General features: G+C 64.6%; 217 protein-coding genes, 4 tRNA genes, 9 pseudogenes and 1 riboswitch (2 of these 231 cut by a window edge). Of the genes and pseudogenes, 124 read left to right on the top strand and 106 right to left on the bottom strand.

Annotation, left to right across the window (positions count from 1 at the left end; translation table 11 throughout):
• The 6 genes from ACPFMJ_RS03555 to ACPFMJ_RS03530 form a co-directional block, all read left to right on the top strand.
• Positions 1–325 carry the 3' portion of a malonic semialdehyde reductase gene (locus ACPFMJ_RS03555; protein WP_424363784.1) on the top strand. It extends 239 nt beyond the left edge of the window, so 325 of the gene's 564 nt are visible here — the last part of the coding sequence; its start codon lies beyond the left edge, outside the window; its stop codon occupies positions 323–325.
• Between the two features lie 7 nt (positions 326–332).
• A complete protein-coding gene (locus ACPFMJ_RS03550; RefSeq protein WP_424362489.1) occupies positions 333–722 on the top strand; it encodes a DoxX family protein in 390 nt (129 codons plus the stop codon).
• A gap of 106 nt (positions 723–828) precedes the next feature.
• A complete protein-coding gene (pgsA, locus tag ACPFMJ_RS03545) occupies positions 829–1,440 on the top strand; it encodes a CDP-diacylglycerol--glycerol-3-phosphate 3-phosphatidyltransferase (protein WP_424362488.1) in 612 nt (203 codons plus the stop codon).
• Positions 1,437–1,688 carry a molybdopterin converting factor subunit 1 gene (gene moaD / locus ACPFMJ_RS03540; protein WP_424362487.1) on the top strand — a complete coding sequence of 84 codons (252 nt, stop codon included), beginning with the start codon at positions 1,437–1,439 and terminating at the stop codon, positions 1,686–1,688. The genes pgsA and moaD overlap by 4 nt, the downstream gene beginning before the upstream one ends.
• Positions 1,688–2,161 (top strand): molybdenum cofactor biosynthesis protein MoaE, encoded by a 474-nt coding sequence (locus ACPFMJ_RS03535; RefSeq protein WP_424362486.1) that lies wholly within the window; start codon positions 1,688–1,690, stop codon positions 2,159–2,161. The genes moaD and ACPFMJ_RS03535 overlap by 1 nt, the downstream gene beginning before the upstream one ends.
• Before the next feature lie 162 nt (positions 2,162–2,323).
• Positions 2,324–4,294, top strand: a complete 1,971-nt coding sequence (locus ACPFMJ_RS03530) for an ATP-binding protein (protein ID WP_424362485.1) — start codon at positions 2,324–2,326, stop codon at positions 4,292–4,294.
• Here ACPFMJ_RS03530 and ACPFMJ_RS03525 read toward each other — a convergent pair.
• The gene (locus ACPFMJ_RS03525) at positions 4,291–4,857 is read right to left on the bottom strand and encodes a Yip1 family protein (protein WP_424362484.1); all 567 of its coding nucleotides are present in this window, start codon (positions 4,855–4,857) and stop codon (positions 4,291–4,293) included. The two genes, ACPFMJ_RS03530 and ACPFMJ_RS03525, sit on opposite strands and share 4 nt — an antisense overlap.
• Before the next feature lie 183 nt (positions 4,858–5,040).
• Between ACPFMJ_RS03525 and ACPFMJ_RS03520 the strand changes: the two genes are divergently transcribed.
• Positions 5,041–6,243, top strand: coding sequence for a PepSY-associated TM helix domain-containing protein (locus tag ACPFMJ_RS03520; protein ID WP_424362483.1), 1,203 nt, complete (start codon positions 5,041–5,043; stop codon positions 6,241–6,243).
• A 19-nt stretch (positions 6,244–6,262) separates the two neighbouring features.
• Here ACPFMJ_RS03520 and ACPFMJ_RS03515 read toward each other — a convergent pair whose 3' ends face one another.
• Both ACPFMJ_RS03515 and ACPFMJ_RS03510 read right to left on the bottom strand, forming a co-directional pair.
• Positions 6,263–6,832, bottom strand: coding sequence for a hypothetical protein (locus ACPFMJ_RS03515; protein WP_424362482.1), 570 nt, complete (start codon positions 6,830–6,832; stop codon positions 6,263–6,265).
• Between the two features lie 42 nt (positions 6,833–6,874).
• The gene (locus tag ACPFMJ_RS03510) at positions 6,875–7,240 is read right to left on the bottom strand and encodes a copper resistance CopC family protein (protein ID WP_424362481.1); all 366 of its coding nucleotides are present in this window, start codon (positions 7,238–7,240) and stop codon (positions 6,875–6,877) included.
• Positions 7,241–7,515: 275 nt separating this feature from the next.
• Here ACPFMJ_RS03510 and ACPFMJ_RS03505 point away from each other — a divergent pair, with 275 nt between their 5' ends.
• Both ACPFMJ_RS03505 and ACPFMJ_RS03500 read left to right on the top strand, forming a co-directional pair.
• The gene (locus ACPFMJ_RS03505; RefSeq protein ID WP_424362480.1) at positions 7,516–8,646 is read left to right on the top strand and encodes a HupE/UreJ family protein; all 1,131 of its coding nucleotides are present in this window, start codon (positions 7,516–7,518) and stop codon (positions 8,644–8,646) included.
• A gap of 218 nt (positions 8,647–8,864) precedes the next feature.
• Positions 8,865–9,863, top strand: a complete 999-nt coding sequence (locus ACPFMJ_RS03500) for a lysylphosphatidylglycerol synthase domain-containing protein (protein WP_424362479.1) — start codon at positions 8,865–8,867, stop codon at positions 9,861–9,863.
• Between the two features lie 142 nt (positions 9,864–10,005).
• On the opposite strand, the gene ACPFMJ_RS03495 is transcribed toward ACPFMJ_RS03500, so the two are convergent.
• The 3 genes from ACPFMJ_RS03495 to ACPFMJ_RS03485 form a co-directional block, all read right to left on the bottom strand.
• A complete protein-coding gene (locus ACPFMJ_RS03495) occupies positions 10,006–10,281 on the bottom strand; it encodes a DUF1153 domain-containing protein (protein ID WP_036281596.1) in 276 nt (91 codons plus the stop codon).
• A gap of 252 nt (positions 10,282–10,533) precedes the next feature.
• Complete coding sequence (locus tag ACPFMJ_RS03490; RefSeq protein WP_424362478.1) at positions 10,534–11,259, bottom strand: cytochrome c biogenesis CcdA family protein; 726 nt, start codon at positions 11,257–11,259, stop codon at positions 10,534–10,536.
• Between the two features lies 1 nt (position 11,260).
• Complete coding sequence (locus ACPFMJ_RS03485; RefSeq protein WP_424362477.1) at positions 11,261–11,644, bottom strand: thioredoxin family protein; 384 nt, start codon at positions 11,642–11,644, stop codon at positions 11,261–11,263.
• 78 nt (positions 11,645–11,722) lie between these two features.
• Between ACPFMJ_RS03485 and mobA the strand changes: the two genes are divergently transcribed.
• On the top strand, positions 11,723–12,343 hold the full coding sequence (gene mobA / locus ACPFMJ_RS03480) for a molybdenum cofactor guanylyltransferase MobA (RefSeq protein ID WP_424362476.1): 621 nt from the start codon (positions 11,723–11,725) through the stop codon (positions 12,341–12,343).
• A gap of 181 nt (positions 12,344–12,524) precedes the next feature.
• Positions 12,525–13,013, top strand: coding sequence for a hypothetical protein (locus tag ACPFMJ_RS03475; protein ID WP_424362475.1), 489 nt, complete (start codon positions 12,525–12,527; stop codon positions 13,011–13,013).
• Positions 13,014–13,024: 11 nt separating this feature from the next.
• Here the strand turns inward: ACPFMJ_RS03475 and ACPFMJ_RS03470 are convergent, their stop codons facing one another.
• The 4 genes from ACPFMJ_RS03470 to ACPFMJ_RS03455 all read right to left on the bottom strand — a co-directional run bounded on the left by ACPFMJ_RS03470 (position 13,025) and on the right by ACPFMJ_RS03455 (position 16,728).
• Positions 13,025–13,498, bottom strand: coding sequence for a hypothetical protein (locus ACPFMJ_RS03470; protein WP_424362474.1), 474 nt, complete (start codon positions 13,496–13,498; stop codon positions 13,025–13,027).
• Positions 13,499–13,533: 35 nt separating this feature from the next.
• The gene (locus ACPFMJ_RS03465) at positions 13,534–14,565 is read right to left on the bottom strand and encodes a cysteine synthase A (protein ID WP_424362473.1); all 1,032 of its coding nucleotides are present in this window, start codon (positions 14,563–14,565) and stop codon (positions 13,534–13,536) included.
• A 167-nt stretch (positions 14,566–14,732) separates the two neighbouring features.
• Positions 14,733–15,782 carry a linear amide C-N hydrolase gene (locus ACPFMJ_RS03460; RefSeq protein ID WP_424362472.1) on the bottom strand — a complete coding sequence of 350 codons (1,050 nt, stop codon included), beginning with the start codon at positions 15,780–15,782 and terminating at the stop codon, positions 14,733–14,735.
• 70 nt (positions 15,783–15,852) lie between these two features.
• Entirely contained in the window at positions 15,853–16,728 is an 876-nt protein-coding gene (locus tag ACPFMJ_RS03455; RefSeq protein WP_424362471.1) for an aldose 1-epimerase family protein, read from the bottom strand.
• Positions 16,729–16,856: 128 nt separating this feature from the next.
• On the opposite strand from ACPFMJ_RS03455, the gene ACPFMJ_RS03450 reads away from it, so the two are divergent.
• The 8 genes from ACPFMJ_RS03450 to ACPFMJ_RS03415 all read left to right on the top strand — a co-directional run bounded on the left by ACPFMJ_RS03450 (position 16,857) and on the right by ACPFMJ_RS03415 (position 24,951).
• Positions 16,857–17,534: a MarC family protein gene (locus ACPFMJ_RS03450; RefSeq protein ID WP_424362470.1), complete on the top strand. Its 678-nt coding sequence runs from the start codon at positions 16,857–16,859 to the stop codon at positions 17,532–17,534.
• Between the two features lie 26 nt (positions 17,535–17,560).
• The gene (recJ, locus tag ACPFMJ_RS03445) at positions 17,561–19,363 is read left to right on the top strand and encodes a single-stranded-DNA-specific exonuclease RecJ (RefSeq protein ID WP_424362469.1); all 1,803 of its coding nucleotides are present in this window, start codon (positions 17,561–17,563) and stop codon (positions 19,361–19,363) included.
• A 286-nt stretch (positions 19,364–19,649) separates the two neighbouring features.
• Positions 19,650–20,708 (top strand): septal ring lytic transglycosylase RlpA family protein, encoded by a 1,059-nt coding sequence (locus ACPFMJ_RS03440; protein WP_424362468.1) that lies wholly within the window; start codon positions 19,650–19,652, stop codon positions 20,706–20,708.
• 100 nt (positions 20,709–20,808) lie between these two features.
• Positions 20,809–21,996 (top strand): D-alanyl-D-alanine carboxypeptidase family protein, encoded by a 1,188-nt coding sequence (locus ACPFMJ_RS03435; RefSeq protein ID WP_424362467.1) that lies wholly within the window; start codon positions 20,809–20,811, stop codon positions 21,994–21,996.
• Positions 21,993–22,670 carry a dTMP kinase gene (gene tmk, locus ACPFMJ_RS03430; RefSeq protein WP_424362466.1) on the top strand — a complete coding sequence of 226 codons (678 nt, stop codon included), beginning with the start codon at positions 21,993–21,995 and terminating at the stop codon, positions 22,668–22,670. Before ACPFMJ_RS03435 ends, tmk begins: the two co-directional genes overlap by 4 nt.
• Positions 22,667–23,743, top strand: a complete 1,077-nt coding sequence (locus ACPFMJ_RS03425) for a DNA polymerase III subunit delta' (protein ID WP_424362465.1) — start codon at positions 22,667–22,669, stop codon at positions 23,741–23,743. Before tmk ends, ACPFMJ_RS03425 begins: the two co-directional genes overlap by 4 nt.
• A 300-nt stretch (positions 23,744–24,043) precedes the next feature.
• On the top strand, positions 24,044–24,379 hold the full coding sequence (locus ACPFMJ_RS03420; RefSeq protein WP_424362464.1) for a hypothetical protein: 336 nt from the start codon (positions 24,044–24,046) through the stop codon (positions 24,377–24,379).
• Positions 24,380–24,423: 44 nt separating this feature from the next.
• Positions 24,424–24,951: a hypothetical protein gene (locus ACPFMJ_RS03415; RefSeq protein ID WP_424362463.1), complete on the top strand. Its 528-nt coding sequence runs from the start codon at positions 24,424–24,426 to the stop codon at positions 24,949–24,951.
• Positions 24,952–25,024: 73 nt separating this feature from the next.
• On the opposite strand, the gene ACPFMJ_RS03410 is transcribed toward ACPFMJ_RS03415, so the two are convergent.
• The 4 genes from ACPFMJ_RS03410 to ACPFMJ_RS03395 form a co-directional block, all read right to left on the bottom strand.
• Complete coding sequence (locus ACPFMJ_RS03410; protein WP_424362462.1) at positions 25,025–26,260, bottom strand: CCA tRNA nucleotidyltransferase; 1,236 nt, start codon at positions 26,258–26,260, stop codon at positions 25,025–25,027.
• Positions 26,257–26,514: a DUF6111 family protein gene (locus tag ACPFMJ_RS03405; RefSeq protein ID WP_424362461.1), complete on the bottom strand. Its 258-nt coding sequence runs from the start codon at positions 26,512–26,514 to the stop codon at positions 26,257–26,259. Before ACPFMJ_RS03405 ends, ACPFMJ_RS03410 begins: the two co-directional genes overlap by 4 nt.
• A gap of 595 nt (positions 26,515–27,109) precedes the next feature.
• On the bottom strand, positions 27,110–27,280 hold the full coding sequence (locus ACPFMJ_RS03400; protein ID WP_424362460.1) for a hypothetical protein: 171 nt from the start codon (positions 27,278–27,280) through the stop codon (positions 27,110–27,112).
• 2 nt (positions 27,281–27,282) lie between these two features.
• Entirely contained in the window at positions 27,283–27,627 is a 345-nt protein-coding gene (locus ACPFMJ_RS03395; protein WP_424362459.1) for an HU family DNA-binding protein, read from the bottom strand.
• A gap of 589 nt (positions 27,628–28,216) precedes the next feature.
• On the opposite strand from ACPFMJ_RS03395, the pseudogene ACPFMJ_RS03390 reads away from it, so the two are divergent.
• The 5 genes and pseudogenes from ACPFMJ_RS03390 to ACPFMJ_RS03370 form a co-directional block, all read left to right on the top strand.
• Positions 28,217–28,936: pseudogene (locus ACPFMJ_RS03390) on the top strand (outer membrane protein); the annotation flags it as partial.
• A gap of 289 nt (positions 28,937–29,225) precedes the next feature.
• Positions 29,226–30,072, top strand: a pseudogene (locus ACPFMJ_RS03385) (AAA family ATPase); the annotation flags it as partial.
• A gap of 92 nt (positions 30,073–30,164) precedes the next feature.
• Positions 30,165–31,085, top strand: coding sequence for a DUF58 domain-containing protein (locus ACPFMJ_RS03380; protein WP_424362458.1), 921 nt, complete (start codon positions 30,165–30,167; stop codon positions 31,083–31,085).
• Between the two features lies 1 nt (position 31,086).
• Positions 31,087–33,880 (top strand): annotated as a pseudogene (locus tag ACPFMJ_RS03375) (DUF4159 domain-containing protein).
• Positions 33,881–34,010: 130 nt separating this feature from the next.
• Complete coding sequence (locus ACPFMJ_RS03370; protein ID WP_424362457.1) at positions 34,011–36,092, top strand: hypothetical protein; 2,082 nt, start codon at positions 34,011–34,013, stop codon at positions 36,090–36,092.
• 102 nt (positions 36,093–36,194) lie between these two features.
• Here the strand turns inward: ACPFMJ_RS03370 and ACPFMJ_RS03365 are convergent, their stop codons facing one another.
• Positions 36,195–37,373 carry a class I SAM-dependent methyltransferase gene (locus ACPFMJ_RS03365; RefSeq protein WP_424362456.1) on the bottom strand — a complete coding sequence of 393 codons (1,179 nt, stop codon included), beginning with the start codon at positions 37,371–37,373 and terminating at the stop codon, positions 36,195–36,197.
• A 315-nt stretch (positions 37,374–37,688) separates the two neighbouring features.
• Here ACPFMJ_RS03365 and ACPFMJ_RS03360 point away from each other — a divergent pair, with 315 nt between their 5' ends.
• The 3 genes from ACPFMJ_RS03360 to ACPFMJ_RS03350 all read left to right on the top strand — a co-directional run bounded on the left by ACPFMJ_RS03360 (position 37,689) and on the right by ACPFMJ_RS03350 (position 39,876).
• Positions 37,689–38,774 carry an anhydro-N-acetylmuramic acid kinase gene (locus ACPFMJ_RS03360; RefSeq protein WP_424363783.1) on the top strand — a complete coding sequence of 362 codons (1,086 nt, stop codon included), beginning with the start codon at positions 37,689–37,691 and terminating at the stop codon, positions 38,772–38,774.
• Positions 38,775–38,906: 132 nt separating this feature from the next.
• Positions 38,907–39,437: a transposase gene (locus ACPFMJ_RS03355; RefSeq protein ID WP_424362455.1), complete on the top strand. Its 531-nt coding sequence runs from the start codon at positions 38,907–38,909 to the stop codon at positions 39,435–39,437.
• Complete coding sequence (locus tag ACPFMJ_RS03350) at positions 39,379–39,876, top strand: transposase (protein WP_424362454.1); 498 nt, start codon at positions 39,379–39,381, stop codon at positions 39,874–39,876. The genes ACPFMJ_RS03355 and ACPFMJ_RS03350 overlap by 59 nt, the downstream gene beginning before the upstream one ends.
• Positions 39,877–40,129: 253 nt before the next feature.
• Here the strand turns inward: ACPFMJ_RS03350 and ACPFMJ_RS03345 are convergent, their stop codons facing one another.
• The gene (locus ACPFMJ_RS03345) at positions 40,130–42,460 is read right to left on the bottom strand and encodes a putative bifunctional diguanylate cyclase/phosphodiesterase (protein ID WP_424362453.1); all 2,331 of its coding nucleotides are present in this window, start codon (positions 42,458–42,460) and stop codon (positions 40,130–40,132) included.
• A gap of 286 nt (positions 42,461–42,746) precedes the next feature.
• On the opposite strand from ACPFMJ_RS03345, the gene ACPFMJ_RS03340 reads away from it, so the two are divergent.
• Positions 42,747–43,349, top strand: a complete 603-nt coding sequence (locus ACPFMJ_RS03340) for a redoxin family protein (protein ID WP_424362452.1) — start codon at positions 42,747–42,749, stop codon at positions 43,347–43,349.
• 166 nt (positions 43,350–43,515) lie between these two features.
• On the opposite strand, the gene ACPFMJ_RS03335 is transcribed toward ACPFMJ_RS03340, so the two are convergent.
• Positions 43,516–44,190, bottom strand: a complete 675-nt coding sequence (locus tag ACPFMJ_RS03335) for an alpha/beta hydrolase (protein ID WP_424362451.1) — start codon at positions 44,188–44,190, stop codon at positions 43,516–43,518.
• Positions 44,191–44,377: 187 nt separating this feature from the next.
• Between ACPFMJ_RS03335 and ACPFMJ_RS03330 the strand changes: the two genes are divergently transcribed.
• From ACPFMJ_RS03330 to ACPFMJ_RS03280, 11 genes and pseudogenes are all read left to right on the top strand, one after another.
• Positions 44,378–45,460 (top strand): hypothetical protein, encoded by a 1,083-nt coding sequence (locus ACPFMJ_RS03330; RefSeq protein ID WP_424362450.1) that lies wholly within the window; start codon positions 44,378–44,380, stop codon positions 45,458–45,460.
• 31 nt (positions 45,461–45,491) lie between these two features.
• Positions 45,492–46,031: an RNA polymerase sigma factor gene (locus tag ACPFMJ_RS03325; RefSeq protein ID WP_424362449.1), complete on the top strand. Its 540-nt coding sequence runs from the start codon at positions 45,492–45,494 to the stop codon at positions 46,029–46,031.
• Positions 46,031–48,193, top strand: a complete 2,163-nt coding sequence (locus tag ACPFMJ_RS03320) for a vWA domain-containing protein (RefSeq protein ID WP_424362448.1) — start codon at positions 46,031–46,033, stop codon at positions 48,191–48,193. Before ACPFMJ_RS03325 ends, ACPFMJ_RS03320 begins: the two co-directional genes overlap by 1 nt.
• Before the next feature lie 278 nt (positions 48,194–48,471).
• Positions 48,472–49,164 carry a cysteine desulfurase family protein gene (locus tag ACPFMJ_RS03315; RefSeq protein WP_424362447.1) on the top strand — a complete coding sequence of 231 codons (693 nt, stop codon included), beginning with the start codon at positions 48,472–48,474 and terminating at the stop codon, positions 49,162–49,164.
• Positions 49,152–50,617, top strand: a pseudogene (gene sufB, locus ACPFMJ_RS03310) (Fe-S cluster assembly protein SufB). Before ACPFMJ_RS03315 ends, sufB begins: the two are co-directional and overlap by 13 nt.
• A gap of 39 nt (positions 50,618–50,656) precedes the next feature.
• On the top strand, positions 50,657–51,406 hold the full coding sequence (gene sufC, locus ACPFMJ_RS03305; RefSeq protein WP_424362446.1) for a Fe-S cluster assembly ATPase SufC: 750 nt from the start codon (positions 50,657–50,659) through the stop codon (positions 51,404–51,406).
• A 2-nt stretch (positions 51,407–51,408) separates the two neighbouring features.
• Positions 51,409–52,638 carry a Fe-S cluster assembly protein SufD gene (gene sufD, locus ACPFMJ_RS03300; protein ID WP_085770676.1) on the top strand — a complete coding sequence of 410 codons (1,230 nt, stop codon included), beginning with the start codon at positions 51,409–51,411 and terminating at the stop codon, positions 52,636–52,638.
• A complete protein-coding gene (locus tag ACPFMJ_RS03295; protein WP_424362445.1) occupies positions 52,635–53,888 on the top strand; it encodes a cysteine desulfurase in 1,254 nt (417 codons plus the stop codon). The genes sufD and ACPFMJ_RS03295 overlap by 4 nt, the downstream gene beginning before the upstream one ends.
• Positions 53,889–53,904: 16 nt before the next feature.
• Positions 53,905–54,282 carry an SUF system Fe-S cluster assembly protein gene (locus tag ACPFMJ_RS03290; RefSeq protein WP_424362444.1) on the top strand — a complete coding sequence of 126 codons (378 nt, stop codon included), beginning with the start codon at positions 53,905–53,907 and terminating at the stop codon, positions 54,280–54,282.
• Between the two features lie 33 nt (positions 54,283–54,315).
• Positions 54,316–54,738, top strand: coding sequence for a VOC family protein (locus tag ACPFMJ_RS03285; RefSeq protein ID WP_424362443.1), 423 nt, complete (start codon positions 54,316–54,318; stop codon positions 54,736–54,738).
• A gap of 12 nt (positions 54,739–54,750) precedes the next feature.
• Positions 54,751–55,122, top strand: coding sequence for a HesB/IscA family protein (locus ACPFMJ_RS03280; protein ID WP_424362442.1), 372 nt, complete (start codon positions 54,751–54,753; stop codon positions 55,120–55,122).
• 161 nt (positions 55,123–55,283) lie between these two features.
• On the opposite strand, the gene ACPFMJ_RS03275 is transcribed toward ACPFMJ_RS03280, so the two are convergent.
• Complete coding sequence (locus tag ACPFMJ_RS03275; protein ID WP_424362441.1) at positions 55,284–55,985, bottom strand: YiiX/YebB-like N1pC/P60 family cysteine hydrolase; 702 nt, start codon at positions 55,983–55,985, stop codon at positions 55,284–55,286.
• Between the two features lie 461 nt (positions 55,986–56,446).
• On the opposite strand from ACPFMJ_RS03275, the gene ACPFMJ_RS03270 reads away from it, so the two are divergent.
• The 6 genes and pseudogenes from ACPFMJ_RS03270 (at position 56,447) to ACPFMJ_RS03245 (ending at position 63,843) form a co-directional block, all read left to right on the top strand.
• The gene (locus ACPFMJ_RS03270) at positions 56,447–59,104 is read left to right on the top strand and encodes a DUF2167 domain-containing protein (RefSeq protein WP_424362440.1); all 2,658 of its coding nucleotides are present in this window, start codon (positions 56,447–56,449) and stop codon (positions 59,102–59,104) included.
• Positions 59,101–59,742 (top strand): annotated as a pseudogene (locus ACPFMJ_RS03265) (DNA gyrase subunit A); the annotation flags it as partial. The gene ACPFMJ_RS03270 and the pseudogene ACPFMJ_RS03265, both read left to right, overlap by 4 nt.
• A gap of 7 nt (positions 59,743–59,749) precedes the next feature.
• On the top strand, positions 59,750–60,997 hold the full coding sequence (locus ACPFMJ_RS03260) for a DNA gyrase subunit A (RefSeq protein ID WP_424362439.1): 1,248 nt from the start codon (positions 59,750–59,752) through the stop codon (positions 60,995–60,997).
• Entirely contained in the window at positions 60,994–61,821 is an 828-nt protein-coding gene (locus ACPFMJ_RS03255; RefSeq protein WP_424362438.1) for a DNA gyrase C-terminal beta-propeller domain-containing protein, read from the top strand. The genes ACPFMJ_RS03260 and ACPFMJ_RS03255 overlap by 4 nt, the downstream gene beginning before the upstream one ends.
• A 186-nt stretch (positions 61,822–62,007) precedes the next feature.
• Positions 62,008–63,198: an elongation factor Tu gene (gene tuf / locus ACPFMJ_RS03250; RefSeq protein WP_424362437.1), complete on the top strand. Its 1,191-nt coding sequence runs from the start codon at positions 62,008–62,010 to the stop codon at positions 63,196–63,198.
• A 72-nt stretch (positions 63,199–63,270) separates the two neighbouring features.
• On the top strand, positions 63,271–63,843 hold the full coding sequence (locus ACPFMJ_RS03245; protein WP_424362436.1) for an NUDIX domain-containing protein: 573 nt from the start codon (positions 63,271–63,273) through the stop codon (positions 63,841–63,843).
• Between the two features lie 235 nt (positions 63,844–64,078).
• Here the strand turns inward: ACPFMJ_RS03245 and ACPFMJ_RS03240 are convergent, their stop codons facing one another.
• From ACPFMJ_RS03240 to ACPFMJ_RS03230, 3 genes are all read right to left on the bottom strand, one after another.
• The gene (locus ACPFMJ_RS03240; RefSeq protein WP_424362435.1) at positions 64,079–65,044 is read right to left on the bottom strand and encodes an IS5 family transposase; all 966 of its coding nucleotides are present in this window, start codon (positions 65,042–65,044) and stop codon (positions 64,079–64,081) included.
• A 178-nt stretch (positions 65,045–65,222) separates the two neighbouring features.
• A complete protein-coding gene (locus ACPFMJ_RS03235; protein WP_424362434.1) occupies positions 65,223–66,128 on the bottom strand; it encodes a metallophosphoesterase in 906 nt (301 codons plus the stop codon).
• 50 nt (positions 66,129–66,178) lie between these two features.
• Positions 66,179–66,373, bottom strand: coding sequence for a hypothetical protein (locus ACPFMJ_RS03230; protein WP_424362433.1), 195 nt, complete (start codon positions 66,371–66,373; stop codon positions 66,179–66,181).
• A 207-nt stretch (positions 66,374–66,580) separates the two neighbouring features.
• On the opposite strand from ACPFMJ_RS03230, the gene ACPFMJ_RS03225 reads away from it, so the two are divergent.
• The 6 genes from ACPFMJ_RS03225 to ACPFMJ_RS03200 all read left to right on the top strand — a co-directional run bounded on the left by ACPFMJ_RS03225 (position 66,581) and on the right by ACPFMJ_RS03200 (position 72,448).
• Complete coding sequence (locus ACPFMJ_RS03225) at positions 66,581–67,357, top strand: DUF1499 domain-containing protein (protein ID WP_424362432.1); 777 nt, start codon at positions 66,581–66,583, stop codon at positions 67,355–67,357.
• Positions 67,358–67,495: 138 nt separating this feature from the next.
• The gene (pdhA, locus tag ACPFMJ_RS03220; RefSeq protein ID WP_424362431.1) at positions 67,496–68,497 is read left to right on the top strand and encodes a pyruvate dehydrogenase (acetyl-transferring) E1 component subunit alpha; all 1,002 of its coding nucleotides are present in this window, start codon (positions 67,496–67,498) and stop codon (positions 68,495–68,497) included.
• A gap of 154 nt (positions 68,498–68,651) precedes the next feature.
• The gene (locus ACPFMJ_RS03215; protein WP_424362430.1) at positions 68,652–70,076 is read left to right on the top strand and encodes a pyruvate dehydrogenase complex E1 component subunit beta; all 1,425 of its coding nucleotides are present in this window, start codon (positions 68,652–68,654) and stop codon (positions 70,074–70,076) included.
• 3 nt (positions 70,077–70,079) lie between these two features.
• The gene (locus ACPFMJ_RS03210; RefSeq protein ID WP_424362429.1) at positions 70,080–71,033 is read left to right on the top strand and encodes a 2-oxo acid dehydrogenase subunit E2; all 954 of its coding nucleotides are present in this window, start codon (positions 70,080–70,082) and stop codon (positions 71,031–71,033) included.
• Positions 71,034–71,086: 53 nt separating this feature from the next.
• Positions 71,087–71,233 carry a GDCCVxC domain-containing (seleno)protein gene (locus tag ACPFMJ_RS03205; protein WP_424363782.1) on the top strand — a complete coding sequence of 49 codons (147 nt, stop codon included), beginning with the start codon at positions 71,087–71,089 and terminating at the stop codon, positions 71,231–71,233.
• Between the two features lie 84 nt (positions 71,234–71,317).
• The gene (locus tag ACPFMJ_RS03200; protein WP_424362428.1) at positions 71,318–72,448 is read left to right on the top strand and encodes a P-loop NTPase; all 1,131 of its coding nucleotides are present in this window, start codon (positions 71,318–71,320) and stop codon (positions 72,446–72,448) included.
• A 283-nt stretch (positions 72,449–72,731) separates the two neighbouring features.
• On the opposite strand, the gene ACPFMJ_RS03195 is transcribed toward ACPFMJ_RS03200, so the two are convergent.
• The 4 genes from ACPFMJ_RS03195 to ACPFMJ_RS03180 form a co-directional block, all read right to left on the bottom strand.
• The gene (locus tag ACPFMJ_RS03195; protein WP_424362427.1) at positions 72,732–74,072 is read right to left on the bottom strand and encodes an OmpP1/FadL family transporter; all 1,341 of its coding nucleotides are present in this window, start codon (positions 74,070–74,072) and stop codon (positions 72,732–72,734) included.
• Between the two features lie 183 nt (positions 74,073–74,255).
• Positions 74,256–74,483, bottom strand: coding sequence for a sulfurtransferase TusA family protein (locus ACPFMJ_RS03190; RefSeq protein ID WP_424362426.1), 228 nt, complete (start codon positions 74,481–74,483; stop codon positions 74,256–74,258).
• Between the two features lie 8 nt (positions 74,484–74,491).
• Positions 74,492–74,992, bottom strand: a complete 501-nt coding sequence (gene dsrE2 / locus ACPFMJ_RS03185) for a sulfur carrier protein DsrE2 (RefSeq protein WP_424362425.1) — start codon at positions 74,990–74,992, stop codon at positions 74,492–74,494.
• A 115-nt stretch (positions 74,993–75,107) separates the two neighbouring features.
• Positions 75,108–78,086, bottom strand: coding sequence for a cation-translocating P-type ATPase (locus tag ACPFMJ_RS03180; protein ID WP_424362424.1), 2,979 nt, complete (start codon positions 78,084–78,086; stop codon positions 75,108–75,110).
• Positions 78,047–78,140: riboswitch (TPP riboswitch) on the top strand. It overlaps the preceding gene by 40 nt.
• A gap of 85 nt (positions 78,141–78,225) precedes the next feature.
• On the opposite strand from ACPFMJ_RS03180, the gene ACPFMJ_RS03175 reads away from it, so the two are divergent.
• The 6 genes and pseudogenes from ACPFMJ_RS03175 to ACPFMJ_RS03150 all read left to right on the top strand — a co-directional run bounded on the left by ACPFMJ_RS03175 (position 78,226) and on the right by ACPFMJ_RS03150 (position 81,867).
• Positions 78,226–78,840 carry a phosphomethylpyrimidine synthase ThiC gene (locus tag ACPFMJ_RS03175; protein ID WP_424362423.1) on the top strand — a complete coding sequence of 205 codons (615 nt, stop codon included), beginning with the start codon at positions 78,226–78,228 and terminating at the stop codon, positions 78,838–78,840.
• Between the two features lie 55 nt (positions 78,841–78,895).
• The gene (locus tag ACPFMJ_RS03170; protein WP_424362422.1) at positions 78,896–79,090 is read left to right on the top strand and encodes a phosphomethylpyrimidine synthase ThiC; all 195 of its coding nucleotides are present in this window, start codon (positions 78,896–78,898) and stop codon (positions 79,088–79,090) included.
• Positions 79,030–79,497: pseudogene (locus ACPFMJ_RS03165) on the top strand (phosphomethylpyrimidine synthase ThiC); the annotation flags it as partial. The gene ACPFMJ_RS03170 and the pseudogene ACPFMJ_RS03165, both read left to right, overlap by 61 nt.
• Positions 79,498–79,612: 115 nt before the next feature.
• A complete protein-coding gene (locus ACPFMJ_RS03160) occupies positions 79,613–80,764 on the top strand; it encodes a phosphomethylpyrimidine synthase ThiC (protein WP_424362421.1) in 1,152 nt (383 codons plus the stop codon).
• A gap of 240 nt (positions 80,765–81,004) precedes the next feature.
• Positions 81,005–81,217: a hypothetical protein gene (locus ACPFMJ_RS03155; RefSeq protein WP_424362420.1), complete on the top strand. Its 213-nt coding sequence runs from the start codon at positions 81,005–81,007 to the stop codon at positions 81,215–81,217.
• Positions 81,218–81,366: 149 nt separating this feature from the next.
• Positions 81,367–81,867: a hypothetical protein gene (locus ACPFMJ_RS03150; RefSeq protein WP_424362419.1), complete on the top strand. Its 501-nt coding sequence runs from the start codon at positions 81,367–81,369 to the stop codon at positions 81,865–81,867.
• Here ACPFMJ_RS03150 and ACPFMJ_RS03145 read toward each other — a convergent pair.
• Positions 81,802–82,287 carry a septal ring lytic transglycosylase RlpA family protein gene (locus tag ACPFMJ_RS03145; RefSeq protein WP_424362418.1) on the bottom strand — a complete coding sequence of 162 codons (486 nt, stop codon included), beginning with the start codon at positions 82,285–82,287 and terminating at the stop codon, positions 81,802–81,804. The two genes, ACPFMJ_RS03150 and ACPFMJ_RS03145, sit on opposite strands and share 66 nt — an antisense overlap.
• A 346-nt stretch (positions 82,288–82,633) precedes the next feature.
• Here ACPFMJ_RS03145 and mog point away from each other — a divergent pair, with 346 nt between their 5' ends.
• The 4 genes and pseudogenes from mog (at position 82,634) to ACPFMJ_RS03125 (ending at position 85,469) form a co-directional block, all read left to right on the top strand.
• Positions 82,634–83,176: a molybdopterin adenylyltransferase gene (gene mog, locus ACPFMJ_RS03140; RefSeq protein WP_424362417.1), complete on the top strand. Its 543-nt coding sequence runs from the start codon at positions 82,634–82,636 to the stop codon at positions 83,174–83,176.
• 146 nt (positions 83,177–83,322) lie between these two features.
• Positions 83,323–84,142, top strand: a pseudogene (gene dapB / locus ACPFMJ_RS03135) (4-hydroxy-tetrahydrodipicolinate reductase).
• 22 nt (positions 84,143–84,164) lie between these two features.
• Positions 84,165–84,785 carry a 2,3-bisphosphoglycerate-dependent phosphoglycerate mutase gene (locus ACPFMJ_RS03130; RefSeq protein WP_424362416.1) on the top strand — a complete coding sequence of 207 codons (621 nt, stop codon included), beginning with the start codon at positions 84,165–84,167 and terminating at the stop codon, positions 84,783–84,785.
• A 60-nt stretch (positions 84,786–84,845) separates the two neighbouring features.
• Positions 84,846–85,469 (top strand): alpha-ketoglutarate-dependent dioxygenase AlkB family protein, encoded by a 624-nt coding sequence (locus ACPFMJ_RS03125; protein WP_424362415.1) that lies wholly within the window; start codon positions 84,846–84,848, stop codon positions 85,467–85,469.
• A gap of 44 nt (positions 85,470–85,513) precedes the next feature.
• On the opposite strand, the gene ACPFMJ_RS03120 is transcribed toward ACPFMJ_RS03125, so the two are convergent.
• On the bottom strand, positions 85,514–87,070 hold the full coding sequence (locus ACPFMJ_RS03120) for a SulP family inorganic anion transporter (protein ID WP_424362414.1): 1,557 nt from the start codon (positions 87,068–87,070) through the stop codon (positions 85,514–85,516).
• Positions 87,071–87,446: 376 nt separating this feature from the next.
• On the opposite strand from ACPFMJ_RS03120, the gene ACPFMJ_RS03115 reads away from it, so the two are divergent.
• The 5 genes from ACPFMJ_RS03115 to ACPFMJ_RS03095 all read left to right on the top strand — a co-directional run bounded on the left by ACPFMJ_RS03115 (position 87,447) and on the right by ACPFMJ_RS03095 (position 95,367).
• Positions 87,447–87,845 (top strand): cytochrome c-554, encoded by a 399-nt coding sequence (locus tag ACPFMJ_RS03115; protein WP_424362413.1) that lies wholly within the window; start codon positions 87,447–87,449, stop codon positions 87,843–87,845.
• Between the two features lie 278 nt (positions 87,846–88,123).
• On the top strand, positions 88,124–90,562 hold the full coding sequence (locus ACPFMJ_RS03110) for a TonB-dependent receptor (RefSeq protein WP_424362412.1): 2,439 nt from the start codon (positions 88,124–88,126) through the stop codon (positions 90,560–90,562).
• Positions 90,563–90,737: 175 nt separating this feature from the next.
• Positions 90,738–91,700 carry a hypothetical protein gene (locus ACPFMJ_RS03105; protein ID WP_424362411.1) on the top strand — a complete coding sequence of 321 codons (963 nt, stop codon included), beginning with the start codon at positions 90,738–90,740 and terminating at the stop codon, positions 91,698–91,700.
• 669 nt (positions 91,701–92,369) lie between these two features.
• Positions 92,370–93,779, top strand: a complete 1,410-nt coding sequence (cysG, locus tag ACPFMJ_RS03100) for a siroheme synthase CysG (RefSeq protein ID WP_424362410.1) — start codon at positions 92,370–92,372, stop codon at positions 93,777–93,779.
• Positions 93,780–93,822: 43 nt separating this feature from the next.
• Entirely contained in the window at positions 93,823–95,367 is a 1,545-nt protein-coding gene (locus tag ACPFMJ_RS03095; RefSeq protein WP_424362409.1) for a serine hydrolase, read from the top strand.
• A gap of 218 nt (positions 95,368–95,585) precedes the next feature.
• Here the strand turns inward: ACPFMJ_RS03095 and ACPFMJ_RS03090 are convergent, their stop codons facing one another.
• The 3 genes from ACPFMJ_RS03090 to hemC form a co-directional block, all read right to left on the bottom strand.
• Positions 95,586–96,707 (bottom strand): helix-turn-helix transcriptional regulator, encoded by a 1,122-nt coding sequence (locus ACPFMJ_RS03090; protein ID WP_424362408.1) that lies wholly within the window; start codon positions 96,705–96,707, stop codon positions 95,586–95,588.
• Between the two features lie 69 nt (positions 96,708–96,776).
• Positions 96,777–97,418, bottom strand: a complete 642-nt coding sequence (locus ACPFMJ_RS03085) for a uroporphyrinogen-III synthase (RefSeq protein WP_424362407.1) — start codon at positions 97,416–97,418, stop codon at positions 96,777–96,779.
• A gap of 62 nt (positions 97,419–97,480) precedes the next feature.
• Entirely contained in the window at positions 97,481–98,407 is a 927-nt protein-coding gene (gene hemC, locus ACPFMJ_RS03080) for a hydroxymethylbilane synthase (protein ID WP_424362406.1), read from the bottom strand.
• Positions 98,408–98,544: 137 nt separating this feature from the next.
• Here hemC and ACPFMJ_RS03075 point away from each other — a divergent pair, with 137 nt between their 5' ends.
• Together ACPFMJ_RS03075 and ACPFMJ_RS03070 are read left to right on the top strand one after the other, a co-directional pair.
• Complete coding sequence (locus ACPFMJ_RS03075; RefSeq protein WP_424362405.1) at positions 98,545–99,744, top strand: MFS transporter; 1,200 nt, start codon at positions 98,545–98,547, stop codon at positions 99,742–99,744.
• A gap of 30 nt (positions 99,745–99,774) precedes the next feature.
• Positions 99,775–100,542: an acetoacetate decarboxylase family protein gene (locus tag ACPFMJ_RS03070; protein ID WP_424362404.1), complete on the top strand. Its 768-nt coding sequence runs from the start codon at positions 99,775–99,777 to the stop codon at positions 100,540–100,542.
• 3 nt (positions 100,543–100,545) lie between these two features.
• Here ACPFMJ_RS03070 and ACPFMJ_RS03065 read toward each other — a convergent pair whose 3' ends face one another.
• The gene (locus ACPFMJ_RS03065) at positions 100,546–100,785 is read right to left on the bottom strand and encodes a hypothetical protein (protein ID WP_424362403.1); all 240 of its coding nucleotides are present in this window, start codon (positions 100,783–100,785) and stop codon (positions 100,546–100,548) included.
• Between the two features lie 242 nt (positions 100,786–101,027).
• On the opposite strand from ACPFMJ_RS03065, the gene metG reads away from it, so the two are divergent.
• Positions 101,028–102,611, top strand: a complete 1,584-nt coding sequence (gene metG, locus ACPFMJ_RS03060) for a methionine--tRNA ligase (protein ID WP_424363781.1) — start codon at positions 101,028–101,030, stop codon at positions 102,609–102,611.
• A gap of 182 nt (positions 102,612–102,793) precedes the next feature.
• Here the strand turns inward: metG and ACPFMJ_RS03055 are convergent, their stop codons facing one another.
• The gene (locus ACPFMJ_RS03055) at positions 102,794–103,165 is read right to left on the bottom strand and encodes a VOC family protein (protein ID WP_424362402.1); all 372 of its coding nucleotides are present in this window, start codon (positions 103,163–103,165) and stop codon (positions 102,794–102,796) included.
• A gap of 120 nt (positions 103,166–103,285) precedes the next feature.
• On the opposite strand from ACPFMJ_RS03055, the gene ACPFMJ_RS03050 reads away from it, so the two are divergent.
• The 8 genes from ACPFMJ_RS03050 (at position 103,286) to ACPFMJ_RS03015 (ending at position 109,143) form a co-directional block, all read left to right on the top strand.
• Complete coding sequence (locus ACPFMJ_RS03050; RefSeq protein WP_424362401.1) at positions 103,286–104,098, top strand: class I SAM-dependent methyltransferase; 813 nt, start codon at positions 103,286–103,288, stop codon at positions 104,096–104,098.
• Positions 104,099–104,278: 180 nt separating this feature from the next.
• Positions 104,279–104,596 (top strand): hypothetical protein, encoded by a 318-nt coding sequence (locus ACPFMJ_RS03045; protein ID WP_424362400.1) that lies wholly within the window; start codon positions 104,279–104,281, stop codon positions 104,594–104,596.
• A gap of 8 nt (positions 104,597–104,604) precedes the next feature.
• Positions 104,605–105,396, top strand: coding sequence for a TatD family hydrolase (locus ACPFMJ_RS03040; RefSeq protein WP_424363780.1), 792 nt, complete (start codon positions 104,605–104,607; stop codon positions 105,394–105,396).
• Positions 105,393–106,190, top strand: a complete 798-nt coding sequence (locus ACPFMJ_RS03035) for an MBL fold metallo-hydrolase (RefSeq protein WP_424362399.1) — start codon at positions 105,393–105,395, stop codon at positions 106,188–106,190. The genes ACPFMJ_RS03040 and ACPFMJ_RS03035 overlap by 4 nt, the downstream gene beginning before the upstream one ends.
• A gap of 180 nt (positions 106,191–106,370) precedes the next feature.
• The gene (locus tag ACPFMJ_RS03030; protein ID WP_424362398.1) at positions 106,371–106,955 is read left to right on the top strand and encodes a hypothetical protein; all 585 of its coding nucleotides are present in this window, start codon (positions 106,371–106,373) and stop codon (positions 106,953–106,955) included.
• Positions 106,952–107,620, top strand: coding sequence for a cold-shock protein (locus ACPFMJ_RS03025; RefSeq protein WP_424362397.1), 669 nt, complete (start codon positions 106,952–106,954; stop codon positions 107,618–107,620). The genes ACPFMJ_RS03030 and ACPFMJ_RS03025 overlap by 4 nt, the downstream gene beginning before the upstream one ends.
• A 78-nt stretch (positions 107,621–107,698) precedes the next feature.
• Positions 107,699–108,508 carry a nucleoside triphosphate pyrophosphohydrolase gene (gene mazG, locus ACPFMJ_RS03020; protein ID WP_424362396.1) on the top strand — a complete coding sequence of 270 codons (810 nt, stop codon included), beginning with the start codon at positions 107,699–107,701 and terminating at the stop codon, positions 108,506–108,508.
• Positions 108,509–108,582: 74 nt separating this feature from the next.
• A complete protein-coding gene (locus ACPFMJ_RS03015; protein ID WP_424362395.1) occupies positions 108,583–109,143 on the top strand; it encodes a cytochrome b in 561 nt (186 codons plus the stop codon).
• Here ACPFMJ_RS03015 and ACPFMJ_RS03010 read toward each other — a convergent pair.
• The 8 genes and pseudogenes from ACPFMJ_RS03010 to dusB all read right to left on the bottom strand — a co-directional run bounded on the left by ACPFMJ_RS03010 (position 109,140) and on the right by dusB (position 119,177).
• On the bottom strand, positions 109,140–109,463 hold the full coding sequence (locus tag ACPFMJ_RS03010) for a DMT family transporter (protein ID WP_424362394.1): 324 nt from the start codon (positions 109,461–109,463) through the stop codon (positions 109,140–109,142). The genes ACPFMJ_RS03015 and ACPFMJ_RS03010 overlap by 4 nt on opposite strands.
• Positions 109,464–109,465: 2 nt before the next feature.
• Positions 109,466–110,821, bottom strand: coding sequence for a GTPase HflX (gene hflX, locus ACPFMJ_RS03005; RefSeq protein WP_424362393.1), 1,356 nt, complete (start codon positions 110,819–110,821; stop codon positions 109,466–109,468).
• 5 nt (positions 110,822–110,826) lie between these two features.
• Positions 110,827–111,087, bottom strand: a complete 261-nt coding sequence (hfq, locus tag ACPFMJ_RS03000; RefSeq protein WP_424362392.1) for an RNA chaperone Hfq — start codon at positions 111,085–111,087, stop codon at positions 110,827–110,829.
• 672 nt (positions 111,088–111,759) lie between these two features.
• Positions 111,760–113,124 carry a sigma-54-dependent transcriptional regulator gene (locus ACPFMJ_RS02995; RefSeq protein WP_424362391.1) on the bottom strand — a complete coding sequence of 455 codons (1,365 nt, stop codon included), beginning with the start codon at positions 113,122–113,124 and terminating at the stop codon, positions 111,760–111,762.
• A complete protein-coding gene (locus ACPFMJ_RS02990) occupies positions 113,124–115,376 on the bottom strand; it encodes an ATP-binding protein (protein WP_424362390.1) in 2,253 nt (750 codons plus the stop codon). The genes ACPFMJ_RS02995 and ACPFMJ_RS02990 overlap by 1 nt, the downstream gene beginning before the upstream one ends.
• Before the next feature lie 163 nt (positions 115,377–115,539).
• Positions 115,540–117,014: pseudogene (ntrC, locus tag ACPFMJ_RS02985) on the bottom strand (nitrogen regulation protein NR(I)).
• A gap of 28 nt (positions 117,015–117,042) precedes the next feature.
• Entirely contained in the window at positions 117,043–118,230 is a 1,188-nt protein-coding gene (locus ACPFMJ_RS02980) for a two-component system sensor histidine kinase NtrB (RefSeq protein ID WP_424362389.1), read from the bottom strand.
• Positions 118,227–119,177, bottom strand: a complete 951-nt coding sequence (gene dusB, locus ACPFMJ_RS02975) for a tRNA dihydrouridine synthase DusB (RefSeq protein ID WP_424363779.1) — start codon at positions 119,175–119,177, stop codon at positions 118,227–118,229. Before dusB ends, ACPFMJ_RS02980 begins: the two co-directional genes overlap by 4 nt.
• Before the next feature lie 192 nt (positions 119,178–119,369).
• Here dusB and ACPFMJ_RS02970 point away from each other — a divergent pair, with 192 nt between their 5' ends.
• From ACPFMJ_RS02970 to ACPFMJ_RS02950, 5 genes are all read left to right on the top strand, one after another.
• A complete protein-coding gene (locus ACPFMJ_RS02970; RefSeq protein WP_424362388.1) occupies positions 119,370–120,584 on the top strand; it encodes a bifunctional 2-C-methyl-D-erythritol 4-phosphate cytidylyltransferase/2-C-methyl-D-erythritol 2,4-cyclodiphosphate synthase in 1,215 nt (404 codons plus the stop codon).
• A gap of 153 nt (positions 120,585–120,737) precedes the next feature.
• Positions 120,738–123,113, top strand: a complete 2,376-nt coding sequence (locus ACPFMJ_RS02965; RefSeq protein WP_424362387.1) for an EAL domain-containing protein — start codon at positions 120,738–120,740, stop codon at positions 123,111–123,113.
• A gap of 145 nt (positions 123,114–123,258) precedes the next feature.
• Positions 123,259–124,380: an acyltransferase family protein gene (locus tag ACPFMJ_RS02960; protein WP_424362386.1), complete on the top strand. Its 1,122-nt coding sequence runs from the start codon at positions 123,259–123,261 to the stop codon at positions 124,378–124,380.
• 78 nt (positions 124,381–124,458) lie between these two features.
• Positions 124,459–124,881 (top strand): alternative ribosome rescue aminoacyl-tRNA hydrolase ArfB, encoded by a 423-nt coding sequence (arfB, locus tag ACPFMJ_RS02955; protein WP_424362385.1) that lies wholly within the window; start codon positions 124,459–124,461, stop codon positions 124,879–124,881.
• A 6-nt stretch (positions 124,882–124,887) separates the two neighbouring features.
• Positions 124,888–125,406, top strand: a complete 519-nt coding sequence (locus tag ACPFMJ_RS02950; RefSeq protein ID WP_424362384.1) for a CinA family protein — start codon at positions 124,888–124,890, stop codon at positions 125,404–125,406.
• Here ACPFMJ_RS02950 and ACPFMJ_RS02945 read toward each other — a convergent pair.
• A complete protein-coding gene (locus ACPFMJ_RS02945) occupies positions 125,391–125,861 on the bottom strand; it encodes a type II toxin-antitoxin system RatA family toxin (protein ID WP_424362383.1) in 471 nt (156 codons plus the stop codon). The two genes, ACPFMJ_RS02950 and ACPFMJ_RS02945, sit on opposite strands and share 16 nt — an antisense overlap.
• Before the next feature lie 123 nt (positions 125,862–125,984).
• Here ACPFMJ_RS02945 and ACPFMJ_RS02940 point away from each other — a divergent pair, with 123 nt between their 5' ends.
• Positions 125,985–126,479, top strand: coding sequence for a hypothetical protein (locus ACPFMJ_RS02940; RefSeq protein WP_424362382.1), 495 nt, complete (start codon positions 125,985–125,987; stop codon positions 126,477–126,479).
• A 72-nt stretch (positions 126,480–126,551) separates the two neighbouring features.
• Here the strand turns inward: ACPFMJ_RS02940 and ACPFMJ_RS02935 are convergent, their stop codons facing one another.
• The 7 genes from ACPFMJ_RS02935 to ACPFMJ_RS02905 all read right to left on the bottom strand — a co-directional run bounded on the left by ACPFMJ_RS02935 (position 126,552) and on the right by ACPFMJ_RS02905 (position 134,441).
• Positions 126,552–126,716 carry a Flp family type IVb pilin gene (locus tag ACPFMJ_RS02935; protein WP_424362381.1) on the bottom strand — a complete coding sequence of 55 codons (165 nt, stop codon included), beginning with the start codon at positions 126,714–126,716 and terminating at the stop codon, positions 126,552–126,554.
• Between the two features lie 247 nt (positions 126,717–126,963).
• Positions 126,964–127,128, bottom strand: coding sequence for a Flp family type IVb pilin (locus ACPFMJ_RS02930; protein ID WP_424362380.1), 165 nt, complete (start codon positions 127,126–127,128; stop codon positions 126,964–126,966).
• Positions 127,129–127,337: 209 nt separating this feature from the next.
• The gene (gene lipA / locus ACPFMJ_RS02925; RefSeq protein ID WP_424362379.1) at positions 127,338–128,291 is read right to left on the bottom strand and encodes a lipoyl synthase; all 954 of its coding nucleotides are present in this window, start codon (positions 128,289–128,291) and stop codon (positions 127,338–127,340) included.
• Positions 128,292–128,501: 210 nt separating this feature from the next.
• Positions 128,502–128,726, bottom strand: coding sequence for a GCG_CRPN prefix-to-repeats domain-containing protein (locus ACPFMJ_RS02920; protein WP_424362378.1), 225 nt, complete (start codon positions 128,724–128,726; stop codon positions 128,502–128,504).
• 317 nt (positions 128,727–129,043) lie between these two features.
• Entirely contained in the window at positions 129,044–132,505 is a 3,462-nt protein-coding gene (gene dnaE, locus ACPFMJ_RS02915) for a DNA polymerase III subunit alpha (RefSeq protein WP_424362377.1), read from the bottom strand.
• Positions 132,506–132,657: 152 nt separating this feature from the next.
• On the bottom strand, positions 132,658–133,956 hold the full coding sequence (locus ACPFMJ_RS02910; protein ID WP_424362376.1) for a cation:proton antiporter: 1,299 nt from the start codon (positions 133,954–133,956) through the stop codon (positions 132,658–132,660).
• 146 nt (positions 133,957–134,102) lie between these two features.
• Positions 134,103–134,441, bottom strand: coding sequence for a phasin family protein (locus ACPFMJ_RS02905; RefSeq protein ID WP_424362375.1), 339 nt, complete (start codon positions 134,439–134,441; stop codon positions 134,103–134,105).
• A gap of 270 nt (positions 134,442–134,711) precedes the next feature.
• On the opposite strand from ACPFMJ_RS02905, the gene ACPFMJ_RS02900 reads away from it, so the two are divergent.
• A complete protein-coding gene (locus ACPFMJ_RS02900) occupies positions 134,712–136,544 on the top strand; it encodes a serine hydrolase (RefSeq protein ID WP_424362374.1) in 1,833 nt (610 codons plus the stop codon).
• Between the two features lie 54 nt (positions 136,545–136,598).
• Here ACPFMJ_RS02900 and ACPFMJ_RS02895 read toward each other — a convergent pair whose 3' ends face one another.
• Positions 136,599–137,300 (bottom strand): DnaJ domain-containing protein, encoded by a 702-nt coding sequence (locus tag ACPFMJ_RS02895; RefSeq protein ID WP_424362373.1) that lies wholly within the window; start codon positions 137,298–137,300, stop codon positions 136,599–136,601.
• 3 nt (positions 137,301–137,303) lie between these two features.
• Positions 137,304–138,017 carry a VWA domain-containing protein gene (locus tag ACPFMJ_RS02890; protein ID WP_424363778.1) on the bottom strand — a complete coding sequence of 238 codons (714 nt, stop codon included), beginning with the start codon at positions 138,015–138,017 and terminating at the stop codon, positions 137,304–137,306.
• 123 nt (positions 138,018–138,140) lie between these two features.
• On the opposite strand from ACPFMJ_RS02890, the gene ACPFMJ_RS02885 reads away from it, so the two are divergent.
• Positions 138,141–138,677, top strand: a complete 537-nt coding sequence (locus tag ACPFMJ_RS02885) for a DUF2478 domain-containing protein (RefSeq protein ID WP_424362372.1) — start codon at positions 138,141–138,143, stop codon at positions 138,675–138,677.
• 250 nt (positions 138,678–138,927) lie between these two features.
• On the opposite strand, the gene ACPFMJ_RS02880 is transcribed toward ACPFMJ_RS02885, so the two are convergent.
• Together ACPFMJ_RS02880 and ACPFMJ_RS02875 are read right to left on the bottom strand one after the other, a co-directional pair.
• On the bottom strand, positions 138,928–139,890 hold the full coding sequence (locus ACPFMJ_RS02880; protein ID WP_424362371.1) for a DUF817 domain-containing protein: 963 nt from the start codon (positions 139,888–139,890) through the stop codon (positions 138,928–138,930).
• Positions 139,871–140,911, bottom strand: a complete 1,041-nt coding sequence (locus ACPFMJ_RS02875) for an amino acid ABC transporter substrate-binding protein (protein WP_424362370.1) — start codon at positions 140,909–140,911, stop codon at positions 139,871–139,873. The genes ACPFMJ_RS02880 and ACPFMJ_RS02875 overlap by 20 nt, the downstream gene beginning before the upstream one ends.
• A gap of 84 nt (positions 140,912–140,995) precedes the next feature.
• On the opposite strand from ACPFMJ_RS02875, the gene metC reads away from it, so the two are divergent.
• Positions 140,996–142,180, top strand: coding sequence for a cystathionine beta-lyase (gene metC, locus ACPFMJ_RS02870; RefSeq protein ID WP_424362369.1), 1,185 nt, complete (start codon positions 140,996–140,998; stop codon positions 142,178–142,180).
• Positions 142,181–142,186: 6 nt separating this feature from the next.
• On the opposite strand, the gene ACPFMJ_RS02865 is transcribed toward metC, so the two are convergent.
• The 12 genes from ACPFMJ_RS02865 to ACPFMJ_RS02810 form a co-directional block, all read right to left on the bottom strand.
• Entirely contained in the window at positions 142,187–142,654 is a 468-nt protein-coding gene (locus tag ACPFMJ_RS02865; protein WP_424362368.1) for an NUDIX hydrolase, read from the bottom strand.
• Complete coding sequence (locus tag ACPFMJ_RS02860; protein ID WP_424362367.1) at positions 142,651–143,649, bottom strand: anion permease; 999 nt, start codon at positions 143,647–143,649, stop codon at positions 142,651–142,653. The genes ACPFMJ_RS02865 and ACPFMJ_RS02860 overlap by 4 nt, the downstream gene beginning before the upstream one ends.
• A 9-nt stretch (positions 143,650–143,658) precedes the next feature.
• Positions 143,659–144,303, bottom strand: a complete 645-nt coding sequence (locus ACPFMJ_RS02855; RefSeq protein ID WP_424362366.1) for a DUF47 domain-containing protein — start codon at positions 144,301–144,303, stop codon at positions 143,659–143,661.
• A gap of 118 nt (positions 144,304–144,421) precedes the next feature.
• On the bottom strand, positions 144,422–145,207 hold the full coding sequence (locus tag ACPFMJ_RS02850; protein WP_424362365.1) for a DUF2865 domain-containing protein: 786 nt from the start codon (positions 145,205–145,207) through the stop codon (positions 144,422–144,424).
• A gap of 182 nt (positions 145,208–145,389) precedes the next feature.
• Positions 145,390–145,466: transfer RNA gene (locus ACPFMJ_RS02845), tRNA-Arg, on the bottom strand.
• A 12-nt stretch (positions 145,467–145,478) separates the two neighbouring features.
• Positions 145,479–145,790, bottom strand: coding sequence for an ETC complex I subunit (locus ACPFMJ_RS02840; RefSeq protein ID WP_424362364.1), 312 nt, complete (start codon positions 145,788–145,790; stop codon positions 145,479–145,481).
• A 78-nt stretch (positions 145,791–145,868) separates the two neighbouring features.
• Entirely contained in the window at positions 145,869–146,090 is a 222-nt protein-coding gene (locus ACPFMJ_RS02835) for a hypothetical protein (RefSeq protein ID WP_424362363.1), read from the bottom strand.
• 44 nt (positions 146,091–146,134) lie between these two features.
• Positions 146,135–146,211, bottom strand: a tRNA-Pro gene (locus ACPFMJ_RS02830).
• A gap of 178 nt (positions 146,212–146,389) precedes the next feature.
• Positions 146,390–146,653: a hypothetical protein gene (locus ACPFMJ_RS02825; RefSeq protein ID WP_424362362.1), complete on the bottom strand. Its 264-nt coding sequence runs from the start codon at positions 146,651–146,653 to the stop codon at positions 146,390–146,392.
• Between the two features lie 98 nt (positions 146,654–146,751).
• Complete coding sequence (locus ACPFMJ_RS02820) at positions 146,752–146,937, bottom strand: hypothetical protein (RefSeq protein ID WP_424362361.1); 186 nt, start codon at positions 146,935–146,937, stop codon at positions 146,752–146,754.
• Between the two features lie 246 nt (positions 146,938–147,183).
• On the bottom strand, positions 147,184–147,666 hold the full coding sequence (locus tag ACPFMJ_RS02815) for a DUF192 domain-containing protein (protein ID WP_424362360.1): 483 nt from the start codon (positions 147,664–147,666) through the stop codon (positions 147,184–147,186).
• Between the two features lie 83 nt (positions 147,667–147,749).
• A complete protein-coding gene (locus ACPFMJ_RS02810) occupies positions 147,750–148,328 on the bottom strand; it encodes a cold-shock protein (RefSeq protein WP_424362359.1) in 579 nt (192 codons plus the stop codon).
• 455 nt (positions 148,329–148,783) lie between these two features.
• Between ACPFMJ_RS02810 and ACPFMJ_RS02805 the strand changes: the two genes are divergently transcribed.
• Positions 148,784–150,235 carry an aspartate aminotransferase family protein gene (locus ACPFMJ_RS02805; protein WP_424362358.1) on the top strand — a complete coding sequence of 484 codons (1,452 nt, stop codon included), beginning with the start codon at positions 148,784–148,786 and terminating at the stop codon, positions 150,233–150,235.
• An 80-nt stretch (positions 150,236–150,315) separates the two neighbouring features.
• On the opposite strand, the gene ACPFMJ_RS02800 is transcribed toward ACPFMJ_RS02805, so the two are convergent.
• Positions 150,316–150,660, bottom strand: coding sequence for a hypothetical protein (locus tag ACPFMJ_RS02800; RefSeq protein ID WP_424362357.1), 345 nt, complete (start codon positions 150,658–150,660; stop codon positions 150,316–150,318).
• Positions 150,661–150,916: 256 nt separating this feature from the next.
• Here ACPFMJ_RS02800 and ACPFMJ_RS02795 point away from each other — a divergent pair, with 256 nt between their 5' ends.
• Both ACPFMJ_RS02795 and ACPFMJ_RS02790 read left to right on the top strand, forming a co-directional pair.
• Positions 150,917–151,504 carry a hypothetical protein gene (locus ACPFMJ_RS02795; protein ID WP_424362356.1) on the top strand — a complete coding sequence of 196 codons (588 nt, stop codon included), beginning with the start codon at positions 150,917–150,919 and terminating at the stop codon, positions 151,502–151,504.
• Positions 151,505–151,549: 45 nt separating this feature from the next.
• Positions 151,550–152,011, top strand: a complete 462-nt coding sequence (locus ACPFMJ_RS02790) for a hypothetical protein (protein ID WP_424362355.1) — start codon at positions 151,550–151,552, stop codon at positions 152,009–152,011.
• Positions 152,012–152,070: 59 nt separating this feature from the next.
• Here the strand turns inward: ACPFMJ_RS02790 and ACPFMJ_RS02785 are convergent, their stop codons facing one another.
• Positions 152,071–152,943: a branched-chain amino acid aminotransferase gene (locus tag ACPFMJ_RS02785; RefSeq protein ID WP_424362354.1), complete on the bottom strand. Its 873-nt coding sequence runs from the start codon at positions 152,941–152,943 to the stop codon at positions 152,071–152,073.
• A 186-nt stretch (positions 152,944–153,129) separates the two neighbouring features.
• Here ACPFMJ_RS02785 and ACPFMJ_RS02780 point away from each other — a divergent pair, with 186 nt between their 5' ends.
• From ACPFMJ_RS02780 to ACPFMJ_RS02770, 3 genes are read left to right on the top strand one after another with little or no spacing between them, the layout of a single operon-like run.
• Positions 153,130–153,645, top strand: a complete 516-nt coding sequence (locus ACPFMJ_RS02780) for a MarR family winged helix-turn-helix transcriptional regulator (RefSeq protein WP_424363777.1) — start codon at positions 153,130–153,132, stop codon at positions 153,643–153,645.
• Positions 153,642–154,415, top strand: coding sequence for a response regulator (locus ACPFMJ_RS02775; RefSeq protein ID WP_424362353.1), 774 nt, complete (start codon positions 153,642–153,644; stop codon positions 154,413–154,415). The genes ACPFMJ_RS02780 and ACPFMJ_RS02775 overlap by 4 nt, the downstream gene beginning before the upstream one ends.
• An 8-nt stretch (positions 154,416–154,423) precedes the next feature.
• Positions 154,424–155,794, top strand: coding sequence for an ATP-binding protein (locus ACPFMJ_RS02770; RefSeq protein WP_424362352.1), 1,371 nt, complete (start codon positions 154,424–154,426; stop codon positions 155,792–155,794).
• 121 nt (positions 155,795–155,915) lie between these two features.
• On the opposite strand, the gene ACPFMJ_RS02765 is transcribed toward ACPFMJ_RS02770, so the two are convergent.
• The 4 genes from ACPFMJ_RS02765 to ACPFMJ_RS02750 all read right to left on the bottom strand — a co-directional run bounded on the left by ACPFMJ_RS02765 (position 155,916) and on the right by ACPFMJ_RS02750 (position 158,891).
• Positions 155,916–156,578 carry a TetR/AcrR family transcriptional regulator gene (locus ACPFMJ_RS02765; RefSeq protein WP_424362351.1) on the bottom strand — a complete coding sequence of 221 codons (663 nt, stop codon included), beginning with the start codon at positions 156,576–156,578 and terminating at the stop codon, positions 155,916–155,918.
• 75 nt (positions 156,579–156,653) lie between these two features.
• Positions 156,654–157,466 (bottom strand): pyrroline-5-carboxylate reductase, encoded by an 813-nt coding sequence (gene proC, locus ACPFMJ_RS02760; RefSeq protein WP_424363776.1) that lies wholly within the window; start codon positions 157,464–157,466, stop codon positions 156,654–156,656.
• 11 nt (positions 157,467–157,477) lie between these two features.
• Positions 157,478–157,981: a YbjN domain-containing protein gene (locus tag ACPFMJ_RS02755; protein ID WP_424362350.1), complete on the bottom strand. Its 504-nt coding sequence runs from the start codon at positions 157,979–157,981 to the stop codon at positions 157,478–157,480.
• 379 nt (positions 157,982–158,360) lie between these two features.
• A complete protein-coding gene (locus ACPFMJ_RS02750) occupies positions 158,361–158,891 on the bottom strand; it encodes a L,D-transpeptidase (RefSeq protein WP_424362349.1) in 531 nt (176 codons plus the stop codon).
• 248 nt (positions 158,892–159,139) lie between these two features.
• Here ACPFMJ_RS02750 and ACPFMJ_RS02745 point away from each other — a divergent pair, with 248 nt between their 5' ends.
• Together ACPFMJ_RS02745 and ACPFMJ_RS02740 are read left to right on the top strand one after the other, a co-directional pair.
• Entirely contained in the window at positions 159,140–160,012 is an 873-nt protein-coding gene (locus tag ACPFMJ_RS02745) for a methyltransferase domain-containing protein (protein ID WP_424362348.1), read from the top strand.
• A 113-nt stretch (positions 160,013–160,125) separates the two neighbouring features.
• Entirely contained in the window at positions 160,126–161,808 is a 1,683-nt protein-coding gene (locus ACPFMJ_RS02740) for a hypothetical protein (RefSeq protein ID WP_424362347.1), read from the top strand.
• A gap of 12 nt (positions 161,809–161,820) precedes the next feature.
• Here ACPFMJ_RS02740 and ACPFMJ_RS02735 read toward each other — a convergent pair whose 3' ends face one another.
• The 4 genes from ACPFMJ_RS02735 to ACPFMJ_RS02720 all read right to left on the bottom strand — a co-directional run bounded on the left by ACPFMJ_RS02735 (position 161,821) and on the right by ACPFMJ_RS02720 (position 164,762).
• Positions 161,821–162,297 carry a hypothetical protein gene (locus tag ACPFMJ_RS02735; RefSeq protein WP_424362346.1) on the bottom strand — a complete coding sequence of 159 codons (477 nt, stop codon included), beginning with the start codon at positions 162,295–162,297 and terminating at the stop codon, positions 161,821–161,823.
• Positions 162,298–162,355: 58 nt separating this feature from the next.
• The gene (locus ACPFMJ_RS02730) at positions 162,356–162,712 is read right to left on the bottom strand and encodes a protease inhibitor I42 family protein (RefSeq protein WP_424362345.1); all 357 of its coding nucleotides are present in this window, start codon (positions 162,710–162,712) and stop codon (positions 162,356–162,358) included.
• A complete protein-coding gene (locus tag ACPFMJ_RS02725; RefSeq protein WP_424362344.1) occupies positions 162,697–164,028 on the bottom strand; it encodes a glycosyltransferase in 1,332 nt (443 codons plus the stop codon). Before ACPFMJ_RS02725 ends, ACPFMJ_RS02730 begins: the two co-directional genes overlap by 16 nt.
• Positions 164,029–164,102: 74 nt before the next feature.
• Positions 164,103–164,762 carry a methyltransferase family protein gene (locus ACPFMJ_RS02720; RefSeq protein ID WP_424362343.1) on the bottom strand — a complete coding sequence of 220 codons (660 nt, stop codon included), beginning with the start codon at positions 164,760–164,762 and terminating at the stop codon, positions 164,103–164,105.
• A 65-nt stretch (positions 164,763–164,827) separates the two neighbouring features.
• On the opposite strand from ACPFMJ_RS02720, the gene rlmN reads away from it, so the two are divergent.
• The 3 genes from rlmN to ACPFMJ_RS02705 all read left to right on the top strand — a co-directional run bounded on the left by rlmN (position 164,828) and on the right by ACPFMJ_RS02705 (position 168,808).
• Positions 164,828–166,024, top strand: coding sequence for a 23S rRNA (adenine(2503)-C(2))-methyltransferase RlmN (rlmN, locus tag ACPFMJ_RS02715; protein ID WP_424362342.1), 1,197 nt, complete (start codon positions 164,828–164,830; stop codon positions 166,022–166,024).
• 302 nt (positions 166,025–166,326) lie between these two features.
• Positions 166,327–168,093, top strand: coding sequence for a pilus assembly protein TadG-related protein (locus ACPFMJ_RS02710; RefSeq protein ID WP_424362341.1), 1,767 nt, complete (start codon positions 166,327–166,329; stop codon positions 168,091–168,093).
• A gap of 82 nt (positions 168,094–168,175) precedes the next feature.
• The gene (locus ACPFMJ_RS02705; protein WP_424362340.1) at positions 168,176–168,808 is read left to right on the top strand and encodes an SGNH/GDSL hydrolase family protein; all 633 of its coding nucleotides are present in this window, start codon (positions 168,176–168,178) and stop codon (positions 168,806–168,808) included.
• On the opposite strand, the gene ACPFMJ_RS02700 is transcribed toward ACPFMJ_RS02705, so the two are convergent.
• Both ACPFMJ_RS02700 and ACPFMJ_RS02695 read right to left on the bottom strand, forming a co-directional pair.
• A complete protein-coding gene (locus tag ACPFMJ_RS02700; RefSeq protein WP_424362339.1) occupies positions 168,798–169,286 on the bottom strand; it encodes a disulfide bond formation protein B in 489 nt (162 codons plus the stop codon). The two genes, ACPFMJ_RS02705 and ACPFMJ_RS02700, sit on opposite strands and share 11 nt — an antisense overlap.
• Positions 169,287–169,302: 16 nt before the next feature.
• Positions 169,303–169,881: a YqaA family protein gene (locus tag ACPFMJ_RS02695; protein ID WP_424362338.1), complete on the bottom strand. Its 579-nt coding sequence runs from the start codon at positions 169,879–169,881 to the stop codon at positions 169,303–169,305.
• A gap of 168 nt (positions 169,882–170,049) precedes the next feature.
• On the opposite strand from ACPFMJ_RS02695, the gene ACPFMJ_RS02690 reads away from it, so the two are divergent.
• The 3 genes from ACPFMJ_RS02690 to ACPFMJ_RS02680 all read left to right on the top strand — a co-directional run bounded on the left by ACPFMJ_RS02690 (position 170,050) and on the right by ACPFMJ_RS02680 (position 172,059).
• Positions 170,050–170,134, top strand: a tRNA-Leu gene (locus ACPFMJ_RS02690).
• A 141-nt stretch (positions 170,135–170,275) separates the two neighbouring features.
• Complete coding sequence (locus ACPFMJ_RS02685) at positions 170,276–171,160, top strand: NosD domain-containing protein (RefSeq protein ID WP_424362337.1); 885 nt, start codon at positions 170,276–170,278, stop codon at positions 171,158–171,160.
• 68 nt (positions 171,161–171,228) lie between these two features.
• Entirely contained in the window at positions 171,229–172,059 is an 831-nt protein-coding gene (locus ACPFMJ_RS02680; RefSeq protein ID WP_424362336.1) for a hypothetical protein, read from the top strand.
• 60 nt (positions 172,060–172,119) lie between these two features.
• On the opposite strand, the gene ACPFMJ_RS02675 is transcribed toward ACPFMJ_RS02680, so the two are convergent.
• From ACPFMJ_RS02675 to ACPFMJ_RS02650, 6 genes are all read right to left on the bottom strand, one after another.
• A complete protein-coding gene (locus tag ACPFMJ_RS02675) occupies positions 172,120–173,034 on the bottom strand; it encodes a pentapeptide repeat-containing protein (RefSeq protein ID WP_424362335.1) in 915 nt (304 codons plus the stop codon).
• 301 nt (positions 173,035–173,335) lie between these two features.
• Positions 173,336–173,719, bottom strand: coding sequence for a hypothetical protein (locus ACPFMJ_RS02670; protein ID WP_424362334.1), 384 nt, complete (start codon positions 173,717–173,719; stop codon positions 173,336–173,338).
• 82 nt (positions 173,720–173,801) lie between these two features.
• A complete protein-coding gene (locus tag ACPFMJ_RS02665; RefSeq protein ID WP_424362333.1) occupies positions 173,802–174,701 on the bottom strand; it encodes a patatin-like phospholipase family protein in 900 nt (299 codons plus the stop codon).
• Positions 174,702–174,741: 40 nt separating this feature from the next.
• Positions 174,742–175,233, bottom strand: coding sequence for a DUF2165 family protein (locus tag ACPFMJ_RS02660; RefSeq protein ID WP_424362332.1), 492 nt, complete (start codon positions 175,231–175,233; stop codon positions 174,742–174,744).
• Positions 175,230–176,354, bottom strand: a complete 1,125-nt coding sequence (locus ACPFMJ_RS02655) for a GNAT family N-acetyltransferase (protein WP_424362331.1) — start codon at positions 176,352–176,354, stop codon at positions 175,230–175,232. Before ACPFMJ_RS02655 ends, ACPFMJ_RS02660 begins: the two co-directional genes overlap by 4 nt.
• Positions 176,351–177,298 carry a hypothetical protein gene (locus ACPFMJ_RS02650; RefSeq protein WP_424362330.1) on the bottom strand — a complete coding sequence of 316 codons (948 nt, stop codon included), beginning with the start codon at positions 177,296–177,298 and terminating at the stop codon, positions 176,351–176,353. The genes ACPFMJ_RS02655 and ACPFMJ_RS02650 overlap by 4 nt, the downstream gene beginning before the upstream one ends.
• Before the next feature lie 88 nt (positions 177,299–177,386).
• Between ACPFMJ_RS02650 and ACPFMJ_RS02645 the strand changes: the two genes are divergently transcribed.
• The 5 genes from ACPFMJ_RS02645 (at position 177,387) to ACPFMJ_RS02625 (ending at position 181,804) form a co-directional block, all read left to right on the top strand.
• A complete protein-coding gene (locus ACPFMJ_RS02645; RefSeq protein ID WP_424362329.1) occupies positions 177,387–178,091 on the top strand; it encodes a glutathione S-transferase N-terminal domain-containing protein in 705 nt (234 codons plus the stop codon).
• 231 nt (positions 178,092–178,322) lie between these two features.
• Complete coding sequence (locus ACPFMJ_RS02640) at positions 178,323–179,006, top strand: orotate phosphoribosyltransferase (RefSeq protein ID WP_424362328.1); 684 nt, start codon at positions 178,323–178,325, stop codon at positions 179,004–179,006.
• Between the two features lie 108 nt (positions 179,007–179,114).
• The gene (locus ACPFMJ_RS02635) at positions 179,115–179,570 is read left to right on the top strand and encodes a nucleoside deaminase (RefSeq protein ID WP_424362327.1); all 456 of its coding nucleotides are present in this window, start codon (positions 179,115–179,117) and stop codon (positions 179,568–179,570) included.
• A gap of 51 nt (positions 179,571–179,621) precedes the next feature.
• Positions 179,622–180,896, top strand: coding sequence for a hypothetical protein (locus ACPFMJ_RS02630; RefSeq protein ID WP_424362326.1), 1,275 nt, complete (start codon positions 179,622–179,624; stop codon positions 180,894–180,896).
• 146 nt (positions 180,897–181,042) lie between these two features.
• Positions 181,043–181,804 (top strand): hypothetical protein, encoded by a 762-nt coding sequence (locus ACPFMJ_RS02625; RefSeq protein ID WP_424362325.1) that lies wholly within the window; start codon positions 181,043–181,045, stop codon positions 181,802–181,804.
• Positions 181,805–182,280: 476 nt separating this feature from the next.
• Here the strand turns inward: ACPFMJ_RS02625 and ACPFMJ_RS02620 are convergent, their stop codons facing one another.
• Positions 182,281–182,574 carry a peptide-binding protein gene (locus tag ACPFMJ_RS02620; protein WP_424362324.1) on the bottom strand — a complete coding sequence of 98 codons (294 nt, stop codon included), beginning with the start codon at positions 182,572–182,574 and terminating at the stop codon, positions 182,281–182,283.
• Positions 182,575–182,654: 80 nt separating this feature from the next.
• On the opposite strand from ACPFMJ_RS02620, the gene ACPFMJ_RS02615 reads away from it, so the two are divergent.
• Both ACPFMJ_RS02615 and ACPFMJ_RS02610 read left to right on the top strand, forming a co-directional pair.
• Positions 182,655–183,296 (top strand): M15 family metallopeptidase, encoded by a 642-nt coding sequence (locus ACPFMJ_RS02615; protein ID WP_424362323.1) that lies wholly within the window; start codon positions 182,655–182,657, stop codon positions 183,294–183,296.
• Positions 183,296–183,685 carry a lysozyme inhibitor LprI family protein gene (locus ACPFMJ_RS02610; RefSeq protein ID WP_424362322.1) on the top strand — a complete coding sequence of 130 codons (390 nt, stop codon included), beginning with the start codon at positions 183,296–183,298 and terminating at the stop codon, positions 183,683–183,685. The genes ACPFMJ_RS02615 and ACPFMJ_RS02610 overlap by 1 nt, the downstream gene beginning before the upstream one ends.
• A gap of 3 nt (positions 183,686–183,688) precedes the next feature.
• On the opposite strand, the gene ACPFMJ_RS02605 is transcribed toward ACPFMJ_RS02610, so the two are convergent.
• Together ACPFMJ_RS02605 and ACPFMJ_RS02600 are read right to left on the bottom strand one after the other, a co-directional pair.
• The gene (locus ACPFMJ_RS02605) at positions 183,689–184,087 is read right to left on the bottom strand and encodes a type II toxin-antitoxin system death-on-curing family toxin (protein ID WP_424362321.1); all 399 of its coding nucleotides are present in this window, start codon (positions 184,085–184,087) and stop codon (positions 183,689–183,691) included.
• Entirely contained in the window at positions 184,084–184,335 is a 252-nt protein-coding gene (locus ACPFMJ_RS02600) for an AbrB/MazE/SpoVT family DNA-binding domain-containing protein (protein WP_424362320.1), read from the bottom strand. The genes ACPFMJ_RS02605 and ACPFMJ_RS02600 overlap by 4 nt, the downstream gene beginning before the upstream one ends.
• Before the next feature lie 126 nt (positions 184,336–184,461).
• Between ACPFMJ_RS02600 and recG the strand changes: the two genes are divergently transcribed.
• On the top strand, positions 184,462–186,564 hold the full coding sequence (gene recG / locus ACPFMJ_RS02595; RefSeq protein ID WP_424362319.1) for an ATP-dependent DNA helicase RecG: 2,103 nt from the start codon (positions 184,462–184,464) through the stop codon (positions 186,562–186,564).
• Here recG and ACPFMJ_RS02590 read toward each other — a convergent pair whose 3' ends face one another.
• The 11 genes from ACPFMJ_RS02590 to ACPFMJ_RS02540 form a co-directional block, all read right to left on the bottom strand.
• Entirely contained in the window at positions 186,565–187,074 is a 510-nt protein-coding gene (locus ACPFMJ_RS02590) for a hypothetical protein (protein ID WP_424362318.1), read from the bottom strand.
• A gap of 157 nt (positions 187,075–187,231) precedes the next feature.
• A complete protein-coding gene (locus ACPFMJ_RS02585) occupies positions 187,232–188,443 on the bottom strand; it encodes a DNA methyltransferase (RefSeq protein WP_424362317.1) in 1,212 nt (403 codons plus the stop codon).
• Entirely contained in the window at positions 188,424–188,705 is a 282-nt protein-coding gene (locus tag ACPFMJ_RS02580; RefSeq protein ID WP_424362316.1) for a HigA family addiction module antitoxin, read from the bottom strand. The genes ACPFMJ_RS02585 and ACPFMJ_RS02580 overlap by 20 nt, the downstream gene beginning before the upstream one ends.
• A 311-nt stretch (positions 188,706–189,016) precedes the next feature.
• A complete protein-coding gene (gene tgt, locus ACPFMJ_RS02575; RefSeq protein WP_424362315.1) occupies positions 189,017–190,153 on the bottom strand; it encodes a tRNA guanosine(34) transglycosylase Tgt in 1,137 nt (378 codons plus the stop codon).
• Positions 190,150–190,422 carry a hypothetical protein gene (locus ACPFMJ_RS02570; protein WP_424362314.1) on the bottom strand — a complete coding sequence of 91 codons (273 nt, stop codon included), beginning with the start codon at positions 190,420–190,422 and terminating at the stop codon, positions 190,150–190,152. Before ACPFMJ_RS02570 ends, tgt begins: the two co-directional genes overlap by 4 nt.
• A gap of 59 nt (positions 190,423–190,481) precedes the next feature.
• The gene (queA, locus tag ACPFMJ_RS02565) at positions 190,482–191,561 is read right to left on the bottom strand and encodes a tRNA preQ1(34) S-adenosylmethionine ribosyltransferase-isomerase QueA (protein ID WP_424362313.1); all 1,080 of its coding nucleotides are present in this window, start codon (positions 191,559–191,561) and stop codon (positions 190,482–190,484) included.
• Between the two features lie 135 nt (positions 191,562–191,696).
• Positions 191,697–192,155 (bottom strand): peptidylprolyl isomerase, encoded by a 459-nt coding sequence (locus ACPFMJ_RS02560; protein WP_424362312.1) that lies wholly within the window; start codon positions 192,153–192,155, stop codon positions 191,697–191,699.
• Between the two features lie 162 nt (positions 192,156–192,317).
• Positions 192,318–192,872 carry a peptidylprolyl isomerase gene (locus ACPFMJ_RS02555; RefSeq protein ID WP_424362311.1) on the bottom strand — a complete coding sequence of 185 codons (555 nt, stop codon included), beginning with the start codon at positions 192,870–192,872 and terminating at the stop codon, positions 192,318–192,320.
• A gap of 22 nt (positions 192,873–192,894) precedes the next feature.
• Entirely contained in the window at positions 192,895–193,395 is a 501-nt protein-coding gene (coaD, locus tag ACPFMJ_RS02550) for a pantetheine-phosphate adenylyltransferase (protein WP_424362310.1), read from the bottom strand.
• Entirely contained in the window at positions 193,392–194,690 is a 1,299-nt protein-coding gene (gene pyrC / locus ACPFMJ_RS02545; RefSeq protein ID WP_424362309.1) for a dihydroorotase, read from the bottom strand. The genes coaD and pyrC overlap by 4 nt, the downstream gene beginning before the upstream one ends.
• A gap of 68 nt (positions 194,691–194,758) precedes the next feature.
• Positions 194,759–195,913, bottom strand: coding sequence for a hypothetical protein (locus ACPFMJ_RS02540; RefSeq protein WP_424362308.1), 1,155 nt, complete (start codon positions 195,911–195,913; stop codon positions 194,759–194,761).
• A gap of 263 nt (positions 195,914–196,176) precedes the next feature.
• Here ACPFMJ_RS02540 and ACPFMJ_RS02535 point away from each other — a divergent pair, with 263 nt between their 5' ends.
• A complete protein-coding gene (locus ACPFMJ_RS02535) occupies positions 196,177–196,782 on the top strand; it encodes a type II CAAX prenyl endopeptidase Rce1 family protein (protein WP_424362307.1) in 606 nt (201 codons plus the stop codon).
• On the opposite strand, the gene ACPFMJ_RS02530 is transcribed toward ACPFMJ_RS02535, so the two are convergent.
• The gene (locus ACPFMJ_RS02530; protein ID WP_424362306.1) at positions 196,783–197,421 is read right to left on the bottom strand and encodes a ceramidase domain-containing protein; all 639 of its coding nucleotides are present in this window, start codon (positions 197,419–197,421) and stop codon (positions 196,783–196,785) included.
• 78 nt (positions 197,422–197,499) lie between these two features.
• Positions 197,500–198,132 (bottom strand): hypothetical protein, encoded by a 633-nt coding sequence (locus ACPFMJ_RS02525; RefSeq protein ID WP_424362305.1) that lies wholly within the window; start codon positions 198,130–198,132, stop codon positions 197,500–197,502.
• A gap of 160 nt (positions 198,133–198,292) precedes the next feature.
• On the opposite strand from ACPFMJ_RS02525, the gene ftsE reads away from it, so the two are divergent.
• The 4 genes from ftsE to ACPFMJ_RS02505 all read left to right on the top strand — a co-directional run bounded on the left by ftsE (position 198,293) and on the right by ACPFMJ_RS02505 (position 201,625).
• A complete protein-coding gene (gene ftsE / locus ACPFMJ_RS02520; RefSeq protein ID WP_424362304.1) occupies positions 198,293–198,955 on the top strand; it encodes a cell division ATP-binding protein FtsE in 663 nt (220 codons plus the stop codon).
• Positions 198,956–198,957: 2 nt separating this feature from the next.
• The gene (locus ACPFMJ_RS02515; protein ID WP_424362303.1) at positions 198,958–199,944 is read left to right on the top strand and encodes a cell division protein FtsX; all 987 of its coding nucleotides are present in this window, start codon (positions 198,958–198,960) and stop codon (positions 199,942–199,944) included.
• Between the two features lie 25 nt (positions 199,945–199,969).
• Positions 199,970–200,713: a YdcF family protein gene (locus ACPFMJ_RS02510; protein ID WP_424362302.1), complete on the top strand. Its 744-nt coding sequence runs from the start codon at positions 199,970–199,972 to the stop codon at positions 200,711–200,713.
• Between the two features lie 96 nt (positions 200,714–200,809).
• A complete protein-coding gene (locus tag ACPFMJ_RS02505; protein ID WP_424362301.1) occupies positions 200,810–201,625 on the top strand; it encodes a lysophospholipid acyltransferase family protein in 816 nt (271 codons plus the stop codon).
• A gap of 32 nt (positions 201,626–201,657) precedes the next feature.
• On the opposite strand, the gene thpR is transcribed toward ACPFMJ_RS02505, so the two are convergent.
• Both thpR and ACPFMJ_RS02495 read right to left on the bottom strand, forming a co-directional pair.
• Positions 201,658–202,227, bottom strand: a complete 570-nt coding sequence (thpR, locus tag ACPFMJ_RS02500) for an RNA 2',3'-cyclic phosphodiesterase (protein ID WP_424362300.1) — start codon at positions 202,225–202,227, stop codon at positions 201,658–201,660.
• 33 nt (positions 202,228–202,260) lie between these two features.
• A complete protein-coding gene (locus ACPFMJ_RS02495; protein WP_424362299.1) occupies positions 202,261–202,875 on the bottom strand; it encodes an arylesterase in 615 nt (204 codons plus the stop codon).
• Between the two features lie 97 nt (positions 202,876–202,972).
• Between ACPFMJ_RS02495 and ACPFMJ_RS02490 the strand changes: the two genes are divergently transcribed.
• Together ACPFMJ_RS02490 and ACPFMJ_RS02485 are read left to right on the top strand one after the other, a co-directional pair.
• Positions 202,973–203,650 carry an ABC transporter ATP-binding protein gene (locus ACPFMJ_RS02490; protein WP_424362298.1) on the top strand — a complete coding sequence of 226 codons (678 nt, stop codon included), beginning with the start codon at positions 202,973–202,975 and terminating at the stop codon, positions 203,648–203,650.
• Positions 203,650–206,211, top strand: coding sequence for an ABC transporter permease (locus ACPFMJ_RS02485; RefSeq protein ID WP_424362297.1), 2,562 nt, complete (start codon positions 203,650–203,652; stop codon positions 206,209–206,211). Before ACPFMJ_RS02490 ends, ACPFMJ_RS02485 begins: the two co-directional genes overlap by 1 nt.
• Before the next feature lie 12 nt (positions 206,212–206,223).
• Here the strand turns inward: ACPFMJ_RS02485 and ACPFMJ_RS02480 are convergent, their stop codons facing one another.
• Positions 206,224–206,634 carry a copper resistance CopC family protein gene (locus ACPFMJ_RS02480; protein ID WP_424362296.1) on the bottom strand — a complete coding sequence of 137 codons (411 nt, stop codon included), beginning with the start codon at positions 206,632–206,634 and terminating at the stop codon, positions 206,224–206,226.
• Positions 206,635–206,879: 245 nt separating this feature from the next.
• Between ACPFMJ_RS02480 and ACPFMJ_RS02475 the strand changes: the two genes are divergently transcribed.
• The 4 genes and pseudogenes from ACPFMJ_RS02475 (at position 206,880) to ACPFMJ_RS02460 (ending at position 211,002) form a co-directional block, all read left to right on the top strand.
• A complete protein-coding gene (locus ACPFMJ_RS02475; RefSeq protein WP_424362295.1) occupies positions 206,880–207,866 on the top strand; it encodes a DUF2232 domain-containing protein in 987 nt (328 codons plus the stop codon).
• 74 nt (positions 207,867–207,940) lie between these two features.
• Positions 207,941–208,507, top strand: a complete 567-nt coding sequence (rplI, locus tag ACPFMJ_RS02470; protein WP_424362294.1) for a 50S ribosomal protein L9 — start codon at positions 207,941–207,943, stop codon at positions 208,505–208,507.
• 292 nt (positions 208,508–208,799) lie between these two features.
• Positions 208,800–210,304 (top strand): annotated as a pseudogene (locus ACPFMJ_RS02465) (replicative DNA helicase).
• Positions 210,305–210,444: 140 nt separating this feature from the next.
• Entirely contained in the window at positions 210,445–211,002 is a 558-nt protein-coding gene (locus ACPFMJ_RS02460; protein WP_424362293.1) for a hypothetical protein, read from the top strand.
• Positions 211,003–211,070: 68 nt separating this feature from the next.
• Here the strand turns inward: ACPFMJ_RS02460 and ACPFMJ_RS02455 are convergent, their stop codons facing one another.
• The 4 genes from ACPFMJ_RS02455 to ACPFMJ_RS02440 all read right to left on the bottom strand — a co-directional run bounded on the left by ACPFMJ_RS02455 (position 211,071) and on the right by ACPFMJ_RS02440 (position 213,748).
• Positions 211,071–211,586, bottom strand: coding sequence for a PRC-barrel domain-containing protein (locus tag ACPFMJ_RS02455; RefSeq protein ID WP_424362292.1), 516 nt, complete (start codon positions 211,584–211,586; stop codon positions 211,071–211,073).
• 493 nt (positions 211,587–212,079) lie between these two features.
• Entirely contained in the window at positions 212,080–213,138 is a 1,059-nt protein-coding gene (locus tag ACPFMJ_RS02450) for a MaoC family dehydratase (protein WP_424362291.1), read from the bottom strand.
• A 6-nt stretch (positions 213,139–213,144) separates the two neighbouring features.
• The gene (locus tag ACPFMJ_RS02445) at positions 213,145–213,468 is read right to left on the bottom strand and encodes a DUF167 family protein (protein WP_424362290.1); all 324 of its coding nucleotides are present in this window, start codon (positions 213,466–213,468) and stop codon (positions 213,145–213,147) included.
• Positions 213,461–213,748 carry a YggT family protein gene (locus tag ACPFMJ_RS02440; RefSeq protein WP_424362289.1) on the bottom strand — a complete coding sequence of 96 codons (288 nt, stop codon included), beginning with the start codon at positions 213,746–213,748 and terminating at the stop codon, positions 213,461–213,463. Before ACPFMJ_RS02440 ends, ACPFMJ_RS02445 begins: the two co-directional genes overlap by 8 nt.
• Before the next feature lie 159 nt (positions 213,749–213,907).
• Here ACPFMJ_RS02440 and ACPFMJ_RS02435 point away from each other — a divergent pair.
• Positions 213,908–213,983 (top strand) — tRNA-Ala (locus tag ACPFMJ_RS02435).
• Positions 213,984–214,938: 955 nt separating this feature from the next.
• Here the strand turns inward: ACPFMJ_RS02435 and ACPFMJ_RS02430 are convergent.
• A complete protein-coding gene (locus ACPFMJ_RS02430; RefSeq protein WP_424362288.1) occupies positions 214,939–215,208 on the bottom strand; it encodes an EF-hand domain-containing protein in 270 nt (89 codons plus the stop codon).
• Positions 215,209–215,320: 112 nt separating this feature from the next.
• Here ACPFMJ_RS02430 and ACPFMJ_RS02425 point away from each other — a divergent pair, with 112 nt between their 5' ends.
• The 4 genes from ACPFMJ_RS02425 to ACPFMJ_RS02410 form a co-directional block, all read left to right on the top strand.
• The gene (locus tag ACPFMJ_RS02425; RefSeq protein WP_424362287.1) at positions 215,321–215,746 is read left to right on the top strand and encodes a DUF1622 domain-containing protein; all 426 of its coding nucleotides are present in this window, start codon (positions 215,321–215,323) and stop codon (positions 215,744–215,746) included.
• Between the two features lie 177 nt (positions 215,747–215,923).
• Positions 215,924–216,445 (top strand): hypothetical protein, encoded by a 522-nt coding sequence (locus tag ACPFMJ_RS02420; RefSeq protein ID WP_424362286.1) that lies wholly within the window; start codon positions 215,924–215,926, stop codon positions 216,443–216,445.
• A 316-nt stretch (positions 216,446–216,761) separates the two neighbouring features.
• Positions 216,762–220,130, top strand: coding sequence for an error-prone DNA polymerase (locus ACPFMJ_RS02415; protein ID WP_424362285.1), 3,369 nt, complete (start codon positions 216,762–216,764; stop codon positions 220,128–220,130).
• Positions 220,131–220,226: 96 nt separating this feature from the next.
• On the top strand, positions 220,227–220,418 hold the start of the coding sequence (locus ACPFMJ_RS02410; RefSeq protein WP_424362284.1) for an SH3 domain-containing protein. It continues 294 nt past the right edge of the window; the window shows 192 of its 486 coding nt (coding positions 1–192); its start codon is at positions 220,227–220,229; its stop codon lies off the right edge, out of view.

The raw sequence follows: 220,418 nt of genomic DNA, 5'->3' as shown, positions 1-220,418 counted from the left end.
CGATCTCGACTTCTACGAGCATCTGCCGATGCTTTATCCGGCCGCCGACGCGCGGTCCTGGTTCGCGGGCAATGACGCGCTGATCGAGGAGACGGCCTTTCGCAACGGGACGCTGCAAGCCGGGTATTTCATCCTCGCGCTGCGCGCCGTGGGCCTCGACGCCGGGCCGATGAGCGGCTTCGACAAGGCGAAGGTCGACGCCGAGTTTTTCGCGGGCACGAAAGTGAAGTCCAATTTCCTGATCAATATCGGCTATGGCGACCCGACGAAGCTCTACCCACGCGGGCCGCGCTTCGCCTTCGAGGACATCGCCAAGATCATTTGAGGTACAGATGACGCTTCGAATCATCCCCGAGCGCTACCTGTCGCATGTGCAGGGGCTGCTGCGCATCGCGACGACGCTGCTTTTTTTGCAGCACGGAACGGCGAAACTCTTCGGCTATCCGCATGTCGCCATGTTCGACCAGATGAAGCTGTTCTCGCTGCTGGGCGCCGGCGGGATTCTGGAACTCGTGGGCGGGGCGCTGCTTCTCGTCGGGCTCTTCACGCGGCCAGTCGCCTTCATCCTCTCCGGCGAGATGGCCGTGGCTTATTTCGGTTTCCACGCTCTCGAGGCCTTCTGGCCGATTCTCAACAAGGGCGAACTCGCGGCGCTCTATTGTTTCGTCTTCCTGTTCTTCTCGGTCGCGGGGCCGGGGAAGTTCGCGCTGGACAGGGAGTAGGGCCCTTTTTGCATTGCACGCGAAAGCCTGGCGCGGCGTTGTGCGCAAACGCAACCGTGGCCAAATCTATTGACAAGAGGGACGGGCGACCTATTCCCTTGCGGACATGACCGAGACGGCCGTCACGACCAAGCGCCGATCACACATGTGGGCGCTACCCAATCTCCTCACCTATGGCCGCTGCGTCGCAGTGCCGGTGGTGGCGGGGCTGCTGCTCGCGCCGAACAATGAAGACTGGACGCGCTGGACGGCGCTCGGCGTCTATACGGCTGCGGCCGTGACCGACTTTTTGGACGGTTATCTGGCGCGCGTCTGGCAGCAGCAATCGCCTATCGGCCGCATGCTCGACCCGATCGCGGACAAGCTGCTCGTCGCCGCGACGCTGTTGGTTGTCGTCGCCAACCAGACCCTCGTCGGCTGGACGATCTGGGCCGCCATCATCATCCTGTGTCGCGAGATCCTTGTCTCCGGCCTGCGCGAATATCTCGCGGAACTGAAAGTGCGCCTGCCAGTCTCCGCCATTGCGAAATGGAAGACCGCGTTCCAGCTCGTCGCTCTCGGCTTTTTCATCGTCGGGCCGGCGGGCGAGGCGGTGCTGCCGGGGTCGATCAAGATCGGCTCCGCCATGCTCTGGGTCGCCGCGGTTCTCACCCTCTATACGGGCTTCGACTACATGCAGGCGGCGGTCACGCATTTCGCGGAAGACGAGCGGTCATGAAAGCGGTCTATTTCGCCTGGGTCCGCGAGCGGATCGGGCTGTCCGAAGAAGAGATCGCGCCGCCTCGCGAGGTCGAGACCGTGCGACAGCTCGTCGAGTGGCTCGCCGCGCGCGGAGACGGCTATGCGGCGGCCTTCGCGAACCCGAAGACGATCCGCGCCGCGATCGACAAGGCCCATGTGGCGCCGGACGCGTCCATCGCCAGCGCCCGCGAAATCGCTTTCTTCCCGCCCATGACCGGCGGCTGATGTCGTCCATCGCCCCGACGGTCCGCGTTCAGGCGGAGGATTTCGACCCGGGTCGGGAAGAGGCCCTGCTGACCGCCGGGCGGCGCGACGTCGGCGCGGTCGTCGCCTTCACGGGACTCTGCCGCGACGAGGATGGAGCGCTCGCCGCGCTGGAGCTCGAGCATTATCCCGACATGGCCGAGGAGGAGATGGTCCGCGTTGCAAACGAGGCGCTGGCGCGCTGGCCGCTCCTTGGCCTCACAGTGATCCACCGTTACGGCCTCATCCGCCCCGGCGAGCGCATCGTGCTCGTGGTCGCCGCTGCGCGCCATCGCGGCGAGGCCTTCGGCGCCGCCGAATTTCTCATGGACTATCTCAAGACACGCGCGCCTTTCTGGAAGAAGGAGCACCGCGCCGACGGCGTGGACGGGGGTTGGGTCGAAGCCAAAGACGCCGATGACGCGGCGGCGGCGCGTTGGGCGGCGAAGTCCTGAAGCCGTGTTTCTCTATGGCTTAGCTTGCTACAAGGCCTGATCCGTATCAATTTCCGATTGTCCGAAAAACGGCAGGCTCCTATGCGCGAGGACGTGAAGGTTGCTCGTGAAGAGAACTTTGCTCGTCATCCTCACGACGCCGTAGGCGGCGGGAACTGGGGGATGTGGAAGAATTTTCTCCGCGCCCAGGAGCTCGGTCAAATCGGTTGGTGGCGGCTCGACACGCGCAACAACATCCTCACCTGGTCCGACGAGAATTATCGCATTTTCGGCAAGCCGCCCGGAGAGCCGCAAAATTATCAGACATTTCTCGACGTCGTTCACCCCGACGACCGCGAATATGTCCATCAAAGCTGGATCGCGGCGCTGCACGGCGCTTCCTACGATATCGAACACCGGCTGGTCGTCGGCGGGCGCGAAAAGTGGGTCCACGAAAAGGCGTCTCTCGAATTCGACTCCTCCGGCGATCTGCTCGGGGCCTTCGGCGTCACGCAGGACATCACCGATCGCAAGACGGTCGAGAAGGCGCTCGAGTGGAGCGTGCGTCGTAACGAATTGCTGTCGAAGACGGGCGCGAGGCTCCTGCAATCGGGGGACGTTCAGCACGTCGTGGAGGATCTTTGCGCCGAAGTGATGCAGTTCCTCGATTGCCAGGCGTTCTTCAACTTCCTGCTCGACGAGGAGACGGGCCGCCTCCGCCTCAACGCCTGCGCCGGCATTCCCGCAGCGGCGGCGCGCGAGATCGAATGGCTCGACTTCGGAGTAGCCATGTGCGGCTGCGTGGCGCGCGACCGCCGCCGCGCCATCGTAGAGCGGATTTCGACAACCGACGACATACGGACCGAACTTGTCGCTTCCTTCGGCATTGAAGCCTATTGCTGCCACCCGCTGATGTCGCAGGGGAGATTGCTCGGCACGCTCTCTTTCGGAACCAAGACGCGCGCGACCTTCAACGACGACGAGGTCGAGGTGATGCATGCGGTTTCGCAGCTGGTGTCGATGGCGATGCAACGGCTGGAGATGGAGTCGGCGCTGCGCGAAGCCGATCGGCGCAAGGACGAGTTTCTCGCCACCCTCGCACATGAGTTGCGAAATCCCCTGGCTCCGATCCGCACCGGGCTGATGGTGATGAGGCGCAACCCCGAAAATGCGCATCGCGTTCAGGAGATGATGGAGCGACAAGTCGACCATATCGTGCGGCTCGTCGACGATCTGCTGGAGGTTTCGCGCATCCGCAGCGGCAAGATCGAGCTGAAGGTCAAGCGGGTCGACCTTACGGACGTTCTCCGTCAGGCGGTCGAGACGAGCCAGCAATTTTTTGACGCGAGCCGCGTCGCCCTGGCCGTCACGGCCCCGGACGCGCCGCTCATCGTCCAGGGCGATCCGGTGCGCCTTACGCAGATCGTCGCCAACCTCCTCAACAACGCCGCCAAATACACCCCAGCCGGCGGCCGAGCGGAAATCGAAGCCCATCGCATCGGCGACGAAGCCGTGCTGACCGTCTCCGACAATGGCCTTGGCATCCCGATCGACATGCAGCCTCACGTCTTCGACCTTTTCGCCCAGGTCGATCAGACGCTCGGCCGCGCGCAGGGTGGGCTGGGCATCGGTCTCTCGCTGGTGCGAAATCTCGTCGAGCTCCATGGCGGCGCCGTCGAGGTCGAGAGCGAAGGGCCGGGGGAGGGTAGCCGCTTCACGCTGCGTCTGCCGCTGGCCGCAGAGGTTCCGGCCGCCTTCGACGCGGAAGCGCGGCCGGCGGCGGCGCGCCTGGCGAACCGCGTGCTGATCGTCGACGACAATAAGGACGCCGCCGAAAGCCTCGCCCTTCTTCTAAGGGCGCAAGGCGCCCAGACGCGCGTCGCCTATAGCGGCGACGCCGGGATCGAGGTCGCCCGAGATTTCATGCCGGAGCTGGTCTTCCTCGATCTCGGCATGAGGGAGATCAACGGCTACGAAACGGCGCGCCGCATCCGCGCCATGCCGGGTTGCCGTGAGACAACGCTCGTCGCGCTGACCGGGTGGGGCGGATGGCAGACGCGGGAGCGTGCGAAGGCGGCCGGTTTCGACCTCCACATGGTCAAGCCCGCCTCGGTCGAGGACATCGAGCGGGCGCTGGCGTTTCGCGTCGCCTAGACCATGTGCGCCGGGGCGATCAGCGAGACGAGCCAGGCATGGGCCGCACCCATGGCGACGGTCACAAAGAGCGCCACAAGCGTAAAGATGTCGAGATTGTCCTTGGGAACCCGCATCATCCGCGTTAGGCCCAGCGAGAACACATAAATCCCGTAGAAACCCAGCACGTCGAGAAAGCGCAGGCCGGGAATGAGCCCGAAAATCGCGGCCAGCCAGGCGGGGGTGTAGGAATAGGCGGCGAGCAGCAAAGCGCGGCGATCGTCGCTCCGGCCGTCGAAATGCGGCGCCGCCATCGAGATGACGAAGGCGATGGCGAAGAGGGCGGGCAGGCTCAAAGCATATTGCACGACCGCGCGGAACAGGCCGGCCGCGAATGTGGGGTGCAGCCCATGCGCGCCGAAAAGCCACGCGCCGAGAAAGCTCGCAAAGGGCGGGATGGCCGCGAGAACGACGATGTAGCTGCGATAGAGATCCACAACGGAAGTGTCTTCCGTTTCGATCCTATCCCATTCCTTCCGCGGCGTCAGGATCAGGCCTTTAACCCTCGAAAACAGATCGTTCATGGCGTTGTTCCCTACGGACCGGCCTCTGGCGTCGGCTTGGGGGCGTTCGCCTGGCGCGTGCTCTTTTGCAAACCCATAATTGGTCTCGCCAGGTTTTCCGAGTCACGCTTGCCGGTCGCTCGCGAGAGATGTGGCTGGTATGAGCATGTCTGCTATTATGCATACTGGAATGGGGCGGTTTCAATGGAATCTCCGCAGGTGATCGACTACGACGAAAAGCTGACGGCGCGCACCGCGCCGCCGCAGGGCGCCGCACGAAAGGTTCTCCTGAGAGTTCATCAGATCATTGGTCTGGTGGCAGGCGCAATTTTCGTTCTTGTCGGATTGAGCGGCGGCCTTTTGGCTTTCCGCGAAGACATCGACGAGCTGTTGAATGCGCCCCTCATGCGCGTCGAGACGCCTGCGCATCCTGCCTATCGGTCGCCAGAGGAGCTTCTCGCGGCGGCGGTCGCTGTTATCCCGCCCGACGCTAAACTGGAAAAGCTGACGATGCCGCGTCATCCCGGCGCGGCGGCGGCGGTCAGCTTTTTGGCGGAAACTGACGATCTCGACAGCTCTTTCTATGAAATTTTCATCGATCCCTATACCGCGAAAGTAAGAGGCCAGCGGCTGACTCTCCATGGCGACGACACATTTTCTCAGCCGCTGATCCGCATTCTGATGGCGTTCCACTGGACGTTGCTGCTTGGCGTCAACAATGCCTACATCGTCGGCGGCCTCGGCATTCTCATTCTCGTTTCCGTTTTTGTCGGGGCTTATCTCTGGTGGACGCGCGGCGGCGACCGGCGGCTCGGCCTAAAGGTCAAATGGGGGGCTAGTCGAGAGCGGGTCGTCTACGACCTGCACAGAAGCATCGGCGCGTATATGGCGGCCATTCTGGTGGTCATGCTCGCGACTGGGGCCGCCATGATCTTCAAGCCGGCGACGCGCGCCGCCGTCAGTCTGTTTTCAACCATTCGCGCCGAGCCGGATTATGGGAAATCGACGCCGACGCCCGGCAACTCGCCGATCGGCGTTGGGGAGGCCATCGCCGCCGCGGACAAAATCTTCCCCGATGGCAGGCTTCTCTGGGTTTCGCTGCCGAGCGCGCCAAGCGGCGTCTATGTCGTCGGCAAGCAGTCGGCGGACGAGCCCAGCCGATCGAGAACCTTCCGAAATGTCGGCGTCGACCAATATAGCGGCCGCGTGCTCGGCGTGCAGGATCGCAAGACTTTTACGGCGGGCGAGAGATTTCTGGAGTGGCTCTACCCGTTGCACAGCGGCGAGGCCTTCGGAGAATTTGGCCGGCCTTTCACTCTGCTGGTTGGACTGGTCCCACTGATGCTCTACGTCACGGGCTTCATGCGATGGCGCGACAAGCGCCGTGCGCGACGCCGCCTATCCTGAGGGAAGAAGCCGGACGCCTTTATTGTCCGGCGGCGATCGGCATTTCGATGATGTCTTCCTTGTTTTTCGCCTCGCCGAAAGCGAGTCTGAGGAGATATTTTCCCTTGTGCGCCACCGTTGAATCCAGCGTCAGCATGCCGCTGCCATGGGGTTTGGGCGGCAGGGAGGCAAGTTCCTTGAGCGTTCCGTCAGGCTGATACGCATGAAAGGACAGCGCGACGGCTTCGTTTCTCGCCTCCTTCTCCATCAGGGTAACGGCGAAAATGACCTTTCCAGTTCCCGGAACCCGGTCGCAATATTCGTCATATTTGCTCATGTCGTTGGTTTCGCCGCCCCAGCTTTCGTCGGAATCGCCAAGGAAATATGTCGTGACATGCGCCGAGTAGAAGTCGCTGACGCCGAGACATTCGGAGATCGTGCGGTCGCCGGCCTTGACCGCGGGCTTTAGCACATTCGCTTTCCAAAAATCGTCCATGGATTGCTTGAGTCCCGGTCCCCACAATCCGTAGGTGAACAACGCGCCGTTGACGCCGACGAGCGCAACGATGCCGAGGAACAGCATCAGATTCAGACGACGTGCCGGGTCCATTTCGCGCTTCTCTTCCCTTGGCAGGAGCGATTTGCCGCTCTCTTACTTGACTTCGAATTCCCAGGCGCCGCTGACGATATGCCCGTCTGCAGACAGCGCGCGGTAGCGGACTGTGTATTTGCCGGGCGTCAGAGCGTTCACGCCCACTGTGACATGCGCGGGATCGGAAGCGTCGATGGCTGCGTCGCGTTTGTCGATGCGCTCGCCCGTCGCACTGACGACGGCAAGCGCGACGAAGGCGTCGCGAATGCCGGCGTCGTACCATACTTCGACTTTCCCGATGTCGGCAGGGCCGACGCCGCTTTGAGGCGGTGACGTCCGGACGATGATCGCATGCGCAAAGGCGGGGCCGGAGACGGCGCCGGCGATCAGCAAGACGCCGACTCGGCGCATGATCCGACGGGCCATGCGCGCGATCGTGTCGATTGATCCAGGATGCGCGCTTCGGCGTGGGCCCTTCAATGCGGTCCGCGTCATTGCGTTGGGGTCTCCTCCTGTTGCGCGATCGCCGGATTATACGCAGTCGGGAGCGGGCAAAGCACTATTGGATATTCTGATCCGGGAGAGCCATCCCGGCCCCTGAAGACGCGACGTGACCCGACCTTGTCTCGCCGTTCCTCGTATGCATTATGAGTTAATTATGCATACGCCGCGTCGTCGCGCTGCGTCAAGGAGTCGGCGCAATGGCGCGTTTGAAGCTTTTCGCATTCGTTCTGGCGCTCGTGGTTTTCGGCGCCGAGACCGCTGCGCGCGCGCATACAGCCGATATTTCGAGCAGTCGGATCGTCCCCGAAGGCAATGGCCGCTATCGCGTGGAGGTCGGGTTTCTCGGAAGCGACGTCGAACGCATCTTCGCCGAGAACAAGGCGAGCCTCGGCGATGTCGATCTCACCGAGCCCGGGGTGATCGAGGGCATGATCGGCAAATTCATTCAGCAGCGCGTCGATCTGCAAAACGAAGAAGGGCAGACATGCCCCAGCACGGTCGGATCAGTTGGCGAAGACCCGACCAATCCCTACGACCAGAAAGCCGTGCTGCATATGGATTGCAGCGGCGTTGCAGGGCAGATCTACTACAATCCCTTCCGATTGCTGAACGCGCAAGGCGCTCGCGCGAAGCATCTCGTCAGCATTGGCGAGAAGGGCGACGAGTCGCAATTAACCGAGGCGCAGAAGGCGGGCCGGGAGCCCGCGCCGGGCCAGGTCATGATCTTCCCGGGCGATGCGCCGATCGATCTCTCGAAGCCCCTTTTGACGCCCTGGCAGCTTGCGCCCAAATTCTTCGCCGCCGGCATTGAACACATCGTCACCGGCTACGACCACATCTGCTTTCTGATCGCGGTCGTATTGTGGGCGTCTCGCGCCTGGCCGGTGGTCAAGATCGTCACGGCGTTCACGGTCTCGCATTCGATCACTTTATCGCTGGCGGCGCTTCAAATCGTCGACCTTCCGAGCCGATGGACCGAAATCGCCATCGCGCTGTCGATCGTCTATGTCGCCCTGGAGAATTTCTTCACGCGCAAAGTGGACGGTCGCTGGCGGGACACTTTCTTTTTCGGCTTCGTGCATGGTTTTGGCTTCGCGAGCGGCCTGATTGAGATGGGCGTGCCGCAACGCGCCATCGTGCCGGCGTTGGCGAGTTTCAATGTCGGAGTCGAAGTCGGCCAAATCGGCGTCGTGCTGATTGTGGTTCCGCTGCTCGTGCTGATCGACAAGCAGTTCTTCAAGGGCGAGCGCAACCCGCGCCTCGTTTATATCTGCTCGGGCGCCGTCGCCTGCGCGGGCGTCTATTGGCTCTTCTTTCCCATGGCGTGACGGGGCGGGCGGGCTCTGCCTACGCTCTGGCGGCGCGCCTGCGGCCGAGTTGGAACGGCGTAGCCAGCGCTCGTCGCCTTGGGGGCCGGGCGGCAATAACGCGCTTGCGACCTGACACTTGGCCCTTGCCCGCGGCCTCCTTACATGCGAGGGAGTTCGCAGGCCAGTAGCGGCCCTGCTGTCGAAGCCCCCCGCTTACGTCTAACGCGATAGGCTGCATGAGAAAACTGGCAGAATTTTTCTGGCCCGTCGTCGGGCTCGCCGCCGTAATCGGCTCCTTTTACCTGCTCTATCACGAGTTCCAGGGCGAGTCGGTTGGCACCGAAGTCTGGGCCGCTCTGAAGGCCATTCCCGCGAGCGACTATTTCTTCGCGGCGCTCTCCACGCTGCTCGCCTACGCGGCGCTCGCCTGGTACGACCAGATCGCGCTGCTCCATCTCGGCGTACGGCACATATCGTGGATTTTCATCTCGATGTGCTCGTTCACGACCTATGCGCTCTCCCACAATATCGGCGCGAGCGTCTTTTCCGGCGCCATGGTCCGCTACCGGGCCTATTCGTCGAAGGGATTGACGGCCACGCAGGTCGCCGCGCTGGTTGTCCTCTGCTCCTACACTTTCGCTTTCGGCAATGTGCTGCTCGGCGGGCTTCTGCTGACCTACGATCCGACCATGATGCAGCGCCTCTCCGGCTTCCTCCCGGACGTGCTGACTCATCCGCACACGGCGCGCACCGTTGGTCTCCTGTGCCTCGGCTTCGTCGCGGTCTATATGGCCGGCTCCCTGATGCACATGAAGCCGTTCAAATTCGGCAAGTTCGAGATCCTCTATCCGCGCCCCGAGATCATGGTGCGGCAACTCTTCGCGGCGCCGGCGGAGCTGATCGGCGCGGCGGGCATCATTTATTTCGCGCTGCCGGAGCAGGGAAACCCGGGCTACATCGTCGTGCTCGGCGCCTTCCTTTTGTCCTTCTCGGCGGCGCTCGTCTCGCATGCGCCGGGCGGCCTCGGCGTGTTCGAGCTGCTCTTCATCAATCTGATGCCGGATGTGCCGCGGCTTCAGGTGCTGGCGGCGTTGCTGGTGTGGCGCCTTTTCTACCTCATCATCCCGCTGCTGGCGGCTCTCGTCGTCGTCGCTCTGTTCGAGCGCAGGAAGCTCGTGGAGAAATTGCGGGCAGGAGCGGCGGGGGGCGCGACCGAAGGGCCGCCCCCGGGCTGAGCGCCGGGTTTTCTCCGTCATCGCGAGCGGAGCGGCGCAATCAGACCAACTCTCCCCAATGACGGGGCGGGTCTTGCACAAAAGAAAAAGCCGGTCCCAAAATGGGACCGGCTTTTTCTTTTTAGGGGTCGTAGCTCGCGGATTACATCCGATATTGCTGAAGGCGCGTGGTGCGCAGTCCGGCGAGGCCGTGCTGGTCGATCGACATCTGCCAGCTTAGAAACTCGTCGACCGTCAGCGTGTAACGGCTGCAGGCTTCGTCGAGGGAGAGGAGACCGCCGCGGACGGCGGCGACGACTTCCGCCTTTCGGCGAATGACCCAGCGCTTCGTGCTCGGCGGCGGGAGATCCGCTATGGTGAGCGGGCTGCCGTCAGGGCCGATGACATATTTGACACGCGGACGATGCGTCTCGGTCATATCATTACTCGCATACTCTACGACCACACAGTAGCGACGTTATAGCGCGAGCGGTTTTAAGATTTGCCTAAACGCGCTTGGCCTTTGCGCAATCGAATTTAAACCGAATTTTATGAAATAACCGCCGCCGTCCAGCTCTTGCCTGATTTCCGCTGGATTGCGGACGATCCAGCAGACCTTGGCGTTTTCTTGCGAGATTGCGTAGGACAAAAGTATCGTTAACAGTTCGCAAAAGTGGAGATTGAGATTTACTTAAAATCGCGTTGTCAGCGATGTGAGCCATTCCGGCGAGGCGGCGACGAGCGCCGCTTCCAGCGATTTGTCGGCGCCGCTGACGATCGTCAGGCCGAGCGCGACGAAGAGCAGGCCCAGCCCCTGTTTCAGCCGCTTGCCGGCGGCGAGCAGCGTTCCGCGCCAGCGCGCGAAAGCCTGCCGGGAGAGGAAACCCAGAACGAGAAGCGGCGCGGCTGCGCCGAGGCCGAAGACGCCCATGGTCGCCGCGACGGCCGGCAGGTCTTCGCCCCGCGCCGCGAGCACGGAGGCGGCGCCGAGCGTCGGCCCGACGCAGGGGCTCCAGACGGCGCCGAGCAGCAGCCCAACCCCGAACTGCCCGAACAGGCCGCCGGAGGCGGCGGAGCCGCCAAAGGCCGCGTTCAAACGGTCGCTGAGCGGCCCGCCCGCCGCCGCGACGCCGGTCTGGAGGGCGGGAACGAGCAGCACGAGACCCAGCGCGATCATCAGCGTCGCCGCAACGGCCCGGAACGCGTCGCCGTCGAGCCCGATGGCGAAGCCGATGGTCGAGACGAACAATCCGATGATCACGAAGGAGAGGGCGACGCCGAGCGCGAGCAAAGCGGGCGCCCATTTATGCTCCGCCGCCGCCGCGCCGAGGACGAGCGGCAGAAGCGGCAGGACGCAGGGCGAGAGCGCCGAGAGCAACCCGGCGAGGAAAGCGAGCCCGAGCGTCCCGGCGCCCATGTCAGAGCGCCTTGTCGAGCAGGGCGGAAATCGCCTTCTCGTCCGTCTCGCCGACGGAACGGCCGACTTCCTTCGCGCCCTTGAAGACGATGATCGTGCTCTGATTGCGGGCCTTGAGCGCCTTCACGGCGTCCTTCTGCCCGTCGAAATCGACGCGGAAGGTCTCGGCGCCGGCGAATTTCGGGTCGGCTTCTAGCTTTTGAAGGATCGGCTCCTGCGCCCGGCAGGTCGGGCACCAGGGCGCGTAGACATGGACGATGATGGGCTTTCCGGAGCCCTGCGCGGCGGCGAAGGCGGCCTCGGAGAAGGGCTTCTCGGCGGCGAAAGCGGTGGAGGTCGCGGCGAGGAAAATGGCGGCGGCGAGAAGGCCACGGCGTGACAGCATGAAAGGCTCCTTTTTGCAAAGCGCTGTATACGCTAGATCGAATGCGAAGGCGGTTTCCGCAAGGTCGGCGAAAAGCTCATGCAACAATGTGTCGGAATTCTCCTCGCCGGCGGCCTCGCACGGCGGATGGGCGGCGGCGACAAGCCGCTCCTCGAGATCGGCGGGCGTCCGATCATCGCGCACGCCATCGAGCGTCTGGGGCCGCAATGCGCGGGCCTCGTCATCAACGCCAATGGCGACCCGGCGCGCTTTTCCGCCTTCGGCCTCCCGGTCGTCGCCGACAGCGTAGAGGGCTTCGCGGGTCCTCTCGCCGGGGTTCTGGCGGGGATGGATCACGTTTACGCGCAGCGTCCGGAGGTGACGGATATCGTCACAGCCCCCGCCGACACGCCTTTCCTGCCTACGGACCTCGTCAAACGGCTTTACGAGGCGCGGAATAGCGCCAGAGCGCGCATCGCCGTCGCGGAATCGGGAGACCGCGTGCATCACGCGGTCGCTCTCTGGCCGGTCTCAATTCGGGAAGAGTTGCGCCGGGCGCTCGTGGAAGAGGACATGCGCAAGGTCTCGGCCTTCATCGCGCGCTATCCCAATGTGAATGTGGCGTGGCCGGTCGCGCCCTATGATCCATTCTTTAATGTGAACCAGCCGGACGATGTGGCGGCCGCGAGCGCGCTGATCGGAAAAGGTCGGCCTTCCTGAAGCCGCTGTGTCCTGTGCGCGTGCGCACCGATCCTGGGCTTCTCTCCCTCTAGAAATGATCGGGCAGAGGATAGGAGACGGAGGGATGGCCATGAAACGGATGTCATCGATAGCGGCTTCGGTCGCTTTTTTGGCTATGGCTGGGCTCGCCGGTCCGGCGGACGCCAAAATCGAAACGAGCTTGAATCATTGCAAGGGCGAGAACGGCGTGATGCAGTTGTGCCCGGTCCATCGCCCGTCCTTCGCGCCGCCCAAGGGCTGGTCGACCGATAAGGAAAGCGCCGCCGCTCAGGGCGTCAGCATCTTTGTGCCGCCGGGCAAGACGTTCCGCAACGCGCCTGCTCTGATTTACGGCGAAGCGCGGCCCAATCCAGAGAAAATTCCGCTCGCCCAGTGGATCGCAAACAGCGACGGGCGGTGGCTGCAAAGCCTCAAGGGTTCGAAAATCGAGGAACTGCCGGCGGGGGACCTCGGCGCGGGGAAGCGCGAGGTGATCGTCCATCGCTACGTCAATCCGAGCAAGAACCAGCCGGTCGAAATCATCGGTTATTTCGCGGAGAACGACGCGGATGGGAACGCCTATGTCGTGCGGTTGACCCTGAGCGGTCTCAGCGCCAAGGCCGTCGAGGCGGCTCGCCCGCTGTTCGATGAGACGCTCAAAGCCTACTAGCCGGGCGACCCTCAGTTGCCTGCGCGCTTCAGCGTGTAAATCTGGTTATCGAGCGCGAAGACGAGCCTGTCCGGCGCGATGGCGTGGAACGCGATCTCCGTGCATCCGACCTCCAGCGTCGCCACGGTCGGCGTCGTCATGCCGATCTCACGCGCCAGCGCGGCCGCATTGCGCGGCTTACCGGCCTTGTCCGGTTCGGCCAGCATTCCTTCGAACAGCATGTCGGGACCATCCGATTCGCGAACGCCGTAATGCGGGCCCTTGCAGCCGATGGGCTGCGGGCCCGCGATCGACTTTGGCCCGAAAGACACTGTCTTGCCGACAAGCGCCTTTGCTTCCTTGGGATCGATATCCCCGGGCCCGGCCCACGGCGCGGGGGCCGCGCTGTCGATGCGCCAGCTTCCCGCGAAGCGCGCGTCCATCGCGGCGGCAGCTGTCGCGACGCCGAGGAAAAGAAGAGTCGCGCAAAAGCTTCGCAAGAACACGCGCTCACCTCCTTGAAGAGCTTGTCTGGCGCAGCCTAGACCAGCCCCGGGTCGATCCCAACCTGCTTTTCGAGCCATTTCGGCGTCGGCAGATTGAGCCCGCGCAGGAACTCGACATTGAAAAGCTTCGAGGCATAGCGCGCGCCGCCGTCGCACAGGATCGTCACGATGGTGTGGCCCGGTCCCAGCTCACGCGCCATGCGGATCGCACCCGCGACATTGATGCCCGAAGAACCGCCGAGCAGCAGCCCCTCGTTTTCGGCAAGGTCGAAGACGATATCGAGCGCCTCGCTGTCCGGGATCTGATACGCGACGTCCACAGGCGCGCCTTCGAGATTGGCGGTGATGCGGCCCTGGCCGATGCCTTCCGTAATCGAGGAGCCCTCGGCCTTCAGCACGCCGCTCGTATAATAAGAGTAGAGCGCGGCGCCGAAGGGGTCGGCGAGGCCGATCTTGATCCCCGGGTTCTTCGCCTTCAGCGCCATGCCGACGCCGGCCAGCGTGCCGCCCGTGCCGCAGGCGCAGATGAAGCCGTCGACCTTGCCGCCGAGCGCCTCGTAAATCTCCGGCCCCGTCGTGGCGATATGAGCCTCGCGATTGGCGACATTGTCGAACTGATTGGCCCAGACGGCGCCGGCGGGATCTTCCTTGGCGAGGCGCTCGGCGAGCCGGCCCGAAACCTTTACGTAGTTGTTCGGATTGGCGTAGGGGACCGCCGGCACCTCGACGAGCTGCGCGCCCTGCAGGCGCAGCATGTCCTTCTTTTCCTGGCTCTGCGTCTCCGGGATCACGATGACCGTGCGGAAGCCCATCGCGTTGGCGACGAGCGCGAGGCCGATGCCGGTATTGCCCGCCGTGCCCTCGACGATCACGCCGCCGGGCTTGAGCGTCCCCTTGGCGATGGCGTCCTGCACAATGAAGAGGGCGGCGCGGTCCTTCACCGAGCCGCCGGGATTCATGAACTCCGCCTTGCCGAGGATGCGGCACCCTGTGGCCTTCGAGGCGGCGCGCAATTCGATGAGCGGCGTGCGGCCGATGGCCTCGATGACGCTGGCGGCGATGGTCATGAAATCTGATTCCTGTGGCCGGGAGGCCTTTTCCTAACCGGAAGAGCTGTCCCGCTCAAACGCAAAACTGGCGCCGTGGGTCACGTTCCTTGAATCGGGGGGGCCAAGGCGCCAGCAAACATCACGCGATCACATTGTTGGCGTGTTGCAAGAACAGAGCGGGCGTATCAGTGTTCGTTCTTCCCGAACACGAATGGCTTCGCCTTTTCGAGTCGCCTGGTGACGTCGCCGTTTAGTGAGAAAATCTTCTTCTCGACCTGCAACTCCCGCTCCGGCTTCCCCTTGCTGAAATCGAGCTTGCCGTAGTCGATCCAGACGACGTTGGGGGCGTAAGTGCTCTCGAAATAGTAGCGGCCCCCGGTGAGGTCGATCACGCTTCGGAAGATCGTGCTGGAGACATTTGGTTTTTCGGGGTCGGCCTTGCCAAAGGGGACCGACACGTTTCGGATGACGCTGAAAATGAACGCCGCCCCTTCGTCGGCATTGGCGGGCTTGGGGAGATTATTGGCGTAATAGGCCGCGCGCACGAACCTGTCCGTCGGGGTGCGCTCGCCGGGCAGGGGCTTGTCTCCGCCGAAGCTGCGGTATTGCTTGAGGTTCTCGATCTGCTTGTCGTAGGTCGGCTCGTTGGTCATCACGGTAAATCGCTTGTCGTGATAAACGATCCGCTTGCCGCCGATATATTCGATCACCGCGGAGTCGCCGGATTTGTCAGAAAGCGACAGATGCACCAATGTCGGGAAGCCATTCGGCAGGATGAGTGAATCGATCTGGAACGCGAATGACTTCTGCGCCTCGACGGCTTCCGCCACTGTCGCGTAGTTGTCGAGGAAGTATTGGACCCACTGCGTGACGCCGATGCCTTCCAGCCTGGGATCGCGTTTGCCGTAGTCCGACTCGCCGGCCAGATAGAGGATTTGCGCGCTCAGGCCCTTCTCGTTAACGCCCTCATGGGTGGCCAGGTCGTAGCCGGTGATGACGAGGCTGCCATATTTAGAGGTCCATTTGTGCGGGTTCTCGGCCACCGCCCCGGTTCGCGCGATCCCGCGCGGATAGACCCGGAACGCGGAGTTGGCCTTTTCCGTCCAGTCCTGGGTCCGCCCCACGAATACCTGCCCATCGCCGGGAGCCCAGAGCACGCGCGAACATGGCAGGGCGGTCGAGGCTGAAAACAGCATGACGGCGAAGGCGGCCAACGTTCCGACGGCGTATCGCATGAGAACTCCAAGGGCGGGTCAGTGATCGTTCTATGGTTTTCCGGGTCGTTTACAAACCAGAGTTGCTTCCCTAGGCGCCGCTCCGCTCCAATGCGAAACTCGCCCCATGGCGCGCGCTTTCTCCCGGCTGGAGGATGCGCATGGACGGCTTTTCATAGAGATCGCCGTGGAAATCCACCGGGTCGCCGTACCCGCTCCAGGGCTCGATGCAGAGGTAAGGCGTCGGCGGCAGCGTCCAGAAGCCGATATGCGGGAAGTTTTCGAGCGTCACCCGAAGCCGCGCGCCCGCGCCATTGTTGAAGGCGATGCTCCGGCTCTTCATGTTTAGGAAGCAGAGCGCGTCATGGGCGAACATGGCTGGTTCGAGCGGCATCCTCGCGCCGGCGAGCGAAGTGCGCTTCGTCTCCTTCATGAAGAGACCGCCGGGACCGATGATCGGGACATCCGGGTTTTCATCCAGCTCGAAGACGATGGCGTGCTCGGCCGTCGAGCCCGCGAGCGGCCATCGGAAGGCTGGATGCAGGCCGCAGGCATAGGGCAGGGGCCGCGCGTCGGTGTTGGTGACGATCAGATTATTGTCGAGCGCCCCCTTGGTGAGCTTGAACTCCACCTCGAAGCGGAAGGCGAAGGGGTAGAGGGCGTGGGTCTCGGCGTCGTCGAACAGCACGAGGCGTAAATAATCCGCCCGCCGCTCGGCGATCTCGAAACATTTCTTCCAGGCGAAGCCGTGGAGGGCCAGCGGAAAGGTCTTGCCGTCGACCCGGACCTGCCCGTCGCGGGTCCAACCCACGATGGGGAAAAGGATCGGCGCGGTCTGGTCCCAGATTTTGGGGTCCTTGGCCCAGATCATGTCCACGCCGTCCGCCCGCCAGGCAGAAAGCTCGGCGCCGAAGGGGAGGATTTCGGCCGTATCGCCGTCAGCTTCGAGGAGAATCGCGTCGCTCATGGGGATGACCTTTGCACAGTTTTGCTGGTAGCGGCGCCTCTGCCGGGCTTGAGGCGCGACGGACGGGGCAATACACTCCCAACCCTCAGGGTATGCATCGGTTTCATTTATCGAGGAGGGGTTGCGGCGTGGCATCCGGTCTCGGCTCCATCGAGCTCAACCCCATCCTGCCGCTGTTCCTCAGCACCTTTACGACGATGCTCGCGGTCATCAATCCGCTCGAGGCGCTGCCAGTCTTCCTGTCCATCACTCACGACAAGGACGAGGCCGCGCGCAAGCGGATCGCGTTTCAGGCGTCGCTCTACTCCCTCCTGCTCATTCTGTTTTTCCTGTTTTTCGGCGCCTTCGTGCTGAAATTGTTCGGCGTCTCGCTGCAAATGGTGCGGATCGCCGGCGGCATTGTCCTGACGCGGATTGGCTTCGAACTCTTCGCGCCCGCGGGTCCGGGCCAAAGCTCCTTCCTCAGCGCCGGGCCAAACGACAATATCGCCTTCATGCCCCTCGCCATTCCGCTGATGGTAGGGCCGGGCGTGATCGCCACCGTGCTCGGGATGATGGCCACGATCGAGCGGGCGCCGAGCGAGATGGCGGCCTATGCGGCGATCTTGGCGGCGGCCGGCCTCGCCATCCTCGTCACCTATATTTGCCTCGCTTACGCCGGTCGGCTGATCGACCGCATCGGCCGCATGGGCATCGACGCCATCACCCGGATTGTCGGTTTCTTCGTCTCGGCCATGGGCGTGTCGCTCGTCTTCGACGGCGTTCTCGGCGCGCTCGCGACGCAGGGCGTCAAAGTCGTGCTTTAACCTCTTTCTTGACATCAAGTGCCGCAATGAACGCGATGACAGGCGGAGCGCGCCCCTTTCTGGGGGTCGAGCGCTCCATTCTCGGCCGGCCCTGGCGGGCGCGGCTCGACGCCGCCGGCGAAGCGACGGCCCTCGCCCTGACCCAGGCCCATGGGATCGACGACCTCCTGGCCCGCATCCTCGCGGGGCGGGGCGTCGGCGTGGCGGAGGCGACCCGCTACCTAGATCCGACGCTGCGCGACCTGATGCCCGACCCCTCGACCCTGACAGAGATGGATGCGGCGGTGGAGCGACTGGGGCGCGCCATCGAGACCGGCGAGCAGATCGCGATCTTCGGCGACTATGACGTCGACGGGGCCTGTTCCTCGGCTCTGCTCATCGACTATTGGCGCGCCGCCGGGGCGCCGGAGCCCTTCCTCCATATTCCCGACCGCATCTTCGAGGGCTACGGGCCGAACAGCGACGCCATCCGCGCGCTGGCCGGGCGGGGGGCGACGCTGCTCGTCACCGTGGACTGCGGCACGGTCAGCCACGAGCCCTTCAAAGTCGCCCGCGAGCTTGGCCTGGACGTCATCGTTCTGGATCACCATCAGGCCCCCGAAGACCTGCCGCCCGCCATAATCGTGAACCCCAACCGGCAGGACGATCTCTCCGGGCAGGGCGCGCTCTGCGCCGCCGGGGTCGTCTTTCTGGCGCTGGCCGGCCTCACCCGCCGCCTGCGGGCGCGCGGCTGGTTCGGGGACGCCCGCCCGGCGCCGGATCTTCTCGCGGCGCTCGACCTCGTCGCTTTGGCGACCGTGGCGGACGTCGCGCCGCTCACCGGGCTGAACCGGGCCTTCGTCGTGAAGGGCCTTCAGGTCATGCGCAACCGCGCGCGGACTGGTCTCGCAGCGTTGATGGACGCCGCCCGAATGGATGGGGTGCCGCGCGTCTATCATCTTGGCTTCGCCCTGGGCCCACGCATCAACGCCGGCGGCCGCATCGGCGACGCGGGGCTCGGCGCACGCCTTCTGACCCTCTCGGACTCCATCGAGGCGAACAGCATCGCCCGTGAACTGGACCGTCTCAACGCCGAGCGGCAGGGGATCGAGAAGGTCGCTCTGGAGGAAGCCATTGCTCAGGCCGAGACGCAGTTTCTTAAGTCGAACCGGCTAAGCTGTCTCGTGGTGGAGGGGCCGGATTGGCATCCGGGCGTTGTCGGCCTGATCGCCGCACGGCTCAAAGAGCGGTTTAGCCTCCCATCATTCGCCTTTGCTTTTAATAGAGAAACTGGATCAGGTTCAGGTAGAAGTTTAAGTGGCGTCGATATCGGCAAGGTCGTGCGCCGCGCCGTCGATCTTGGCCTGGCGATCAAGGGCGGCGGCCACGCAATGGCGGCCGGCGTCACCCTGGAGCGCGGCAGGGTCGAGGAGTTCCGCGCCTTCCTGAACGACGCGCTCGCCGAAGCGGTCGAGGCCGCCAGGGACGCCGACGCGCTCGTTATCGACGCTGCGCTGGCCGGAAGAGGCGTCCATCTCGACGTGCTACGGCGGGTGGAGAAGGCAGGTCCGTACGGGCAGGGAAATCCCGAGCCGCTTTTCGCCCTTCCGGAGCAACGTGTGGCCGACGCGATGGTCGTTGGCGAGAACCATGTCCGCGCGCGGCTGCGTTCCGGCGACGGCGCCTCGGTCGAGGCCATCGCCTTCCGGGTCGTCGGCTCGCCGGTTGGGGACGCGCTGCTGAAGGGGCGCGGAGAGCTTTTCCACGTCGCCGCCCGACTCTCGGCCAACCAGTTCCGGGGCGTCGAGAAGGTGGAGACGCGGATCGTGGATCTCGCGCGCGTCCAATAAAGGAAGGCCCGGGATGTGTGGCCGCTCGGCCACAGCCTGTCCCAAAACAGACAGGCGGGGGCCTGGCGGCCCGGATTGCCCCATTTCCGCCCAGTTTCAGCCCGCATCTGGCCTTGGCCTGACCGTGTCGTTAACGACAAGTTCAGAAATCGGGGAGAAACTCCCGGCCATCGCAACGCGCGCCGAATCAAGGATGTGCGTGAATCCAGAGCGCCATGAGGGCGTGATGGAGGCGAGCGGACCGGGAGCGGCGGTTCAACCGCCAGCGTCGACAAGGACCGTTCACATGCGATCTGCCGTGTCCCGGGAGCCCAAGCGCTTGCTGATGAAATTCGATCCGACTGCCGCCACGCTCCGCCGATCGGTCCTTCTTCTTTCTCTCGCTTCCCTCGCAGGCTGTTCCTCGACCGCCCATTCTCCCCGCTATTCGAGCCTCGGCTATTCCAGCTACGGTTCTGTGGTCGACCCCAAATATGGCGTCCGCGCCAGCCCCCGCGTCATCGCCGACGGCGAGGAAGTTCCGAAGGGCGGCGGCAATTATATGGTCGGCAAGCCCTACAAGATCGCCGGGCAGACCTATTACCCCAGTGAGAAGCCCTTCGCCGCGACCGGCACCGCTTCCTGGTATGGCTCGGATTTTCACGGCCGCCGCACCGCCAATGGCGAGATCTTCGACCGCGAGTCGATCTCTGCCGCCCATCCGACGATGCCGCTTCCAAGCTATGCGCGCGTCACCAACCTCAAGAATCTGCGCTCCATCGTCGTGCGCGTGAACGACCGCGGCCCCTATCACGGCGGCCGCGTGATGGACGTTTCCCAACGAGTCGCTGAGGCGCTCGATTTCCGCTCGGCCGGAACCGCCAAGGTGAAGGTCGAGTGGATCGGCAAGGCCGATATGGCCGGCGACGACGATGCGAAGCTGCTCGCGACGCTGCGCGACGACGGCCAACCCGCGACGATCGAGGGCGCCGCGCCGGTCATGGTCGCCTCCCGTCAGGAGCCGGTTCGTACGGCGGCGCTCGTCGAGCGCGCGCCCGAGCCTGCCGCCCGTCCCGTCGTCAACGACGCCCCGGCAGTTCGTCCGACCGTCGGCGAAACGGCCGAAATGTTGGCCTATGCGCCCGACGCCCGCCCCGAGCCGCTGCCGGAAACAACTTCCGTTTCGCGCGAGGAGGCCGCCGTCGATTCGGATCTCCCGACGCATGGCGTCCGCTCGGCCGCTCCGGCGGAAGACAAGGTGAAATCATTCCAGGCGGCTCCCTTGCCGCCGGTTCGTCCGGCGTCGCTCGGCGGACAGGACGAGGCGTCGGTCCCGACCCCGCCCATGCGGCACGCGCTCAACTGACGCCCAAGCTCGCGCCGTTACGTTGATTTTTAGCTTTGTGGGGGCCATTCTCCGCTCGGCGTCGCTCTTGTCGCGCGACGCATTCTCGCGGAGTATTGTCTTGCGCATACGCCACGTTCGCGCGGCCATCGCCGCCTTTCTAATTGCTCTTGCAGCGTTTTTCCCGTGCCGCGTGTGGGCGCAGCCTTTCCAGACCAGCGTGCCGCAAGCCATTCTGATCGACGCGGGCACCAATACCGTGCTGTTCGAAAAAGGGGCGGACGACTTCGTCGTGCCGGCGTCGACCGTCAAAGTCCTGACCGCCGAGATTATTTTTCGCGAGCTGGCAGAGGGCCGGCTCAAGCTCAGCGACGAAATGCCCGTCTCGGAATACGCCTGGCGCAATGGCGGCGCTCCCGCCGGCGGATCCGCCATGTTCCTCAAGGTCAACAGCCGCGCCAGCGTCGAGAACCTACTGCGCGGCCTCATCATCGATTCCGGCAACGACGCCGCGCTCGTGCTCGCGGAGGGCGTCGCGGGCAATGAGGAAGCTTTCGTCATGCGCATGAACAAGCGCGCGGCGGAACTCGGCCTCGTAAAGTCGCGTTTCGGCAACCCCTGGGGCAAGCCGAGCGACGACCAGAAAGTGACCGCCCGCGAAATGGCGAAGCTCGCGCTGCACGTCATCCGCACCTACCCGGATTACTACAAATATTTCGGGGAGAAGGAGTTCACCTGGAACAACATCCGCCAGCAGAACCGCAACCCGCTGCTGACCATGAGCATCGGCGCGGATGGCCTCAAGACAGGCAATATCGAGAAGGGCGATTTCGGTCTCGTGGGATCGGCGATCGAAGAGGGGCGCCGCTTGGTCGTGGCGGTCTATGGCGCCAAGACCGCGAAGGAGCGCGCGGAGGAGGCCCGCAAGCTCCTGCAATGGGGCTTCCGCAATTTCGAGGAGAAGGAGCTCTTCAAGGCCGGCGAGCCAGTCGGCCCTGCGCAGGTCTATGGCGGGACCAAGGGCTCGGTCGAGCTCGTGTCGAAGACCGACGTGAAAGTGCTCCTTCCACGCGGCGGCAATGAAAAGCTCACCGGCAAGATCGTCTATGAAGGCCCGGTGATGGCGCCGGTCGAAGGCGCGCAGAAGGTCGGAAAGCTTGAAATCAAGCGCGGTTCGACCGTGGTTCTGGAGCAGCCGCTCGAGGCGGCCGAGCCTGTCGAGGAAGGTTCTCTTTCGCGCCGCGCATTCGACGCGGTTTACGAGTATGCTGCGGCCAAGATCCACGAGAAGCTGTCGGCCAGGAAATGACGGGCGCCGAAAGAGGCCGTTTCATCACTTTTGAAGGCGGGGAGGGCGTCGGCAAGTCGACCCAGCTCAAACGCCTCGCCACGCATTTGCGCGCCTGCGGCGTCGAGGCGATCACGACGCGCGAGCCCGGCGGCACGCCCAAGGCTGAGACGCTGCGGGAAGTTTTGCTTTCGGGTAGGATCGCGCCGCTGGGGCCGTTGGCAGAGGCCGCCGTCTTCGCCGCGGCGCGGATCGACCATGTCGAGCAACTCATCGCGCCGGCTCTGGCGCGCGGGGCCTGGGTTCTGTGCGACCGCTTCGTTGATTCCACCCGCGCCTATCAGGGCGCGCGGGGCGGCGTGGGCGCGCAGGCGCTCGCTTTGCTGGAGAAGGCCGCGGTTGGCGACCTCAAGCCCGACCTCACCATCGTCATCGACCTGCCGCCGGAGGAGGGCCTCTCCCGCGCCGCCATGCGCCGCGAGGCGGCCGGCCAGCGCGCGGATCGTTTCGAGGCCGAGGATGACGGCTTTCACGAGGGCCTGCGCCGCGCCTTTCTCGACATCGCCGAGCAGGAGCCCGAGCGCTGCTGCGTCGTGAACGGGGCGCTGCCGCCCGACGAAGTCGCGCGCGCCATCCGCCAGCTCGTCGACGCGCGTTTCCTCGATCCGCAATCCGTCGCCGACGCCGCCCAATGAGCAAGGAGGCCGGCGGCCCGCCAGAGAGCGATCGTTTCGACGACGCGCCGCATCCGCGCGAGACGCTGGCTCTGTTCGGCCATGCCAGCGCCGAGCACGAGCTGCTCGACGCCTATCAGCGCAACCGGCTCGCGCAGGCCTGGATCATCGGCGGGCCGGAAGGCGTCGGCAAGGCGACGCTCGCCTGGCGCTTCGCGCGCTTTCTGCTCGCGCATCCGGACCCGACCACGCCGGACGTTCAGGGCGCGCAGACACTGGCCGTGCCGCCCGATCACATCGCCGCGCGGCGCGTCGCGAGCATGGCGCTTGCCGACATCTTCCTGTTGCGCCGCGAGTGGAACGAAAAGACCAAGAAGCACTTTACTGAAATCCGCGTCGACGATGTCCGCGAGATCACCCGGGCGTTCCATCAGGCCTCCGGCATGGGCGGCTGGCGCGTCGCCATCGTCGACTGCGCCGACGATCTCAACCGCAGCGCCGCGAACGCTCTGCTGAAGCTCATCGAGGAGCCGCCGGAGCGCTCGCTCTTTCTGTTCGTCGCGCATCAACCGGGCCGGGTTCTGCCGACGATACGCTCACGCTGCCGCAAGCTCATGCTCTCGTCGCTGACGGACGATGAGACCGTCGCGGCCGTCGGCGCCGTGGGTGAGCCATGGAGCGACCATCCGCCAGAGGAGATCGCGGCGGCGGCGGCGCGCGCGGAAGGATCGGTGCGCGAGACGCTGCGTCTTCTCGGGGGCGACGCCATGGCTTTCGACACGAGCGTCGCGCGGCTGCTGCAAAGCCTGCCGCGCGTCGATTGGGTCGGCGTGCATTTTCTGGCCGACAAGCTGACGGGCCGCGACAATGAGGCGGCTTATGAGACCTTCATGCGCGCGCTGGAGCGCCATCTCGACGCCCGCGTGCGCACGCTCTCACGAGGCGGCGCGGCGCCGTCGCGGCTGATCGGCTACGCGCGCGCATGGGACGAGATCCGCGATCTCGCGCGCGAGACCGAGGTCTTCAATTTCGACAAGCGCGCCATGGTGCTGGGCGTCTTCGAGCGGCTGGCGAAGGCGGAAGGCGCGGCCTGAGTGGAGCGCGAGCGCGACAAGATCGAGAAGGCGATGAGCCTCGTCCGCGTCAGGGACGTTGCGGGCGCGGAGCGGCTTTTCAAGAGAGTCATCGCAGAGCCCGGCGCATTTTCGGCGTCTGACATCCGATCTGGTTGTGGCCTCCAGAGCTGAGGGTTCCCCCAGTATTACTGAGACCCGTATTGCAGCTGAGAATATAAGAGCGCGAAACTGTGGCGATTGCATTCGCAGCGCGCGCCGCCGCACAGCCCCCGAGCCCGTCGCGATTTACAACGCTCAATCTGAACAGGGAGACGGTCGATGGCATTCAACGGCGCGCGTTTCACGCAGAGCGTAATTCTGGCTGGTTTCATCGTCGCCGCGCAGGCTGCGTCGGCGACCGAGTTCTGCGACGTCAAGCGCACGGCGGACGGCTTCGTCGCGCTGCGCGCGGCGCCCGATCCGCAGGCCAGGCTGGTCGGACGCATGACCCATGGCGACGAGGTGATGGGCGATCCTACGGTCGAGAGCCGGAACGGATGGATCTTCGTGACATGGTGGAAGGGCGGCCGCTTCCGCGCCGGCGGCTACGACTTCGACAAGCCCACGGGAAAAGGCTGGGTGAACCGCCGCCTCATCGAGGAGGAGTGCGGCTGATCTCGACCACCTGTCTTGTGGATTTTTGAGAAGGACATCTTCAAATGCGCAAATTGATCGTCACGCTCGTCCCCTTGCTCCTCTCCTGCGCGGGCGCGCAGGCGAAGGACGAATTCGCAAAACTGCGGTGCGACGCGGATATTCCCAAGGCGCTGATCGGGCAGCGGGAGGCGAATGATCCCGTCGTCAAGACCGAGGCGAAATACAAATCTCTCGGGCTGAAGCATCTCGGCGCGGACATCGTCGCCGACGACATGAATACGATTTCCTGGCGCATCTGCGGCAAGGAATTCATGGTCCTCGACAAGCGCTCGACCATCGCCGACGTCGTCGAGTTCCCCCCGCATTCCCGGACCTCGCCGCCCTTTTCCGGCGCCTGCCGGATCAAGGGAAGCGAAACGAGGGATATCATCGTCGCGGTGCTCGACGACGCGTCGGGAAAGGGCGACTTGCTTCCTGCGAAGGCCGCGTGGCGGATCGACCAGAAAGCCGGGAAGCTCGTGAAGATGGAGACGAGCGACCTGCTTTGCCCGCGCAGCGGCGTCTATTACCCGACGGACGAGGGGAAATAGCCGTGGCCTATTTGCACCTGGCAGTCGCTTTCAGCCGGCAAGGCGCCCGCGCAAGCGAATGCAGGCCACTTGCTCATTCCTGCCCCCTGATCGCGTCCTCCACCAGTTGCTGGACAATGGACGGATCGCGCGGAAAGCCCGCCCGTATCCACTTCGCCTGCAGCGACTTCAGCGTCGCGCCCAAGGCGCGGCCGGGCGCGACGCCCCGGGCGATAAGGTCGGCGCCCTTGATCGGGAAGGCCGGGGCGGGGGTCTCGTCGAGATAGGTCGCGGCCTCCAGCCATTGCGGGTCGTCGGCCGCGGCGCGGCTCTCGGCGAAAGCGAGCGCGAGCGCGTCGCAGGCGGCGCGCGATCCGCACAGGAACAGCATCTCGCGCAGATGCGAAACCGGCGGCGGGCGCTCGATCCCGTGCAGCGCGGCGAGGGTTTTCGCCGCGGCGACGAGGCGGGCGTGTTCTTCATTCGAGAGGCGGAGGCGCTCGCGGAGGCGATCGGCGTCCTCGGTCGTCAGCACGGAGAATGCGGCCAGCCGCAGCACGGCGTCCCCCTTCTTGCCGCGCGCCGCCTCGAAAGCGGCGAGCCGCTCCAGCCGCGCCGGATAGCCCATGCCGAGCAGCACCTCGATGATCCCCGCGTGAGACATGGCGCCCATGATCTCGGGTGCGCGCCGGGCCGGCAGGAGCTTGATGATTTCCGCTCGGATGCGTTCGCGCGAGAGCCGCGAGAGGTTTTCCCGCGCGAGGATGGACTCGTGCAGCCCCTCGCGGTCGAAATCGCCTTCGCCGTGAGAGGCGTTGAAGCGGAAGAAGCGCAGGACGCGCAGATAGTCCTCGCGGATGCGCGTCGCCGCGTCGCCAATGAAGCGGATTCGCTTCGCGGCGATGTCCTTCAAGCCCCCGGTATAATCGTGGAGCTTGCCGTCCGGCGTCAGCGAAAGCGCGTTGACGGTGAAGTCGCGGCGCGTCGCGTCCTGCTCGAAATCGCCGCCGAAGCGCACGACGGCGTAACGGCCATCCGTCTCGACGTCCTCGCGCAGCGTCGTCACCTCGAAAGGCGTGCCCGCGACGACGATCGTGACCGTGCCATGCTCGATGCCGGTCGGGACGCCCTTGAGCCCGGCCGCACGCGCCGCCGCCAGAACGGCGTCGGGCAGGGCGGTGGTGGCGAGATCGATCTCATGCGGCGGCAGGCCGAACAGCGCGTCGCGCACGGCGCCGCCCACGACGCGCGTCTCTGCGCCGGTCTTTGCGAGCGCGGCGAAGAGCGTCGCAAGGCGCGGATCGTCGAGCAAATGCTGGGCGGCGTTCATTGGAAGCGGCCGGGAACGAGTCTGCCGTTCTCGACATGGGCGGGAACGTAAGCTCCCTGCTGCCGCTCCGTGAGGCCGAGCGCCAGCATCCCGCCGATGGCGGTGAGGAGCCCCGCGATGGTTAGCGCGACGACGATGCGCTTGTGCCAAAGCTCCGCGACGAAGGGCCAGCGCCGCTGGGCGGCGTGGAACAGCGTATAGGCCAGAAAAGGCGTCAGAAAGAGAAGGGCGGTTTCGACAATTGCGCGCCACATGGGCGGGGAGCCTTTCGACGGCGGCGATGAGAATAGGGAGGTATGACAGCCTCTCGGGAAACACAAGCGGAAGAAGCCGCGCGCCTAGAATAGTTTCGTATATCGGCACTGCAAGTAGATAAAATGGATGGCGGCATGAGCGCCTGTTAGTATTTGCCTAGAAAAACAGCCAAGGCCGTTGGCGGCGAAGGCATGAATTGCCGTTCGGGCGCGGCAGCGCTCACGTTTCTTGAATTTTTCATTTATTGGATGGGCGCTCTTTCGCGCGCGATCAATGAGGGGGCGCACGACAACGTCGTCGTGGCCGGGGGATCGAACGCCGGGGATTCATCTCGGTGCAGGCGGCCCCCATGGACGCGGTGATCATCAGGGGACCGGTGCTCGCGGAGCGAACAGCGCGGCCAACGGGATCAATGTGTGATTGGCCCCGGAACAATGCGACCGGCCTTTACTTGCAGGGGCAATATCAGGGCGTTGATTAAGGTCGGGTTTGGGGGACGATTTCCCGTGCAGAGATCAGCGGCGACGGGGTCGGCATATCAGCGAAGACCCTTATCAACGGCGTTGGCTTCAGCCAGATCAATATCGACGCCGATCAGGTGAACATCAGCGCCAACGTGAAGGGCGTATCGCTTTCGAGCGCCGATTTGTTTCTGTCCCGTTCGACGATGGCGGCCAACATATAGGCATCGATAGCGCGTTCTTTACCTTTGGCGATAATGTCATCAGAGACGCCGCTTTCGGTAATTTCACCAGCAGCACGCACAATTAGTGCCTCGCGACCGTCTTGCCCGGCTCGAGGGTTTGATCCGTTCCATTGGGGAGACCGTCATTGAGGGCCGCTAGAAGCGCAGGCGCAGGGTAAAAGTGCAGGGTGCGGCTCGACGTCACAAGATCGGGATCTTTCTTCTTTGGGGTCTCGCCTCTCTGCGCCCGCCTTTTCAGCAATTTGAACGTCCCTAAATCGGGGAGTTCGAGCGAGCCGTCTTCATTGATCCCTTCAATCATTTCCTCAATGACATCGGAAATCAATTGCATCGACTCCGCGCGGCTTAGGCAGTCCATCCGTTGCCAAATCGCGTTGGCGAGGTCTTTGCGGGTTATGGCGGCCATGTGCGACGCTCCGATCTATCCGGATTGAAAATTGTCGTTGCAAGGCTTGCGCGAGATTAAGGGGCGCCCAAAGCCGGCGTCGTCTGACAGGTGAGCTTCAAGGAGCCGCAGCGCCGCCTCGACGCGGGTGGCGAGCGCGTGTGCGGATATTTCCCGAAGACATTGGAGATCCCGGACAATGCGATCGCGAGCGGCTGCCTTATCCCCTATGATCGAGAGGTAACCGCGAAGCACGCGTTGGGCCTTGGCCCTTTGTCTTATCCGAAAAATCCAACACGATCATTCTCGTTAAACCACTGAAATACCTTATTGATTTTATACTCGACTCCTTCTTTTTCCGTTGCAAGCTGGTACTTGTACGTATCATTCGGCGCGCATTTCGGCCGAGACCGTCGCGTCCCGACGACGAAAAGCGAGCGTCAATTCTACTGCGACGCGGGGGCGCCCGCTGAGGTCCACGACAATTGCTCAATTAATCGATGATTCACGCATTCCTCAGCTATCCGTCGGATTTGATTCAAATTAACGCGTTGGTGATTTGCCCCGCGCGATGATCGGCGTCGTGAATGCGTAACTGTGTGAGCGCGTTATGAAGAAGTATCTGCTTGGCGCCGTGTCGTCGCTGGCGCTGATGGGCGTCCCGGCGCTCGCAGCCGATATGCCTTATTACAGCGCGCCGCCCATCCGTTACGTCGCGCCGCCCATCTACACCTGGACGGGCTTTTACGTCGGCGTGAATGTCGGCGGCGCCTACTCCATCTCTCCCTTCATCAAGCCGGCGCAGAATGTCGGCATGCTGTCGCCGAACGTGGCCCTGTTTCCGCCTCCGAATCCGTCCAATGCGGACATCGCCGTCGCCGCCGCGACCACTGCGGCCGCGCAGCTCAAGGCCGACAATAGCGGCTTCATCGGCGGCGCCCAGATCGGCTACGACTACCAGGCGGGCAACGGCGCCGTCGTCGGCGTTGAGGCCGACGCGGAGGGCTTCAGCAGAATCCGCGCGCGCGGCAACTCCTCGGTTCTCATGGATGTTCCCGGCGGCGGCGGCTACCAGATCGGCGCCTTCACGACGGGTTCGCGTTCTCTGAATTTCCTCGGCACGGTGCGCCTGCGCGCCGGCTGGCTCGCCATGCCGACCCTGCTGGTCTATGCGACCGGCGGCTTCGCCTATGGCCAGATCAGCGGCGACTACGGCGTGACGAACGGCTATTTTCCGCCGCCGCTCTCGCCCTACTACCTTGCGGCCTGGACGGGGCAAGGCTCCTATTCGAAGATCGCGACCGGCTGGACGGTCGGCTTCGGCACCGAATGGATGATCTACCCCGGCGTCAGCATCAAGGGAGAGTATCTCTACTACACGCTCGGCTCGGTTCAGACCCCGGCCACGATTCAGGCCATCGCCCCGCGGCGTGGTTTTCGGGCCATCTTCCGGTCGAGGAACATCGAGCAGCCCGCTCGTGCGCCGCCGAGACCGATTTACTGCTCGCGACGGCGCGCCTTAATTCGCGCGTGTTTGACTGCTCATCGCGCGGCGTGCCGGCGCCCTCGCCAAGACTTGGCAAGCCGCTCGTCGATGACATCGCAATCTTGGCGAAACCGGTCGCCTGGCCCTGGATCATATCGGCCTCGACACAAATCTTCGGCCAGGACGAGGTGGTCGAGCAGGCCCTTCACTCGCCGGACCTTTGCCCGCCGAACTCGTCGAGACGCTCTCGGCTCGCCGAGCAGCGCCGAACGCCCGTGCTGGAGGAAGTGCGGCGGACCGTTCGCGCTCCTTCCGCTTCATCAAGGGCCCGATCTTCGCGCAGCTCCTCATGGCGGACGAAATCAACCGCGCCTCGCCGCGCACCCAGTCGGCGCTGTTGCAGGCGATGCAGGAGCATCACGTGACCGTGGCGGGCAGCGCACGACCTGCCGCGCCCGTTCCACGTGCTCGCGACGCAGAACCCGCTGGAGCAGGAAGGCACCTATCCGCTGCCCGAGGCGCAGCTCGACCGCTTCCTGCTGCAGATCGACGTTCACTATCCCGACCGCGCGAGCGAGCGCCGCGTGCTGCTGGAGACGACGGGCGACAAGTCCGCCGAGACCATTCAGGCGCTCGACGCCGAAGAGTTGATGGCGACGCAGCGCCTCGTCCGCCGTCTGCCGGTCGGCGACAAGGTGGTGGACGCGATCCTCGATCTCGTGCGCGCCGCGCGCCCCGACGAGGGCGATCCGGAAATTGCGAAGCATGTCGCCTGGGGGCCAGGCCCGCGCGCCGCGCAGGCGCTGATGCTCGCGACCCGCGCCCGCGCGCTGGCGACAGGCCGCCTCGCCCCGTCGCTCGACGACGTCGCCGCGCTCGCCGCGCCGGTGCTGCGTCATCGCATGGCGCTGAATTTCGCCGCGCGCCGCGAGACGACGATTGCGGAGTTGATCAATAAGCTCGTGTCGCGGATCGGGTGAACGAGTGGTTGAGATAACGGCCCCATGGGCGAAAACCCCCTGTCCAATCTGCTCCCTCTCCCGCGCAGCGGGGGAGGGTTGGGGAGGGGGCTTTGATCCGTCCCGTCGAAACCCGCGCCTACGATCCCGCCACTCGCGTCCATGTCGACGGCGCCGTCCCTGCCGATCTCGCAGCCAGCCTGCCGCGACTCGTCAATCGCGCGCATGAGATCGCCGCGAGCGTCGCTTACGGCGTCCATGGCCGCAAGCGTGCGGGGCAGGGCGAGACCTTCTGGCAATACCGCCCTTTCGCGATTGGCGAGGCGGCGCATCGCATCGACTGGCGCCGTTCCGCGCGCAGCGACCAGCTTTATGTGCGCGAGCGCGAATGGGAAGCGGCGCACGATTATTTCCTCTGGATGGATTGTTCGCCCTCCATGGCTTTCGTCTCGTCCCTCGCGCAGGACGACAAGCTGTCGCGCGGCGTGACGCTCGGCCTTGCGCTCGCGGACGTTCTCGTGCGCGGCGGCGAGCGCGTCGCGGCGTTGGGGCTCACCGCGCCGATTTCCGCGCGCGACGTGATCGACCGTTTCGCGCGCGCCCTCTATGAGCGGGCGGCGGATACCGCTTGTGACGAACTACCTCCAGAGGCGCCGCTGCGCCCGCGCGCCCGCGTCGTGCTGATTTCCGATTTCCTCTGCGACCTCGACGCGCTCGCCGCGCGGCTGCGGCGCTTCGCGGACGCCGGGGCTTCGGGCGCGCTGCTGATGGTCATCGACCCGAGCGAGGAAAGCTTCCCTTTCACAGGCGAGACGATGTTTCTCGACACGGATGGCGGGCCTTCATTCCACGCGGGCGATGCGCGCAGCCTGCGCGACGCCTATGCTCAGCGTTTCGACGCGCATCGCGAGGCGGTGCGAGCGGCGGCGCGCGCTTCGGGCTTCCTCTTCCTGCAGCATCACACCGACCGCCCGGCGGCCGAGGCGGCTCTGTCGCTGGCCATGGGCCTGCATGGCATAGAGGAGGAGCTCTGACATGGGCGGCTTCTCCTTCGCCGCGCCGCTGGCGCTTGTCGGCCTTGCGAGCCTGCCGCTGATCTATTGGCTGCTGCGCGTGACGCCGCCGCGTCCGCGCCAGATCGTCTTTCCGCCGACGAAGATCCTGCGCGAGTTGCGGCCCGACGAAGAGACGCCCTCCAAGACCCCCTGGTGGCTGCTCGCCATGAGGCTCGCTTTGGCGGCGGCGTTGGTTTTCGCCATGGCCGGGCCGGTCTGGAGTCCGGCAGGAACCGCGGCTTTGTCCTCAGCGCCGACGCTCGTCCTGCTGGACGATGGTTGGGACGCCGCGCCGACATGGGAGCGCCGGATGGAGGCGGCGCGGTCGTATATCGACGCGGCGGCGCGCAGCGGCGGCAATGTCGCCTTCTCGACCATCTCCGAGACGCCGCGCTCTCGCCCGAGCTTTCGACGCCGCTGCGCGCGCGGAGAAGCTGCGCTCGGCTCGGCCGAAGCCTTTCATTCCGGGTCGAAGTGCGGCGACCGATCCGATCGCAGCTTTTGTGAAAGATCATCCCAAGCCGCGCATCGTCTGGATCAGCGACGGCCTTGCTCAGGGGGAGGCGGACGCTTTCGCCAGATCGCTCAAGTCGGCGGAGGAAAAGGGCGCGCAGGTCGAGGTTCTGCTGGACGAACATGCGCCGACGGCTTTGGCCGCGCCCGCCAACGACTCCGCGACGCTCACCGTCGACGCGCTGCGTGCAAGCGCTTCCGGCCCTGCCGGCGCGACCGTCGCGGCCTATGACTCCAAGGGTCAGATCATCGGCAAGGCGAACGTCGATTTCGGCGCCGCGCTGCGCGCCAAGGCGAAACTCGATCTGCCGGTTGAGCTGCGCAACGACGTCGCGCTCATGCGCATCGAGGGTGAGAATTCCGCCGGCGCGGTTGCGCTGCTCGACGCGCGCTCCAAGGTGCGACGCGTCGCGCTCATCGGCGGCGCCGCGCTCGACGAGGCGCAGCCGCTGCTTTCGCCTGTCTATTATCTCGACAAGGCGCTCGCGCCTTTCGCGCAGGTCCGGGAGGCGCGGCCGGGCGCTGTCGATCCGATCCAGAGCCTGCTCGCCGAGCGGCCCAATGTCGTGGCGCTCGCAGACGTAGGCCTCGCGCCGGGCGAAACCTATGACGCGCTCGCGAAATTCGTCGACGAGGGCGGCACGCTCATCCGCTTCGCAGGCCCGCGCCTCGCCAACGCCGCCGATGAGCTGCTGCCTGTGCGTCTGCGCCGCAACGGCCGCGTGCTGGGCGGCGCCATGTCATGGGAGACGCCCAAGTCGCTCGCCGAATTCGACGCAGCTAGTCCTTTCTATGGTTTGCCCGCTTCCAAGGATGTGAGCGTCCAGCGTCAGGTTCTGGCCGAACCCGATCCGGGCCTCGTGCAGAAAAGCTGGGCGCGGCTCTCCGACGGCACGCCGCTCGTCACCGCCGAAAAGCGCGGCAAGGGCGTCATCGTGCTCTTCCATGTCAACGCCGACACCAGCTGGTCGAACCTGCCCATCTCAGGACTTTTCGTCGAGATGCTGAAACGCATCTGCGCCATGTCCGGCGAGTCCGCGCCGCTGCCGGGCGACGACGAGTCGGCTACGACTTCCGATCAGCGCGTGCTGGCGCCGATGAAGGCGCTCGACGGTTTCGGCGTCCTCGCCGCGCCGGGACCGAGCGCACAGGCGATCCCCGCGCATTTTGAGGGACCGGCCAGCGCCGAGCATCCGCCGGGGCTCTATGGCGCAGGCGACGCATTCGTGGCTTTGCAGACCTTGCGGGCGGGGGACGAGATCAGCAGTTTCGACTTTGCGGGCGCCGGGCTGAAAGCCTCCGAGCTGGAAGCGGGGACGCCGCTCGATTTCCGCGGCCCGCTGCTCGCCGCCGCGCTCGTCGCCTTCATCGTCGACGCCATCGCCGTGCTGGTTCTGTCCGGCAAGCTGCGCCTGCGGCCGCTCGCGACCGCCGCCAGCGCGCTCCTTATCCTTTCCATGCCGCTTCATCCGCGCGACGCTCGGGCGGAGACTGACGCGAAGCCGGTTCTGACGCAGCGCGACAAAGAGGCGGCGCTGACGACGCGCCTCGCTTATGTGGTCTCCGGTGATCCGAAGATCGACGATGTATCCAATCTGGGGCTCGAGGCGCTGTCCAAGGCCCTTTCGCTGCGCACGTCCTTCTCGCCGGGCGATCCCGTCGGCGTCGATCCCGCGAAAGACGAACTCGCCTTCTATCCCATGCTCTATTGGCCCATCGTCGCCAGCGCGCCGCAGCCTTCGGGGAAGACGGTCGCCAAGGTCGCGGCCTATATGAAGCAGGGCGGCACCATCGTCTTCGACACGCGCGACGCGATCAACCAGCGCCCCGGCGACGCGCCGACGCCCGAAACGCTTTGGCTGCGCGAGCTGACAAAGGGTCTCGATATTCCCGAGCTCGAAGTCGTCCCGCGCGACCATGTGATCACCAAGACGTTTTATCTGCTGGACAATTTCGTCGGCCGCTATGCGAGCGGCGAGACCTGGGTCGAGGCCCTGCCGCCGGAGCCAAAGGAAGAGTCCGCGCGGCCCGTTCGCGCGACGGACAGCGTCTCGGCCATCGTCATCACTTCGAACGATCTCGCCAGCGCCTGGGCGCAGGACAGACGCGGCCAGCCGCTCTTTCCGCTCACGCCCGGCGGGGCGCGACAGCGCGAGCTGGCTTTGCGCGGGGGCGTGAATCTCGTGATGTACACGCTGACGGGGAACTACAAATCCGACCAGGTGCATGTGCGGGATCTGCTGGAGAGGTTGGGACAGTGATGCTTCGCACGACCCCCTCCCTGTCCCTCCCCCGCTTTGCGGGAGAGGGGACGCTCGCGATCAGCATTGTCGATGAAGGTCACAGTCTGCTCCCTCTCCCGCTTGCGGGGGAGGGTTGGGGAGGGGGCCCATGAGCGATCTCAACCTCACCTTCGCGCCGCTCCTTCCCTGGCCGCTCCTCGCAGCGCTCGCCATCGCGGGCGTCGCCGCGCTCGTCCTCGCCGCCGCCGCGGGCCAGCGGGGGACGGCGCTGCGCGCTTTGGCGCTCGCGCTCGTCCTCGCGGCGCTCACCGATCCGTCGCTCGTCACCGAGAAGCGCGACCCGCAAAAGACGGTCGTCGCCGTCGTTATCGACAAGAGCGAGAGCCAGAATTTCGGCGCCCGAGCGGCGCAAACCGACGAAGCGCGCAAGGCACTCGACGCGGCGCTCGCCAAATTCGGCGACGTCGAGACGCGCTACGTCGCCGTCACCAACGACGCCAGCGGCAATGACGGCACCAAGCTTTTCGGTGCGCTCGAACAGGCTCTGAAGGACGTGCCGCCGGAACGCGTCGGCGGCGTCTTGCTGATTACGGACGGCGTCGTTCACGACATTCCGGCCAAGGCGGAGGCGCTCGGCTTCCGCGCGCCCATTCATGCGCTGATCACCGGCAGGGAGGGCGAACGCGACCGCCGCATCGAGCTCGTCGAGGCGCCGCGCTTCGGCATTGTCGGCAAGGAACAGACGATCCGCGCCCGCATCGTGGACACCGGCGGCGACGGCGCGCGCGCCCCGATCACCGTGAGCCGCGACGGCGAGGAACTGCCGACCTACAGCCCCGTGCCGGGCGACATCGTCAACATCCCGGTGAAGATTACGCATGGCGGCGCCAATATCGTCGAGCTGGAAGTCCCGCCCGCGCCGGGAGAGCTGACGCTCGTCGACAACAAGGCCGTCGTCTCCATCGAAGGCGTGCGCGACCGACTGAAGGTGCTGCTCGTGTCCGGCGAGCCGCATCCGGGCGAGCGCAGCTGGCGCAATCTGCTGCGCGCGGACGCCAATGTCGAGCTGGTGCATTTCACGATCCTGCGGCCGCCGGAGAAACTCGACGTCACGCCCGCGAGCGAACTGTCGCTGATCGCCTTCCCGACGGCCGATCTCTTCGGGCGCAAGATCAACGAATTCGATCTCATCATCTTCGATCGCTATTCGAACCAGACGCTGCTGCCGTCGCAATATTTTCTGAACATCGAGCGCTATGTCGAGAATGGCGGCGCCTTCCTCGCGGCGGTGGGGCCGGATTACGCGACGCTGCGCGGCCTCTATTACTCGCCGCTCGAAAGCATGTTGCCCGCGCGCCCGGAAGGCTCGCTGTTCGAGCAGCCTTTCAAGGCGCGCGTCAGCAAGGACGGCGAAAAGCACCCCGTGACGCGCGGGCTGCCCGGCGCGAAGAGCGATCCGCCGCAATGGGGCGAGTGGTTCCGGCAGGTCGACGCAGATGTGCTCAAGGGCCATTCGATCCTCTCGGGCGCCAAGGACAAGCCGCTGCTCGTGCTCTCGCATGAGGGCAAGGGACGCGTCGCCTTGCTGCTGACGGATCAGATCTGGCTCTGGGCGCGCGGCTTCGACGGCGGCGGCCCGAACGCCGACCTCACGCGACGGCTTGCGCATTGGCTTATGAAGGAGCCCGACCTCGAAGAAGAGGCGCTGCGCGCCAATGCGCGCGGACGCGAGGTCACGGTCGAGCGTCAAACGCTGAAGGACGGGACTGCGCCTGTGACGGCGACCTCGCCCTCCGGCGCGCATCAGGAGATCGCGCTCAAGAACAGCGAGCCGGGCCTGTGGCGCGCTCGCTTCGACGCCAGCGAAATGGGCCTGTGGCGCTTCGAGAGCGACGGCCTGACAGCGCTCGTCAATGTGGGCCCGGCGAATCCGCGCGAGTTCCGCGAGGTGGCGTCCACGACCGAGAAGCTCGCGCCGCTCGCGGAGGCGACGGGCGGCACGGTGCGGCGGCTCAGCAAGAGCAGCGACGCAGTGACCATGCCGCGCATCGTCGAGATGCGCGACGCCAGCCGTTACGGCGGCGCGGACTGGATCGGCGTCCGCCAGACCGGCGCGTCGACGCTGGTGGGCGTCGAGGTGGCGCCGCTGGGCCTCGGGCTTTGGGCGATGATCGCGCTGCTCAGCGTGGTTGTGGCGGCCTGGGCCTGGGAGGGGAGGAGTTCAAGGTGAATCAGTTGAGTTATAGTTAGCTCAGACAAAGGTGGTTTTTGGACAAGAGGAGAAGCGGACGGCCGGCTAACAGAAAAGACGTTCTCGAACTGAAGGCCCGCGCTAGCCCGCTTTTCTCAGCGCCGCCTTCAGGCTGAAGCCCCAATCGCACGCTGCGTCCACCCACTTGAAACCAGCGTCTGCGATCATCGCGTCATATGCATCCAGCGGAAACATCTGTTCATTGACGCCTGCGCGTATCAGGGCCTTCGTGGGCTCGTCATATTCGGTCGCCACGGGCTCGCAGAGCAGGAACAGCAGCCCGTCGGGTTTCAATACCCGCCGGCACTCGCGCATGACGCGGACAGGATCCTCGAAGTGGTGCAGGCTCCGGCAGAAAACGGCGGCGTCCAACGTCGCGGCCTGAATCGGCAGGCTATTGGCGTCGAACCGCGCATGGAGGGTGACCGTATCCCCACCCTTGGCGGAGAGGAGCGCGGCGATGCGCAGCAGGCGGACCGATACGTCGCCATTGATGACTGTCGCCTTCCCGCCATTCGCCCACGCCCATCTGGACAGGGCCGCCATTGTGCCGCCGCCAATCTCCAGCCCCAGGATCGGCTCGGAAGCGGAGTCCAGATGCCGACCGAGAAACTGCGCGGATAAGACATCGTCGAGCGCCTCGCTGAACGGCCTGTCGTCGTCAAAACGCGGCAAGGAAGGAGGCGGGGCGGACGAAAACTCTATCTCGACCGTCTCGCCATCGTCCTCCAGCCAGGAAACGAGTTCCTGCACGGGGACGACTTTCAAAGAGAGTCGCTTGTATTCCGAGGGCGCTTCGACCTGGACATGCGCGGTGATCGCCTGCCCGGGTTTGACATCCACTGGCAAGTGGGTGCGGCGGCCTTCGAAAGCGACTGCTTTTCCGGCCGCGTCGAGCCAGTGATAGGAGAGATAGACGGGATGTTCCCCGTGAGAGGCGACCGGAAACGCGCTCTCGTTCCTGACGCGCACGGCCAGCATCTGAACGCCGCCCGCCTGCATCTTCCCGGTCGCATAAATCTTCTGCACCTTCAGGCGCGGCCGGACGTTCGAAAACGCGAAACGGTCGAGGAAGATCTCTTCCTCCGAGTCGAAAAAGGCGTTGCCAGTTGGGGGCAGGGGCTCAAACAGTTTCGACGCGCGCAAATCTTCCTCGCTGAGGCCCAGACGTTCGGCAAGGGCCGAGATGATTTCGGCTTCTCCCGCAGGATCGCGGGGAAGCGCCTCTCCGGTGGGCGCCGCGACCAACAAGTCGAGCACGCCATGTTCCACTCGGAACTCATGGCCGGAGTCGCAAAGGAGAATTCCGTCGGCGCCACGCCTGAGATCGGCCGGGCATCGTGGGCAGGCCAGGACTTTGGCGTCAACCGCCCGATTCAAAGCGCTTTCCGAACTCAATCTTGATGTTCCTTCCCCCGGAGAGGCGGCATCATGCCGGCATCGGCTCCGCCGTGCAAAGGTTCACATCAATTTACGGATGGTCGGCGCGGCAATTCGTGCGGTCCGATAATTCGCGTAATCTGCGTCCATTGCTCCGGGAGATTCGCCTTGCCCACCTACCGCGCCATCGGCCTCATGTCCGGCACGTCCATGGACGGCGTCGACGTCGCGCTTCTCGAGACGGATGGCGATGCGGCAGTCGCCTTCGGGCCGACGGGTTTTTGCCCCTATAGCGACGCCGACCGCGCGCTGTTGCGCAATGCGCTCGCCGAGGCCGCGACCATGGAGGATCGCGACGCGCGGCCGGGCGTGCTCGCTTTCGCCGAGCGCATGGTGACGGACCGGCACGCCGAGGCGGTCGAGGGTTTCCTGCGGGACAACGCCATTGAACCGGGCTCGATCAATGTCGTCGGCTTTCACGGCCAGACAGTGCTGCATCGGCCCCGGCAAAAGCTCACCATCCAGATCGGCGACGGGCAGGGGCTCGCGAACCGGCTCGGGATCGACGTCGCCTACGATTTCCGCGCGGCGGACATTGCGGCGGGCGGAGAGGGCGCGCCGATCGTGCCGGTGTTTCACCGCGCGCTGGTCATGGCGGGCGGCATGAAGGGCGAGGTGGCGCTGCTCAATATTGGCGGCGTCGCCAACGTCACCTATGTGGCCGACGGCGAGCAGCCGGTCGCCTGCGACACCGGCCCCGGCAATGCGCTGATCGACGATCTCATGCTCCAGCGCACCGGCGCGCCGATCGACCGGCATGGACACATGGCCGCGCGCGGGCGCGTCAACGAGGCGGCGCTGCTGCGGATGCTGGCGCATCCCTTCTTCGATCAACCGCCGCCCAAATCGCTCGACCGCAACGCCTTCGCGCTCGACCCGGTCGCCAAGCTCTCGACGGAGGACGCCGCCGCGACGCTCACCGCCTTCACGGCGGCGTCGGTTCTGCGGCTGATCCCGCATCTGCCGAACCAGCCGCAATTGCTCATCGTCTGCGGCGGCGGCGCGCGCAACCCGATCCTCGTGCGCGAGCTCGTGATGCGTCTGCCCTGCAAGGTCACGACGGCCGATGCGGTGGGATGGTCCGCTGACTCGATGGAGGCGCAGGCCTTCGCCTATCTCGCCGCGCGCGTGATCGAGGGTCTGCCGCTCACCTTCCCGACGACCACCGGCGCGCCCGAGCCGCTGCCGGGCGGGCGGTTGGCGCGTGCAGGCGCCGCCTGAGCTTCAATCGGCAGTCAAACTTCCGAGGCGGCCTCGTCCTTCGAGACGCGAGCTTCGCTCGCTCCTCAGGATGGAGACCTTTGCACGAAACGTTTCGGCGTGATTCACTCCCGGCAGAGCGGGAGGATGATCATGCCGAAGCGCCGGGTGGGCCAGCTTGATTTTGTCGATGGGTTGGTTGCCCAGCGCCCTCAATCCCGGCCTTCGGCTCTGATGGAGATCGCGCGCCTCGTCGATTGGGCGCCCTTCGAGAAGCTGCTCGGGGCGATTCCGGTCGCGGCGAGGGGCGAGCCCTCCTATCCGGCGCTCGTCATGTTCAAGGCGCTGCTCCTTCAGCGATGGCATGGCCTTTCCGATCCGGAAATGGAGACGGCGCTGGCGGATCGCCTGAGCTTCATGGCGTTCGCCGGCCTCGCGCTCGGCGATCCGACGCCGGATCATTCGACCATCTGGCGTTTCCGCGAGAAGCTTGGGAGCCATGATCTGCTCGACCCGTTGCTGGCGGAGGCCAATCGCCAGATCGAGGCGACGGGGCTCATGGTCAAGCAAGGCACGCTGATCGACGCGACGCTGGTGACGAGCGCCGCCAGACGCCCGCGCATGGATGAAGGAAAGACAAGTTCGACCGACAAACAAGGAGGCGCGGTTCGGCACGACCAATGAACGCGGCCGTTTCGCCTTCGGCTACAAGATGCATGTGGCGGTCGACGCCGGCTCCGGCCTCGTGCGCGACATGAGGCTGACGCCGGCCAATGTGCAGGACGTCTCGGTCGCGCCGCAACTTCTCGATCAGGCGGCGGGGACCGTCTATGCGGATCGCGGCTATGACAGCGACGGACTGCGGTCGGAGCTTGCGCGGCGGGAACTGGGCGACGGCCTCATGCGCCGCAAGCGCGGCCGGCCCCTGACGGAAGCGGACGTCGCGCGCAATCATGAGCTGTCGCTGGTTCGCCGCGCGGTCGAAAGCCTATTCGGCACGATGAAGCGAACTTATCGGCTCGGCCGCATGCGCGCCTTTTCGCAATTACGCAACGCCGCCGATCTCACGCTCTTCTGCCTCGCCTTCAATCTACGTCGCTGGCGCGTCCTCGCGGCGCAGTGAAGGCAAGGCGGACGCCCCGGGGAGCGTCCGCCCAGCGCTGGTCTGTCCAGGCGAAGCATCCCCGCCGCCCAAACCGACAGATCCAACAGCGGCCCACGGGCACGTTAAACCCGTCTCGCGCAGACACCCGCTTCCGTGCAAAGGTCTCCAGGATGAGGCCTAGGTGATCTCCAGAGCTTCAGAAGCCCCTCATGCTTAGGAGCTTGCGGAGCAGGCGTCTCGAAGCACGAGGGGCGTCACCGGTGGTGCGCATTCAAGCCGCGACGCTCACCTGTTTGTTCTGAGACGCCGTCGCCAGCATCGCCGGCACCTGATCCGCCGGCACGGGCCGGCTGAAGAGATAGCCCTGCAACTGATGGCAGCCCTGCGCGAGCAGCGCGCGGGACTGGTCTTCGGTCTCGACGCCCTCGGCGATCGTTGCGACGCCCATAGTGGTCGCGATGTCCACGATGGCGCGCACGATCGACATGTCACGCTCGTCGTCGGGCAGGTTGTGCACGAAGCTCTGGTCGATCTTGATCTTGTGGAAGGCGATGCGGCGCAGATAGCTCAGGCTCGAATAGCCGGTGCCGAAATCGTCGAGCGAGAGGCGCACGCCGAGTTCGGCGAGGCGATGCAGGATCTTCTGCGTCGCGGGCGTCGATTCGAGGAAGGCCGACTCTGTGAGCTCCAGCTCGAGCCGATGCGGCGGCAGCCCGTGCCTTTCGAGCGCGTCCGCAACGATTTGCGGCAGATCGGAATGACGGAACTGGATCGGCGAGATATTGACCGCGACGGGAACGGGCGCTGGCCAGGTGGCGGCGACGCGGCACGCTTCCTCGATGACCCACTCGCCCAGCGAGGAGATGGCGCCGATTTCTTCCGCGATCGGAATGAACTCGCCGGGGGAGACGAAGCCCCTCTCGGGATGGTTCCAGCGCACCAGCGCTTCGAAGCCCTGGATTTTCTTGGTCGCGGCGTTCACGAGCGGCTGGAAGTAGAGCAGGAAATCGCCGCGCTCGAGCGCGACCTGCAGATCGGCGCCAATCGCGCGACGAGCGATGATCTCCTCGTCCATGTCCGCCTGATAAAAGCGATAGGCGTTCTTGCCCGTACGCTTGGCCTGATAGAGCGCGAGGTCGGCGCGGCGCATCAGTTCCTGCACCCCGTCCTGCGGGGCGACGGCGACGCCGATGCTCACCCCGATATTCACAAGCGCATCGTTGATTGGGAAGGGCACGCCCAGCTCCGCGACAATCGCCGCGCAGGTGGTGGTGAGTTTCTCGCGGTCACAGGCCTGCGCGCCCGAGAGCAGCACGGCGTATTCGTCTCCCGCGAGGCGCGCGACGACGGCCTTCGGCCCGAGAAGTTTGGTCAGGCGCTGGGCGACGCCCTGCAAGAGCTTGTCGCCGGCGCCGTGGCCCAGCGTGTCGTTGACGCTCTTGAATTCATCGAGATCGAGGCAGAGCGCGGCGAAAGGCGCACCCTTTGCGTAGAGATCTACGGCGGCCTTGCTCAGCCGCTGCTGGAAGCAGACGCGGTTGGGCAGGCTGGTGAGCGCGTCGTGATGCACGAGGAAGGAAAGGCGGTCTTCGGCCTGCTTCTTGATCGTGATGTCGGCGCCGACGCCCCGATAGCCCGAGAAGCGCGAATTGCCGACGACGATCGGCTTGCCGCTGACCAGCCACCAGCGGCGCTCGCCCTCGATCGAGACCGGAAGCAGAACGTCGCGAAAGGCGCGGCGCGCCGCCACCGCCTCGCATAGCCGCGCAAAAGCCTCGGCGCCGTCCTCGCCTTCGGGCGTGAAAAGCTCCGTGATCGGCATGTTCTTGAGCAGGCGCTTCTCGCGCGCGGCGACCTGGGAGAGCCGGTCCGACACGTGCCGCAGGCGCATATCGTCGTCCGTCTCCCAGAGCCAATCGTTCGCGCTCTCTTCGAAGTCGTTGAGAAGCAGATTGGTCAGCGCCTGTTCTCGCTCCAGATTGACCTGCGCCGCCACGCGCTTGTGCACCAGCGCGCTAAGGAACAGCGTGAGGAAGGACATGAACAGCGCGTAGAAGACTTCGAGAACGGCTACATAAATGCTGAAGATCTCGCCCGTCGCCGCGAGGGTCACGAAAGACTGCGAGACGACCGGCACGATATAGGTGATCGCCAACGCCGGCATGAAGGAAATGGTGATGCAATTGCCGATGGCCCCGGCCACCGCCGCCGCGATGAGCAACCTCACGCGGTCGTCGCCTTCGAGATAGATCATCGGCGAGATGCTGCCGATGATGACGCCATAGAGAAAGGCGACCGCGCGAATTTTGAGGACTTCCCCCGAGGCGAGCCCGTCCGGGCGCCGGCGTTCGCGCCAACGCTTGCAATAGGTGAGGCTTACGGCGGCGAGAACGACCGCGCTGAAGGCCAGGGCCGACAGGTAAAGCTCCTTGCCCGGCGCCCAGAAGAGCCAGCTCAGAAAGATGAGGCCGAGCGTGACCAGCCCGATCGAGAGCGGCGCCAGACGCAGCGCCATGTCCAATTGCTCGACGCGTACAAGTTGGATCAGGTCTTCGTCCACAGAGTCGGGATCGGCCGGGTGGACGTTCTCGAGCAAGGCCATGCGCGGTAGTTTCCGAAGTAGAATTGTCACGCTCTAAACTGCTCAAAAGGCATGAAGAAATTGCTTCGTTAAACGCCGACGTTCGCGCTTAGCGCGCATAATCCCGGGAGGAACGGTTCTGGGTGGGGCGAGTCCCCGAGGCCCGGCCTTGGTATACAGCAAGCAAAGCGCGGACTTATCTATCATCTGCGCTCGACCGAGGATTGTATCGGCGCGGATGACGGTTCATTCACCAGTTTCAAAGTAATCCTATCCGGTCGCCTTCGTGCAGACCGGGGTGAGGGCAATGAGCATTAATTCCGATGCGTCGGGCGAAAATACAGAGTGGTTCGCGTCGCGCCGAAGCCTGATTTTCGGCGCCATGGGCATGGCCGGGCTGGGCGCGGGGGCCGCAGTCGTCGAGCATGTCTGGAGAAAGAAGGACATTGGCGCGCGGCTCTTCAACCCGTTTTCGATCGAAAATTTCGATCTGCCGCCGGTGCCAGGATTGCTGAACGCGAAGGGCGAGCCCATGCCGGGCTTCTCCAGCGCCGATCTTGCCGGGAAGCGTTCGCTTCTCGTCGTCTGGGCGTCGTGGTGCCCGACCTGCCGCGAAGAGCACAAGCACATCGTCGCGCTCGCCAAGCGGAACCTTGCGCCAATCTACGGCGCGGACGTGAAGGATCCGCCGACGAAAGCGAAGTTCTTTCTCGCCAAATACGGCAATCCCTTCGTCGCCATAGGAATGGACGAGAACACCTATCTCCAGCGCGCGCTCGGCGCGAAAGGCGTGCCGGCGACTTTCGTCGTCGGGCCGGGACCTGTGGTCGAGTGGTCGACCTATGAGGGGCTGGACGAAGAGACGATCGAAAAGGAAATCGTGCCGCGTCTGAAGGCGAAGGCGGCGTGAAGAGAGCCCAGGGCGGCCCCCTGCTCGAGACGCGAGCTTCGATCGCTCTCCAGCATGAGGCCTAAGCGGCCGCCCAACGAAAAAAGCCCCTCATGTTGAAGAGCCCGCAAAGCAGGCGTCTCGAAGCAGGAGGGGCTTTTTTGCAGCGGATTGTGGGTGACGAACCTCAGTCGCCCCGCGCGGGAATGGCGATGCGCGGCGGGTTGCCGAGGCGCTTGTCGAGATAGGCGTCGACATGCGCGATCAACGGCTCGACCTTGTTCTCGAAGAAGTGGTTCGCGCCCTCGACCACGGCGTGCTCGATGACGATTCCCTTCTGCGTCTTCAGCTTCTCGATCAGCCCCGTGACTTCCTTCAGCGGCGCCACGCGATCCTGATCGCCATGGATGAAGAGGCCGGAGGACGGGCAGGGGGCGAGGAACGAGAAATCGAAGCGGTTGGCCGGCGGGGCCACCGAGACGAAGCCCTCGATCTCCGGCCGGCGCATGAGAAGCTGCATGCCGATCCAGGAGCCGAAGGAGACGCCCGCGATCCAGCAGGCGCGCGCTTCCGGGTTCACCGCCTGCGCCCAGTCGAGCGCGGCGGCGGCGTCCGAGAGTTCGCCCGAGCCATGGTCGAAGGAGCCCTGTGAGCGACCGACGCCGCGGAAATTGAACCGCAGCACCGAAAAGCCGCGTTCGGCAAAAGCATAATAGAGGTGGTACACGATCTGATTGTTCATCGTCCCGCCGAATTGCGGATGCGGATGCAGGATGATGGCGATCGGCGCGCCGCGCGTGGCGGACTGATGGAATCGGCCTTCGAGCCTGCCGGCCGGGCCGGTGAAGATGACTTCGGGCATAGGATTTCCCTGTGGAAACGGGGTAGAGCGCCTTCTACCACGCTTGACCGAGTGAATTGCAAGGGAATTCGGCATAGCGCAGCCGCGCCTGTTTGTAGTGCCGCATCTCGCGCCGAGATGCGCTCATGCTTACATCCCCATAATGTTGGCATCTCACGCACGAGCCCGCGTTCCACTCTTTATCGCCTTGGCCGCGCTCCTCCTCTGGCTTGCCGCCCGGAGCGTCGCGCCCGCGCTCGACGGCTTGCATCTTGCGGGGGCAAAGGACGACCCCGTCGCGCTGGCGGGCGCGCGGCTCGACCAAACCCTCTCGCCGTCGCGCTTTTCGCTGGAACTCGACGCCGCGCTGAAGGCTGGCGACGAAGGCCTCGCCAGAAGCTTCATCGAGCTCGGCCGCCCGCGCGGGCTTGCGCCGACGTCTGAACAAGAGGCCCGGCTCGCGGTGCTTCACGCCAAGGCGGACGAGAAGGCGGTCGAGGATTTTACGGAAGGCTTTCTCCACGGCGCCCGCGACAATGGCGCGGCCCTGGCCGGGGCGCTGGTCGGCGATCTGACTGGTTATGGCGATCTTCGCGATCTCTGGAACGAGGGCGAGAAGCTCAAGCGCGGAGAGGAGCCGGACCAGCTCGTCGTCGGGCTCGCGGCGGCGGGGCTGGCGCTCTCCGCCGTCACTTGGTCGAGCGTCGGGGCGATGCTTCCGGCGCGGTCGGGATTGACCATCGTCAAGGGCGCGCAGAAGGCAGGGCGGCTTTCGCGCCCGCTCGCCAAGGCGCTCGGCGCCTCCGCGGCCAAGGCCGTCGATCGCGAGGCGCTGGCGGCTGGCGTTTCGGCGGCTGCGAAGCTCGATGTCGCTGCGGCTCGCGTGGCGGCGGCGAAAGTCGTGCGCCCCGGCGCGCTAGCGACCTTCCGCGCGCTCGGCGAGGACGCCGCCACGCTCTACCGCCGGGCGGGCGCGCGTGGAACGCGGGACGCTCTGGCGATTGCGGAAGACGGCGCGGAGTTGCGCAAGGCGGCTCGGCTGGCCTCGGCGAGAGGCGGGGCGACGCGGGCGATTTTCGCGACGCTTGGGCGCGGGGCGCTGGTTTTCGGCGGCCTTGCGGCTGCGGCGGTGGAGGCTGTTTTTGTGTTTCTCGGCGCGCTGATTGGTCTTGCAATGCTGGCGCAGCGCTTTGGCTTTTGGCTCGGACGGCGCCGTTTTTTTCGGCGTGGAGGGAGCGCCGATAAAATAATGGGTTCACGCCCCAAGAAAATCCCAACTCCTGCCGTCTAACCTTGCAAGGGGCTGAACATCCGGGGGCGGCTTGGCGAGCCAGGACACCGACAGCGAATTGGCGCAGCGCGCGGCGGCAGGCGATCGCGGGGCTTTCGCGGCCCTGGCCGAGCGCCATTACGACCGCGTGCATGCGCTCGCCTGGCGCTGGTCGGGCGCGCGCGCCGAGGCCGAGGACATCGCACAGGATACGATGGTGAAGATGGCGGGGGCGATCAGGGCTTTCAGGGGAGAGTCGGCATTCGCGACCTGGCTCTTCCGCATCGCCTACACGACCGCCGTGGATCACATCCGCGCAAGAAGCAAAGTGGTCGCCTTCTCGCCCGCGCAGATGGCGGAGCTGAGCGAGCGCGCCGATTGCGAGACGCCGGAGGACGCCGCGATGAATGACGAACTCTGGCGCGCCGTGCGCCGCCTCCCGGAACAGCAGCGCGACGCGGTGCTCCTCGTTTATGGCGAGGACATGTCGCATGGCGAGGCGGCGACGCTCATGGGCTGTTCGGAGAAGACCGTGTCCTGGCATCTGCACGAAGCGCGCAAGCGGCTGAAGATTTCGCTGGAGGCGGTGTGATGACCGAGCCCGACTTCACGCGCCTGAAAGGCGTCCCGTCGCCCCGCGACGCGGCGAAGCGCGCGGCGCTCGCGGCCGCCATGGCCGCTTTCGATGACCCGGAGAAAAAAAGCGAGAGCGAGACCCAAGGAACCGACGCACCCGTCCGTCTGAGAGACGCATCGTCTCGAACGGAAGGGAAAAAGACCATGCGCGTTTCTCAGTTCAATTACGGCCTCGCAGCCTCCATCGCCGCGCTGATGATCGCCGCGCCGGCGGCGTTTTATCTCTCGAAATTCAATGCGCCGGGTGGCGGGAGTTCGCTCTCCGTCTCCAGCAACGGCGCGGACGAAGGAAATGCTTCCGCAGGCTCTGCTCCCGCGCCGTCTTTGCGTGAGGAAAGCAAGCAGGATGCGGTCGTCGCTGCACAAGCGCCTGCCGCTCCGGCCCCGGCGCCGGGCGTGAATGATCATTGGGGAACTGTGAGAGGAAGGCTGGGCTTAGCGCCGCCGCAGATAGGCGGCCCGGTCGGCGGGGGACAGGTCGGTTCCGCCGCGAATGCGCCTGCTTCTCCCGCGAGGCCAGCAAAGATGGCGCGGCAGGAGGACAAGAAAGCGGAGCGGGTCGCGAATGTCGCCATGCCCGCCTCCGCGCCGCCGCTCGCCAAATCGAAAGAGGCGGCGCGGATGGGCGCCAACGGCCTCATGACGCGCGCGCCCGCTCTGCAGGATTCGGCGGACATGTTGCCGCCCGTCGCCGAAAAGGAGTTCCGCGACAAGTTCGACTCGAAGGACATCAATCCCGTCAAGCAAGTCGCGCAGGAGCCGGTCTCGACCTTCTCCATCGACGTCGACACCGCGTCCTATGCCTTCGCGCGCCGCATGATCAACGGCGGGCAATTGCCGCCGAAGGACGCCGTGCGGGTCGAGGAGTTCATCAACTATTTCCCCTACAACTACCCGCAGCCCGAGAGCGCGGACGCTCCCTTCAAGCCGACGATCACCGTCGCGCCGTCGCCCTGGAACGCGCATAACAGGCTCGTGCATGTCGCCGTGCAAGGCTATGCGCTGCAAAGCGCCCAGCGGCCGCGGGCCAATCTTGTGTTCCTCGTTGACGTCTCCGGCTCCATGTCGTCGGAGGACAAGCTGCCGCTCGTGAAGAACGCGCTGCGCATGCTGGTCGACGAGCTGAAGCCCGAGGATACGGTGGCGCTCGTCACTTACGCGTCAGGTTCAGGCGTCGCCCTGGAGCCGACGAAGATCGCCGACAAGGGCAAGATCATCGCGGCCATCGACGCCCTCGGCGCAGGCGGCTCGACGGCTGGCGCGCAAGGGATTCAGGACGCCTATCGTCTGGCGGAGGAGAATTTCGACAAGGCCGCCGTCAATCGCGTGATCCTCTCCACGGATGGCGACTTCAATGTTGGCGTGACGGATCAGGGCGAACTGAAGGGCCTGATCGAACGCAAGCGCGACAAGGGGATCTTCCTCTCCATCCTGGGCGTCGGGCAGGGGAATTACAACGACGCGCTGATGCAGACGCTCGCCCAGAACGGCAATGGGACTGCGGCCTATGTCGACAATCTCAACGAGGCGCGAAAGGTGCTGGTCGAGGAGGCGTCGTCCACGCTCTTTCCCATCGCCAAGGACGTAAAGATCCAGGTCGAATGGAACCCCGCGCGCGTCTCGGAATATCGGCTGATCGGCTATGAGACCCGCGCGCTGCGCCGCGAGGATTTCAACAACGACAAGGTCGATGCGGGCGATGTCGGCTCGGGCCATCGGGTGACGGCGATCTACGAGATCACGCCTGCGGGCGAAAAGCAGCTCGTCGACGACCTGCGTTACGGCAAGAAGACCGCCGAAGCCGCTGGCGGGGCGGATGGGGAACTGGGCTTCTTCAAGCTGCGCTACAAGCTGCCCAAGGAAGACGAGTCGAAGCTACTCTCGGCGCCGATCGGCGGGGCGCAGGCGGTGGAGAAGCTCGCGGCTGCGACGGATGACGTGCGCTTTTCGATCGCGGTCGCGGCCTTCGGGCAGTTGCTGAAGGGCGCGCCTTACCTTGGCAAATACGACTATGACGACGTGATCGCGCTGGCCAAGGGCGCGAAGGGGGACGACCCGTTCGGCTATCGCGCCGAGTTCGTGAACCTGGCTCGACTGGCGAAGACCGCGCGGCCTTAAAACCAGACAACTGACAGAATAGGGATGGCGCCCCTCGCGCTTCGAGACCCTGTTGCGATCTCGGGCTTGCCCGAGATCGCCCTTCAAGTGCTCAAGTCGGGCAAGCCCGACTTGAGAAGGCTCCTCGGCATGAGGGGCTTCTTCTTTCTCCGTCCAACACTTAGGCCTCATCCTGAGGGCGAGCGAAGCTTGCGTCTCGAAGGACGGGGCCGCCTCGGGAATTTGTCAGCAGTCTAAACCCTCTCCCCGCAAGCGGGGAGAGGGAGTAAATCTGCCTCATGTCAAAATCCCGCATCTATCTCGACCACAACGCCACATCACCGCTGCGTCCGGAGGCGCGGGCGGCGATGCTCGCCGCCATGGAGGCGCCGGGGAACGCCTCCTCGGTCCACGCCGAGGGGCGGGCGGCCAAGGCGATTCTGGAGCAGGCGCGGGCGACCATCGCGCGCGGGCTGGGGACAGCGGCGCGCAACGTCGTCTTCACCAGCGGCGCGACCGAGGCGGCGAATCTCGTCCTGACGCCGATGCTGCAACGCGGCAAGGAAACGGCGCCGATGGAGGTCTTGCTGATCGGCGCGGGGGAGCATCCGGCGGTTCTCGCCGGCCATCGATTCCCCTCCGGGGCGGTCGAGCGCGTGGCGTTGACGCCCGAGGGCGCGCTGTCGCTCCCGGCGCTGGATTCGGCGCTGGCGCGTCATGCCGGCAAGCGCATCGTGCTCGCGCTGCAGGCCGTAAATAACGAGACGGGCGTGATTCAGCCTGTGCGGGAGGCGGCGGAGCGGGTCCATGCGGCCGGCGGCCTCCTCGTCTGCGACGCCACCCAGGCGATTGGCCGAATCGAGACGACATTCCAAACAAGCGGCGCGGATTTTTTGTTCTTTTCCTCACACAAGCTTGGGGGGCCATTGGGGTCCGGGGCGCTTGCCGCAGCGCAAGATGTGACGAGGAGACGAAAAAGATGGCGGCTCTGAAGGAGACCGTGGACGTCGTCGAGTCGATAGACGTCGACGCCTATAAATACGGCTTCGTCACCGATATTGAGTCGGAGAAGGCGCCGAAAGGGCTGTCGGAAGAGATCGTCCGGTTTATTTCGGCGAAGAAGAACGAGCCGGAGTGGCTGACGGAGTGGCGTCTTGCGGCCTATCGCCGCTGGCTGACGATGGATGAGCCGCGCTGGGCGCGCGTCGAGCATCCGCCGATCGACTACCAGGATCTCTATTATTACTCGGCGCCGAAGTCGTCGCCGGGTCCGGCGACGCTCGAGGAGGTCGATCCCGAGCTGCTGCGCACTTATGAGAAGCTCGGCATTCCCTTGCGCGAGCAGGAGATTCTCGCGGGCGTCGAGACGCGCAAGGTCGCGGTCGACGCGGTCTTCGACAGCGTATCGGTGGCGACGACCTTCAAGGAGGAGCTGGCGAAGGCGGGGGTGATCTTCTGCCCGATCTCGGAGGCGGTGCGCGAGCATCCCGAGCTGGTGAAGAAATATCTCGGCTCGGTCGTGCCGGTCACCGACAATTTCTTCGCGACGCTCAACTCCGCCGTCTTTCGGACGGCTCCTTCGTCTATGTGCCGAAGGGCGTGCGCTGCCCGATGGAGCTGTCGACCTATTTCCGCATCAATGAGAAGAACACCGGGGCAGTTCGAGCGCACGCTGATCATCGCGGACGAAGGCTCCTATGTGAGCTATCTCGAAGGCTGCACGGCGCCCAAGCGCGACGAGAACCAGCTGCACGCGGCGGTCGTCGAGCTCGTCGCGCTGGACGACGCCGAGATCAAATATTCGACGGTGCAGAACTGGTATCCCGGCGACAGCGAGGGCAAGGGCGGCATCTATAATTTCGTGACGAAGCGCGGCGATTGCCGCGGCAAGAACTCGCATATCAGCTGGACGCAGGTGGAGACCGGCTCGGCGATCACGTGGAAATATCCGTCCTGCATGCTGCGCGGCGATGGCTCGCAGGGCGAGTTCTACTCGATCGCGGTGTCGAACGGTACCAGCAGGTCGACAGCGGCACGAAGATGATCCACCTGGGGAAGAACACCAAGAGCCGGGTCATCTCCAAGGGCATATCGGCGGGGCGCTCGCAGAACACCTATCGCGGGCAGATCTCGGCGCATCGCAAGGCCGAAGGCGCGCGCAACTTCACCAATTGCGACAGCCTGCTGATCGGCGATCTGCGGCGCGCACACCGTTCCCTATATCGAAAGCAAGAACCCCAGCGCGCAATCGAGCACGAGGCGACGACCTCGAAGATCAGCGAGGATCAGCTTTTCTACGCCATGCAGCGCGGGCTGTCGGCGGAAGAAGCGACGGCGCTGATCGTCAACGGCTTTGTGCGCGACGTGCTGCAGCAGCTGCCGATGGAGTTCGCGGTCGAGGCGCAAAAGCTGATCTCGATCTCGCTCGAAGGAAGCGTTGGGTGAGGCTCTCGCCTGCACCGTAAGGCCAAACTGGGATTTGACATGCTGGAAATCAAAAACCTCCACGTCTCGATCGGCGAGCGCAAGATTTTGGACGGATTGGACCTCACGGTGCATGACGGCGAGGTGGCCGCCATCATGGGTCCGAACGGCACGGGCAAGTCCACGCTGTCTTATGTCATCTCCGGACGCGAGGGCTATGAGGTCACGCAAGGCGAGATCCGGCTCGACGGCTTGAGCCTGCTCGAGCTTGCGCCTTGGGAGCGCGCGGCCAAGGGGGTTTTTCTGGCCTTTCAATATCCGGTCGAGATCCCGGGCGTCGCGACGATGACCTTCCTGAAGGCCGCGCTCAACGCGCAGCGACGCGCCCGCGGCGAGGAGGAGCTGCAGACCCCCGATCTCATGAAGCGCGTCAATGACGCCGCCGCCAAGCTTGGCGTGGGCAAGGAAATGCTGCGCCGTCCCTTGAACAGCGGCTTCTCGGGCGGCGAGAAGAAGCGCATGGACATTCTGCAGATGGCGCTGCTCGAGCCCTCGCTCGGCATATTCGACGAGACGGACTCGGGCCTCGACATCGACGCCTTGCGCGTCGTGTCGGAAGGCGTCAACGCGTTGCGCGACAAGAAGCGCAGCTTCCTCGTCATCACCCATTATCAGCGCCTGCTCGATTACATCAAACCGGACACGGTGCATGTGATGGCGAAGGGCCGCATCCAGCGCAGCGGCGGTCCGCAGCTCGCTCTCGAATTGGAGGAGAGCGGCTATAAGGATTACATCGGCGAGGCGGCGTGACCATGGCGAACCCAGCCCTTTCCGCGACCGAAGCCGCCTTCGCCTCCTTGTTCGAGCAGAAGAAGACCGCGGGCGCGCCGGATCTGCGCGAACGCAGCTGGCTCGCCTTCCTGCGCGACGGCTTGCCCAATCGGCGCCTCGAGAGCTGGCACTACACGGATCTGCGCGGCGCGCTGCGCGACTTTTCGCCCACAGCGACGGCGGGCCTCGTCGAGACCGAGACGCCGCCCGCGGGCGTGACGCGGCTCTCGCTCAGCGAAGCCCTGCAGCGACTCGACGAAGACGCGCTTGCGGCGCTGGCGCCCCGCATCGAGGATCCCGCCATCGCGCTCAATGGCGCGCTCATGACGGATGGCGTGGCGCTCATCATCCCGCCGGGGGCCGAGATCACGGCGCCGCTCTCGCTATTGCGCCGCTTCTCGGGCGCGGGGCTTTCGGTGACGCGCTCGCTCATCGTGGTCGGGGCGGGCGCGCGGGTTTCGATCGTCGAGCATGCGGCGGCCGGCGCGGAGACGGGCGGCTTCGAGAACGACCTTCTGATTTTGGCGCTCGGCGCGGGCGCGAAGGTCGAGCATTGTCTCATCAGCGAGGCGCGCGCGGACGGCGCGGCCAGCGTCATGAGCCTTGTCGCGACGCTCGCGGAAGACGCTTCGCTCGACTCCTTCAGCCTCATCGAGGGCGGCGGCTTGTTGCGCCGGCAGATCTTCGCCAAGCTCACAGGCGCGAAGGCGCGGGTGCGCTTCAACGGGGCCTCGCTGCTGCGCGGCGCGAGCTTTTCCGACACGACGCTCGTGGTCGAGCATCTGGCGCCGCAAGGCGAGAGCCGAGAGGCGTTCCGCTCGATCGTCGACGACACGGCGACGGGCGTGTTCCAGGGCAAGATCAGCGTGGCGCGCGAGGCGCAGAAGACGGACGGTTCGATGCAGTCGAAGGCGCTGCTGCTTTCGGACACGGCGACGATGAACAACAAGCCGGAGCTCGAGATTTTCGCCGACGACGTGGCCTGCGGCCATGGCGCGACCTGCGGGCGTCTCGACGCCGATCAGCTCTTCTATCTGACGGCGCGCGGCATCCCCAAGGCGCAGGCCGAGGCGCTGCTCATCGAAGGCTTCGCCAATGAGGCCTTCGCTCAATTGGAGCCGGAGCCGCTGCGCGAGGCGCTGGCGGCGCGCGTGTCGGCCTGGCTCGCCCCGCGCCGGATTCCGGCGGAAGCAAGCGGGAGCGCGCCATGAACATGCCCCTGGGCGCGGTCGCGGGCGCGCCGCTCTTCGACATTGCGGCCCTGCGCAAGGATTTTCCGATCCTTGCGGAAGAGCCTTACGGCAAGCCGCTCATCTATCTGGACAACGCCGCCTCGGCGCAAAAGCCGCGTCAGGTGATCGATCGGCTGACGCGCTTTTACGAGCATGAATACGCCAATGTGCATCGCGGCCTGCACTATCTCGCCAATGCGTCGACGGAGGCCTATGAGGGCGCGCGCGAGAGCGTGCGGCGCTTCCTCAATGCGGAGTCGACCGACGAGATCATTTTCACGCGAGGGGCGACGGAGGCCATCAATCTGGTCGCCGCGTCCTATGGCCTGGCGCATGTCGGCGAGGGCGACGAGATCATTCTGTCGGTGATGGAGCATCACTCCAACATCGTGCCCTGGCATTATCTGCGCGAGCGCAAAGGCGCGGTGCTGAAATGGATCGAGGTGGACGCGGACGGGCGCTTCGCGCTGGAAGACTTTGAGAAGCTCTTCACGGCGCGCACGAAGATCGTGGCGCTGACGCATATGTCGAATGTGGTGGCCTGGCCGACGCCGATCGCCGAGGTCACGCGCATCGCGCATGCGCATGGGGTTCCGGTTCTCGTCGACGGGTCGCAAGGCGCCGTGCATCTCGATGTGGACGTGCGGGCGCTGGACGTGGATTTTTACGTCGTCACCGGCCACAAGCTCTATGGCCCAACGGGCATTGGCGCGCTCTACGGCAAGCGGAAATGGCTCGAGAGCCTGCCGCCCTTCTGCGGCGGCGGCGAGATGATCGAGACCGTCACGCGCGAGAGCGTCACCTATAACACGCCGCCGCAGCGCTTCGAGGCCGGAACGCCGCCGATCGCGCAGGCGGTGGGGCTCGGCGCGGCGCTCGACTATATGGAGAGCGTCGGACGCGCCGCCATTCGCGCCCATGAGGCGGATCTGACGCATTATGCGCATGCGGTGCTCTCGAGCCTCGAGGGGATTCACATCTACGGGCGCGCGCCCGACAAGGGGCCCATCGTCGCCTTCAATCTCGACAACGCCCATGCGCATGACGTCGCCACGGTGATCGACCGCTCCGGCGTCGCCGTGCGCGCCGGCACCCATTGCGCCATGCCGCTCCTCGCCCAGTTCGGCCAGACCTCCAGTTGCCGCGCGTCCTTCGCGCTTTATAACACCCGCGCGAAATCGATCGGCCTGGCAGAGGCCTTGCTAAAAGCTCAAAAACTTTTCGCGTGAGGAGGTTCACGTGCTGATGACCGACGCTGTCAAGACAAGCGAAACGGAAGTCGTGGCGCAAGACGACGTCACCCTCGAGGCGGCCGAGAACGAGCGCCTGACGAATGACGTGATCAAGGCGCTGAAGACGGTCTACGATCCGGAAATCCCGGCGGATATTTACGAGCTGGGGCTCGTCTACCGCATCGACGTTTCGGACGATGGCGTCGTCGAAATCGACATGACGCTGACCGCGCCCGGCTGTCCCGTGGCCGGCGAAATGCCCATATGGGTGAAGAACGCGGTGAGCGCCGTGCCGGGCGTCAGCGACGTCAAGGTGAATATGGTGTTCACGCCCCCCTGGGATCAAAGCCGCATGTCCGACGAGGCCCGCGTCGCGCTCGACATGTGGTGAGCGAAAGGCGCCAAACCGGCGCGGCGTGTTGTCATGTTTGCTCCGCAGTTGAAGCCGAAGGTTCTTGAGACCGCCCTCTATGTCGCGGACCTCGATAGGGCGGGGCGGTTCTACGGCGAGACTTTGGGCCTCGCCCCCATGGCGCAGGACAGCCGCATGTGGGCGTTGGATTGCGGACCGGCGAGCGTGCTGCTCCTGTTCAAGCAGGGTGGAACACTGGAGCTGGTCGAATTGCCGGGCGGCCGAATCCCGCCTCATGACGGGGCAGGGCCGATGCATCTGGCCTTCGCCGTGGAGGCCGACGAACTGCCCGCATGGAAGGCGCGCCTCGCCGAATGCGGCGTGGAGATCGAAGCGACGATGAAATGGCCGCGCGGCGGCGAGAGCCTTTATTTTCGCGACCCGGACAACCACCTTGTGGAGTTGGCGTCGCCCGGTCTTTGGGCGAACTACTGAGGAAGAAGAGAAATGGCTTTGCCGAAGATGAGCGTGATGACCGTGAGCCCCGCCGCCGCAGTGCGCGTGAGCGGCCTGCTGGCCAACGCGGTCGCGGGCGCCGGCTTGCGCGTTTCGGTCGAGAAGGGCGGCTGCGCCGGCATGTCCTACAAAATGGAGATCTCCGAGCCGCAAATGGGCGACGAAGTCATCGACTTCGAGGGCGGCCGGGTGATCGTCGACTCCAAGGCGGTGCTGTATTTGCTGGGTACGACCATGGACGTGAAGAACGACAAGTTCTCGTCGAGCTTCGTCTTCGAAAATCCGAACCAGACCTCGGCTTGCGGCTGTGGGGAAAGCGTCGAATTGAAGCCGGCCGATCCGGCGCAACTCGCATTGCCCTAAGGCTATTGCGCAACTGGATCATATCGGCGACGGCGGCGCGAAGCAGGCAAATGCTATGACGTGGAGTCCTTCGAGCGTGCGAGCATAGCGCTCATCGTTTTCACGAACCAAACCTCGTCATCCAGGCGAGCGCGCCCTAGAAAAACTGCGGTCGTCCCCCGTTATTGCATTCCACGCGTCCGAGTATCTTGCGTCCAGGTCAGATGCTTGTAATCGAAACCCTTTTCGATCGTGGGCTTTACGATCTCGAAATAGGGCGAGATGTCGAAATCGCGCGGCACATAGAGCGCCGAGTTGCGGATATGGAGAATCTCCCGAACGACACGGCGATGCAGGCGCGATGAAGCTATTTCATCGTCGATGCGTTCAACGGTCGGCAGGATTGGGTAATTGATTGCCTGGAACGCTTGCGCCAGCAAGGTCGAACACAGCGCCTGGGTAGGCGACGCCGCGCCGATCGAAATGAACCGGCGACGCAGGCGGGAAGGAATTGGCGGAGTCGGCATCAGGTAGCGCAGCAGATCGAAAAGGTTATGCAAATCGTAGCGACACCCGATGCGCTCAACGGTAAAGGCGATGAGTGCGGCCAGGTCTTCGTCGCGAATGCTGAGCGGACGGCAGATGCGGGTAGAAGCCCCTGCGTAATTGGATAAAGGCGACGAACGAACGCCCGCGACGAGATCGGCCTCGACGAGCACATGCGGCTCTCCGTCAGCTTCCTGACGGCCCTTGAGCGCGCCGACAAACAACGCAGCGTGCGACCACGTCGACTGGGTGAGATATTTGATTGGCCCGGAGACGCGGGTTGATCCTTCAATCAAGATCACATCGCCAGGCTTTAGGCACCTCTTCAGCTCCGCCATGTCGGTCGGCGTCGTCAAAGGGTCGCTCCCGACTTCCTGCATGAGATAGTTGGAGAGGGCGACCCCGATTTTGTGTAAGAACGCCTTGAGCATCCAATCCGGCCTTGTGCCGCTGCGCGACCGCGCCTCCACTGCGTCGTAGTCGAAAGCGCCCTTTAAACGCAGATAGCGCGCAACCGGCCGACGGCAGGCGAAGATGCCGCGCCCGCTAAAGGCACAGGCCTGGAACTCGGGAAAAATCGCGGCCTCCGCCGCCATTGTCGCTCCATCGACGTGACGAAGGCCAGGGAATGCGCTCGTTTTGTATGAAAGAATTTCGGTGATCGCCTCAGGGCGTATAAACCGCGCATTAACGCTGATGATGCGTTTCCTTTTTCGCGCGACTGAGAAATAGCGGTTTTTTCAGTATCGACCGCCAAAGCTTTACGCCGTGCCTGTCGTGCATGCGCGTGGAGTGGTCGATGTCGTTTTCCAAACCGCCTGTTGTCGCGTCGAGCGTCGCCTTGCTCGCCGCATTGTCCCTTGTGCCGACACAAGGATGGGCGCGCGACGGCCGCAATCAAACGGGCGGCGGCGACGTCATCTACGAGATGGCGCCCATGTCGTCGCACACCGCGCAGGACGTCATCTACGAAATGCCGCCTTTGAGGCCGGTGAAGGGCGCCGCCGCTCAGGCCGCCAAGCCAGCGAAACCCGCAGAGCCGGCCGTCGCCGCGAAGCCCGCGCCCGCGCCGGTGAAGGAGGCTGCGCCCGCTCAGCCGCCCGCGCCCGCGCCGGCCTCTGTCGCGGAAGCGCCCAAGCCCGTCGAGGCGCCGCCGCAGCCCGTGGCCGAGGCTCCCAAGCCTGCCGACGCGCAGCCGGTCGCGGAAGCGCCGCCCGCCGCCGCCCCTGAGATTCCGCCGGCGACCGAGGCTGCCCAGCAACCTGCTCCCGCGGAGACGCCCGCCGCTCCGGTGGCGGAAGCGCCGGCCGTTCCCGCCGTTCCCGTCGCCGAGGCGACCCCTCCCGCTGCGCCCGAACTTGCCGGGGGCGCCCCGGTTCCGGCGCCTGTCGACGGGCAGGGCGAAGTCCCGCAACCCGCGCCCGCCCAGCAGCCTGCCGTCGCCGAAGCCCCCGCCATTGTGGAGCCGGCGCCGATCGGCCCGCCGATCATGAGCGTCAATCTCCCGCGCAAGGCTCTCGGCGCGCTCAAGGCGCCCGCGCCCTTCGCCGGGAATGTGGCTTACCTGCAGGGCGATGCGCCCGCCCCAACCCTCGTGCCGAAACTGCGTTCGCTCGCGCCTGAGCCGGCGCCAGCCGCCGCGCAGCTTGCCGCAGAACCGGGAACCGAGGCGCAGCAGCCGATGGCGGAAGCCGCATCCGCAGACTCAGCCGCGGCGCAGGCCGCTGCCGCCGCCAAAATCTCCGCGCTCCTCTCCGAGGGGCTCGTCGGCCCGGTTGAAGTGCGCATCGGCGACCGCGCGACCATGTGGCTGCCGGCCGGCCGCGTCTTCCTTCCGCTGGAGACGGCGCGCAAGCTCGCCCAGGAAGCCGGTCTCGAATGGCGCCCGGGCGTGCAGGGCATGGTGGCGCCCGCCGGCGGCAAGCTCGAATGGCTCGCGCCGGTCGAACTTCTCGACGACGGCTACGTCAAGACGGGCGACGCCGAGCAGCTTCAGCCCGAGAAGCTTTTTTGCGCGTTCCAGGCGAGCCTTCCTGAAGTCAACGCCCAGCGTGCGCGCGCCGGCCAGCCGCCCGTCGCGCTCGACGGCTGGCTATCGCCGCCGGCGCTCAACGAGAAGCATCGTCTCGCGGGCTGCGTGAACATCTCGACGCAGAACGATCAGAGCGGCCTCGACAAGTTTTTCAACTGCGAGGCCTGGGCGCTTGGTCGCCAGGGCGCGATCAAGATCGGCCTTGCGGACGGCGCCGAAGCGGCCGCCCGACTCAAGGACGAAGCGGCGGCGCTCGCCGACACGATCGTTTTCGATCGCGGCAAGACGTACGAGGAATTCGACGCCGCAACGGACAAGACGGCGCCTTACGCCGCCGCGGATCTCCTGACGCGCGACGTCACCGCCAAGACGGCGCCGGCGGCGCCGGCAGCCGAGGCGAGCGCGCCGGGCGAATCGTCTGATCTCATTTCGAAGCTCTTCTACCCGGCGGCGTTCGGCGTCGGCGCTCTGGCGCTCTATGCGTTGATCAAGCGCCGTCGTGAGGCCGAGAAGGGCGACGAGGCTCAGGCCGAGACGATGGCCGCCCCTGCGCGGATCGAGCGGACGCCGGAGGCTCGCCGTGCGCCGGAGACGCCGGCGACTGTCGCGGACGAGGCGCAAGCGGCTCCTTCGCTCTTTGCGCGCTTGCTGCCGACGCTGCACGCCCGCTTCACCAAGAAGGATGCGCCTGCGCCCAAGCCGGAAATCCTCGCAGAACCGAGCCCGGTCGCCGCAGAGGCTGCTTCCGCCGCGGAAGCCGCCCCCTCGCTTTTCGCGCGCTTGTTGCCGACGCTCCACGCCCGCCTGGCCAAAAAGGACGCGCCTGCGCCGAAGCCGGAAATACTCGAAGAACCCGCGCTGGTCGCCGCCGGTCCAAAGGCGGAACCCTACGCGAAGGAGAACTCCATATCCGCCGTGGGCGGCCTGATGGGCAAGATCGCGGCGCTGCGTTCGCGCAACGCGGAAGAGCCGAAGGCGACGCCGTCCTCCGTGGGGGCTGCGCCCGCCAATGACGCCGAGGAGCCCGCGTCGGCTCTCAAGAAGCTCGCCGCGAAGATGCGTCGCACGTCGGAAGAACCGGCGCCCCCGCCTGTCAACGTTTCGCGCGTCATGCGCACCCGCAGCGCTGGAGCCGCCGCGGCGGCCGTTGCGGATAGCATCGTCGAACCGCTGATCGTGGAGACGGAGCAGGCGCGCGTCGCCGAGCCTGAGATCGCGCTTCTGGAGCCGGAGCTCCTCGAGCCCAACGCGCCGCGTCCCATCCCGGCGGCGCCCGCGCCCGCCGCGCCGAGCATGGCGATGGAGGAGCTTGATGAGGTTGAGGAGGTGGAAGCCTTCGCCCCGCCGCCCGCAACCGAGAAAGCGCAGGGACCGCCGAAAAGCACGGGTCCGACATCAAGCCGGTCTCCATCGCCGACGAGATGAAGCGCAGCTATCTCGATTACGCGATGAGCGTGATCGTCTCCCGCGCGCTGCCCGATGTGCGCGACGGCCTGAAGCCCGTGCATCGTCGCATTCTGTTCTCGATGAACGAGAACGGCCACACGCCTGACAAGCCTTACGTGAAATCGGCGCGCATCGTCGGCGACGTGATGGGTAAATACCACCCGCACGGCGACGCCGCGATCTATGACGCGCTGGTGCGCATGGCGCAGCCTTTCTCGATGCGGCTCATGCTCGTCGACGGGCAGGGCAATTTCGGCTCGGTCGACGACGATCCGCCGGCGGCCATGCGTTACACCGAGTCGCGCCTCGCGAAGCCGGCCCTCGCGCTGCTCGAGGACATCGATGAAGGCACTGTCGACTTCCAGCCGAACTATGACGGCAAGGAAAGCGAGCCGACCGTCCTTCCGGCGCGCTTCCCCAACCTTCTCGTCAACGGCGCCGGCGGCATCGCCGTCGGCATGGCGACGAACATTCCGCCGCACAACCTCGGCGAGGTGATCGACGCCGCGATCGCGCTGATCGACAGGCCCGACATGACGGTCGCCGAGCTGATGGAGATCGTTCCCGGCCCGGACTTCCCGACGGCGGCGACGATCCTCGGCCGCGGCGGCATCCGCAACGCCTATGCGACCGGCCGCGGCTCGATCATCATGCGCGCCAAGGCGGAGATCGAGAACGCTGCGCAAGGAGCGCGAGGCGATCATCGTCACCGAGATCCCGTATCAGGTGAACAAGGCCGCGCTGATCGAGCGCATCGCCGACCTGTTCGGAAAAGAAGATCGAAGGCATCGCCGACCTCGCGACGAATCCGACCGCGACGGCATGCGCATCGTCATCGAGCTGAAGCGCGAGGCGGTCGCCGACGTCGTGCTGAACCAGCTCTGGCGCCACACTGCGCTGCAATCGAGCTTCGCGGTCAACATGATCGCCCTGAATGGCGGGCGGCCGGAGCTGATGACGCTCCACGACGTGCTGCGCGCTTTCGTGGATTTCCGCGAGACGGTCGTCACCCGCCGCACCAAGTTCCGCCTGAACAAGGCGCGCGACAACGCGCATCTGCAGGTCGGTCTCGCCATCGCCGTCGCCAATATCGACGAAGTCATTCGCCTCATCCGCACCTCAGCCGATGCAGCCGCCGCGCGCGAAGCGCTGATGGCGCGAGACTGGCCGGCGAAGGACATGGCGCCGCTCGTCGAACTCATCGCCGATCCGCGCCACAAGCTCTCGCATGACGGCACGATCCGCCTCTCAGAGGCGCAGGCTCGCGCGATCCTCGATCTGCGCCTGCAACGCCTCACCGCCCTCGGGCGCGAGGAAATCGCGGAGGCGTTGAACAAGCTCGCCGCCGAGATCGCGGAGTATCTCGAAATTCTCGGCTCGCGCGAAAGGCTCTTCGGCATCATCAAGGACGAGATGCTGGCCGTGAAGGAGGCCTACGCGACCCCGCGCCGCACGCAGATCACAGACGCGGAAGGCGATGTCGAGGACGAAGATCTCATTGCCCGCGAGGACATGGTGGTCACGGTCTCGCACGCCGGCTACATCAAGCGCGTCCCGCTCTCGACCTATCGGGCGCAAAGGCGCGGCGGCAAGGGCCGCTCCGGCATGCAGACGAAGGAGGAGGATTTCGTCCACCGCCTCTTCGTCGCCAATACGCACACGCCCGTGCTGTTCTTCTCCTCGCGCGGCAAGGCTTACAAGGAGAAGGTCTGGCGGCTGCCGCTGGCGGCGCCGCAGGCGCGCGGCAAGGCGCTCGTCAACCTGCTGCCGCTGGAGCCGGGCGAGCGCATCACCACGATCATGCCGCTGCCGAGGATGAATCGAGCTGGGAGACGCTCGACGTCATCTTCGCGACGACGCGCGGCACGGTGAGGCGCAACAAGCTCTCCGACTTCGTCGAAGTGCGCCGCAACGGCCTCATCGCCATGAAGCTCGATGAGGGCGAAGGGATCGTCGACGTCGCCACGGCGACCGAGCATGACGACATTCTGCTGACGACGAGCGACGGCCAGTGCATCCGCTTCGCCGTGCCGGAAGTGCGCGTCTTCCAGGGCCGCAGCTCAATGGGCGTGCGCGGGGTCGCGCTCGCCGAGGGCGATCGCGTGATCTCGCTGTCGGTTTTGCGGCATTTCGAGGCGACGGGCGACGAGCGCAGCGCCTATCTCAAGAAAGCCAGCGCGCTGCGCCGGCGGATGGGCGAGGACGTGGCGCCGGACGCGGGCGTGGAGGCCACGGAGGAGGGAACGGGCGCCGTGGAGCTCTCCGACGAGCGCTTCGCCCTTATGCAGGCGGCCGAGCAGATCATCCTGACCGTCTCCGAGAACGGCTACGGCAAGCGCACCTCGTCCTACGAGTACCGCATCACCGGGCGCGGCGGCAAAGGCATCGTCGCCATGGCGGTGAACGCCCGCAATGGCAAGCTCGTGGCGTCTTTCCCGGTCGGGCAGGACGACGAGATCATGCTCGTCACCGACGGCGGCCAGCTCATCCGTTGCCCGGTGGAGGGCATCCGCATCGCCGGCCGCGGCACGCAGGGCGTGATCGTCTTCAACACGGCCGAGGACGAACGCGTGGTGTCGGTCGAGCATATTGGCGACGTCGGCGGTCATCCGCCGGCATGTGGAAAGCGTCATGTGCGGCGTGCCGAGCCAGTACACCACATTCCTGACGGCGGAGTCGGGCCCGAAGGAAAATGAATATGTGCGGGTGCGCTGCCAGATGCGGTGACGCCGGCAGCAACCCTCTGGGCCAGGGGAGGTTTTCCCGGGGAGGGACGCTCGCCTGACGACCCGATTCCGGGCCCCCCTTGCCCTTCCGCCCCTAACACCCTAAAAGCCCGCCGCACACGCCCGGTTTGCGGGCGAAACAGCCGGAACGGGACCATGGCCAAGGAAAAATTTACGCGCACCAAGCCGCACTGCAATATCGGGACGATCGGACACGTCGACCATGGCAAGACGTCCTTGACGGCGGCGATCACGAAGGTCTTGGCGGAGACGGGCGGCGCCACGTTCACGGCCTACGACCAGATCGACAAGGCTCCGGAAGAGAAGGCGCGCGGCATCACCATTTCGACGGCGCATGTCGAATATGAGACGCAGAACCGCCACTACGCCCACGTCGACTGCCCCGGCCACGCCGACTATGTGAAGAACATGATCACCGGCGCGGCGCAGATGGACGGCGCGATCCTGGTCGTTTCGGCGGCCGACGGCCCGATGCCGCAGACCCGCGAGCACATCCTGCTCGCCCGCCAGGTCGGCGTGCCGGCGCTGGTCGTGTTCCTCAACAAGGTCGACATGGTCGACGATCCGGAGCTGCTCGAGCTCGTCGAGCTCGAAGTCCGCGAGCTGCTCTCGAAGTATGATTTCCCCGGCGACGACATTCCGATCGTCAAGGGTTCGGCGCTGTGCGCGCTGGAGAACAAGTCTCCGGAGCTCGGCCATGACGCGATCCTGAAGCTGATGGCGGAAGTCGACCGCTACATTCCGCAGCCGGAGCGTCCGAAGGATCAGCCCTTCCTGATGCCGGTCGAGGACGTGTTCTCGATCTCGGGCCGCGGCACGGTGGTGACGGGCCGCATCGAGCGCGGCGTGATCAAGGTGGGCGAGGAAGTCGAGATCGTCGGCATCCGTCCGACGACGAAGTCGACGGTGACGGGCGTCGAGATGTTCCGCAAGCTGCTCGACCAGGGCGAGGCGGGCGACAATGTGGGCTGCCTGCTGCGCGGCACGAAGCGCGAGGACGTGGAGCGCGGCCAGGTGCTGTGCAAGCCGGGTTCTGTGAAGCCGCACACGAAGTTCAAGGCCGAGGCCTACATCCTGACGAAGGAGGAAGGCGGCCGCCACACGCCGTTCTTCACGAACTATCGCCCGCAGTTCTACTTCCGCACGACGGACGTGACGGGCATCGTGACGCTCCCCGAGGGCGTCGAGATGGTGATGCCGGGCGACAACATCGCGATGGAAGTGTCGCTGATCGTTCCGATCGCGATGGAAGAGAAGCTGCGCTTCGCCATCCGCGAAGGCGGCCGCACGGTTGGAGCAGGTGTGGTCGCTTCCATTATCGAGTAATTTGGAGCTACCGCTTCAAAACCAGAAAAAGCGCGGTTCGCCGCGCTTTTTTTGTTTCAAATGAGACGCCGGATGAAGAAGCACGAACTCGTTTCGCTCGATGAAAAGCACAAGGGCTGGGCGAGCCTCTCCGTCGCGCATATCCGCCTCCCGGACGGTAAGGTGATCGCGCGCGAGATCGAGGATCACGGCTCCGCCGTCGCGGTGCTGCCCTATGATCCGCAGCGCAAGACCGTCGTTCTGGTCGAGCAGTTCCGCCCGGCGCCATTTCTCGCCGGCGGGGAGGAGCAGACGCTGGAAGTCGTCGCCGGCATCATCGACGAAGGCGACAGCGTCGTGGCCGCCCGGCGCGAGGCGCTCGAAGAAGCCGGATTGCAACTGGGCGCGCTGGAATATGTCGCGACCACCTGGACGATGCCCGGCATTTCGACCGAAAGGCTCACACTGTATCTCGCCCCCTATACGACGTCGGATCGCATCGCCGCGGGCGGCGGCGTCGCGGCGGAAGACGAGAACATCCGTGTGATCGAGATGGCGATCGCGGATTTTCTCACTCTCATGGCGGCGGGCGAACTCGTCGACATGAAGACGCTCGCGCTCGCACAGGCGCTGCAATTACGCCATCCCGAGCTTCTCTGCGCGTAAGTCGCGTCAGGCCGCGCAGACTGCCGACAAAGTAGGGTTGACGCCCCTCGTGCTTCGAGACGCCTGCTTTGCAGGCTCCTCAGCATGGAGACCTTTGCACGGAAGCGGGTGTCTGCGCGAGACGGGTTTAACGTGCCCGTGGGCCGCTGTTGGATCTGTCGGTTTGGGCGGCGGGGATGCTTCGCCTGGACAGGCCAGCGCTGGGCGGACGCTCCCCGGGGCGTCCGCCTTGCCTTCACTGCGCCGCGAGGACGCGCCAGCGACGTAGATTGAAGGCGAGGCAGAAGAGCGTGAGATCGGCGGCGTTGCGTAATTGCGAAAAGGCGCGCATGCGGCCGAGCCGATAAGTTCGCTTCATCGTGCCGAATAGGCTTTCGACCGCGCGGCGAACCAGCGACAGCTCATGATTGCGCGCGACGTCCGCTTCCGTCAGGGGCCGGCCGCGCTTGCGGCGCATGAGGCCGTCGCCCAGTTCCCGCCGCGCAAGCTCCGACCGCAGTCCGTCGCTGTCATAGCCGCGATCCGCATAGACGGTCCCCGCCGCCTGATCGAGAAGTTGCGGCGCGACCGAGACGTCCTGCACATTGGCCGGCGTCAGCCTCATGTCGCGCACGAGGCCGGAGCCGGCGTCGACCGCCACATGCATCTTGTAGCTGAAGGCGAAACGGCCGCGCTCATTGGTCGTGCCGAACCGCGCCTCCTTGTCGGTCGAACTTGTCTTTCCTTCATCCATGCGCGGGCGTCTGGCGGCGCTCGTCACCAGCGTCGCGTCGATCAGCGTGCCTTGCTTGACCATGAGCCCCGCCGCCTCGATCTGGCGATTGGCCTCCGCCAGCAACGGGTCGAGCAGATCATGGCTCCCAAGCTTCTCGCGGAAACGCCAGATGGTCGAATGATCCGGCGTCGGATCGCCGAGCGCGAGGCCGGCGAAAGCCATGAAGCTCAGGCGATCCGCCAGCGCCGTCTCCATTTCCGGATCGGAAAGGCCATGCCATCGCTGAAGGAGCAGCGCCTTGAACATGACGAGCGCCGGATAGGAGGGCTCGCCCCTCGCCGCGACCGGAATCGCCCCGAGCAGCTTCTCGAAGGGCGCCCAATCGACGAGGCGCGCGATCTCCATCAGAGCCGAAGGCCGGGATTGAGGGCGCTGGGCAACCAACCCATCGACAAAATCAAGCTGGCCCACCCGGCGCTTCGGCATGATCATCCTCCCGCTCTGCCGGGAGTGAATCACGCCGAAACGTTTCGTGCAAAGGTCTCCAGCATGAGGGGCTTCTTCTTTCGCAAATCACTTATGGCCTCACCCTGAGGAGCGAGCGAAGCGCGCGTCTCGAAGGGCGAGGCCGCCTCGGGAATGCGTCAGCACGCTGAGCCGCCCTTCAGGCCGCCGCCTCCACCGTCATCTCCACAATCTCCGGCGGGCGCATGAAGCGCACGGGGATGATCGACTCGCCCAGACCGCCTGAAATCACGAGGTGCCGGCCATTCTCGAAATGATGGCCGTAGACATGCGACGCTCCAAAGCGCACTTCCGCGACGACGGGGCCGAGCATCGGCAGGTTGACCTGTCCGCCGTGCGTATGTCCGCAGAGCGTCAGCGCGATGCGCTTCGGCACGCGGCGGAAGACTTGCGGCTCATGGGCGAGAAGGATAGCGGGCGCGTCGTCGGAGACGAGGCGCAAGGTCGCGTTGAGATCGTCATGGCCGCGCCAGCCAATCTGCTTGCCCATATAGGTGGCCATCTGATCGCCGAGTCCGAGCAGCCAAAAGGGCTGGCCGTTCTTTGTCAATCGGAGGGCGTCGTTCTCATATACGCGCGCGCCCATCTGCTTGAGCGCGCGACGCGCGCTTTCGGCGTCGTCGCTCGGGTCGCTGACGAGGGGGCCATGCCACCAGTCATGGTTGCCCAGCACCGCGTGGACGCCGAGCGGCGCGCGCAATTCGGAGAGCGCCTCGGCCCATTGTTCGGGCCGCACAGCATCCGTAACGAGATGCGTGCCGGCGGCGAAGTCGCCCAGCAAGGCGACAAGGTCCGGCTGCAGCGCATTCGCGATCTGCGCGATCTTGCGGATGCGTGACGCCGGCATCCAGGGCTCGCAGGCGTGCAGGTCGGTAATGACGGCGATGCGCAGGCTGAGGCCCTCCGGCCAATCCTGCGGCGTCACCCGATAGCGCGTGACGTCGAGAATGAAATTGGGCTCGACGACGACGGAGTAGGTTCCAAGGCCGAGCCCCGCGAGCGCGAGCCCGGCCGGCAGGCGCAGAAGCGCGCGGCGGCTGATCATCGAGACTCCCTGACGGCGCCGTTCAAGGCGCCCGGCAGGGAGGTCTTGTATCAGGCCGCGAGGTCTTCGCCCAGCGGGAGCCAGCCCGGCTGGAATTCGACTTTCTCTTCTTGGGGAGCGCGCGTCACTTCGAGCGCGGCGGCGACGGCGGAAATGCCGATTTCGCGATAAAGGCGGGCGAGAAGATCGTGCGGATGACCGCCGAACTGCGAGACGGGGAACTCGATCGAATACTTGTCCGACATGACGGCCTCTACGCTTTTACTCTTGGGTAACGCAGGATGAACGCGACGATCGAATTTCGCCGCATTCACTTAACGCGAGGCTAACGGAACGACGTTCTCGCCGTTTCGACGCGATTTTATGCGTCGTTGCATTTCGGGCGGCATTTGGCGAAAAATGACGCCGCCGCCGCTCATTGCGGCAAAGCTCAACCGAGGCCGCTTCTCCTCATGCGCCGAACCCTGCCGCCGGAGCCCTGGTCGCGAGCCGCCTTGTGGAGCCGCAGCGTCGCGCTCTTCGGCGCCGTGGTTGCGATTCTGTCCGTCCTGTTCGTGCGCCTCAACGTGATGTCGCCCGTTTCGGCGCTCGCCTGCCTTGGGGCCGCCGTCGCACTGGCGCTGGTGGCGCTGCTTCTCGTCTGCGCGGCGAGCGTCGCAATCTGGCGCTCGGGCCGGCGGGGCGTGGGGGCCACCGTCGGCGCCGCTGTCGTTGCGCTCCTCACGCTGGCTTATCCCGCCTATCTCGCGGTCGAGGCCGTGCGGCTGCCGGTGCTTTCCGATATTTCGACCGACACGGCGAGCCCGCCATATTTCTCGCTTTCCCGCGCAGCTTATGAGGCGCGCAAGGGGTTCCAGCCCAAGGGCCTGCCGCAGAGGGCGCGCGAGGCGCAGCGTCCGGCCTATCCGGACGTCGAGCCGATCGTGGTCGATCTCGACGCGGACGAGGCTTTCGCATTGGTGCTGAAGACCGCGAAGGCGGTGGGCTGGCGAGTCGTCGACCTGCGGCCGCCGGGCGGCCGGACGGGAGAGGGGCACGCCGACTTTCTCGACAAGACGCTCATCATGGGCTTCGACGAGGATGTGACGGTGCGGCTGAAACCGCTGCCGGGCCAGACGCGCATCGACCTGCGCTCGGCCTCGCGCTACGGGCGGCACGATTTCGGCGCGAACGCCAAGCGGATCATGGCCTTCGCGGACGAGTTGCAGACACAGCTCGACGCGCGGTGACGCCCGATCTGGACTCAACCTCATTGCGACGAGGGGAAGCGGCCTCTCTAAAGGGAGCCGCTCACTCGTTTTTAACCGGCGACTCTGGTATTGTTCCGCCCGTTCTCCAGATAACTGGCGGGAGGCAGAGAACAGCCGATGGCGACTGCAGGCGACGGCGCGAACGCGGCTCACGCCGTTCCGAATTTCACCCGCGAGGAAGAGCTTCACGCGCTGCGTGAGATGCTGCTGATCCGCCGCTTCGAAGAGAAGGCGGGGCAGCTCTACGGCATGGGCGTCATCGCCGGCTTCTGCCATCTCTATATCGGCCAGGAGGCCGTGGTCGTCGGCGTGAAGATGGCGGCCCGCCCGGGCGACCAGTTCACGACCAGCTATCGCGACCACGGCCACATGCTCGCCAGCGGCATGGAGGCCAAGGGCGTCATGGCGGAGCTCGCCGGCAGGCGCGGGGGCTACTCCAAGGGCAAGGGCGGCTCCATGCACATGTTCTCGCACGAGAAAGCCTTTTATGGCGGGCATGGCATCGTCGGCGCCCCGGCGCCCATCGGCGCGGGGATCGCGCTCGCCAACGCCTATCGCGGCGACGGCAAGGTGTCGCTGACCTTCTTCGGCGAGGGCGCGGCCAATCAGGGCCAGGTCTACGAGACCTTCAACATCGCGGCGCTATGGAAGCTGCCGGTGGTCTTCATCGTCGAGAATAATCGCTACGCCATGGGCACGTCGCTGACCCGCGCGGCGGCTCAGAGCGACTTCGCCATGCGCGGCGCCGCCTTCGGCATTCCGGGCCATCAGGTCGACGGCATGGACGTTCGCGCCGTGCGGGCGTCGGCTGCCGAGGCGCTGGACTGGTGTCGCTCGGGGAAGGGGCCGTATCTCCTGGAGATCCAGACCTACCGCTATCGCGGCCACTCCATGTCGGACCCGGCGAAATATCGCTCCAAGGAAGAAGTGCAGAAGATGCGTGAGGAGCACGATCCGATCGAGCAGGTGCGCCTGCGCCTGCTGGCGGACGGTGTGAGCGAGGACGAGTTGAAGAAGATCGACGCCGGCGTTCGCAAGGTCGTCGCGGAGGCGGCCGATTTCGCGATGATGGACAAGGAGCCGGACCCGTCCGAGCTTTATACGGACGTGTTGGCGTGAGGTCCGAGGTCTTTATGCAAGCAGGTTTTTCCCCCTCCCTGTCCCTCCCCCGCAAGCGGGAGAGGGAACGCTCACGATCAGCAATGTCGATGAGGGCGACAATATGCTCCCTCTCCCGCGAAGCGGGGGAGGGTTGGGGAGGGGGCTTCAGCCGATGACCATCAATGTCCTGATGCCCGCCCTCTCGCCCACCATGGAGCAGGGCAAGCTCGCAAAATGGCTGAAAAGCGAGGGTGACGAAGTCAAAGCCGGCGACGTCATCGCGGAGATTGAAACCGACAAGGCGACCATGGAGGTCGAGGCGGTCGACGAGGGCGTGCTGGCGCGCATCCTCGTGCCCGGCGGGACGGAGAATGTCGCCGTAAATACGCCCATCGCCGTGATCGCAGGCGAGGGCGAGGACGTCGCCGCCATAGAGGCGCCCCCGGACGCCAAAGCCCCGCCGCCGCCGACCGCGCCGCAGGACGAGCCGGGCGAGGCCAACAAGGCGCGCACGGAAGCCGCCGCCGAGGCCGCCGCCCCGGCGCCGAAGCCCGTGAGCGTCGCCGCGCCGCCGGCAGTCAGCGCCGCGCCGGAAGTGCCGGCCGGCACGACCATGATCCCCATGACCATGCGCGAAGCGCTGCGCGACGCCATGGCCGAGGAGATGCGCCGCGATCCCAACGTCTTCGTCATGGGCGAAGAAGTCGCGGAGTATCAGGGCGCCTACAAGGTCACGCAGGGCCTGCTGCAGGAATTCGGCCCCATGCGCGTGCGCGACACGCCGATCACCGAATATGGCTTCGCCGGCATCAGCGTCGGCGCGGCTTTCGCGGGGCTGCGGCCCATCGTCGAATTCATGACCTTCAATTTCTCGATGCAGGCCATCGACCACATCGTGAATTCGGCGGCGAAGACGCTCTACATGTCGGGCGGGCAGATCCACAGCCCCATCGTCTTCCGCGGCCCGAACGGCGCAGCGGCGCGCGTTGGCGCCCAGCACAGCCAGGATTATTCCGCCTGGTATTCGCAGGTGCCGGGCCTGATCGTCATCTCCCCGTCCAACGCCAGCGACGCCAAGGGCCTTTTGAAGGCGGCGATCCGCAGCAACAATCCGGTGATCTTCCTTGAGAACGAAATTCTCTACGGCAAGACTTCGGAAGTTCCGGCGCTCGAGGATTTCGTCCTGCCCATCGGCAAGGCGCGCATCGCGCGGCCGGGGACGGACATAACGCTCGTCTCCTTCTCCATCGGCATGACCTACGCGCTCGGCGCCGCCGAGGAGCTGGCGAAGGAGGGGGTCGAAGCGGAGGTGATCGACCTGCGCACGCTTCGGCCCATGGATATCCCAACTGTCGTCGAGTCGGTGAAGAAAACGGGGCGCTGCGTGGCGATCGAGGAAGGCTGGTCGCAAAGCGGCGTCGGCGCGGAGATCGCGGCCCGCTTGCAGCAGGAGGCGTTCGACTATCTCGACGCGCCGGTCGCGCGCGTGACCGGCAAGGACGTGCCGATGCCCTATGCAGCGAATCTCGAAAAGCTGGCGCTGCCGAGCGTCGCCGAAGTCGTCGCGGCGGCGAAGGCCGTCCTTTACAGGGCCTGAGGCATGGCGCTCGTTACTCCCGACAGCGGCGCGCCGCGCATCTTCGCCTCGCCCCTCGCGCGCCGTCTCGCGAAAGAGGCGGGCCTAGATCTCGCGTCTCTCACCGGCTCCGGCCCGCATGGCCGCATCATCGAGCGCGACGTGAAGAGCGCCGTCGCCGGCGGCGTCACGAAGAAGCCGGCTCCTGCGCAAAAGCCCGTCGCGCTCGCTGAGGCGCCATCGGCTGCGACGACGCGCAAATTCTATGAGATCGACTCCTATGAGGAGGTCCCGCACGATTCGATGCGCAAGGCCATCGCGCGGCGGCTCACCGAGTCGATACAGACAGTCCCGCATTTCTATCTCAACATCGACTGCGAGATCGACGCGCTGCTGAAGCTGCGCGAGGACTTCAACGCCGCCGCGCCCAAGCGCGCGGACGGGACGCTCGAGTGGAAGACCTCGGTCAACGACTACATCGTCAAGGCGCTGGCGCTGGCGCTCCAGCGCGTGCCGGAGGCGAATGTCACCTTCACGCCCGAGGCGATGCTGAAGCACAAGGCGTCGGATATCGGCGTCGCCGTCGCGATCCCCGGCGGGCTCATCACGCCGATCGTGCGCAACGCGCAGGCGAAGACGGTTCGCGAGATCTCCGACGAGATCAGGGAGCTCGCCGGCCGCGCGCGCGAGCGCAAGCTCAAGCCGGTCGAATATGAGGGCGGCGTTTCCGCCGTCTCCAATCTCGGCATGTACGGGATCAAGAGCTTCTCGGCGGTGATCAACCCGCCGCAATCGACCATCCTGGCCGTGGGGAAGGGCGAGCCGCGCATGGTGGTGAAGAACGGCGCGCCGGCCGTCGCGACCATCATGAGCGTGACGCTCTCCTGCGATCACCGCGCGGTGGACGGCGCGCTGGGCGCGGAGTTGCTGGCGGCGTTCAAGGCGTTGATCGAGCAGCCGATGGCGCTCTTCGCGTGAAAGAGACATCCACGCTGACCTGCCCACACTGCGGCCACGCCGCAACGCAGACCATGCCGACTGACGCCTGCGTCCTCGCCTATGATTGCCCGGCCTGCCATGCGCGCCTCACGCCGAAGCATGGCGATTGCTGCGTTTTCTGCTCCTATGGCGACGTTCCGTGTCCCCCCGTCCAGAGAGAAGGACGCTGCTGCGCATAGCGACTCGCAACAACGGCATGGACGCGCGCGCCTTTTAGCGGCATATCCGTGTTTAGAGTTCCTCTAAACAGCTAAGGAGCGGCCGTGGCGACGGAAGCGGACATTCTGAAAGCGCTCGAAAATCTTTATGCGCCCGGCGGCGTATCGCTGGCGCGGGCAGTGAGCGGCATCAATCTTTCCGGCGCGAAGGCCTTCGTTTCGCTTGCGGGCGATCCGGCGAAGGCCGAGGGCTGGGAGATGGCGCGCGCCAACGCCGAGAAGGCGATCAAGGCCGTGCCCGGCATCGAATCGGCCGTCGTGACGCTCACCGCCGAACGGGCGCCGGGCGCCGCGAAGGCGGGCGGCCACGACCATCACCATCATCACGGCCACTCGCACGCCGCGCCGCCGCCGCCCCAGCAGCGCAAGGGGCTCGCTCCGGCGCTGGAGAAGATCCGCTTCATCATCGTCGTCGCCTCCGGCAAAGGCGGCGTCGGCAAGTCGACGACATCGGCGAATCTCGCGCTCGGCCTCGCCGCGCAGGGTTGGCGCGTCGGTCTGCTCGACGCCGACATTTACGGCCCCTCCGCGCCGCGCCTCTTCGGCCTGCACGAGAAGCCCAAAGTCGAGAACGGCAAGCTCGTGCCGCTCGAAGCCTATGGCGTGAAGATCATGTCCATGGGCTTCCTCGTCGATGAGAACGTGCCGATGGTCTGGCGCGGGCCCATGGTGACGCAGGCGCTCAGCCAGATGCTCGGGGAGGTGAACTGGGGCGAACTCGACGCGCTCGTCGTCGATATGCCGCCCGGCACCGGCGACGTGCAGCTCACCATGGCGCAGCAGACGCCCATCGCCGGCGCGGTGATCGTCTCCACGCCGCAGGATCTCGCGCTCATCGACGCGCGCCGCGCGGTGGCCATGTTCCAGAAGGTCGAGGCGCCGATCCTCGGCATCATCGAGAATATGAGCTACTTCCTCTGCCCGCATTGCGGGGGGCGCTCGGAGATCTTCTCCCACGGCGGCGCGCGTCATGACGCCGAGCAGATGGGCGTGCCTTTCCTTGGCGAGGCGCCGCTGGACATGAAGATCCGCGAGACCTCGGACTCGGGCAGACCCGTCGTCGGCGCCGAGCCGGACAGCCCGCAGGCTGCCGTCTATCTCAATCTTGCCGCCAAGGTGAAAACGCTGCTGGAGACAACGAAGCAGCGCGCCGCCCCGAATATCGTGGTGGGCTGAGCCCTCGTTCATTCATGGCTCGCCGAAAAAGAAAAACCTTCGCGCGAGGGGCTCAGACTGCCGCCAAAGTACGGTTGACGCCCCTCGTGCTTCGAGACGCCTGCTGCGCAGGCTCCTCAGCATGAGGGGCTCCTTCTTTCTGCGCAGAGCACTAAGGCCTCATCCTGAGGAGCGAGCGAAGCTCGCGTCTCGAAGGAGGAGGCCGCCTGGGTAGTTTATTGGCAAGCTGAACCCCTCGTGCTTTCGCCCGAGGGGTTTTTTTGCTCAAGGACGCTGCTTTCGGTCAGAAGCGCGTGGGAATGATGGAATTGTCGCCGGTGTCCCACTTGTAGTTATAGCCGAAGGTCATCTCCCATGCCTGAAGCCACGGTGTGACTGTGGCGCTCGGATTGGGAGCGCCAAAGGGCAGGCCCGGCTGCTGCGGTATCCATTCCTGGCCCGTGAAGCTGTTCTTGAAGGCGTAGACGAAAGCGAAGTCGAGCGACGAATTCTTCGTGAAGGCGTAGTTGGCGCCGACCGACGCGTGATGACGATTGATAATGGGCGCCAGAATGTTCACCGTGACCGAGCGGGCGCGAAGCGGGTTGCTGCTGTAGTGGTAGCCCGTGCGCAAGGTCAGCATCGGCGAATAACGCCATTCCGCGCCGACCGCGGCGGAATCAACGTCTGTCCAGTCGAAACCAGGGCCCGAGGCGGTTCCCATCGACCCCTTGGTGATCGGGTTTGACGGATTCCCGAGCGCAGGTTGCATCGAATAAAACGTATGCCGCCAGTCGGCCATGACCGTGAGATTGGGCAGGATGTCATAGGCGAGGCCGGCCTGAATGTTGGCCGGAACGTCGAAACGCCCATGGTCGGCGATGATGCCCGAATATTTGTCGAGGCGAGACATCCACATCGGCGTGGCGCCCGAGACGCCGAAGCGCAGCTTGTCGGTAATGCCCCAGGTCAGGCCGGCGCGCAGACCGCCGCCCCACGACCAGTCATAGGCCATGTCCGACAGTTCCCAGGGATTCGACGAGTAAAACGCGAATTGCTTGGCGCCCTGGAGGTTGAACATCTGGACGGCGACGGTCGGCGCGACGCCGATGGTGATCGGGCCGATCGCCGTGCCGAAGCGACGCGCATAGGAGACGCTGAAGAACGCCTGTTGAAGATCGATCCCTGCGAAACCGCCGCCGAACGGGCCGCCATTCGGGCCGTGCCAATGTGCCCAATCGTAAGCGGTGTTGATGCCGCCATTGGCGTAGCTGGCGACGCTCCACGCCGAACTTTCGTCGATCGGCTGGATATAGCCGCCATTTGGCACCGGGAACCAGGGACGGCCGCTCTCGACATTGCCCGGCGCGATAACGCGCGGCGTTCCCTTCGTATAGTAGCCGCGCTCCCCGTTGATCACGGTCAAGCCGAACTGAAACTGGCGCTCGAGGCCGACAATGCCTGCGGGGTTGACGGAGATGGCCATGGCGTCGGCCTGATCGGCGACGCCGGCGCCGCCCAGCGCCTTCTGGCGCGCGCTATAGCCGATCGTGAAATAGCCATCGGCGGCGATAGCCGAGGAAGCGTCCGCGAGAAGCAACGCGGAGGCGGCGAGCGCAAAGCGACGCGAAGGAATTTTTTTCATGGTGGTGGACCGGCCTGGGCTGTTCTTTGACGCAGAGACTCACCAAAAACTACACCTATGAAGCGTAGCTGAATCTCTGTTTCCCAGGCAGGCGGCTTGGGCTCGATCGATGGAAAAAGCCAAACATTGTCACGTTAATGCAACAGTTTACATTGAGCAGGCGCAGCAATTGTTAGTATATTGTTAACTCATGCGGCGAAGGACGTAACGAAAATGCGCGTCCAGTCGCTCTGCGCTGACGAGCTCGTCGCCTGTCTGTTTCGCAAAGGCTTCGAAGTCCAGCATGGAGCCGGGATCGCTCGCGAGAACTTCGAGCGTCTGGCCGATCGAGATTTCCTTGAGCGCCTTCTTCGTGCGCAGAATCGGCATCGGGCAATTGAGGCCGCGGGCGTCGAGGCTCTTGTCGGTCATTGGTTCTCTCAGACGAAAAGATTGATGTCGGCCTTCGCGGCCTCGGAAAGATATGTCGCCGCGCCCCCGAATGAGACGCCGTCGATCATGTCTTCTTTCTTGAACTCGAAGAGGTCCATGGTCATCTGGCAGGCCACGAGCTTCACGCCGCTTTCGAGCGCAATGTCGCGCAGCTCCTCGATGGAGGCGACGCCCTTCTTCTCGATCATGTTTTTCATCATCGCCGTCGCGCCCGCGGTGACGCCCGGCATTGCGGCCAGCAGATTCGGCATGCCGAGATGCATGCCGCCGATCGGCATTTTCATCGCCGGATTGCCCAGCGGCGAAATTTCGAGGTCGAGCTTCTTCTTGAGAAGGCCGAGACCATAGAAGGTGAAGAAGAGCGTCGCGTCCATATCCATCGCGGCCGCGGTCGTCGCCAGGATGAAGGGCGGGTAGGCCCAATCCAGCGTGCCTTTCGATACGATGATGGAGAGCGCCTTTCGGTTGGGCGTCGTCTCGTTCGTCACGATGCTTCCATATGTTGGGGCCGCGCGAGCGGCGAGGCGAAGCCATACCAGCCCCGCGCGCTCTTTAGCAACGATATCGAGGCCCTCGAAGCGAAGCGAAAGCTCCGCGGCGACGTCACAAAAGGCGGCTCCACAGGCCGTACCATCCGCCTGCGCACATTGCGAGAATCGAGGCGACGACGAGGTCTTCGGTCGCCGGCGGCTCGAAATGCAGCAAGGCGGCGAGCGGTGGGAAATAGAGGCCGGCCGCCACGACAGAGAGCGCCACGCTCGCAATCGCCCAGAAAAAAGCGTTCTCCCGGGCGAAGGGCGATACGCCCTTCGGCAGCGCATCGGCAAGGGCCAGCGTCAGATTGGCGACGATCAGCGTCGCGAAAGACAGGCCGCGCGCCTGCGGTTCAGGCAGGCTGACGCTGCTGGCCAGCACATAAACGCTGAGCACCGCGAGGAAGACCACGAAGCCCTGCGCAGCGCCAAGCAGCAGGTCGCGCGTTCCAAACAGCGGCTCGCTCTGCGGCCTTGGCGGTTTGAGCATCGCGTCCTTTTCGCCGGGCTCGGCCTCGAAGGCCAGCGAACAGGTCGGGTCGATGATCAATTCCATGAGCACCACATGCGCGGGCAGCAGCATGGGGGGCAGGCCGAGCAGGATCGGCGTCAGCGCGAGACCCGCGATCGGGACGTGGATAGCGGTGATGTAGGTGAGCGCCTTGCGCAGGTTGGACGAGATGCGCCGGCCGAGCTCTATGCCGGCGACAATGGAAGCGAATCGATCGTCGAGCAGGACGATATGGGCGGCCTCGCGCGCCACATCCGAGCCGCGCTGGCCCATGGCGATGCCAATATGGGCCGCCGCGAGGGCGGGGCCGTCATTCACCCCGTCGCCCGTCATGGCGACGATATTGCCGTCCGCCTTGAAGGCTTCGATGATGGCGAGCTTGCTCGTCGGCATGACGCGGGCGAAGACGCGCGTCTGGCGGATTTTTCCCCCCAGCCCCTCCGGCAAGGTCTCGGCGATTTCCGCTCCGGTCACGACCCCCCCGGAAGCGTCGATGCCCGCCGCGTGCGCAATGGCGAGCGCCGTCGCCGGATAGTCGCCCGTGATCATGGCGACGCCGATCCCAGCGCGGCGCGCCGCGGCCACAGCGGCCGGGACGTCGTCGCGGACCGGGTCTTCGAAGGCGAGAAGGCCGAGAAGGCGGTAGGGCGCGCCATCGCAATCGCCTGGTGTCGCTTCGGTCTCGGCCACGGCGAGCACGCGCAAGCCTTCGCGCGCCAGTTCCTCGACCGTCGCCGCATAGCGGGCGTGGACATCTTCGCTCACGGAGGCCAGCCGGAAGATCGCTTCGGGCGCGCCCTTGGCGGCCTTGAGCGCGCCGCCTTCGACGCGCCAGGACTGGATGAAGGCGAGAAGCTCCGGCGTGATGGGGAAGCTTTCGATCGCCGTTCCCGCCGCGGGAATCTCAAGTCGCTCGGCGAGCGCATGCACGGCGCGGTCCATCGGGTCGACGGGATTGGGGCTCGACGCGCGCAAGGCCGCGAGAATAAGCCGGTGTTGCTCGGCATCCGGCGCATCGGGGACCGGCTCCACGGCTCCGCCGACATAAAGGCGCGCGACCGCCATGCGGTTTTGAGTCAACGTGCCCGTCTTGTCGACGCACAGGAGCGATGTGGAACCCAGCGTTTCGGTGACGGAAGAGCGGCGCACGAGCACGTTCCGGCGCGCCAGCCGATAGGCGCCGATCGCGAGGAAAATCGCCAGCACCATGGGGAATTCTTCCGGCAGCAGGCTGATCGCGAGCGTTATGCCCGCGAAAGCGCCCTCGAACCAGTCGCCATGGATCAGACCGTAGACCACGATCAGGAGCGCGCAGAAGACGAGCGCGAAAAGGCCGAGTCTCGCCACCAGTTCTCCGGTGCGCTTTTGCAGGGGACTCTGCTCGCCCTTGATCGAGGCGAGCGACGCGCCGAGGCCCCCGACGGCCGTTCGCACGCCGGTCCGCCCGACCTGCGCGACGCCAGACCCGCGGACGATCATGCAGCCGGCGTAGAGAAAGGGCGTGTAATCGCCGCCGGGATCGGGAAAGGCGAGATCGGCCCCTTCGCCCGCGAGCGTCTTCGTGACAGGCGCAGACTCACCGGTGAGCACGGATTCGTCGACGACGAGCGCGTCGCCTGACAACAAGACACCGTCCGCCGGAAGCCGCTGGCCTTCTCCGACGAGAATGACGTCGCCTGGTGCGAGATCCCGAGCCGGGATGCGGCGCTCCTCGCCGTCCCGCAGCACATGCGCCATGGGCTCGGCGAGCTTTTGCAGCGCCCGAAGCGCGCGGTCGGTGCGAAACTCCTGAATGACAACCAGCGAGATCGTCAGCACCGCGCCGAACGTCACGAAGAGGCCTTCGCCGAGATCCCCCAGAAAGAGATACAGCCCCGCCGCCGCCGCGAGCAGAAAGAACATCGGCTCCTTCAGCGTGCGCAGGACGATGGTGAAAACGCCGACCGGCGGCGCCTCGGGCGGCGCATTCGGGCCAAATTCTGCGAGGCGTCGCGCGGCTTCGTCGGAGGTAAGGCCGCTGGGGCTTGGCTTTGGCATCGAATCCTCTGGACGAGTCGTTCGGCGGAAATCTAGGCCGCGAGGGCCGCCAAAGGAAACGCTAAGCAAAAGCGAGGATGTAAAGAGCCCGCCGCCTGCATGGCTCGAAGACAAAAGCGCGCCGAAGGTTTTCTTCTCGCCGTCGTGCGTCTCTACTCGCGACGCGCATATGGCTGCAGTCGTCGAAGCCTCGCGCTCCATCACGAACTCGTATCGGTTGAGCCGTGGCCGTTGCGCGATGCGGTTGAATCGCGCTGGCTCGCCTTTCGCGATGGAGCCGGCGCCAATCGACGCAGCTTGTTGGGATGGGAGCGGCGCCAGCCGGATTGGCTCGCCGGGAAAGGGTATCGCAATAGCATTCTTTGCGTGCGCGGCCTCGACAACCGTAAGGATGTTATCGCTCGCCGCCCTTGGTCCCGCCCGCCCGCCTTGCCGTGGCCGTACGAACCGACTACTTTCCTCCCGATGGCGAGGGGCGCCGCGTTTGCGGCTGAGAAGCACCCGTCGAACCTGATCCGGGTCATGCCGGCGGAGGGAATGCCAGAGCAGGGCGCTTCGCGCCCGTACTCTCCCTTCCGTTCCGTCGCATGACCCTTGTCCGCTCCCCTTGAAGGAGCGCGATTGCGAGGGAAGCGCGACCATGAACATTCACGACAAGCGTACGCCGCAGAGCGTCACCACTGGCCCTATCGGCAAGTCGCGCAAGGTTTATTCCTCGCCCGCCGGCAGTCCGGACATTCGCGTGCCCTATCGCGAGATCCCGCTCGATCCCTCGTCCGGCGAGCCGCCGCTGCGGGTTTACGACCCCTCCGGTCCCTATAGCTGCGAGAACTTCACGCCCGACCTTTCCGCGGGCCTGCCGGCGGCGCGGCCATGGCTCGCGACGCGCGCCGGGCTCGAAACCTATCAGGGTCGCGCCGTTAAACCGGAAGACAACGGCTTCGCGGAAGGCGAACGTCTCGTGCCGCCATGCCCGGCCGAACGCAAGCTCTATCGCGCCGCCGGCTCCGGCCCAGTGACCCAGCTCGAATTCGCCCGCGCCGGCATTGTCACGGAAGAGATGATCTATGTCGCGCATCGTGAGAATCACTGCCGCGAGCGCGCGCTGGACGTTGCGAAAGAGCGCATTGCCGATGGCGAAAGCTTCGGCGCCGCCATCCCCGAATTCGTCACGCCCGAATTCGTGCGCGACGAGATCGCGCGCGGCCGCGCCATCATTCCGGCGAACATCAACCACGGCGAGCTGGAGCCGTGATCATCGGCCGCAACTTCCTCGTGAAGATCAACGCCAACATCGGCAATTCAGCGCCGTGACGTCCTCCGTCGCCGAGGAAGTCGAGAAGATGGTGTGGGCGATCCGCTGGGGCGCCGACACGGTCATGGACCTCTCGACGGGCCGCAACATCCACACCACGCGCGACTGGATCATCCGCAATTCGCATCGGTGCCGATCGGCACCGTGCCGATCTATCAGGCGCTGGAAAAGGTCGGCGGCGATGCGCTGAAGCTCGACTGGGAAGTCTTCAAGGACACGCTGATCGAGCAGGCGGAGCAGGGCGTCGATTATTTCACGATCCACGCCGGCGTGCGTCTCGCTTACGTGCCGCTAACCGCCAGTCGCGTCACCGGCATCGTCTCGCGCGGCGGCTCGATCATGGCGCGCTGGTGCCTCGCAGCACAAGGAGAGCTTCCTCTACGAGCGCTTCGACGAGATCTGCGACATCATGCGCAAGTACGACGTCTCGTTCTCGCTCGGCGACGGCCTGCGCCCCGGCTCGATTGCCGACGCCAACGACGCGCGCAATTCGCCGAGCTCGAGACGCTGGGCGAGCTGACGAAGATCGCCTGGGACAAGGGCTGCCAGGTCATGATCGAAGGCCCCGGCCATGTGCCGATGCACAAGATCAAGGCCAATATGGACAAGCAGCTGAAGGCCTGCGGCGAGGCTCCGTTCTACACGCTCGGCCCGCTCGACGACCGACATCGCGCCGGGCTACGATCACATCACGTCCGGCATCGGCGCGGCGATGATCGGCTGGTTCGGCACGGCGATGCTCTGTTACGTCACGCCGAAAGAGCATTGGGGCCTGCCCGACCGCGACGACGTGAAGGTCGGCGTCATCACCTACCGCATCGCCGCCCACGCCGCCGATCTCGCCAAGGGCCATCCCGCCGCGCGCGAACGTGACGACGCCATGAGCCGCGCGCGCTTCGACTTCCGCTGGACGGACCAGTTCGAGATCGGCCTCGACCCCGACACGGCGCGCGACGACGCGCTATCCCGTGCCCGCTTCGAGTTCCGCTGGCAGGATCAGTTCAACCTCTCACTCGATCCCGACACGGCGCGCAAGTTCCACGACGAGACGCTGCCGAAGGACGCCCACAAGGTCGCGCACTTCTGCTCCATGTGCGGCCCGAAATTCTGCTCGATGAAGATCACGCGCGACTATCTCGCGCCGGTGACCAAGCTGCACAACTACGCCTATATCGTCGGCGAGATCATGGATTCCTATTACTATCCCATGACGCCGGCGCAATTGGACGCGCGCACGAAGGAGCTCGTATCGGTCCTGCGCGACCAGGTCGATGTCTGGGAGATCGCCAACGAGATCAATGGCGAGTGGCTGCGCGCCAATCCCAGCGGTCCGGCGGCCACGGCGACGTCTCAGGAACAGCAGATCGGCCAGATGGTCTTGCAGACTTACAACACCGTGAAGTCGGTGGGCGGCAAGACCATGGTGACCCTCTATTACAATCAGGATCCGGTTGGCGAGAACTGCTGGATGTTGCCGGTCGACAACTGGCGCACCTGGCCAAAGCAATTCCTGCCCGCGACAGTTTTGAATGGCGTCGATTACGCCATGTTCAGCTTCTACCCGTATCAGGACTGCCCCAATCTGAAGCCCAACTGGCCGGCTGATTTCGCGCTGCTCGAGAGCATGTTCCCCAATGCGAAGGTCGGCTGGGGCGAAATCGGCACCTCGAAGGTCAGCGCGCCCCAGACGGTGCAGACCAATATGCTGAAGTCCAAATATTCGAAGGTGCTCACGCCGCCTTCGCCGCGGTTCGTGGGCGGCGTCTTCTGGTGGAACTACGCCGAGCAGATGGTTCCCTATACCCCGAGCTATTACTGGACGCTGCTCCGCGACACGATCACGCCCCTGCCGGCCCCCAAATAAGGCTGCGAGGCCGACGACAGAGCGCCCGCTTCTCCCGTGCAGACGTTAGAAGCGGGCGTTGCCGTTTCCATCCCGGCATCCGTCCGGTTTGAGCTTCGCGCCGTCTTTGGCGAAGAACGCCCTCATTTTGACGACAAACTGGCTGTCTCCCTGCCCGTGATTGCGTGACGCTCCACATGAGTTTCAGAGGATCTCGCGGCTTCCCGGAGTGACGGGGCCCGAGAGGACGGAGGGAACGTCATGGCCAATCACGAGACGAATCTGCCCAAGGAAAAATACACGGGCATGCGTGAAATTAATTTCGCGCTCACGCCCAACGTCCTGATCTGCGGCGTGGCCGGCGTCGGGCTCGGCGCGATCCTCGCCTATTGGGGAACGAGCGACATCCCGATCATCGCTGCGACGGCGATCGTTTTCGGCATCCTTTCCGGCATCTTCGGCATGTTTGTCTGAGCCTGGCCTAGACGCTCCGAACTGCACGAAGACGACGCCCGGCCCCGTGGGCCGGGCGTTTCTCATAGGCGGACGGCTTCAGCCAATCGGCGCCGGTCCGGCGTAATCGCGCCGTCGGCTTCACGCCGGTTCGACCAAACAGAGAATAAATGCCAGTTGTGATCGCCGAAGCAATATTCTGGCGGAAAGTGGAAAACCGCCCGGCCTTTGACGGTCGGGCGTTAGAGGCATGGCTAAAAGAGGGAACAGGAAGGGATTTACCTGAAAAGCTGCGACGCTTGATGCATCAACACGAGAAAAAACCCGAGGCCCCCGGAAATAAACATCAATGCTTTGAGCAAAGAGCTGCGACCGTGCTGCACCATGGCGTTCTTCCTCCCGGTTTCTATTGCGCGAATTGCACGGAAGTCAGATTACATGTCGTGTTGGATGACAAAAGCGCCAGTAAAAACAAAAGTGGCGGGGCCAAATTTCAAAAAAGTGATCGGACCAGTCTTGCCGCTGCTTGGCCTTTGCCGCCGTTTCGGCGGTCGATCTTGCCGTCCGCCAGCGCGCCCGGCCGTCCGGCCGGGCGCGCTTTCATGTCAGCTACCGTTCAGGACCTGCACGTGAACCGCGCCCGTGCCGCGCGAGATCAGGCCGATGCGTGAGGCGGCGCCGCGGGAGAGATCCAGGCTCCGGCCGGTCCAGGCCGCCGGGCCGCGGTCGTTGATGCGCACCACGACCGACCGGCCCTCATGCGACACCAGGAGCCTCGTGCCGATCGGCAGAGTGCGATGCGCGGCCGTCAGGTCCCACTGGTTGAAGCGCTCGCCGCTCGCCGTATGGGTGTTGGGCTCGAAGCGGCGCGGGCCGCCGCCATAAAAGGAGGCGTTCGCCACGAAAGAGCGGGCGTTTTCCGGCATCGAGAAGCTTGCGGCGCTGGCGCCGCGACGATGCGCGCCACCGCGCTCGGATTGAACTTGTTGCTGTGCGTTCGCGCCGCTTAAGAGCTGCGAGAGGAAATCCTGCGCGGCGGCGGGAACAGTCGTCAGACCAACTGCGACAAGCACAGCAGAGATACGCTTCATCAGTTCTTTGGCTCCTCATCAGGAACGTCGTACATCCAAAGAGAAGCATCAAGGATGATGCCGCTCATTGAAATGTCATGCGACGTAGTGGAAGTGAGGCGCTCTTGTTAAAGACCAAATGAGGCAAAAAATGTTACACGGATACTCACAAATTTCTCTTTGCGCTTAGCTCAATTTAACCATGTTCAAGTGGCGATGGTGGTGACAATATTGCCGCAATTCGACCTCGCAGTTCGCCTAAACGCGCGTATCAATTGTGGAGTTTACGCCGGTTGCAGGCTTGTCGGCCGCCCCGCCGGCTGACAAAACGGCGGTGAGGCGCCAAAAGGCGGCGGGAGACATCGACATGACTGACACCAACCGCCCCGCCGTCATCGGCGTCGTCACTGCCTCGGACCGCGCCAGCGCCGGCGTTTACAAGGACGAGAGCGGCCCCGCGATCGAGGCTTATCTGACCGCCGTTCTCACGACGCCTTTCCGCATCGAGCGGCGGATCATTCCCGATGGGTTCGAGAGCGTCCGCGATACGCTGATCGACCTTGCCGACAATGTCGGCTGCGACCTCGTCGTCACCACCGGCGGCACTGGGCCGAGCCCGCGCGACCTCACGCCCGAGGCGACGCTCGCCGCCGCGCCGCGCGAATTGCCGGGCTTCGGGGAGCTGATGCGGCAGGTTTCGCTGTCGCAAACGCCGACGGCGATCCTCTCGCGGCAGGTCGCCGCGCACCGCGACAAATGTCTCGTCATCAATCTGCCGGGCAAGCCCGCCGCGATCGAGCTTTGCCTGAACGCCGTCATGCCGGCGGTGCCTTATTGCCTCGACCTGATCGGCGCCGCCTATATCGACACCGACCCCGCGCGAGTGAAGGCGTTTCGGCCGAAGAAGTAGCTACCCGTTCGGGCAGGGGCGCATTTGCCGCGACAACGGGAAGGCTTCTCTTAACGACTTCCCGTCTGTATAGGGAAGAGCGCGTCAGCAGGCCCGAGTCGCCCCTTCGCGCGTCAAGGGTAGTGCTGTAGGCGAGGGCTTGAAGAATGAGCGATTTGCGTCTGGTCGTGGTAGGCGCGGCGGGCCGTATGGGTCGTATGCTGACGCAGACCATTCCTGACACGCTGGGCGTGCGGCTCGTCGCCGCGCTCGAGGGCGAAGGCGCCTCGTCGATCGGCGTGGATAGCGGCGCCGCCTTCGGGCAGGGTCCGAACGGCGTTCCGGTGACGAGCGACGTGGAGGCGGCGCTGGCCCAGGCGGACGCCATCATCGATTTTTCCTCGCCGGCCGCGACCGTGGCCATGGCGCGCGCCGCCGCGCGGGCGCGGGTGCCGCATGTGATCGGCACGACCGGGCTCACGCCGGACGATCTCGCCGCCATCGCCGACGCAGCCCGGGCGACCGCGATCGTGCGCTCAGGGAATATGAGCCTCGGCGTCAACCTGCTGGCGGTTCTGGTCGAAAAGGCCGCGAAGGCGCTGGGTCCTGCATGGGACGCCGAAATCATCGAGATGCACCACAAGATGAAGGTCGACGCGCCTTCGGGCACGGCGCTGCTTCTGGGCGAGGCGGTCGCGAATGGCAGGGGGATCGAGCTCGCCGAGCACAGCGCGCGCGGCCGGGACGGCCTCACCGGCGCGCGCAAGGCCGGGGATATCGGCTTCGCGGCGCTGCGCGGGGGCACCGTCGTCGGGGATCACACAGTGATTTTCGCCGGCATGGGCGAGCGGATCGAGTTTTCGCATCGCGCGGAGGACCGCGGCGTTTTCGCGCGCGGCGCCATCGCCGCCGCGATCTGGACGCGCGACAGGAGCCGCCGGTCTTTATTCCATGGCCGACGTGCTGGGCCTTTCCGGCGAACCCTGAGTTCTGCGAGATAAGAACGACCATGCACCGCACACTCGTCCTCGTCCGGCACGGCCAGAGCGAATGGAACGCCAAGAACCTCTTCACCGGCTGGAAGAACCCGGACCTCACGCCGGAAGGCATTGAGGAAGCGCGCCGCGCAGGACGTGAACTGAAGAAGTGCGGACTGCATTTCGATATCGGCTTCACCTCGGCGCTGCTGCGCGCGCAGCACACTTACGACCTCATCACCGAGGAGCTGGGGCAGGCGGGACTGCCGGCGCTTCGCGACCGCGCGCTCAACGAGCGCCATTACGGCGATCTCTCCGGTCTCAACAAGGATGAGGCGCGCGAGAAGTGGGGCGAGGATCAGGTGCATCTGTGGCGGCGCTCCTACAGCGTCGCCCCGCCCAATGGCGAGAGCCTGAAGGACACGGTCGCGCGCGTCGTTCCGTTCTATGTGCAGAAGATGCTGCCGCTCGTCCTGCGCGGCCAGAGCGTGCTCGTCGCCGCGCACGGCAACAGCCTGCGCGCGCTCTGCATGGTGCTGGATCAGCTCACGCCCGAGAGCGTGACGACGCTGGAACTGCAGACCGGCGAGCCGATCATCTATCACCTCAACGCGGATTCGACCGTGGCGTCGAAGAAGGTGCTGTCGCACTGAGGCGCGCGCGCCGCCCCGAGCCCCGTTGCGGAGAGATACGCCGCAACGACATATCCGCTCATGGCTGAGATCGTCCCCGGCGCCTTTCACTTCCCCGGCTTTCTTGACGCGGCCGCGCAGGAGCGGCTTGCGCAGGAGATCGCCGCCGTCATTGAACAGGCGCCGCTTTTCGTTTCTCGTATGCCGAAATCCGGCCTGCCCATGTCGGTGCGCATGACCAATTGCGGGCCGCTCGGCTGGATGAGCGACAGGGACCGGGGGTATCGATACGAGCCGCGCCATCCCGAAACCGGTGCGCTCTGGCCGCCGATCCCCAAAATGCTCCTGGATATCTGGGACGAGCTGACGCGCTACCCCAAGCCGCCCGAAGCCTGCCTCGTTAATGTCTATTCAAACGACGCGAAGATGGGCCTGCATCAGGACCGCGACGAAGCGGATTTCGAAGCGCCGATTCTCTCCCTGTCGCTGGGCGCCGATTGTCGCTTTCGCTTCGGCGGCCCCAAGCGCTCGGACAAGACGGTCGGTTTCACGCTCTCATCCGGCGACGCGCTCGTTTTCGGCGGCCCGGCGCGGTTATGCTTCCACGGCGTCGACCGCATCCTGCCGCCGATCCTTACGCCCCTACCGGCGCCGCTCGCGGGGCAGGGCGCGCGGGTGAATCTGACATTGAGGCGGGTGACCTGACGGAAGAGCTGGCGCCGCCTGATGACCGCCCGAGTTTTTGATCCTCACGCTACGTTGGCCGCGCGCCATGCTTTTCCATCGAACAGGCGGTGGAGGATTCCCCGATCGAGATGCAGCCGGCCTCCGGCGGCTTCGTAATTCTCGCCCCAGTCTATGAGCATGGTCAGGCAGGCGTGATCGATGTAGGTCAGTTCGCCCAAATGGACGTGCGCGTCATAGCCCGCCGGTATTTTTTCAAGTGCGGCGGCGAATCTCGGCAGGCGAATGAAGGTCGCCGCACCGTCGAGATAGACATGCGCGACGCGCGAATGGCCGTCTGTCTCGACGCGGATCGCGAGGTGCGAGAAAGTGTAGACGAGCCGCGCGAGCGATACGGCGATTCCGAGCATTATGCCGGTGAGAAGATCGAAACCGACGACGCCTGCGAAGGTGACGCCGTACACCAGCGCCTCCATGCGATCTTGCCGCCATAGATCCTTCAGGAAATCGACCTTGACCAGCTTCACCCCGGTATAAACGAGAATGGCGGCGAGAGCGGCCACGGGGATCATGCTGAGGAGTTCCGGCAGCAGCAACACAAAAAGCAACATCCAGGCGCCATGCAGAAAAGACGAGAGCCGCGTCCGCCCGCCCGCCATGACATTGGCCGAGGTGCGCACGATCACGCCCGTCAGGGGCAGGATATTGAGGAAGCCGCATAGGATGTTGCCGATACCTTGCGCGGCGAGCTCGCGGCTATAATGCGTGCGCTGGGCATGGCGCTGAAGCGAATCCGCGGCTGTGGCCGTGAGCAGCGACTCGGCGCTGGCGATGAAGGCGAGCGACAGTCCCGCCAGCCAGACGCCAACGTCCCTAAGGGCGTCGAGATCGGCCAGTCCCAGGGGACGCGCCGCGTCGAGCAGCTGCTCGGGCACGGGAACCCGTCGGATATCGAGGCCAAGCGCTGTTGCGGCCGCCGTGGCTGCGACGACTCCGAGCAGCGCGGAGGGCACGAGTCGCAGAGCTTTTGGAGCCAGTACTGCCCATGAGGCGATGATCGCGATGGTCAGCAATCCGATGAGCGCCGCCGGCCGGTGCATCGGCTCGTTCACGCCTTTCCAAATCGCGCCCGGCAACAGCGCGAGATTGATGAGGCCGCCGAACTCCTTGCCCGTTCCGGGAGGCGCATCGTCAACCATCACGTGGAACTGCGAGGCGAAGATCAGGATGCCGATACCCGCCAGCATGCCCTGAATGAGCGCGGGCGACACGGCTCGAAACACGGGGCCTAGACGAGCGAGCCCGGCGAGAACCTGGATTGCCCCGCCGATCGCGACGATGACGCCGAGAGTTTCGAATCCGAATTGCTGGATGAAGGCCGCGACCATCACGGTCAGACCTGCGGCGGGGCCGCTGACCTGCAAGGGACTGCCTGAGAGAGGGCCGACGACAAGGCCGCCAATGATCGCCGTCGCGAGACCGGCCGCCGCAGCCTTTTCCATCGGCACGCCGGACGCGATCGCAATGCCCATGGACAGCGGCAGCGCGACCAGGAAGACCACTACGGAGGCGAAGACGTCATATCCGAGGTTGCGCAAAGTGCGCGCGTTCAACGGATTCATGGGCGCGTTCTCCCCAACAGCGGTAAGCTTGCGAGGTCAAATATGGCGAGGATTCCGTTTCACCAGCCGAGAGTGGCGAAGTCCTGGACCATGCCCCGCAGCAAGGAACAGTTTTCTCCACATCGCGCATGGATGCGCCGATCCGCCAAAGAGGTCGCTCTCGCAACGCGTTCCGCTCCGGGGTTCAGGCTGCGTTCAGACCGAGGGGGATACTTTCCCGACTGAGACTGCGGGGTGGCGGTATTGTGTCAGAGCGGCCCTTCTTGTAGTTTCGAAGCTGTCTAAAGAGCGCCCGCGAGGCGCCAACCCTTTGGCAGGCGCGTTTCAAGAATGGGCGGTCGCAAGAGCGACGCCGAGGATGAGGAAAGGAACAAGGATGAAGACGATTTCCCTGCTGACGTTCGCCGCGAGCGTCGCTTTCGCCGCTTCCGCCGGCACGGCCTTCGCCGCTGGCGACGCCGCCGCGGGCGAAAAGGTCTTCGCCAAGTGCAAAGCCTGCCATCAGGTCGGCGAAGGCGCCAAGAACGCCGTCGCTCCGGAGCTGAACGGCGTCGAAGGCCGCAAGGCCGGCTCGGTCGAGGGCTACAACTATTCCGAGGCGATGAAGAGCTCGGGCATCACCTGGGACGCGGCCTCCTTCAAGGAGTTCATCAAGAACCCGAAGGCCAAGGTCCCGGGCACCAAGATGATCTTCCAGGGCCTCGCTTCGGAAGGCGACCAGGACAATGTGTGGGCCTACCTCGCCCAGTTCAGCGCGGACGGCAAGAAGAAGTAATTCTCTACTTCAGAATCCGATTACGAAGCGGCCCTGATTCAGGGCCGCTTTTTGTTTCTTTTATGCAACAGTCAAGAGAAAATAGTATTGTCAAAATTGAAGCCTTTCCAACAAAGGGTTTGGCGGGTTTATTTCACATAGAGCGACAAACTTACAAGATTTCCAACCTCATGCGTGAGCCGTTGACCAGCGTCTGAGCATCGCAATACTCAAAGAATAGATAGTGACCTGAGTCAGGCGGAGACCAGGCGCGGTTTGTTTCTGAGGAGCCACCTGTGATGTTTGCCTCTGCGCTCGCAATGCCCGTTCACCGCGGTTTCGTTAGCCTTTGCGCGCTTTCCGCCGCTCTGGCCGTCGCAGATACGGCCTTTGCCCAGCAATCGCTTCCGACCATCAATGTCGGCGGCGCCCGGCGCGTCGTGACCCGTGGCCCGGCTCCGCGCGCTGCGCGGCCCTCAGCCCCTTCGCCGATCGTGACGGCCGGCGCTCCGGCGACGGGGCCCGCCGCCCCCGGCCCGGCGCCCTTCATCCCCGCGGGCGAGCAGGTCTGGCGCGGGCCGACCAATGTCGTGGGCTATGTGGCCGGCGGCACGTCGACGGCGACCAAGACCAACACGCCGATACGCGACATTCCGCAGTCCATCACGATCCTCACGCAGCAACAGCTTCAGGACCGCAACAGCCTCACCCTCAATCAGGCGCTGCAATATGTGCCGGGCGTGACGGTGGCGCAGGGCGAGGGGCAGCGCGACCAGCTCACCATTCGCGGTCAGCCGACCTCGGCGGATTTCTACACGGACGGCGTGCGCGACGACGCCGAGTACTATCGCGACCTCTACAACATTCAGGCGGTCGAAGTGCTGAAAGGTCCGAGCGCGCTGATCTTCGGCCGCGGCGGCGGCGGCGGCGTGGTCAATCGCGTCACCAAGAAGGCGGATGGCGAGACGCTGCGCGCGATGCAGGTCTCGACCGGCAGCTTCGGCCGCAAGCGCGTGACGTTCGACGTGGGGCAGGCGATCAACGACAAGCTCGCCTTCCGTCTCAACGGGCTTTTCGAGCAGTCCTACAGCTACCGCGACTATTTCGACATGAAGCGCTGGGGGATCAATCCGACTTTCACCTGGAAGCCCTTCGAGAAGACATTCGTCACGCTCAGCTACGAGCATTATTTCGACTATCGCACGATGGATCGCGGCGTTCCGTCGGTGAATTACAACGCCTCGCCGGCGGTGCTCGCCGCGCAGGCGCTGGGCGTTGGCTATCTCTACCCCGGCTATCCGGCGCCCACGGGCCGCTCGACTTTCTTCGGCAATCCGGACGTCAATTACGCCAAGACGGACGTCGATCGCGCCGTCGCCATGGTCGACCACACCACTGATTTCGGCCTCAACATCAAGAACCAGACCGTCTTTGCGCATTACGCGAAGTTCTATCAGAACACCTTCGCCAACAACGCGGTGACGTTCGGAACCAACGTTCCGCCGGGCCTGAACTGCGCGGGCTCCCTGCCGCCATGCGTCCAGCTCTCGGGCTACAATAACGAGACGCCGCGCCAGAATATCTTCAATCAGACCGATCTGACCTACACGCTCCAGATGACGCCTGAGATCAAGCATGTGCTGCTGGCGGGCATGGAGTTCGGCAACCAGAAATCGGACACGAACCGCAACAACGCCCGCTGGCTCAACCCCTTCACGGGCGGCGCCAATATCAACACGTTTTACGGGCTGCCGACGGTCTTCCTGCCGGTCGTCTTCACCAACTCCCAGTTCCGCCGCCACACCGATCTCGACGTTGCGGCCGGCTATGTGCAGGACCAGATCAGCGTCACGAAATATGTCGATATCATCGCGGGCGTGCGCTTCGACAGCTACAGCCTGAAGTTCGTCAACAACCTCATCAACCCGACTCCGACGTTCGACAATTATTGGGGGCAGACGCTCGTCAACAATGTCGGCAAATGGTCGCCGCGCGTCGGCGTCGTGGTGAAGCCCTTCGAGCAGCTTTCGCTCTACGGCAGCTATTCGCGCAGCTTCCTCCCGGCCGCCGGAGATCAGTTCACCACGCTGACGATCACGCAGGCGAACCTGCAGCCGCAGGGCTTCGAGAATGTCGAGGCGGGCTTCAAGGCCGAGATCATGCCGCAGCTCCTCTTCACCGGCGCGATCTACAATCTGAACCGATCGAACCAGCCGGTCTCCATCAACGCCTTCTACAACGTGCTGACCAACACCCGCACGGTCGGCGGCGAACTCGGCCTTGTCGGGCAGGTGACGAAGGAGTGGCAGGTCTCGCTTGGCTACGGGAACCAGCACGCTTATGTGACGAGTTCCGATCGCCAGCCCGCGCTCGCCGGCGGCGGCGCGCTCTTCACGGAGAAGGGCAAGGTGGTGCCCTCCGTGCCGCAGAACACCTTCTCCTTCTGGAATAAGTACGACGTCTCCTCGCTCATCGGCCTCGCGCCTGGCGTGCTCGGCTTCGGCACGGGCGTGATCTACAATTCGAAGTTTTACGCCGCTCTCGACAACGCCGTCGTCATTCCCGGCTACGCCCGCTGGGACGGGGCGGTTTACGTCAAGTTCAGCGAGAACATCTCGGGTCAGGTCAATGTCGAGAATATTCTGGGTTCGTACTATTACGCGTCGGCACACAATAACAACAACATCATGCCCGGCGCGCCGCGCTCGGCCTTCGTGACGGTGAATGCGAAGTTCTGAGGAGGCGTGACCAGGGAAGAGAGGGCGCGCGCGCCCTCTCTTCGGACCGGATGCCTTTTGGTAAATCTGAAATCCCCGGAAATAGCCTCCGAATTAATAATTAATTCGCCAAATATTTGTAAAATAAACTGATTTTATATATGGATTTTTGCAGTCTGGTTTCGGAGGAAATGTTATGCGTAGCCTTCGCAAAGTCGGGATGTTTCGTTCCGCCGCGATAGCGCGATCCCTTATCGCCATATCGTTTCTCGCTAAGTCTGGCGCGGCTCTGGCGGCGACGACTTCGGTTTCATTTTACGTCAGCGGCCATGAAGACGACTGGTATCTGTTCTTTTCCAAGGGCGCTGTGGATGATTCCCTTAAGGCCACAAATAAAACCGTGTTCATCTATTTCACGGCTGGCGACGGCGGGTGCGGCGATTCTTGCCCTTCGCCGTTCAATGGCATTCCCTATTACAAGGGCCGGGAGCAGGGCAGTGTAAACGCCGTCTGGTTCCTGGCTTCGATGAAGGGATTGCAGCCTCAGCAGGCCACCTCATCGACAGTTACGATGAACGGGCATCCGGTCATTCGTTATTCCGTCCCCGCTACCAGTTTTGCAGGTCCCTTTGCTTCCTATTTCCTGCGTTTGCCCGATGGTTATATGGGGGACGGCACTCCGGCCACCGGCAATCAGTCGCTCCTGAAACTGCGCGCGAGTCAGATCAGCGTAATGGATGCGATCGACGGATCGACCTCCTATACTTCATGGACCGATCTAGTAAATACGGTGCAGGCGATCGTTAAGTCCGAAGCAACGGGAATTGGGACCGTAGTGATCAACACTCACGATCCGAATGAAACGATCAATCCTGGAGGCCATTCGGACCACTATGCCACCGGAGCCGCCATGCAGGCGGTCGCGACCGCCATTCCGTGCATCACGTCGAACTATTACACCGATGACGCAAATCTTTCTCGGCCGCAAAATCTGACGACGGTGTATTCCAACATGCAGTCCGCCCTCACGGGGATTGGACAGTCTGTCATGGCCAACAGGGGCTTCACTTCGGAGTTCAAGTTTTTCTTGGATAAACTCATAGGCAAGAACTACTTCCGCACAGTCCAGGGAGTTAGTGGCGGGTCTTGCGCATTTTGAGTGACGGGGCGCCAATATAGCGCCCTGCGCGCCTCGCAGCGGCGCGATCCTACAAAAGGTAGGCGGGGCGTCGCGCCTGAGATGCCCCGCCGCTCTTCGTAAGGCCCCTGGAACGGGGTGGCGATTGCCTACCCGACCTCTTCATGGAAACAAGCCAGCTGGAGAGCCTGCTTTTCACAAATGACGGCGCCGAGCGCTTTACCCGGATGGTCAGCGGCTTGCCGAACCTTTTCGCAGCTCCGCAACGCTTCAGGCTCGTCGCGGCCAGGCGGAGAGGTTTTATGATCGTGGGGGGGGATGGGTTCTATGTCCTTTCCTACACGAACCCTAGCTGCGCCGCCCCCCAGAACTTCAACGGCGATGGCACGAGCGATTTCTGTGGAGAGACGCGAACAACGGCAACACGGTCGTGGGCGCGCCTTGGAGCATGGCCAAGATCGGCGACTTCGACGACGACGGACGAAGCGACATATTGTGGCAGGACGCGAGCGGCTCGACGGTGGCCTCATTTACTGGTGCGGGGGCGCATCGATATCGTTGTCGAAACTGATCGCGACAGCGCCGAGCAACTGGCAGATAATGGCGGGCAACTAAAGACCCGCAGGGAACGCTTTGTCGGGCGCGGCGGGATGGGTTATGCGTGAGCCCGATTAGCATACAGGCGCGACCTTGACCCGCAAACCAGACGAAGTCTCCTCCGAAATCATGCAGCCCCTCGAGACGCTGCCGGTCTTCTTTCCCCTCGCCGGTAAGCGGGTCGTGGTGGTCGGCGGCGGGGAGGGCGCGGCCTGGAAGGTCGATCTCGCGGCGGCGACCGGCGCGCAGGTCGAGGTCTTCGCGCGCGATCCTTGCGAGAAGCTCCGCGAGATGGGCGCCGAGCGGGCGAATGTGACGCTGCATGAGCGCGCCGCGACGGCCGCGGATTTCGAGGGCGCGGCTCTCGCCTTCGGCGCAACCTTCGACGACGCCGAGGCCGACGCGGCCCGCAAGGCGGCGGGCGCTGCGCATGTGCCGCTCAATCTGGCCGACCGCCCCGCGATGAGCGACTTCATCATGGGCGCCATCGTCAACCGCTCGCCGCTCGTCATCGGCGTCTCCACCGGCGGCGCCTCGCCGGTCTTCGCGCAGGCCGTGCGCGGGCGCATCGAGTCGCTCGTGCCAGCGCCTTTCGCGGCCTGGGCCAAGGCGGCGCAGGAGTGGCGGCCGCAGGTGCTTTCCTCGGGCCTCGATTTCGTGGCGCGGCGCGATTTCTGGCGTCGCTTCACCCGGCTCGCCTTTCGCGACATCGAGCGCCAGCCGAGCGAGAAAGATCGCGACGCGCTTCTGACCGAGGCGCGCGAAGCCGGCGACGCCGCGTCGCGCGGGCGGGTGACGCTCGTCGGCGCCGGGCCGGGCGATCCGGAATTGCTGACTTTAAAGGGCATGCGCGCGCTGGCGGGCGCCGACGTGGTGCTCTTCGACGATCTCGTCCCCGCGAGCATTCTGGACTTTGCCCGCCGCGAGGCGACGCGCATAAATGTCGGCAAGCGCGGCTACAAGCCGTCGGTGCGGCAGGAGGAAATCACGGCGCTGCTCGTCGATCTTGCCCGCGCCGGCAAGAACGTCGTGCGCCTCAAGGGCGGCGATCCGCTGATCTTCGGCCGAGCCAATGAGGAGATTGCGGCGCTGCGCGAAGCCGGCTTCGACATCGAGATCGTGCCGGGCGTTACCGCCGCCTGCGCCGGCGCGGCCGCGCTCGGCGCCTCGCTGACGAGCCGCGAGACGGCGCGGCGCGTGCAGTTCATCACCGCACATACGAAGGAAGGCGAGTTCCCCGAGGATTTCGACTGGGGCGCGCTCGCCGACCGCCGCGCGACGACGGCGGTCTATATGGGCAACCGTAATTTGCCGGCTCTGTCGCGCCGCCTGCTCGAAGAAGGAATGGCGCATGATACGCCGGCCTTCCTCATCGAGCGCGCTTCGACGCTCGAAGAGCGCGTGATCAAGGGCACGATTGCAAATCTGCCGGAGAAGGTGGCGGCCGAGACGATTGTCGGGCCGGTGATGGTGCTGATCGGCTGGGCTTTGGTCGAGAACTGAATCGGGCCTAGTGTTTGCGCCTTGGCTTTAGGCGAGGCGAGACATGGCGATTACCAGACGTTCGGCGATAGTTTCTTCCGCTCTGGCGCTTGCTGCGCCGGGCCTTGCTCAGGCGCGTTCCAGGGCCGCGTCCGACCCCATCGAAAAGCATCTGCCCGATCTCGACCGGATCGTCGCAGAGACGATGAAAAAGACCGGCGTTCCGGGCATGTCCGTCGCTGTCGTGTCACGCGACCGCATCGTGTACCTCAAGGGCTTCGGTGTCCGCAGGGCGGGGCGCCCGGAGCCCGTCGACGCCGACACGGTCTTTGCGCTCGCGTCTCTCTCCAAGCCGCTGGCGACGACGGTGGTCGCTGGGCTCGTCGGCGACAAGGTCGTCTCCTGGGACGACAAGATCGTCCGCCACCTTCCTGATTTTGCAATGAGCGATCCCTGGATCACGCGGGATATCACACTGCGCGACATGTTCTGCCATCGTAGCGGGTTGCCCGACCATGGCGGGGATCTCCTGGAAGACATCGGCTACGGACGCGACGAAGTTCTGCACCGTCTGCGCTACGTCAAGCCGAAGGGCGATTTCCGCGCCGCGTACGCCTACACGAACTTCGGTTTCACGGCTGCGGCGATCGCCACCGCAAAGGCAGCCGGCAGGTCCTGGGAGGATCTCTCGGCCGAGCGCCTCTACAGGCCGCTTGGCATGACGAGCACAAGTTCGCGCTACGCCGATCTCGCGGCGCGCGGAAACCGGGCCTTCGGGCATGTGCGGCGCAACGGCGCCTGGGTCGTCGGGGAGCAGCGCGACCCCGACGCGCTATCGCCGGCGGGCGGCGCCAGCTCATCTGCGCGCGACATGGCGGCCTGGCTCCGGCTCCAACTTGCGCGTGGACGTTTCGAGGGGCGGGAGGTCGTCAAGGATTTTGCGCTGGACGAGACGCATCGGCCGCAGATCGCCACCGAGCCGGCCGACCCGACAGACGCGGCGCCGACCTTCTACGGGCTTGGTTGGAACATGGGTTATAACGAACATCCGTTAGTACATTTGGGCCATTCGGGCGCCTTTGCGCTCGGCGCCGCGACCTGCGTGAACATTCTGCCTTCCCGCGGGCTCGGCATCGTGGCTCTCAGCAATTCCTCTCCAGTTGGCGCGCCCGAAGCCGTGTGCCGCAGTTTCCTTGATCTGGCGACATCTGGAAAAATCGACCGCGACTGGCTCGCGCTCTTTGGCGCCGCCTTCGCGAAGATGGCGGAGCCCACCTACGGGCGAGACGCCGATTATTCAACGTCGCCTGCCGACGCCGCCCCGGCCGGCGCCCTGTCCGATTATGTCGGGACGTATAGCAACGACCTCTATGGCGCTATCGCGATTACGCAGAACGTAAATACCCTACACGCTCTGATCGGGCCGAAAAATACGCCTTACGGCATGCGTCATTTCTCCGGCGATATTTTTACGTTTCAGCCTAGAGGCGAGAACGCATACGGCCCGTCTCCCGTGAGGTTTACGATGGACGTACGCAATAAGTCGACTTCGATGCGGATCGACTATTTCAACGAGACGGGGCAGGGCCTTTTCATTCGCACCGCCTGAAAAGACAGAGGGCCGCGTCGATTTCTCGGCGCGGCCTCCGTGAGCTCAGCTGCAGCTTTATTCGCGTCGCCACATGGGCGTCGCGCGCTCCCGCTCAAATGACGGGAGCGTCCCACATGGCCCGGGTCGAACCCGCCCCAAGCCGCCGGCAGAAAATTTCCAGCAAAAAATGCTAGCAAACATATACATGGGGTCATCCCCCAAATGGGGTATGCGGGTCAGATATTCCCCTTGCCCGCGGCGAACGTCGCAATCCGGTTCAGAAAAGCCGTCAACTCGCTCTGGCGCGACACGCCGATCTTGATGAAGACGCGCTTGAGAACCGTGCGCGCCGTGCTCTCGGCGATGCCGAGGCGTTCCGCAGCCGCTTTCGGCGCCATGCCGCGGCCGATGAGCGCCGCCACGCGCGCCTCTCCCAGCGTCAAGCCGAGCGTGTCCCGCAGGAACGCCGGATCCGGGGGCTCGTCCGTCCCGGCATCAGCAAGAAGGATCATGGCCCGCGCGCGCGTCAGCATCATATCCACGGCGCTGGCGCGGCTTGCCGGGAAGCAGTAAGCGATGAGCGGCGGCCGTGACGGCGCCTGCTCGATGAGCAGGGGTTTGAGCGAGGCGCCCGGCGCGCCCGCGCCATAACTTTCGATCGCAAGCTGGAGTGCGGCGCGGGCCCTTTCCGAAGAAAGGCGCAGAGGCTCTTCCTGCTCGCATCCGAGCGCGCTTCTCGCCTTGTCATTGGCGAAAACCACGCGTCCTGCGGCGTCGACGGCAATCACCCCGAAATCGGCCTGTCGCAGCGCCTCGCTCAGGCCGAGGTTCAGCGCCTCGGCTTCGAAGAGGCGCAAAGAGAGGCGAAACGCCTTCTCGACATGCCGCGCGAGTTCGTGGACGATCGCGAGCTCCTGGCGGGTGAAAGGGGGCTTCGACCGCGAACGCTGCACGCTCACCATGAGGCTGACATTGGCCTCGGGCGCGACGCTCGCCGCCCCGAACCAGCCAATGCCGAGACTTGGGAGAAACTCGGTGTAAATCGGGTGGGTGTCGATTTCTTCCTGCGTGACGACGTCATAATCGCAGAGAACGTCCTGCTCCGCGGCGTAGAGCTTTTCCGCGCCGCGTAAGGTTCGGATGTCGTGCTTCCACCAATAGCGCTCGAACTCCGCCTGTCCGTGCTGCAGGCTGGGGGAGACGATCGTCCCGAAACCCTCGGCCGCATTGCGCCAGATCAGCACGGCGCCGACGTCGTCGAAGACGTCGGCGAACGCCTGGAGGGCGTCCGGCCAAAGGGAAGGGTCGGCGGCGGCGTCATAGATCAGGCTCACGGCGCGGCTGAAACGCTTTTCCATTGCGAAAGTGTTTTGGTTAGATTCTGTTTCCAATTAAAGCAAATAGCGCAACCGGAGCGGCTGGCAAGGTCAGCTGACTGAATGCGCCAATGTCGTCAGCAGGTGATCTTCATCCGGCTTCTCGGCGCGCGCCACGTCGAGCCCGCGCGCCTCGAGCGGCGCCGCGACATCCGAGGACAGCGCAATATGGACGATCCCAGGCAGCGCGTCGGAGAGGCCCGCCGATTCAGCGAGATTCAGAAAGAGCTCGACGCTACGGCGGGAATAGTGGAGCGCGAAATCGATCTCGCCAGCTCCCAGCGCCGCGCTTGCGTCGTCTGAAAGGGCTTGCGCGGCCTGCGCCTCGTAGACATTGACCGCCGTGACGCTGTGCCCCGCGCCGCCGAGGCCCGCTTCCAGCGCAGCCTGCCGGTCTCGTCCGGCGAGATAGAGAAAATGCGCCGGCTCCGGGTAGCGGGCGAGGAGCAGGGGCAGGATCGCCTCGGCGTTCCCCGCGACGATGTCAGTCCGCCAGCCCTGAACCTCCGCGGCGCGGGCCGTCTTCGCGCCGACGACATGCATCGGCAGGGATTTGTAACGCCCCGCATCGGCCCCGGCGCATTCGACGCCTTTGGCGCTCGAAACCAGAACCGCGTCGTAGACGCCCGACGGTATGGCTGCGCCCGTGGCCGCAATCTCCAGAACGGGAGATACGACCGACGTAAGACCCATCAAGCGGAGCTTTTCCGAGGTACGTAAGGCGTCTTCCCGCGCGCGGAGCACGAGAACGCGCGTCACATCAGCCCCGCGACGCCGTGAGGGAGCTTCAGGACAATCTCATTGCCCGCATCCGCCCCGATCATCGCCGCATCGATGGCGCGGCCCTTGCGGCGCGTGGACCAGACTTCGCTGCCGTCCGCCTTCAGCACCTCGCCGTAAAAAGCGATATCGCCGCCGGCGACGGTCGCATGGCCGGCGATGGGCGTGCGGCAGGAGCCGTCCAGCGCCGAGAGAAAGGCGCGCTCGGCCGCGAGCGCGAGCGCCGTCGCCTCGTCGAGAATCGGCGCGAGCGCGGCCTGCGTCTCGGGATCGGCGGCGCGAGCCGTGATGCCGATGGCTCCCTGGCCGACGGCGGGCGGGAAATCTTCGAGCGGCAGCAGCGCCGTCGCGCGGTCGGCGAGGCCGAGCCGCTTCAGCCCCGCGAGCGCCAGCAGCGTCGCGTCCACTTCGCCGCTCTCCACCTTGCGCAGCCGCGTCTCGACATTGCCGCGCAGCAGCTCGGTCCGCAGGTCCGGCCGCCGGCGTTTCACTTGCGCGGCGCGCCGCAGCGAGGCCGTGCCGACGACGGCCCCGGCCGGAAGCTGATCGATCGTGGCGCCGTCGCGGCCGATCCAGGCGTCGCGCACGTCTTCGCGCGGCAGATAGCCGGCGATGACGATTTCGGACGGCAGATGCGTCGGCAGGTCCTTGGAGCTGTGGACCGCGAGGTCGATGGACCCCGCGATCAGCGCGGAGTCGAGCTCCTTGGTGAAAAGCCCCTTGCCGCCGGATTCCGAGAGCGGGCGGTCCTGAATGACGTCGCCGGTCGTCTTGATGATCTCGATGGCGATGTGATCTTCGGCGACGCCATGCGCCTTGGCGAGCAGGGCCCGGACCATATGGGTCTGCGCAAGCGCCAGCGGCGAGCCGCGCGTGCCGATGCGAAGGCTTTTGATCGTCATGAACCTTTCCGCCGTAAGAGTTTCGCGGACTATAAGCGGCGGGGAGGGAAGGGCAAGCGGGTCGCGCGCCCGCGCCAATCTGGGACTTTGGCTTTCCCCATGCGATAAGCGCTCATACAGCCAATCGAAAGACAGCCTTGTCGACCCCCGCAGCCCCGCCATCCGCCTATCGCTGGGTCGTGCTCGCCCTCGCGACGCTCGCGCAGACGGGCGGGTGTTTTCTCGTGCAGGGGCTCGGGGCGCTGGGGCCGGCCTTGCAGGCGGCGTTCGGGCTCGACGCAGCGCAGGTCGGCTTCGCGATGTCGGCGGCGCAGGCGGTTCCGATTGTCGGTCTGCCCGTCGCCGGGTTGCTGCTCGACCGTTTCAGCGAAAGGCTGATCGTCGGCCTTGGCGCGACCATGGTCGCGGCCTCGCTTGTCGGAGCGGCGCGGGCGGAAAGCTATGGGGGCGTGCTGTCCTGGCTCGTCGTCGCGAGCGTCGGCTATTGCACGGTGCAGCCGGGCGGCGGCAAGGTCGTGGCGGCGTGGTTTTCGCCCGATACGCGCGGCTTCGCCATGGGCATAAGGCAGGCGGGGCTGCCGCTCGGCGCGGCGCTGGCGGCCTTGATCCTGCCCGTCGCGGCGGCGCGGAACGGATGGCAGGCGGCCTTTGACCTCGGCGCTTTCGCGGCGCTCGCAAGCGGATTGCTTTTCGCCTTCTTCTACCGGCCGCCACCGGAGCCTTTGCCCGAGCGCAAGCGGACGCCCGGCATGTGGCGCGAGCGCTTCAAGGAAATCGCGCCGCGCCTGCCGCGCATCGTCTGGTCCGGGGTGGCGCTCGTCAGCGTGCAATTCGCCATCACGGTCTATCTGCCCCTCGATCTGCGCGACCGCTTCGGCATTCCCGCGGAGACAGGCGTAAAACTCCTGTTCGGGGCGCAATTTGCGGGCGCGTTCGCGCGGATCCTGCTGGCCGCCTGGAGCGACCGCAGCCGGCGCGGGCGGTTCTTTCCGCTCGCCATGAGCATGGGCGCCATCGCGCTGGGCCTTGCCGCCTATATCGCCGCGCCGGGCGCGCCGCTCTGGCTTGTGGCGGGGATTGCAGCCTGGCTCGGCTTTTTCGGCTTCGGCTGGTACGGACCGTGGATCGCGCTGGTGTCCGAGGCGGCGCCGCGCGGGGCCATCGGCTTCATGATTGGCCTCGCCATGGCGATCAATCAGATCTTCGTCGTGCTGGTTCCGCCGGCCTTCGGCGCGCTGCGCGACGCGACGGGAACCTTCGCCTATGGCTGGGGGGTCATCGCCTTTGCGGTCGTGCTCGTGCTTCTAACGCAGGCGCGCACTAGCTTTCGTCCTTGAGAGGCGCCTCGCCTCGCAGCGAGACGCGTCATGTACGAAACGATCCTGAAGCACGCCGCGACCAATCACGTCGAGCTGTCCAGCGGGCGGCGTGTCGGTCTTCCCGTCAGATATCTGGACTGGACCGGCATTCTGGCGCATTTCCCCGCGCCCGCCTCGGCCGTCTGTCGCCTCCTGCCCAGCAAGGCGCTCGCGCCGGTGATGATCGCGCCCGGGACGGCGATCCTCTCCATCGCCGCAATCGAATATAGGCGCATTGCGGAGGTCGCGCCCTATAACGAGGTCGCGGTCATGACGCCGGTCCTTTACAAACCGCCCGTCAACCTACCGGCTCTGCCGTTCTTCTTTCCCCGCCTCTTCAAAAGCTTCGGCTTTTTCGTGCTGAATATGCCGGTGACGACAGAGGACGCCCGCGAACTGGGCGTCAAGGTCTGGGGCTATCCGAAATTCCTCGCCGGTATTTCATTCGAGGAGTTCGACAATACGCGTCGTTGCCGCGTCGAGCTCGAAGGGAAGGAGTTTCTGTCACTGGACGTCGAGCAAATTCCTGCAAAGGACCAGAAAGTCGATTTTCAACTTTACACGGTGAAAGACGGCCGCCTGCTACGGCATCGGCTGGAGACGGAAGGCCTTTACGGCGTCTCGCCTTTCCCGGGCGGGGCCGCGGTTTCGTTTGGAGATCATCCACTGGGCGAGGCGCTGCGGGGGATCGGCGTCGGGAAGAAGCCCATCGCCCGGGTTTTCGGGAGCAATGTCGCCAGTCTGCTGCACGAGGCCGATCAGAGCTTTCCGCTCTGAGAATCAGTCAGCGCTGGGGAGCCGCCGCATGATGAATTCGATACGTCCATCGTCGAGCTCCCGCCAGAACTCGATCTCGGTCATATAGGCGGCCTTGGGATAGCGGTCGAACCATTCGCGCGCCTTCGCCCGCGCGTCGAGGCGGGGCAGAGTGAAGGTCTCGCGGCGCCAGCCGTCGCTCTGCGCGCGGCTTTTTTCCGCGAGCTTGCGCGCAATGTCTCTGGGCGCTCTCGTTACGCTCATTACTCATGCTCCCGCAGATGCGAAAAGATAGCGCGCTGGAGCCGGGAAGGGGAGTCGCGATTCGCGGCCCCTGACGGCTCGGCCGGAGCCTTTATCGCCGCAACTGTTTCGGGGAGATGAATGCCGGCGCCTCCATTTCCTCGTTTTCAGGGGAGACGGAAGACAAGGAATGGCGAAGGCTGCGACTTCCCCGCGCCGCGAAAGAACGCTAGATCAGCGCCATGAGCGATCGCCCCACCTACATGATCTCCACGGCCATTCCCTACGCGAATGGCGCGCCCCATATCGGCCACGCCTATGAGCGCATCGCGACCGACGCCTTCGCGCGCTGGAAGCGGCTCGACGGCTATGACGTGCTGTTCGTCACCGGAATGGACGAGCACGGCCAGAAGGTGCAACGCACGGCGGAGAAGGAAGGGGTGACCCCCCAGCAATTCGTGGACGACATCGCCGCGAAATTCGCACGCATGGGCGAGGCGCTCAACGCGCGGGCCGACGACATCGTCCGCACGACGCAGGAGCGGCACAAGGAGACCGTGCTCGAAATCTGGCGGCGCATGGAGGCCAATGGCGACATCTACCTGTCGAAATACGCCGGCTGGTATTCCGTCCGCGACGAAGCCTATTACGCCGAGGACGAGCTGACCGAGCGCGAGGGCAAGAAATACGCGCCGACGGGCACGCCCGTTGAGTGGGTCGAGGAGGAGAGCTGGTTCTTCAGGCTCTCGGCTTATGCCGAGAAGCTGCTGGCGCTTTACGAGGCGAGCCCCGACTTCATCACGCCCGAGCACTACAAGAACGAGATCGTCGCCTTCGTGAAGCGCGGGCTCGACGATCTCTCCATCTCGCGCACCACCTTCGACTGGGGCATCAAGATCCCGCCGAGCCCCGAGACCAACGCCGACCACGTCATGTATGTCTGGGTCGACGCGCTGACGAACTACATCACCGCGACCGGCTGGCTCACCGGCGGCGAGAAGGCGCGCTACTGGCCCGCCGACGCGCATGTGATCGGCAAGGACATCACCCGCTTCCACGCCATCTACTGGCCGGCGTTCCTCATGTCGGCCGGGGCGCCGCTGCCGAAGCAGATCGTCGTACACGGCTTTCTGTTCTCCAAGGGCGAGAAGATGTCGAAATCCCTCGGCAATGTCGTCGGCCCGCAGGAGCTGATCGACCGCTACGGCGTCGACCAGATGCGCTACTTCTTTCTGCGCGAAGTGCCCTTCGGACAGGACGGCAATTATTCGCACGAGGCGATCGTGATGCGCATGAACGCCGACCTCGCCAACGACCTCGGCAATCTGGCGCAGCGATCGCTCTCGATGATCGCCAAGAACTGCGGCGGCGTGGTGCCGAAGAAGGGCGAGCTGACCGAAGCCGACAAGGACATTCTCGCGCAGGCCGCCAGCGTGCTGGAGAAGGCGCGGGGGGCGATGGACGCCTATCAGCCGCATCACGCGCTGGCTGAAATTTTCCGCGTCGTCGCCGAAGCCAACCGCTATTTCGCGGGCGAGGAGCCCTGGGCGAAGAAGAAGACCGACCCCGCCCGCATGGAGACGATCCTCCATGTGACGGCCGAGACGCTGCGCCGTCTCGTGATCCCGCTGCAGGCGTTCATTCCCGAGGCGGCGGGCAAGTTCCTCGACTCGCTGGGCGTCGGCCCGGACGAGCGCGATTTCGCCCATGCCGGCGAGGCCAACGCGCTGCAGGAAGGCGCGCCGCTGCCGCCGCCGGCGCCGGTGTTTCCGCGATATGTGGAGGAAGCGCCAGACACGGTGGTCATCGGAGACAAGGTCGAAGCTGAAATCAACCGGAAGAAATAGGTCGCTGACAAAGTTCGGATGACGCCCCTCGTCCTTCGAGACGCCTGCTTTGCAGGCTCCTCAGGATGAGGGGCTCTATCCTCTGTGTCCAAACACTTAGGCCTCATCCTGAGGAGCGAGCGAAAGCTCGCGTCTCGAAGGACGAGGCCTCTCTCGGGGTTTGTCAGCAATCTGACGGGCAGCTACTGCGCCACCGTCATCAACTCCAGCACATGGCCGTCGGGGCTCCTGAAATAGACGCCGCGGCCGCCGTTCCAGTGGTTGAGCTTGCCGTCCTCGAAATTGCCCGGCGCGCTGCCGAACTTCACGCCGCTCGCCTGTACCCGCTCAAAGATCGCGTCGAACTCCGCCTCGCTGACATGGAAGGCGTAATGGCTAGGCGGGAAGTTCTTCTCGTCGTCGAAGAGCAGCGTCAGCGTGCCATTGACCTTCACCGGCGCGAAATGAGTGGCGGCCGCCTCGTCGAAGGGCAATCCAAATATGTTGGCGAACCAGCGCGCGGCGTCCCGCCTGTTTTTCGCCGCCACGATTGTGTGGTTGAGCACGATCGTCATTCGCGGTCTCATCTATCTACTTTTTTCAATGAGATGGGCGCCGCGCAGAGCGGGGGCACGGGCTTGTCAATTCGAAAGGCGCAACTCGCCTCCAACCCGGCGAGCCGCTAAACTGCCGGCATGAGCGCTTCAGACCCCGCCCGCTTCATCGGCGACATTCCCCGAGACTATGACACTGGCCTCGGCCCCGTGATCTTCGAGGATTACGCGGCCGACATCGCCCGGCGCGCGGCGATACGGGCCCCACATGAGGTGCTCGAGATCGCAGCCGGCACCGGCATCGTCACGCGCAAGCTGCGCGACGCTCTGCTGCCGGCCGCCCGGCTGACGGCGACGGACCTCAACGCGCCCATGCTCGAGGTCGCGCGCGAGAAGTTCCGACCGGGCGAGGGGGTGAGCTTCGAGGTCGCCGACGCGATCGTCCTGCCCTTCGCCGACCAGGCCTTCGACGCCGTCGTCTGCCAGTTCGGCCTGATGTTCTTCCCGGACAAGGATACGGCGCTGCGCGAGGCGCGGCGGGTGCTCAAGCCCCATGGCCGCTATCTCTTCAGCGTCTGGGACGCGGCGCGCTACAACCCCTTCGCGCGCATCGGCCTAGACGTGGTGGAGCGCTTCTTCCCCGACGATCCGCCGAAGTTTCTCAAGACGCCCTTCTCCTGCCCGGACATCGACCCCATCAAGGAGTCGCTCATCGCGGCGGGCTTCTCCCATATCGTCGTTTCGGTGCTGCCGCGCGTACACGAGCTCGCAGACCCGACCGCCTTTGCAAAAGGCCTCGTCTTCGGCAGCCCGCTCATCGACCAGATCCGCGCGCGGGGGGACGTCGCGCCCGAGACCGTCGTCGAGGCGATGGCGGCGCAGCTGACCGGGGAGTTCGGGGCGCCTGTCAAATTGCCGATGCAGGCGATTTTGTTCGAGGCGGTCAGAATGTGAGCGGCCGGGTCAACGCGCTTGATTAGAGGTGACGGGGGGCGCCGAAGAGCGCTATTTAACCCGGCCAAGACGGCGATACATCCGTTTCAGGGACCAATGCAAAGCGCATCAACTCTTCGCAAAAGTCGGGCAGTAGCGCTCTTGGCCGCCGCCCATGCGAGTCTTGCGCCTGCCGTAGCCTTGGCGAAATCCGCGACCACGTTCAATTATGACGGCGTCTGGACCATCGACGCGACGACCTCGAGCTTCTTCTGTCCGGTCAAGAGCAAGCGGCTCTGGGCGGTGGTGCAGGGCGGTCGCGTGATGAAGCTCACGGGCCTCCCGGCCGCCGCCTCCGGTCAGATCGGCCCGGACGGCGCCGTCTCCTTCATCCTGAAGCTTTTCGGCGTCACCGCCACGGTGAACGGCAGGATGAACGGCGGGAGTGGGGCGGGCGGCTGGTCATCCAACAGCTTTATATGCGCGCGCGGCGACTGGCGCGCCTCTTCGGGAAAATGACGACGACCATGCTCATCGACACCCACTGCCATCTCGACTTCCCAGATTTCGCGCCGGAGCAGGCCGATATTATCGCACGCGCCAGGGCCCGCGGCGTCGGGCGGATGATCACCATCTCCACCCATCTCTCGCGCTTCGACCGCGTGAAGGCCGTTGCGGAAGCCTATCCCGACGTTTTCTGCACGGTCGGCACCCATCCCCATCATTCGCATGAGGAAGCCGAGCCGACTGTCGAGGAACTGGTGGCGCTCTCGCAGCACCCGAAATGCGTGGGGCTTGGCGAGGCGGGGCTCGACTATCATTACGACCGCGCGCCGCGCGAAGTCTCGCAGCGCGTCTTCCGCACGCATATCGAAGCTGCGCGCCAGACGGGCCTGCCACTCGTGATCCATACGCGCGACGCCGACGAGGATTGCGCTGCGATTTTGAAGGAAGAAATGGGGAAGGGGGCCTTCCCGGCCCTGCTCCATTGCTTCACCTCGAGCCGCCAGCTCGCCGAGACTGCGGTCGATCTTGGCCTCTACATCTCCTTTTCGGGGGTCGTGACCTTCAAGAACTCGGCCGATTTGCGCGAGACGGCCAAGGCCGTGCCGCTGGAGCGGATGCTGGTCGAGACCGACGCGCCGTTCCTCGCGCCCGTGCCGCACCGTGGCAAGCGCAACGAACCGGCTTTCGTCGTGGACACGGCGCGCCTTCTCGCCGAGATCAAGGGCATCTCCGAGGCGGAGCTCGCCCGCGTCACGACCGAAAACGCGCTGCGGCTCTTCTCGAAAATGCCGCCTCTGGAGCAGGCCGCGTGACGCTGACCGTCACGATACTGGGCTGCGCCTCGTCGGGCGGCGTGCCGCGCGTCGGGCAGGGCTGGGGGAAATGCAATCCGGATAACCCCAGGAATCGCCGCCGCCGCTGCTCGATCCTCGTCGCTCAGGGCGACCACGAGGCCGCGGCGACGCAGGTGCTGGTCGACACCGGCCCGGATCTTCGCGAGCAGCTCATCGCCGCCGATGTGAAGCGGCTCGACGCCGTGCTCTACACGCATCCGCACGCCGACCATACCCATGGCATAGACGACGTGCGCGGGCTCGTGATCCAGAACGGCCGCCGAATTCCGGCCTATATGGACGAGCCGACCGCGCGCGAGGTGACGCACAAATTCGGCTACATCTTCGTCACGCCGCCGGACAGCTTCTATCCGCCGCTGATGACCGAGCACCGGCTGCATCCGGGCCGGCCCGTGACGATCGAGGGCCCCGGCGGACCGATGGACGCCACGCCGTTCCGGCTGGACCATGGCGACATGGACGCGCTGGGCTTTCGGATCGGCAATCTCGCCTATACGCCGGACCTAAACGCCATCCCGCCGGAGAGTTCGCGCTTCCTCGAGGGCCTCGACCTCTGGATCATCGACGCGCTGCGCTGGCAGCGGCACGGCACGCATCTCTCCGTCGAACAGGCGCTGGCCTTCATCGATCTCTATCGACCCAAGCGCGCCGTGCTGACCGACCTCCATGTCGATCTGGATTACGACGCGCTCGCGGCCGTGCTGCCGGCCAATGTCGAGCCGGCCTATGACGGGCTGCGGATCGAGATCTGAACCCCGGCGCATTAGCCGGCGATTTTCCATCTTCGCCGAATTCGGCGCCCGGTTGGCGCGCGCATGATAACGTCGCCGGATTGTCAGCCGAAGGTCCCGCGCAACGCCTTGCCGACTCCAAAACGCCTCCACCCAATTGGGGGTATGGATTTTGGTTCCATAATATCGATTATGCGAATCATGGATGGGTCTCTCCTGCCGCCGGAAGCGCGCAAGCAACTGGACAAGCTGATCATTGTTTCGAACGCTCGGCTTTGTCCGATCATCTCGTTCTTCGGGCGGCCGCGAAAGAACCCGATGGCTGGCGACGCTCACATCGTCCTTCCTGAAGCGGCCGCGCAACACATTCTCACGAGGTCGGCCGAGCCAGGCCAGCCGAGCCGTCCTGAAGTCCTCTACCGCCAAATTGGCGCGCCGGCTGAAGCCGTTGACGCCCGGCTCGCGCGCGAACATCCCGGTTTGGACATTTTTCGACTTTGTCGCCCAACCAGCGAAGCGCGTGAAAAAGCAATGCGACGTGAAATGGAGGCCGAGCCGAACCGTGGCGTTTCTTGGGTTTTTTCGATCAGCCCACGAAAAATTGTGGCCAGAACCGCCGGATATCTGCTAAAACCCGTGCTGCGCGGGACTATATGGCATTCAAACTGGCAACATCCCATCGTTTCGAGCGGACGCATTTTTCGCGCCCGATCGTTTCCGCATGGGCGCACGCGTTTGGCATACAAGTCTTGCCGTTTTTGGCGGAGACGAGCAGGTAGAAGATGAGCAAAGGTAGAGATTTCCGGGGACCTCGCAAGCGCGGGTTCGATGACGACGGTCCGTACGGCTATGACGCCCCCCGGCCCAGTCGCGCCCCGAGGTCGCCGTTCGGGGGCGGGTTTGGCGACTCGGCTCCCCCGATGATGAGCAACGAGCCGGCCGTTGACGCCATCGTGAAATGGTTCAAGCCGGATAAAGGCTTCGGCTTCGTCGAACTCGCCAACGGCACGGGCGACGCCTTCCTTCATATCGGCGCGGTGCAGGCTGCGGGATATGACGCGCTGCCGCCGGGCGCCAAGCTGCAGGTCGTTGTGACCAGCTCGGTGAAGGGCCAGCAGGTCCAGCGCATTCTCGACGTCGATCTCGCGGGCGCCGCCGAGCGGGCTCCTCCGCCCCCGCGCAGCGGCGGCGGCGGCTTCGACAGCCCCCGTCCGCGTCGCCAGGCTCCCGATCCGTCCACCGCCGTGCCGGTTTCCGGCAAGGTCAAGTGGTTCGACGAGACCAAGGGCTTCGGCTTCGTTCAGTCGAATGACGGCGGCAAGGACGTTTTCGTCCATATCTCGATCCTCGGCCCGTCGGGCGTGCAGCGCCTGCTGGAAGGCCAGCCGGTGACCATGCAGGTCGTCGACACCGCCAAGGGCCGCGAGGCGCTGTCCATCACGCTCGACTAATCGTCGCGCGCGCTGTCATGAACGCCGCGTTCCCGTGAAGGAGCGCGGCGTTTTATTTTGCGGGAAGGTCTGACCCGAATGTCCGGCGACATTGCGCGTCTCATCGAGATCATGGCGGCTCTGCGCACGCCCGGCACGGGCTGCCCCTGGGATCTCGAACAGGATTTCCGTTCCATCGCGCCCTACACGATCGAGGAGGCCTATGAAGTCGCCGACGCGATCGAATCGGGCGATCTCGGCGAACTCCGGGACGAACTCGGCGACCTTCTCTTGCAGGTCGTCTTTCACTCGCGGATGGCGCAGGAGCAAGGCGCCTTCGCCTTCACCGACGTCGTCGACGCCATCTGCGACAAGCTCGTGCGCCGTCATCCCCATGTCTTCGAGGCGGTCGCCGCACTGACTCCCGAGGGCGTGTCGGCTCAGTGGAGCGAGATCAAGGCCGCCGAGAAAGCCGCCAAAGGCGACCCTCCTCCCGCGAGCCTCCTCGACGGCGTTCCGCTCGCCCTGCCCGCTCTGACCCGCGCCGTGAAGCTCCAGCAGAAAGCCTCGAAAGTCGGCTTCGACTGGAACGACGCGCTGCAGGTGATGGGCAAGATTCGCGAGGAGACGGAAGAGGTTGCGGCCGAACTGGCGGAGGGCCGCATTGATCAGAAGGCGCTGGAGGAGGAGATCGGCGACCTGCTATTCGTCGTCTCCAATCTCGCCCGTCACGCCAAGGTCGATCCCGAGCAGGCGCTTCGCGGCGCCAACGCCAAATTCGAGCGACGCTTCAGTCATATAGAGCGCCGCCTCGCGGAGATGGGCTCGTCCTGCGAAGCCGCCTCGCTCGACGAAATGGAAGCGCTCTGGACCGAGGCCAAGCGGGCGGAGAAGTCCGCACAACGTTGATCCGGCGCGACAACGCATCGCCTTGATCTCGACGCAGCCCTGCATCACCTTGCCGCTTCACCATGGAGGCCGCCATGTCCGACGCTTCAACCGCGTCCCGCTACAGTCCGCCCGCGCAAGTTTTCCATTGGCTGACGGTCGTCTGCGTCGCCGCCGCCTGGACCCTCGGCGTCCTTGGCGATGAGCTGCCGCGCGGGTCGATCCGCCATATGGGCGAGTTCACCCACATCATGTTCGGCGAGACGGTCGTTCTGTTGCTGCTGCTGCGTCTGACCTGGCGCATCGTCAGCCCCGCCCCACCTCTGGAGGCGACTCGCTTCGGCGCGCCGGCGGCGCTCGCGACCAAATTCGGCCATCTCGCCATCTACGCGCTGCTTCTCGCGGTTCCAGTCGTCGGGGTGGTGACGCTCTTCCATGGCGGAGAGGCGCTATCGCTCTTCGGGATCCTCGACATTCCCTCGCCCTGGCTCAAGAACCGGGAACTCAAGCATTACTCCAAGGAAATCCACGAGCTTCTGGCGCATTTGCTCGTCGTGCTCGCGCTGCTGCACGCGGCGGCCGCGCTGGCGCATCATTATTTGCTGAAAGACCGCACGCTGAAGCGGATGCTGCCGGCTTTCCTTTCCACCGACTAACGCGCGTCGCCGCCAAATTTCAGGACGACGACGCCAAGGCCGATCAGCAGGATGCCGGCGATCTCCACCGCGCCCAGCGACTGGCGGTAGAAGACCCAGCCGGCGACCGAGACGAGCGCAAGTCCGACCCCGGACCAGATGGCGTAGGCGACGCCGAGCGGAATGGCCTCCAGCGTGAGCGAGAGGAAGTAGAAGGCGCTGACATAGCCGGCCACGACGAAGAAAGTCGGCAGCGGGTTGCGGAAGCCCTGAGCGGCGGGCAGCAGGGACGAGCCCGCGACCTCGGAGAGAATCGCGATGGCGAGGTAGAGCCAGTGCACGGCTAGCCGTTCCCGCCGCCGGTCGACTCGGCTGCTCCGTAGCGGCGCTTGACCTCCTCGAAACGCTCCGGCGCGACGCGCACCACGAGCCGTGAACCGCCGTCGGCCCGCGTCTCGCGCGACAGCACCTCGGCATGGGCATGCAGCCAGGCGAGCCCCTGCCCGTCTTCCGGCGCCAGCTCCAGCGCCAGCGTCACCCGGCTGGCGGCCAGCAGGTTTTCTATGCGCGCCAGAAGATCGTCGAGCCCCTCGCCCGTGAGCGCCGAGACCAGCGCCGGCCTGCGCTGCGGGTCGTAGCCACGCGCCGCGACGCGCATGGCCTCGACGCGTTCGGCGTCGAGAGAGTCGATCTTGTTCCAGACCTCGATAATACGGCCCTCAGCCTCTCCCTTGAGGCCCAGTTCCTCGAGGATCGCCTCGACGTCGCGGGCCTGCGCTTCGGAATCCTCATGGGAAACGTCGCGGACATGCAGGACCACGTCGGCGAGCGTGACCTCCTCCAGCGTCGCGCGGAAGGCGGATACGAGCAGCGTGGGCAGGTCGGAGATGAAGCCGACCGTGTCGGAGAGCAAAGCGCGGGCGCCGTGCGGGAGACGGATGCGGCGCAAGGTGGGGTCGAGCGTCGCGAACAGCATATCCTGCGCGAGCACTTCGGCCTTGGTCAGGCGATTGAAGAGCGTCGACTTGCCGGCGTTGGTGTAGCCGACGAGCGCGACCACGGGGAACGGGACGTCGCGGCGCGTCTTGCGATGCAGGCCGCGCGTGCGCTTGACCTTGTCCAGATCCTGCTCGATGCGGCGCATGCGCTCTTCGATCAGGCGGCGGTCTGTCTCGATCTGCGTCTCGCCGGGTCCGCCGAGAAAGCCGAAGCCGCCGCGCTGGCGCTCAAGATGGGTCCAGGACCGGACGAGGCGTGATTTCTGATAGGCAAGGTGCGCCAGTTCAACCTGGAGCGCGCCCTCCTTGGTGCGGGCGCGCTGGCCAAAGATCTCGAGAATCAGACCCGTGCGGTCGATGACCTTGGCGCCCCAGGCCTTCTCCAGATTGCGCTGCTGCACCGGAGAGAGCTGGCAGTCCATGCTGACGAGGGCCGCCTCCTGCGCTTCGACGGTCTCGGCGATCTCCTCGACCTTGCCCTTGCCCAGATAGGTCGCCGGCCGAACCTCGTTCAGCGCGACTCCAATCTCGCCGACAATGTCGAGATCGATGGCCTGGGCGAGACCAACGGCCTCGGCAAGGCGCGCCTGCGGGTCGCGCGAGAGCGACGCAGGGCCTTTGGAAAGATACGGCCCAACCACAATCGCGCGCGTCCGGCCCCCGCCGGGCGCACGCCCCTCTCCTGCAAGATCGTCGTTCAAACCGCTTACCGCTTCTCCGCCGGGCCTTCGTCCTCGCCGGGTTCGAACATCTGGATCGGATGGCCCGGCATAATCGTGGATATGGCGTGCTTATAGACGAGTTGCGAGTGGCCGTCGCGGCGCAGCAGCAGGCAAAAATTGTCAAACCAGGTCACGATACCCTGCAGCTTCACGCCGTTGACGAGGAAGATGGTGAGCGGGACTTTGTTTTTCCTGACGAAATTGAGAAATGTATCCTGTAGATTTTGCGAACGCTCCGACGACATCGGCTGTCCTGTTCTTTTCTTGATTGAGCCGAGCGGTTTGACGCCGCCCCCCGCGGTTATGATTTTTGTTTGGCCTCCGCAAGTTCTCATTAGAACCCGACGATTGTCGGAGCGCAAGGCGGAAGTCGCGGCCCGAGCAAGTTAGCAACATTTGTGGTTGGTTAGGAACAGGCTTTTTTCTGTCTAGCGCGGCCAAGAAATGCAATCCAAAGCCCCTTCAGCCGGACAACCTTGAATTGAGCCATTGAGCGCGCGCCGTTTCGCTTGCGCCGAAAATCCGAGCCCGCCATCCGCGGTCAGGCGCCTCGGCAAGCGCCCAATCGAACAACCGACTCCGTCGATCTCGGTCTGGGAGCGCTTCAAGCTATTGCAGCGCAGCAGCCCTCTGTCATGAGCGCCGCTCGTAGGCTGTGATTCAAGCGGCTCCCGCTCGCACCTCGCCTTGTTGTTCAAGGAGAGGATCGAAGGCGGGGCAGTAGGTGAAGGTCGGGCCGCATCGCCCTGACGATGACAGCAAGCGCTCTCAGGCAGCCGCCGCGTTGCGAAGGGGGGCCTTCAAGCGTCCAGCGGGCAAGGCGCCGGCGTCGAAGGCAGCCCTTGGCGGCGACTAACTCTTCGCTGATCCTATCTTGAAGTTATTGTTCAACTTTAAGATAAAAGTCTTTGAATTTGCTAGTCTATCGCCAGAGACTTCAGTTTCCTGTGGAGAGCCGATCTCTCCATCCCGATGAACTCGGCGGTCCGGGAAATATTGCCTGAAAAGCGGTTGAGCTGGGCCACGAGATATTCGCGCTCGAACACTTCGCGCGCCTCGCGCAGCGGCAGGCTCATAAGCTTTTCGCCCCTCACGCCCGCCGGAGTCGCAGGCACGAGCTCGCCCACATCGGCCGGAAGCATCTCGGCCGTGATCATGGCGCCGGGTTCGCCGGCCGTCAGGATCATCAGCCGCTCCACATTGTTCTTCAACTGCCGGATGTTTCCGGGCCAATCATGCAACTGGAGGACAGCGAGCGCGTCCTCGGCGATCTGGCGCCGCGGCATGCCCGAAGCGAGCGACATATTCTCCATGAAATATTCGATCAGGGCCGGAATATCCTCCCGGCGCTCGGCCAGGGACGGCACCCGGATGGGCACAACCGCAAGGCGATGGAAGAGATCCTCGCGGAGCGCCCCCTCCTCGATCGCGGACGCCAGATCGCGGGCCGATGAAGAGATCACGCGCACGTCGACCTGCACCTTGGTCGTGCCGCCGACGCGCTGGAAGGTCTGGTCGACGAGGACGCGGAGAATCTTCGCCTGCGTGTCCTTGGGCATGTCGGCGATCTCGTCGAGGAAGAGCGTGCCGCCATGGGCCTCCTCCATCGCGCCGATCTTGCGCTCGCCGTCCGCCCCCTCGCGGCCGAAGAGCTCGATTTCCATATTCTCGGGCGTGATTGTCGCTGAGTTGATGACAACGAACGGCCCGCCGGCCCTTTGCGACGCCTCATGGATACAACGCGCCGCCAGTTCCTTACCCGTTCCCGGCGCGCCGGTGATGAGCACGCGGGAATTTACGGGCGCGACGCGGGCGATGAGCTGCTGGAGCTGATGAGCCGCCGGCGATCCGCCGACGATCGTGTCGAAGGCCCCTGCCCGCTGGCGAAGCGCCGACAGTTCTCGCCGAAGCTGATAGGCCTCGAGCGCGCGCTCGGCCACCAGCACCAGCCGGTCGGCCTTGAACGGCTTCTCGATGAAGTCATAGGCGCCGATCTTGATGGCGCTGACGGCCGTCTCGATATTGCCATGGCCCGAAATCATGACCACCGGCAAGCCCTTGTGCTGCTTCTGGATCTGCTCCAGCACCTGCAGCCCGTCGAGGCGCGAGCCCTGCAACCAGATGTCCAGGAAGACGAGATGCGGTCGCCGGGACGCGATCGCGCCCAGCGCCTCGTCGGCGTCCTTCGCCGTGCGGGTGCCATGGCCCTCGTCGCCCAGAATGCCCGCGACCAGCTCGCGGATGTCTTGTTCGTCGTCGACGATCAGAATATCGCTCGCCATTACGCCCCGCTCGTCTCAGAGGTGTTCGCCGTTTCCGGCGCGGTAGTCGAATTGCCGCTTTCGGCCAGCGGCAGAATGAGCCGCACGCAGGCCCCGCGCCCCGTCGGCGCGTCCAGCAGCTCAAGCCGCCCGCCATGATCCTCGATGATCTTGGCGACGATCGGGAGGCCGAGGCCGGTTCCGTCCGACCGCGTGGTCATATACGGCTCGAGCAGCCGCTGCCGGTTCATGGCCGGGAAGCCCTTACCATTGTCGATGACGTCGATCTCCGCCATGCGGTCGCGCACAGACAGCCTGATCTCGACCCGGCCCTTCTCTTCCGAATGCTCTGGCTCCCGCGCGGCGATGCCCTCGATCGCGTTCTTGACGATGTTGGTGAGCGCCTGGGACAGGAGGCGGCGGTCGAACTGCGCGTAGATCGGCGATTCCGTATGGGTCTCGATGATGTCGACGTCGGCGTTGCCGACCCGCATCAGGAAGGCGACCTGGCGCGCGCATTCATTGAGGTCGTCGCGCGTCGGCCGCGCCTTGGGCATCCGGGCGAAGGATGAGAACTCGTCCACCATCCGCTTGATGTCGTCCACCTGCCGCACGATCGTGTCGATACATTGATCGAAGACCTCTCGATCGACCTGGATCAGCTTGCCGTATTTGCGCTTCAGGCGCTCGGCCGAGAGCTGGATCGGCGTCAGCGGATTTTTGATTTCATGGGCGATTCGCCGTGCGACGTCCGCCCAGGCGGAGGTGCGCTGCGCCGTGACGAGGTCGGTGATGTCGTCCAGTGTGACGACGAAGCTCGGATGGCCCTCGTCGGCGCGGCGGGCCGAGGTGACGCGAATGTTGAAGGTGCGCTCGGCGGCGCCGCGCTTGATCGTGATCTGGCTTTGAACGGCGCGCGGGAAAAGCTCCACGGCGTCGGTCAGAAGCGGCGCGATCTCGGGCATGGCGTCGCCAATGCTGGCGCCGACGGTCGCCTGCCCCTTGGCGTCGTTGAGAGACAATTCCTCGGCGGAGCGGTTGAGGATGGTCACGACCCCGTCCGAGTCGACGCCCATCACCGCGGCGGGCACGCCGGCGAGCACGGCCTCGGTGAATTCGCGTCGCTCGTCATTGATCCTGTTCGCCTCCAGCAGGCGGGATTGCTGGAGGTTCAGCTCCGTCGTCATATTGTTGAACACGTCGCCCAGCCGCGCCAGCTCTCCATGCGAGCGGTCGACCTTGACGCGCACGCCGAGATTGCCGCCGGAGACCTGATCGGTCGCGGCGATAAGGGTGCGAATGGGGGTGACGAGCCCCTCGGCGAAATCGAGGCCGAACCAGACCGACGACAGCAGCATGATCGTCGTCAGCAGGGCATACATGAGCACGAAGGCGCGCTGTACGGCAGAGCGATAGCCGTCAAAAGCGTCGTATCGGCTGATCAGAGTCTCGGCCTGCTTGGGGAACTCGATCGCGAAAGGATCGATTGGCCGCGTCACATAGAGAAATGTGTTTTCGAAGGCGCTGAGCGACCTGAGCGCCACGAAGCTCTTGCCGTCGTCGATCATCAGGCAGAGCGGCTCGCCCTTTCGGGCGTTCTCGAACTCCGACTCGGGCGGCGCGATGACAATGGCCGAGGCGTTCTTGGCGACGTCGACCCGGTCGATCACCTCGCCGTTGGATTTCACGAGGGCCGCGACCGAAAAACCGAGAAATTTCGCGCGAGAATCGAAGATCTGATGGAAATAGTTGCGGTCCGTGATGAACAGGACGCGCGCCCGGTCGAGGTCCGCGGCGGTGAGCTGCGCCTCCTGCAGCAGCGCCTGGCATTGGCTGGACTGGAAGGCCTCGGCCGCCTGTGCGGTGTTGTGAACGAAGATCTTCACACCGTTCATGAAGGCCGGGTTCAGCGCCCTCTCCAGCGTCATCGAACCCGCAATCGCGAGCAGGATGGCCGGGATGACGGCGATCACCGAAAAGAATCCGACAATCCTGACATGCAGTCGCGCTGCGGCCTCGCCTCGCCGCCAGACCCGGTAGAGCCGCGTGGCCTTGACGACGACCATGACCAGCAGCACGCCGACGAACAGAACATCCGCGACGAGAAGCGGAATCAGCCGGTCGTCGGTTGGCGAGATTCCGAATTCCGCCGTGACGAGAAAGGTCGCAAGGGCGCAGCCGACGGCGCCGACGACCATGATGGGTCCGAACCAGGCGCGGGCCCTCGCGCCTTTTCCATTGTCCGCCAGCGCCTGCCCGTCTGCTTTGACCATGGCGGTTTTATAGGCCCGAGGCGTCACTGTTGCAAATGTGCAACGCTTCGGGTGCGCGGGTTGGTGTTAGCTGACGGGCAAGACCCGCATGGCGCGTTGGATGCAGTGATGGCCGGGACATGCCGGCCATACGCATTGCAATAGTGCGGGCGACTCCCGCCGCTCACCGCGGCGATCGCATCAGCCGGATGTCCAGGTCGTTGACCTTCTTCCTCAGCGTGTTGCGGTTGAGGCCCAGAAGCTCCGCCGCCTTGATCTGATTGCCGCGCGTCGCCGCGAGCGCCGCGGAGATCAGCGGAATCTCGATCTCGCGGATAATGCGGTGATAGAGGCCAGGCGGCGGAAGGCCGTCGCCGCAGTCTCGGAAGAGCTTGGCGAGATGCTGCTCGACGGAGGTCGAGAGGGTCTGGCCGTTTTCCAGCTCCCTCGAAAGCGGAGCGCCGGGCGCGGACGCTTTGCTGTCGACGGTCGCCTGACGCAACTCGTGCTCCAGCTCCGCCTCGACAAGCTGATCGGAGATCACTTCCTGCGGATGCAGCGCCGCGAGGCGGCGGATCAGATTTTCCAGCTCGCGGATATTGCCCGGCCAGCGATATCTCTTCATCCGGTCGAGCGCCGCCTGCTCGATATATTTTTGCGGCAGGCCTTCGCTCGCGGCCTGCTTGAAGAAGTGATGGACGAGGTCGGGAACGTCCTCGGTGCGCTCGCGCAGCGGCGGAAGGCGCAGCGGCACGACGTTGAGGCGGAAATAGAGATCCTCGCGAAACAGGCCCTGCTGGATCAGCCCGCGCAGATCCTTGTTCGTCGCCGCGATGATGCGGACATTGGTCTTGATCGGCGTGCGGCCGCCGACCGTCGTATATTCGCCCTGCTGCAGCACGCGCAAAAGCCGCGTCTGCGCTTCCATCGGCATGTCGCCGATCTCGTCCAGGAAGAGCGTGCCGCCCTCGGCCTGCTCGAAGCGGCCGGCCGATGCTGCGTTCGCGCCGGTGAAGGCGCCCTTCTCATGGCCGAACAGCTCGCTCTCGATCAGGTCGCGCGGGATCGCCGCCATGTTGATCGCGACGAAGGGGCCCTTGCCGGCGCTTGCCGTAATCGTGAAGCGCGCGTGCGACAAGCTCCTTGCCGGTGCCGGATTCGCCGTTGATCATGACGGTCAGATCGGTCTGCATCAGGCGCGCGAGCGAACGGTAGATCTCCTGCATCGCCGGCGAGCTTCCGACGAGCGGCATGCCCTCCATCTCTTCGGGCGCGGCTTCGTCATGGCTCTTACGCGGCTCGGCCATGGCGCGGCCGACGATGCCGACGAGCTCCTTCAGGTCGAAGGGCTTCGGCAGATAGTCATATGCGCCCCTCCGAAGCGCGGATCGCCGTCATGAAGGTGTTCTGCGCGCTCATGACGATGATCGGCAGCTCGGGCCGCAGCTTCTTGATGCGCGGCAGCAGCTCGAAGGCGTTCTCGTCGGGCATGACGACGTCGGTCACGACGAGATCGCCCTCGCCTGACTGCACCCAGCGCCAGAGCGTCGCCGCCGTTCCCGTCGTGCGCACCTCGTAGCCCGCGCGCGACAGCGCCTGCGCGACGACCGTGCGGATGGCGGCGTCGTCGTCGGCGACAAGAATTTCGCCTCTCATCATCGAAACGATCTCCCGCAGTGACGATTGGTCATGAGCGACCTTCCTCCTGTTGGCCCGATGGCGTCTGCGCCGACTTGGCGCGATACATGGGCATCAGAATTCGGAAGGTTGTGCGCCTTGGAAGAGATTCGCATTCAATAACGCCGCCGTGGTCGTTGACGATCTTCGCGACGAGTGCAAGACCCAGGCCAGTTCCCGAAGACTTCGTCGTGACAAAGGGGTCGAAGAGATGCGCGGCGATATCGTCGGGCACGCCGGGACCATTGTCCCGCACGCAGAACTCCAGCGGCAAGCCCACGGGGCTGCGCGCGCCCAGCGCCCGCAGGCTCACGCCCGGGCGGAAGGCCGTGGAAAGCTCGATCTCCCCGTCAACCGCGTCGTCGCCAATCGCCTCGGCGGCGTTCTTCACGAGGTTCAGGAAAGCCTGCACCAGCTGGTCGCGATTGGCGTGCACCGGCGGAAGCGAAGGGTCATAATTCTCGACAAATCTGATGCGTCGGGCAAAACCGCTCTGCGCCACCTGCTTCACATGGTCGAGTACGGAATGGATGTTCACGCGCTCGCGCTTGAGCGGCCGCGCGTCGGAGAAGACCTCCATGCGGTCCACGAGCCGCACGATGCGGTCCGTCTCTTCGCAGATCAGCCGCGTCAGCGCCCGATCCTGGTCGGAAAGGCCGCTCTCCAGCAATTGTGCGGCGCCGCGAATTCCCGAGAGCGGATTCTTGATTTCATGGGCGAGCATTGATGCAAGTCCAGAAACCGACCGCACGGCGCCGCGATGGCTAAGCTGCCTGTCTATTTTATCGGCAATTGTACGTTCTTGCAGCACAACCAGCACCGTGCCGTCCGAATCGGGTAGCGGCGCGCAATGCACGTCGACGCGGCGGTCGCCCTCCTGCCCTGGCCGGCCGAGATCGACCTTGTATTCGTTGATCGCCGCGCCCCGGTCGCGCACGTGCTGAATGAGCGTGATCAGCGGCGACCCGAACGGCAGGAGCCGGTCGATCTTCTGGCCGATGAGCAGCGGCTTGCCGAGTTCGAAAAAGCTCTCGGCCGCGGCGTTCGCGTCCTCGACCTCGTCGTCGCGGGAGACGGTGAGAATGGCGTTCGGCAAGGCCTCGAGCACGCAGCTTCGGCCGCGTTCGTCGATCACCTTGAGCGGCGCGAACTCCTTGCGCCGGGCCTTGTCGCGTTCAGTGCGATCGGACAAGCTCATGCGGCGGCCTCTTGCGTGTCGGTAAAAATAGCGTCGATCAAGCGGAAAGCGCCCTCCGGGCTGTCGGCGGTCACCAAAGCGCGGCGCAGCGCCGCGACCTCCGCGCTCGCAGCCTCGAAGGCCTCATCGACATAGGAGGCGAGGTGCTTGCGCGCATGTCGCAGGCCCGCCCCGGCGCCCATCTGCGACAGAAGGCCGTCGAGATGTTCGCGCGCCACGGCGCCGCGTTCCGTAAGAGAGGGTTGCGGGCGGCGGCGGCCGGTCGCGAGATGATGCGCAATGTCGCCGACGAGCCAGGGACGGCCCTGCGCGGCCCGGCCCACCATGACCGCGTCGGCGCCGGAAAGTTCGAGCATTTGCGCGGCGTCTTCGGGGCTTTGGCAATCGCCATTCGCGACCACCGGAATGGAGACTGTACGCTTTACGGAAGCAATCGCGGCCCAATCGGCGCGCCCCGTGTAAAACTGCTGGCGCGTTCGTCCATGAACGGTGATGAGACTGGCGCCCTCGCTTTCGGCGCGGCGCGCGAGTTCCGGGGCGTTACGCGAGGCGTCGTCCCAGCCGAGGCGCATCTTTACGCTGAGCGGAACCCGTATGGCCGCGCGCGCGGCGGCGATGAGCGCCGTCGCCTGGTCGAGGTCGCGCATCAGAGCGGCGCCGGCGAGGCCGCCGGTCACGCGCTTGCAGGGGCAGCCCATATTGATGTCCACCCAATCCGCCCCCGCCTCTTCCGCATGGCGCGCGGCGGCGGCGATCTCGATAGGGTCGCGGGCGGCGATCTGAATGACGCGCGGCGCCAAATTTGTATTGTCGGAGGCGGCGAGCCGCAGCGCGGTCTCGCGGTCGCCGCGCGCGACGCCGGCGGCCGTGATCATCTCGCTGACGGTCACACTGGCGCCATAGCGCTCAGCGATACGCCGCATGGCTGGATCGGTGACGCCGGCCATTGGCGCAAGAAAAGCGCGGCCTTTTAGCCGCACTGGGCCGATTTGCAGCGTCGGAAGCGCCTTATCGCCCACTTTTTCGGCATTAGTCATCTTGCACACACTATAAGCAGCCCTCTTCGCAGTTGCAACATAGCTTTTCCGTTACGCCTCCGGCCATTTGACGCAGGGGGCGAAAAGCGACACAGAGCGCGCATGGTCGCCACAATGGAAATCGCCATTCTCGTCGTCGCCGGCGGACGCGGCTCGCGCGCCGGCGAAGGTCTGCCCAAACAGTATCGTTCGCTCGCCGGCATGACGGTGCTGGCGCGCACGCTGCGCGCCATGCAGGTTGGAAGTCCGGGCGCAAAGGTCAAGGTCGTGATCCACCCCGACGACCGCGCGCTCTACGCTTCGAGCGTCGCGGAGTTGAGCGAGGCGGAGCAGGCGGTGCTGTCGCCCCCCGCGCTCGGCGGCGCCTCCCGTCAGGAGAGCGTTCGCAACGGTCTCGAGGCGATCGCTCGGGAGGGCCCGCCTGAAATCGTCCTCATCCACGACGCCGCCCGCCCCTTCTCCGACCCCGCCCTGATGGCCCGCGCAATAAACGCGGCGCGCGCCCATGGCGCCGCCGTGCCGGGCGTGCCGGTGAACGACACCGTGAAGGAGATCGACGCGGCCGGTTTCGTCGTTGCGACGCCCGACCGGTCGCGGCTGCGGGCCGTGCAGACGCCCCAGTCTTTCCGTTTCCCGCTCATCCTCGACGCACATCGCGCCGCGGCGGCGGCCGATCGCGAACTCACAGACGACGCCATGGTGGCGGAGGCCGCCGGCCACGCCGTTCATGTCTTTCCCGGCGATATCGCCAATTTCAAGCTCACGACGCCAGAGGATTTCGCCCGCGCCATGGATCAACTCGACGCTTCCGTCCGCCCCGACCCGCGCATTCTAACGGACGTTAGAACGGGACAGGGCTACGACGTTCATGCCTTCGCCGAAGGGGACCATGTCTGGCTTGGCGGCGTCGCGATCCCCCACTCCCATTCGCTCGCCGGCCACTCGGACGCCGACGTCCTCATGCACGCCATCACCGACGCGGTGCTTGGCGCCATTGCGGAAGGCGACATCGGCGCCCACTTCCCGCCCTCGGATCAGCAATGGAAGGGCGCGCCGTCGCGCATCTTCCTCGAACACGCCTGCAAACTGGTGCGCGCGCGTGGCGGCATGATCGCGCATGTCGACGCGACGGTCGTCTGCGAAGCCCCCAAGGTCGGCCCGTACCGAGACGCCATCCGCGCCAGGCTCGCCGAGATCATGGGGATGCCGCTCGACCGCGTGGCGATCAAGGCGACGACGACGGAAAGGCTGGGATTTACTGGCCGTCGCGAGGGCGTCGCGGCGCTGGCGATCGCGACGGTGCGGCTGCCGGAGTGAGCCGGACTCGGGCTTTTGGCGGCCGGCGCCCCGTCGCCTGAGGGGATCGGGTTGCAAATTCTTCTGTCGAACAACCGTTTGATATAACGATAATCATTCTTGGCAGTAAAATGTAAACTGGTGCAGCGACAACGTAGGAGGCGAGAGGCCTTCATGGATTTGTCGTTTGTAATCAGATTCTTCGCTAGGGATTCGCGCATCACGAGCGATGTGCTCGCTGATCTCGTCGCTTCTCTCTACGCGCCGCTTGTCTCGCTAGCGCTGGGCTCAGCGAGCGCTGTCAGTCTTTCCTTCGCGGTCGCCGTTTACGCCGGATTGCCGCAACTCGCCTATTGCGCCGTCCTGATCGCGCTCGTCACCGCGCTGCGCACGGCCTCCGTCCTCGCCTATCGTCGCCGCGACCCCGCGACATACCTGGACCTCCGGGCTCTAGCCCGGTGGGAAGTCATTTACGCGATGGGCGCCTACGCCTTTTCCGGCTCTTTGGGCCTTCTGGACTCCGCCGCGCTCACCGCCACGAACGACCCCGTGGTTCATATGCTCGTCCTCACTGTGACGACCGGCTGCACGGCAGGCGCAGTCGTGCGCAACTCCGGCGTCCGCAACATTGCGGTCGGACAAATCCTTTTCAATGTCGTCCCCCTCTGCGCCGCCGCAATCATGCGCAACGAGGAGGCCTATTACGTCCTCGCTTTTGTTTTCGTGGTCTTCGCGCTTAGCGGCTTCGACATCTGCTTCTACCAGTCCGCCAATACGCTCCGAGTCCTGCTCGCGCAGAAAAAGACGAATGATCTCGCACGGCTGCTCGAGGAACAGAACAGGCGTTTCGACGCGGCCCTGAACAATATGCCGCAGGGCCTCTGCATGTTCGACGCCGAGGGTCGGGTCGTTGTGGCGAATGCGCAAGTCGGCCGCCTGTGCGGGGCGGCCGGAGTCGATTTCGCGCCGGGGCGGACGATGGAAGAACTCGCCCAGCACCTCGAAATGGCCGGCGCGCTCTCAAAGGACGCGGCCGACTGCGTGGCGGCGGAGTTTATTGACAATCTGAAGGCGCGCCGCGCGGCCTGCATCCTCGTTCCCCTGCCCGACAGCCGGCTGATCTGTGCAACGCAGACGCCTCAAGCGGATGGCGGCGCAGTCGTGGTTTACGAGGACGTGACGGAGCGCCACGAGGCGGAGGCGCGCGTGCGCTATCTCGCCACGCATGACGCGCTGACCGACCTCCCCAACAGATCCCTGTTCACGCAGTTGCTGAGGGAAGAGATCGTCGCCTCTCAGCGCGACGCGCGGCCCTTCGGCCTACTCTTCATCGATCTCGATCGATTCAAGTCGATAAACGACACGCTCGGACACGGCGCCGGCGACGCCCTGCTCCGCGAGGTTTCTCGCCGGCTCAAGAAATGCCTTCGCGACGGCGATACCGCCGCCCGCCTCGGCGGCGATGAATTCGTCGCCATCGTGCGCGACGCGGACATGCGCGAACATGTGATCCGGATCGCCGAAGCCGTGCTCGCGGACCTGCGCGCCCCGGCGGTGATCGGCGGACGCGAGTGCGGCGTGAGCGCCAGCATCGGCGTCGCCCTCTACCCCGCGGATGGCGAGGACGAAGATACGCTTTTGAAGAACGCCGACTCCGCGATGTATCTCGCCAAATCGGAAGGCAAGAGCGTCGTGAGGCAGTTCTCCCCGAAGGCCAAGACGCAAACATTGCAGGGCCTGACGCTCGAGAACGACCTTCGCCACGCGCTCGAGCGCAATGAGCTCGTGGTTTACTACCAGCCCAAGCGCCGCCTTTCGACGGGCGAGCTGACGGGCGTCGAGGCGCTGTTGCGGTGGCGCCATCCGGATCTCGGCCTGCTGTCGCCGGACCGTTTCATCCCGATCGCGGAAGAGACCGGCCTGATCGTCCCGATCGGCAAATGGGCGATGGAGACCGCTTGCGCCCAGCATATGCAGTGGAGCGCCGCGGGCCTCAATCTGCGGGTCGCCGTCAATCTCTCGCCGCGCCAGCTCTACGACGACCAGATCACCGCCAAGATTTCCGAAGCGCTGGCGAAATCCGGCATGTGGCCCGAATGGCTCGAGCTGGAGATCACCGAGAACATGGTGATGCAGGACGCAGGCGACGCGCTCTCGGTTCTGCGGGCCATCAAGGAGATCGGCGTGCGGCTCGCCATCGACGATTTTGGCGCCGGCCATACCTCTTTCGCGCTGGTCAAGCAGATCCCGCTCGATACGATCAAGATCGACCGCTACTTCGTCAACGATATCCTGACAGACCCGAACGACCGCGCCATCGCCGAGGCGATCATCTCGCTCGGCCACGCGCTGAAGCTGAGCGTCGTCGCCGAAGGCGTCGAGACCGAGGCGCAGGAGGCCTTCCTGCGCGAACATGGCTGTAACGAGATTCAGGGCTATTTGTTCAGCCGCCCGCTTCCGGCCGAGGCGCTCTTCACCTTCGCGTCGGATTACAACCTCGGCCGCCTGCTCCGCGTCAGGGAAGGCGCAGCGTTGATGAAAAGCGCGTGAGCGGCCGCGCGCGCGATTTTCTTAACGTGCGAAACCTGGTTAATTTCACCCTAATTCCTCGAAATTGAAGACAAGTTTGTCTTTGTGACGCATGCTCCAACTCGTCGGCGGCGCTCTTGATGCGTCGCCCTTTCGGGAGCCCGTCATGCCTTGGAGCAAGGCTGCCTCGTCGAACGGTGGAACGGAACGCGTCGACTGGGTCGATTACGCCAAAGGCTGGTGCATCATCCTTGTCGTGATGATGCATGCGACGCTCGGCGTCGAGGACGCCCTGGGGCGGGAGACGTGGCTCCACGGCTTCATCGCCTGGGCGCGACCCTTCCGCATGCCGGATTTCTTCCTTGTCGCCGGTCTCTTTCTATCCCGAACGATAGACAGGCCCTGGCGGGACTATCTCGACAGGAAGGCGCTGCACTTCGCCTATTTCTTCGTGCTGTGGACCGTCATACAGGGCGCGCCCAAATGGCTGCTCGCAGGCGACGATCTCCCCACGATCATGGGCCGCCTCGCATTCGCGATGATCGAGCCCTTCGGCACGCTCTGGTTCATCTATCTGTTGCCGATCTTCTTCGTCACGACGAAGCTCCTGCGTCGCGCGCCGCCCGAGGCTATCCTGCTGTTCGCCGCCGCCCTGGAGATTGCTGAAATCCATACGGGCTCGACCGTCATCGACGAATTCGCCGAGCGCTACATCTATTTTTATGCGGGCTATCTCTTCGCCCCGCAGGTTTTCCGCCTTGCGGAAATGGCCCGCAACCAGATGTTCGCGGCGGGCGCGGCGCTCCTCGCCTGGGGAACCGTCAACGCACTCGCGGTCACGCTGGGCGTCGCCGCCCTGCCCGGCGTCTCGCTCGTCCTCGGCTTCGCCGGCGCCGCGGCGGTCGTCTGGTTTTCGGCGCTGCTCGCCGAGACGGGACGGGCGTCGTCGCTGAAGTCCCTCGGCGCGCAATCTCTCGCGGTCTATCTCGCTTTTATTTTGCCGGTCGCAGCGTCCCGCATCGCGCTTTTCAGGGCCGGCCTCGTCTTCGACGGCGGCTGCGTCGCTCTCCTCCTCACAGCCATAGGGGTGATTGTTCCAACATTTGTAAAATACCGGACCAAAGACACGTCGTTCGCATTTTTGTTCGAACGCCCCGCCTCCTTCCGGCTGCCGCCGCCGCAAAGCCCCGAACAGCGAACCAATCCGGCCTCACGCGCGTCTTCTGAAGACTGGCCTTGCGACGCCATTTCCTGTCATCAGCCAACGCCGGACGTCCCCAAGCCTTGACAAGCGGCATCATGCGCCTCCGATAGGGTCAGAACCGGCGCGGCGGTCCCGCGTCCCAATCGAGGCCGCATTAGCCGCATGATCCGCGTCACACCCACCCTTTTCCTGGAAGACTCCGAGGTCTCGCTGGAGTTTTTGCGCGCGTCCGGGCCAGGTGGGCAGAATGTCAACAAGGTGGAGAGCGCCGTGCGTCTTCGCTTTGACGTAAGACATTCGCCAAGCCTTCCGGATCCCGTAAGAATGCGGCTGGAGCGGTTGGCGTGCAGCCGGCTCACCAAGGACGGCGTTCTCATCATCGAGGCGCAACGCCATCGGACTCAGGAGCGGAACCGCGAGGACGCGCTCGATCGCTTGCTCGACCTCATCCGCGAGGCCGCCGCCCCGCCGCCGCCCCCGCGTCGTAAGACCAAACCCACGCTCGGCTCCAAGATCAGGCGCCTCGAAGGCAAGAAGCTGCGCGGCGGCGTGAAGGCGCTGCGCGGCAAGCCGCTACAGGACTGAATTGAAATGAGTATTACGTCGCTCGTAAGTGCTAATACGGTTTTCGTAAAAGCTAAAAACGCTGTTTTGACGATAGCGACCGCCGAGTCCTGCACGGGCGGACTGGTATCGGCGGCGCTCACGGAGATTCCCGGCAGTTCGGAGGTCTTCGACCGCGGCTTCGTCACCTACTCCAACGACGCCAAGATCGAGATGCTGGGCGTTCCAGCGACGACGATCGCCGCCCATGGCGCCGTCAGCGCGGAAACGGCGCAAGCGATGGCGCGCGGCGCGCTCGAGCGGTCGGTCGCTGATGTTTCGGTCGCCATCACCGGGATCGCGGGCCCTGGCGGCGGGTCGGCGGACAAGCCTGTCGGACTCGTTCATTTTGCGAGCGCCCGCCGGGGTGGTCCCGTCGTCCATGTCGAAAGGCGCTTTGGCCCCCTCACCCGCGCGGAAATCCGCCAGGCTTCCGTCGATCAGGCGCTCAACATGCTGATCGACGCGATCGACGCCCACGCGCCCTCCGGTCAGCGGCGTCCGTAGATCGCGTCCGCGCGGGCGACGAAAGCGTCCGCATATTTCTGAAACGCCTTGTCGAACATCGCGCCCATGACGAGGCCAAGCGCCATGCTCTTGAATTCGTAAGCGATAAAGAATTCGACCACGGAACGCGGCTTGCCGTCCGGCCCCGGCGCCTCCTCGCGGAAAGTCCAGCGATTGTCGAGCTTCCTGAACGGCCCGTCGATATAATCCACCTTCACGTCGAGCTTGTTGGAATCGCATGTGACGCGGCTCGAATAGCGCTCGCAGATGGCCTTGAACCCCACCTGCATCTCGGCCACGAGCTCGACCACGCCGGGCGCCTTCTCCGTGCGGCGGCGAACCTTCATCCCCTCGCACAGCGGGACGAATTGAGGATAGGCTTCGACGTTCGAGACAAGGGCGAACATTTCTGCGGCGCTGTGCGACACATGGCGGCGGGTGCGAAAGCTTTTCATGAGGCAGCGCTTTTAAGCCATTTCCCCGCACGAGGAAACGCCGACGCTTTGCTCCTTCTCGTTGTCGCGAAAACGGTCTAGGTTAAGCTGAAGAGGAAAATTCGCTTTAAAATGGGAGGGCTTATGGCGAACAAGGCGAATTTCACGAAAGAGCAATGGGATAAGGTCCTGCAAGCCCCCCTTCTCGTCGGGTTCGCCGTCAGCGCGGGCGACCCGAGTGGTTTTATCGGCATGATTCAGGAAAGCATGGCCAGCGCCAATGCGCTCGCCGCAGCGAAGGCCGACGCGCGCGCGGACGAATTGATCAGGGCCGCGGTCGACGATCTTCTCACGCCCGAGGCGCGAACCGCCGCGCGCGAACGCATCCGGCTTCTGATCCAGGGATGCGAGCTGACTGAAATCAAGATCAGGGCGCTCGAAGAGCTGCGCAACACGGCGAAGATTCTGGACGCGACGGCTCCCCTGGAGTCGCGGCCGTTCAAGAATTGGCTGAAAGAGATCGCCTATCTGGTCGCGCAGGCCGGGACCGAAGGCGGCTTTCTTGGCTTTGGCGGCGAAAAAGTGAGCGCGGCCGAACGCGCCACTCTTGCAGAGATTTCGGCTGCGCTCGGGACATAAAAAAAGACGACGCGTGGACGCGTCGCCTTTTTCCTGCGCCGCCGGCTGCTCCGCCGGCGGCTTCAAGGCGTATCAGGCGAGGTTGCCCGAAACCTTGGCGAAGGTGCCCGACAGGTTGGTGCCGAGAGCCTTGACGCCCGCGATGATGGCGACGCCGATCAGAGAGGCGATCAGGCCGTATTCGATGGCGGTGGCGCCGGACTCGTCGCGGATGAAGGTCTTGAAAATCTTGGTCATCGGTTGCTCCTCAGTATTCGAAACAGGTTCGCTGCGCTTCGTCGTCGGCTGCTCACCTAAAGAACGTTTTACGCGCGAGGTCCCAAAACAAATGTTAATCGAAGCTGATTCCGTGCGTCTTCCCCGGCATAAAACGTCTATGCTTTCCAATGTCTTGTCATGATCCTAGAATATGATGGTCATCAATGAGAAAGCCGTCCCTGGAAGGGACGGCTTTTGAAAGCGGTAGCCTTGAAAAAGGCTGGAATCAGGCGAGGTTGCCCGAGACTTTGGAAAAAGTGCCGGACATTTTGGTGCCGAGCGATTTCACGCCGGCGATGATCGCAACGCCAATCAAAGAGGCGATCAGCCCGTATTCGATGGCCGTCGCACCCGAGTCATTCGCAATAAAGACCTTGATTCTGTTCAGCATAGCCAACTCCATCCCCGGGGGGGCGCCTCTCCGCCAAGAACCCCTCGCCTATGACGTGACCATAATGACGGCTAAGTTTTGAGCGGTGGTTAATTCGCGCAGGTAGTGTCGGTAAATTTCCGAAGTAAAAGCTCCGCTCCTGCCCCCATGGCTTTTGTTTTGTGTCGTAGAAAACGCAAAATCGATAAAGCGGACGCGGACTTGTTAGCCTACTGCCGCTGGGCGCGGCTCGACCGCAGTCGTTCAAAATCTTCTCCGGCGTGATGCGACGAGCGCGTCAGAGGCGACGATGCGACATAGGCGAAGCCCTTGGCGAGCGCGATCGTCTTATAGGCGTCGAATTCCTCCGGCGGAACGAAACGGTCGATCGGATGGTGCTTGCGCGTCGGCTGTAAGTACTGGCCGAGCGTAATGAAATCGACATCCGCCGCCCGCATGTCGTCCATCACCTGCATCACCTCGTTGCGCGTCTCGCCGAGGCCGAGCATGAGTCCGGATTTCGTGAAGAGCTTCGGATTGAGCTCCTTGGCGCGCTGTAGCAGCCGCAGCGAATGGAAATAACGAGCTCCGGGTCGGACGGTGACGTAAAGCGACGGAACGGTCTCGAGATTGTGATTGAAGACATCCGGCGCCGCCGCCGCCACGCGCTCCAGCGCCCCTTCCTTGCGCAGGAAATCCGGTGTCAGAACCTCGATGCTCGTATCCGGGCAGGCAGTCCGAATGGCCTCGATGGTCTGCGCAAAATGCGCCGCGCCGCCGTCGGGGAGATCGTCGCGGTCCACCGACGTGACGACCACATGTGACAGGCCGAGCGCCCTGGTCGCCTCGGCCACCCTGCCCGGCTCGCTCGGATCGAGCGGCGCCGGCAGGCCCGTGGCGACGTTGCAAAAGGCGCAGGCGCGGGTGCAGACCTCGCCCATGATCATGAAAGTGGCGTGCTTCTTCTCCCAGCACTCGCCAATATTGGGGCAAGCCGCCTCCTGGCAGACCGTCGCCAGACCGGAGCCTTTCAGAAGCGCGCTTGTCTCTCCCCAGGCGGCCGAACCCGGCGCCTTGACCCTGATCCAGGGAGGCTTTCTGAGAACCGGCGTGTCCGGGCGCGCCGCCTTCTCGGGATGACGAGGCCGTGGGTCGTTTTCGAGCAGATTGATCGTGGTCGGCACAGGGTGCTCCCTGTGAACATATTTATGGACGCGACGGGTCAATGGCAACGGCGCCGGCCGACCTGCTCCTGTCCATTTGCAAGAGGGCGCTTTCCCTTGGCGAAGGCGCAAAGTCTCCAGGGCCGCATATTTCAGCCTACCCGAAGGGGCTGGCGATCTCGACAGCGCAGCCATCCGATCACCGCCGGCCCCGACCTCATACGGCGCGGCTCACCGAACGCAGCGAACATTCCCGTTGGGCATGCGCACCCGCGTGCCGCCCACCGCGGCGCAGTAGCCTTGGTTCTGGCCGCCGTAAACGCAGGCGCCCCAGGCGTTCCTGTGGCCGTTGCGTCCGCATCCGCCAAAGGCGTAGGCCGCCGAGGACGAAAGCGACGCCAGCGTTGCAGCGGCCAGCCCACAGAGGACGAATTTACCGAGCATGGTTTTGCGCATCGAAACCTCCTTTTGCGACATAGGACAATTTTCATTAAAAGCGAGAGCGTGGCTCCCGGTCCTGATCGTAGGGCTGCATTTCTCTTTGTCCAATTATTTCGTGATCGAGGGCGGCCGTCCAAGACGGCCCTGGGCGGACCGCGCCCCCCGCTCCTGCCGGAACTTGCATTCCGTTTCCGCGGCGCGAGCGGCTACTCAACAATCGCAGAAAGCGGAGTCTCTTGATGCTCCACTTCTAATGGATTGCATAACAAACTGTTTTTAAAAATGATCAATTTTTATCCTAATGTTGAAGATGAGCGTTGTGGCGAGCGCGATCACAGATATTCGACTTCTAGGACGCCAGGGATTTCCCTGAGCGCGCTGGCGACTTCGGCGTTGACGGGATAGGCGCCAGGCAGCCGGATCTCGATCTCCTCCGGCGCCTTCTCGCGTTTGATGAGGAGCGACACCTCCCCTTCGCCTCTGCCAGAGAGTCGGCTTTTTATCCTATCGATCGGACTTTGATCCCCTACGACGATCCGCAGGCCTTTCTGCGCACGGGCGGCCGCTGTGGCCAGGGGCTCGACCGAGACGATACGCGCGCGGACGTCGTCGCCCTCGAGTGAGGCGGAAAGGGTCACGAGAACGGCGGTGCCTTTCTCCAGGGTGTCCCGATACTGGTTGAGCGCCTCAGAGAAAAGGATAGCTTCGTACTGACCAGTCGTATCGGACAAGTGCACGATGCCCATCTTCGATCCGGACTTCGTCCGCCGCTCCGCCCGGTCCAGAACCACCGCCGCGAGGCGCCCGGCGGTCGCCCCGCCCTTCACGTCCGAGACGAATTTGGCCCAGCGCGACACCCTCAATTTGGGTAGGAGGCCCGCATAGGCGTCGAGCGGGTGGCCGGAGAGGAAAAAGCCCGCCGCCTCGTATTCCCGGCGCAGCACTTCGCCGGCCGGCCACGGCTGAACCTTGGGCAGAACCAGGTCCTCGGTTTCCGCTGCGCCGAAGAGCGCATTCTGGCCCGCCTTGCGATCGTCGGTATGGCGATTGGCGGTGGCGAGGATCGCCTCGATGGCAGCGAAGGCGCGGGCGCGGTTCGGCTCCAGCTCGTCGAAGGCGCCGCAGGCCGCGAGATTTTCGAGCACCTTCTTGTTCACTTCTCGCGGATTGATCCGGCTCGCGAAGTCCGAGAGGCTCTTGTAGGGCCTGTCGCCCCGCGACCGGACGATCGACTCCGCCTGCCCCTCGCCTACCCCCTTAATGGCCGAGAGCGCGTAGCGGATGACGAGCTTGCCGTCCGGCCCCGGCGCGACGTCGAAATCCACGCCGGAGCGCTTGATGGAGGGCGGCTCGACGGCGATGCCGAGCCTCCGGGCCTCGTCGCGAAACTCCGCGAGCTTGTCGGTCTGGCTCTTGTCGAAGGTCATCGAGGCGGCGAGGAACTCGGCGGGATAATGCGCCTTGAACCAGGCCGTCTGATAGGCGATGAGCGCGTAGGCGGCGGCGTGGGACTTGTTGAAGCCGTAGTCGGCGAATTTCGCCAGAAGGTCGAAGATGACGTTGGCGAGCTCCGAGGTGAGCTCCCGCTCGACGGCGCCCTTCACGAAACGCTCGCGCTGAGCGTCCATCTCCGCCTTGATCTTCTTGCCCATGGCGCGGCGGAGCATGTCGGCCTCGCCGAGCGTATAGCCCGAGAGCGCCTGGGCGATCTGCATCACCTGTTCCTGATAGATGATGACGCCGAAGGTCTCCTTCAGGATCGGCTCGATCTTGGGGTGGTAGTAGTCGGCCTCCTCGTCCCCGAGCTTCACCGCGCAATAGGTCGGGATGTTCGCCATCGGGCCCGGCCGGTAGAGCGCGACGAGGGCGATGATGTCCTCGAAACGGTCGGCGTGCATCTCCACGAGCGCCTTGCGCATGCCCGCGCTTTCGAGCTGGAACACGCCCACGGTCTCTCCGCGCCCGAGCATCTCGTAGGTCGCCTTGTCGTCGAGCGGCACCTTGGAGAGGTCGAAATCCGGGTCGCGGCGGCGCGCGAGGTCGCCCGCCATGGCGAGCACGGTCAGCGTCTTGAGGCCCAGAAAGTCGAATTTGATCAGGCCCGCGGGCTCGACCCACTTCATGTTGAACTGGGTCGCCGGCATGTCGGATTTCGGGTCGCGATAGAGCGGCGTCACCTCATGGAGCGGCCGGTCGCCGATGACGACGCCGGCGGCGTGGGTCGAGGCGTTGGAGTAGAGCCCCTCAAGCGCGCCCGCGATCTTGAAGAGCCGCGCGACGCGCTCGTCCTCTTCGGCCGCCTCGCGTAATTTCTGCTCGCCCGCGACCGCCTCGGCGAGGCTGACGGGCTTCGCCGGGTTCTGCGGCACCAGCTTGGCGAGCTTGTCCACCTGCCCCAGCGGCATTTCCAGCACGCGGCCGACGCTGCGCAGCACGCCGCGCGCGAGGAAGGAGCCGAAGGTGATGATCTGCGCTACGCGATCCGCGCCGTAGCGGTCGCGCACATATTCGATCACCTCCCCGCGCCTTGTCTGGCAGAAGTCGATGTCGAAATCCGGCATCGAGACGCGCTCGGGGTTCAGGAAGCGCTCGAAGAAGAGGCCGAAGCGAAGCGGATCGAGATCGGTGATGGTCAGGGCGTAGGCGACAAGCGAGCCGGCGCCCGAACCGCGCCCCGGTCCCACCGGGATGCCCTGCGACTTCGCGTATTTGATGAAGTCCGACACGATCAGGAAGTAGCCGGGAAAGCCCATCCTTTCGATGGTGCTGAGCTCGAAGTCGAGCCGCTTGAAGTAGTCTTCCCGCGCCTGCCCCGGCGCCGGGCCGTGGGCGGCGAGCCGCGCTTCGAGGCCCTCGGTCGCCTGGCGGCGCAGTTCCTCGGCCTCCACCTCGGTCAGCGGCCGGTCGCCGGGGGCGTCTCGAAGGAAGCGCGGCATGATCGGCTTGCGGGTGCGCGGCCGGTAGCTTGTGCGCTGGGCGATCTCGACCGTGTTGGCGGTCGCCTCCGGCAGGTCGGCGAAGAGCGCCAGCATTTCCGAGCGCGTCTTGAAGTAGTGCTCGGGCGTCACGCGGCGCCGGTCCGCGACGCTCGTGACCGTGCCCTCGGCGATGCAGAGCAGCGCGTCATGGGCTTCGAAGTCGCCGCGCGAGGCGAAGTAAGGCTCGTTCGTCGCAACGAGCGGGACGCCCCGCCGATAGGCGAGATCGAGAAGCTGAGGCTCTACTTCACGTTCAACTTGAAGATTATGTCGTTGAATTTCAACGTAGAGCCGATCTCTGAAAAAGTCCTGCAACGTGTCGAGCCGCGCCCGCGCGAGCTCGGGGCGACCGGCTGCGAGCATCCGGTCGAGGGCGCCGTCCGGTCCGCCGGTGAGCGCGACCAGCTCGGCGGCGTCTTCCGCAAGCGCTGCGAGCGAGACATGCGGCTCGTCGCCCTCCGCCGTGTCGAGATAGGCGCGCGAGGCGACGCGCATGAGGTTGAGATAGCCGGCCTCGGTCTTGGCGAGGAGCACGATATTGGCGAACGCCTCGTCCCGCCCGGAGACGCTCCCCGACTTGGCGTCGGCGAAATCGACCCGGAGTTGCACGCCGGCGATCGGCTGTATGCCGACCTTCGCCGCCTTCTCGGAGAATTCGAGCGCCGCGAAGAGATTATTGGTGTCGGTGACGGCCAGCGCCGGCTGCTCGTCCCGCACGGCGAGATCGATCAGTTTGCCGACTGTCAGCGCCCCTTCTCGAAGCGAGAAGGCCGTATGGAGGTGAAGGTGGACGAAACCGGCTTTCTCGGCGCTCATGTCGAACCGCTGCTGCGCCCGGCCGGAGATGGCGGGCTTGAAGTCCAGATAAGAATTTAGCGATCCGGAGGCCCGACTGAAACGCCGGTAGAGCGTCATCCACTAAAGAAGAAGCAGGGAGCCCCATCGGCCCCCGATCCATTGCTGGTTCGCTACTCGCGCGGCGGAGTCGCGGGGTCGCAGGCCCCGGCGCCCCGCCGAATGGCGTAATCGATGATCATCGGCCCGAACAATTGCGAGAAAAGCACGCCGAGCAGGACAATCGAAACCGCCATCTCCACCAAATCCCCGGACGTGGGAGACAGGGAGTGAACCGCTGGCGAATCGTTGAAGGCGAGGACCAGGCCCATGGCGGCCCCGCCCTGGGAGGGAAAACATAAGCCAAGGTAACGCGTCGTCGCCTGGTCGAGCCGCAGCGCCATTGCGCCAAAAAATACCCCGACATATTTCCCCGCGACGCGCGCGATGACATAGGCAATGGCCGCGATCACGAGCGCGCCGTGTCCGACAAGGTCCGCTGTGGGCAGATGCGCCCCCGCCAGCACAAAGAAGATCATGTAAAGCGGTTGTTCGATGTCGCCGACGGAGGTCTGTGACGCTTTGCCCTCCACGGCCCCGACGCCGTTTGCGACGAGGGCGCCCATCGCGAGCGTCGTCAAAAGATGCGACAGCCCGAAGGTGAGAGAGGCCCCCACCGCGAGAAGCAGGAGCGCGTAGAGCGTCGCGCGCAGGCGATCCTCGGAGCCCGGGCGGCCGCCGGCGATGACGTCGCGAAGCACAAGATAGAACGCGCCCAACCCCACCCCGACCACCAGGGACAGGGCTTCCTGCCGCGTCGCCGCCAATGCCGCCCAGGTCTCGTCGACCTGGGCGCCGAGCCGCGCGACAGCGATGGACGAGACAACGCTGAAAAGGAGGATCGCCGCCGCATCATTGATCGCGAGCACGCCGAGCGCACGATCGACGAACGGGCCCGAGGCGTTGAGCCGCCGCACCACGGCGTAAGTCGTCGTCGGCGCGGTTGCGGGGGAAACGGCCGCCGCGATCACGGCCGTCGGCCAGGGCAGGCCGAGCGCCGACAACGCCGCCATAACGGCGAGCACTGGAGCGACCAGCTGGATGAGCGCCAGCCATCCGATCCTCGCGCCGAACGCCCTGAGTCGGGCGCCGGTCAGTTTGCAGCCGATATTGAAAGCGATGAGGGCGAGCGACGCTTGCAGGAAGGGGCCGAAGGCGGCGAGCTTTTCGTGGGTCAGAAGGCCCAACTCATCCGGACCCAGGATGACGCCCGCAAGGATGCATCCCGTAATCCACGGCACGCCCAATCTCTCGGCGGCGTCTCCAGACAGCGCGGCGAAGATCAGGATGAGACCGAGAATGACGACGGGATGGGAAAGCGCGGCGGGCATTTCGACCTTGGCCTCCAATCGGGCCGGCTTGGAAAGCCCCAATCTGCCTGACTGTCCTGAGCGCCGCGAGGACTTTCGAAGGTCTCGGTCGCGAAAACGTGCGCCGTTTTCGAGTCAGAAGCGTAAAAAAGCAAACGCCCGGCGAGGAAACCTCGACCGGGCGCAAATATCGTGTGCTCGAGCGGTGCTTACTCGGCCGGGGTAAAGCTCTTCGTGACCGCTTCCATCGGCTTAAAGACTTCCTTGGCCATGGAGGTGTAGAGTTCGCCAATCTTGGTCGCCTCGGCGACGAAATCCTCATAGGCGCTCTTGGCGAAGTCCGACTGAAGCGCGATGGCCTCGTCAATCTTCTTCACCGTGATCAGCTTTTCAGCGAGCAGACGGCTCTTTTCGAAGGACTTCTTGGAGTAGTCGGTCGTCTCGGCGGCAATGCTCTGCCAGCCCTTCGTGACCGCCGCAGCCGCAGCGGAAACCGCCTCGAACTGCTCCTTGCCAAGCTGCTGCACGCTATCGAAATTGGCCACCATGGGGTACGTCCTCATAAAATGGCGCCATCCTCCATCCGCCGCCCCCTGGCGGCGCGGCACACGCGCCTGCTGACATATTCAATATATGCGTTGCACAAATCATCGTCAATAAAAATGTTGCGCTGCAAAAATCCCATCAAAAAATCCTCGGACGCTTAACCCCCGGGTAACTGCGTTCTCTTACCCTGAATAACTGTAGCGTTTTTGCGACGCCAATCTCCGGTTGTCGCCTTCAGCGCATGTGCCTGTTCCGTATGGGGCGAGTAGCAAATGTTGAAACCGAGTCTGCTGGACCGCTTGGCGCAGCCCCGCTCCCTTGCCGCCATCTTCGCGGTCATCATGGCATTCGTCGCCATCACGTCGATTCCCGCGGAAGCGCGGCGTCATGGCTATCGTCATCACGCCTATCGCCACGTCTATCATCACCATTTCGCGCACCATCGCGCCTCGCCGCATTATGCGCGCAGCCACCGCTTTTACGCCTCCGCGGCGAGCGGCGGCTATAGCGGCGGCGGCGACGCTGTCGTCGGCGAGCACCACGGCTTTGCGGCCATCGTCATGGACGCCAACAGCGGCAAGACGCTTTATTCGCGCAACGAGCACGAACTGCGTCACCCGGCCTCCGTCACCAAGGTGATGACGCTCTACCTCCTCTTCGAGCAGCTCGAGAAAGGCCGCCTGCGCCTCGACTCGCCGCTCATGATTTCGTCGCACGCCGCCGCCCAGGCGCCCTCCAAGCTCGGCCTGCAGCCGGGCGAGACCATCAGCGTCGAGAACGCGATCAAGGCGGTCGTCACCAAGTCGGCCAACGACATCGCCTGCGCCATCGCCGAGAATATCGGCGGCGACGAGCGCAGTTTCGCGCATATGATGACGCGCAAGGCCCACGCCCTCGGCATGCGCAACACGCGTTACGAGAACGCCTCCGGCCTGCCCGACCCGGGCCAGATCACGACGGCCTACGACCTCGCCATTCTCGGCCGCGCGATCCAGGACCGCTTCCCGCGCTATTACCGTTACTTCAGCACGCACAGTTTTGCGTATAATGGCGCGCTGCATCGCAACCACAACCATCTCCTCGGCCGCGTCGAGGGCATGGACGGCATCAAGACCGGCTATACCCGCGCCTCGGGCTTCAACCTGCTGACCTCGGTGCGCCGCGGCGGCCACCATATCGTGGCCGTCGTCATGGGCGGGACCACTGCCGGCGGCCGCGACCGCATCATGGCGCAGCTGATCGAGGAATATATCGGCGGGGGCTCCAACGTCCGCACGGCAGAGGCGATTACCGAAGACGGCTCTGCGGCCGAGGAAATCGTGGCCGACGCCGCGCCTGTCATTGCTCCCGCCCCGGCCCCCGCCCCCGTCGTCGAACGCCAAATCGTCGCGGAACCGCAGCAACCGATCCTCTCCGAGCCGGTCGCGGCGCCCCGCCCTGTCGAGCGTGTCGCCGAACGTCAGCCCGAGCGCGCCTCCTACAGCGCCGAGGAGCCGGCGATCGATCCAGAGCCCGTAAGCGCCATCGCGCCGGTCCGCGCCCTGCGCCGTTCCGCCGCGCTGGTTCCGCCCGCCCCGATCCCGGCGCGCGAGAAGGTCGAAAAGCCCGCGGAAAAGGCCCCCGAAAAAGCGGCGGCGGTTCGTCCCGCCTTCGTCTCGGGCGTCCAGAAGCGCGCCGAGGAGCCCGTCGCCGACAAGAAAGGCGCCAAGAAGGGACTTCCGAAAAACGACCTCGCCGCCATCATCGACGGCTCCACCTCAAGCCGCCCGTCCAAGGCCCGCGAGATCACGGTCGCGACCACGACTCCCTCCGCGATCCGCTCCACCAACCTCGCCAAGGCCGACGCGGCGCGGCCTACCAAGCCGGGCTGGATGATCCAGATCGGCGCCGCCGAAGACCCGACCAAGGCGAATGAGATGCTCTCGCGCGCCCGCAGCCAGCTTCAGGGCTTCCCGTCGACGGCCAAGGCTTTCACGGAGAAGGTGCAGAAAGGCAAGGAGACGCTGTATCGCGCCCGCTTCGCCGGTCTCGAGGAACAGAGCGCCGTCTCCGCCTGCAATGCGCTGAAGCGCTCCGGCTTCGCCTGCTTCACCACCAAGAACTGAGAGCTCGCCGCCATGTCCGCGACCTGGGACGACGTAGAGGCCTTGCGGCGCGCCTCAATGATGGCGCCGCATCAAGACATCCTTGGCTTCGTTCACACGGGCGGCAAGATCCGTCGTCCCGCCAAGGTCTGGATGAAGTTTCTTCATCAGATCGCGATGCGCCCGGGCAATGTCCGCCGCGGCCGCGCCCTTTTTCAGACCGAGGATCTCGTACGCTTCGTCCTCGGTAATCGTGCCCGAGCGGCGCGCGCGCGTCTCGCCCGCGCCCCCAGGGTCACGGTGCGCATCGCCTGCCGCACGCCATCCGGCAAAGCGGCGGTCCAGATAAGCCTCTAGGAGTCGCGCGCCGTCCGGATCGTCGCGCAGGCAGACATTATAAAGATCGAGCAGAGCCGGTCGGGTCAGCGCGTCGAGACGCTTCCCCTCGTCCTTGCCGGCCAGGATCATGCCGCGAATGGCCCCGGTCGCATGGTCGAGCTCCATCTCGATCATGGCCGAACGGACGCGGGAGACCCCTCTCCCGCTGTCGCCGTCGCGTCCGGCCCGCCCGAGCCCCATGAGCCACAAGCCTGTCGCGCCGAGCGCCAGACCAAAATCGAGCCTGCCCCGCGCCAGCAGGAGGCCACCGAGCGCCATTAGCACGAAGCCGCCGCCGCGCTTGAGAAACCGCGCGAGAAAAGCCGGCGACGCGCGGATATAAGCCTTGAGCGCGAAAAGGCCGATTGCAAGCGCGAGGAAACCCATCAAGACCGGCATGGCTTATCGTGACCCCATCTGCGACAGCAGCAAGCGCGCGGCGGCTTCGCCCCGCCCCGCGCGTTTCTCCAGTTCCGGCAACCCCCCAGCGGCATAAGCAGCCGCCGCGCCAAGTAATTCCGCAAGGCGGCGCGGCGCCGAACGATCGAAAGCGGCGTAGGCCCCGCCGGTGAGCCGCGCGATCTCCTTAAAGGCGGTTTTCGTTTGAGCGTCCTCGCCCTCCTGGAACATGAACGCCTTCAGGCCGAGAAGGCCGAGTTCGCCGGCCGTCGCGGCGAGAAGGTCGATCTTCTCCTCCATCGCGTCGCCGATAAAGACCAGCGCGCCGACCCTGGATGTGCGGGTCTCGCTCAGGGCGTGCTCAAGCACGCGGCCGATCTGCGTGCGCCCGCCTTCGCAGGAGATGCGGGCCATCAGCGCCCCGAGGCCGTCGCCCTGGGAAACGAAGCGCGAGGCGCGGCATTCGCGAAAGCCGCGGAAATAGACAAGCTGCACGTCGAGCCCGCCTTGCGCGGCCGTCGTGCGGAACATTTCGCTTTGTATGGATTGGGCGAGATCCCAGGTGGGCTGGCGGCTCATTGTGGCGTCGAGCGCGAAGATCAGCCTGCCGCGCGAGCCTTTGGGCTCGGCGACGTTGCGCGCCTTTTCGAGAAAGGCGTCGATGGCGCTGTTCTGTGTTGAGCGCGGCGCCGGCGCCTTCTTCAGGTCATCGCCCACTTTGTTCACGTCGCTTGTTCGTAACCTTGTATAAAATCGGCTTTGCGCCCTCTAAAACAAGTGGGGCGCGCCACACCTTAACTCCCCTTAAGGCGCAAGGAAACGCCACCCCAAGAGGCGCTTATGGACCGAGTAGCTCTGCCGCCCACGCCCATCGCCGCGCTTCCGGCTCAGGACAGCGCAAATGTGCAGGCATTGATGCGCGATTTCGCGCTCGAACTGGCGCAGGCGGGCGCGCGGGTTGCGGGCATGACGCAGATGCGCGGCGCCGACCCCGCGGGGCGCTCGCGCATATTCCTGCGCGACCTCGCGTCAGAGGCCGAGTTCTTGATCTCCCAGGACCTCGGGCCGGGCTCCGTCGCCTGCAATCTCGACACGGGCGAGCTCGCCATGGCCTGCGCCGCCGTGGAGCGCGCCGCGCGCGACGGCGCGGACCTCATCGTCGTCAGCAAATTCGCCAAGCAGGAGGCCGAGCGCGGCGGCTTGTGCGACGCCTTCCGCGCCGCCATGACCGCGCGCATTCCCGTCATAGCGGCCGTGTCGCCGCATTTCCGCGAGGAATGGCGCATCTTCGCCGGACCCTTGGCGGAGGACGTGGAGCCGACGCGCGACGCGCTGGCCAAGTGGTGGATGCGCGCAAGCCTGCGTCAGGGAAGGTAACTTCGGGCGAGGCCAAGGCTAAGCTATAAGCAGCGGGCCAGCCGACCGGCTGGCTGACCGAAAGGGGGTGTTGCGTGTGAAAATCCGGGTGAAGGTCGAAATCACGGTTGGCCGTTGGAAAGTCACCGTGATCATCGGCTAACGCAAGGGGGCCGGGATAAAACCCGGTCCCCACCGGATCGGAAGCCGCAACACCCCCTCTAGGGAAAAGACTATCACGAAGAGCCGTGCGTTCAAGCGGCGCGCACCCTCACGCGGATTGCCGCAACCTACTCGCCAATCGGTCTCCGTGCCGCGCCCGCGACTTTTCGAGCGGCGCCTCGTCCGGCGGCTGCGGCTTGCAGGCGAGCGCAACCAGCGCGTAGCTCACGATCTGCAACAGGAACCACGACCCGAGCTTGCCGAGCCCTACGGGCTTCCACCCCGCAATCTGGTCCGGATAGAGCCACGCATGGCTGTAGGTCCCGATATTCTCGGCGATCCAGATGAAGCAGGACGCAAGAAACGCGGCGAGGAGCAGCGGCATCGTCCGCCAACTGTGATGGATGCGGTAATAGATCGTCGTTCGCCAGAAGAGCGCCGCCGTCGCCGCGAAGAGCAGCAGGCGAATGTCCGGCACATAGTGATGCGCGAAGAAATTGACGTAGATCGCCGCCGCGAGCGCGCCGACCTGCCAGAGCAGCGGGTGGTTCGTGAAGCGAAAATCGAACAGCGCCCAGGCGCGCATCATGTAGCTGCCGATGCAGGCGTACATGAAGCCTGTGAAAAGCGGCACGCCGCCGATGCGGAAGAACGCGTCCTCTGGATAGATCCATGAGCCATGCGCGGTCTTGAAGACCTCCATCACCGTCCCGACGACGTGGAACAGGAAGATCACGCCTGCCTCCTTCAGCGACTCGAAGCGCAGAAGGATCAGCGCCGCCTGCACGGCGAGCGCGGAGAGGAAAAGGAAGTCGTAGCGCGCGAGCGGGGCATGGGCGGGATAAAGGAACCGCGTCGCCAGCACCAGGAAGACCATGATGCCGCCAAAGAGGCAGGCCCAGGCCTGTTTGATCCCGAAGCGGATGAACTCGTAGACGAAGCGCCGCGCGGGGCCACCCTTCACGGACCATTGGCCGATGGCGGCGTCCGTCTCTACGAAGCGCCGCAATGGCGGCCAGAGTTCGGCCGCGCTTTTCTCCCTTATGCTCCGCTCATCTGACAGGAGGCGCATATATCAGCCCGCCCTTGTTCCACAGAGCGTTCGCGCGACGCTCCATGCCCAATGGCGAAGCTTGCCCCAAATTATGCTCGAAGACATCCGCATAATTTCCGACGTGCTTGACCACGCGGTACGTCCAGTCGCCGGAAAGCGCCAATCCCGCGCTCCGGTCGCCTTCGACGCCGAGCAGGTGGCGGATGCTCGGCTCCTCCGATTTCAGAGCCGCGTCGGCGTTGGCGCTCGACACCTGAAGCTCCTCCGCGTCAATGAGCGTAAAGAGCGTCCAGCGCACGATGGCGAGCCATTGGTCGTCGCCCTGCCGCACGACGGGGCCGCGGGGCGCCTTGGCGATCATGTCGGGGAGAACGTCGTGTTCGCTCGGGGCCGACAGCTTCGCGCGCGCCGCGGCGAGGGTCGAGGCGTCCGCCGTCAGCACGTCGCATTGGCTCTTGTCGTAGCCGGCGGCGGCCTCCTCGAATGACGGAAAGAGCTTCGGCTCGTAGGGCGCCTTGCGCTTGCGGAAGAAGTCCGCGAGCTCCAGCTCGTAGGACGTGCCCTGCTGGACGCAGACCGAGACGCCGGAAAGATCCTGCCCCGAAGCGAAGCTTCTCTGCCGCCGCACGAGGAAAGACTGTCCGTCGAACAGCGAAACGCCGGCGTAGATCGCCCGCTGTCCGCTGTCGCGCGACTGCGTCCAGGGCGCGGCGCTCGCGAGCAAATCGACCCAGCCAGCCTGCAGCGCCGAGACGCGGTCTTTTGCGGCGAGGCCCAGAAAGCGCACCTTCTTCGGATCGTCGAAAATCGCCGCGGCGACAGCGCGGCAGAAGTCGACGTCGAAGCCGATCCAGTCGCCTTTCTCGCCCGCTGGCGGTTGCGCGAAGCCGGGCGCCTCGGAGACGCCGCAGGCGAGATAACCGCGCTTGAGGATGATCGACAGCGTCGGGCCCGGTTCGGTCTGGGCCGAGGCGGTCTGCCCGTTTATGCTGAGGAGGCCCGCAACAAAAACAGCGAAAAGGAAGCCTCGGGCGATCATGGACGGGCTCGGATTTGCGTGCTCGCTATATTACGGTCGGGCCAGGCCGGCGCAAGCGCGCCCGCCCCGGGCCCAGGGACGACGATGAAGAGCGATAAAGACGAAAAGCGGCGAAAAAAGCATATGGCCACGGTTGTCACCCAGGCGGGGCGCGAACCATTCGAACATTTCGGCTTCGTCAATCCGCCGATCTATCGGGGCTCGACCGTTTTGTTTCCCACGGTCGCGGACCTCGAGGGGCTGCGCCAGCCCTATACCTACGGCACCAAGGGCACGCCCACGACACGCGCGCTAGAGAATGCCTGGAGCGAGATCGCCGGGGCGGCAGACACGGTGCTCGTCCCCTCCGGCCTCGCGGCCATCGCCATCGCCCTCCTCACGGCGACCAAGGCCGGCGCGCATATCCTCGTCACCGACTCGGCTTATGCGCCCACGCGCTTCTTCTGCGACGGCTTTCTCGCGCGCTTCGGCGTGACGACGGAATATTACGATCCGCATATCGGCGCCGGCATATCGGCGCTGATCCGGTCGGAAACGACGGCGATCCTCTTGGAGTCGCCCGGCTCGCAGAGCATGGAGATCCAGGACGTTCCCGCCATGGCCGCCGCCGCGCATGAAAAGGGCGTCTGCGTCATCATCGACAACACCTGGGCGACGCCGCTCTTCTTTCCGCCGCATGAGCGGGGCTGCGATCTCTCGATCGAGGCGGGCACGAAATATCTGTCCGGCCATTCCGACCTGCTGCTGGGTCTCGTTTCCGCCAACGCCAAATGGGCCAAGCGTCTGCGCCACACCTTCAATCTCTTCGCGATGGGCTCGGGGCCAGACGACGCGTCGCTCGCCTTGCGCGGCCTGCGCACCATGGCGCTCCGGCTCCGCGAACAGGAGCGCGCGGCGCTGGAGATCGCCAAGTGGCTCGCGCAGCGCCCGGAAGTCGCGCGGGTGCTGCACCCTGCCCTGCCGGAACATCCGGGCCATGAATTGTGGAAGCGCGACTTCTCAGGCTCGTCGGGGGTCTTCTCGATCATCCTGAAGCCCGTCGCGAAGCACGCCGTCGACGCCTTCGTCGACGGACTGGAGCTTTTCGGCATCGGCTTTTCCTGGGGCGGCTATGAGAGCCTCGTCCTCCCCTTTGACTCGGCGCCGTTCCGGTCGGCGACGAAATGGGAGGCGGAGGGACCGGCGCTGCGCTTCTCCATCGGGCTCGAAGACGTCGCGGATCTGAAGGAGGATCTCGAGGCGGGCTTCGCGCGACTCACGGGCGCGTAATTCGCTCTACGCCGACATTGCCTTCCCGAAGGCGAGAATGATCTCGCGCAGCAGCGGCTCATCGACCTGCTGCGCGGCGACCTTGTAGGGGAACCAGTAGGTCACGCGCTGGCCCTTTTCGGGCCATTTCTTGCGCTGGCGTTCGACCCGCAGGGAGAAGACTTCCACCCGGCAATCGACGGACGACCCGCCCTTGAGTCGCTTCTCATATTCGAAGTCGCCGAGCTTGGTCTTCTCGATCTTGCCGTGCAGCCCTGCCTCCTGCATCGCCTCGATGGCGGCGACGATGTGCGGCTTGCGGCCTTTCATCGGCCAGCCTTTCGGGATGACCCAGCGCTTCGTGTCGCGCGACGTCGCAAGCAGGATTTCGACGCCGTTTCCCTCGTCGACGCGCCAGGGCAGCGCCGCATATTGCAGGCGCGGGGCGATTGGCGTTTCGCGCGTCTTCCTCGGCTTCGGCGGCTTCTTCTTCATGCGAAGAAACTCGCGACCATGTAGAAGAAGGCCGCGATGAAGGCCGACATCGGCATCGTCACGATCCAGGCGACCACGATGTCCTTGGCGACGCTCCAGCGCACCGCCGAAACACGTCGCGCGGCGCCCACGCCGACAATGGCTCCCGTGATCGTATGCGTCGTGGAGACGGGAATGCCCAGGCCCGTGGCGAGAAAAAGCGTGATGGCGCCGCCGGTCTCGGCGCAGAAGCCCTGCATGGGCGTCAGGCGCGTTATCTTGGACCCCATCGTGTGCACGATCCGCCACCCGCCCAGAAGCGTGCCGAGCCCCATCGCGGCCTGGCAGGTCAGCACCACCCAGAACGGCACATGGAACTCGCCGCCCAGAGCGCCGTGGGAATAAAGCAGCACCGCGATGATGCCCATGGTCTTCTGCGCATCATTGCCGCCATGGCCGAGCGAGTAAAGCGAAGCAGAAACAAATTGTAGCGTTCGAAAGATCGTGTCGACCGCAAGAGGCGTCCGCCGCACGAACAGCCACGACACGCCGAGCACGAGCAGGAGCGCAAGGAGGAAGCCCAGCGCGGGCGAGAGCACGATGGCGGCGCCGGTCTTGGCGAGCCCGCTCCAGACGATGGCGCTCACGCCGGTCTTGGCGACGCCGGCGCCGACGAGGCCCCCGACCAGCGCATGCGAACTCGACGACGGAATGCCGAGCGCCCAGGTGATGAGGTTCCAGGAAATCGCCCCCATCAGCGCGCCGAAGATCACCTTGTCGTCGACGATCTGCGGCGAAATGATCCCCGTGCCGACGGTCTGCGCGACATGCAGGCCGAAGAAGAGGAACGCCACGAAATTGAAGAAGGCGGCCCAGAACACCGCATATTGCGGCCGAAGCACGCGCGTCGAGACGATGGTCGCGATGGAGTTCGCCGCGTCGTGCAGCCCGTTGAGGAAGTCGAACGCCAGGGCGACGGCGATGAGGCCGTAAAGGAGCAGCGGCAAGTCCCCCACGCCGCCCTCCTAGACGTGCTCGATGACGATACCCGTCACCCGGTTCGCAATGTCTTCGAAACCGTCGACGACCTTCTCGAGATGGCCGTAAATCTCGGCGCCGACCACGAACGCCATGGGGTCGCTCGTGCGATGCGCGCGGAACAGCTCTTTCAGCCCCTCGTCATGGATGGCGTCCGCCTCGTCCTCGATGCGCGTGATTTCCTCGCTGAAGGCGCTGAGTTTCGCGTGGTTCGCGCTCATGGCCCGCAGCAGCGGCATGGCGTCCCGCGTCAACTCGGCGGACTGGACGATGATGTCGCCCATCCGCCGCATCGAGGCGTCGAAGTCGCGCGTCTCGAAAAGTTGAGTCACCTTGGACGTCTGATGCATCTGGTCGATCGTATCGTCCATCGCGGTGATGAGGTCGCGAATGTCGCTGCGGTCGAAGGGCGTGATGAAAGTGCGGCGCACGGCGAGGAGCGTGTCGCGGGTGATCTCGTCCGCCGCGTTCTCCTGCCGACGGATCTCCTGCCGGCAGCCGACAATGCCGTCGCCTCCATCGAGCATTTGGCGCAGAGCCCTCGCGCCAAGGACCAGCGTCTCGGCATGCTTTTCGAACAGGTCGAAGAAGCCCTCTTCCCGCGGCATCAAGGCCTGAAACCAAGACAACATCTGCGCCTCCAGCCTTCGACCACAAGGGAATCATCGTCACAAAACGGTCACAATGCCTTACGGCAAGTAGCTTTGCCGAATGGTCGTGTAAAGCGCAAAAGTTCGGGCCGGCGGGCCCTCAGCGCGTGCTGCCGGTCTGGTCTTCCTTGCTGGGATCAATCTGCGGCGCCGGAGGCGCGGCGGGGGCCGCGCTGACGGCGGGTCTGATGCTGCCCGTCCGCCGCAACATGGCGCGCAGCCGGTCGCGCAGGGTCGCCGACATGAAGGAGGCGTTGCTGAGCGGCACGAGCTTGGCGCCGCTATAGACAAAGGCGCCCGTGTCCTCGACCACGACGTCGCCGGATTGCAGCGTCGGATCGTTGCGGGCGGTCCGCTCGAAGAAGGCCTGCGACGTGCTCGGGTCGTTGCACGTGCAGCGGCTATTGGCGCGATCGCGGAAGGCGAAGGCGACGGGCAAGGCCGAATAGCGCTGGCCCTTGTAGTTGCGGGCGCTTTCGATCGTCGAGCCGTCGTAGATCTCCATCGGCGCCGACGGACAGGCTAGCTCGCAGGACTGCTGGCGCGTGGCTTTGGTGGATTTGATCAGCGGGAAGAAATAGCCGTCGCAGGTGCGCACGCAAAAACCGCCCGCCGTCGGTTCGGAAGAAAAGCCGGTCCCGGCGCCCGGCAGGCCGTCCCGCGGCTTTGCGAAGCGCAACTCCCCGACAGCGCCCTTCACTCTGCGGGCCGGAGCCGAATCGCGGCGCCCCCGCTGAGGCGCCAATTGCGGCTGCGACGGCGTCGGATCGGGTCCGAACAGGAATTCCAGCAGTCCGCCCTCGGCGCGGCCCGGCGCAGGCGCGAGAAGGACGGCAAACGCCAGAAGCGCCGCGACGCCTGTCACCAAAGCCCGGTCGAGCCGCATTCTAGCCCTTCCCATCCTTGTCTGCGTCGCTACGCGACCACTTACGGGCATCGAACGCGCCTTTGAAGGCGCCCGCTTCATGAAGCCAAACGTCGGAGGCTTTCCGCTCCCGGAATATAAACATGCCCCGGCAGGATTTTGATCCGGCAGGCTGGCAGGTTGTTACCAAAATATGTCGATTCTGGCGACCCCGGCAGGATTCGAACCTGCGACCTACCGCTTAGAAGGCGGTTGCTCTATCCGGCTGAGCTACGGGGCCCTGGCGGGCGCGTCAGTGCGTCCACAAACCGATGCGGTTCGTCCGGAAATTGTCCGAATAGGAGACGGCGCGGCGAGAGGCCGTCTCGGGCTTGGGCTCTTCGACGCGATAGGGAATGCCCTCGCGCTCGGCGTAAGCCACAGCCTCTTCCTTGGTTTCGAAGCGCAGGCGGATCTGCTGCTTCATGTCGCCCGAGCTGGTCCAGCCCATCAGCGGCTCGATCGAGCGCGGCGCTTCCGGGTCGAAAACGAGTCGCCAGGGCTTGGCCGTCCCTGGACCCGCCTGGGTCACGCTGGGCGACTGACGATAGATGCGAGCCGTCATTTCAACCTCATGTCTCTGCTGTAGCGGTCTGGTTCCAACCGGCCTCGCTGGAGGCCTTGATCCTCGCCCCCTTCGTAATCAGCCAAAGGGAATTTGCAACCTGATCTTTTCGGCCTCGCCACGTTCCGCGTCACACGCCTCCTGAGCATGGACGCAGACCCTGCGCCGTACGGCCCAGCAGCCGCCTTCATCCAGACAGGCATCCATGCGGACGAAATCCTCAATGTCTGCGCGGAAGTATAAAAACGACGCGCTCATCCCTGCAAGAAGCATGAAGAACAGCTTCGCCCAAAAGGCCATCGAAGGAGATCCCTGGATCGGGAAGCCTGAAACGAAAAAATCGCTGGTCGGGGCAGCAGGATTCGAACCTGCGACCTGAAGTACCCAAAACTTCCGCGCTACCAGGCTGCGCTATACCCCGACTTTGAAGGCACAGAGTTTTCCCATATCTGTTTTCAAGGCATTTCGCTACTGTGTTGTAGCCATTGGCAACCTCTTGAATGGGGGGAAGTGGTAGTTATGTGGCGATCTTTCATGAGTCGCCCCATTTGAAGGCTGGTGCCGGCTGCCCCTTCGCACATTGGCAGCTCCGACGTTATTCAAGAGCGTTTCCTCGGAGTCCACGAGGTCGGAAAAAAGCTGGCGGCATCCGAAGACAGCCTGCCTGAGTGCTTGATGTGCAATCTAAGCACCTCTTGCACCGCCCAAGGCACCGCTACGTCCACTTCTTCCATCAATCGCGCGGCGTTGATTAGCGACTGGAAGTTGCCATCGGCATATTCCTCCTGCGAAAGTTCTCCGAGATACTGTCGAGCCAATTCCTCCGCGATTTCTGCGAGTGCGTTGGTTATTTCGGTTTGCATCAGTTTCTCCCCCGGGGACACAGCCTAGGGGTTAACACTATGTCCGTATCTGGGGGAGATTGCTCGTCATCGACTCCGGTAGAGTCGAGCAGCTTTTTTTAGCTCACCGGAAGGCGCGGTAGGAAGCCGTCTCCGCCCTTGTCTCGAACCTCGTTGAGGATCTCGTCAATCATCTTGACGACGAGGCTTTTCTTGACGCGACCGCGCATCCGTCTTTCAATTTCGGACCTGCTCAGTCGCTCCTCGACGAATAGGCGTCGCACTTCGGAATAAATGGCGTCCATTTTCGCTCTCCTGTTGTGTGGAGACTGTGTGGAACAAACGTCGCACACAGTTACCTGCCGTGCTGGCACGACAACGGAAGAGACTCTTGTTTTTCAAATGGTTGGGATGCTGCTTTAGGGAAAACCCAAAACTTCCGCGCTACCAGGCTGCGCTATACCCCGCCGAACTCGAAGCGCCTCGGCGCCCCTGCTCTTTCATTTCGCTACCATGAGGCGTTACGTCTCACAAGACAGGGGCCCGCCACGCTAGTGCTTGAAGGCCTGGTGACGGACCGTGTCTCCCGGCTTGAGCCCGATCTTGCCAGCCGTCCCGGCGTTGAGTTCGATCACCCCATAGGCCGGCCCGTCCGACGAGATCGTCGCCTCCGACATCGGAACCGTATCGGGGGCGATCGCCGTCACCATGCCGTGGCGCGAGACGAAGATCATGTCGAGCGGAATGTAGGTGTTCTTCATCCACATCATGATCGGCGTCTCTTCGTGGAAGACGAAGAGCATGCCCTGATCGGCGGGCATGTGCTTGCGATACATGAGGCCCTTGGCGCGCTCGGCGGGCGTGTCCGCCACCTCAACCTGAAATTCATGCGCGCCACTCGCCGTGACGAATTCGAGGCGCTGCAACTGCCCTTCGGCGCGCGCCGCCGTCGCTGAGACGAAAAGGCTGCAAAGAAACAGCGCTGCGATCAGCGCAGCGGCGTTGTTGAGAAACGGAAAAGCCCGACGCAGCATGCGTCCTCCAAACACTTTCTGCTTTAGCGCTATAAACGCCCGGAGGATCGCAAGGTCAATTGCGGGAGACTCGGTGGGGGAACTCAGTGTGAGGGGTTCTTCGCCTCGAGCGGACGCACTTCTGCCGCCATAAGCCCCTTGGGGCCGTCGCCATAGCGAACGAGCACGCTGTCGCCCGGCTTGAGTTCGGTCATGCCGTAGCGGCGGACCGTCTCCATGTGCAGGAAGATGTCTTCCGTCCCCTCGCCGCGCGTGAGGAAGCCGAAGCCCTTCACGCGGTTGAACCACTTCACGATCGCGATCTCGTAGCCGCTCGTGGCCTTGATCTGAACATGCGTGCGGCCGGCGGTCGACTGCGCCGGATGCACGGCGGTCGTCTCGTCCATCGCAATGACGCGGAAGACCTGCATGCCCTTGGCGCGGCGCTGGGCCTCGCAGACCACGCGCGCGCCTTCGAAAGCGGTCTGAAGACCGCTGCGGCGCAGAATGGTCACATGCAGCAGGATATCCGGCGCGCCATCGTCCGGAACGACGAAGCCATATCCTTTGGCGACGTCGAACCACTTGATGCGTCCGGCTACCTCGACAAGTTCGAGGGCTTCTTCGCCCTCGGCGGCGGTCGCAGCGCCCAACTCGTCCTGAAAATCAAACTTCGCTCCCAACCGACCAACTCCCCCGTGCTGATCCAGAGCATTCGACCGGCGCAGACACTGAGCTTATCAAACTCTCGAATCGCTGCGTGGCAAATGAATCACTAACGAGAGGATAACATCGGAAGATTTTCATCCAACCAGAGATTTCGATTTTCGTCGCGAATGGCTGTGGATACACGTCGCGCGGGCATTCTGTGCGCCTCGAACGCTCGTCCCCCGCGTTTCGCAAGCGATTCAAAAAGAATTGAATTCTCCCTCGGAACCATAGTCTTGGCGGGTTGCGCAGGCGCAGCCGTTTTGCGGGGCTTTATGCAATCATTCCGGGAATCCAAGCCGCTGACCGTCCCCAATTCACCCGGATTTGACAAATTGCCCGCCGCGCGCAATCGAAAAGCACGGACTTTTCGGCCTCCCGTTTCGGGCCCCAGTCCGCGGCCCTTTTCTCTACATCCCGGGAGCCCCGCATGACCAATCTGTCGATTGCGCAACCGAGCGTTTCCGCTGTGCATGGCGGCTCGGGAGCCGCCTCGCCCTACGATCTCGCGGCGATGGTCGCTGAGCGGGAGAACGACCGCTTCTCCCTGCATTCGAAATATATGAATGAAATGTGGGTGCGTGTTCTCAAGACGATCGGTTACGACGTCGGGTTCACGCGCGGGCTCGGGCCGTATCTTTGGGATCGCAAGGGCGACCAATATCTCGACCTCCTGAGCGGCTGGGGCGTTTTCGCGCTCGGGCGCAATCACCCCGCTGTGCGTGAAGCGCTCGTCAGCGTCATCGACGGCGAGTTCGCCAATCTCGTTCAGCTCGACGTGTCGACGCTCGCCGGCATTCTCGCGGAGAAGCTGATCGAGCGCGCGCCCTATCTGGAAAAGGTCTTCTTCGCCAATTCGGGCGCCGAGTCGATCGAGGCGGCGATCAAGTTCGCGCGCGCCGCGACGGGCCGCCCGGGCATTTTGCATTGCGCGCATTCCTTCCACGGCCTGACTTATGGCTCGCTGTCGATGAATGGCGACGAGATCTTCAAGAAGGGTTTCGGGCCGCTGCTGCCGAACGCGCAGGAAATTCCATTCGACGATCTCGCCGCGCTGGAGAAGGCCCTCGCGTCGCGCGAGATCGCGGCCTTCTTCGTCGAACCGATCCAGGGCAAGGGCGTCAACATGCCCTCGAGCGACTATCTCGCCGGCGTCCAGCTCCTGTGCCGCAAATACGGCACGATTTTCGTCGCCGACGAAATCCAGACCGGCCTCGGGCGCACAGGCGCCTTCTTCGCGATCGATCATTACAAGGGCATCGAGCCCGACATGGTCGTCGTCGCGAAGGCGCTGTCCGGCGGCCATGTGCCGGTCGGCGCCGTCCTCACGCGCAAATGGATCTTCGACAAGGTCTTCGACCGCATGGATCGCGCGGTCGTGCATGGCTCCACTTTCAGCAAGAACGATCTCGCCATGGCCGCCGGCGTCGCGACGCTCGACACGATCAAGAACGAGCGCATCGTCGAGAACGCCGCGGCGAAGGGCGAACGGCTCCTCGCCTCCTTCCGCGAGATGGCGGGCCGCTACGAACTCGTCTCCGACGTGCGCGGCAAGGGTTTGATGATCGGCGTCGAATTCGGACAACCGAAATCACTCAAGCTGAAAGCGACCTGGAACCTGCTCGAGACTGCGAACTCCGGACTGTTCGGCCAGCTCATCTGCATTCCGCTCTTCAAGGACCACAAGGTTCTCACGCAGGTCGCGGGCCACGCGAATCCGACGATCAAGCTCCTTCCCGCGCTGACATTGAACGACTCGGATTGTGTCTGGATCGAAAGGTCGTTCGACGCCGTGATCGCCAACGCCCACAACACATCCGCCGTCTGGTCGCTCGGCAAGACGCTCGCCGAGCACGCGATCAAGGCGCGCATGAGCGGATGATTTTTCTCTCGTAAAGAGAAACCGACTGTGGCGAGCGGGCACTCGGAAGAGTTCGCGAAGGCAAGGCGGATGGGGCGATCTCAAGCCCTGCCGCCGATCCTTTCTATGATGACGGCTTCCCAGGCTCCGGGGCGAACGCCCTTGATGCTTCCCCCTGCTCTGGTTCCGTCTTTGTAATACGATCCCGTGAAAATCTGCTTTTTTCCAAGCCAAACGCCATTCAAGTGCCGAACGATATAGATGTCGGTTTTCGAAATTACGCCGGTCAAAGCGGATGCGTCGCCAAAATTGTCGGATAGATCGAGAAGGCCATCGAGCTGGCCGTTCCCATATACATAAATCGAAGCAAAGCCCGTGACTTGACCATTATAGGCCGTAACGCTCCATCTCTCGTGGGAGCAAACTCCGCCTGGAATTAAACTCATTGGTCGAGACTCTTCAATGAAAATTGGTCGCTTTAGACTTCTGGCCGTCGCCTAATCCGCATTGGGTTCGGCGCGTCAAATCATAGCTGCGCGCCGGCATTGTGGCCACGTCGACAAAGCCCGCGCCCGTGGGCCGCTTCAACCGGAACGCTATTTGCCCCAAATGGTCGGCGTGCCGCCAAGGCGCGCCAAAATCGGACGATTACGCCGCCCTGCGGCGCCAGTTGATCCGTAAAGACACGAAAGGATGTCGGTCATGCGTTTCATTTCGGGACTTCGCGCGGCCGCCATTGCGGGAGCGCTCCTGCTGCCGCCGGGCGCCGAGCTTGCGCAGGCTGGCGGATTCGGCGGCGGTGGCGGCGGCGGCGGTCATGGCGGCGGCGGAGGTGGATTTGGCGGCGGCTTCGGCCATGGCCGACCGGCAACCGGCGTCGGCGCCTATGCGCCCGGCCAGGGTCCGACCGGAGCGGCCGGCCTGGGGCTGGGGACCAACCGACACGGCGTTCTGAATGGATTCTGGGGGGGATATGGCGGAGGCTACGGGGGCGGCGGCGACGCCATTTCCGCAGGCAACTCGACCAACGTCTACACCTACAATCACTACGACAATCGCCGGCGTGACGGCGGTTTCTATGGCGGCGGCGGCGTCTTCTATCCTGACGACGGCTACAGCCGCCTCTACACGATCCGCCGGCCCGGGGGCTATGATGACGACTACCCGTCCTACGGCCCGACTGGTTACGCGCCGCAAACCGTTTACCGTCCTTCGCAGCACATCTTTTACCTGCCTGGCAACAATCGCCGCGCGGCCCGAAAATCCGCTCGCCGCGACAGCGAGGATTGAGTTTCAATGGCGCATATCAAGCGTCGTAATCTGGGGGTGAGTATCATGCGTTTCGTTTCAACCATCCGGTCGCTGTCCATGGCGGGCGCCGCGGCGTGCCTTTTCGCTGCGGGCGGCGCTTCCGCGCAGGACTTCGCGGCGCCGTTCTTCGGCGGCGGCTATGCGCCGGGGCCGACTTACGCGTCGAACTATGGCGGCTATGGCGGCGGCGCCGTCGGCTATGACCAGGGTTATTATCAGGGCGGCTACCAGTATCCGGCCGCCGGCTATGGCGGCGGCGCCTATCGCCGCGCGGCCTACAGCGCCGCCGACGTCTATATGAACGGCGGCTATGCGCAGGGCTATGGTTACGAGCGCGCCTATGTCGTGCCGCAGACGTCGTATCGTCCCTATGTCCGCACGCATTACGTGCCGGTCACGACCTACCGCGCCTACAACACCGTGCAATACCAGCCGGTGACGACCTATCGCGTGGTGCGCAAGCGCTGCCACTGCGAGATCTACTAAAAACGAAAGCGGCGGCCCAAAAGGCCGCCGCAAGACTTTTAGGGCCGCTTTAGCCGCTCTCAGGCGTGAACCGCCTTGTCGTAGTCCTCGACCAGCGCGCGCGACACGGCGCCCGGGGTGAATTTATAGGGGCCGATCTCCGCGACCGGCGTGACTTCCGCGCCCGTGCCGCAGATGAAGCACTCGTCGAAGCTCGCCATCTCTTCCGGCATGATGCGGCGCTCGACCACCGCGATTCCGCGCGCCTTGGCGAGGTCGATCACCGTGCGGCGGGTGATGCCGTCGAGGAAGCAGTCGGCGATCGGCGTATGCAGCGCGCCGTCCTTGACGAAAAAGACGTTGGCGCCGGTGCATTCGGCGACCCTGCCCTGCCAGTCCAGCATCAGGGCGTCCGCATAGCCGCGGCGCTCGGCGCGGTGCTTGGAGATGGTGCAGATCATGTAAAGGCCGGCGGCCTTCGCCATCGACGGCGCGGTGCGCGGATCGGGCCGGCAATATTCGGCGATGTCGAGCTTGATGCCCTTCATCTTGGTGTTGATGTCGAACATGCTCGGCCAGTCCCACACCGCGATCGCGACATGGATGGTCGAATTCTGCGCGGCGACCGCCATCATCTCGCTGCCGCGCCACGCGACTGGGCGGACATAGGAGTTCTGAAGGTTATTGGCCTTCAGCGTCTCGTCCTTCGCGGCGTCGAGCTGAGCGACCGTGTAGGGAATTTCGAAGTCGAGAATTTCGGCCGAGCGCTTGAAGCGCTCCGAATGCTCGGTCGACTTGAAGATCTTGCCGGCATAGGCGCGCTCGCCCTCGAAGACGCATGAGCCATAATGCAGGCCATGCGAGAGCACATGCAGTTTCGCGTCGCGCCAGGGAACCAGCGCGCCATTATACCAAATGAATCCGTCGCGCTGATCGAAGGGCGGGACAACCATGGCAAGCTCCGGGAAAGCGGCGTCTCGATGAGGGCCGGCCGGCCGCTGCGACGCTGGTCAGAGCACTAGCCATCGGTCAGAAATATGTCAATATAGCTGACATATAGGCGCCTCGAATCCGAGCGCCGCAGGAACCGCGACTTGAGCGAGCTTCTCCAGCCAAAGGCCGCAATTCGGGCGCCCGTCATCCCCGAGGCCCCGGCTCGGGCGGCGCGCCGCGTGGAGGAAGACGCCGAAGCCCTCGATCTCGTGGAGCTGTTCTTTTTCGCCTATCGCGACTTCGTGGGCGACGCCGACCGGCTGCTCGAAAATTACGGCTTCGGCCGCGCGCATCACCGCGTGCTGCATTTCGTGCATCGCCGCCCCGGCCTGCCCATCGCAGCGTTGCTGGACATTCTCAAGATCACCAAGCAGAGCCTCAACCGCGTGCTGAAGCAGCTTCTCGACGGCGGTTTCGTCGAGGCGCGCGCGGGCGCGGTGGATCGCCGCCAGCGCCTGCTTTATCCGACGCCGCGCGGCGCGCAGCTCGCCCGCGAACTTGCGGCGCTGCAATCCGAGCGCTTTCGACGCGTGCTGGACGAATTGCCGCCCGCCGCGCGCGACGCCGCGGCGGAATTCCTCTTCGCCATGGTCGACCCCGAGGACCGCGAGCGCGTGCGCCGTCATCTTGGCCGGCCCGACCTTGGCCGGGACCGGCGATGAGCGCCGTCACGCTCGCCCCTGCCCGGGCCGCGCAGAAGGCGGCGACGGCGTCGAAAGGCGCGCATATTCTCGTCGTGGACGACGACAGGCGCATCCGCGCGCTTCTCTCGCGCTACCTCATGCGCGAGGGCTATCTCGTCAGCGCAGCGGCGAACGCCGCGGAGGCGGCGGCGCGGCTTCAGGACTTCACATTCGACCTGATCGTGCTCGACGTGATGATGCCCGGCGAGAGCGGCACGCAATTCGCCGCGCGCCTGCGCGAGGGGCCAGAGCCGCTGCGCTCGGCGCCCATCCTGATGCTCACCGCCCTTCACGAAACGGCGAACCGCGTGGAGGGGCTCGAAGCCGGCGTCGACGATTATCTCGCCAAGCCCTTCGATCCGCGCGAGCTTTCCTTGAGGATTGCGAGCATATTGCGGCGCTCGCGCCGGCCAGAGCCCATCGATCCGCTGGTGCGCTTCGGCGCCTTCGCCTACGATCCCGCGCGCAGCGAGCTGACCCGCGCCGGCGACGTGGTCAAGCTCACGAGCCGCGAGCGCGACTTGTTGCAGACTCTGACCGAACATGCGGGCGCCATCGTTTCGAGGCAGACTCTTTCCAGCCGCGCCTGCGAGCAGAAGGCGGCGGAGCGGACCGTCGACGTCGAGATTGCGCGGCTGCGCCGCAAGATCGAAGCTGATCCCAACGCGCCGCGCCATTTGCAAACGGTGCGCGGACAGGGCTATCGACTTGTCGTCGACGCGTCGCGCGCTAAAAATTTGCAAAGCTAGAGGCGGATATGTCCCTCGTGATCACCGAAGTCCTTTCCGCGCCGCGCCAGGTTTGGCGCCGCTTCGCCGACTGGCTTCACGCGCGCATGCCGAAGGGCCTTTACGCGCGCGCGCTTCTCATTGTGATTCTGCCCGTCGTGCTGCTGCAATCGGCGGTGGCCTATGTCTTCATGGAGCGGCATTGGGAGGTCGTGACCTACCGTCTCTCCGCCGCCGTGGCGCGGCAGGTCGCGGCCGTCGTCGACATCTATCAGACCTTCCCCGACGATCCCGGCCACAGCCAGCTTCGCCGCATCGCCGCGATCGACCTCAATATGGAGCTGTCGGTCCTGCCGAAGGAGCCGCTCCCCGAGCCGGTTTCCAAGAAGTCGCTTTTCTCGCTGCTGGACAAGGCGCTGGCGAGCGAATTGTCGCGCAAGATCCTGCAGCCCTACTGGATCAACACCAGCCTTCCCGGCAATCTGATCGAGATCCGCGTGGCGCTCAACGACGTGACGCTGCAAGTGCTGGTCACGCGCACCCACGCCTACGCCTCGAACTCCTATATTTTCTTCATGTGGATGGCGATCGCCTCGGTCATCATCCTCGCCATCGCCACCTCCTTCCTGCGCAACCAGATCCGCCCCATCGTGCGGCTCGCCCGTGCGGCGGAGGAATTCGGCAAGGGCCGCGACGTGCAGTTCAGCCCGCGCGGCGCGCGCGAAGTGCGCCAGGCCGGCCACGCGTTTTTGGAGATGAAGCGCCGCGTCGAGCGCGCCATCGAGCAGCGCACGACAATGCTCAACGGCGTCTCGCACGATCTGCGCACCATCATCACACGCTTCAAGCTTTCGCTCGCGCTGATGGGCGAAGGCGCCGAAGCCACCGAGATGCGCAAGGACGTCGACGAGATGGAGCGCATGGTCGAGGCCTATCTCGCCTTTGCGCGGGGCGACGGCGGCGAGGCCTCGGCCCCGACCGACATCAGCGCCGTCCTCGGCGAGTTGAAGGCGGACACGGAGCGTCGCGGCATTCCGGCTGAGCTGAAAATCGAGGGCGACCCGACGGTCGTCGCCCGCCCGGCGGCGATCAAGCGCCTCCTCGCCAATCTGGTCGGCAATGCGCAGCGCTACGGCAAGAAGCTGGAATTCTCGGTCGAGAACGATGGCGAGACCATGGTCGTCCACATTGACGACGACGGGCCGGGCATCCCCGTGGAGCGGCGTGAAGACGCCTTCCGGCCTTTCTACCGGCTGGACGAGTCGCGCAATCAGGACAATGGCAATTCAGGTCTCGGCCTCGCCATCGCCCGCGACATCGCCCGCTCGCATGGCGGGGATATCGAGTTGGATCGCAGCCCGTTGGGTGGCTTGAGGGCGACGGTGACGCTGCCGATTTAACCCCCTCCCCAACCCTCCCCCGCTTCGCGGGAGAGGGAGCGGATCGTGGTCTTCGTCCAGAATGCTGATCTGAGCGTCCCCTCTCCCGCTCGCGGAGGAGGGACAGGGAGGGGATGCCTCCTTACGCGCTCGGATGCGGGTAATCGTCGTCCGCCGCGTGCCGGCTGCGACGGAAGCCGCCGATTTCGAACAGCCGGTTCGCCATGTCGGTGAAAGGCCGTGTGATGCGGGCGAAATCCTCGACATGCTCGACATAGCGCTCGCCGCGCGCGATCTCGCGGTCCAGCGTCTCCAGCGCGAAGCTGAAGCCGTCCTGGAACCATGCGTCGAGCACCCTGCCCCAAGCCAGCGCCAAGCCTTGCAGCTTCAGGGAGCCGACCGGGCCGTCGCAATCGATGTCCGCCGCCTCGAGCATGAATCGCATCGAGTTGACGGTCTCGCGATTGAGCGCAGTCCCGGTCAGCGGGTCGCGCGCCGCCCAGCGGGCGATGCTCGACAGGGAATCGCGATAAGGCTCCAGCGCTTCGAGCCGCTTGCGCAGCACTTCGTAGAGACGGTCGCGCGCGGGATCGTGCGAATCCTGCTCGCTGACGGCCTCCAGCACCTCGCGGTCGATCTTGCGGTTGAAGCCGCCGATGATCGCGCCTTTCGAGGGGAAGAGATCGCGCATCTCGGCCAGCGAAATGTCGGCCTCATGGGCGATGTCGGTGAGGCTGACATCGCCGAAGTCGCGGCGGGCCGCCAGCCTGAGGGCGGCGTCGATCACCCTGTTTCGGGCGCTCATCTTCATCTCCGATGTTGCTGCTCTGCCCATAAATCTATTGCCGGGCCAGATAGGGGCAAGGCTAAACTGAGCCGTTCAGCCCGAAAGTTCCGCCGCCCGCTTCTTCGCGGCGGAGACAGCGCGCGCCATAAGGGGCGCCAGCCCATCATCCGCCATGAGCACGGAAAGCGCCGCCGCCGTCGTGCCGCCGGGAGAGGTCACGCGCTGGCGCAGCGTCTCGGCCGAAACCTCGGCCTGCTGGTGCAGAAGCTCGCCGGCGCCTTCGATCGTTGCGCGCGCCAGTCGGCCGGCAAGATCCGCGGGAAGCCCCGCTTCGACGCCTGCGGCCGCGAGCGCCTCGACGAGATAGAACACATAGGCCGGGCCGGAGCCCGAGACAGCCGTGACGGCGTCGATCAGCGCCTCGCTCTCGACCCACTCGACCTGCCCGGCGGCTGCGAGCAGCGCATGGGCGAGCGCGCGCTGCGCCTCGCTCGTCTCGCCGCTGGCGAAGGCGCCCGTCATGCCGCGGCCGATGGCGGCGGGCGTATTGGGCATGGCGCGCACCACGGCCCTCGCCGCCGGGAGGCGCGCGGAAATGTCGGAAATGCGCTTGCCCGCGAGGATAGAAACGACGACAGAGTCGGGGCCCACGAACGGCGCGGCGGCCTGTGCGCCGGCTTCCAGCATCTGCGGCTTGATCGCGAGGACCACGGCGTCGAACGCCTTGCCGACCGGCGCGCCGGAAAGCGGATAACCCTTGGCGGCGCAAAGCGCCTGCAAGCGGTTGGAGGGATTGGGCTCGACGATGGCGGCGCGGTCGGCGGAGAGGCCCCGCGCGGCCCAGCCCTCGAGCATGGCGAGGCCCATATTGCCCGCCCCGATCAGCGCGACCGAGGCGTCCTTCATAGACGAGGCGCTCACGCCTCGCCCTTCGTCTCGAAATTCGCGGTGTCGAGCGCTTCCTTGGCCGATTTGCCGGCCCAGAGCACGAACTGGAACGCCTGATAATAGCGCTCGCAGGAGGTCAGCGCGTTTTCCAGCAAGGCGGTGCATTGCGTGGGTGAAGGCTGCGCGCCGCCGCAAAGCATCAGGCCGTGGCGATGCATGGCGACTCCCTCGTTCGGCCAGAAATCGAAATGGCCGACCCACATCTGCTCGTTGATGGCGCTGACGAGCGCCATGACTTCCGGACGGCGACGTTCGGGAGCCTTGAGATCGAAGGCGCAGCTCACATGGAGGGTTTCGATCTGCGGCAGCCAGGTGAACGCGACGTGATACTCGGTCCAGGCGCCGGCGACGGAAATGGAGATCTCATCGTCGTCTTCGCGATCGAAGGACCAGTCGTTCGTGGCGGCAAGCTGCTCCACAACATCCACTGGATGTTCGGCGCGTTCCGTTTCTTTTTCTGTAGCGATCAGCATGAGCCAACCTTCATCGGGGTGTCAGCAGGACGCGGCGACTTACAAAACATAGGGCGACGCATCACGAGACTTCGAGTAACAGGCGCCTCCTTTCGAGCAGAGCGGTCCGCGGTCGAATCATCCGCCAAGGCCACTATACTCCACCTGTCCAAAGAAACACGTGACGGTTCAGCGCGAACCGTCGTCAACCTGCGCGGCAGACTGCTGGATTCGCCCTCCCCCGTCTATGGCCCGCGCTCCCCATTCCACAGCTAGACGCGCGACTGCCGGCAAAAAGCTTTGGAGAAAAAGCGCTTTACTTTTTAGGCGCCCGGCGCGGCGAAGGAAAAGCGGGCGCCCGGGACTCTCCCGGCGCCCGCCTGCGAGTCGCGCGGCCTGATCAGCGTTCCATGACGACCGGCGTGCCGACGCTGACGCGGGAATAGAGGTCGCTCACGTCCTCGTTCAGCATGCGGATGCAGCCATAGGACGCCGCAGTGCCGATCGAGGCGCGCATGCGCGGGCTCGTCCCGTGGATCGCGACGTCTCCGCGATCGAGCGTCAGGGCGGCGACGCCCATCGGATTGCGGGAGGAACCGCCGGGGATAAAGTTCGGCAGTTCGGGATGGTCCGCGCGGACGACGGCCGGCGGCGACCAGTCCGGCTGGAAATATTTGCCGTCGACAGAGGCGGAGCCCGACCACTCCATGCCGCGCTTCGGAACGGCGACGGGATAGCGGATGGCGACGCCGGGGCTCACCACGTAGAACAGCTTGCGCTGGCGCGCGCTGATGACGATCGTCCCCGGCTCGACATAGGGCGAGATGGAGACGGTGTCGCGAGCCGAGGCGGTCTGCGGGAGGGTGGCGAAACCCAGCGCCGCAACGGCGCCGAATAGAAGGCCCTTCAGCCGGTAGGACGAGCTACGCATTGGATTCACCTTTTAACTGGCACGCGGAACGCGGACGCTTACAATCCCAACCATCCTAGCTTTCGCCACGATTTTGTCTAAGCGTTCCGTGTCTTGCGGTTAGGGCTTAAGGTTAAGCATTTCCGTATGTTGCACTCAGGCAACAGCACGCGCCCCCGTTCCCTCGCCCTTATCTGGCGCTCTCTGGCGAAAAATCTTTACGCCTGCGCGCTTGCCGCCGCGCGGCCCCTGCGCGATAGAAAAAGCTCATGGAAAAACAATCGTCCCCGCCACTGATCTTCGACCGCGATTTGCTGCATGCGCGGCTGCGGCGCGCGCTCGCCAAGGAGGCGCCGGACGTCCTCCTCGCGCGGGCGGCGGACGACCTCCTGGACCGCCTTCAAACCGTTAAACGCGACTTCCCGCGTTCACTCGATCTGGGGACGCCGACGGACCATTTCGCGCAGGCGATCGTCGCGAGCGGGCGAGCGGCGCCGCTGCGGGCGGGCAGGATCGGCGGCGGGGTCGTCGCGGATGAGGAGGCCCTGCCCTTCGCGCCGGCCTCATTCGATCTCGTCGTCTCCGGCATGGCCCTGCAATGGGTCAACGACCTGCCGGGCGTCTTCGCCCAGGTGCGCCGCATCCTCGCGCCGGACGGGTTGTTTCTCGCCTGTCTGCCCGGCGGCGCGAGCCTCGTTGAGCTGCGCGTCGCGCTGGCGCAGGCGGAGGAGGAGATCACCGGCGGCGCGAGCCCGCGCGTCTCGCCCTTCGTCGATGTGCGCGACATGGGCGGGCTCTTGCAGCGCGCCGGCTTCGCCTTGCCCGTCTCGGACGTGGACAACTTCACCCTGCGCTACGACTCGGTTCTGGGGCTGATGAAGGATCTGCGCGCCATGGGCGCCGCCAATGTGCTGGCGAAGCGCTCGTCTCGCCCGCTGCGCCGCGACGTCCTCGCCCGCGCCGCGCAGATCTACGCCGAGCAATTCTCCGACCCGGACGGCCGCGTCCGCGCGAGTTTCGAGATCGTCTGGATTTCAGGCTGGGCGCCGCATGAGAGTCAGCAGAAGCCTGCCAAGCCGGGTTCTGCGACGATGCGGCTGGAGGATGCGATGAAGGCCGGCCGCCCCATTCCCGAAAAATGATTTCGGAACGACGGCGCCTGGCCGCGGTTGCGAAACATACTCATAACAAACGCAGAAATCACAGAAGCATTATTGAGCCATAGCTCTCCGGCGAACCAACGCCGGAGCTTCTCATGCCACAACCGCGGATCGCGCCGCTCACCAAACCGCATCTCATCATGCTCGCCGCCGCCGGCATGGGGGCCGTCGCCCCTGCAACGCAGGCGAAGGCGATGACCGACCGCGAGCAACTTCGCATTTTATTGGGCCAGGTGAAGCGTCTGCGCGCCCGGATGGACGAAAAGGATCGCGACGAGCAGAAGAGACGGCAAGAAGCGGCTGCCGCGCCGCCCGAGCCCAAGATTGCGAAGGCCGCTGCGACGCCGGGCTTCGACAAGTTCTCATACAAGGGCATAGAGATCATCCCCGGCGGATTCCTCGCGCTCGAATCCGTCTGGCGCAGCGCCTGGCTGGGGGCGGACGTGGCGACGCCCTACAACGCCATCCCCTATGGTTTCGCGACTACGGGGCGCACGGACGAGTTCCATTTCAGCGCCCGCGCCTCCCGCCCCGCTCTATTGGTGCGTGGGGACCTCGATCCAGCGACCCATATTCAAGGCTATTTCGAGTCGGACTTCCTCGGAGCCGGGCAGACCGCCAATTCGAACCAGAGCAACTCCTACAATTTCCGCGTTCGCCAGCTATACGCCAATGTCGACCGGGACGATTTGGGCCTGCATGTCATGGCGGGCCAGGCGTGGTCGCTCGCCACGATGAATTCAGTGGGCATCCGGCCCGACACGTCCCTGCAGCCGCCGACCATCGATCACAATTACATGCCGGGCTATGTCTGGGGCCGCACGCCGGGCGTCCGCGTCACCAAGGATTTCGGCAAGGAGTTCTGGTTCGCCTTCGCCGCCGAAGGCGCGGCGACGACCTTCGCCGTTCCCGGCCCGGTTCTGGCGAACTCGCCCTTCGGGCCCATGTCGGTCGCCTTGCCGAACAATCTCGGGATCGTCGCGCCGGCGCTGCTGGCCCCGGCGGGTCAGGGCGGAACCTTCGACGTCAACGACACATACGCCTTCAACCGCCTGCCCGATCTCACTGCAAAGGCGGCCTGGGACGCGCCTGTCGCCGACCGCGTCGTTCACCTCGAGGCCTTTGGCCTCGCGCGCGAAATGACCGACCGGGTCTATTTCGGCAATCACAGGACTTGGGACGGCGGCTTTGGCGCAGGCGCCGTCGTGCCGGTGATCCCGAAGCTCCTCGACTTCCAGATCTCCGGCATGATGGGCCGCGGCGTCGGCCGTTACGGCGCAAGTCAGATCGCCGACGCGACTTACACGCTCACCGGCGCGCTCCAGCCGATCCATCAGCGCAGCATCCTGATCGGCGCGACCCTACATCCGACGCCGCAGACCGACGTCTTCGCCTTCGCGGGCGGGGATTTCGCCAGCAAGAACCCGCAATTTGCGAGCATCGGGGGGACGCTTTACGCCGGCGGCTACGGCAACCCGCTCTACAACAACATCGGGTGCCGTCTGGAGAACCCGGTTTCGCAGCTCTCCCCCGGCGTCGCCAGCGCCGTGGCGCTAAGCGCCCTCGGCAATCCGCTCCTCGGCTGCTCGGGCCAAACCAAGGACTTGCGGCAGATTACGGGCGGCGTCTGGCACAATCTCTATCAGGGCCACGCCGGAAAGATTCGCCTTGGCCTGCAATTCTCCCACACGATCCGAAACGGCTTCGTGGGCCTCGGCGGCGCGCCGCGGGGAACGGAGAACACCGTGCTCACGAGCCTGCGCTATTTTCCGTTCTGAGGACCTCGCCCCTCACCCGCCCCGGCACTGCTTGAGGAACTTCTTCGTCGCCCCGGCGGAATCGGCGTCGACCAGCGTGTGCTTCTTCTGGTCGGGCGTGACGATCGTCACCGCCTTGCCGCTGAAAAGAATATCGATCGCGGGATCGTTCAGCGGCAGGTCGGTCACGAGCTCGGTGCCGCCGGTCATCTCCGAATCCGGACTGCTGCGCGAGAGGCCGTGCACTTTCGCGGACTTGTCGCCGCTCTCGATCTTCACCGTAACCGCCTCGCCCTTGCCCTCGCCGACCTGGATGTCGGCGCCCAGCCGCAGCGTCATCAGCCCGTCGAAGGCGCAGGAGGCGCGGACGGTCGCGTCCGCCTCGTCCTCGTTGGACCGGGCTTCGAGATAGGGGCGCGGCTTGCCGCCCCAGCTCGTCTTGGCGAACGCCGGCGCCGCGCACAGGGCGAGCGACGCGGTTGCGATAATGGCGGGCGCGAAACGCTTCATGGAAAACCTCCGGGAAGAACTGAGGCGGCACATTAGGAGAGCGCCGCCGCTCCCGCAATCAGGTGGGTCCCACGACGAAATCGATCTGGCGCGTCTTGGCCGGCTTCGGCTCCCATGGGCGCTGGTAGGTGAACACGATCCGCCCCTTGCCGGGGGCCACGGCGCGAATGACCCAGCTATGGGTTCCCGGCGCCCCCGGTTTGTCGGCCCCGGGCTTGTGCCCCTCGTCCGTGATCTGCACCCGATCGAGCGCGACGCTCGCCTGCGGGTCGATCCGCCAGCCATAGCCGGTCGACGGATTCTCCGAGAACTGCAACGGCGCGCTCTCGCCGGGCGCGAGTCGCAGCGTCTCGGCGGCGGCGCCCTGCGTCATTGCGAAGAGCACCACGGCGGCTACGGTCAGATGGCGTTCCATGGAACTTGCTCCTCTCGCCGTAAAAGGTCCTGCCCCACCATAGCCGAGATCCTCAGCGCTGCGACCGCGGCGCCGTCCTCGCGACGGACGTTTTCAGCCAGATCGGCGGCCCGGTTCTCATAGACGCGATCCAGCAGCGTCAGTTCGCGCAGCATCGCCTCGGGCGTCGCCGTCTTGCCGTCGAGCACGCGGGCGACGCCGAGGCGCTGGACCCGCTCGGCGTTGTCGAACTGATCGCCGAGGAAAGGCGTGACGAGCTGCGGCCGACCGGCGCGCATCGCCTGTCCCGTCGTGCCGACGCCGCCGTGGTGCACGACCGCGAAGGCGCGCGGGAAGACGGCCGAATGCGGCGCATAGGACGCGATGCAGACATCGCCGTCCTGCTCGCGGGCGAGTTCGGGGACGTCATCCTCATGGGCGAGGATCGCCGCACGCTTCCCCAGCCTGCGGGCGACCGACACGCAGTCGCGGTAAAAATCCCGCCTCGCCCGCGCGACGAAGCTGCCGAGCGTGAAGACGATCGGCGGCGGGCCGTCGTCGAGAAAGGCCGCGAGATGCGGCGGCAGTTCGCCCCCCGCCAGATAGCGGTCGTGGAACGTATGCCCCGCGATCAGTGTGCGCGAGCCGTGGTCGGGCTGCGGGGGCGCGAGCGTGGGGCTGAACAGGCCAATCACCGCGTCGCTGGATTTGACCCCGAGCAGCAGGTCGAGCCCATAGCGCGGCTTGAGCCCGAGCTCGCGGCGAAGGCGGCGCAGCGGCTCCGCCCAGAGCGCGATAGCGTGCGACAACGACCAGAGCAGGAAGCGGTTATAGGCGATCTCCACCTTGCCGATCGGCGCGCGGCGCAGCGGGGCTCGCGAGCCGAGCGGCGGGTCGTAGGCGGAATAGAGCATCATCGGCGACAGAAGCACGGTTGCGAGCGGCAGGCCGCGCGCCTCCGCCACGATGCGAGCGGAAAAGGCGAGACTGTGGGAGACGATGGCGACGGCGCCCTCGCTCGCCGCCAGCAGGTCGTCATAGCTCTCGCGAAGATGCGGAAAGATCAGCGTATCGAAGAGGAACTTGTCGTCCTCCGACATTTTTCGGGCGATCTCGCCGAGATCCATGCCGAGCCGCGACGTCAGGTCGTCCGCGTCCGGGCGGATCGGCGCAAAGCGAAGGCCTTCCCCTAGAATGTAATCGGCATAGGCGGCGCTGGTGGCGATGACGGGCGCGAATCCCTCACGCGCCAGCGCATGGGCGAGCGCAACGAAAGGGTGGAGATCCCCAAGCGACCCGAAGGTGGCGATGAGAATTTTAGCGCCGGTCTTTGCCATCGGGACTCTCCCGGCTGCGCCGGGGCGTGGTCTTCGAGGTCGACGCCTCGGAGAGGATCTGACCCCAACCTGCCCTAATAGAGATGCGGGATCAACCGCCAAGTTTGGGCGCGATATCTCGCGTATTCGGAGCCGAAATGATCAAGCAGGAGGCCCTCTTCTGCACGAATGCGGGCCACGACCGGGAAGATGTTGAGAAGGCCGATCAAAACGCCCGGCGTCGAGTTGAAGGCGAGCCCCCAGCCCAATGCGCTGGCAAGCAGGCCCGCATAGCTCGGGTGGCGAATGAGGCCATAAACTCCGCTCGTCACGAGCCGATGGCCCGGCTGGATCGCGACGAGCCCACTAAATCGATCTCCGAGAACAGCCACGGGGTAAAGACGGAGAGCGCCGCCCGCCACAAGCAGAGCGACGCCCAGCCATCGGACCGCGTCGCCGTCAATAGGCCAGAGGCCGACGCGATCCGCCCAGGCCGACACATAGACTTCGGCGAATCCCAGCGCCGCAAAAACCGGGATGACCCAACGATTGCCCCGATCCTCCCGAACCCCGGGGCTCAGATTGCCTCCGACAAAGAGAGACGCTATTCCCAGTCCGACGGTGACGGCCGCGAGCGCCGTGCGCGCCGGGTTCGCAAAGAACAGGCTGGGCCCGCCGCCGGCGACGATCGCCAATCCGAGAAAGACGGCGATGGACGCCACGACCGACGCAATCCTGACGATCCTTGCGCTCATGCCTGCCCCCGGACGCTGGAATCCCGTCGAGACGTGATATAAATGGCTTCAATTCCGGGATTTCCATGACCGCTCTGCTCTCCTCCGCGCCTGCGGCTTCAGGCAACGCCGTTCCTTCACTCGCCGGGATGACCCGCGCCGAGATGGGCGACGCTTTGCGCGCCTTTGGCCTGCCCGAGCGCGAAATCCGCATGCGCGTCTCGCAGCTCTGGCACTGGGTCTATTTCCGCGGCGCGCGGGACTTCGGCGAGATGCTCAACATCTCCAAGGCGTTGCGCGCGACGCTCGACGGCGCTTTCGACTTGCGCCTGCCGGAGATCGTGGAGGAGCAGGTTTCGGTCGACGGAACGCGCAAATGGCTGCTGCGCCTCGCGCCGGTCGATGCGCTGGACAAGGGCGCCGAGGTCGAGTGCGTCTATATTCCCGAAAGCGACCGCGGGACGCTCTGCGTCTCGTCTCAAGTGGGCTGCACGCTGAATTGCAGCTTCTGCCACACCGGCACGCAGAAGCTGGTCCGTAACCTGACGACGGCCGAGATCGTCGGCCAGCTCCTCGTCGCGCGCCAGCGCCTCGGCGACTTTCCCGACCGCGAGCGCCCGACGGACGGACTCGTTCCCTCCGGCGAAGGCGTGCGCGCCGTCTCGAACATCGTCTTCATGGGCATGGGCGAGCCGCTCTACAACATCGAGAACGTCATGGCCGCGATCGAGGTCATGGCGGATGGCGACGGGCTGTCGCTCTCCAAGCGCCGCATCACCGTCTCGACCTCCGGCGTCGTGCCGCAGATCGAGCGCCTCGGCGCGGAATGCGGCCCGGCGCTCGCCATCTCGCTGCACGCGGTGCGCGACGATCTGCGCAACGAGTTGGTGCCGCTCAACAGGAAATATCCGATCAAGGAGCTGCTGCAGGCCTGCCGCGACTATCCCGGCGCCAGCAACGCCCGCCGCATCACCTTCGAATATGTGATGCTCAAGGGCGTGAACGACAGCCCGGCCGAAGCGCGCGAGCTCGTGCGGCTGCTCAAGGGCGTGCCGGCAAAGATCAATCTCATTCCCTTCAATCCCTGGCCCGGCGCGCCATATGAGTGCTCCGACTGGGAGACGATCGAGCGCTTCTCCGACATCGTCTTCAACGCCGGCTACGCCAGCCCCGTCCGCACCCCGCGCGGCCGCGACATCCTCGCCGCCTGTGGCCAGTTGAAGAGCGAGACGGAGAAGCTGCGCGCAAGGGCGCGTCTCGCGGCGCAGGACGCCGCCGAGTAGCGACGCCGCTACCACGCCGAGCCTATGGCCCTCCTCATGCCGGGAAGGCCCGTCATTTCCGCGATCACGCGCACGACGCTTCCAAGGAGAGCGTCAGCGTCGGGCGTTGCCTGCCCCCAATGCCATGAATTTATTGCGCATTGAGAAGTCTTTTTCCCCTTGGGCAAAGGATTTTCCGGCAAAGACCGAGCTTATTCCAAGCTTAAAAAGGCGAGCTAAGCCCGCGCCTTTGACCGAAACAATTTTCGTAGTAGTTTAAAGTCAAGTAATTGGATTCTATTTGTCTCCGAAAGGGTTGGGACGTGTTAAAACAAGTATTTAGCCCCCTCCGCCGACTTTGGAACGACGAAAAGGGCGTTGCGCTCGCCTATGTAGCGGTTCTTCTGATCCCGATGATGGGAATGGCCGCATTGGCGATCGACGTTAGTCATGCGTATTTCTGGCGCCAGCAAATGCAAACAGCCGCCGACGCCGCGGCCTATTCCGGTGAATTAGCTCTCACAAAATCTCAGAACGTCATGCTGAACGGCAAGGCGGTCGCCGGGAGCTTCGCGCCAGGCTTTGTCGATGGCGTCAATGGCGTGACGGTTACGATCAATTGCAACGACGCCACCGCGCTGAACGCCGGTTATTGCGCCGGCGCCGTAACGGCTGGCTTTCCATACAGCTCGGACGCGACGGCGGTCGAAGCGATCATCACCAGACCGGTTTCAGGAACCTTCGCCAATGTATTTGGAACGAGCTCTTTCAGTGTGGGCGCCCGAGCGGTGGCGCGGCACACGCCGACCAAATACTGCGTCCTGGCTCTGAATCCCACGGGCGCCGCGATCAGAGTGAATGGCAACGTCAATTTCGGCCACCCAAATTGCGGTATCGCCGACAACTCCGCCGGCAATCCGGCGACCGACATCAAGGGAGGGGGCACGATTTCCGGCCCCTTCACCGTCAACGGCGCGATGAACAAGAACGGCAATAATTTCGATTATCCCGAAGGATATACCGAAAACACAGGCAGTCCCGTCCCTGATCCCTACGAAGAAAACGGGCAGAAAACCTGGGTCATGGGCACGAGTGCGACGTGGGCGACAAGTCGAACGACGTGGAACACAAATTGGGTAAATTCGAATTCCAATTGGAAGACGAATATGGTGAATAATAATTCCACTTGGAATACAAATTGGAACACAAACAAGCCCACCTGCGGTAAAAAGACCGGTAATTCTCCCGACTGCCTCTCAGGTGCCTGTTCTGGACTTAAATACTGCACAGTCACTGGAACAATTAACACCGGGACCCACTACATTAATGCGCTAAATGCAGGCGGGACGCTTAGTGCTGGTTCATTTTACGTATTGACAGTAAACGGTGGATCGTTCAGCAACGCCAGCAACGGCGTTTCCTATGCAGATACGGTCAACGGCGGCGCGCTCAGCGCCGGCACGTTTTACATCAACAATCTCGGCGGCGGAACGCTCAGCAACGGCACGTTTTACGCAGCTTCAATGAGCGGCGGAACAATCAACAACGCCAGTAATGGGGTTTCCTATCTAAATACGGTGAGTGGTGGAACGCTCAACAACGGCACATTCTATGCAAATACGGTAAGTGGCGCCAATACAGTGCTCAGTAACGGCACCTTCTATATCAATACGCTCAGCGGCGGAACGCTCAGCAATGGCGTCTTCTACGTCAACAACCTCACCGGGTCAGTGACCGCAACGAACGCCACCCTGGTCGTTATCGGCGGCGCGAACCTTGGCAATTCCTCACTCTCCATCACCGCGCCTACTGCGAACATGGGCGGCGCCAACAATAAGGGATTGGCGCTTGTCAGCCCCAACCCCATCACGGTCAGCTTTGGTGGCAACGGCATACTTCAGGGAGCCATCTATGCTCCGAACACATCGAACGGGGGCAGCCTCGTCTATATGAGAGGCACCGTGAACGCGAGCTGCGCGCAAGTCATCGCAGGCGCGATCGATGTGGGCGGCAACGTCCGCATGACGACCGACGGCACCTGCGGCGTGACCGATATCACGCAGGGCGGCAGCGTCCGGCTCGCCGAATAGCCTCCCATTCCCTTCAATCCCTGGCCGCGCGCGCCATATGGATGCTCCTACTCGGGGCTTTCATCTGGCGGCGCGGTTTTAGATGGCCCATCTCGTCCTCCTCGGCGATTCCATCTTCGACAACGGCGCCTATACGGGCGCCGGGCCGGCGGTCATCGCGCAGGTGAGGAAGCGGATTCCGGTCGGCTGGCGCGCGACGCTCTGCGCGGTGGACGGCGCGTCGATCATGGACGTTGGGGCGCAGCTTCCGAAAGTCCCGCGCGACGCCGAGCGGCTCGTGCTGTCCATCGGCGGCAATGACGTCTTGCGCCACGCGGAATTGCTGGAGCGGGCGGTGACGACCGGCGCGGAAGCCATCGATCTCATCGGCGAGGCGGCGCGCGGCTTCGAGGCCGCCTATCACGACATGCTCCACCCCTGCCTGCAGATCGACCGGCACATGGTCATCTGCACGATCTATTCGGGGAATTTCCCCGACCCCGCCTATCAGCGCGTCGTCAATGTCGCCCTCGCGCCCTTCAACGACGCGATCATCCGGCTGGGCCTCGAACATGGGCTGACGATCGTCGACCTGCGCTCCGTCTGCAACGCGCCCGCCGATTACGCCAATCCGATCGAGCCCTCTTCCATCGGCGGCGCGAAAATCGCGAGGGCGATCGTCCGCGCGGCGATGGGCGACTGGTCCGAGGCGCCGGTGGCGCGGATTATCGGCTGACGCCGCGCGCGCCCAACGTCGCCACCCACGTCAGCGCCGCCGCGACCGCGACATTCCAGTTCGCCAGCGTCAGGCCCAGCACCCAGAGCGTCGGTTCGTCGCAGCGCACGACCTTCACGGTCTTGAGCTGCTTCATGAAGTCGTCCATCGAGCCGGCGGTCGACAGCGCGCCGGAGCAGTCGGACGGGCCGGCGACGAGCTTCCATTCGACGAGAGAGTGATAGACGGAGAGCGCCGCATTGCCCGCGAAAAGCAGCGCCATGAGCAGGAAAGCGCCGCGCGCCAGCGCGCCCCTGCCCGTCCGCGCCGCAAAGCCGGCGAGCGGCGCGAGGGCGAAGGCGGCGTAATAGGGAACGCGCTCCTTGTAGCAGAGCTCGCAAGGCAGATAGCCGAGCGATTCATAGGCCCATGCGCCGCCGATCGCCGTGAGCGCGGCGGCGAAGATGAGGGCGGCGAGCGCTTGCGGTCTACCGGGCATTTGAGAAGCCGGGCCTTTAGAACATCTTCGCGGCGAGCGCGAAGCCGGCGACCACCACCACGCCCAGCGAGCCGATGAAGAGGCCGAAATGCTGTTCGAGCTTCACGCGGATCGAGTCGCCGAAATGGTTGATCGCCGCCGCGAGCAGGAAGAAGCGGGCGCCGCGCGTGATAAAGGAGAGCGCGATGAAGAGCGGGAAATTATAGGCCAGCAGGCCCGAGACGATGGTCACGAGCTTGTAGGGGATGGGCGTAAAGCCCTTCACCAGAATAAAGAGCGCGCCCCACTGGGCGTAGAAGGCGCGCAGCGCGTCCATCTTCTCGGCATAGCCGTAGAGATTGATGAGCCACAGGCCGATCGTGTCGTAGAACAGCGCGCCGAACGCATAGCCGAGCGCGCCGCCCGCGACCGAGGCGATGGTGCAGATCGCGGCGAAATACCAGGCCTTCTTGGGCTCGGCGAGCGTCATCGGCACGAGGATCACGTCCGGCGGCACCGGGAAGAAGGAGCTTTCCGCAAAGGCGATCGCGCCCAGCGCGAAGGGCGCGTGCTTGCTGGAGGCGAGCGACATGGTCCAGTCGTAAAGCTTCTTCATTTTGCCTCGTCGAAGGTCGGGCCGGTCGGGCGAGCCGAGAGTTGGCCGCTTTGTAGCCCGTTACCACGAAAAGATTAACCTAAAGAAGGCGGCCGCCGGGTTGACGAGGTCCCCCGCCCCGCTAATATCCGCCCCGCTCGCAGGCAGGCCGACTCGCCCGCCGGGAGAGCCCCTGTGGCGGAATTGGTAGACGCGCTCGACTCAAAATCGAGTTCCGCAAGGAGTGCTGGTTCGACTCCGGCCAGGGGCACCAAATCCCATCATCAGCTACACCGATCCTCGTGCCGCTCGAAGGTAGGACTTTCGGGTCTCGGGGCGTCCTGGCGCGCTCAAAGCCCTCCCTCCGACCTCGCACCGCTATCCTAAAACTTGGCATTGATGCTAGGATGCCCCATTGCGCGATAAGCGCATGGGGGCGAACATGTTTCGATCATCATTTCTGGTTGCCGCATTTCTTTTGCTCTTGCCGCCGACGGCGCAGGCCGCGCTCACTCGGGTATGGGTTTCCGCGCAAGGCGTCGACGCGCCGACCTGCGGGCCTTTGAGCGCGCCCTGCCGCCAGATCAAATATGCTCTCGACAACGCCATCGTCGCGCCGGGCGGAGAGATCGATATCCGCAATTCCGCCGGATTTGCGCCCTTCACGATCGCGCAAGCGGTCAGCATCGTCAATGACGGCGCCGGCGTCGCCAGCATTCAGGCCGCGCCGGGCGGGAGCGCCGTGAAGGTCGCCGCTGCGGCCTCGGACGGGGTCCTGTTGAAGGGGCTGACGATCGACGGCGTGGGCGCCGGCAAGAACGGCTTGGAAATCCTGTCCGCGGCGAGAATCGTGATTTCGGACTTTACGATAAAGAACGTGACCAACGGCATCGTTCTGTCATTTGGCGTTGCGTCTTCGCAGCTGAACTTCAGCATTCGCGACAGCCTCATCCATAAAACGACCAACGGCATTTTCGTGTCTTCGAACGGGACCGCTTTTGTCGCCGGTGAAATCTCGCATGTCGCGATTTCGGATAGCGACTTGGGAATCTTCTTCCTCGCCGGCGCCAAGGCCCTCCTGACGGATGTGTCGATCAGCGAAGCGCGTACCGCGGGTCTGTTCATCAGCAATGGAACCAAGCCGGCGACCGTGACGCTGACGAAATGCAGCATCACGAACAACGAGATTGGCGTAGACAACGAGTTCAAGGTCTTTTCCTACGGCGACAACGCCATCAACGGAAACATCAGCTCGGACATCCTCAACCCAGCATCGGTCACGCGCGTCACGCCGCAGTGACAAGGCGATCACGGAATTCGGGAGCCGCATCCATGCGTCGCATCTTTTTCGCGCTTTTCGCGCTGACTTTGTCGATCCAGTCCCTGCCTGCGCAGGCGGCGCTGACGCGCGTCTGGGTTTCTGGGCAAGGCGTCGACGCGCCGAGCTGCGGGGCGCTCGCCGCGCCCTGCCGCCAGATCAAATATGTCCTCGACAATGGCCTCGTCGCGCCGGGCGGCGAGATTGACATTCGCGACGCCGCCGGCTTCGCGCCCTTCACGATCACGCAATCGGTCAGCATCGTCAATGACGGCGCCGGCGTCGCCAGCATTCAGGCGACGTCCACGTCGAATGCAATCGACATAATGGCAAGCCAGGCAGATGGGATCTTCTTGAAGGGGCTGACCATCGATGGGATGGGCACCGACGCCATTGGAATCAGATCGCTTTCCGCCGGCCGGCTTGTTATTCTGCGTTGTACGATCAAAAACATACGTATTGGCATCGCTACGTCGAACCTTGTCAGCACCGCCAGAAATCTCAACTTGAAGGTTTCGGATGTAACCATCGACAACGTCCGCGCAGGAATTGATTTTTCAAGAAATGACCCTGCAGGAACTGTCGCCGGGGAGATTTCGCGCGTCAATATTTCGAATAGCATCATTGGAATAGCCGTATATTCATCGACGTCGCTACTCACCGACGTGACGATTACGGGCTCAACCAGAGCAGGCATTGAAATTGGGAGTCAATTGAGGGACAAGAGCACGCCAGTTGTCCTCAGGAGATGCACGATCACCAACAGCGCCGTCGGCGTCCAAAATTGGACTACGATGTCTTCTTATGGAGACAATTCGATTATTGGTAACGGCAAAGACATCTTCGATCCCGCCGCGGTGACGCGCGTCAACACGCAGTGAAGGCGCTCGTCTCGCGGAGGGCGATGCGCTTGCGCCTTCGCTGACGGGTCTCTCCTACTTTCACCCCAACGCCCGCCATCGCGTTTCGATCGTCGCGATCATCTGTGCGACCGGAGACGGTTGCGGGTCCATCACCCCCACCCCCTCGAAATTGATGCGGGCCGCGAAGCGGGCGCGGTCAAAGGTCGTGGCGGCGTCCATTTGAGCGCCCTGGAACCAGGCGTTGCGGGAGAAGCGCGCGTCGCAGAAACGCGCCGGCTCTTCGAAGACGGCGTTGTCGAAGCCGGCGTTGTCCTTGAAGGAAGCCTCGGAAAAGTCTGCGGTCTCGTGAAAACGGCACTCGCCGAACCCGGCGTCGCTGGCGAAAGAAGCCCGCGTCGCGTCGAAAGGCCCGCTGAAGGCCGCGCGCCGGAACCACGCCTCTTTTTGGAAATCCACGCCCCGGAAGGAAGTCGGCCCGAGGAATCGCGCCTGGCGAAACTGCCCGGCGTCCTCGAAGACGGCGTTGTCGAACGCAACCTCGCGATGGAAGGTCGCGCATTCAAACGTCGCCTCACGCAGAAAGACGGCGTTGCGCGCGTCGAAGGCCCCGTGAAAATCGGCATGGGCGGCGCAGAAATAATCCGGGAGGGTCGCATCTGCGAGGCGGCACGCGCCGGGCATAATGAACCCGACGATATCGAGCGGGTCGCCGGCGTTGAGCTCCACCGTGGCGGCATAGTCCCAAAGCCGGCGGAGCCGGGCGTTGTCCGCAATGTGCGGCAGAACGGCCAGCATGGTCGTCGCCCAGGCGTTCCAGCCGCTGCGGCTCGCCATGCGACGGCGCGCGGCCTCGGCCCGGGCGCAGTCGACCGCAAATGTGCGGGCGGGCATGGGCGAAGCGAAAACCGGCTCGAGCTGCTCCAGATAGGGGGCGAGCCAAGGGTTCAGGCGCGCAATGTCGCCGCTCCAGTCCTGCGGAAAGATCGAACCCATTACCGGCCGCCCCTATTCATTAACAAATCATTAACGCAAAGAGAGGGCGGACTAAAGGCGCAGACGAGCGGGGCCGTCGAACTTTGGCGGCCGTCAACAACCTATCGTGAGCGTCGGTCTGGGGAAGGGTGCGAAGGGGCGACCCCCGGCCAGGCGCCTGGCGCGCCGGACCGAGGGTCTCGACGCCCGTCGCTCGAATAGGCTTGGGGAAACCGGCGACGGACGAGATGGTTCTAGCTCACCCGCGTCGCGGCCATATGGCTGAGTTTTTGCCCGCCTGTTTCCAGACGGCGCCGTTCTCTCAGCGGCAATAATAGGAGGGCCGGACCCGCTGGTAGCGAATCACAGCGCCGCCAGGAGAGCCATTCAGCTCGCTCGACACGCAGTGGCGCCCGACGCGCACGAAGGGCGTCGTGTAACCCCAGGGGTACCACTCGTTGGTCGAGGGATAGAGGGTCACGGGGTCGAAATCCCATGGCGCCGAGAAGTCCCAATCACGCACTGGCGAGCGCGACCAGTCTTCCCGCGCCCAGCCCTCTTGGAGCCAGGGCCCTTCGCGGGTCGGGCCGTTCGCCCGCACGAAGTGCGTCCGCCCCCCGGCGACGGCCGGCGGGGCGCCGAGAACGAGGCTGGCGCCGAGCGCAAGGATGAACAGGCGGGCACAGGATGTTTCGCGCGCGAGCATGACTGTCTCCAACTCCAGCCTTTTATAAAACACTCCTCTTGCGCAACTCCAAAGCCGCCGGGCGGGAATTCTTGGAATATCGCTAAGCATTGGAAGAACGGGGGAGGATCCGGTGCGCCGGGGCGTGGCGTGCATGACGATGCGGCGCGAGCTGCGCCGAGGACGCGCGTTGCGTCGCCCCTCCATCGTCCAGCCACTTCCGCGTAGAAAGCGCCGCGCGCTCGATGAGATATTCGGACTGCGTAAAATCGTATGGCGAAACGTCCAGCGGACAGAGCGCGGGCGCCATGTGGACCGCGACGTCGCGCGGCAGGCGTTCGAGATCGCGGGAGAGTTGCCATGCGATCAGCAGCGTGACGGCGTGCAGCGCGCGGGCGACGGCGCCGGAAGGCGGCTCTTGAAGATCGCACGCGTAGCCGGTCGGGAGGATGAAGACCTCCGTGGCGCCGAGCCCCACCGCGATGGAAACGGGCGTGTTCGCGGCGACCGCGCCGTCCATGAGCGTCGCGCCGTCGATTTCGACGGCCGGAAAGACGCCCGGCACCGCCGCGCTCGCCAGAATGGCGTCGACCGCGGCCCCGCGCGAGATCGTGACGGCGATGCCCTGCAGGTCGGTCGCGACGAGATGGACGGGCAGCTTCGCTTCTTCCAGAAATTTGTAAGGCAAAGCCTTCTCGATCATGCGCCTGAGCGGCGCGGAGTCGATGAGGGAATCTTCGCGTTTCAGAATTGCGAGGATCGTCCCGAGCGTGACCGGAAAGATGTCCCTTCGCCGCACCGAGGCCCAGATCTCCGCAAGCCTCTCGACGCCGTCGACGTCGGGATATGCGGCGAAATAGCAGGCGTTCAGCGCGCCGACCGAGGAGCCGACGAGAAAGTCGGGCTCGACGCCCGCCGCGAGCAGCGCCCGCAACATGCCGACCTGGATGCAGCCAAGACTGCCGCCGCCGGCAAGGACAAAGGCCCTTTTGCTCGCGCTCATGACCCTGCCTCCAGCCATTCAACGGAGAGCTAGGGCGATCCTAGATCAGGTCCACATCCGCAAGCGCGATGAAGATCATCGCGATCCCGACGCTGCCGATGAATCGGAAGGCCGGCTCCTGCATGTTGTAGACGCCCGCGCGCCACATCTGGAACCACTCGCCGCCCACGGCCATGAAGCCGAGAAGGTAGAGCAGGAAGCCCACGGTTAGCCCGGCGATCGCCGTGCTTTTCGCTGCGTTGAAGGCGGCGGCGCCCCCTGCCCGCGCCTGCCACAAGACCCACGTCCCGTAGAGCGTCAGCGCGGCCGAGACAAACTCCGTCGCGATGATGAAGAGGTAGAAGAGCTGGTGAACCGCCGGGCTCGTGATCGAGCGCCATTTGAGCGGGCTCGGCGGGATCATGTCCATCGAGAGGATGTGCTGCACCACGTCGAGATTCGTGGCGTAATCGAGCACATTGCCGAGCGCGACGAGCAGAATGAGAAAGCCGGCCGAAAAGGCGATCGCTATCTTGGCCAGCCGCACCGTCATGTCGCCGTTTCCTCTCGTCTCGACGGCGACAGGCTAGCCGGTCTGCGCGAGAAAGAAAACGCGCTCATGAGCCGGGCGCACGACGGTCCCGCTGCGCGCACCATGCGCTTTGCGAGCGGACGCAGCTCCGCGAAGACGAAAGCGGCGGCGTGGCCTTTCAGGCTCGTCGGCAGGAAGCGCGCTTCGATCCGCGTCTCGCCCGTGGCCCAGGCGCTCTTATAGGCGTCGGCCGGGAGCAGCATGTCGTAGGCCGACAGCCCCTCCTCCGCACAGCGCGCGATGAGACGGCCCGTGAGCGCCTGCCCCGGCGAACCCTCGGCGAAGCGATCGTCATAGCAACCAAGCAGAGAGCGATAGGCGCCGCCGCCGACAAAGCCGAGATCGATCGCGCCGATCTCGCCGCCGACGCGAAGAATGTTGGCGCGCAGGAACCCCTCGCGCGCCAGCGCCGCAAGGAAGTCCTCGGAAATCGGATTGGACAGACCCGCGCTATAGGCGCCCTTGCCGCCGAGCCAGGCGCGCTTCAGCGCAAGCGCGTGGCGGGTGACGCTTTCGCGTTTGGCCGGCGACTCGGCCTCCTCCAGAAGGATCGCGCCATGGGCCTCAAGCCGCTTGACGCGGCGCTCGATGCTCTTGTGGCGCTTCGGCTTGGAGGCGCGCAGATCGACATAGGGGGCCGAAAACGGCTCCCCCGCCACGGTCCCGTCGGACATGACGCCGCCGGCGCGCAGCCGCGTCAGCGCAAAAAGATCGACGTCGTCCCACCGCGCCATTTTCGCCTGCGCGGCTGCGATCCATTGCGCGCGCTTTTCTCCGGGCAGCGCCAGCGCGTCGCCATATTGCGTCATCGACTCGCCGATCCAGCGGGCGATCACGACGCCGAGGCGCCGCTCGACCTGCAACGGCAGCAGCATGGCGAGCCGGCCTTCATCGCGCACGCAGAGCACGCGCGCCTGCGCGCGGTCGCCGGCGACGGCCAGCCATGTCCGACACCAGGCGAAGCTTTGGAAACCGGTCGCTTCCGGAGTCGCGTTTTCCAGCGCCGTCCATTCGGCGGCGAGCGCGTCCACGCCTTCGAGCGTCTCGACGCGTTCCGTTGTGATGTGAGAAGGGGCGGTCATTTCATGATCTGGTAAGGCGCGACGTCGCTGAAGCCCTGAGCGGCCTGCGGGTCGACGCGGAAATCGACGGTCATCGGCGCGCGCGTCTGGTGGGCGAGCCTGCGCCAGCCCTTGTGCGCGGCGGCGAGCGCAAACTTGCCCCAGAAAACGGGCCCGCTCGTCTCTCGCGAGAGATCGCGCCCACCGACGTAAGGACGCAACAGTCCATTGGCATAGTTCACGGCGTAGTGGGCGCGGAGCTCGTTCGTCCAATGCTCCGTCGTGAAGGAGACGTTCACGCAGTCTTCGTTTCTCACCCGGTGCGGGCAGTTGAGCGGCCATGTCGCCCAATCGCCGGCCTCCAGTTCGAAACTTTCGCCCGCCGCCTCATATGAAGGATCGTAGGGCAGATCGGTGTCGGCCCCGCGCTGGAGCACGATGTTCTCGATCTTCTCCTGCGGCAGATAAGGGGGCTCGGCCGGGTAGACCCAGACGCGCTTGCGGCCCCTCACCTGCCAGAGGCTCTGGCCCGGAACGTCGGCATGCAGCGCGACGTTCATGTTGGGAGAGGAAATCAGGACGCTCATCGAGCGTTTGTAACTGTGGAAGCCCGGAACGTGGCGCTCGATGTCGCCGAAGAGCCTCTCTAGAAGCTCCCGATAGTCGTCGAAGGCCTCATGCACGCGCTGGAGATGAACCCAGATATTGCCCTTGGCGACCGCAGACATTACCTCGCGGCCCGAAAGCCCGGACATGTCGCCCTCGCGCCATTTGCGCGGATCGGTCTCGTCGCGGGCGATGGTGTTGACGTGGAAATGCGCGCGCGGCGTCGCCTCGATCAGGCGCTCCAGCGCGGCGTCGGAAAAAAGCGGACTGTCGGCGAGGCGGTGCGTCAGCAGCAGCGGCTCTCGTCCGAAATTGCGGATCTGGTCAGGACGCCATTCTGTAACTGACGATTTTTTCATAAGAATAACGCCAAAACCCATTTGCGAGCCATCGACAAGGCTACGCCAGAATGTGAAACAAAGGGTAGACGGCCGTAAGGAGTCTTGAATGATCGATCTCTACTACTGGCCGACCCCGAACGGCCACAAAATCACGATTTTCCTCGAGGAGACGGGGCTGGCCTATCGAATCAAGCCGGTCGATATCGGCAAGGGCGATCAGTTCAAGCCGGAATTTCTTGCGATCTCCCCCAACAACCGCATGCCCGCCATCATCGACCGCGCGCCGGCGGATGGCGGCGCGGAGGTAGCCATCTTCGAATCGGGCGCCATCCTGCTCTATCTCGCGGAGAAGACCGGCCGCCTCCTGCCGACCGAGCTGCGCGAGCGCATGCGGGTGCTGCAATGGCTGTTCTGGCAGGTGGGCGGCCTTGGCCCCATGGCCGGCCAGAATCACCATTTCGGCAAATACGCCCCCGCCCCGATCCCCTACGCCATAGACCGCTACCGCAAGGAAACGGGCCGCCTCTATGGCGTGCTGGACCGCGAGCTTGCGAAGTCGCCCTTCATCGCCGGCGACTACTCGATCGCCGACATCGCCTGCTATCCCTGGATCGTGCCGCATGAGGACCAGGGCCAGGACCTCGACGACTTCCCGCATCTCAAGCGCTGGTTCGAATCGATCAAGGCCCGCCCGGCCGTGAGCCGCGCCTACGCCGCCGGCGCCCCCTATGGGCGGCGGGGGCCGGATTTCACGGCGCTGGAGCGGGAAATCCTCTTCGGACAGACGGCCGCGCGCCCGGCGGCGAAATAGGGTATAGGCGTCCGGATAAAGCAGGATGATCAGGGATCGAGGGGTTCGATCCCTCCCCTTTACGGGGAGGGTGGCGCGCGGAGCGCGACGGGTGGGGCAAGCCCCGTCCCGTTCAATTTCGGAAAGAACCCCACCCGGCGGTCTTCGACCGCCGACCTCCCCGTGAAGGGGAGGTAGAGCGAGCCCGCCGATCGCCGCTCAACAGGAAGCATTCGAAAGAGTTCCCCACCAATGTCCGACGACCGCCAGTTCTTCGCTCAGGAAACCGCCAAAGCCCTCATCGAAGTGCAGGCGGTGCTCGTCAACACCGAGAAGCCTTTCATCACCACGGCGGGCTGGGCGTCCCCGGTCTATATCGACATGCGCAAGATCATCAGCTACCCGCGGCTTCGCCGGCGGCTGGCGGATTTCGCCACGCGCACGATCGAGCGCGACATCGGCTATGAGTCGCTCGACGTGGTGGCGGGCGGCGAGACGGCCGGCATTCCCTTCGCCGCGTGGATTTCCGACAGCCTGATGCTGCCGATGCAGTATGTGCGCAAGAAGCCCAAGGGCTTCGGCCGCAACGCCCGAATCGAGGGCGACCTGCACGAGAACGGCCGCGCGCTGCTGGTCGAAGACCTCGCGACCGACGGGGGCTCCAAGAAGGATTTCGTGCAGGCGCTGCGCGATTCGGGCCAAAGCTGCGACCATGTCTTCGTGTTCTTCTTCTATGACATCTTCGCCGGCGCCCGTGAGGACATGGCCAAGATCGGCGTGAAGCTGCACTATCTCGCAACGTGGCGCGACGTGCTGGCGGTCGCCCGCGAGCACAAATACTTCCCCGAGACGGCGCTGAACGAGATCGAGTCCTTTATCGCCGATCCGATCGCCTGGTCGGCCGCGCATGGCGGGGCGGACAAGCCGAAGGGGTAAGCGCCAAGTTTGATCTTGGGAAAAGAGAGGCGCATCCTTTCGAAGAGGGAGTTCGGTCATCCCGCGACCGACTCCGCAGCCTCTGGTCTTCGACAGAAAGCGCCTCTCATGGACGCAACTCAGATGAAATTGGGCAGCGAGGCTGCCTATTATCAGGCGAAAAAGAGCTTCGACGAAGGGGGCATCCCTATCGGCAGCGCTTTGTTGATCGGCGACTGCGTCGTATCGCTCGGCCACAATCGGCGATACCAGAATGGAAGCAACATTTTTCACGGAGAGACCGACTGCATAGAGCGGGCCGGCCATAATTGCGATTTCAGGCGGGCGACGCTTTTTTCGACCCTCTCGCCCTGCATGATGTGCGCGGGCGCGATCTCTCTTTTCGGAATCCCGACCGTCGTAATTCTCGACACCGAAAATGCGAGCGAGTTTCCCGACAGCAAGCCGTTTTTGCACAGCGCAGGGGTGAATGTGATCGTTTCGCCCTATCAGCCGGCGATGGACCTGATGAAATCCTATCGCGAGCGCTTCCCCGAGAAGTGGCTGAAGGATATCGGGAAATAGGAGGGCGCTGTCCCCCTCGGCGGCGGGTCGCGGCAATTGAGGAAATGCTCTTTGAAAAAGGCGCTTGGTCTTCTTCTCGCGATTTTCCCTGCGCCGGTCCTGGCGGGCCCCGTTAGTCCGGCTCACTTCGGCGCCCTGAACTACATTGGCGCCGACCGTTCGGACTCACGGCTGCCCATCCTGGCGATCAAATCCAATAACGCCTTCCCCTTGGGCGTGATCAACGACACAACGTCTCTCGTCGCTTACCCGCAGGCCTATTTCCCGGGAGCCTATTTCGGCAATCCCGCACACGGCGCCCTTCACAAGATGAACCGTCTCTTCGTGGGCGAAGCCACGACCGCCACGGGCGATGTCGACGCCTCGGGAGACACGCGCCCGGCGTCCTGGATCAGCGCCTTCTACCCAGGCGTCATGAGCAACGCACAGTTCGCCTCCGGCAACGCGCTCGGTCAACTCGGCGTCATGGGCTACTCCCGCACCTCCGACTACCACGCCTATGTCCGCGGCGCGTCGGGCGGGTCCCAGGGCGTGACAGGCTTCGGCATAAATGACGACACGACCCCGGCGACGACGCCAATTTCCTGCGGCGTCTGCGCAGAGTCGGTTCGCTTGGCCAATGTCAACGGGCTTACGGTCAACCAGTTCGACGCGGCCAACCTTGGCGCTGTCGTGGACTCCGACCCTTATTACGGGGTCAATAGCGGGTCCACCTGGCCCCTACTTCTGACGGCTGGCGTCGTTCCCGCCTATGACGCGTCACTCCATAACATCACCGCCATGCTCGGCTTCGGCGCAGGCGGATTGGCAGGCAAGATAAAAGCGAGAGTGGGAGTCATCTCCATCGACGGCGCGCTCGACCCGACCCTTGGCGCCGGCGGCAATGGCGTCTTTGCAATGCTGCCGCGCGGACAGTCGCTACAGTGGAAGAACTCCGGCCATACGACCGACGCTGAGTTCTACGGCGACGGCGACGGCCTCCATGTCAAGAACGCGGCTCTTGGCGTCGATTACCAGGTGAGCGCCGCCTACTATGTCAGCAACTCGGCGGCTCCGACGGTAAAAGCCTGCGGCGCCTCGCCAAGCGTCGACCCCAACTCAACTAACGCGTCAGGCTCCTTCACGACGGGCGCGGGCGCTCCTTCGGCTTGTTCGATCCAGTTCGCCAACGCCTACCCCACGGCCGCCTTCTGCACCGTGACGCCGGTGAACGACGCGGCGGCGGGCGCTTCCGTGCGCATCAACGCCTCGAGGGCTGGATTCACCGTGACCTTCGGCGGCGGCGCGAGGTTGGCGCAGTTCATGTACACATGCTCGGGTAAATAATCGCTACGCGCAAAAAGGGCGGTGCGCGGCGCCGATCTTGCGCTTGCCACAGCCGTCGCATTTTAGCGGAGCTTAAGCTTGTCAGCCTGACCTGTGTCCTATACAAAATGCTAAATGCAATAAATTTATGATTCAGGGCTTTGCGTATGTCTCAAAGAATAATCATTGCCGGACACTCCCATACCGCGGCATTGGGATTTCCGTTGTCTACTGGAAATCTGCCTACTATCATCCCGCTTGAGCGAGACGACTTTGAAGGACTGACTGGCGCTTGGCCGAGAGACGAAGCATATTGGGAAGAGTTAATCCGTGTAGCTCAAAACCGGACTGTCATAATCAGCTGGAACGGGAATCAGCACATTTCTCACTTTCTACTGCTGAGCGAACCTGAATTTGAGTTTGTCCTCCCGAAAAGCATCAACAATAGATACAATCATTTAAATGATCGAATAGATAAAAGCAAGAAGCTGGTGCCTTTCAGAATGCTATTGGAGAATTACCGGCCTTCATTTTCTCACCAAATTGAGATTCTCAAGAGGCTGCTCAGTGTCGAGGGTTGCAAGCCAATTATAATAGGAACACCGCCCCCGCGAGGCGACAGCACCCTCGAAGACGCCTTCGACGCAAAAGCATCGTGGTTTTCTGAATTTGCGCAACTCATCAACGTCGACATAGGCAGCGTGAATCTCTCTTCGGCGACATTCCGGCTCAAATGCTGGATGGCGTTGCAGTTTGCCGCAGAAGAGGTCGCGTCCGCCATTGGCGCTCGATTTATCCCTTCAGTGCCTGCAGCCCAAAATCAGGAGGGATTCTTGCGTAGTGAGTACGCCCATGACTTCACTCACGCCAATGGATTGTACGGTGATCTAATGTTGAATTTCATCAAAGAGCAGCTTCAAGGGATTTGACGGCTTATGAATCCATATAAGACCGCGTCAGACCGGAGCTTCTGGTCGAGATCTGTCAGCCGGAAATACAACCCGTCCGCTCTTCTTAAGATCAAACCGCCCGCAGATGTTGTGTTGTAAGGAGGTCGAATTCAAGGTTTGAGAGCGCTTTATATCTCAAGCCGGGCCGGAAAGGGTCGATAATACCATCCTCTGTCGTCCAACGGGTCCTTTTTCGAGGCAGATCGACGGAATGTCGGCCAGGTCGCGGTGAAAGAAGTGATGAGCGCCTTCCTCGCACAATGCGATTGCGTGGCGTCAGATGCCGCAACTGATTACCCGAACTCCAGCCGCGGTGGCGTTGCCGCTGAATTATCAAAACTCATTGCTGAGGCCGAGTGCGAGGAACTCATGGCGGACCGACCCTAACGCAACACGCCACCGAAACTGCGATTGGCGCAATATCGAGATGGCATGCATTAGGGCGGCTCAGCGTTCTAATAGCAGCTGATAAACTCACGATAGACCCAGCCCAGCCGCTTGCCGCCCTGCGTCGTCACATAGGCCCAGGGCTTGCCGTTGGCGTCCTCGCCATAGCGCTGGATGTAAACCAGCCGGCCATTCTCGATCGCGCCGATGATATTCATCTTCTGGTCGCGGATGTTGAGCGGCGTGCCGGTCGGGTCTGTCACCTTGCAGCGGTCGCCGGCGAGCGCGGGGGCGGCCCAGGCGACGGCGGCGGCGAGAGCGGCGACCGTGAGGCCGGTGGTCAGCGAGCATTTGCTGGACATTTGAAACTCCTTGATTTGCGCAATCAGCTATAGTCACGCCATCGCCGCCCGGAGTTGCGCGGGCGCACATGAGCCTCGTCATGAAAAGATTGGCCGTCCCGCTCTGTCTCCTCGCCCTCGCCGCGCCCGCGCGCGCCGAGCCGCCGCCGGACTTCGCGCGCCTCGCCGACCTCGCGCCGGATATCGCGCAGGACATGCGCTATGCGGGCGCCAACAACTTCACCGGCCATCCGGTGCCGGGCTACCGCGCCCCGCAATGCTGGCTGCGCGCCGAGGCCGCAAAGGCGCTCGCCGCCGCGCAGGCCGACGCGAAAGCGCATGGCTTCTCGCTCGTCGTCTATGACTGCTACCGGCCGAGGCGCGCCGTCTCTTCCTTTGTCGAATGGTCGCGCAACGCCGATCAATCGACAAAGGCCGACTATTATCCGCGCCTCGACAAGAGCCAGCTCTTTCCCCAAGGCTATATCGCCGAGCAGTCCACGCACTCGACCGGCCTCGCCGTGGATCTCGGCGTAGCCGGCTGGAATTTCGGGACGCCCTTCGACTTTTTCGATCAGCGCTCCTGGACGAAATCAAAAGTTCCCGGAGAGGCGCATGCGCATCGAGAGGCGCTCGTCGCCCTGATGCAGCGGCACGGCTTCCAGAATTATCCGCGGGAATGGTGGCACTTCACCTTCAAGGGCGCAGGCGGCGCGGCGAGCTATGACGCGGAGGTGGAGTGATGCGCGCACCACTGATGCTGGTCGTCTGCCTCGTTGCGGCGCCCGCCGTCGCGGCGGAGAAGGACTGCAGCGAGATGCGCACGCAGATTGAAATCAACGAGTGCGAGCACAAGAAATTCAAGAAAGCCGACGCCGCCCTCAACGCGGCCTACGCCAAACTGGCGGCGAAAGTCAGCACCGAGGGCAAGGCGAAGCTCGTGGAGGCGCAGCGCGCCTGGATCAAATACCGTGATACTCAGTGCGAGTTCGAGACATTCGGTACGATCAACGGCTCGATTCACCCGCTAGAGGTCGCGCAATGCGAGGCCGAACTGACGATGGCGCAGACCAAGCGGCTGGACGGCCAGCTCAATTGCGAGGAAGGCGATCCCTCCTGCGGCGGGCAGTAGCGATCAGGAGCCCCTCGAACGGGCCTCGATATTGGCCCGAATCCACGCCGCCAAAGCCTCCTCGTCGATCTCGCGATTGGCGAACTGCGAGATCAGGATGAAGCAATCCTCGTCGCGCGCCGTCAGTTCGTAGCCATTGTCGGCGAGGAACAGTTCCATGGCGACGAGCGCCACGCGTTTCTTGCCTTCCACGAAGGGATGGCTGCGGATGAAACCCGCCGCGCTCGCGGCCGCGAGGCGCGCGGCGTCGCAGCGCGGCTCCTGGCGCAAAAGATCGCGCGGGCGCGTGATGGCGTTGGCGAGCGCCGCCTCGCTGATGACCCCCACCTTCCCGCCATGGGCGGCGAGAACCTCCTCATGGATCGCAAGCGAAATGCTGCGATCCAGAAAACGCCAGCTCACTTGGTCAGCTCGCGCAACGCATTGTGGCGCTTGCTCATGATGCGGCGCGCGAGCGCGACGCGCTTCTCGAAATCCGGATCGCTCATGGTGATGCGATAGCCCTCGGGCGAGCGCGTGAGATAGAGGCGGTCGCCCTTCTCGACATTGAGGTCGGCGATGATTTCCCGCGGCAGGACCACGCCGAGCGAATTGCCGATGCGGATGATCTTGAGCGCGCCGAAGGCGTCGGGACCGTCTGTCTCGCTCATGTTCCTACTTCCGTATTAACCCTAATTGTTGCAACGAACGTTAGAACTAACGCCGGTGAGTCGCAACATGACAAACGGCCCGGTGTGGATAAACTGCGCGCCCCAATCGCTCCGTAGATCGGAACTATGCGTCCCGACATTCTCGCCCCGCTTTTTGGCCGAGTCGCCGCCCTGCCCGGCGTCGGCCCCAAGACCGCGCCGCTTTTCGACCGTCTGCTCGTCAGGCCTGGCCAGCAGGCGCGCGTCGTCGATCTGCTGTTTCACCTGCCGGCGAATGTCATCGACCGAAGCCAGCGCCCGACGATCGCGGAGGCGCCCATGGAGACGATGGTCGTCATCAAGGTGCGGGTCGTGGAGCATCGCCGCCCCCAGGGGCGTTACGCCAAGCAGCCTTTCCGCGTGCTGGTGGAGGACGACACCGGAGACGTCGAGCTCGTTTTCTTCCTCGCCAATCCAGACTGGATCGAACGCAGCCTTCCGATCGGGGCGACGCGCTGGATATCGGGGCGAATGGAGCTCTATGACGGAAGGCGTCAAATGGTGCATCCCGACCGCGTGCTGGATGAAGCCGGTCTCGCCAAGTTGCCGCCTTTCGAAGCCGTCTACGGCCTGACCGAGGGCTTGCAGGCGCGCTTTGTTTTACGAGCTACGGAAGAGGCGCTGACGCGCATTCCGCCGCTTCCCGAATGGCAGGAGCCGACCGTGCTTACGGCGAACAAGCTCCCGCCTTTCGCCGACGCCCTGCGCGCGGCGCATCGTCCGGACAACGTAAAAGCGCTGTCGCCGCAACATCCCGCACGCCAGCGCCTCGCGCTCGACGAACTGCTCGCCAGCCAGCTCGCGCTTCGACTCATGCGCGCCAAGATGCGGCGGCTGCCCGGCCGTGAGAACAAGGGCGACGGGCGCCTCTCGCACGCCATTGAAGCCGCCCTCCCCTTCAAGCTCACTGGCGCCCAGCAGCGCGCGCTCGACGACATCCGCGCCGATCTCGCCTCGGACATGCGCATGCTGCGTCTGGTGCAAGGCGACGTCGGCTCCGGCAAGACGGTCGTCGCGGCGCTCGCCATGGCGAGCGTCGTCGAATGCGGTCGCCAGGCCGCGCTGATGGCGCCGACCGAGATCCTCGCGCGTCAGCATTACGAACGCCTTGCGCCGCTGATGGCCCCGGCGGGCGTGCGCCTCGCGCTGCTTACCGGGCGACTCAAATCCAGCGAGCGCGCCGCGACCCACGCCGCCGTCGCCGCGGGCGAGATAGACGTTGTCGTCGGCACCCACGCGCTCGTGCAGGGCGGTCTCGCCTTCCGAGATCTCGGCATCGCGGTCGTGGACGAGCAACATCGCTTCGGCGTGCAGCAGCGGCTCGCGCTCGGCGCCAAGGGCGAAGCCGTGGACGTGCTGGTGATGACCGCGACGCCCATCCCGCGCACCCTCGCCCTCACGGCTTTCGGCGACATGGATTCCTCCGCACTCGACGAGAAGCCCCCCGGCCGCACGCCGATCACGACACGGGCCTTGCCGGCCTCCCGCATCGGCGAAGTCGTCGCCGGCCTTCAGCGCGCATTGGCGCAGGGGGCGCGCGCCTATTGGATTTGCCCCCTCGTCGAGGAAAATGAGGATCTCGACCTCGCGGCGGCCGAGGCTCGCGCGGCCGATTTGCGCCATTATTTCGGCGACGCCGTCGGCCTTTTGCATGGCCGTATGAAAGGCCCAGAGAAGGACGCCGCGATGGAAGCCTTCCAGCGAGGCGAGACGAACGTGCTCGTCGCAACGACCGTCGTGGAGGTGGGCGTCGACGTGCCGGAAGCGACGATCATGGTGATCGAGCACGCCGAGCGCTTCGGCCTCGCGCAACTACACCAGTTACGCGGCCGCGTCGGGCGCGGCTCGAAGGAATCGACGTGCCTCCTGCTCTATAAGGGGCCATTGAGCGAGTCCGCGAAGTCCCGTCTGATGGTTTTACGTCAGACGGAAGACGGATTTCGTATCGCGGAAGAAGACCTGCGCCTTCGCGGCGAAGGCGAATTGCTCGGCACGCGGCAAGCCGGGCTGCCGGGGTTTCGCCTCGCCGATCTCACGGCGCATGCCCGCCTTCTCGCCACCGCCCGCGACGATGCGGAAATCATCCTGCGGCGAGACCCGGAGCTCGCGAGCGAACGAGGCAGGGCTTTGCGCGCCCTGCTCTATCTCTTTGAACGTGAAGAAGCGATCAGGCTGCTGCGGGCGGGCTGATCACGCCGCCGCGCGCTGGGCCTGACCGAATTGCGGCACGAAGCCCGCGACGGTCTCGAAGGGAATGCGGCGGTCGAAGTTCAACGTGCGGGCGTCGCCGATGATGACCGACTGCGGCGCGAGCAGCACCGTCTCGTAGTCCATGTAATTCAGGAAGCATTCCTGATTCATCATGGCCTGGGCCAGCGTGCGGTAGGAGCCCTTGTCCGACGCCGAGAGCTCGTCGCCGCGCGTCACGCTCTCGACGTGAAGGGCAAAGCGCAGCTTCGTCTGCTCGACTTCAAAGATGAAAAGCATCTTGGTCGCGAGGCGGCCGCTGCTTTCCGAACGCCAGTTACGCCACCACGGGTCATTGCCCTGCGCTTCCTGCTGCTCGGCCTGAAGCAGGCGCGCGAGCGGCCAAAGGCGGGCGAACTTCGTGCGGCTCAGGAACCAGGATCGAAATTCGTGGGATTCGGCAAGCTTCGAAGCGAAAATTTCGTCGAGACCGGAAAAGGCGCTGTCCTGCATCGTTGCGTTCCTGCTTTGGCAATATGCCCGGTCTGCCCCCCGAGCGTGTCTCGCCTTACTAGGCCGGCCGACGTGAATCTTCGGTTTAAGAAATGTGCGACTAAATGATAACGTGAAATTAGCGTGAAGGAAATTGAGGGCTTTACGTACAGTTCCCTCAGCCCGCGCGCCGCGCGACCACGATGCGGTTGCTGTTGACGCCCTTGGCGTTATTGGCGACGCCCCAGCAATTGCTCGTCTTGGTGAAGCGCTGGCGATTGACCATGACGCCCAGCCGCTCGAAGGGCAATCCTTCCAGGGCCGACCAGACGAGACGTTCGAGCAGGACGCCGCCTCCGCGCACTTCGCCGACCTCGTAAGCGACATGGCCGCCCGGCCGCACCACGCGCGCAAGCTCCTCGAAAACCGCGCGCGTCATGGCGGTCCAGGCGCCGAGGCTCCTCAGCTGCGAGATGTCCAAGGCTTCAGTTTCAACTCCCGCGAACCAGTTCCGCAGCCAATTGTCGGCGCGGTAGTCGACGACGTCGAGAAATGGCGGGGACGTCACGACGAGATCGACGACGGCGTCTTCCAAATGGCGAAGCCGCGCGGCGTCGGTTACCGAAAGCAAGGGCTCCGGACCTGGCGGCGGCGGTCCGTCCTTCAGCAGCGCGCGCGACTTTCTGAGGATCAGGGCAGCGATATTTCGCGCGGGGGGCGTCTGCGCGCGGCGCTCATTTATCTTGAGTTGCGCCTTGACGCTGACGGCCTGATTGGGCGGCATCGTATAGACCGAGAAAAAGCCCGGCGAGTGTCCGGTCAACCGGTTGAGCGCGACCATTCTGATCCAGTCGTCGGCTGCATCGGCGGCGGAGCGACGCGCCAGCAACCACGCCCGCAACGCGCAAATCTGACGAAGCGTGTCGGGATGGTAGAAGGCGAGGAGATCGTCTCGCTCCACCTCACCTGTCTCCAGCGGCGCCTCGGCGAGCCGCGAGGCGACCGCTTCGAGGGTCGGCGGGCGAAGCCGTGGGCGGGTCAGCATCAGCGACAAGGGATTGGCGTCCGACCCCACGGCGCGGCGCCCGAGCAGGACGGCCTGAAGCGGCGTCGTGCCGCGTCCCATGAAGGGGTCGCAGACCGTCTCGCCGGGCTTCGTAAGGCGCTCGATGAAAAAGGCCGGAAGCTGCGGCTTGAAGCAGGCGCGATAGCTGATTTCGTGCAGGGAATGCGCCGAGCGCTGCGCCGCCGTCCAATATTCGTTTACGTAATAGGTAAGACCCGCCTCCTCGAAAACCTCGGTCCGCGCGCCGAACGCGTTGAATACGCGCAGCGACCCGACGAAGTCGGACGCGGTCGCACGCGCGGCTTTAGGAGACGCGATCGACAAGTCTTGGCAGCCGGCCGACCCTGGCGCCGATCTCTTCACGCGCCAGCGCCAGTTCATATTGGAGCTGGAGCTCAAGCCAGTCCTCGGGATCAACCCCGAACCAGTGGCCGAGGCGCAGCGCCGTGTCGGCCGTCACGCCACGCTGCCCGTTGATGATCGCGGTCACGCGATTGACCGGCACGTCGATGTCGCGCGCGAGATCGGAGGCGGTCATGCCGAGATCGGTTAGGTGCCGGGCGAGGATCCGGCCGGGATGCGTCATTTCCTTCTCCATTGGGGCCGGCCGGAAGGTCCGTTGGCGCGCAGGGGGGCGAGCGGGCGCACGCTGAACCGGTTCACCGACGAGCCGGCGGGGCACAGTGACAGGATGCGCATGCGCTGCGGAAGAGGCGACGGGATGAGCGGCCACGGGCGCGGCGACGGGCCGCGCAGACTTGGCTTGGCCGGCGCTCCCGGGAAAAGCCCCCGCGAGGAAGAGACGCGTGAGCGCCTCGCGATATCGGCCCATTCAAGGCTCCCTGCCAGGCTCCGCTCAATACCCCCGACGCCACCCATTATGCATTCCGTAACACGCTATCCGGCGCGGCCATCCTGCTCGCCGGCCTCCCATCCCGCGCGGGTCTCCGCAATGAAATCGGCAAGCCTACCTTCCGCAATGGCGCTTCGCAGCCCCGCCATCAGCGCCTGATAATAAGCGACATTAGCCTGGGTCAGCAGCATCATTCCGAGGATTTCCCCTGCTTTTACGAGATGGTGCAGATAGGCCCTCGAATAATCGCGCGCAGCCGGACAAGTCGATTCGGAATCGAGCGGCCGCGTGTCTTCCGCGTGGCGGGAATTCTTGATGTTGATTTTTCCGAAGCGCGTATAAGCGAGGCCATGACGGCCCGCGCGGGTCGGCATGACGCAGTCGAACATGTCGATCCCCCGCGCCACGGCCTGCACGATATCGTCCGGCGTGCCGACGCCCATGAGATAGCGCGGCTTGTTCTGCGGCAGATGCGGGACGGTCGTCTCCAGCATGTCGAGCATGACCGCCTGCGGTTCGCCGACAGCAAGGCCGCCGACGGCGAGGCCGTGAAAGTCCATCTCGCTGAGCGCTCGCGCGCTCTCGATTCTGAGCGCCTTGTTGGCGCCGCCCTGGACGATGCCGAAAACCGCCCTGCCCGGTAGCTCACGGAACGCCTTGCGCGAGCGTTCGGCCCAGCGCAGCGACAGGCGCATGGCGCGCTCGGCCTCTTCGTCCGAGCATGGCAGCCGCACGCATTCGTCGAACTGCATTTGAATGTCCGAGCCCAACAGATGCTGGATCTCCATGGAGCGCTCGGGCGACAGATGATGTCGCGAGCCGTCTACGTGCGACTGGAAGGTGACGCCGCTTTCATCGAGCTTGCGCAGCTTCGCCAGCGACATGACCTGGAAACCGCCCGAGTCGGTGAGGATCGGAAAGGGCCATCGCATGAATTCATGCAGGCCGCCGAGCCGCGCGACGCGCTCCGCGCCGGGGCGCAGCATGAGGTGATAGACATTGCCGAGCAGAATGTCGGCGCCCGTCGCGCGCACGTCCTGCGGAAACATGGCCTTGACGGTCGCCGCGGTTCCGACAGGCATAAAGGCGGGCGTGCGGATGGTTCCGCGGGGCGTAAAGATCTCGCCCTTGCGCGCGGCGCCGTCTCTCGCGTGGACGGCGAAGGAAAATTCCTGACTCATTTGCGTTCCTTGGCGCCCAGTTCGGCGATTTTCACGATTTTATATTGTCCGCAGTCCGTCTCATTGAACCAGACGGTGAAAAACGCCGTCACCCTGATTTCCGCGTCGCGTAAGTCGGTGCGCCACTGATCCGCGCATTCGCCAAAATCGATACGCCCGTCCCGGCGCAGAATGAAGGGCCTCGTATGCGCGCCGTCGAGATCAAAGGCCCCGAAAACGTCCCAGGTCGAGGAGAGACGCGCGCCCTCGACCCGGAGATCAACGGTCATCAGCGCTTCCGTCGGATCATCTCGCCATTGGGCGATCAGGCGAATGTCGCGCGCCTCGCTCATGGCTCGGCGGGGTACAGCAGGCTGGCGTCGCCGTAGGAATAAAAGCGATAGCCGCTCGTAATGGCGTGGGCGTAGGCGGCCTTCATGCGCTCCAGCCCGCAGAAGGCGGAGACGAGCATGAACAGCGTCGATTTCGGCAGATGGAAATTGGTGACGAGCATGTCCGTCGCGCGGAATTTGTATCCCGGCGTGATGAAGATGTTCGTACGCGCTGCGTAAGGAGCAAGCCGCCCATCCGGCTGCGCGGCGCTTTCCAGCGTGCGCAACGCCGTGGTGCCGACGGCGACGATGCGGCCGCCTCTCGCGCGGGCTTCGTTCAGCGCCTCCGCCGTGGCCGCGTCGATGCGGGCGAATTCCTCGTGCATCTTGTGCGCCTCGGTGTCCTCCGCCTTCATCGGCAGGAAGGTGCCGGCGCCGACATGCAGCGTCACCCGGCGCAGCGTCACACCCTTTGCCTGCAGCTCCGCGAGAAGCTCCGGGGTGAAATGCAGCCCCGCCGTCGGCGCAGCGACAGCGCCCGCTTCGCGCGCAAAGACAGTCTGATAGTCGGTCTCGTCCTTGGCGTCGGCCGGGCGCTTGCCAGCGATATAGGGCGGCAGCGGCATCTCGCCGGCAGCCTCGATCGCCTCGTCGAGCGCGGCGCCGGAGAGGTCAAAACGGAGAGTGATCTCGCCCTCTTCGCCCCTGGCGTCGACATGGGCGTCGAGTTGGCCGAGCAGGCAGGCGCCGTCGCTCTCCCGTCCGAAGCGAATGAGGTCGCCCACAGCCAGCTTCTTCGCAGGCCGCATCAGCGCGCGCCAACGCGAAGCGTCGAGCCGCTCGATCAGCGTCGCCTCTACGCCCGCGCTCAATTCGCCGCGAATACGTTTCCCGGAAAGGCGCGCATGGATCACGCGCGTGTCGTTGACGACGAGGGCGTCGCCAGGTCGCAGATAAGAAACCAGGTCGCGAACGATCCTGTCCTCGAAGGCGCCGGAGGGCGGGACGACAAGCATGCGCGCGTGATCGCGCGGCTCGACGGGTCGAAGCGCGATGCGGTCTTGCGGGAGATCGAAGTCGAAGAGGTCGACGCGCATGGTGGTGCGTTTGCCCCCTCTCCCCATGCAATGGGGAGAGGGCTGGGGTGAGGGGCGAGGCGAGGTCGAGAACGCCTATGTGGCCCCGCCCCTCACCCTAACCCTCTCCCCGTAAACGGGGAGAGGGAACAAGAATCAGCCGCCCAGCGTGGCCTTGATGATCTTGTCGGGATCGCGCACAGGCTCGCCGCGCTTGATCTTGTCGACATTCTCCATGCCGGAGATCACCTCGCCCCAGACCGTGTATTGGCGGTCGAGGAAGCGGGCGTCGGTGAAGCAGATGAAGAACTGCGAATTCGCCGTGTCGGGATGCGAGGCGCGCGCCATGGAGCAGGTTCCGCGCACATGCGGCGCGTCGTTGAACTCGGCTTCGAGGTTCGGATAGCTCGAACCGCCGGTGCCGGTGCCGCGCGGACAGCCGGTCTGCGCCATGAAGCCCTCGATCACGCGGTGGAAGACGATACCGTCATAGAAGCCTTCCGAGACGAGCTTCTTGATGCGCTCGACATGCTTGGGCGCGAGATCGGGACGGAACTTGATGACGACCGGACCCTTGGTGGTCTCCAGCGTCATGGTGTCGGCGGCGTCGGTCATTATAACTCCTGTTGCTCTCGACCCCACCCTCCCCTCGACGGGGAGGGTCGGCGCGGAGCGCCGGGGTGGGGTGTCTTCCCAAGTTTCGGGGCATCACCCCCTCCCGCGCCGCTTCACGGCGCGACCTCCCCCTCAAGGGGGAGGTGGAGACGTGAAGATCGCTCAGCTCGCGTCGCCGGCGGCGCGAACCTTCAGCATCTTGTCCGGGCTGTCGACTGCACCGTTATTGGCCTTGTCGCCCTTCTTGATCTTGTCGACGACGTCCATGCCGGAGACGACTTCGCCCCAGATCGTATATTTGCCGTTGAGTTGCGGCGCGTCGGCGAAGCAGATGAAGAACTGCGAATTCGCCGAGTCCTTGTCGCCGGGCTGGCGGGCCATGGCGACCGTGCCGCGCTTGAAGGGCAGATCGCTGAATTCGGCCTTGAGATCGGGATAGCGAGAGCTGCCCATGCCGGTGCCGTCGGGATCGCCGCCCTGCGCCATGAAGCCGTCGATCACGCGGTGGAAGGTGATCCCGTCGTAAAAATGCTCCTTGGCGAGGCGCTTGATGCGCTCGACATGCTTGGGCGCGATGTCGGGCCGCAGCTTGATCGTGATGCGCCCGTCCTTGGTGTCGATGAAGAGGAGGTCGTCCTCCGCGCGGGCGATGGAAGCGGTTCCGAGCGCAGCCGAAAAGGCGGCGGCGGCAAGCAACAGACGGCGAGTGATCTTCATGAAAAGCCTCCCTTAAGGCTTGCTATTGTCCGCGCCTTTGAATGGCGCGTTTAAGGGCCTCGACGGAAGCGGGCGGCGCGAAGGCCGACACGTCGCCGCCAAGCGCCGCGATCTGACGCACGAGGGTGCCGCTGATGTGGCGGAGCCCTGGCGAGGCCGGCAGGAAAACCGTACGAATGCCGGGCGCGAGCGTCCCGTTCATCCCCGCCATCTGCATTTCATAGTCGAAATCGGTTCCGTCACGCAATCCGCGCAGGATCGCGCAGGCCCCCTGCTCCTTCGCGGCCTCCACCACGAGGCCGTCGAAGCTGACGACGCCGACTTGCGCCCCGTAGCCGTCGGCGGCGGCCGCCGCCCGGATCGTCTCGGCGCGCTCGTCGAAAGTGAGCCAAGGCGCCTTGCCGGGATGCACGCCGATGGCGACGACGACCTTGTCGAACAGCGCGACTCCCTGACGGATCACGTCCAGATGGCCGTTGGTCAGCGGATCGAACGTGCCGGAATAAATCGCGACGCGGCTCATGGCGCGAGCTCGTGCACGATCTCGCCCGCGACCACGGTGGTTTTCACGACGCCCTGCAGCAGCGCGCCGTCGAAAGGCGTGTTGCGGCAGCGCGAATGCAGCCTGTCGGGGTCGACGACGAAGGGCTCGTCGGGATCGAAGCGGATCAGATCGGCCGGCGCGCCCTTTTGCAGGCGGCCCTGCTCCAGCCCCAGGATTTCCGCCGGGCGAGAGGACATGGCGGCGAGGAGGCGCGGCAGCGTCACGTCGCCGGAATGCACCAGCCGCATGCCGGCGGCGAGCATCGTCTCGACCCCGACTGCGCCGAATTCGGCCTCCGCGAAAGGCAGGCGCTTGGTCTCGACGTCCTGTGGATCGTGGTCGGAGACGATGACGTCGATCAGCCCTTCCGCCAGCGCGGCGACGAGCGCCTTGCGCTCTTCCTCGTGACGCAAGGGTGGACGCAGCTTGAGGAAGGTGCGGTAATCGCCAATGTCGTTTTCGTTGAGGGTCAGATGGTTGATCGTGGTGCCGCAGGTGACGGAGAGGCCCGCTTCTTTCGCCTTACGTAAGGCGTCGAGAGAGAGCGTCGTTGTGACGATGGCGGCGTGGTAGCGCGCGCCGGTGAGCGCCGCGAGCCGCAGGTCGCGGTCGAGCATCACAGCCTCGGCTTCGCGCGGCACGCCGGCGAGGCCGAGCCTCAGCGCAAAATCGCCCTCGTTCATCACGCCGCCGGCGAGGTCGGCGTCCTGGGTGAAATGCACGATCAGCGCGTCGAAGTCGCGGGCGTAGGTCATGGCGCGGCGCATGACGAGCGCGTTCTTCACCGAGCGCGCGCCGTCGAAAAAGGCGACCGCGCCGGCCTGTTTGAGTAGGCCAAGCTCCGACATCTCCTTGCCCTCGCGGCCCTTGGTGAGCGCCGCCATGGGCAGGACACGCACGCGGCCCGTGTCGCGGGCGCGGCGCAGGACGAAATCGACCACGGCCGGGTCGTCGACGGCGGGATCCGTCGCCGAGGTTGCAACAAGGGTTGTAACGCCGCCCGCCGCCGCGGACATGGTCGCGCTCGCGATGGTCTCGCGGTGCTCGGCGCCGGGCTCGCCGACAAACGCCTGCATGTCGATCAGCCCGGGCGAAAGAACGTCGCCACCGCAATCGACGACGCGCGCGCCTTCCGGGGCGGAGGTTGCGCCTGGGCCGAGATCGGCGATCACGCCGCCTGAAACCAGCAGGCCCCCGCGCGTCTCCGTTCCGGAGGCGGGGTCGATCAGGCGGGCGTTGACGAAAAGGAGCGGCGTGGAGCGTTGAGACGGCATGCGGCCTGATTAGGGCATTTTGCCGAAGATGGGAATGCGACCGCGGCGCCGTCTCGGCTGGGACCTGGCTAGTCGTCCGCCTCAACGCGCACAGCGCAGAGGCCCATGCCTACGGGCCGGTCGTCGCTATCGTTCAGTCCGATATCGATGGCCGTCAGAATCTGGTCGAACGTGAAAGTAATGCGCAGGCGATCAACTTCGCCCGTCTCGCAGCGCAGGGTCAGGACATCCCTTTCCGGCGTGTCGGGATTTTGTGCGATCTCCATCGCGAGCGCGTCGTTGATGAAGATGCTGGCTACCCGCCCCGGCTCGCCGTGGCGGAAAGCCGGCCCGTAGAGGCATCTTATGTGGACAATCACGCGCTCGGCCTTGCGCGGGAGAGGCAGGCTGATTTCGCATTTGAAGCCGAGCGTCCACACGCCCCACCGCTCAGGGGCGCTGAAGCCATTCGAAAGATAAACGCGCCCGGAATCCGCGAAAAGGACGTTCTCGCCGAAATCTACCGGCGGGAGCGGAATATCATATCCAAACCGGCGACAGAAACCCTGTGTCGCGGCGACGGTCAGACGTTCCTGACATCTCGTCAGAATCGCTTTGAATTTACCCGTCCGGCCGTCCCCGACATGGTTGGGGTGGAAGTGGGTCTCTTTGTGGAATTGACCCGAGGCGGCCGCGCTCCTGTCGAAATATTGCGCCTCGTCCAATTGTTGCAGGAAGGCTTCCACCGCGCCGACCGAAAGCTTTTCCGCGATCTCTTCGGCGTCGCCCCTCGAAATGCGCGCGTTGAGCGCGCCTGCGATCCGAAGAACGCCCTCGGCGCCTCGCCAGCCGGGCGACTCGTATTTCAGGACGAGCGCGCCGCGCATCAACGGCATCGCCGCCATCGCGCCGGCGCTTTTTTCCACCATTTCGAGCGCTGGCTCGAACGCCACCCCGAACTGCGTCATCAGGGACGCGACGCAATCGCGCGGATCCCTGATCGAAACGATTGCCGGCGGGTCATATGCCGCCATGATCAGCTGGAAGGCCTCGTCGGGAATGTGTGACTTCACGACGCAGACATCGGCCGCAGCGACGCTTTCCAAGAGCGCCGGTCGCGGATCGTCCGCGTAGAGCGAGGAAAAGGGCGTTCCCTGCCTCGCGTAAATCTCGCGGCAGACATTGAAGACCCAGGTCGAGGCGCTTCGATAAAGCCCTACGCAGAAGACAAGCCGATCCCGCATTGCATTCTCGCTTGCGCCCGCCGGCCCGGCCGCCAGCTAAGCCTCGCTTCAATAAAGTCAAAGGGCTGAGCGGAGCAATGAGGAAGGCTTCAGTTTCAAAAGGTTTTTTCGCCTCCGGCGCCGAGGAGCCCCGCCAAACTCAACTTCGCCAGAGCCAGCAACTCCGTGTCCGAGGAACGTTTCCAGCAAGGCGAAAGCGCGTTGCGGCAAGCGGGGCCGCAACCATCTAGGATTAGCGCAAGACAGATGTATGTTACGTCGTCATGACGTTCACGCATCGGATACGTGACAACGCGCCGCTGATCGGTTTCGCCCTGCTTCTCCTGACGCCGGGGGTGGCGATCCGCTTTGGCCTGATCCCCTTCGACATGCGCTTCGAAGCGCTGCTGCTCGTCTCCGTCCTGTGCATCGGCCTTGTTTTCGCGGCCGGATATTCCGCCGCTGAACTCGGCCTGCGCGCCCCGTGGGTGGCGCGACATTGGCTGGTCAGCGGGCTCGTGACGATCGCGGTTGGCGCGGCGATCTATTTGGAATCCCAGCTCCTCCCGACTGGCCGCGCGCAACCGGACTGGATGAAATTCGCGCCCTTCTATGTACTCGTCTCGAGCCCGTGCCAGGAGCTTGTCTGCCGCTCGATTCCCAAGCTCATCACCGACAGGCTGAATATGAGCGGCGCCAACTACATGCTCTTTTCCGCCGCGATCTTCTCGCTGATGCATGTCGCCTATGGCGACATGCTGCTTCTGGCGAACACCTTCTTCGTCGGCCTCGCCTGGGCCGCCGCCTATCATGTCACGCGCAATGTCTGGCCCGTCGCCGCCTCGCACGCGGCGGTTGGGACTTTCGCCTTCTGGCTTGGCGTCGCCTGATCAGGGCTTGGCGAGAATCGCCGTGTGCAGCAGAAGCCAGAGCACGCAAGCGTTCAGCAGATGCCAAAGAAAATGCGCGCCAGACGGGAAGGACGCGCAAATATCCCGGTCGATCGTGCGGAATCCTAGCGAGACGAGAAAAGTCGCCGCCGCCGCGGCGAGTCCCTTGGCCGCTTCGGGCCTCCGGCCCCAAAGCAACGCAGCGAAGCTCAGGAGCGCCGCCAGCGCCGGCAAATAGGCGACCGAGCCGTTCAGACCTTTGACATGCGCGTCGATGGTGAAGCTCGCGACCGCGAAAGCGAGCATGACGGCGATTGCGGGAGCCAGCGCCAATCCAAAAAATCGGCGCAGGGCCAGCAGGAAATAGCCATAGATGAAAACGGCGATCGGTATGACGTCGAGCAACATCGCGCCGCGCGTCGCGACCGTATGAAAGACGAAGCTGCCGACCCCGACCGTCGCCGTCACCGCGATCAACGCCGCCGCCGGCGCGTCGCGCCCGCCCTGCCGGCGCAGCAGCGCATAGGCGGCGGCCGCCGCGACCAGGAAAGCGGCGTTGCTCACGGCGTTGAGCGGCTCCGCCCAAAAGCGGCCGTCGAGCCGCTCGCAATAGTCGATGACGGGTTCGTGCCAATTCATGAAAAATGCGCCGTGCTCGGATCAGCTACGGCGCATCTCTCGCGGAGGCTTCTGTCACAATCAAACTGCGACAGGAGCCTATTTCTTCGAGATCGATTTGAACGAGGGCGGCGGCGCGGGAGCTGGCTTGTTTTCTTCGAGCTTGGCGAAGCGAACCAGCACGTCGGCGCCCTCCTCGGGCGGGGACGCGAGACGCGCCCGGAACGCGATTTTCTCGCCGGCCTCCAGCCGCGATTTCGGCGTGGGCGCGGTCCAGCTATAGCGATCGAGGCCGTTGGCGCCGCGAATGGCGAGAGAAATCGCCGGCACGCGGTTCGATTCGCGCCTGATGTTCACAATTTCGCCTTCCGTCACCAGCACCTTGCGCGCGCCGTCCATGACAATGCGCGAATGCACGTCGCGCAACTCGAGGCCGGCGAGATTCACGGGCATTCCCATCGCGCGATAGGCCGTCGACATGGGCGGGAAAACACGGACAATGCGTTCGCGCATGGCGATCAGCGCCGTCGCGCCGATGACGATGGCGACGATCGTCGCGAAGATCGGCGAACGGTCCCGCCTCTGCTCGGGCAGATCCCGCACGACGGGACGCATCGGGCGGCCCCACAATTCGTCGTAGCTCGGCGCGCGCAATGCGTCGCTCGACGCTTCCGCCGCGATCTCGCGCGGCGCGGCCAGCCCGTTGAAATCCCTGTCGTGAGCGATGCTCATCTCAAGCTCCCGCTTGTGCGCCGGGAAATGAGAAGATATCCGGCCGCGCCCGATTAAGCGTGGATTATGGTTAAGGACGGGTGAACTGGTATTCTTCCCGCGACGATTCCTTCGCCCCGCAGGCCACATGCGCGGCTCGATCCTCTGGAGCGACTGACCGGTGTTGAGCTTCGAAAATGTCGGCCTGCGCTACGGAGTGGGTCCGGAGACGCTCCGGGACGTCACCTTCGACATCCCCCAACGCTCCTTCCAGTTTCTCACCGGCCCCTCGGGCGCCGGCAAGACGACGCTGATGCGCCTCATCATCATGGCGCTGAAGCCGACGCGCGGCCTCATCAATATTTTCGGCCGCGATTCAGCGACGCTGGACAAGGACGAGATCACCGAGACGCGCCGCCAGATCGGGGTCGTCTTCCAGGATTTCCGTCTGCTCGACCATCTCACGCTCTACGAAAACGTCGCGCTTCCGCTGCGCGTGCTGGGCCGGGAGGAGGCGAGCTACCGCTCCGAGGTCACGGAGCTTCTCAAATGGGTTGGCCTCGGCGATCGCAAACACGCTCTGCCAAGCGTGCTTTCCGGCGGCGAAAAGCAGCGCGCCTCCATCGCGCGCGCGCTCATCTCCCAGCCCAAGCTATTGCTCGCGGACGAACCCACCGGCAATGTCGACCCGACGCTCGCCCGCCGCATTTTGCGGCTCTTCGTCGAGCTGCATAAATCGGGGACGGCGGTGGTGATCGCGACGCATGATCTGAGCCTGATGGATCAATATGAAGCCGCGCGGCGCCTCGTGCTCGCGGACGGCCGCCTGCACATCTTCGAGTGACGATGATGCCCCTGCCGTCCTTCGCCAGCGACATCCTCGCGCGCGCCAAAGGCCTGCGCCAGACCGAGCCCGCCGGCGACGAGGAAGGGCCCGCCCTCCCCTCGCCGCTCGTGCCGACGGATTCGGTCGCAGGCCGCTCGCTCGTGATCGTCATCGCGATCATGACATTCCTGGCCGCGCTCGCGGCGGCCGCGGCGCTGCTCGTCTCGCAGGCGAGCGTCGAATGGCGCGCCGAGGCGTCCAGCGAGGCGAGCGTTCAACTGCGCCCGACGCCCGGCCGCGACATGGAGGCGGATCTCAAGAAAGCGGCCGAAATCCTGCAAAAGACGGCGGGCGTGCGCGAAGCGCAAATCTATACAAAAGCCGAGTCCGAGCAGTTGCTGGCGCCCTGGCTCGGCCAGGGGCTCGATCTCTCCGAACTGCCGACGCCGCGCATGATCGTCGTCAAGCTCGACCCCAAGCGACGGCCGGACCTGCCGTCCCTGCGCGAGGAACTGGCGGCGGCGACGCCCAACGCCGTTCTCGACGACCACCACATCTTCCTCGAGCGGCTCGGCGACATGGCCCGGGCCGCGGTGGCCGTGTCAGCGCTGATCTTCATCCTCATCGTGGGGGCGATGGGGATTGCGGTCGCCTCCGCGACGCGCGCCGCCGTTGCGACAAACCGGGAAATCGTCGAGGTTCTTCATATCGTCGGCGCCGCCGACAATTTCATCGCTCGCGAATTCCAGCGCCGCTTTCTCGCCCTGGGCCTGCGCGGCGCGCTGATCGGCGGCGGCTCGGCGATCGGCTTTCTCTTCCTGGCGCGCATGTTGACCCGCAATTGGCGCCTGACGGCCGGCGGCGAGCAGATGGAGGCGATGTTCGGCGATTTCTCCATCGGGCCGGAGGGCTTCGTCGTGATCCTCCTGCTCGCGAGCGGCATCGCGCTTCTGACTGGCTACCTCTCGCAGTCGATCGTCTTCCGGCATCTGCGGCGGCTTGGATGACAACTCTCGTCGCGACCGCCGCCTTATGACCATATATCTGTCGAGAAATCGCGTCTTGGCGCGACAATGGCTGAAATTTCGGAGGGGCGGCAAGGTGACGGCGGGCGTCGCGGAAAGGTCCGGTTTCGGGCGCGCTGTCGTTCGGACGGCGCTCAGCCTCCTTGGAACATGCCTCTTCCTGTTCGCGGCCGGCTTTGTCTGGTTCGCGCTGTCGCTCGCTCGCGTCGAGCCGAATCTGACGGTCAAGGCCGAGGGCGTCGTCGTCTTCACGGGCGGTTCCGATCGCGTACTCGAAGCCGCCGGCCTGTTCGCGCAGGGGCAAGGCAAGCGCATGCTGATCACCGGGGTCAATCGGGCCACGCGCAGTTCGGAGCTCGCCAAACTCCTCCCCGTGCCGCGCGACCTCTTCAACTGCTGCGTGGATCTCGGCTATCAGGCGCTCGACACGATCGGCAATGCGCGCGAAACCCGGGAATGGGCGCAGGTCCACAATATTTCCCGGTCGCTCATCGTCGTGACGTCGAACTACCACATGCCGCGCGCGCTGGCCGAGCTGTCCGCCGAGCTTCCGGACATCAAGCTCTACCCCTTCCCGGTCGTGAGCGAGCATGTCGACGTCTCGGACTGGGCGACCGATTTGAGGGTGATGCGGCTCGTCGGCGGCGAATATCTCAAATTTCTCGGCGCGCTGCTCCGCATCACGGTGCGGGAGGAGGAAAGCGCCCTCGAACAGGCGAAATTGCGGGCGAGCGAAACGGCCTCGGAGTGACCGCCTTGTTAAGCCCGGCGGGGCTGGCGTAAAAGGCGCACGCAACATCGGGGAGCGCGCGGCGAAGCGCGGTCCAGACAATCAAAAGCGCCGCCCATGATCATCCTGCGTTCGCTCGTCTTCCAGATTCTGTTCTTTTCGACGATGGTCATTCTGCAGATCGTCTGGCTGCCGGGCCTCTTCATGCGCCGGCAGGTCTCGCAGGAGCTGGGCCGCACCTGGGGCCGGCTCTCGCTCTGGCTGCTGGACAAGATTTGCGGAACGAAGGTCGAGTTTCGGGGCCTCGAAAACATCCCCAAGGGCGCCGTCATCGTCGCGGCGAAGCATCAGTCGATCTGGGATACTTTCGTCCTGCCCACGAAATTCCCTGACTTCAGCTATATCCTGAAGCACGAGCTGGTCTGGATTCCGTTTTTCGGCTGGTATCTGCTGGCGGCGCAGCAGATCGGCATCGACCGGGCCAAAGGCGGTAAACTGCTCCCGCAGCTTATCGAGAAGTCGAAGAAGATCTTCGCCGAGGGCCGCCAGCTCTTCATCTTCCCCGAAGGAACGCGCCGCCCGGCCGGCGCCCCGCCCGCCTACAAGGTCGGCGTCGCCCATCTTTACGCGGCGACGAACGTCCCAGTGCTGCCCGTCGCGCTGAACGCCGGCCTCTTTTGGCCGCGCCGCTCCTTCGTCATCCGTCCGGGCAAGATCGTGATGGAGTTCCTGCCGGCCATTCAGCCGGGTCTGCCCACGCGGGAATTCTTCGACAAGCTGCAAACTGCGATCGAGACGGCGTCGGATCAACTGATCGCCGAAGCGGTCGCAAAAGATCCTGGCCTCGCGGCGGTCGTCGCGGAAAACCGTGCGAAGGCGATCGAGAAGGACAAGGAAAAGGCTCAAAAGCGCGGCCGCCGCGAGGAAGCCTGACCCCGCGGCCAACCGCGCCGCTGCGCGCAAAGCTACGCGCCCGCCAGCCCCGTCAGCATCGCTCGCTTCTCGGAGAGCGGATATTCCGCCTCCACGATATACGGGCCGCCGCCGACCGAATCGCGCGACGAGTACAGAACAAAGCGCTCCGCCGTGAAGCGCAGCGGCGGAAAGTAGCCGCGCGCGCCGAGATAAGCGGCCACGGAGGCCGCATTCGACCCCCGCAATCGGGCGAGCGTGACATGCGGCGAGAATTTGCGCGGCTCCGGCGGCGCGCCGAGGCGGCGCATCAGCCGCTCCTGTTCCGCCTGCATCTCGAGAAGCGCGGAATCGGGCCGCACCCGCGCGACGATGGCGCGCGGCTTGTGGCCGCCAAAGGAGTCGAGCTGATCGATCGTCAGTTCGATCTCCGGCCGCTCGATGAAAGAGAGCGCATTGGCCGCGTCACGGGCGAAGGCGTCATCGACGTCGCCCAGAAACCTCAAGGTGATGTGATAGTTCTCGACGTCGATCCAGCGCGCGCCGGAGACGCCCCCGCGCATCCGCGACAGGCTCTCGGCGATGTGGGGAGGAACTTCCAGGGCCGTAAACAGTCTAGGCATTCGTTCCTCCTCTTTCGCCGCAAACGCCGCGCCCTATTGCGAGCGCGACTCCTTCGTCGCGCCCGAGGACGCGAGAACCTTTTCCAGATAGGGAGCGATTTTGTTCGCGATCTTCCACACGCCCGCGGCGTTGGGATGCACGCCGTCACCGATCAGGAGTTTGGGGTCGCCCCAGACGCCTTCCATGAAGAATGGAACCATCGTCACTCCATATCTGGTGGCGAGGTCGGGATAGATCGAATCGAATTCCTCGCGATAAGCTTGCCCCCAATTGTTGCTGGAGGCCATGGCCGCGAGGACGACTTTCACGCCTTTCGACTGGAAAGTTTCGATCATTTTGGCGAGATTGGCCCGGGCGTCCTTCGGGGACATCCCGTTGAGCATGTCGTTCGCGCCGAGCTCCAGAATCGCCACGTCGATCGGCCCGTCCGAAAGCGCGTAATCGAGCCGGTCCGCCCCCATGGCGGTCGTGTCGCCGGAGACGCCGGCGTTGATCACCTCTACGTCGTGCCCCTGCGCTTTCAACAGCTTCTGGAGCTGGACCGGCAAAGTGTCCTCGGCCGGGAGGCCCGGCCCGGCCGTCAGGCTGTCGCCGAAGGCGAGAACGCGCTTTTGCGCCGCCTCGGCGCCGCCGGAAAAGAGAGCCATGGAAACCGCCAGGATTTGAAGCCCGCGCCCGAACAGGCGATATAACGGCGAAGTCACAAGCGTCTGACAAGGCGCGTCGTTCAAGGAAAGTTTCTCCGTGCAACCGGTCATCGAACTCGCGGACGTCGATCTCACATTGGGCGAAGGCGCTGCGCGGGTCCATGTCCTGAAGGGCGTGAGCCTCAGTATCGCCGCTGGCGAGACGGTCAGTCTGCTGGGTCCGTCCGGCTCTGGCAAATCCACCTTGCTCATGACCCTCGCCGGACTGGAGCGGCCCGATTCCGGCGCCGTCAAAATCGACGGTCGCGACCTCGGCGCGCTTTCGGAAGACGCGCTGGCGCGGTTCCGTGGAGAAAAAATAGGCGTTGTCTTCCAGTCTTTCCAGCTGATTCCAACCATGACGGCGCTCGAAAACGTCGCCGTTCCGCTGGAACTTGCCGGAAAATCAGATGCTTTCGACATTGCGGCGTCAGAGCTCGAGGCCGTGGGCCTCGGCGCCCGCCTCTCCCACTACCCCGCGCAGCTCTCGGGCGGCGAGCAGCAGCGCGTGGCGCTGGCCCGCGCCCTCGCCCCCGATCCGCTGATCCTCGCTGCGGACGAGCCGACCGGCAATCTCGACTCCGAGACGGGCGCCTCGGTCATCGACCTCATCTTCGCCCAGCAGCAGCGCCGGGGCGCGACTTTGGTGCTCGTCACCCATGATCCTGGCCTAGCCGCGAAATGCGGGCGCCGGGTGCGGCTGCGGTCCGGGCGGATCGAGGCGGACGAAAGCTGATGGAGGCCGCCCGTTTCAAGCGCCTGCCCTTCGGCCTGCGTTTCGCGCTGCGCGATCTCTTGGGCGATCCGCGCGGCTTCGGCATCTTCATGGCCTGCATCGTCATCGGCGTCGCGGCGATCTCCGGCGTCTCGGGCCTCTCGCGCTCGCTTGCCGAGGGCCTCGCCCGCGAGGGGCGCACCATCCTCGGCGGCGACGCCTCCTTCAGTCTCGTGGCGCGGGAGTTTTCGCCCGAGCAGCGCGCCTTCTTCGAAACGCGCGGGCGCCTGTCCGAAATCTCGCTGATGCGCGCCATGGCCCGGCGCGACGATGGCGAAGCGGCGATGGTGGAGATCAAGGCCGTCGACCTAGCGACCTACCCCGCTTTCGGCGCCGTGACGCTCGACCCCGCCTTTTCCCTCGCCGACGACGCCCTTGCGGAGAAGGACGGCGTGGCGGGAATCGCCGTCGATCCCATCCTGCTTTTGCGGCTCGACGTTAAACTCGGCGACACGCTGCTTATCGGCAATTCGCGCGTGCAATTGCGCGCGAAGCTCATCAGCGAGCCGGACAAACTCGCCGGCGGCGTCAATTTCGGCCCGCGCGTGATGATGACCCGCGCGACCTTGCAGGCCGCCGGGCTCGTGACGCCCGGCGCCGTCGTGCGCAACGCCGTTCGGATCACGCTCAATGCGAATGGCACCGACGAGGAGGTCAAAGCGTTTGTGAAGGCGGCCAACGACGCCTTCCCTCAAGCGGGCTGGGAGGCGCGCACGCGCGACGCCGTCTCACCGCAGTTCTCGCGCAATCTCGACCGCTTTGCGCAATTGCTCACCCTCGTCGCGCTCACCGCGCTGGTCGCGGGCGGGGCCGGCGTCGCCAACGCCGTGCAGGGCTTCGTGGAGCGCAAGCGCACGCAGTTCGCGGTGTTGAAGGCGCTGGGCGCCACGGGCTCACGGGTCTTCGCCATTGCGCTCGCGCAGGTCATGGCGGCGGCGTTTGTCGCCATTCTCCTCGGCCTCGCCGTCGGCGCTCTCATCCCCTGGGCGGCGGCGGGCATTTTGCGCGAGGTCGCCGAACTCCCCGTCTCCGCCGCGCTCGACGCGCGCGGCGCTTTCTTCGGCGCGCTTTACGGCCTGCTGGTCACGCTCATCTTCGCGCTCGTCCCGCTCGGACGCGCGCATGAGGTTCCGGTTGCGGCGCTGCTGCGCGATGATCCGCGCAGCGTCAAACTCACCCGCTATCGGGCCGCCGCCTGGACCGCGGGGCTCGCCCTCGCGGCGCTTGTGATGCTCTCATCCTCCGATCTGAAACTCGGCGCGGCCTATGTGGGCGCGGCGGTCGTCGCCTTCGGCGCGCTGCGCGGCGCGGCCTGGCTGACCATGCGCGTCGCGCGCGCTTTGCCGCGACCGCGCGACGCGCGTTTGCGGCTCGCGCTCGCCAATATCTGGCGGCCCAAGAGCCTCACGCCCGCGCTTGTCGTTTCCATCGGACTGACGCAGACCTTGCTCATCGCCCTCGCGCTCGTCGAAGGCGCGATCCACAACGAGCTTGCGCGCGCGGACGCCGGCGAAATCCCGAATTTCTTTTTCGTCGACACGCCGAAATCACAGACGCAGGCTTTCAGCGCCTTCCTCGCCGAGCAGGCGCCCGCCGCGAAGATCGAACATGTGCCGATGATGCGCGGGCGCATGATCGAGGTGAAAGGCGTTCCGGTCGGCAAGGTCTCTGTCGCCGACGACCAGAAATGGGCCTTCGAGGGCGATCGCGGCATTACCTTCTCGGCGACGCTCCCCGCCAATTCGCAGCTTGCGGAAGGCGAATGGTGGCCTGCCAATTATGACGGCCCCCCGCTCGTCTCGCTGGAGCAGAAGGTCGCGGAAGGCATCGGCGTTACGGTGGGGGACGAGATCAAGGTCAATGTGCTGGGCCGTGAAACGACGGCGAAGGTCGCCAATCTGCGCAAGGTGAACTGGCGCAGCTATGCGATCAACTTCATCATGGTCTTCTCGCCCAACACCTTCCGAGGCGCGCCCTATACGGAGCTTTTCACGGTCGCTTATGGGGCGCCGACCGTCGAAGCGCGCGACGCCATGGACGCCCGTCTGTCGCGCGAGACGGCCAAACGATTCCCGATGATCGTGTCGGTGCGGGTGAAGGAGGCGCTTGCGGCGGTCGACAAGATCGCCGGTCAACTCGCCCTCGCCGCCCGCGCGGCGTCTGGGCTCGCTATCGTCACCGCCATCCTTGCGCTCGCAAGCGCCGTGGCGAGCGGTCAGCGCGCCCGGCTCCACGACGCCGTGGTGCTCAAGACGCTCGGCGCGACGCGCGGCTGGCTCGCGACGGCCTATGGCCTGGAATTCGGCCTCGTCGGTCTCGTCGCGTCCCTGATCGCCCTCGCCGCCGGCGCCGGGGCGGCCTATGCGATGGTCGCCTTGGTCATGAAGATAGACTTCGCCTTCCCCGTCGACGTCGTGGCGGCGACGACGCTGGCGACGCTCGCCATCACGATCGGCCTCGGCCTCGGGGGCACATGGCGCGTGCTGTCCCGCCGGCCGGGGCCCGAATTGCGGGAGCTGTGAGCTTCAGGCTTCTCAGCTCCCGGCGCTCTTCGACTCGAGCGCATTCGCTGTCTGGTCGCCGACCGCCTCGGATTTCACTTCGAAGTCGACCTTCCCCTCGACAATATCTCCGTCCGCCGACAGGATCCGATAGCAAATGCGATAGGCTCCCGGCTGCAACTCGGGCGCGGGCATCGCCATCTCGCGGGAAGCCGTCTCCTGCGTCTTCTCAGCCACCACGGCGCCCGTCGCATCGACAAGCCTCACGGTGGAGAAGAGCGCGTCGGCCTTGCCGGAGAAGGTGAGCTTGATCCGCGCCAGCGGATGCATGACCTCCTGCTTCTTGGCGGGAACGGAATCGACGAGATAAGTGTGCGCTTGCGCCGGGACCTGAGTCGCGGTCAGGGCAAGCGCGGCAAGGGCGCATGTCGTAACCCGTTTCATGGCGTTTCTCCTGCATGGCCGACGCTCGGAGCGCCGGCGCTTCGGGAGTCCAAACGCATGGTGAACGGCGTCCGTTCGCGGCGAGATTTGAATATTTCTAAAGGCCCGCAGAGCGCCCCGCCCTTGCCCTTTGACCTGCGGCGGACTAAAAGCCCCGTGCGCTGCCGGCCGAGAGGTCGTTTCGGCGCTTTTTGGCTTGACCGCGCCTCTTTGTGGGCGAGCCGCCAACCCGACCGGAAACGACCGTGCCAGACAAAAGCGTCTTCTCGCCGCAAAATATCGGCGTTTCGATCCTCGGCGGCTTTGCCGCCGCGGCGATCGCGGCCGTCGTGGCGCGCGGCGGCCTTGGCGGGCTGCTCTTTGCGCATCTGGCTCCGCTGCCGCTCGCGATCGTCGCGCTCGGCTTCGGCGTCGTTCATGGCGCGACCGCGGCGATCGTCGCCACGCTGCTGCTGTCGGTTCTGTCCCATCCGGTCGTGGGCATGGGTTACGCCCTCCTCGTCGGCATCCCGGCCTGGCTGGCCGCCTACGCCGCTTCCGGCGCCCCACGCGACCGCCGCGACCTCATCAAGGCGAATGTCTCGAGCTGGGCCTGCCTCGCCGCCGGCGCCGCGCTGGCGACCGCCGTCATTCTCTGGCTCCTCGTCGCCACCTTCAGTTACGGCTCGCTGGACGAGGTCCTGAACCCTATTCGCGCCCGCGCCTTCCTGATCCTCGACTCGATGCACAGGAACAAGGAGCTGCCCGAGGCGATGAACCCGACGGAATTGTCGGGCCAGGTCGCGCGGGCCGTTCCCGCCTTCCTCGCGGGCTACGCGCTCATCATCCACATCGCCAATCTTTGGATGGGCGCCTTCATCGCCCGCGCCTCGGGGCTGCTTTCGCGCCCTTGGCCTGATATCGCGATGGATTACCGCCTGCCGCGCGCCGTAGCCGGCGTTTTCGGCTCCGGCCTCGCGCTCAGCTTTTTCAGCGGCCCCGCCGGCGCGGTGGGCTTCGTGCTCGCTTCGACGCTTGGAGCCCTGCTGATGCTGCAAGGCCTCGCCGTCGTGCACGTCTTCGTCCGGGGCTCCAAATCGAGCGCGGTCGTGCTGTCGATCCTCTATTTCATGCTCGGCTTCCTTGGGTGGCCGATCGTGCCTCTCACCGTGCTCGGCGTAGCCGACACCGTCTTCAACTATCGCGACCGCAAGGCCGCGGCGCCTCCCCAGCCGCAAAAATCGGGGGAATAGGCAAAAACCCGCGGAGGGATTGACTTCCGCGCGATTTTCCTGACAAAGGCGCCAACTCTCGGAGAAGAAGAAAAATGGAAGTCATTCTGCTCGAACGCGTGGCCAAGCTCGGCCAGATGGGCGAAACGGTCAAGGTTCGCGACGGCTACGCCCGTAATTTCCTCCTCGCCCGCGGCAAGGCTCTGCGCGCGACTGAAGGCAACAAGAAGCATTTCGAGACCCAGCGCGCCCAGATCGAGGCCCGCAATCTCGAGGCCAAGAAGGAAGCCGAAGCCGTCGCCGAGAAGCTCGACGGCCAGACCTTCGTGCTCATCCGCCAGGCGGGCGAGAGCGGCCATCTCTATGGCTCGGTGGCGGCGCGCGACATCTCCGAGGCGGCGACGGCCGGCGGCTTCTCGCTGAACCGCAACCAGGTCGTGCTGACGCATCCGATCAAGGCGCTGGGCCTGCACACGGTTCCGGTGCATCTGCACCCCGAGGTCGACGTCAAGATCACCGTCAACGTCGCCCGCTCGGATGAAGAAGCCGAGCGCCAGGCGCGCGGCGAGTCGACCATTGCGTCGCGCGAGGAAACCTCGATGGACGACCTCGGCCTCGAGGTCGGCGCCGCGCTGGCCGAGGCTGGCGACGTCGAGCTCTAAGAGCGCCGACGTCTTTTGGATTTTTGGCCCGGCGGTCGCAAGATCGCCGGGTTTTTGCGTTTTTATCTCCTGGAGCGTCGAAAGAGGCGTGCGATTCGGCAACAGGCAAGCGCCGGGGCGCAGGCGCCATGTCGCACTGTGAATAAGACTCGCAACCTGGCGCCAGAAACCTCTCTTTAAGAGTCAAGTCTGGCGCCCCGCCCGCCTTCATGCGAATGTCGCCACATATCCGGACGGCTTCCGCGTCGCGTGTTTGAAAGCCCCGGCGTTTCATTCGCAATAACGAGACCCGATGCCTCCAATCGAACAATTGGCGGGCCGGCGCTCCTTTCAGGTCGCGCAGCCCGAGACGCCCGCATACCGCACGCCCCCGCACAACATCGAAGCCGAACAGGCGCTGCTGGGCGCCATTCTCGTCAACAACGACGCCTTCGACCGCGTATCCGACTTCCTCAAGCCCGAGCATTTTTCGGAAGATCTGCATCGCCGCATCTTCGAGACGACGGCGCAGCTCATCCGCGCGGGAAAACTCGCGACCGTCGTCACGCTCAAGACCTTCCTCGCCGACATCGAGCTGCCGGCGGGCGTGACGATTCAGGCCTATCTCGCGCGTCTCGCCGCCGAGGCGACGACGATCATCAACGCTGAAGATTATGGCCGCATCATCCACGATCTCGCCGTACGGCGCGATCTCATCAACATCGGCGAAGGCATCGTCAATACGGCCTTCGACTCCCCCGTCGACGCCAGCCCGCGCGCGCAGATCGAGGAGGCTGAGCGCAAGCTCTACTCGATCGCGGAAACCGGCCGTTATGAAGGCGGCTTTCAGAAATTTTCGGACGCGCTCACCATCGCGATCGACATGGCGTCGAGCGCCTATATGCGCGACGGCCATCTCTCGGGCATTTCGACCGGCCTTCTCGATCTCGACGAGAAGATGGGCGGTCTGCAGAAGTCCGACCTTATCATCCTCGCGGGCCGTCCCGGCATGGGCAAGACGGCGCTCGCGACCAACATCGCCTTCAACGTCGCGAAAGCCTATCAATATGAGGTCGAGCCCGACGGCTCCCACAAGACGATCAATGGCGGCATCGTCGGCTTCTTCTCGCTCGAAATGTCTGCCGAACAATTGGCGACCCGCGTCATCGCCGAACAATCCGGCGTGGCGAGCTACAAGATTCGCCGCGGCGATCTGAGCCAGGACGATTTCGAGCGCATCGTGCAGGCGTCGCGCGAGATGCAGAGCATTCCCTTCTACATCGACCAGAGCGGCGGCATCTCAATCGCGCAGCTCACCGCGCGCGCGAGGCGCCTCAAGCGCCAGCGCGGCCTCGATCTGCTCGTCGTCGACTATTTGCAGCTTCTCGCGGGCTCGAAGTCGCGCGGCGACAATCGCGTGCAGGAACTCACCGAGATCACCACCGGCCTCAAGGCGCTGGCCAAGGAGCTCAATGTGCCGATCGTCGCGCTCTCGCAGCTCTCGCGTCAGGTCGAGCGCGCGACGACAAGCGCCCGCAGCTCTCGGACCTGCGCGAATCCGGCTCGATCGAGCAGGACGCCGACGTCGTGCTCTTCGTCTATCGCGAGGAATATTACCTGAAGAACAAGGAGCCGCGCGAAGGCACCGAGGAGCACATCAACTGGCAGGCCGAGATGGAGCGCGCGCATGGCCGCGCCGAGGCCATCATCGGCAAGCAGCGTCACGGTCCGACCGGCACCGTCGCCCTCGCCTTCGAGGCGGAAGTGACGCGCTTCTCTAATCTTGCTGACGAAGACAAACTTCCAGCTCGGATGTAGCTGAACGGCCAAGTCCAAGTAATCAGGCCAAAAATCCCCGTGAATATAGGCCGCGCTCTATTGCAGAGGCCCAATCGACCTGATTAGCTCGGCGTCGGGCGCCGACACGCGCTTAATTTTGTCGAAATTGAGGACGCACAATGAAACTATTGGGAATTTTGATCGCCGCTTCGACAGCCCTTTGCGGCGCCGCCCAGGCGCAAGTGGTCGCGTCTGTCGGCGGCACGGTGAACGTCACCATCTCGGGCAACTTCAAGACGCCGGTGACACAGACCGGCAAGGTTTTCTGCAAGGCGACCACTTTCCTCGTCCCCAACAGCGCTCAAGCCGCCACACCCGGTTCGCTGAGCCTCGGCGCGCTCGCCGCCGCCTTCGGCGCGGAAACGGCCATCACCGAAGCGAACATCGCCAATGGCGGCATTACCAACGGCAACAAGGATTGGAGTTGCACGGTGACGCTGCCCTATCGCTGGACCAATGTCGATCCGACGACGACGTCCATGGCCGTCTTTTACATGGTCAACGGAACCAATATGAATTCGTTCGACCCGGTTTGCATGGGCAACAACCCGCCGAATATCTTGTCCTGCTTCGTCCCCGGCACTTACCCGGCCAAGAAGCAGGCTCTGACCGGCGTCTATCCGATTCCGCCGGCCGCCACGACCTGGGCCGTCACCGCCCCCAACAACAAGCTCTGAAGCTGGCCTTATCTCCAAAGCGAAGCCTCGCCGCGCCATGCGGCGAGGCTTCTTGATTTCTGGAAGGCTCAGTCGCGGGACGCCACGGTCCACGCCTGTTTCGAACGGTCGAAGCGGAATCCCGGCGCCGTGCGGAGCTGGTCCTTGTTGGCGTTCATCGTCAGCCACCACTTGTTCTCGCGCTGCGTCGGCTGCACCGCGTCGAAGGCGACGGCCACGTCCTTCTCGCCCATGCCAAGGAAGCCGCCGACGGACACGATGACCGCTTGCACCTTGCCCTGCTGGTCGAGCAGCATGTCCTTGATCTCGCCGATCTTGTTGTCCTGCTGGTCATAGACGTTCTGGTCGTACCAATTGGAGACGGCCGTCGTGTGCTGCGGCAGCGTCGTCATCATCTGCGCCATGGAGCCGGTCTTGCCCGTGGTGCGGTCCATGGTGGTCCCGCGCTCCATGGTGGTTCCGCGCTCCATCGTCGTTCCGCGTTCCGAGCCCGTGCCCATGGTGGATCCGCCGGTCGCCTGCGCATAGACGACGCCCGCTCCTGCCGTGGTCAGCGCAGCGGCGAACATGATCGCTTTCAACATGTGTGTTACTCCATCGTCGCAAGCGCGCTTTCCGAGCGCGCGGGATCACGCGCCCGTTGATAAAATCGCGCTATTCGAGGCTCGTCCGTGAACCAGACCTGCTTCACGTGCCCCTACAACAGACGGCCCGGGGCGTTGTTCCTAGCTTGGCGGGCGGCGAAGGCGTCATTGCGAGGAGCTAAGCGACGACTTTGGATTGCTTCGCTTCGCTCGCAATGACGAAGGGGGACACGGGCGAAAAGAAAAAGGCGCCCGAGGGGGCGCCTTAGCTTGCCGACAAACTCCCGAGGGCGGCCTCGTCCTTCGAGACGCGAGCTTCGCTCGCTCCTCAGGATGAGGCCTACTTATTGGCGTAAACAGAAGAAGCCCCTCATGCGGAGGAGCCTGCGCAGCAGGCGTCTCGAAGCACGAGGGGCGTCATCCCGACTTTATCAGCAAGCTGAGGAGCCCGAGGGCGCCTCGATCATTTCGTCATATTTGAGCGATCGTCGCCTCAGCGCGGGAGCACCGCCCAATAATCAAGGTCGAGCAGCACGGCGGGGTCGGGCTTGCCTTCGGCCGTGTTCAGCGGGAACTCGGCGCAGGGCTTGTCCTTCGTCGCGACGAGGCGCATGCGCAGCGCGCCGATGTCGCTGCGGCCGGGGATCTCGGCCTTATCCAGCACTTCCGACCACGCGAAGATGGTGCCGCCGGAGAAAAGCGGATTGACGTGCTTGCCGCCATTCACGGCCGAGATGTGGAACACGTTCTCGAGCCCGTTGAAGGAGAGCGCGCGCGCCATCGAGATTACATGGCCGCCATAGATGATGCGTTTCCCGAAGCGGCCCTGCGCTTCGTAATACTGGTTGAAGTGCACCTTCGAATTGTTCTGGTAGAGGCGCGTGGCGAGCATGTGCTCGGCCTCCTCCACCGTCATGCCGTCGATATGGTCGATCTTCTCGCCCACCTCGTAATCGCCCCAGAAGAAGGGCGAGCCGGCGAGCGCCTTGTCATAGGCGCCGATATTGAGCTTCGGAACGGCCTTGCCGAGCTCCGACGGGGAGACGGCCTTCGGCAGGTCCGGCACGACGGCGGGGCCTACGGCCGCGTCCTTGTCGCGCTTCTTGACCATCACCCAGCGGGCGTAGGAGAGCACCGTCTCGCCGCGCTGGTTCTTGCCGGTCGTGCGAACATAGACGACGCCGGTCTCCTTGTTGGAGTTCTCCTTGAGGCCGATGACCTCCGACACCGCGTCGAGCGTGTCGCCCGGATAGACCGGCACGAGGAATTTGAAATCCGCGTAGCCGAGATTGGCGATGGCGTTCAGCGACACGTCGGGAACGGTCTTGCCGAGCACGAGATGAAACACGAGCATATCGTCGATCGGCGCTTCCTGATAGCCGATCGCCTGCGCGAAGGCCTTTGAGGACTGCACCGCGAAGCGCGGCAGATAGAGCGCGGTGTAGAGCGCAACCTCGCCGACGGTGACGGTGCGCGGCGCGGCGTGGCGCAGCACCTGGCCGATTTTGAAATCCTCGAAGAAATTGCCGACGTTGATTTTCGACTTGCTCATCTCGTCTCAACCGTTGTTTTGCGCCAGTCTGGCCAGCGCCTCGATGGTTGTCGCGGGGTCGCCCGCGACGAATAGCTTCTTCACGCGGCTCGTCTCGCCGGAGCGAATCGTCACCGCCTTTTTCGGCGCCGCCAGCGCCTTTGCGATCAGCTCGATCAGGGCGGCGTTGGCCTTGCCGTCCTCCGGCGCGGCGCGCACGCGCGCCTTCAGCACCGTCTTGCCGTCGGCCATCGTATCAACGCCGTCGATCGCATCGCGCCCGCCCTTGGGCGTCAGCCGCAGCCAGAGCGTGACGCCGTCAGCCTCGGCGGACCAGGGCGTCTCAGCCATAGACGAGAGTGCGGGCGACGATGTCGCGCAGGAACTGCAGGCCCAAGAGCAGAATCAGCGGCGAAATATCCAGGCCGCCGACGGCGGGCAGGATCGAGCGGATGGGACGCAGCAGCGGCTCCGTCAGCGCATCGACAGCGCGCCAGATCGTCTGCGCGGCCTGGGAGCGCGTGTTGAGCACGTCGAAGGCGACGAGCCATGACAGGATGACCGACACGATCACCACCCACCAGTAAAGGTCGATGACGGTGAGAAGCAGATTCGCAACCGCGTAAGACATGTTTTCATCCCGCAAATGAAGGGCTGCGGCCTCTGTAGCCTTCCCGCCCCGGCGCGGCAACCTCTCGCGAAGCCGCAGGCTTGGCGACGATTTTTTGTAAACCGGGGCAAAGGGCGATTGACAGCGAATGGCCCGACGTTTATCCACCCGCCTCGGAACGGGGCTGTAGCTCAGATGGGAGAGCGCTGCAATCGCACTGCAGAGGTCGGGGGTTCGAATCCCCCCAGCTCCACCAGGAAATTCCCTATAGGATAATCATAAAAACAACCGGCCCGAGCGCCGATTGGCTTTGGTGGCGCCGGCTCGAGGCGCGCCGTCCCCGCCCTATCCTGCTCGCGTGATATTTCCCGCCCGTGCTCGTATCGGGTGGAGAAGCGCCAGCGCCTTGGCCGCTCTGGGAGTCATGCGACTTAACGAGGGCGCTACTCCGCATGGAATTGCGAGTCACCAACGCCGCTGAAGGTAATCATTAAAATTAATCGAAAATTCACCCAGAAGTTGCATGGTCAGAACACGAGTCTACTGTCGTTCACATTTGAATGACGGTCGTGTTTCAAGACCCGTCGGTGACCCTGTTGCGCGTTCAATGGACAGGGTCACCTTCCCCTCCTATCCGCACCTCTCGCAACAGCGATCGAACAATGACGGCGGTTGAACCGTCTCGCTTCCCGGCTTGCATGTGCCGACGGACAGGATCACGGCGGAGAAGACGAAAACGCCTAAAAGAAAATAGCTTCGGTCGCTCATTTGAGCCTCTATGATTTGAGTTTTTGGGAATAGCACGCCGAATCTCGCGGCTGGGCTTTAATTCTGCGTTGCGCAAATTCGAGAATCTCGCAGGTGACGACAGCGTCGCGGCGACGGGGTGAAGCATCCGCGCTAGCGAGATCATCGAATTGTGGGGAAATTTGTTCGCAAACGAGTGAGCCGGCGTCGTGCAGATCGACGACTGCGTGATTCGTAACATTGGCGGCTATGGCATACGGGCCATGACGGCGAGCGGTACGACGAAAATATCGCCGACTCCAATCCCTCCAACGCCAACACGACAATGATGCTTACCGCCGTTACGGCCAGCAACAATTCCGACTCGGCTCGGGAACATTCACGACCGTTGCGCCGCCATAAAAGCAAAAAGGCCCTGCGTGACGAAAGTCATGCAGGGCCGTCGGCGCCATTGCGGAAAGGGCTTACTTGCCCATCATCAGCGCCATCGCGTCCTTGATGTCCTCGACAGTGACGAAACCTTTGGCGCCCTTGTCTATCTTGGCGAAATTCGCGGAGACGCGGGGCATGCCCGCCTTGGCTTCCTCGGGAGTGAGCTTTCCGTCCCCATCCTTGTCGGCGGCGGCGAATTTCGCTTCCATCGCGGCGATCTGCGCCGCCGACTGAGCCTGCGCGGCCGTGACGGCGAGCGTCGCGGCGGCGACCATGGCGGCCCCGATCAATCGTTTCATCATCGCTTGTCCCCTTGAGGCGCGGCGCGACGTCAAGGCTATCGCGCTCTTTGCTTTTTTGCGGGCGCAGTCTTGCCCAAACACACGCTTGCGTCAAAGGCGGCCAAAGCTCCTAATGCGGAGGATGAATCTGACGGAATTGCACTGGCCCGCCCGGGCCGATCTGAACATTCGGCTGCAGCAAGTCTCCTCGATGATCGAGGCCGCCGGCGTCATGGTCATCGTCGTCGCGGCGGTCGTCGCGACGCTCGCCTTTCTTCATGGCGGCCTGAAAACAGGCGACTGGCAGCTTGCGCTAAGGCGCTATCGCGCCAATCTCGGACGCGGGATTCTTCTCGGTCTGGAGTTGCTGGTCGCGGCCGACATCATCGGCACGGTGGCGATCACGCCCTCCCTGGAAAGCCTCTCCGTGCTCGGCCTGATCGTCGTGATTCGCACGTTTTTGAGCTTTTCTCTTGAAGTCGAGATCGAAGGCCGGTGGCCGTGGCGACGTCAGGAAGCCGAAAGCGCTGCAACGGAAAGATCCGATGCGCGGCTGTAAACAGCAAGGATTTCCTTGGCGAAATCAGCCTTTCGCCTGCGGCGCGCGGCGCGGTGAATTCCGCGCCTTGGCGGTTCGCGGCGTCTCAGAATTGCTACGATCCGACAATACTCGTATTTGGATGCAGGCCTAACACGCCTAGGCACAAGCACAACGATTTGTGGAGGAACGCATCGAATGGCGCGTGTTTTATCGACCATTGTGACGGCTCTCGTCGCAGGCGCGATCGGCTTCGGCCTTGGCGTCTATGCGGCGCCGAGCGAACGCGTCGCCTCCTTGCGGGCGGCGATCCAGAAAATGATGGAGCCCAAGCCGGAAGCGCCGGCCCCGGCTGCTGAGCCGACCCCGGCCGAGACGCCCGCCGCCGAGCCGGAAGCGCCGAAGGAGCCCGATTCCGCCGCCGCCCCGGCGCCGGCCGAATCCGCGCCTGCTGAAACGCCCGCCGCCGCTGAGACGCCTGCGGCGCCCCCGGCCGAGCCCGCTCCGGCTGCTGCGGAAGCCCCTGCTGCGCCGCCGGCCGCCGAGCCTGCGCCGCTCCCCGGCGCGCCGCCCGCCGCTGAGCCCGCCGCCGCCGCGCCGGAAGCCGCCGCGCCGGCTCCCGCCAAGCCGAAGCCCAAGCCGAAGCCGAAGCCCAAGCCGAAGCCGAAGCCCAAGGCCGCTCCGGCCGACGCCCCGGCCGAAGAGCCCGCGGCTCAGTAACGGAACAGCGAGAAAAAATTTACGGCCGGCGCACTGTGCGCCGGCCGTTTCTTTTTGTTTGAGCCCCGCTCGAGGCCTCGCCCGCGGGGCCTTTTTGGCCTCCAGCAGCGGCAGCAAATTCGACTTGAATAACAATCATTTGATCGTCATCTGTTCACGGCGTTTTCGTTGCAGTTCGTTTTCTGTTCGAAAACGCATGACTCGCAACATCTCTCCATCTTTGGAGAATTAGTTTCCGCGCCAACCGTATGGCTAAGCTTGCTTGACGCGAGGAGGAAGATAAGAACAATAAGAGAACATTTAGCCCGCTCTCGCCATGTCCGCGCCCCGCTACGCCGAGCTTGCGGCGACGACCAATTTCTCTTTCCTGCGCGGCGCGTCTCATCCCGAAGAGATGGCCGCGACGGCCGTGGCGCTCGGCCATTGCGGGATCGGGATCGCCGACCGCAATTCGCTCGCTGGCGTCGTGCGCGCCTTCTCCTATCTGCGCGCGCACAAGGAGAGCGTCGGCGACTTCCGTCTCGGCGTGGGGACGCGCCTCGTCTTCCGTGACGGGACGCCGGATATTCTCTGTTACCCGAAAGACCGCGCCGCCTATGGGCGCCTGTGCCGGCTGCTGACGCGCGGCAATATGCGAACGCAGAAAGGCGACTGCGCGCTCTTACTCGACGACCTTCTCGATTTCGCCGAGGGCCAGCGCCTCATCCTGATGGAGAACGGCGCGCCGCCCCCTGCCCTTCTCGAAGCGGCGCAAGGCTGCGTCTGGATCGCGGCGACCGCGCTATACGGCCCGCGCCCACGCGCGCGTCTTTTCGGCCGCATCGATCTCGCGCGAGAACTCGGCCTGCCGCTCATTGCGGTCAACGACGCGCATATGCACGCCGCCGAGCGCCGCCCGCTCGCCGACGCGCTGACCTGCATTCGCGAAAGGACGACGCTCGACGAAGCTGGCTTTCTCCTCGCCGCCAACGCCGAGCGTCATCTGAAAAGCGCGGAGGAAATGGCGCGGCTCTTTCGCGACGCGCCGCAAGCCGTGGAAGAAAGCGCGCGCTTCATCGAGGCTCTCGACTTCCGCCTCACCGACCTCGCTTACGAATATCCGAGCGAATTGCGCGAAGGCTTTAAGAGCGAACAGGAGGCGCTCGGCTTCTATGCGCGCGAAGGCGCGAAGACGCGCTATCCGCAAGGCGCGCCCGAGCATGTGACGGCGCTGCTCGAACGCGAATTGACGCTCGTCGCGGAGCTGAAATACGCCGCTTACTTCCTCACCGTGCACGACATCATGCGCTTCGCGCGCAGCCAGGGAATCCTCGCGCAGGGGCGCGGCTCTGCGGCGAATTCCGTCATCTGCTTTTGTCTCGGCATTACGGAAGTCGATCCGACGAAGCACGATCTTCTCTTCGAGCGTTTCGTCTCAGCCGCGCGCAACGAGCCACCCGACATCGACGTCGATTTCGAGCATGAACGGCGCGAGGAGGTGATCCAATACATCTATGAACGCTTCGGCCGCGAGCGCGCGGGGCTGGCGGCCGCCGTCACCACTTATCGCGGCAAGAGCGCCATTCGAGAAATCGGCAAGGCTTTCGGCCTCTCAAACGATCTCGTCGGCCGCCTCTCCTCCGCCGCCTTCGGACGCGGCAGTGAGCGCGGCACGCGCGCCGACGACATCGCCAAGCTCGGCCTCGACGCGAGCGAACCACGCTTCGCCAAGGCGCTCGCGCTTGCGGAAGAAATCGAAGGCTTCCCGCGCCATCTTACGCAACATTCAGGCGGCTTCGTCATCACGCGCGACCGACTCGACGAAGTGGTCCCCGTCGCGCCCGCCGCCATGGAGGGCCGCAGCACGATCGAATGGGACAAGGACGATCTCGACGCGCTGGGCCTCTTGAAGATCGACGTGCTCGCGCTCGGCATGCTCACCTGCCTGCGCAAGGGGCTCGATCTGCTGGCGCAGCATTACGGGATCAGGCATCGCCTCTCGACGATCCCCGCCGAAGACAAGCGTGTCTATGCGATGATCTCGCGCGCGGATACGGTCGGCGTCTTTCAGATCGAGAGCCGCGCGCAAATGTCCATGTTGCCGCGGTTGAAGCCCAATTGCTTCTACGACCTCGTGATCGAAGTCGCGATCGTGCGGCCGGGCCCCATTCAGGGCGACATGGTGCATCCATACTTACGCCGCCGCATGGGCAAGGAGCCCGTCTCCTACCCGTCGAAAGAGCTCGAGCAGGTTCTCGGCCGCACCTATGGCGTGCCGCTCTTTCAGGAGCAGGCCATGCGCATCGCCATCGTCGCGGCGGGCTTCACGCCATCGGAGGCGGATCAACTCCGCCGCGCCATGGCGACATTCAAGCGCGCGGGCCTCATCGGCGGCTTTCGCGACAAGATGATCCTCGGCATGACGCAAAAGGGCTATGCGCGCGACTTCGCGGAACGCTGCTTCAGTCAGATCGAGGGCTTCGGCACATACGGCTTTCCCGAAAGCCACGCGGCGTCCTTCGCTTTGCTCGTCTATGCCTCCGCCTGGCTGAAATGCCGTTACCCGGATGTCTTCGCCTGCGCACTCTTGAATGCGCAGCCCATGGGTTTCTACGCGCCGGCGCAGATCGTGCGCGACGCGAAGGAGCATGGGATCGAGGTGCGGGAGGTGGATATCAACGCCTCGGATTGGGATTGCACGCTGGAGGCAGGCGAACCCCACCCGTCGCGCTCCACGCGCCACCCTCCCCGTAAAGGGGAGGGATTGGGCTGCATCGGCGATGTGGATCGTGACACAAATTCTGGAGAGTGGGATCAGCCCGAAAGGCCGGGCGTGAGTTCATCCCTCCCCTTTACGGGGAGGGTGGCCCCGCGAAGCGGGGTCGGGTGGGGTTCGAGTCCCGCATTGCACCCCCGCCACGCCGATATGGCCGCCGATATTCTCGCAAACAACGCCATCCGACTCGGCTTCCGCCAGATCAAGGGCGTTTCGGAGGAAGACATGCGCCGGCTCGTCGCGCGGCGGGGCAAGGGCTATGATTCTGTGCGCGACGTCTGGCTGCGCGCGGAGCTCTCCCCCGCGACGCTCACGCGCCTTGCGGAGGCCGACGCCTTCGCCTCGCTCGGGCTCTCCCGCCGCGACGCGCTGTGGGCGGCGGCGGGGCTCAATCGCGCGGGCGACAAGGATGATTTGCCTCTGCTGCGCGACCTCTCCTTCTCGCCGCTGGAGCCCGACGCGAATCTGCCGCCCATGCCGCCGGGCGAAGAAGTCGTCGAAGACTATCGCTTCCTCTCCCTCTCGCTCAAAGGCCACCCCGTCGCTTTCCTGCGCCACAGGCTGGAGGCGCGGCGCGCCCTCCCCTGCGAAGCGCTGTCGCGTTTCCCCGACGGCGTCGGCCGGCGCGTGACGGTCGGCGGCATCGTGCTGCTGCGCCAGCGGCCCGGCACCGCCAAGGGCGTCGTCTTCATGACGATCGAGGACGAGACCGGCCAGGCCAACATCATCGTCTGGCCGAAACTCCTGGAGCGCCAGCGCGCGGAAATCATCGGCGCGCGATATGTCGCAGTCACGGGCCGCCTGCAAAAGGAGGCCGGCGTCATCCACGTCGTCGCCGAGCGCGTCGATGATTTATCCAGCGATTTGCGCCTCTTGGAAACGATGCGGGCCAAGGGCGAGGCTATGCCGAAGGCGCGCAACTTCCATTAAGCATGCCTCATGCGAGCTGGAACCAATCAGCTACGCAAACCGTTATCAAACGGCGACTTAGCCAAAGCCTAGAAGAAATTTCCAAGGGAGCTTCGAATGAAATCTGCCTTCCTCCGCCTCGCCGCCTGCGCGGCTGCGTTCACCGCGACAGCCGCCCTCGCGGCGCCGGTGACCAGCCCCGCGACGGTGCGCTCCGGCCCCACCAAGAAGTGGCCGGTGATCGCCACCCTTCCCGCGGGAACGGATGTGACGGTCGTCGATTGCGGCGGCGGCTGGAAACGCGACTGG

It is taken from the genome of Methylocystis parvus, assembly GCF_049675845.1.
In the GTDB taxonomy this organism is placed as follows: domain Bacteria; phylum Pseudomonadota; class Alphaproteobacteria; order Rhizobiales; family Beijerinckiaceae; genus Methylocystis; species Methylocystis parvus_A.
The sequence above is the reverse complement of the archived record's forward strand: the minus strand, read 5'-3'. Positions and strand labels throughout refer to the sequence as shown.

What these genes read in the sequence shown, in the direction of transcription:
- ACPFMJ_RS03550 (WP_424362489.1), top strand. Translation starts at nt 333, where the DNA reads ATGACGCTTCGAATCATCCCCGAGCGCTACCTGTCGCATGTGCAGGGG.
- pgsA (WP_424362488.1), top strand. Translation starts at nt 829, where the DNA reads ATGACCGAGACGGCCGTCACGACCAAGCGCCGATCACACATGTGGGCG.
- moaD (WP_424362487.1), top strand. Translation starts at nt 1,437, where the DNA reads ATGAAAGCGGTCTATTTCGCCTGGGTCCGCGAGCGGATCGGGCTGTCC.
- ACPFMJ_RS03535 (WP_424362486.1), top strand. Translation starts at nt 1,688, where the DNA reads ATGTCGTCCATCGCCCCGACGGTCCGCGTTCAGGCGGAGGATTTCGAC.
- ACPFMJ_RS03530 (WP_424362485.1), top strand. Translation starts at nt 2,324, where the DNA reads ATGTGGAAGAATTTTCTCCGCGCCCAGGAGCTCGGTCAAATCGGTTGG.
- ACPFMJ_RS03525 (WP_424362484.1), bottom strand. Translation starts at nt 4,857, where the DNA reads ATGAACGATCTGTTTTCGAGGGTTAAAGGCCTGATCCTGACGCCGCGG.
- ACPFMJ_RS03520 (WP_424362483.1), top strand. Translation starts at nt 5,041, where the DNA reads ATGGAATCTCCGCAGGTGATCGACTACGACGAAAAGCTGACGGCGCGC.
- ACPFMJ_RS03515 (WP_424362482.1), bottom strand. Translation starts at nt 6,832, where the DNA reads ATGGACCCGGCACGTCGTCTGAATCTGATGCTGTTCCTCGGCATCGTT.
- ACPFMJ_RS03510 (WP_424362481.1), bottom strand. Translation starts at nt 7,240, where the DNA reads ATGGCCCGTCGGATCATGCGCCGAGTCGGCGTCTTGCTGATCGCCGGC.
- ACPFMJ_RS03505 (WP_424362480.1), top strand. Translation starts at nt 7,516, where the DNA reads ATGGCGCGTTTGAAGCTTTTCGCATTCGTTCTGGCGCTCGTGGTTTTC.
- ACPFMJ_RS03500 (WP_424362479.1), top strand. Translation starts at nt 8,865, where the DNA reads ATGAGAAAACTGGCAGAATTTTTCTGGCCCGTCGTCGGGCTCGCCGCC.
- ACPFMJ_RS03495 (WP_036281596.1), bottom strand. Translation starts at nt 10,281, where the DNA reads ATGACCGAGACGCATCGTCCGCGTGTCAAATATGTCATCGGCCCTGAC.
- ACPFMJ_RS03490 (WP_424362478.1), bottom strand. Translation starts at nt 11,259, where the DNA reads ATGGGCGCCGGGACGCTCGGGCTCGCTTTCCTCGCCGGGTTGCTCTCG.
- ACPFMJ_RS03485 (WP_424362477.1), bottom strand. Translation starts at nt 11,644, where the DNA reads ATGCTGTCACGCCGTGGCCTTCTCGCCGCCGCCATTTTCCTCGCCGCG.
- mobA (WP_424362476.1), top strand. Translation starts at nt 11,723, where the DNA reads ATGCAACAATGTGTCGGAATTCTCCTCGCCGGCGGCCTCGCACGGCGG.
- ACPFMJ_RS03465 (WP_424362473.1), bottom strand. Translation starts at nt 14,565, where the DNA reads ATGACCATCGCCGCCAGCGTCATCGAGGCCATCGGCCGCACGCCGCTC.
- ACPFMJ_RS03460 (WP_424362472.1), bottom strand. Translation starts at nt 15,782, where the DNA reads ATGCGATACGCCGTCGGAACGTTGGCCGCCTTCGCCGTCATGCTGTTT.
- ACPFMJ_RS03455 (WP_424362471.1), bottom strand. Translation starts at nt 16,728, where the DNA reads ATGAGCGACGCGATTCTCCTCGAAGCTGACGGCGATACGGCCGAAATC.
- recJ (WP_424362469.1), top strand. Translation starts at nt 17,561, where the DNA reads ATGAACGCGATGACAGGCGGAGCGCGCCCCTTTCTGGGGGTCGAGCGC.
- ACPFMJ_RS03440 (WP_424362468.1), top strand. Translation starts at nt 19,650, where the DNA reads ATGCGATCTGCCGTGTCCCGGGAGCCCAAGCGCTTGCTGATGAAATTC.
- tmk (WP_424362466.1), top strand. Translation starts at nt 21,993, where the DNA reads ATGACGGGCGCCGAAAGAGGCCGTTTCATCACTTTTGAAGGCGGGGAG.
- ACPFMJ_RS03425 (WP_424362465.1), top strand. Translation starts at nt 22,667, where the DNA reads ATGAGCAAGGAGGCCGGCGGCCCGCCAGAGAGCGATCGTTTCGACGAC.
- ACPFMJ_RS03420 (WP_424362464.1), top strand. Translation starts at nt 24,044, where the DNA reads ATGGCATTCAACGGCGCGCGTTTCACGCAGAGCGTAATTCTGGCTGGT.
- ACPFMJ_RS03415 (WP_424362463.1), top strand. Translation starts at nt 24,424, where the DNA reads ATGCGCAAATTGATCGTCACGCTCGTCCCCTTGCTCCTCTCCTGCGCG.
- ACPFMJ_RS03410 (WP_424362462.1), bottom strand. Translation starts at nt 26,260, where the DNA reads ATGAACGCCGCCCAGCATTTGCTCGACGATCCGCGCCTTGCGACGCTC.
- ACPFMJ_RS03405 (WP_424362461.1), bottom strand. Translation starts at nt 26,514, where the DNA reads ATGTGGCGCGCAATTGTCGAAACCGCCCTTCTCTTTCTGACGCCTTTT.
- ACPFMJ_RS03395 (WP_424362459.1), bottom strand. Translation starts at nt 27,627, where the DNA reads ATGGCCGCCATAACCCGCAAAGACCTCGCCAACGCGATTTGGCAACGG.
- ACPFMJ_RS03370 (WP_424362457.1), top strand. Translation starts at nt 34,011, where the DNA reads ATGAGCGATCTCAACCTCACCTTCGCGCCGCTCCTTCCCTGGCCGCTC.
- ACPFMJ_RS03360 (WP_424363783.1), top strand. Translation starts at nt 37,689, where the DNA reads ATGTCCGGCACGTCCATGGACGGCGTCGACGTCGCGCTTCTCGAGACG.
- ACPFMJ_RS03355 (WP_424362455.1), top strand. Translation starts at nt 38,907, where the DNA reads ATGCCGAAGCGCCGGGTGGGCCAGCTTGATTTTGTCGATGGGTTGGTT.
- ACPFMJ_RS03350 (WP_424362454.1), top strand. Translation starts at nt 39,379, where the DNA reads ATGAAGGAAAGACAAGTTCGACCGACAAACAAGGAGGCGCGGTTCGGC.
- ACPFMJ_RS03345 (WP_424362453.1), bottom strand. Translation starts at nt 42,460, where the DNA reads ATGGCCTTGCTCGAGAACGTCCACCCGGCCGATCCCGACTCTGTGGAC.
- ACPFMJ_RS03340 (WP_424362452.1), top strand. Translation starts at nt 42,747, where the DNA reads ATGAGCATTAATTCCGATGCGTCGGGCGAAAATACAGAGTGGTTCGCG.
- ACPFMJ_RS03335 (WP_424362451.1), bottom strand. Translation starts at nt 44,190, where the DNA reads ATGCCCGAAGTCATCTTCACCGGCCCGGCCGGCAGGCTCGAAGGCCGA.
- ACPFMJ_RS03320 (WP_424362448.1), top strand. Translation starts at nt 46,031, where the DNA reads ATGACCGAGCCCGACTTCACGCGCCTGAAAGGCGTCCCGTCGCCCCGC.
- ACPFMJ_RS03315 (WP_424362447.1), top strand. Translation starts at nt 48,472, where the DNA reads ATGTCAAAATCCCGCATCTATCTCGACCACAACGCCACATCACCGCTG.
- sufC (WP_424362446.1), top strand. Translation starts at nt 50,657, where the DNA reads ATGCTGGAAATCAAAAACCTCCACGTCTCGATCGGCGAGCGCAAGATT.
- sufD (WP_085770676.1), top strand. Translation starts at nt 51,409, where the DNA reads ATGGCGAACCCAGCCCTTTCCGCGACCGAAGCCGCCTTCGCCTCCTTG.
- ACPFMJ_RS03295 (WP_424362445.1), top strand. Translation starts at nt 52,635, where the DNA reads ATGAACATGCCCCTGGGCGCGGTCGCGGGCGCGCCGCTCTTCGACATT.
- ACPFMJ_RS03290 (WP_424362444.1), top strand. Translation starts at nt 53,905, where the DNA reads ATGACCGACGCTGTCAAGACAAGCGAAACGGAAGTCGTGGCGCAAGAC.
- ACPFMJ_RS03285 (WP_424362443.1), top strand. Translation starts at nt 54,316, where the DNA reads ATGTTTGCTCCGCAGTTGAAGCCGAAGGTTCTTGAGACCGCCCTCTAT.
- ACPFMJ_RS03280 (WP_424362442.1), top strand. Translation starts at nt 54,751, where the DNA reads ATGGCTTTGCCGAAGATGAGCGTGATGACCGTGAGCCCCGCCGCCGCA.
- ACPFMJ_RS03275 (WP_424362441.1), bottom strand. Translation starts at nt 55,985, where the DNA reads ATGGCGGAGCTGAAGAGGTGCCTAAAGCCTGGCGATGTGATCTTGATT.
- ACPFMJ_RS03270 (WP_424362440.1), top strand. Translation starts at nt 56,447, where the DNA reads ATGTCGTTTTCCAAACCGCCTGTTGTCGCGTCGAGCGTCGCCTTGCTC.
- ACPFMJ_RS03260 (WP_424362439.1), top strand. Translation starts at nt 59,750, where the DNA reads ATGCGACCGGCCGCGGCTCGATCATCATGCGCGCCAAGGCGGAGATCG.
- tuf (WP_424362437.1), top strand. Translation starts at nt 62,008, where the DNA reads ATGGCCAAGGAAAAATTTACGCGCACCAAGCCGCACTGCAATATCGGG.
- ACPFMJ_RS03245 (WP_424362436.1), top strand. Translation starts at nt 63,271, where the DNA reads ATGAAGAAGCACGAACTCGTTTCGCTCGATGAAAAGCACAAGGGCTGG.
- ACPFMJ_RS03240 (WP_424362435.1), bottom strand. Translation starts at nt 65,044, where the DNA reads ATGCCGAAGCGCCGGGTGGGCCAGCTTGATTTTGTCGATGGGTTGGTT.
- ACPFMJ_RS03235 (WP_424362434.1), bottom strand. Translation starts at nt 66,128, where the DNA reads ATGATCAGCCGCCGCGCGCTTCTGCGCCTGCCGGCCGGGCTCGCGCTC.
- ACPFMJ_RS03230 (WP_424362433.1), bottom strand. Translation starts at nt 66,373, where the DNA reads ATGTCGGACAAGTATTCGATCGAGTTCCCCGTCTCGCAGTTCGGCGGT.
- ACPFMJ_RS03225 (WP_424362432.1), top strand. Translation starts at nt 66,581, where the DNA reads ATGCGCCGAACCCTGCCGCCGGAGCCCTGGTCGCGAGCCGCCTTGTGG.
- pdhA (WP_424362431.1), top strand. Translation starts at nt 67,496, where the DNA reads ATGGCGACTGCAGGCGACGGCGCGAACGCGGCTCACGCCGTTCCGAAT.
- ACPFMJ_RS03215 (WP_424362430.1), top strand. Translation starts at nt 68,652, where the DNA reads ATGACCATCAATGTCCTGATGCCCGCCCTCTCGCCCACCATGGAGCAG.
- ACPFMJ_RS03210 (WP_424362429.1), top strand. Translation starts at nt 70,080, where the DNA reads ATGGCGCTCGTTACTCCCGACAGCGGCGCGCCGCGCATCTTCGCCTCG.
- ACPFMJ_RS03205 (WP_424363782.1), top strand. Translation starts at nt 71,087, where the DNA reads ATGCCGACTGACGCCTGCGTCCTCGCCTATGATTGCCCGGCCTGCCAT.
- ACPFMJ_RS03195 (WP_424362427.1), bottom strand. Translation starts at nt 74,072, where the DNA reads ATGAAAAAAATTCCTTCGCGTCGCTTTGCGCTCGCCGCCTCCGCGTTG.
- ACPFMJ_RS03190 (WP_424362426.1), bottom strand. Translation starts at nt 74,483, where the DNA reads ATGACCGACAAGAGCCTCGACGCCCGCGGCCTCAATTGCCCGATGCCG.
- ACPFMJ_RS03175 (WP_424362423.1), top strand. Translation starts at nt 78,226, where the DNA reads ATGAACATTCACGACAAGCGTACGCCGCAGAGCGTCACCACTGGCCCT.
- ACPFMJ_RS03160 (WP_424362421.1), top strand. Translation starts at nt 79,613, where the DNA reads ATGATCGGCTGGTTCGGCACGGCGATGCTCTGTTACGTCACGCCGAAA.
- ACPFMJ_RS03155 (WP_424362420.1), top strand. Translation starts at nt 81,005, where the DNA reads ATGGCCAATCACGAGACGAATCTGCCCAAGGAAAAATACACGGGCATG.
- ACPFMJ_RS03150 (WP_424362419.1), top strand. Translation starts at nt 81,367, where the DNA reads ATGCCAGTTGTGATCGCCGAAGCAATATTCTGGCGGAAAGTGGAAAAC.
- ACPFMJ_RS03145 (WP_424362418.1), bottom strand. Translation starts at nt 82,287, where the DNA reads ATGAAGCGTATCTCTGCTGTGCTTGTCGCAGTTGGTCTGACGACTGTT.
- mog (WP_424362417.1), top strand. Translation starts at nt 82,634, where the DNA reads ATGACTGACACCAACCGCCCCGCCGTCATCGGCGTCGTCACTGCCTCG.
- ACPFMJ_RS03130 (WP_424362416.1), top strand. Translation starts at nt 84,165, where the DNA reads ATGCACCGCACACTCGTCCTCGTCCGGCACGGCCAGAGCGAATGGAAC.
- ACPFMJ_RS03125 (WP_424362415.1), top strand. Translation starts at nt 84,846, where the DNA reads ATGGCTGAGATCGTCCCCGGCGCCTTTCACTTCCCCGGCTTTCTTGAC.
- ACPFMJ_RS03120 (WP_424362414.1), bottom strand. Translation starts at nt 87,070, where the DNA reads ATGAATCCGTTGAACGCGCGCACTTTGCGCAACCTCGGATATGACGTC.
- ACPFMJ_RS03115 (WP_424362413.1), top strand. Translation starts at nt 87,447, where the DNA reads ATGAAGACGATTTCCCTGCTGACGTTCGCCGCGAGCGTCGCTTTCGCC.
- ACPFMJ_RS03110 (WP_424362412.1), top strand. Translation starts at nt 88,124, where the DNA reads ATGTTTGCCTCTGCGCTCGCAATGCCCGTTCACCGCGGTTTCGTTAGC.
- ACPFMJ_RS03105 (WP_424362411.1), top strand. Translation starts at nt 90,738, where the DNA reads ATGCGTAGCCTTCGCAAAGTCGGGATGTTTCGTTCCGCCGCGATAGCG.
- ACPFMJ_RS03095 (WP_424362409.1), top strand. Translation starts at nt 93,823, where the DNA reads ATGGCGATTACCAGACGTTCGGCGATAGTTTCTTCCGCTCTGGCGCTT.
- ACPFMJ_RS03090 (WP_424362408.1), bottom strand. Translation starts at nt 96,707, where the DNA reads ATGGAAAAGCGTTTCAGCCGCGCCGTGAGCCTGATCTATGACGCCGCC.
- ACPFMJ_RS03085 (WP_424362407.1), bottom strand. Translation starts at nt 97,418, where the DNA reads ATGGGTCTTACGTCGGTCGTATCTCCCGTTCTGGAGATTGCGGCCACG.
- hemC (WP_424362406.1), bottom strand. Translation starts at nt 98,407, where the DNA reads ATGACGATCAAAAGCCTTCGCATCGGCACGCGCGGCTCGCCGCTGGCG.
- ACPFMJ_RS03070 (WP_424362404.1), top strand. Translation starts at nt 99,775, where the DNA reads ATGTACGAAACGATCCTGAAGCACGCCGCGACCAATCACGTCGAGCTG.
- ACPFMJ_RS03065 (WP_424362403.1), bottom strand. Translation starts at nt 100,785, where the DNA reads ATGAGCGTAACGAGAGCGCCCAGAGACATTGCGCGCAAGCTCGCGGAA.
- metG (WP_424363781.1), top strand. Translation starts at nt 101,028, where the DNA reads ATGATCTCCACGGCCATTCCCTACGCGAATGGCGCGCCCCATATCGGC.
- ACPFMJ_RS03055 (WP_424362402.1), bottom strand. Translation starts at nt 103,165, where the DNA reads ATGACGATCGTGCTCAACCACACAATCGTGGCGGCGAAAAACAGGCGG.
- ACPFMJ_RS03050 (WP_424362401.1), top strand. Translation starts at nt 103,286, where the DNA reads ATGAGCGCTTCAGACCCCGCCCGCTTCATCGGCGACATTCCCCGAGAC.
- ACPFMJ_RS03040 (WP_424363780.1), top strand. Translation starts at nt 104,605, where the DNA reads ATGCTCATCGACACCCACTGCCATCTCGACTTCCCAGATTTCGCGCCG.
- ACPFMJ_RS03030 (WP_424362398.1), top strand. Translation starts at nt 106,371, where the DNA reads ATGGATGGGTCTCTCCTGCCGCCGGAAGCGCGCAAGCAACTGGACAAG.
- ACPFMJ_RS03025 (WP_424362397.1), top strand. Translation starts at nt 106,952, where the DNA reads ATGAGCAAAGGTAGAGATTTCCGGGGACCTCGCAAGCGCGGGTTCGAT.
- mazG (WP_424362396.1), top strand. Translation starts at nt 107,699, where the DNA reads ATGTCCGGCGACATTGCGCGTCTCATCGAGATCATGGCGGCTCTGCGC.
- ACPFMJ_RS03015 (WP_424362395.1), top strand. Translation starts at nt 108,583, where the DNA reads ATGTCCGACGCTTCAACCGCGTCCCGCTACAGTCCGCCCGCGCAAGTT.
- hfq (WP_424362392.1), bottom strand. Translation starts at nt 111,087, where the DNA reads ATGTCGTCGGAGCGTTCGCAAAATCTACAGGATACATTTCTCAATTTC.
- ACPFMJ_RS02995 (WP_424362391.1), bottom strand. Translation starts at nt 113,124, where the DNA reads ATGGCGAGCGATATTCTGATCGTCGACGACGAACAAGACATCCGCGAG.
- ACPFMJ_RS02990 (WP_424362390.1), bottom strand. Translation starts at nt 115,376, where the DNA reads ATGGTCAAAGCAGACGGGCAGGCGCTGGCGGACAATGGAAAAGGCGCG.
- ACPFMJ_RS02980 (WP_424362389.1), bottom strand. Translation starts at nt 118,230, where the DNA reads ATGAGCTTGTCCGATCGCACTGAACGCGACAAGGCCCGGCGCAAGGAG.
- dusB (WP_424363779.1), bottom strand. Translation starts at nt 119,177, where the DNA reads ATGGCCGGCGTCACCGATCCAGCCATGCGGCGTATCGCTGAGCGCTAT.
- ACPFMJ_RS02970 (WP_424362388.1), top strand. Translation starts at nt 119,370, where the DNA reads ATGGTCGCCACAATGGAAATCGCCATTCTCGTCGTCGCCGGCGGACGC.
- ACPFMJ_RS02965 (WP_424362387.1), top strand. Translation starts at nt 120,738, where the DNA reads ATGGATTTGTCGTTTGTAATCAGATTCTTCGCTAGGGATTCGCGCATC.
- ACPFMJ_RS02960 (WP_424362386.1), top strand. Translation starts at nt 123,259, where the DNA reads ATGCCTTGGAGCAAGGCTGCCTCGTCGAACGGTGGAACGGAACGCGTC.
- arfB (WP_424362385.1), top strand. Translation starts at nt 124,459, where the DNA reads ATGATCCGCGTCACACCCACCCTTTTCCTGGAAGACTCCGAGGTCTCG.
- ACPFMJ_RS02950 (WP_424362384.1), top strand. Translation starts at nt 124,888, where the DNA reads ATGAGTATTACGTCGCTCGTAAGTGCTAATACGGTTTTCGTAAAAGCT.
- ACPFMJ_RS02945 (WP_424362383.1), bottom strand. Translation starts at nt 125,861, where the DNA reads ATGAAAAGCTTTCGCACCCGCCGCCATGTGTCGCACAGCGCCGCAGAA.
- ACPFMJ_RS02940 (WP_424362382.1), top strand. Translation starts at nt 125,985, where the DNA reads ATGGCGAACAAGGCGAATTTCACGAAAGAGCAATGGGATAAGGTCCTG.
- ACPFMJ_RS02935 (WP_424362381.1), bottom strand. Translation starts at nt 126,716, where the DNA reads ATGACCAAGATTTTCAAGACCTTCATCCGCGACGAGTCCGGCGCCACC.
- ACPFMJ_RS02930 (WP_424362380.1), bottom strand. Translation starts at nt 127,128, where the DNA reads ATGCTGAACAGAATCAAGGTCTTTATTGCGAATGACTCGGGTGCGACG.
- ACPFMJ_RS02920 (WP_424362378.1), bottom strand. Translation starts at nt 128,726, where the DNA reads ATGCGCAAAACCATGCTCGGTAAATTCGTCCTCTGTGGGCTGGCCGCT.
- dnaE (WP_424362377.1), bottom strand. Translation starts at nt 132,505, where the DNA reads ATGAGCGCCGAGAAAGCCGGTTTCGTCCACCTTCACCTCCATACGGCC.
- ACPFMJ_RS02905 (WP_424362375.1), bottom strand. Translation starts at nt 134,441, where the DNA reads ATGGTGGCCAATTTCGATAGCGTGCAGCAGCTTGGCAAGGAGCAGTTC.
- ACPFMJ_RS02900 (WP_424362374.1), top strand. Translation starts at nt 134,712, where the DNA reads ATGTTGAAACCGAGTCTGCTGGACCGCTTGGCGCAGCCCCGCTCCCTT.
- ACPFMJ_RS02895 (WP_424362373.1), bottom strand. Translation starts at nt 137,300, where the DNA reads ATGCCGGTCTTGATGGGTTTCCTCGCGCTTGCAATCGGCCTTTTCGCG.
- ACPFMJ_RS02885 (WP_424362372.1), top strand. Translation starts at nt 138,141, where the DNA reads ATGGACCGAGTAGCTCTGCCGCCCACGCCCATCGCCGCGCTTCCGGCT.
- ACPFMJ_RS02880 (WP_424362371.1), bottom strand. Translation starts at nt 139,890, where the DNA reads ATGCGCCTCCTGTCAGATGAGCGGAGCATAAGGGAGAAAAGCGCGGCC.
- ACPFMJ_RS02875 (WP_424362370.1), bottom strand. Translation starts at nt 140,911, where the DNA reads ATGATCGCCCGAGGCTTCCTTTTCGCTGTTTTTGTTGCGGGCCTCCTC.
- metC (WP_424362369.1), top strand. Translation starts at nt 140,996, where the DNA reads ATGAAGAGCGATAAAGACGAAAAGCGGCGAAAAAAGCATATGGCCACG.
- ACPFMJ_RS02865 (WP_424362368.1), bottom strand. Translation starts at nt 142,654, where the DNA reads ATGAAGAAGAAGCCGCCGAAGCCGAGGAAGACGCGCGAAACGCCAATC.
- ACPFMJ_RS02855 (WP_424362366.1), bottom strand. Translation starts at nt 144,303, where the DNA reads ATGTTGTCTTGGTTTCAGGCCTTGATGCCGCGGGAAGAGGGCTTCTTC.
- ACPFMJ_RS02850 (WP_424362365.1), bottom strand. Translation starts at nt 145,207, where the DNA reads ATGCGGCTCGACCGGGCTTTGGTGACAGGCGTCGCGGCGCTTCTGGCG.
- ACPFMJ_RS02840 (WP_424362364.1), bottom strand. Translation starts at nt 145,790, where the DNA reads ATGACGGCTCGCATCTATCGTCAGTCGCCCAGCGTGACCCAGGCGGGT.
- ACPFMJ_RS02835 (WP_424362363.1), bottom strand. Translation starts at nt 146,090, where the DNA reads ATGGCCTTTTGGGCGAAGCTGTTCTTCATGCTTCTTGCAGGGATGAGC.
- ACPFMJ_RS02825 (WP_424362362.1), bottom strand. Translation starts at nt 146,653, where the DNA reads ATGCAAACCGAAATAACCAACGCACTCGCAGAAATCGCGGAGGAATTG.
- ACPFMJ_RS02820 (WP_424362361.1), bottom strand. Translation starts at nt 146,937, where the DNA reads ATGGACGCCATTTATTCCGAAGTGCGACGCCTATTCGTCGAGGAGCGA.
- ACPFMJ_RS02815 (WP_424362360.1), bottom strand. Translation starts at nt 147,666, where the DNA reads ATGCTGCGTCGGGCTTTTCCGTTTCTCAACAACGCCGCTGCGCTGATC.
- ACPFMJ_RS02805 (WP_424362358.1), top strand. Translation starts at nt 148,784, where the DNA reads ATGACCAATCTGTCGATTGCGCAACCGAGCGTTTCCGCTGTGCATGGC.
- ACPFMJ_RS02800 (WP_424362357.1), bottom strand. Translation starts at nt 150,660, where the DNA reads ATGAGTTTAATTCCAGGCGGAGTTTGCTCCCACGAGAGATGGAGCGTT.
- ACPFMJ_RS02795 (WP_424362356.1), top strand. Translation starts at nt 150,917, where the DNA reads ATGCGTTTCATTTCGGGACTTCGCGCGGCCGCCATTGCGGGAGCGCTC.
- ACPFMJ_RS02790 (WP_424362355.1), top strand. Translation starts at nt 151,550, where the DNA reads ATGCGTTTCGTTTCAACCATCCGGTCGCTGTCCATGGCGGGCGCCGCG.
- ACPFMJ_RS02785 (WP_424362354.1), bottom strand. Translation starts at nt 152,943, where the DNA reads ATGGTTGTCCCGCCCTTCGATCAGCGCGACGGATTCATTTGGTATAAT.
- ACPFMJ_RS02775 (WP_424362353.1), top strand. Translation starts at nt 153,642, where the DNA reads ATGAGCGCCGTCACGCTCGCCCCTGCCCGGGCCGCGCAGAAGGCGGCG.
- ACPFMJ_RS02770 (WP_424362352.1), top strand. Translation starts at nt 154,424, where the DNA reads ATGTCCCTCGTGATCACCGAAGTCCTTTCCGCGCCGCGCCAGGTTTGG.
- ACPFMJ_RS02765 (WP_424362351.1), bottom strand. Translation starts at nt 156,578, where the DNA reads ATGAGCGCCCGAAACAGGGTGATCGACGCCGCCCTCAGGCTGGCGGCC.
- proC (WP_424363776.1), bottom strand. Translation starts at nt 157,466, where the DNA reads ATGAAGGACGCCTCGGTCGCGCTGATCGGGGCGGGCAATATGGGCCTC.
- ACPFMJ_RS02755 (WP_424362350.1), bottom strand. Translation starts at nt 157,981, where the DNA reads ATGCTGATCGCTACAGAAAAAGAAACGGAACGCGCCGAACATCCAGTG.
- ACPFMJ_RS02750 (WP_424362349.1), bottom strand. Translation starts at nt 158,891, where the DNA reads ATGCGTAGCTCGTCCTACCGGCTGAAGGGCCTTCTATTCGGCGCCGTT.
- ACPFMJ_RS02745 (WP_424362348.1), top strand. Translation starts at nt 159,140, where the DNA reads ATGGAAAAACAATCGTCCCCGCCACTGATCTTCGACCGCGATTTGCTG.
- ACPFMJ_RS02740 (WP_424362347.1), top strand. Translation starts at nt 160,126, where the DNA reads ATGCCACAACCGCGGATCGCGCCGCTCACCAAACCGCATCTCATCATG.
- ACPFMJ_RS02735 (WP_424362346.1), bottom strand. Translation starts at nt 162,297, where the DNA reads ATGAAGCGTTTCGCGCCCGCCATTATCGCAACCGCGTCGCTCGCCCTG.
- ACPFMJ_RS02730 (WP_424362345.1), bottom strand. Translation starts at nt 162,712, where the DNA reads ATGGAACGCCATCTGACCGTAGCCGCCGTGGTGCTCTTCGCAATGACG.
- ACPFMJ_RS02725 (WP_424362344.1), bottom strand. Translation starts at nt 164,028, where the DNA reads ATGGCAAAGACCGGCGCTAAAATTCTCATCGCCACCTTCGGGTCGCTT.
- ACPFMJ_RS02720 (WP_424362343.1), bottom strand. Translation starts at nt 164,762, where the DNA reads ATGAGCGCAAGGATCGTCAGGATTGCGTCGGTCGTGGCGTCCATCGCC.
- rlmN (WP_424362342.1), top strand. Translation starts at nt 164,828, where the DNA reads ATGACCGCTCTGCTCTCCTCCGCGCCTGCGGCTTCAGGCAACGCCGTT.
- ACPFMJ_RS02705 (WP_424362340.1), top strand. Translation starts at nt 168,176, where the DNA reads ATGGCCCATCTCGTCCTCCTCGGCGATTCCATCTTCGACAACGGCGCC.
- ACPFMJ_RS02700 (WP_424362339.1), bottom strand. Translation starts at nt 169,286, where the DNA reads ATGCCCGGTAGACCGCAAGCGCTCGCCGCCCTCATCTTCGCCGCCGCG.
- ACPFMJ_RS02695 (WP_424362338.1), bottom strand. Translation starts at nt 169,881, where the DNA reads ATGAAGAAGCTTTACGACTGGACCATGTCGCTCGCCTCCAGCAAGCAC.
- ACPFMJ_RS02675 (WP_424362335.1), bottom strand. Translation starts at nt 173,034, where the DNA reads ATGGGTTCGATCTTTCCGCAGGACTGGAGCGGCGACATTGCGCGCCTG.
- ACPFMJ_RS02670 (WP_424362334.1), bottom strand. Translation starts at nt 173,719, where the DNA reads ATGCTCGCGCGCGAAACATCCTGTGCCCGCCTGTTCATCCTTGCGCTC.
- ACPFMJ_RS02665 (WP_424362333.1), bottom strand. Translation starts at nt 174,701, where the DNA reads ATGAGCGCGAGCAAAAGGGCCTTTGTCCTTGCCGGCGGCGGCAGTCTT.
- ACPFMJ_RS02660 (WP_424362332.1), bottom strand. Translation starts at nt 175,233, where the DNA reads ATGACGGTGCGGCTGGCCAAGATAGCGATCGCCTTTTCGGCCGGCTTT.
- ACPFMJ_RS02655 (WP_424362331.1), bottom strand. Translation starts at nt 176,354, where the DNA reads ATGACCGCCCCTTCTCACATCACAACGGAACGCGTCGAGACGCTCGAA.
- ACPFMJ_RS02650 (WP_424362330.1), bottom strand. Translation starts at nt 177,298, where the DNA reads ATGAAAAAATCGTCAGTTACAGAATGGCGTCCTGACCAGATCCGCAAT.
- ACPFMJ_RS02645 (WP_424362329.1), top strand. Translation starts at nt 177,387, where the DNA reads ATGATCGATCTCTACTACTGGCCGACCCCGAACGGCCACAAAATCACG.
- ACPFMJ_RS02640 (WP_424362328.1), top strand. Translation starts at nt 178,323, where the DNA reads ATGTCCGACGACCGCCAGTTCTTCGCTCAGGAAACCGCCAAAGCCCTC.
- ACPFMJ_RS02635 (WP_424362327.1), top strand. Translation starts at nt 179,115, where the DNA reads ATGGACGCAACTCAGATGAAATTGGGCAGCGAGGCTGCCTATTATCAG.
- ACPFMJ_RS02625 (WP_424362325.1), top strand. Translation starts at nt 181,043, where the DNA reads ATGTCTCAAAGAATAATCATTGCCGGACACTCCCATACCGCGGCATTG.
- ACPFMJ_RS02620 (WP_424362324.1), bottom strand. Translation starts at nt 182,574, where the DNA reads ATGTCCAGCAAATGCTCGCTGACCACCGGCCTCACGGTCGCCGCTCTC.
- ACPFMJ_RS02615 (WP_424362323.1), top strand. Translation starts at nt 182,655, where the DNA reads ATGAAAAGATTGGCCGTCCCGCTCTGTCTCCTCGCCCTCGCCGCGCCC.
- ACPFMJ_RS02610 (WP_424362322.1), top strand. Translation starts at nt 183,296, where the DNA reads ATGCGCGCACCACTGATGCTGGTCGTCTGCCTCGTTGCGGCGCCCGCC.
- ACPFMJ_RS02600 (WP_424362320.1), bottom strand. Translation starts at nt 184,335, where the DNA reads ATGAGCGAGACAGACGGTCCCGACGCCTTCGGCGCGCTCAAGATCATC.
- recG (WP_424362319.1), top strand. Translation starts at nt 184,462, where the DNA reads ATGCGTCCCGACATTCTCGCCCCGCTTTTTGGCCGAGTCGCCGCCCTG.
- ACPFMJ_RS02590 (WP_424362318.1), bottom strand. Translation starts at nt 187,074, where the DNA reads ATGCAGGACAGCGCCTTTTCCGGTCTCGACGAAATTTTCGCTTCGAAG.
- ACPFMJ_RS02580 (WP_424362316.1), bottom strand. Translation starts at nt 188,705, where the DNA reads ATGACGCATCCCGGCCGGATCCTCGCCCGGCACCTAACCGATCTCGGC.
- tgt (WP_424362315.1), bottom strand. Translation starts at nt 190,153, where the DNA reads ATGAGTCAGGAATTTTCCTTCGCCGTCCACGCGAGAGACGGCGCCGCG.
- ACPFMJ_RS02570 (WP_424362314.1), bottom strand. Translation starts at nt 190,422, where the DNA reads ATGACCGTTGATCTCCGGGTCGAGGGCGCGCGTCTCTCCTCGACCTGG.
- queA (WP_424362313.1), bottom strand. Translation starts at nt 191,561, where the DNA reads ATGCGCGTCGACCTCTTCGACTTCGATCTCCCGCAAGACCGCATCGCG.
- ACPFMJ_RS02560 (WP_424362312.1), bottom strand. Translation starts at nt 192,155, where the DNA reads ATGACCGACGCCGCCGACACCATGACGCTGGAGACCACCAAGGGTCCG.
- ACPFMJ_RS02555 (WP_424362311.1), bottom strand. Translation starts at nt 192,872, where the DNA reads ATGAAGATCACTCGCCGTCTGTTGCTTGCCGCCGCCGCCTTTTCGGCT.
- coaD (WP_424362310.1), bottom strand. Translation starts at nt 193,395, where the DNA reads ATGAGCCGCGTCGCGATTTATTCCGGCACGTTCGATCCGCTGACCAAC.
- pyrC (WP_424362309.1), bottom strand. Translation starts at nt 194,690, where the DNA reads ATGCCGTCTCAACGCTCCACGCCGCTCCTTTTCGTCAACGCCCGCCTG.
- ACPFMJ_RS02540 (WP_424362308.1), bottom strand. Translation starts at nt 195,913, where the DNA reads ATGCGGGATCGGCTTGTCTTCTGCGTAGGGCTTTATCGAAGCGCCTCG.
- ACPFMJ_RS02535 (WP_424362307.1), top strand. Translation starts at nt 196,177, where the DNA reads ATGACGTTCACGCATCGGATACGTGACAACGCGCCGCTGATCGGTTTC.
- ACPFMJ_RS02530 (WP_424362306.1), bottom strand. Translation starts at nt 197,421, where the DNA reads ATGAATTGGCACGAACCCGTCATCGACTATTGCGAGCGGCTCGACGGC.
- ACPFMJ_RS02525 (WP_424362305.1), bottom strand. Translation starts at nt 198,132, where the DNA reads ATGAGCATCGCTCACGACAGGGATTTCAACGGGCTGGCCGCGCCGCGC.
- ACPFMJ_RS02515 (WP_424362303.1), top strand. Translation starts at nt 198,958, where the DNA reads ATGATGCCCCTGCCGTCCTTCGCCAGCGACATCCTCGCGCGCGCCAAA.
- ACPFMJ_RS02510 (WP_424362302.1), top strand. Translation starts at nt 199,970, where the DNA reads ATGACCATATATCTGTCGAGAAATCGCGTCTTGGCGCGACAATGGCTG.
- ACPFMJ_RS02505 (WP_424362301.1), top strand. Translation starts at nt 200,810, where the DNA reads ATGATCATCCTGCGTTCGCTCGTCTTCCAGATTCTGTTCTTTTCGACG.
- thpR (WP_424362300.1), bottom strand. Translation starts at nt 202,227, where the DNA reads ATGCCTAGACTGTTTACGGCCCTGGAAGTTCCTCCCCACATCGCCGAG.
- ACPFMJ_RS02495 (WP_424362299.1), bottom strand. Translation starts at nt 202,875, where the DNA reads ATGGCTCTCTTTTCCGGCGGCGCCGAGGCGGCGCAAAAGCGCGTTCTC.
- ACPFMJ_RS02485 (WP_424362297.1), top strand. Translation starts at nt 203,650, where the DNA reads ATGGAGGCCGCCCGTTTCAAGCGCCTGCCCTTCGGCCTGCGTTTCGCG.
- ACPFMJ_RS02480 (WP_424362296.1), bottom strand. Translation starts at nt 206,634, where the DNA reads ATGAAACGGGTTACGACATGCGCCCTTGCCGCGCTTGCCCTGACCGCG.
- rplI (WP_424362294.1), top strand. Translation starts at nt 207,941, where the DNA reads ATGGAAGTCATTCTGCTCGAACGCGTGGCCAAGCTCGGCCAGATGGGC.
- ACPFMJ_RS02460 (WP_424362293.1), top strand. Translation starts at nt 210,445, where the DNA reads ATGAAACTATTGGGAATTTTGATCGCCGCTTCGACAGCCCTTTGCGGC.
- ACPFMJ_RS02455 (WP_424362292.1), bottom strand. Translation starts at nt 211,586, where the DNA reads ATGTTGAAAGCGATCATGTTCGCCGCTGCGCTGACCACGGCAGGAGCG.
- ACPFMJ_RS02450 (WP_424362291.1), bottom strand. Translation starts at nt 213,138, where the DNA reads ATGAGCAAGTCGAAAATCAACGTCGGCAATTTCTTCGAGGATTTCAAA.
- ACPFMJ_RS02445 (WP_424362290.1), bottom strand. Translation starts at nt 213,468, where the DNA reads ATGGCTGAGACGCCCTGGTCCGCCGAGGCTGACGGCGTCACGCTCTGG.
- ACPFMJ_RS02440 (WP_424362289.1), bottom strand. Translation starts at nt 213,748, where the DNA reads ATGTCTTACGCGGTTGCGAATCTGCTTCTCACCGTCATCGACCTTTAC.
- ACPFMJ_RS02430 (WP_424362288.1), bottom strand. Translation starts at nt 215,208, where the DNA reads ATGATGAAACGATTGATCGGGGCCGCCATGGTCGCCGCCGCGACGCTC.
- ACPFMJ_RS02425 (WP_424362287.1), top strand. Translation starts at nt 215,321, where the DNA reads ATGCGGAGGATGAATCTGACGGAATTGCACTGGCCCGCCCGGGCCGAT.
- ACPFMJ_RS02420 (WP_424362286.1), top strand. Translation starts at nt 215,924, where the DNA reads ATGGCGCGTGTTTTATCGACCATTGTGACGGCTCTCGTCGCAGGCGCG.
- ACPFMJ_RS02415 (WP_424362285.1), top strand. Translation starts at nt 216,762, where the DNA reads ATGTCCGCGCCCCGCTACGCCGAGCTTGCGGCGACGACCAATTTCTCT.